Source organism: Nonomuraea sp. NPDC048901 (genome assembly GCF_040649695.1).
Lineage (GTDB): Bacteria > Actinomycetota > Actinomycetes > Streptosporangiales > Streptosporangiaceae > Nonomuraea.
Map to the genome: position 1 here is coordinate 400,547 of NZ_JBEZFW010000003.1, position 228,225 is coordinate 628,771.

Annotated in this window: 206 protein-coding genes and 4 pseudogenes (2 of these 210 only partly in view); 92 read left to right on the forward strand and 118 right to left on the reverse strand. The window is 69.6% G+C overall.

All coding sequences use genetic code 11. The features are described 5' to 3' along the window. Window positions 1–26 (reverse strand): annotated as a pseudogene (locus AB0C30_RS11350) (helix-turn-helix domain-containing protein) (its annotated part extends 268 nt beyond the left edge of the window); the annotation flags it as partial. Between the two features lie 28 nt (window positions 27–54). Between AB0C30_RS11350 and AB0C30_RS11355 the strand changes: the two are divergent. The 7 genes from AB0C30_RS11355 to AB0C30_RS11385 all read left to right on the forward strand — a co-directional run bounded on the left by AB0C30_RS11355 (window position 55) and on the right by AB0C30_RS11385 (window position 6,258). Then, window positions 55–624 carry a TetR/AcrR family transcriptional regulator gene (locus AB0C30_RS11355; protein WP_357942152.1) on the forward strand — a complete coding sequence of 190 codons (570 nt, stop codon included), beginning with the start codon at window positions 55–57 and terminating at the stop codon, window positions 622–624. Window positions 625–721: 97 nt separating this feature from the next. Beyond that, window positions 722–1,873, forward strand: coding sequence for an oxidoreductase (locus AB0C30_RS11360; protein WP_357942154.1), 1,152 nt, complete (start codon window positions 722–724; stop codon window positions 1,871–1,873). Window positions 1,874–2,085: 212 nt separating this feature from the next. Then, on the forward strand, window positions 2,086–3,180 hold the full coding sequence (locus AB0C30_RS11365) for an NmrA family NAD(P)-binding protein (protein ID WP_357942156.1): 1,095 nt from the start codon (window positions 2,086–2,088) through the stop codon (window positions 3,178–3,180). 686 nt (window positions 3,181–3,866) lie between these two features. Further along, window positions 3,867–4,082, forward strand: coding sequence for an SDR family NAD(P)-dependent oxidoreductase (locus AB0C30_RS11370; RefSeq protein WP_357942158.1), 216 nt, complete (start codon window positions 3,867–3,869; stop codon window positions 4,080–4,082). Continuing rightward, window positions 4,045–4,167, forward strand: a complete 123-nt coding sequence (locus AB0C30_RS11375) for a hypothetical protein (RefSeq protein ID WP_357943122.1) — start codon at window positions 4,045–4,047, stop codon at window positions 4,165–4,167. The genes AB0C30_RS11370 and AB0C30_RS11375 overlap by 38 nt, the downstream gene beginning before the upstream one ends. 30 nt (window positions 4,168–4,197) lie before the next feature. Continuing rightward, complete coding sequence (locus tag AB0C30_RS11380; RefSeq protein ID WP_357942160.1) at window positions 4,198–5,232, forward strand: alpha/beta hydrolase; 1,035 nt, start codon at window positions 4,198–4,200, stop codon at window positions 5,230–5,232. A gap of 51 nt (window positions 5,233–5,283) precedes the next feature. Further along, window positions 5,284–6,258 (forward strand): NmrA family NAD(P)-binding protein, encoded by a 975-nt coding sequence (locus tag AB0C30_RS11385; RefSeq protein WP_357942162.1) that lies wholly within the window; start codon window positions 5,284–5,286, stop codon window positions 6,256–6,258. Between the two features lie 45 nt (window positions 6,259–6,303). Here the strand turns inward: AB0C30_RS11385 and AB0C30_RS11390 are convergent, their stop codons facing one another. The 9 genes from AB0C30_RS11390 to mycP form a co-directional block, all read right to left on the reverse strand. Further along, a complete protein-coding gene (locus AB0C30_RS11390) occupies window positions 6,304–7,575 on the reverse strand; it encodes an aldehyde dehydrogenase family protein (protein WP_357942163.1) in 1,272 nt (423 codons plus the stop codon). A 139-nt stretch (window positions 7,576–7,714) separates the two neighbouring features. Beyond that, entirely contained in the window at window positions 7,715–8,146 is a 432-nt protein-coding gene (locus tag AB0C30_RS11395) for a hypothetical protein (protein WP_357942166.1), read from the reverse strand. Next, entirely contained in the window at window positions 8,146–8,904 is a 759-nt protein-coding gene (locus tag AB0C30_RS11400; protein ID WP_357942168.1) for a hypothetical protein, read from the reverse strand. Before AB0C30_RS11400 ends, AB0C30_RS11395 begins: the two co-directional genes overlap by 1 nt. A gap of 38 nt (window positions 8,905–8,942) precedes the next feature. Next, window positions 8,943–9,269 (reverse strand): hypothetical protein, encoded by a 327-nt coding sequence (locus AB0C30_RS11405; protein WP_357942170.1) that lies wholly within the window; start codon window positions 9,267–9,269, stop codon window positions 8,943–8,945. Window positions 9,270–9,272: 3 nt separating this feature from the next. Further along, on the reverse strand, window positions 9,273–10,619 hold the full coding sequence (locus AB0C30_RS11410; protein ID WP_357942172.1) for a hypothetical protein: 1,347 nt from the start codon (window positions 10,617–10,619) through the stop codon (window positions 9,273–9,275). Between the two features lie 8 nt (window positions 10,620–10,627). Continuing rightward, complete coding sequence (locus tag AB0C30_RS11415) at window positions 10,628–11,017, reverse strand: hypothetical protein (RefSeq protein WP_357942174.1); 390 nt, start codon at window positions 11,015–11,017, stop codon at window positions 10,628–10,630. An 8-nt stretch (window positions 11,018–11,025) separates the two neighbouring features. Continuing rightward, window positions 11,026–11,325, reverse strand: coding sequence for a WXG100 family type VII secretion target (locus tag AB0C30_RS11420; protein ID WP_357942176.1), 300 nt, complete (start codon window positions 11,323–11,325; stop codon window positions 11,026–11,028). 28 nt (window positions 11,326–11,353) lie between these two features. Next, the gene (locus AB0C30_RS11425; protein ID WP_357942178.1) at window positions 11,354–11,680 is read right to left on the reverse strand and encodes a WXG100 family type VII secretion target; all 327 of its coding nucleotides are present in this window, start codon (window positions 11,678–11,680) and stop codon (window positions 11,354–11,356) included. Between the two features lie 96 nt (window positions 11,681–11,776). Continuing rightward, on the reverse strand, window positions 11,777–12,913 hold the full coding sequence (gene mycP, locus AB0C30_RS11430) for a type VII secretion-associated serine protease mycosin (protein ID WP_357942180.1): 1,137 nt from the start codon (window positions 12,911–12,913) through the stop codon (window positions 11,777–11,779). A 127-nt stretch (window positions 12,914–13,040) separates the two neighbouring features. Between mycP and AB0C30_RS11435 the strand changes: the two genes are divergently transcribed. From AB0C30_RS11435 to AB0C30_RS11445, 3 genes are all read left to right on the forward strand, one after another. Continuing rightward, window positions 13,041–13,664 (forward strand): hypothetical protein, encoded by a 624-nt coding sequence (locus AB0C30_RS11435; protein ID WP_357942182.1) that lies wholly within the window; start codon window positions 13,041–13,043, stop codon window positions 13,662–13,664. Next, on the forward strand, window positions 13,661–14,878 hold the full coding sequence (locus tag AB0C30_RS11440; RefSeq protein WP_357942184.1) for a hypothetical protein: 1,218 nt from the start codon (window positions 13,661–13,663) through the stop codon (window positions 14,876–14,878). Before AB0C30_RS11435 ends, AB0C30_RS11440 begins: the two co-directional genes overlap by 4 nt. A gap of 118 nt (window positions 14,879–14,996) precedes the next feature. Beyond that, window positions 14,997–16,907: a protein kinase gene (locus tag AB0C30_RS11445; protein WP_357942186.1), complete on the forward strand. Its 1,911-nt coding sequence runs from the start codon at window positions 14,997–14,999 to the stop codon at window positions 16,905–16,907. A 10-nt stretch (window positions 16,908–16,917) separates the two neighbouring features. On the opposite strand, the gene AB0C30_RS11450 is transcribed toward AB0C30_RS11445, so the two are convergent. The 8 genes from AB0C30_RS11450 to AB0C30_RS11485 form a co-directional block, all read right to left on the reverse strand. Beyond that, a complete protein-coding gene (locus AB0C30_RS11450; protein ID WP_357942188.1) occupies window positions 16,918–18,378 on the reverse strand; it encodes a hypothetical protein in 1,461 nt (486 codons plus the stop codon). 57 nt (window positions 18,379–18,435) lie between these two features. Beyond that, window positions 18,436–19,377 carry a DUF5996 family protein gene (locus AB0C30_RS11455; RefSeq protein ID WP_357942190.1) on the reverse strand — a complete coding sequence of 314 codons (942 nt, stop codon included), beginning with the start codon at window positions 19,375–19,377 and terminating at the stop codon, window positions 18,436–18,438. Window positions 19,378–19,563: 186 nt separating this feature from the next. Then, on the reverse strand, window positions 19,564–19,740 hold the full coding sequence (locus AB0C30_RS11460; RefSeq protein ID WP_357942192.1) for a hypothetical protein: 177 nt from the start codon (window positions 19,738–19,740) through the stop codon (window positions 19,564–19,566). A 189-nt stretch (window positions 19,741–19,929) separates the two neighbouring features. Beyond that, window positions 19,930–20,859 (reverse strand): hypothetical protein, encoded by a 930-nt coding sequence (locus AB0C30_RS11465; protein ID WP_357942194.1) that lies wholly within the window; start codon window positions 20,857–20,859, stop codon window positions 19,930–19,932. A gap of 136 nt (window positions 20,860–20,995) precedes the next feature. Further along, on the reverse strand, window positions 20,996–22,255 hold the full coding sequence (locus AB0C30_RS11470; RefSeq protein ID WP_357942196.1) for a hypothetical protein: 1,260 nt from the start codon (window positions 22,253–22,255) through the stop codon (window positions 20,996–20,998). Between the two features lie 62 nt (window positions 22,256–22,317). Continuing rightward, the gene (locus AB0C30_RS11475) at window positions 22,318–27,366 is read right to left on the reverse strand and encodes a fibronectin type III domain-containing protein (protein ID WP_357942198.1); all 5,049 of its coding nucleotides are present in this window, start codon (window positions 27,364–27,366) and stop codon (window positions 22,318–22,320) included. Between the two features lie 305 nt (window positions 27,367–27,671). Continuing rightward, window positions 27,672–28,922, reverse strand: a complete 1,251-nt coding sequence (ilvA, locus tag AB0C30_RS11480; protein WP_357942200.1) for a threonine ammonia-lyase IlvA — start codon at window positions 28,920–28,922, stop codon at window positions 27,672–27,674. 258 nt (window positions 28,923–29,180) lie between these two features. Beyond that, window positions 29,181–30,230, reverse strand: a complete 1,050-nt coding sequence (locus AB0C30_RS11485) for an aldo/keto reductase (protein ID WP_357942202.1) — start codon at window positions 30,228–30,230, stop codon at window positions 29,181–29,183. A gap of 102 nt (window positions 30,231–30,332) precedes the next feature. Here AB0C30_RS11485 and AB0C30_RS11490 point away from each other — a divergent pair, with 102 nt between their 5' ends. Continuing rightward, a complete protein-coding gene (locus AB0C30_RS11490; RefSeq protein ID WP_357942203.1) occupies window positions 30,333–30,917 on the forward strand; it encodes a TetR/AcrR family transcriptional regulator in 585 nt (194 codons plus the stop codon). A gap of 117 nt (window positions 30,918–31,034) precedes the next feature. Here the strand turns inward: AB0C30_RS11490 and AB0C30_RS11495 are convergent, their stop codons facing one another. Beyond that, window positions 31,035–32,582 carry a carboxylesterase family protein gene (locus tag AB0C30_RS11495; protein ID WP_357942205.1) on the reverse strand — a complete coding sequence of 516 codons (1,548 nt, stop codon included), beginning with the start codon at window positions 32,580–32,582 and terminating at the stop codon, window positions 31,035–31,037. Here AB0C30_RS11495 and AB0C30_RS11500 point away from each other — a divergent pair. Then, on the forward strand, window positions 32,581–33,285 hold the full coding sequence (locus tag AB0C30_RS11500) for a TetR/AcrR family transcriptional regulator (protein ID WP_357942207.1): 705 nt from the start codon (window positions 32,581–32,583) through the stop codon (window positions 33,283–33,285). The genes AB0C30_RS11495 and AB0C30_RS11500 overlap by 2 nt on opposite strands. 218 nt (window positions 33,286–33,503) lie before the next feature. On the opposite strand, the gene AB0C30_RS11505 is transcribed toward AB0C30_RS11500, so the two are convergent. The 8 genes from AB0C30_RS11505 to AB0C30_RS11540 all read right to left on the reverse strand — a co-directional run bounded on the left by AB0C30_RS11505 (window position 33,504) and on the right by AB0C30_RS11540 (window position 43,089). Further along, window positions 33,504–35,843 carry a transglutaminaseTgpA domain-containing protein gene (locus AB0C30_RS11505; protein WP_357942209.1) on the reverse strand — a complete coding sequence of 780 codons (2,340 nt, stop codon included), beginning with the start codon at window positions 35,841–35,843 and terminating at the stop codon, window positions 33,504–33,506. After that, entirely contained in the window at window positions 35,831–36,952 is a 1,122-nt protein-coding gene (locus AB0C30_RS11510) for a DUF58 domain-containing protein (protein ID WP_357942211.1), read from the reverse strand. The genes AB0C30_RS11505 and AB0C30_RS11510 overlap by 13 nt, the downstream gene beginning before the upstream one ends. Then, the gene (locus tag AB0C30_RS11515) at window positions 36,949–39,126 is read right to left on the reverse strand and encodes a hypothetical protein (RefSeq protein WP_357942213.1); all 2,178 of its coding nucleotides are present in this window, start codon (window positions 39,124–39,126) and stop codon (window positions 36,949–36,951) included. The genes AB0C30_RS11510 and AB0C30_RS11515 overlap by 4 nt, the downstream gene beginning before the upstream one ends. 101 nt (window positions 39,127–39,227) lie before the next feature. Then, window positions 39,228–39,650, reverse strand: a complete 423-nt coding sequence (locus AB0C30_RS11520; RefSeq protein WP_357942215.1) for a YbaB/EbfC family nucleoid-associated protein — start codon at window positions 39,648–39,650, stop codon at window positions 39,228–39,230. A 73-nt stretch (window positions 39,651–39,723) separates the two neighbouring features. Beyond that, window positions 39,724–40,530 (reverse strand): alpha/beta hydrolase, encoded by an 807-nt coding sequence (locus tag AB0C30_RS11525; RefSeq protein WP_357942216.1) that lies wholly within the window; start codon window positions 40,528–40,530, stop codon window positions 39,724–39,726. Between the two features lie 32 nt (window positions 40,531–40,562). Next, the gene (locus AB0C30_RS11530) at window positions 40,563–41,360 is read right to left on the reverse strand and encodes an aminotransferase class IV (RefSeq protein WP_357942218.1); all 798 of its coding nucleotides are present in this window, start codon (window positions 41,358–41,360) and stop codon (window positions 40,563–40,565) included. A gap of 13 nt (window positions 41,361–41,373) precedes the next feature. Beyond that, window positions 41,374–41,817 carry a MarR family transcriptional regulator gene (locus AB0C30_RS11535; protein ID WP_357942220.1) on the reverse strand — a complete coding sequence of 148 codons (444 nt, stop codon included), beginning with the start codon at window positions 41,815–41,817 and terminating at the stop codon, window positions 41,374–41,376. Window positions 41,818–41,943: 126 nt separating this feature from the next. After that, window positions 41,944–43,089 (reverse strand): alpha/beta hydrolase, encoded by a 1,146-nt coding sequence (locus tag AB0C30_RS11540; RefSeq protein ID WP_357942222.1) that lies wholly within the window; start codon window positions 43,087–43,089, stop codon window positions 41,944–41,946. Window positions 43,090–43,222: 133 nt separating this feature from the next. On the opposite strand from AB0C30_RS11540, the gene AB0C30_RS11545 reads away from it, so the two are divergent. The 6 genes from AB0C30_RS11545 to AB0C30_RS11570 all read left to right on the forward strand — a co-directional run bounded on the left by AB0C30_RS11545 (window position 43,223) and on the right by AB0C30_RS11570 (window position 48,675). Then, a complete protein-coding gene (locus AB0C30_RS11545) occupies window positions 43,223–44,470 on the forward strand; it encodes a histidine kinase (protein WP_357942224.1) in 1,248 nt (415 codons plus the stop codon). Further along, the gene (locus AB0C30_RS11550) at window positions 44,467–45,111 is read left to right on the forward strand and encodes a response regulator transcription factor (RefSeq protein WP_357942226.1); all 645 of its coding nucleotides are present in this window, start codon (window positions 44,467–44,469) and stop codon (window positions 45,109–45,111) included. Before AB0C30_RS11545 ends, AB0C30_RS11550 begins: the two co-directional genes overlap by 4 nt. Window positions 45,112–45,250: 139 nt before the next feature. Then, the gene (locus tag AB0C30_RS11555; RefSeq protein WP_357942228.1) at window positions 45,251–45,745 is read left to right on the forward strand and encodes an SRPBCC domain-containing protein; all 495 of its coding nucleotides are present in this window, start codon (window positions 45,251–45,253) and stop codon (window positions 45,743–45,745) included. Between the two features lie 118 nt (window positions 45,746–45,863). Further along, window positions 45,864–46,898: a hypothetical protein gene (locus AB0C30_RS11560; protein ID WP_357942230.1), complete on the forward strand. Its 1,035-nt coding sequence runs from the start codon at window positions 45,864–45,866 to the stop codon at window positions 46,896–46,898. Next, the gene (locus AB0C30_RS11565; RefSeq protein WP_357942232.1) at window positions 46,895–48,073 is read left to right on the forward strand and encodes a histidine kinase; all 1,179 of its coding nucleotides are present in this window, start codon (window positions 46,895–46,897) and stop codon (window positions 48,071–48,073) included. The genes AB0C30_RS11560 and AB0C30_RS11565 overlap by 4 nt, the downstream gene beginning before the upstream one ends. Beyond that, entirely contained in the window at window positions 48,070–48,675 is a 606-nt protein-coding gene (locus tag AB0C30_RS11570) for a response regulator transcription factor (RefSeq protein ID WP_357942234.1), read from the forward strand. Before AB0C30_RS11565 ends, AB0C30_RS11570 begins: the two co-directional genes overlap by 4 nt. A gap of 8 nt (window positions 48,676–48,683) precedes the next feature. Here the strand turns inward: AB0C30_RS11570 and AB0C30_RS11575 are convergent, their stop codons facing one another. Further along, window positions 48,684–49,244: a helix-turn-helix domain-containing protein gene (locus tag AB0C30_RS11575; protein ID WP_357942236.1), complete on the reverse strand. Its 561-nt coding sequence runs from the start codon at window positions 49,242–49,244 to the stop codon at window positions 48,684–48,686. 68 nt (window positions 49,245–49,312) lie between these two features. Between AB0C30_RS11575 and AB0C30_RS11580 the strand changes: the two genes are divergently transcribed. Together AB0C30_RS11580 and AB0C30_RS11585 are read left to right on the forward strand one after the other, a co-directional pair. Further along, the gene (locus tag AB0C30_RS11580) at window positions 49,313–50,215 is read left to right on the forward strand and encodes an alpha/beta hydrolase (protein ID WP_357942238.1); all 903 of its coding nucleotides are present in this window, start codon (window positions 49,313–49,315) and stop codon (window positions 50,213–50,215) included. A 67-nt stretch (window positions 50,216–50,282) separates the two neighbouring features. Further along, the gene (locus AB0C30_RS11585) at window positions 50,283–50,669 is read left to right on the forward strand and encodes a nucleotide pyrophosphohydrolase (RefSeq protein ID WP_357942240.1); all 387 of its coding nucleotides are present in this window, start codon (window positions 50,283–50,285) and stop codon (window positions 50,667–50,669) included. Here the strand turns inward: AB0C30_RS11585 and AB0C30_RS11590 are convergent. After that, window positions 50,629–51,246 carry a TetR/AcrR family transcriptional regulator gene (locus tag AB0C30_RS11590; protein WP_357942242.1) on the reverse strand — a complete coding sequence of 206 codons (618 nt, stop codon included), beginning with the start codon at window positions 51,244–51,246 and terminating at the stop codon, window positions 50,629–50,631. The two genes, AB0C30_RS11585 and AB0C30_RS11590, sit on opposite strands and share 41 nt — an antisense overlap. Window positions 51,247–51,321: 75 nt before the next feature. Between AB0C30_RS11590 and AB0C30_RS11595 the strand changes: the two genes are divergently transcribed. Then, window positions 51,322–51,744: a hypothetical protein gene (locus AB0C30_RS11595; protein ID WP_357942244.1), complete on the forward strand. Its 423-nt coding sequence runs from the start codon at window positions 51,322–51,324 to the stop codon at window positions 51,742–51,744. A gap of 2 nt (window positions 51,745–51,746) precedes the next feature. Here AB0C30_RS11595 and AB0C30_RS11600 read toward each other — a convergent pair whose 3' ends face one another. Further along, window positions 51,747–52,916, reverse strand: a complete 1,170-nt coding sequence (locus AB0C30_RS11600) for an FAD-dependent monooxygenase (RefSeq protein WP_357942246.1) — start codon at window positions 52,914–52,916, stop codon at window positions 51,747–51,749. Between the two features lie 14 nt (window positions 52,917–52,930). Further along, window positions 52,931–53,395: an SAM-dependent methyltransferase gene (locus AB0C30_RS11605; RefSeq protein ID WP_357942248.1), complete on the reverse strand. Its 465-nt coding sequence runs from the start codon at window positions 53,393–53,395 to the stop codon at window positions 52,931–52,933. Window positions 53,396–53,504: 109 nt separating this feature from the next. On the opposite strand from AB0C30_RS11605, the gene AB0C30_RS11610 reads away from it, so the two are divergent. The 3 genes and pseudogenes from AB0C30_RS11610 to AB0C30_RS11620 all read left to right on the forward strand — a co-directional run bounded on the left by AB0C30_RS11610 (window position 53,505) and on the right by AB0C30_RS11620 (window position 58,306). Continuing rightward, a complete protein-coding gene (locus AB0C30_RS11610) occupies window positions 53,505–56,378 on the forward strand; it encodes an AAA family ATPase (RefSeq protein WP_357942250.1) in 2,874 nt (957 codons plus the stop codon). A 286-nt stretch (window positions 56,379–56,664) separates the two neighbouring features. Beyond that, window positions 56,665–57,080 (forward strand): annotated as a pseudogene (locus AB0C30_RS11615) (YciI family protein). Then, window positions 57,080–58,306: a sigma-70 family RNA polymerase sigma factor gene (locus AB0C30_RS11620; RefSeq protein ID WP_357942252.1), complete on the forward strand. Its 1,227-nt coding sequence runs from the start codon at window positions 57,080–57,082 to the stop codon at window positions 58,304–58,306. Before AB0C30_RS11615 ends, AB0C30_RS11620 begins: the two are co-directional and overlap by 1 nt. A 5-nt stretch (window positions 58,307–58,311) precedes the next feature. On the opposite strand, the gene AB0C30_RS11625 is transcribed toward AB0C30_RS11620, so the two are convergent. After that, the gene (locus AB0C30_RS11625) at window positions 58,312–59,829 is read right to left on the reverse strand and encodes an MFS transporter (protein WP_357942254.1); all 1,518 of its coding nucleotides are present in this window, start codon (window positions 59,827–59,829) and stop codon (window positions 58,312–58,314) included. Window positions 59,830–59,888: 59 nt separating this feature from the next. Between AB0C30_RS11625 and AB0C30_RS11630 the strand changes: the two genes are divergently transcribed. Then, a complete protein-coding gene (locus AB0C30_RS11630) occupies window positions 59,889–63,089 on the forward strand; it encodes a BTAD domain-containing putative transcriptional regulator (RefSeq protein WP_357942256.1) in 3,201 nt (1,066 codons plus the stop codon). A gap of 38 nt (window positions 63,090–63,127) precedes the next feature. On the opposite strand, the gene AB0C30_RS11635 is transcribed toward AB0C30_RS11630, so the two are convergent. Together AB0C30_RS11635 and AB0C30_RS11640 are read right to left on the reverse strand one after the other, a co-directional pair. After that, window positions 63,128–64,291: a histidine kinase gene (locus tag AB0C30_RS11635; protein ID WP_357942258.1), complete on the reverse strand. Its 1,164-nt coding sequence runs from the start codon at window positions 64,289–64,291 to the stop codon at window positions 63,128–63,130. 70 nt (window positions 64,292–64,361) lie between these two features. Continuing rightward, window positions 64,362–65,396 carry an alpha/beta hydrolase-fold protein gene (locus AB0C30_RS11640; RefSeq protein WP_357942260.1) on the reverse strand — a complete coding sequence of 345 codons (1,035 nt, stop codon included), beginning with the start codon at window positions 65,394–65,396 and terminating at the stop codon, window positions 64,362–64,364. A 131-nt stretch (window positions 65,397–65,527) separates the two neighbouring features. On the opposite strand from AB0C30_RS11640, the gene AB0C30_RS11645 reads away from it, so the two are divergent. After that, on the forward strand, window positions 65,528–66,223 hold the full coding sequence (locus tag AB0C30_RS11645) for a helix-turn-helix domain-containing protein (protein WP_357942262.1): 696 nt from the start codon (window positions 65,528–65,530) through the stop codon (window positions 66,221–66,223). A gap of 222 nt (window positions 66,224–66,445) precedes the next feature. Further along, window positions 66,446–67,552, forward strand: coding sequence for a serine hydrolase domain-containing protein (locus AB0C30_RS11650; protein ID WP_357942264.1), 1,107 nt, complete (start codon window positions 66,446–66,448; stop codon window positions 67,550–67,552). A 16-nt stretch (window positions 67,553–67,568) separates the two neighbouring features. Here the strand turns inward: AB0C30_RS11650 and AB0C30_RS11655 are convergent, their stop codons facing one another. From AB0C30_RS11655 to AB0C30_RS11695, 9 genes are all read right to left on the reverse strand, one after another. Beyond that, complete coding sequence (locus tag AB0C30_RS11655; RefSeq protein WP_357942266.1) at window positions 67,569–68,324, reverse strand: hypothetical protein; 756 nt, start codon at window positions 68,322–68,324, stop codon at window positions 67,569–67,571. A gap of 16 nt (window positions 68,325–68,340) precedes the next feature. Further along, window positions 68,341–70,032 carry an ABC transporter ATP-binding protein gene (locus AB0C30_RS11660; protein WP_357942269.1) on the reverse strand — a complete coding sequence of 564 codons (1,692 nt, stop codon included), beginning with the start codon at window positions 70,030–70,032 and terminating at the stop codon, window positions 68,341–68,343. Further along, window positions 70,029–70,880: an ABC transporter permease gene (locus tag AB0C30_RS11665; protein ID WP_357942271.1), complete on the reverse strand. Its 852-nt coding sequence runs from the start codon at window positions 70,878–70,880 to the stop codon at window positions 70,029–70,031. Before AB0C30_RS11665 ends, AB0C30_RS11660 begins: the two co-directional genes overlap by 4 nt. Further along, window positions 70,877–71,836: an ABC transporter permease gene (locus AB0C30_RS11670; protein ID WP_357942274.1), complete on the reverse strand. Its 960-nt coding sequence runs from the start codon at window positions 71,834–71,836 to the stop codon at window positions 70,877–70,879. Before AB0C30_RS11670 ends, AB0C30_RS11665 begins: the two co-directional genes overlap by 4 nt. Then, window positions 71,833–73,410: an ABC transporter substrate-binding protein gene (locus AB0C30_RS11675; RefSeq protein WP_357942276.1), complete on the reverse strand. Its 1,578-nt coding sequence runs from the start codon at window positions 73,408–73,410 to the stop codon at window positions 71,833–71,835. Before AB0C30_RS11675 ends, AB0C30_RS11670 begins: the two co-directional genes overlap by 4 nt. A 387-nt stretch (window positions 73,411–73,797) precedes the next feature. Beyond that, window positions 73,798–75,516, reverse strand: coding sequence for a VanW family protein (locus AB0C30_RS11680; RefSeq protein ID WP_357942278.1), 1,719 nt, complete (start codon window positions 75,514–75,516; stop codon window positions 73,798–73,800). A gap of 255 nt (window positions 75,517–75,771) precedes the next feature. Further along, entirely contained in the window at window positions 75,772–77,145 is a 1,374-nt protein-coding gene (locus tag AB0C30_RS11685; RefSeq protein WP_357942280.1) for an MFS transporter, read from the reverse strand. 270 nt (window positions 77,146–77,415) lie between these two features. After that, window positions 77,416–78,288, reverse strand: coding sequence for a F510_1955 family glycosylhydrolase (locus AB0C30_RS11690; RefSeq protein WP_357942282.1), 873 nt, complete (start codon window positions 78,286–78,288; stop codon window positions 77,416–77,418). Window positions 78,289–78,330: 42 nt separating this feature from the next. Continuing rightward, complete coding sequence (locus AB0C30_RS11695) at window positions 78,331–79,503, reverse strand: FAD-dependent oxidoreductase (protein ID WP_357942284.1); 1,173 nt, start codon at window positions 79,501–79,503, stop codon at window positions 78,331–78,333. Between the two features lie 80 nt (window positions 79,504–79,583). Between AB0C30_RS11695 and AB0C30_RS11700 the strand changes: the two genes are divergently transcribed. Continuing rightward, window positions 79,584–79,784: a heavy metal-associated domain-containing protein gene (locus AB0C30_RS11700; protein WP_357942286.1), complete on the forward strand. Its 201-nt coding sequence runs from the start codon at window positions 79,584–79,586 to the stop codon at window positions 79,782–79,784. A gap of 68 nt (window positions 79,785–79,852) precedes the next feature. On the opposite strand, the gene AB0C30_RS11705 is transcribed toward AB0C30_RS11700, so the two are convergent. Further along, complete coding sequence (locus AB0C30_RS11705) at window positions 79,853–80,965, reverse strand: hypothetical protein (RefSeq protein ID WP_357942288.1); 1,113 nt, start codon at window positions 80,963–80,965, stop codon at window positions 79,853–79,855. A gap of 39 nt (window positions 80,966–81,004) precedes the next feature. After that, the gene (locus AB0C30_RS11710) at window positions 81,005–81,634 is read right to left on the reverse strand and encodes a TetR/AcrR family transcriptional regulator (RefSeq protein ID WP_357942290.1); all 630 of its coding nucleotides are present in this window, start codon (window positions 81,632–81,634) and stop codon (window positions 81,005–81,007) included. Window positions 81,635–81,744: 110 nt separating this feature from the next. Here AB0C30_RS11710 and AB0C30_RS11715 point away from each other — a divergent pair, with 110 nt between their 5' ends. Both AB0C30_RS11715 and AB0C30_RS11720 read left to right on the forward strand, forming a co-directional pair. After that, window positions 81,745–82,434: an AraC family transcriptional regulator gene (locus tag AB0C30_RS11715; RefSeq protein ID WP_357942292.1), complete on the forward strand. Its 690-nt coding sequence runs from the start codon at window positions 81,745–81,747 to the stop codon at window positions 82,432–82,434. 54 nt (window positions 82,435–82,488) lie between these two features. Next, window positions 82,489–83,901 carry a hypothetical protein gene (locus AB0C30_RS11720; protein ID WP_357942294.1) on the forward strand — a complete coding sequence of 471 codons (1,413 nt, stop codon included), beginning with the start codon at window positions 82,489–82,491 and terminating at the stop codon, window positions 83,899–83,901. 3 nt (window positions 83,902–83,904) lie between these two features. Here the strand turns inward: AB0C30_RS11720 and AB0C30_RS11725 are convergent, their stop codons facing one another. From AB0C30_RS11725 to AB0C30_RS11755, 7 genes are all read right to left on the reverse strand, one after another. Continuing rightward, window positions 83,905–85,005, reverse strand: a complete 1,101-nt coding sequence (locus AB0C30_RS11725; protein ID WP_357942296.1) for a HoxN/HupN/NixA family nickel/cobalt transporter — start codon at window positions 85,003–85,005, stop codon at window positions 83,905–83,907. A gap of 105 nt (window positions 85,006–85,110) precedes the next feature. After that, window positions 85,111–86,286 carry an aminotransferase class V-fold PLP-dependent enzyme gene (locus AB0C30_RS11730; protein WP_357942298.1) on the reverse strand — a complete coding sequence of 392 codons (1,176 nt, stop codon included), beginning with the start codon at window positions 86,284–86,286 and terminating at the stop codon, window positions 85,111–85,113. Next, complete coding sequence (locus AB0C30_RS11735) at window positions 86,283–87,077, reverse strand: amino acid ABC transporter ATP-binding protein (protein WP_357943100.1); 795 nt, start codon at window positions 87,075–87,077, stop codon at window positions 86,283–86,285. The genes AB0C30_RS11730 and AB0C30_RS11735 overlap by 4 nt, the downstream gene beginning before the upstream one ends. 14 nt (window positions 87,078–87,091) lie before the next feature. Then, the gene (locus AB0C30_RS11740) at window positions 87,092–87,739 is read right to left on the reverse strand and encodes an amino acid ABC transporter permease (RefSeq protein WP_357942300.1); all 648 of its coding nucleotides are present in this window, start codon (window positions 87,737–87,739) and stop codon (window positions 87,092–87,094) included. A gap of 15 nt (window positions 87,740–87,754) precedes the next feature. Next, complete coding sequence (locus tag AB0C30_RS11745; RefSeq protein WP_357942302.1) at window positions 87,755–88,591, reverse strand: transporter substrate-binding domain-containing protein; 837 nt, start codon at window positions 88,589–88,591, stop codon at window positions 87,755–87,757. 250 nt (window positions 88,592–88,841) lie between these two features. After that, the gene (locus tag AB0C30_RS11750; RefSeq protein WP_357942304.1) at window positions 88,842–89,471 is read right to left on the reverse strand and encodes a methyltransferase domain-containing protein; all 630 of its coding nucleotides are present in this window, start codon (window positions 89,469–89,471) and stop codon (window positions 88,842–88,844) included. Between the two features lie 35 nt (window positions 89,472–89,506). Then, a complete protein-coding gene (locus AB0C30_RS11755; RefSeq protein WP_357942306.1) occupies window positions 89,507–90,370 on the reverse strand; it encodes a methyltransferase domain-containing protein in 864 nt (287 codons plus the stop codon). Window positions 90,371–90,438: 68 nt separating this feature from the next. Between AB0C30_RS11755 and AB0C30_RS11760 the strand changes: the two genes are divergently transcribed. The 3 genes from AB0C30_RS11760 (at window position 90,439) to AB0C30_RS11770 (ending at window position 92,656) form a co-directional block, all read left to right on the forward strand. Continuing rightward, window positions 90,439–90,825, forward strand: coding sequence for a BlaI/MecI/CopY family transcriptional regulator (locus tag AB0C30_RS11760; protein WP_357942308.1), 387 nt, complete (start codon window positions 90,439–90,441; stop codon window positions 90,823–90,825). After that, window positions 90,822–91,619: a M56 family metallopeptidase gene (locus AB0C30_RS11765; RefSeq protein ID WP_357942310.1), complete on the forward strand. Its 798-nt coding sequence runs from the start codon at window positions 90,822–90,824 to the stop codon at window positions 91,617–91,619. The genes AB0C30_RS11760 and AB0C30_RS11765 overlap by 4 nt, the downstream gene beginning before the upstream one ends. Before the next feature lie 131 nt (window positions 91,620–91,750). Next, entirely contained in the window at window positions 91,751–92,656 is a 906-nt protein-coding gene (locus tag AB0C30_RS11770) for a CAP domain-containing protein (protein ID WP_357942312.1), read from the forward strand. 80 nt (window positions 92,657–92,736) lie between these two features. On the opposite strand, the gene AB0C30_RS11775 is transcribed toward AB0C30_RS11770, so the two are convergent. The 3 genes from AB0C30_RS11775 to AB0C30_RS11785 all read right to left on the reverse strand — a co-directional run bounded on the left by AB0C30_RS11775 (window position 92,737) and on the right by AB0C30_RS11785 (window position 95,088). Continuing rightward, window positions 92,737–93,231 (reverse strand): hypothetical protein, encoded by a 495-nt coding sequence (locus tag AB0C30_RS11775; protein ID WP_357942314.1) that lies wholly within the window; start codon window positions 93,229–93,231, stop codon window positions 92,737–92,739. A gap of 93 nt (window positions 93,232–93,324) precedes the next feature. Beyond that, complete coding sequence (locus AB0C30_RS11780) at window positions 93,325–94,602, reverse strand: serine hydrolase domain-containing protein (protein ID WP_357942316.1); 1,278 nt, start codon at window positions 94,600–94,602, stop codon at window positions 93,325–93,327. A gap of 117 nt (window positions 94,603–94,719) precedes the next feature. Next, the gene (locus AB0C30_RS11785; RefSeq protein ID WP_357942318.1) at window positions 94,720–95,088 is read right to left on the reverse strand and encodes a VOC family protein; all 369 of its coding nucleotides are present in this window, start codon (window positions 95,086–95,088) and stop codon (window positions 94,720–94,722) included. A 104-nt stretch (window positions 95,089–95,192) separates the two neighbouring features. Here AB0C30_RS11785 and AB0C30_RS11790 point away from each other — a divergent pair, with 104 nt between their 5' ends. Next, window positions 95,193–96,062 carry a LysR family transcriptional regulator gene (locus AB0C30_RS11790; protein ID WP_357943102.1) on the forward strand — a complete coding sequence of 290 codons (870 nt, stop codon included), beginning with the start codon at window positions 95,193–95,195 and terminating at the stop codon, window positions 96,060–96,062. A 134-nt stretch (window positions 96,063–96,196) separates the two neighbouring features. Here the strand turns inward: AB0C30_RS11790 and AB0C30_RS11795 are convergent, their stop codons facing one another. Further along, a complete protein-coding gene (locus tag AB0C30_RS11795) occupies window positions 96,197–96,358 on the reverse strand; it encodes a hypothetical protein (RefSeq protein ID WP_357942320.1) in 162 nt (53 codons plus the stop codon). A 55-nt stretch (window positions 96,359–96,413) separates the two neighbouring features. On the opposite strand from AB0C30_RS11795, the gene AB0C30_RS11800 reads away from it, so the two are divergent. Beyond that, window positions 96,414–96,884 carry a hypothetical protein gene (locus AB0C30_RS11800; protein ID WP_357942322.1) on the forward strand — a complete coding sequence of 157 codons (471 nt, stop codon included), beginning with the start codon at window positions 96,414–96,416 and terminating at the stop codon, window positions 96,882–96,884. 31 nt (window positions 96,885–96,915) lie between these two features. Here the strand turns inward: AB0C30_RS11800 and AB0C30_RS11805 are convergent, their stop codons facing one another. Genes AB0C30_RS11805 through AB0C30_RS11820 form a run of 4 tightly spaced genes read right to left on the reverse strand, consistent with a single transcriptional unit; the run spans window position 96,916 to window position 99,459 of the window. Further along, window positions 96,916–97,554: an alpha-ketoglutarate-dependent dioxygenase AlkB gene (locus AB0C30_RS11805; protein ID WP_357942323.1), complete on the reverse strand. Its 639-nt coding sequence runs from the start codon at window positions 97,552–97,554 to the stop codon at window positions 96,916–96,918. Then, the gene (locus AB0C30_RS11810) at window positions 97,551–98,291 is read right to left on the reverse strand and encodes a hypothetical protein (RefSeq protein WP_357942325.1); all 741 of its coding nucleotides are present in this window, start codon (window positions 98,289–98,291) and stop codon (window positions 97,551–97,553) included. Before AB0C30_RS11810 ends, AB0C30_RS11805 begins: the two co-directional genes overlap by 4 nt. Then, window positions 98,288–98,974 (reverse strand): 2OG-Fe(II) oxygenase, encoded by a 687-nt coding sequence (locus AB0C30_RS11815; protein ID WP_357942327.1) that lies wholly within the window; start codon window positions 98,972–98,974, stop codon window positions 98,288–98,290. The genes AB0C30_RS11810 and AB0C30_RS11815 overlap by 4 nt, the downstream gene beginning before the upstream one ends. A gap of 11 nt (window positions 98,975–98,985) precedes the next feature. Then, window positions 98,986–99,459 (reverse strand): methylated-DNA--[protein]-cysteine S-methyltransferase, encoded by a 474-nt coding sequence (locus AB0C30_RS11820; RefSeq protein ID WP_357942329.1) that lies wholly within the window; start codon window positions 99,457–99,459, stop codon window positions 98,986–98,988. Window positions 99,460–99,566: 107 nt separating this feature from the next. On the opposite strand from AB0C30_RS11820, the gene AB0C30_RS11825 reads away from it, so the two are divergent. Continuing rightward, window positions 99,567–99,968, forward strand: a complete 402-nt coding sequence (locus AB0C30_RS11825; RefSeq protein WP_357942331.1) for a hypothetical protein — start codon at window positions 99,567–99,569, stop codon at window positions 99,966–99,968. An 11-nt stretch (window positions 99,969–99,979) separates the two neighbouring features. Here the strand turns inward: AB0C30_RS11825 and AB0C30_RS11830 are convergent, their stop codons facing one another. After that, window positions 99,980–100,543: a TetR/AcrR family transcriptional regulator gene (locus AB0C30_RS11830; protein WP_357942333.1), complete on the reverse strand. Its 564-nt coding sequence runs from the start codon at window positions 100,541–100,543 to the stop codon at window positions 99,980–99,982. Window positions 100,544–100,611: 68 nt separating this feature from the next. Here AB0C30_RS11830 and AB0C30_RS11835 point away from each other — a divergent pair, with 68 nt between their 5' ends. From AB0C30_RS11835 to AB0C30_RS11850, 4 genes are all read left to right on the forward strand, one after another. After that, window positions 100,612–101,781, forward strand: a complete 1,170-nt coding sequence (locus tag AB0C30_RS11835) for an FAD-dependent monooxygenase (protein ID WP_357942335.1) — start codon at window positions 100,612–100,614, stop codon at window positions 101,779–101,781. A gap of 176 nt (window positions 101,782–101,957) precedes the next feature. Then, window positions 101,958–102,836: a thiamine pyrophosphate-dependent dehydrogenase E1 component subunit alpha gene (locus AB0C30_RS11840; RefSeq protein WP_357942337.1), complete on the forward strand. Its 879-nt coding sequence runs from the start codon at window positions 101,958–101,960 to the stop codon at window positions 102,834–102,836. Continuing rightward, a complete protein-coding gene (locus tag AB0C30_RS11845; RefSeq protein WP_357942339.1) occupies window positions 102,833–103,813 on the forward strand; it encodes a transketolase C-terminal domain-containing protein in 981 nt (326 codons plus the stop codon). The genes AB0C30_RS11840 and AB0C30_RS11845 overlap by 4 nt, the downstream gene beginning before the upstream one ends. Then, the gene (locus AB0C30_RS11850) at window positions 103,806–104,861 is read left to right on the forward strand and encodes a 2-oxo acid dehydrogenase subunit E2 (protein WP_357942341.1); all 1,056 of its coding nucleotides are present in this window, start codon (window positions 103,806–103,808) and stop codon (window positions 104,859–104,861) included. Before AB0C30_RS11845 ends, AB0C30_RS11850 begins: the two co-directional genes overlap by 8 nt. Here AB0C30_RS11850 and AB0C30_RS11855 read toward each other — a convergent pair. Genes AB0C30_RS11855 through AB0C30_RS11870 form a run of 4 tightly spaced genes read right to left on the reverse strand, consistent with a single transcriptional unit; the run spans window position 104,835 to window position 119,393 of the window. After that, window positions 104,835–110,303: an amino acid adenylation domain-containing protein gene (locus AB0C30_RS11855; protein WP_357942344.1), complete on the reverse strand. Its 5,469-nt coding sequence runs from the start codon at window positions 110,301–110,303 to the stop codon at window positions 104,835–104,837. The two genes, AB0C30_RS11850 and AB0C30_RS11855, sit on opposite strands and share 27 nt — an antisense overlap. Further along, window positions 110,300–116,500 carry an amino acid adenylation domain-containing protein gene (locus AB0C30_RS11860; RefSeq protein ID WP_357942346.1) on the reverse strand — a complete coding sequence of 2,067 codons (6,201 nt, stop codon included), beginning with the start codon at window positions 116,498–116,500 and terminating at the stop codon, window positions 110,300–110,302. Before AB0C30_RS11860 ends, AB0C30_RS11855 begins: the two co-directional genes overlap by 4 nt. Next, window positions 116,497–117,981 (reverse strand): condensation domain-containing protein, encoded by a 1,485-nt coding sequence (locus AB0C30_RS11865; RefSeq protein ID WP_357942348.1) that lies wholly within the window; start codon window positions 117,979–117,981, stop codon window positions 116,497–116,499. Before AB0C30_RS11865 ends, AB0C30_RS11860 begins: the two co-directional genes overlap by 4 nt. 2 nt (window positions 117,982–117,983) lie before the next feature. Beyond that, window positions 117,984–119,393: an AMP-binding protein gene (locus AB0C30_RS11870; RefSeq protein ID WP_357942350.1), complete on the reverse strand. Its 1,410-nt coding sequence runs from the start codon at window positions 119,391–119,393 to the stop codon at window positions 117,984–117,986. 144 nt (window positions 119,394–119,537) lie between these two features. Between AB0C30_RS11870 and AB0C30_RS11875 the strand changes: the two genes are divergently transcribed. From AB0C30_RS11875 to AB0C30_RS11885, 3 genes are read left to right on the forward strand one after another with little or no spacing between them, the layout of a single operon-like run. After that, window positions 119,538–119,777: an acyl carrier protein gene (locus AB0C30_RS11875; protein ID WP_357942352.1), complete on the forward strand. Its 240-nt coding sequence runs from the start codon at window positions 119,538–119,540 to the stop codon at window positions 119,775–119,777. Continuing rightward, the gene (locus AB0C30_RS11880) at window positions 119,770–121,014 is read left to right on the forward strand and encodes a condensation domain-containing protein (RefSeq protein WP_357942354.1); all 1,245 of its coding nucleotides are present in this window, start codon (window positions 119,770–119,772) and stop codon (window positions 121,012–121,014) included. The genes AB0C30_RS11875 and AB0C30_RS11880 overlap by 8 nt, the downstream gene beginning before the upstream one ends. Beyond that, window positions 121,011–122,807: a N,N-dimethylformamidase beta subunit family domain-containing protein gene (locus tag AB0C30_RS11885; protein WP_357942356.1), complete on the forward strand. Its 1,797-nt coding sequence runs from the start codon at window positions 121,011–121,013 to the stop codon at window positions 122,805–122,807. Before AB0C30_RS11880 ends, AB0C30_RS11885 begins: the two co-directional genes overlap by 4 nt. 6 nt (window positions 122,808–122,813) lie before the next feature. On the opposite strand, the gene AB0C30_RS11890 is transcribed toward AB0C30_RS11885, so the two are convergent. From AB0C30_RS11890 to AB0C30_RS11910, 5 genes are all read right to left on the reverse strand, one after another. Beyond that, on the reverse strand, window positions 122,814–123,221 hold the full coding sequence (locus AB0C30_RS11890; protein ID WP_357942358.1) for an ester cyclase: 408 nt from the start codon (window positions 123,219–123,221) through the stop codon (window positions 122,814–122,816). A gap of 148 nt (window positions 123,222–123,369) precedes the next feature. Next, a complete protein-coding gene (locus AB0C30_RS11895; protein ID WP_357942361.1) occupies window positions 123,370–125,322 on the reverse strand; it encodes an NAD(P)-dependent oxidoreductase in 1,953 nt (650 codons plus the stop codon). Continuing rightward, the gene (locus AB0C30_RS11900) at window positions 125,307–126,239 is read right to left on the reverse strand and encodes a methionyl-tRNA formyltransferase (protein WP_357942363.1); all 933 of its coding nucleotides are present in this window, start codon (window positions 126,237–126,239) and stop codon (window positions 125,307–125,309) included. Before AB0C30_RS11900 ends, AB0C30_RS11895 begins: the two co-directional genes overlap by 16 nt. After that, window positions 126,236–126,925: a PIG-L family deacetylase gene (locus tag AB0C30_RS11905; protein WP_357942365.1), complete on the reverse strand. Its 690-nt coding sequence runs from the start codon at window positions 126,923–126,925 to the stop codon at window positions 126,236–126,238. Before AB0C30_RS11905 ends, AB0C30_RS11900 begins: the two co-directional genes overlap by 4 nt. Then, window positions 126,912–128,048, reverse strand: a complete 1,137-nt coding sequence (locus AB0C30_RS11910) for an NAD-dependent epimerase/dehydratase family protein (RefSeq protein ID WP_357942367.1) — start codon at window positions 128,046–128,048, stop codon at window positions 126,912–126,914. The genes AB0C30_RS11905 and AB0C30_RS11910 overlap by 14 nt, the downstream gene beginning before the upstream one ends. A 75-nt stretch (window positions 128,049–128,123) precedes the next feature. Between AB0C30_RS11910 and AB0C30_RS11915 the strand changes: the two genes are divergently transcribed. Further along, complete coding sequence (locus tag AB0C30_RS11915; RefSeq protein ID WP_357942369.1) at window positions 128,124–128,933, forward strand: lysophospholipase; 810 nt, start codon at window positions 128,124–128,126, stop codon at window positions 128,931–128,933. A gap of 12 nt (window positions 128,934–128,945) precedes the next feature. Here AB0C30_RS11915 and AB0C30_RS11920 read toward each other — a convergent pair whose 3' ends face one another. The 5 genes from AB0C30_RS11920 to AB0C30_RS11940 form a co-directional block, all read right to left on the reverse strand. Next, window positions 128,946–129,485, reverse strand: coding sequence for a hypothetical protein (locus tag AB0C30_RS11920; RefSeq protein WP_357942371.1), 540 nt, complete (start codon window positions 129,483–129,485; stop codon window positions 128,946–128,948). Between the two features lie 206 nt (window positions 129,486–129,691). Then, window positions 129,692–130,021, reverse strand: coding sequence for a hypothetical protein (locus AB0C30_RS11925; protein WP_357942373.1), 330 nt, complete (start codon window positions 130,019–130,021; stop codon window positions 129,692–129,694). A 126-nt stretch (window positions 130,022–130,147) separates the two neighbouring features. Continuing rightward, window positions 130,148–130,630 (reverse strand): hypothetical protein, encoded by a 483-nt coding sequence (locus AB0C30_RS11930; protein ID WP_357942375.1) that lies wholly within the window; start codon window positions 130,628–130,630, stop codon window positions 130,148–130,150. 252 nt (window positions 130,631–130,882) lie between these two features. Beyond that, complete coding sequence (locus AB0C30_RS11935) at window positions 130,883–131,029, reverse strand: hypothetical protein (RefSeq protein ID WP_357942377.1); 147 nt, start codon at window positions 131,027–131,029, stop codon at window positions 130,883–130,885. Between the two features lie 69 nt (window positions 131,030–131,098). Beyond that, window positions 131,099–132,727, reverse strand: coding sequence for a CocE/NonD family hydrolase (locus AB0C30_RS11940; protein WP_357942379.1), 1,629 nt, complete (start codon window positions 132,725–132,727; stop codon window positions 131,099–131,101). Window positions 132,728–132,969: 242 nt separating this feature from the next. Here AB0C30_RS11940 and AB0C30_RS11945 point away from each other — a divergent pair. Beyond that, window positions 132,970–133,179, forward strand: a pseudogene (locus AB0C30_RS11945) (maleylpyruvate isomerase N-terminal domain-containing protein); the annotation flags it as partial. Window positions 133,180–133,203: 24 nt separating this feature from the next. Here the strand turns inward: AB0C30_RS11945 and AB0C30_RS11950 are convergent. After that, the gene (locus tag AB0C30_RS11950) at window positions 133,204–133,422 is read right to left on the reverse strand and encodes a hypothetical protein (RefSeq protein WP_357943124.1); all 219 of its coding nucleotides are present in this window, start codon (window positions 133,420–133,422) and stop codon (window positions 133,204–133,206) included. 18 nt (window positions 133,423–133,440) lie between these two features. Between AB0C30_RS11950 and AB0C30_RS11955 the strand changes: the two genes are divergently transcribed. Continuing rightward, window positions 133,441–133,782, forward strand: coding sequence for a hypothetical protein (locus tag AB0C30_RS11955; RefSeq protein WP_357943126.1), 342 nt, complete (start codon window positions 133,441–133,443; stop codon window positions 133,780–133,782). A gap of 36 nt (window positions 133,783–133,818) precedes the next feature. Then, window positions 133,819–134,415 carry a helix-turn-helix domain-containing protein gene (locus AB0C30_RS11960; RefSeq protein ID WP_357942381.1) on the forward strand — a complete coding sequence of 199 codons (597 nt, stop codon included), beginning with the start codon at window positions 133,819–133,821 and terminating at the stop codon, window positions 134,413–134,415. A gap of 21 nt (window positions 134,416–134,436) precedes the next feature. Here the strand turns inward: AB0C30_RS11960 and AB0C30_RS11965 are convergent, their stop codons facing one another. The 3 genes from AB0C30_RS11965 to AB0C30_RS11975 form a co-directional block, all read right to left on the reverse strand. Continuing rightward, entirely contained in the window at window positions 134,437–134,631 is a 195-nt protein-coding gene (locus AB0C30_RS11965; protein WP_357942382.1) for a hypothetical protein, read from the reverse strand. Between the two features lie 124 nt (window positions 134,632–134,755). Then, a complete protein-coding gene (gene recQ / locus AB0C30_RS11970; RefSeq protein WP_357942384.1) occupies window positions 134,756–136,564 on the reverse strand; it encodes a DNA helicase RecQ in 1,809 nt (602 codons plus the stop codon). 4 nt (window positions 136,565–136,568) lie between these two features. Further along, a complete protein-coding gene (locus tag AB0C30_RS11975; protein ID WP_357942386.1) occupies window positions 136,569–137,741 on the reverse strand; it encodes an MFS transporter in 1,173 nt (390 codons plus the stop codon). Window positions 137,742–137,804: 63 nt separating this feature from the next. Between AB0C30_RS11975 and AB0C30_RS11980 the strand changes: the two genes are divergently transcribed. From AB0C30_RS11980 to AB0C30_RS11990, 3 genes are all read left to right on the forward strand, one after another. After that, the gene (locus AB0C30_RS11980) at window positions 137,805–138,566 is read left to right on the forward strand and encodes an SDR family oxidoreductase (protein ID WP_357942388.1); all 762 of its coding nucleotides are present in this window, start codon (window positions 137,805–137,807) and stop codon (window positions 138,564–138,566) included. Window positions 138,567–138,594: 28 nt separating this feature from the next. Next, a complete protein-coding gene (locus AB0C30_RS11985) occupies window positions 138,595–138,840 on the forward strand; it encodes a type B 50S ribosomal protein L31 (protein WP_219526926.1) in 246 nt (81 codons plus the stop codon). Window positions 138,841–138,925: 85 nt separating this feature from the next. Beyond that, entirely contained in the window at window positions 138,926–139,153 is a 228-nt protein-coding gene (locus AB0C30_RS11990; RefSeq protein ID WP_357942390.1) for a DUF3040 domain-containing protein, read from the forward strand. A gap of 18 nt (window positions 139,154–139,171) precedes the next feature. Here AB0C30_RS11990 and AB0C30_RS11995 read toward each other — a convergent pair whose 3' ends face one another. Further along, on the reverse strand, window positions 139,172–139,876 hold the full coding sequence (locus tag AB0C30_RS11995) for a maleylpyruvate isomerase family mycothiol-dependent enzyme (protein WP_357942392.1): 705 nt from the start codon (window positions 139,874–139,876) through the stop codon (window positions 139,172–139,174). 168 nt (window positions 139,877–140,044) lie between these two features. Further along, complete coding sequence (locus AB0C30_RS12000) at window positions 140,045–140,782, reverse strand: hypothetical protein (RefSeq protein ID WP_357942394.1); 738 nt, start codon at window positions 140,780–140,782, stop codon at window positions 140,045–140,047. Between the two features lie 191 nt (window positions 140,783–140,973). Between AB0C30_RS12000 and AB0C30_RS12005 the strand changes: the two genes are divergently transcribed. Further along, window positions 140,974–141,846 carry a sugar kinase gene (locus tag AB0C30_RS12005; protein WP_357942396.1) on the forward strand — a complete coding sequence of 291 codons (873 nt, stop codon included), beginning with the start codon at window positions 140,974–140,976 and terminating at the stop codon, window positions 141,844–141,846. A 220-nt stretch (window positions 141,847–142,066) separates the two neighbouring features. Here the strand turns inward: AB0C30_RS12005 and AB0C30_RS12010 are convergent, their stop codons facing one another. Then, window positions 142,067–145,330: a discoidin domain-containing protein gene (locus tag AB0C30_RS12010; RefSeq protein WP_357942398.1), complete on the reverse strand. Its 3,264-nt coding sequence runs from the start codon at window positions 145,328–145,330 to the stop codon at window positions 142,067–142,069. 237 nt (window positions 145,331–145,567) lie between these two features. Between AB0C30_RS12010 and AB0C30_RS12015 the strand changes: the two genes are divergently transcribed. The 13 genes and pseudogenes from AB0C30_RS12015 to AB0C30_RS12075 all read left to right on the forward strand — a co-directional run bounded on the left by AB0C30_RS12015 (window position 145,568) and on the right by AB0C30_RS12075 (window position 157,497). After that, window positions 145,568–146,554, forward strand: a complete 987-nt coding sequence (locus tag AB0C30_RS12015; protein WP_357942400.1) for a LacI family DNA-binding transcriptional regulator — start codon at window positions 145,568–145,570, stop codon at window positions 146,552–146,554. 143 nt (window positions 146,555–146,697) lie between these two features. After that, on the forward strand, window positions 146,698–148,047 hold the full coding sequence (locus tag AB0C30_RS12020; protein ID WP_357942402.1) for an extracellular solute-binding protein: 1,350 nt from the start codon (window positions 146,698–146,700) through the stop codon (window positions 148,045–148,047). Window positions 148,048–148,052: 5 nt separating this feature from the next. Beyond that, window positions 148,053–148,919 carry a sugar ABC transporter permease gene (locus tag AB0C30_RS12025; RefSeq protein ID WP_357942404.1) on the forward strand — a complete coding sequence of 289 codons (867 nt, stop codon included), beginning with the start codon at window positions 148,053–148,055 and terminating at the stop codon, window positions 148,917–148,919. Beyond that, window positions 148,916–149,848: a carbohydrate ABC transporter permease gene (locus AB0C30_RS12030; protein ID WP_357942406.1), complete on the forward strand. Its 933-nt coding sequence runs from the start codon at window positions 148,916–148,918 to the stop codon at window positions 149,846–149,848. Before AB0C30_RS12025 ends, AB0C30_RS12030 begins: the two co-directional genes overlap by 4 nt. Before the next feature lie 3 nt (window positions 149,849–149,851). Then, on the forward strand, window positions 149,852–151,372 hold the full coding sequence (locus AB0C30_RS12035) for a glycoside hydrolase family 13 protein (RefSeq protein ID WP_357942408.1): 1,521 nt from the start codon (window positions 149,852–149,854) through the stop codon (window positions 151,370–151,372). After that, window positions 151,369–151,896 (forward strand): carboxymuconolactone decarboxylase family protein, encoded by a 528-nt coding sequence (locus AB0C30_RS12040; protein WP_357942410.1) that lies wholly within the window; start codon window positions 151,369–151,371, stop codon window positions 151,894–151,896. Before AB0C30_RS12035 ends, AB0C30_RS12040 begins: the two co-directional genes overlap by 4 nt. 48 nt (window positions 151,897–151,944) lie before the next feature. Beyond that, the gene (locus tag AB0C30_RS12045) at window positions 151,945–152,322 is read left to right on the forward strand and encodes a hypothetical protein (protein ID WP_357942412.1); all 378 of its coding nucleotides are present in this window, start codon (window positions 151,945–151,947) and stop codon (window positions 152,320–152,322) included. 145 nt (window positions 152,323–152,467) lie between these two features. Further along, window positions 152,468–152,842 (forward strand): hypothetical protein, encoded by a 375-nt coding sequence (locus AB0C30_RS12050; RefSeq protein WP_357942414.1) that lies wholly within the window; start codon window positions 152,468–152,470, stop codon window positions 152,840–152,842. Between the two features lie 225 nt (window positions 152,843–153,067). Continuing rightward, a pseudogene (locus AB0C30_RS12055) lies at window positions 153,068–153,472 on the forward strand (IS5/IS1182 family transposase); the annotation flags it as partial. A gap of 256 nt (window positions 153,473–153,728) precedes the next feature. Further along, window positions 153,729–153,968: a TrfB-related DNA-binding protein gene (locus tag AB0C30_RS12060; RefSeq protein ID WP_357942416.1), complete on the forward strand. Its 240-nt coding sequence runs from the start codon at window positions 153,729–153,731 to the stop codon at window positions 153,966–153,968. Then, on the forward strand, window positions 153,965–155,026 hold the full coding sequence (locus AB0C30_RS12065) for a hypothetical protein (protein ID WP_357942418.1): 1,062 nt from the start codon (window positions 153,965–153,967) through the stop codon (window positions 155,024–155,026). Before AB0C30_RS12060 ends, AB0C30_RS12065 begins: the two co-directional genes overlap by 4 nt. 721 nt (window positions 155,027–155,747) lie before the next feature. After that, window positions 155,748–156,911, forward strand: a complete 1,164-nt coding sequence (locus AB0C30_RS12070; protein ID WP_357942420.1) for a hypothetical protein — start codon at window positions 155,748–155,750, stop codon at window positions 156,909–156,911. A 208-nt stretch (window positions 156,912–157,119) separates the two neighbouring features. Beyond that, window positions 157,120–157,497, forward strand: a complete 378-nt coding sequence (locus AB0C30_RS12075) for a nuclear transport factor 2 family protein (RefSeq protein ID WP_357942422.1) — start codon at window positions 157,120–157,122, stop codon at window positions 157,495–157,497. Window positions 157,498–157,825: 328 nt separating this feature from the next. On the opposite strand, the gene AB0C30_RS12080 is transcribed toward AB0C30_RS12075, so the two are convergent. Next, window positions 157,826–158,323 carry a DoxX family protein gene (locus AB0C30_RS12080; protein ID WP_357942424.1) on the reverse strand — a complete coding sequence of 166 codons (498 nt, stop codon included), beginning with the start codon at window positions 158,321–158,323 and terminating at the stop codon, window positions 157,826–157,828. 21 nt (window positions 158,324–158,344) lie between these two features. Here AB0C30_RS12080 and AB0C30_RS12085 point away from each other — a divergent pair, with 21 nt between their 5' ends. Continuing rightward, entirely contained in the window at window positions 158,345–159,121 is a 777-nt protein-coding gene (locus AB0C30_RS12085) for a hypothetical protein (protein WP_357942426.1), read from the forward strand. Between the two features lie 6 nt (window positions 159,122–159,127). Here the strand turns inward: AB0C30_RS12085 and AB0C30_RS12090 are convergent, their stop codons facing one another. Together AB0C30_RS12090 and sigJ are read right to left on the reverse strand one after the other, a co-directional pair. Next, window positions 159,128–159,946: an NAD(P)H-binding protein gene (locus tag AB0C30_RS12090; protein ID WP_357942428.1), complete on the reverse strand. Its 819-nt coding sequence runs from the start codon at window positions 159,944–159,946 to the stop codon at window positions 159,128–159,130. Beyond that, entirely contained in the window at window positions 159,943–160,839 is an 897-nt protein-coding gene (gene sigJ, locus AB0C30_RS12095) for an RNA polymerase sigma factor SigJ (RefSeq protein ID WP_357942430.1), read from the reverse strand. The genes AB0C30_RS12090 and sigJ overlap by 4 nt, the downstream gene beginning before the upstream one ends. Before the next feature lie 163 nt (window positions 160,840–161,002). On the opposite strand from sigJ, the gene AB0C30_RS12100 reads away from it, so the two are divergent. Together AB0C30_RS12100 and AB0C30_RS12105 are read left to right on the forward strand one after the other, a co-directional pair. Then, window positions 161,003–161,602, forward strand: a complete 600-nt coding sequence (locus tag AB0C30_RS12100) for a dihydrofolate reductase family protein (RefSeq protein WP_357942432.1) — start codon at window positions 161,003–161,005, stop codon at window positions 161,600–161,602. A gap of 47 nt (window positions 161,603–161,649) precedes the next feature. After that, entirely contained in the window at window positions 161,650–162,003 is a 354-nt protein-coding gene (locus AB0C30_RS12105; RefSeq protein ID WP_357942434.1) for a hypothetical protein, read from the forward strand. Window positions 162,004–162,476: 473 nt separating this feature from the next. Here AB0C30_RS12105 and AB0C30_RS12110 read toward each other — a convergent pair whose 3' ends face one another. The 3 genes from AB0C30_RS12110 to AB0C30_RS12120 all read right to left on the reverse strand — a co-directional run bounded on the left by AB0C30_RS12110 (window position 162,477) and on the right by AB0C30_RS12120 (window position 163,922). Further along, on the reverse strand, window positions 162,477–162,941 hold the full coding sequence (locus AB0C30_RS12110) for a YdeI/OmpD-associated family protein (protein ID WP_357942436.1): 465 nt from the start codon (window positions 162,939–162,941) through the stop codon (window positions 162,477–162,479). A 123-nt stretch (window positions 162,942–163,064) separates the two neighbouring features. After that, window positions 163,065–163,478: a VOC family protein gene (locus AB0C30_RS12115; protein WP_357942438.1), complete on the reverse strand. Its 414-nt coding sequence runs from the start codon at window positions 163,476–163,478 to the stop codon at window positions 163,065–163,067. Window positions 163,479–163,580: 102 nt separating this feature from the next. Then, complete coding sequence (locus tag AB0C30_RS12120) at window positions 163,581–163,922, reverse strand: glyoxalase (RefSeq protein WP_357942440.1); 342 nt, start codon at window positions 163,920–163,922, stop codon at window positions 163,581–163,583. A gap of 142 nt (window positions 163,923–164,064) precedes the next feature. Here AB0C30_RS12120 and AB0C30_RS12125 point away from each other — a divergent pair, with 142 nt between their 5' ends. Beyond that, window positions 164,065–165,075 (forward strand): helix-turn-helix domain-containing protein, encoded by a 1,011-nt coding sequence (locus tag AB0C30_RS12125; protein ID WP_357942442.1) that lies wholly within the window; start codon window positions 164,065–164,067, stop codon window positions 165,073–165,075. A gap of 61 nt (window positions 165,076–165,136) precedes the next feature. Here the strand turns inward: AB0C30_RS12125 and AB0C30_RS12130 are convergent, their stop codons facing one another. The 6 genes from AB0C30_RS12130 to AB0C30_RS12155 all read right to left on the reverse strand — a co-directional run bounded on the left by AB0C30_RS12130 (window position 165,137) and on the right by AB0C30_RS12155 (window position 172,742). Next, complete coding sequence (locus AB0C30_RS12130; protein ID WP_357942444.1) at window positions 165,137–165,613, reverse strand: hypothetical protein; 477 nt, start codon at window positions 165,611–165,613, stop codon at window positions 165,137–165,139. 11 nt (window positions 165,614–165,624) lie between these two features. Continuing rightward, the gene (locus tag AB0C30_RS12135; RefSeq protein ID WP_357942446.1) at window positions 165,625–165,867 is read right to left on the reverse strand and encodes a hypothetical protein; all 243 of its coding nucleotides are present in this window, start codon (window positions 165,865–165,867) and stop codon (window positions 165,625–165,627) included. A gap of 84 nt (window positions 165,868–165,951) precedes the next feature. Beyond that, the gene (locus AB0C30_RS12140; protein ID WP_357942448.1) at window positions 165,952–166,947 is read right to left on the reverse strand and encodes a LacI family DNA-binding transcriptional regulator; all 996 of its coding nucleotides are present in this window, start codon (window positions 166,945–166,947) and stop codon (window positions 165,952–165,954) included. 169 nt (window positions 166,948–167,116) lie between these two features. Beyond that, window positions 167,117–169,972, reverse strand: a complete 2,856-nt coding sequence (locus tag AB0C30_RS12145) for a BTAD domain-containing putative transcriptional regulator (protein WP_357942450.1) — start codon at window positions 169,970–169,972, stop codon at window positions 167,117–167,119. A gap of 87 nt (window positions 169,973–170,059) precedes the next feature. Beyond that, a complete protein-coding gene (locus AB0C30_RS12150) occupies window positions 170,060–170,950 on the reverse strand; it encodes a serine/threonine-protein kinase (protein ID WP_357942452.1) in 891 nt (296 codons plus the stop codon). 43 nt (window positions 170,951–170,993) lie between these two features. Further along, window positions 170,994–172,742 carry an N-6 DNA methylase gene (locus tag AB0C30_RS12155; RefSeq protein ID WP_357942454.1) on the reverse strand — a complete coding sequence of 583 codons (1,749 nt, stop codon included), beginning with the start codon at window positions 172,740–172,742 and terminating at the stop codon, window positions 170,994–170,996. Window positions 172,743–172,818: 76 nt separating this feature from the next. On the opposite strand from AB0C30_RS12155, the gene AB0C30_RS12160 reads away from it, so the two are divergent. The 4 genes from AB0C30_RS12160 (at window position 172,819) to tpx (ending at window position 178,679) form a co-directional block, all read left to right on the forward strand. After that, window positions 172,819–173,589: a protein phosphatase 2C domain-containing protein gene (locus tag AB0C30_RS12160; protein ID WP_225290266.1), complete on the forward strand. Its 771-nt coding sequence runs from the start codon at window positions 172,819–172,821 to the stop codon at window positions 173,587–173,589. Window positions 173,590–173,693: 104 nt separating this feature from the next. Then, window positions 173,694–174,659, forward strand: a complete 966-nt coding sequence (locus AB0C30_RS12165; RefSeq protein ID WP_357942456.1) for a CHAP domain-containing protein — start codon at window positions 173,694–173,696, stop codon at window positions 174,657–174,659. A 141-nt stretch (window positions 174,660–174,800) separates the two neighbouring features. Beyond that, entirely contained in the window at window positions 174,801–178,097 is a 3,297-nt protein-coding gene (icmF, locus tag AB0C30_RS12170; RefSeq protein ID WP_357942458.1) for a fused isobutyryl-CoA mutase/GTPase IcmF, read from the forward strand. Window positions 178,098–178,178: 81 nt separating this feature from the next. Next, complete coding sequence (gene tpx / locus AB0C30_RS12175; protein ID WP_357942460.1) at window positions 178,179–178,679, forward strand: thiol peroxidase; 501 nt, start codon at window positions 178,179–178,181, stop codon at window positions 178,677–178,679. 103 nt (window positions 178,680–178,782) lie between these two features. Here the strand turns inward: tpx and AB0C30_RS12180 are convergent, their stop codons facing one another. Next, on the reverse strand, window positions 178,783–179,586 hold the full coding sequence (locus AB0C30_RS12180; RefSeq protein ID WP_357942462.1) for an SAM-dependent methyltransferase: 804 nt from the start codon (window positions 179,584–179,586) through the stop codon (window positions 178,783–178,785). Window positions 179,587–179,730: 144 nt separating this feature from the next. Between AB0C30_RS12180 and AB0C30_RS12185 the strand changes: the two genes are divergently transcribed. Beyond that, window positions 179,731–180,480 carry a helical backbone metal receptor gene (locus AB0C30_RS12185; RefSeq protein WP_357942464.1) on the forward strand — a complete coding sequence of 250 codons (750 nt, stop codon included), beginning with the start codon at window positions 179,731–179,733 and terminating at the stop codon, window positions 180,478–180,480. 10 nt (window positions 180,481–180,490) lie between these two features. On the opposite strand, the gene AB0C30_RS12190 is transcribed toward AB0C30_RS12185, so the two are convergent. The 4 genes from AB0C30_RS12190 to AB0C30_RS12205 are packed head-to-tail and all read right to left on the reverse strand — an operon-like array spanning window position 180,491 to window position 184,765. Next, window positions 180,491–181,651, reverse strand: coding sequence for an ROK family transcriptional regulator (locus AB0C30_RS12190; RefSeq protein ID WP_357942466.1), 1,161 nt, complete (start codon window positions 181,649–181,651; stop codon window positions 180,491–180,493). A gap of 3 nt (window positions 181,652–181,654) precedes the next feature. Further along, entirely contained in the window at window positions 181,655–182,500 is an 846-nt protein-coding gene (locus AB0C30_RS12195) for a carbohydrate ABC transporter permease (RefSeq protein WP_357942468.1), read from the reverse strand. Next, entirely contained in the window at window positions 182,487–183,407 is a 921-nt protein-coding gene (locus tag AB0C30_RS12200; RefSeq protein ID WP_357942471.1) for a sugar ABC transporter permease, read from the reverse strand. The genes AB0C30_RS12195 and AB0C30_RS12200 overlap by 14 nt, the downstream gene beginning before the upstream one ends. Beyond that, complete coding sequence (locus AB0C30_RS12205) at window positions 183,404–184,765, reverse strand: extracellular solute-binding protein (RefSeq protein WP_357942473.1); 1,362 nt, start codon at window positions 184,763–184,765, stop codon at window positions 183,404–183,406. The genes AB0C30_RS12200 and AB0C30_RS12205 overlap by 4 nt, the downstream gene beginning before the upstream one ends. 397 nt (window positions 184,766–185,162) lie before the next feature. Between AB0C30_RS12205 and AB0C30_RS12210 the strand changes: the two genes are divergently transcribed. Together AB0C30_RS12210 and AB0C30_RS12215 are read left to right on the forward strand one after the other, a co-directional pair. Next, window positions 185,163–186,170, forward strand: coding sequence for a zinc-binding alcohol dehydrogenase (locus AB0C30_RS12210; protein ID WP_357942475.1), 1,008 nt, complete (start codon window positions 185,163–185,165; stop codon window positions 186,168–186,170). Next, window positions 186,167–186,952: a sugar phosphate isomerase/epimerase family protein gene (locus AB0C30_RS12215; RefSeq protein ID WP_357942477.1), complete on the forward strand. Its 786-nt coding sequence runs from the start codon at window positions 186,167–186,169 to the stop codon at window positions 186,950–186,952. The genes AB0C30_RS12210 and AB0C30_RS12215 overlap by 4 nt, the downstream gene beginning before the upstream one ends. A 1,184-nt stretch (window positions 186,953–188,136) precedes the next feature. Here AB0C30_RS12215 and AB0C30_RS12220 read toward each other — a convergent pair. After that, window positions 188,137–189,240 carry a zinc-binding alcohol dehydrogenase gene (locus AB0C30_RS12220; RefSeq protein ID WP_357942479.1) on the reverse strand — a complete coding sequence of 368 codons (1,104 nt, stop codon included), beginning with the start codon at window positions 189,238–189,240 and terminating at the stop codon, window positions 188,137–188,139. Further along, entirely contained in the window at window positions 189,233–190,186 is a 954-nt protein-coding gene (locus tag AB0C30_RS12225; protein WP_357942481.1) for a Gfo/Idh/MocA family oxidoreductase, read from the reverse strand. Before AB0C30_RS12225 ends, AB0C30_RS12220 begins: the two co-directional genes overlap by 8 nt. Before the next feature lie 105 nt (window positions 190,187–190,291). Between AB0C30_RS12225 and AB0C30_RS12230 the strand changes: the two genes are divergently transcribed. After that, window positions 190,292–191,278, forward strand: coding sequence for a glucosyl-3-phosphoglycerate synthase (locus AB0C30_RS12230; RefSeq protein WP_357942483.1), 987 nt, complete (start codon window positions 190,292–190,294; stop codon window positions 191,276–191,278). Further along, window positions 191,275–192,405 (forward strand): glycosyltransferase, encoded by a 1,131-nt coding sequence (locus tag AB0C30_RS12235; protein ID WP_357942485.1) that lies wholly within the window; start codon window positions 191,275–191,277, stop codon window positions 192,403–192,405. The genes AB0C30_RS12230 and AB0C30_RS12235 overlap by 4 nt, the downstream gene beginning before the upstream one ends. Here the strand turns inward: AB0C30_RS12235 and AB0C30_RS12240 are convergent. Then, window positions 192,377–193,171 carry a universal stress protein gene (locus tag AB0C30_RS12240; protein ID WP_357942487.1) on the reverse strand — a complete coding sequence of 265 codons (795 nt, stop codon included), beginning with the start codon at window positions 193,169–193,171 and terminating at the stop codon, window positions 192,377–192,379. The two genes, AB0C30_RS12235 and AB0C30_RS12240, sit on opposite strands and share 29 nt — an antisense overlap. A gap of 161 nt (window positions 193,172–193,332) precedes the next feature. Here AB0C30_RS12240 and AB0C30_RS12245 point away from each other — a divergent pair, with 161 nt between their 5' ends. Further along, window positions 193,333–193,890 (forward strand): phosphatase PAP2 family protein, encoded by a 558-nt coding sequence (locus AB0C30_RS12245; protein WP_357942489.1) that lies wholly within the window; start codon window positions 193,333–193,335, stop codon window positions 193,888–193,890. Here the strand turns inward: AB0C30_RS12245 and pip are convergent. After that, window positions 193,835–194,806, reverse strand: a complete 972-nt coding sequence (gene pip, locus AB0C30_RS12250; protein ID WP_357942491.1) for a prolyl aminopeptidase — start codon at window positions 194,804–194,806, stop codon at window positions 193,835–193,837. The two genes, AB0C30_RS12245 and pip, sit on opposite strands and share 56 nt — an antisense overlap. A gap of 74 nt (window positions 194,807–194,880) precedes the next feature. On the opposite strand from pip, the gene AB0C30_RS12255 reads away from it, so the two are divergent. Further along, on the forward strand, window positions 194,881–195,792 hold the full coding sequence (locus tag AB0C30_RS12255) for a threonine/serine dehydratase (RefSeq protein ID WP_357942494.1): 912 nt from the start codon (window positions 194,881–194,883) through the stop codon (window positions 195,790–195,792). 27 nt (window positions 195,793–195,819) lie between these two features. Here AB0C30_RS12255 and AB0C30_RS12260 read toward each other — a convergent pair whose 3' ends face one another. After that, window positions 195,820–196,395, reverse strand: a complete 576-nt coding sequence (locus AB0C30_RS12260) for a hypothetical protein (RefSeq protein WP_357942496.1) — start codon at window positions 196,393–196,395, stop codon at window positions 195,820–195,822. An 80-nt stretch (window positions 196,396–196,475) separates the two neighbouring features. Continuing rightward, the gene (gene mscL / locus AB0C30_RS12265; RefSeq protein ID WP_357942498.1) at window positions 196,476–196,895 is read right to left on the reverse strand and encodes a large conductance mechanosensitive channel protein MscL; all 420 of its coding nucleotides are present in this window, start codon (window positions 196,893–196,895) and stop codon (window positions 196,476–196,478) included. Window positions 196,896–197,114: 219 nt separating this feature from the next. Between mscL and glgX the strand changes: the two genes are divergently transcribed. The 4 genes from glgX (at window position 197,115) to AB0C30_RS12285 (ending at window position 204,615) form a co-directional block, all read left to right on the forward strand. Then, on the forward strand, window positions 197,115–199,208 hold the full coding sequence (gene glgX, locus AB0C30_RS12270) for a glycogen debranching protein GlgX (protein WP_357942500.1): 2,094 nt from the start codon (window positions 197,115–197,117) through the stop codon (window positions 199,206–199,208). Further along, complete coding sequence (treY, locus tag AB0C30_RS12275; RefSeq protein WP_357942502.1) at window positions 199,201–201,423, forward strand: malto-oligosyltrehalose synthase; 2,223 nt, start codon at window positions 199,201–199,203, stop codon at window positions 201,421–201,423. The genes glgX and treY overlap by 8 nt, the downstream gene beginning before the upstream one ends. Beyond that, complete coding sequence (gene treZ / locus AB0C30_RS12280) at window positions 201,413–203,164, forward strand: malto-oligosyltrehalose trehalohydrolase (protein WP_357942504.1); 1,752 nt, start codon at window positions 201,413–201,415, stop codon at window positions 203,162–203,164. Before treY ends, treZ begins: the two co-directional genes overlap by 11 nt. Window positions 203,165–203,316: 152 nt before the next feature. Further along, window positions 203,317–204,615 (forward strand): hypothetical protein, encoded by a 1,299-nt coding sequence (locus tag AB0C30_RS12285; RefSeq protein ID WP_357942506.1) that lies wholly within the window; start codon window positions 203,317–203,319, stop codon window positions 204,613–204,615. A 295-nt stretch (window positions 204,616–204,910) separates the two neighbouring features. On the opposite strand, the gene AB0C30_RS12290 is transcribed toward AB0C30_RS12285, so the two are convergent. Further along, window positions 204,911–205,252, reverse strand: coding sequence for a DUF4240 domain-containing protein (locus tag AB0C30_RS12290; protein WP_357942508.1), 342 nt, complete (start codon window positions 205,250–205,252; stop codon window positions 204,911–204,913). A 393-nt stretch (window positions 205,253–205,645) separates the two neighbouring features. Here AB0C30_RS12290 and AB0C30_RS12295 point away from each other — a divergent pair, with 393 nt between their 5' ends. After that, window positions 205,646–206,596 (forward strand): hypothetical protein, encoded by a 951-nt coding sequence (locus AB0C30_RS12295; RefSeq protein ID WP_357942511.1) that lies wholly within the window; start codon window positions 205,646–205,648, stop codon window positions 206,594–206,596. An 88-nt stretch (window positions 206,597–206,684) separates the two neighbouring features. Here the strand turns inward: AB0C30_RS12295 and AB0C30_RS12300 are convergent, their stop codons facing one another. Next, window positions 206,685–207,608: a winged helix-turn-helix transcriptional regulator gene (locus AB0C30_RS12300; protein ID WP_357942513.1), complete on the reverse strand. Its 924-nt coding sequence runs from the start codon at window positions 207,606–207,608 to the stop codon at window positions 206,685–206,687. 62 nt (window positions 207,609–207,670) lie between these two features. Here AB0C30_RS12300 and AB0C30_RS12305 point away from each other — a divergent pair, with 62 nt between their 5' ends. The 4 genes from AB0C30_RS12305 to AB0C30_RS12320 are packed head-to-tail and all read left to right on the forward strand — an operon-like array spanning window position 207,671 to window position 210,421. After that, entirely contained in the window at window positions 207,671–208,468 is a 798-nt protein-coding gene (locus AB0C30_RS12305) for an ABC transporter permease (protein ID WP_357942515.1), read from the forward strand. Further along, window positions 208,468–209,397 carry an ABC transporter ATP-binding protein gene (locus AB0C30_RS12310; RefSeq protein WP_357942517.1) on the forward strand — a complete coding sequence of 310 codons (930 nt, stop codon included), beginning with the start codon at window positions 208,468–208,470 and terminating at the stop codon, window positions 209,395–209,397. Before AB0C30_RS12305 ends, AB0C30_RS12310 begins: the two co-directional genes overlap by 1 nt. Further along, window positions 209,394–209,603 carry a hypothetical protein gene (locus AB0C30_RS12315; protein ID WP_357942519.1) on the forward strand — a complete coding sequence of 70 codons (210 nt, stop codon included), beginning with the start codon at window positions 209,394–209,396 and terminating at the stop codon, window positions 209,601–209,603. Before AB0C30_RS12310 ends, AB0C30_RS12315 begins: the two co-directional genes overlap by 4 nt. Beyond that, a complete protein-coding gene (locus tag AB0C30_RS12320) occupies window positions 209,600–210,421 on the forward strand; it encodes an ABC transporter permease (protein ID WP_357942521.1) in 822 nt (273 codons plus the stop codon). The genes AB0C30_RS12315 and AB0C30_RS12320 overlap by 4 nt, the downstream gene beginning before the upstream one ends. A gap of 67 nt (window positions 210,422–210,488) precedes the next feature. Here AB0C30_RS12320 and AB0C30_RS12325 read toward each other — a convergent pair whose 3' ends face one another. From AB0C30_RS12325 to AB0C30_RS12365, 9 genes are all read right to left on the reverse strand, one after another. Further along, window positions 210,489–212,084: an FAD-dependent monooxygenase gene (locus tag AB0C30_RS12325; protein WP_357942523.1), complete on the reverse strand. Its 1,596-nt coding sequence runs from the start codon at window positions 212,082–212,084 to the stop codon at window positions 210,489–210,491. Between the two features lie 326 nt (window positions 212,085–212,410). Continuing rightward, window positions 212,411–212,701, reverse strand: a complete 291-nt coding sequence (locus AB0C30_RS12330; RefSeq protein ID WP_357942525.1) for an MTH1187 family thiamine-binding protein — start codon at window positions 212,699–212,701, stop codon at window positions 212,411–212,413. Window positions 212,702–212,783: 82 nt separating this feature from the next. Continuing rightward, complete coding sequence (locus AB0C30_RS12335; protein WP_357646772.1) at window positions 212,784–213,107, reverse strand: hypothetical protein; 324 nt, start codon at window positions 213,105–213,107, stop codon at window positions 212,784–212,786. Between the two features lie 10 nt (window positions 213,108–213,117). Further along, window positions 213,118–213,795: a uracil-DNA glycosylase gene (locus AB0C30_RS12340; RefSeq protein ID WP_225290308.1), complete on the reverse strand. Its 678-nt coding sequence runs from the start codon at window positions 213,793–213,795 to the stop codon at window positions 213,118–213,120. 69 nt (window positions 213,796–213,864) lie between these two features. Next, entirely contained in the window at window positions 213,865–215,253 is a 1,389-nt protein-coding gene (locus AB0C30_RS12345) for a M1 family metallopeptidase (RefSeq protein WP_357942527.1), read from the reverse strand. A gap of 101 nt (window positions 215,254–215,354) precedes the next feature. Continuing rightward, window positions 215,355–216,254, reverse strand: coding sequence for a carbohydrate ABC transporter permease (locus tag AB0C30_RS12350; RefSeq protein ID WP_357942529.1), 900 nt, complete (start codon window positions 216,252–216,254; stop codon window positions 215,355–215,357). Next, window positions 216,251–217,630: an ABC transporter permease subunit gene (locus tag AB0C30_RS12355; RefSeq protein ID WP_357942531.1), complete on the reverse strand. Its 1,380-nt coding sequence runs from the start codon at window positions 217,628–217,630 to the stop codon at window positions 216,251–216,253. Before AB0C30_RS12355 ends, AB0C30_RS12350 begins: the two co-directional genes overlap by 4 nt. 11 nt (window positions 217,631–217,641) lie before the next feature. Beyond that, window positions 217,642–218,967 (reverse strand): ABC transporter substrate-binding protein, encoded by a 1,326-nt coding sequence (locus tag AB0C30_RS12360; protein ID WP_357942533.1) that lies wholly within the window; start codon window positions 218,965–218,967, stop codon window positions 217,642–217,644. A 7-nt stretch (window positions 218,968–218,974) separates the two neighbouring features. Continuing rightward, window positions 218,975–220,222 carry an ABC transporter substrate-binding protein gene (locus AB0C30_RS12365; RefSeq protein WP_357942536.1) on the reverse strand — a complete coding sequence of 416 codons (1,248 nt, stop codon included), beginning with the start codon at window positions 220,220–220,222 and terminating at the stop codon, window positions 218,975–218,977. Between the two features lie 128 nt (window positions 220,223–220,350). On the opposite strand from AB0C30_RS12365, the gene AB0C30_RS12370 reads away from it, so the two are divergent. The 3 genes from AB0C30_RS12370 to AB0C30_RS12380 are packed head-to-tail and all read left to right on the forward strand — an operon-like array spanning window position 220,351 to window position 223,843. After that, window positions 220,351–220,857: a PadR family transcriptional regulator gene (locus tag AB0C30_RS12370; RefSeq protein ID WP_357942538.1), complete on the forward strand. Its 507-nt coding sequence runs from the start codon at window positions 220,351–220,353 to the stop codon at window positions 220,855–220,857. Then, window positions 220,854–221,579 (forward strand): ABC transporter ATP-binding protein, encoded by a 726-nt coding sequence (locus AB0C30_RS12375; protein ID WP_357942540.1) that lies wholly within the window; start codon window positions 220,854–220,856, stop codon window positions 221,577–221,579. The genes AB0C30_RS12370 and AB0C30_RS12375 overlap by 4 nt, the downstream gene beginning before the upstream one ends. Next, the gene (locus AB0C30_RS12380; RefSeq protein ID WP_357942542.1) at window positions 221,576–223,843 is read left to right on the forward strand and encodes an FtsX-like permease family protein; all 2,268 of its coding nucleotides are present in this window, start codon (window positions 221,576–221,578) and stop codon (window positions 223,841–223,843) included. Before AB0C30_RS12375 ends, AB0C30_RS12380 begins: the two co-directional genes overlap by 4 nt. Here the strand turns inward: AB0C30_RS12380 and treS are convergent. Together treS and AB0C30_RS12390 are read right to left on the reverse strand one after the other, a co-directional pair. Further along, entirely contained in the window at window positions 223,835–225,547 is a 1,713-nt protein-coding gene (treS, locus tag AB0C30_RS12385; RefSeq protein ID WP_357942544.1) for a maltose alpha-D-glucosyltransferase, read from the reverse strand. The genes AB0C30_RS12380 and treS overlap by 9 nt on opposite strands. A 261-nt stretch (window positions 225,548–225,808) precedes the next feature. Then, window positions 225,809–227,443, reverse strand: coding sequence for an asparagine synthetase B family protein (locus AB0C30_RS12390; protein WP_357942546.1), 1,635 nt, complete (start codon window positions 227,441–227,443; stop codon window positions 225,809–225,811). 70 nt (window positions 227,444–227,513) lie between these two features. On the opposite strand from AB0C30_RS12390, the gene AB0C30_RS12395 reads away from it, so the two are divergent. After that, window positions 227,514–228,225: the start of a hypothetical protein gene (locus tag AB0C30_RS12395; protein ID WP_357942548.1), read on the forward strand. Its footprint extends 1,136 nt past the window's final position; only the first 712 of its 1,848 coding nucleotides appear in the window; the start codon lies at window positions 227,514–227,516; its stop codon lies off the right edge, out of view.

Consider the following 228,225-nt stretch of genomic DNA (forward strand, 5'->3'; position numbering starts at 1 on the left):
CACGCTGGAAACCGATCGGTTTTCATTTCGTCGGAATCGAGTTAACCTCGCAGTATGACCACCGAAGTGAGGCTAAGTCCCCGAGAGCGGCTGCTGGAGGCGGCGGCCACGCTCACCTACCGAAACGGTGTCGGCATCGGCATCGAGGCGCTGTGCAAGGCGGCGGGGGTGTCGAAGCGCTCCATGTACCAGTTGTTCGAGAGTAAGGACGAACTGCTGGCAGCGAGCCTGGAGGAGCGCTCATCTGCCTTCGTGGCGACGCTGCTGCCCGCGGCGGGTGATGGCCGTTCGCCCCGTGAGCGGATCCTGCACGTCTTCGAGCAGGTGGAGTTGCAGGCGGGTGCGCCCGAGTTCCGGGGGTGTCAGTACCTGGCGGTGCAGATTGAGCTCAAGGATCAGAGCCACCCGGCGAGCCGGGTGGCGCACCGGGTCAAGGGGAACCTGATGGCCTTTTTCCGTGCCGAGGCCGAGCAGGGTGGGGCGCGCGATCCGGATCTGCTGGCCCGGCAGCTCAGTGTGGTCTTCGACGGCGCCAGTGCTCGTGCGGGGATCGGCGCCGACAACCTGACGGGGCTCATCGCGCCCACCGTGGTCACCCTGCTCGATGCGGCAGGCGTGCGCTGACACGTCGCCTGTTTCCTACCTGAGCTTGCGCGCGGAAACCGATCGGTTTACAGTGAGGGAAACCGATCGGTTTTCTTGCTGAGCTAGGGAGTCCAGAATGGCGACAAATCAGCCGGTCGCACTCGTGACGGGTGCGTCATCCGGCATCGGAAAAGCGGCTGCCCGCGCGCTGGTCGAAGCGGGTTTCCGCGTGGTCGGCACAAGCCGCGACACCTCACGCGTCGCCTCGCTCGACGGTGTGACCTTCCTCGACCTCGACGTGGCCAGTGACACATCGGCCACCGTCGCGGTCCAGCAGGTGATCGAGCGGTTCGGGCGGATTGACGTGCTGGTCAACAACGCTGGCATGGGCGCCATCGGTGCCGTTGAGGAAAGCTCCGTCGCGCAGGTCCAGGACCTGTTCAACGTCAACGTCTTCGGTGTGATGCGCATGACCAAGGCTGTCCTGCCCCATATGCGCGCTCAAGGACGCGGGCGCATCATCAACCTCTCCTCCGTGGTCGGCTTCCTCCCCTCGCCTTACATGGCCGCCTACGCCGCCTCCAAGCACGCGATCGAGGGCTACTCCGAGTCCCTGGACCACGAGGTCCGCGAGTACGGCGTCCGGGCGCTTCTGGTCGAACCCGCCTACACCAGCACCGGATTCGAGGCCAACAGTCCGCGGCCCGACACGCCCCTGCAAGGTCTACGCGGACCAGCGGCGCGCCTTCGACCGCATGATGGAGACAGCGATCAAGGACGGCGACGACCCCGCCATCGTCGCCAAGGTGATCGTCGAGGCAGCGACCGACCCGAAGCCGAAGCTGCGCTACACCGCCGGCTCCCTGGCAGGACGAGCCAGCACACTGCGCCGCATCGCTCCTGCCCGAGTCTTCGACAAGCAGATCCGCAAGCTCAACCAGCTGGCCGGCTGACGCCTGCCCGCCATAAGCTCCTGCAGGCAGGCAGGCAGGCAGGCAGGCAGGCAGGCAGGCAGGCAGGCAGGCAGGCAGTCGGCCCGGCTAGCCGAGCGTTGCCTGGGCCGTGCACCAGAACCTGCCCAGCCTCATCGCGGCCCGCGCGCTACCCCGAGGTTAAGGCCCCCATTCACCTCCTCTACGGGGACAAGGACTGGTCCCGGCGGTCGGACCGGGAAGCCAACAAGGAACTGCTGCATGCGGCCGATTTCACGCAGGTGCCGGGAGCCAGCCACTTCATCGCACTCGAGAAGCCGGAGGTCGTAGCCGACCTGCTGGCCTCGGTGGCTTGAGCTATCAGCCAGAGCAGCGCTGGGAAGGCGCTGGTGGAGGCCCCTGCGAGGGTGGAGTCGCCAAGGTCTGCGCGACCGCCCGCGACCCACGGGTCATCGGCGCAGCGTCGCCGGTGCCGTTGATCGCCAAGCTGATGCAGAGATCCGTCTCGAACACGCCGCGCTCATCGCGTACTGATCGTGTGCGTACTTAACCTCTGGAGTCAAAGGCCATGTCTTCTCACACCACCTCTACCATCTTCATCATCGGCGGCACAGGGGCTCAAGGGATGCCCATCGTCCGCGCTCTTGTCGCCGACAAGAAGTACTCCGTTCGAGTCCTCACCCGCGATTCCACCTCCCCCCGAGCCCAGGCCCTCCTCGCGCTCGGCAACGTCTCCTTCCTCGAAGGGTCATTCGCCGACGAAGACGTGCTGCGAGAAGGATTTCGCGGCTGTGACGGGGCATTCATCAACATCGACGGGTTCAACACCGGTGAGAAAACCGAGACCTACTGGGCCATCCGCAGTTACGAGATAGCGATTGAAGAAGGAATCAAGTTCTTCGTCTACGGAAACCTCGACTACGTCCTTAAGAAGTCCGGCTACGACTCCAGGTTCCGCACCGGCCACTATGATGGCAAAGGCCGCATGGCTGAATGGGTGCTGTTTCAAAACGAAAAGAACAGGGACAGGATGGGAGCGGCGGTCTTCACGTCAGGTCCCTACATGGACATGGTGATCTCACCGCTCACGCCCATGACACCCTCCGTCGAGAACGGTGTCGTCACATGGCGAGTCCCTCTCGGCAAGGGAGCCGTTCCCCACGTGGATCTCGAAGATTGCGGATTCTACGTTCGCTGGCTCTTCGACCATCCAGAGCGGGCGAATGGCATGGACCTCGAAGTCGCCGTCGAACATATGACCTATGCCGAGATGGCTGCGGCATTCGAGAAGGTCACCGGGCATCCAGCACAGTACATCGACACTGATCTGGACACATATTGGAGAGGACCGCTGAAGGCGGTTGCCGATCTCCCTGCCGGATACAACGCCGATCCCAACGACAAGGCCACCATGAGCTTCAGGGACAATTTCACGGGCTTCTGGAATGTATGGAAGCACGGAATCGTCTCCAGGGATTATGCGCTGCTCGACGAAATTCATCCCAACAGGATCCGAAGTGCTGAGGAGTGGTTCAGGCGAGAAGACCAGGTGGGACAAGCCCTCGGCAAGGGAAGTCTCTGGGAGAGGGTCCAACCGGAGAACTGGCGCAGCGACTCTCCTGTCCTTAAGAGCAGTGCGGATTTGAGGACGGGCAAGTTGTAAACGGGTAAGCGGCAATACGAACCCGATCTCGCCCGAACTCGTCGCACGGGCCGCCTTCGGCTTCCGCGATGCGGGCAGCCAACGCGTTCGGCTCGGCCTTCGCCACCCCCGCGACCCGCCGCCTTGCGGGACCGGCACCTGCTCCACGTCCTGAGCCTCCGGTTGCACCTGCACGACGCCTCGTCGGGCAAATGCGTTAACCCACTGGACGAGCGCCACGACGCCGCGCCCGCTCAGTCGCCCCGGCCGCCAGGTCGGCGCGGATGCGGATGAGCGCGGCCGTGATATCGCGAGGACACCACAGGTAGACCACGACCCATCGTGCATCCGGCGCCGAGTTGACCACGGCTTTGACCGCCTCCGGCCGGCCGACATGCAGCACCGGCACGAACCTCGCGCGCAGCTGGCCTCGTTGCCAGAGCTGTTGCTCGCGCGTGCTGTGGTAGCTGCGACGCCCTCGACTTCACCCGAATGGAGTCCCACCGGGTCCGCCGGAATTATGAATGATCGGTTGCCGCGGTGCGCGTCCTCGCTCATGCACTTGGTGAGCGCCTCCTCGCTCGGCTGACCTCCATGGTTCAGTTTTGAAACGCGCGTGGTGATGGTTTGGCGCAGCCGGTTTGCCATGGAGAAACCGATCGGTTTACGGTGGAGGAAACCGATCGGTTTCTCGCGTGGAGGCAGTCGTGACAGCACTCAAGGGCACCAACGTCCTCGTCACCGGAGGCGGCCGCGGTATCGGCAAGGCGCTGGTCGAGGAGCTCTACGCGCGCGGTGCCAGAAAGGTCTACGCCACGGCACGTGACCCGCGCACGGTGACCCACCCCCGTCGACGCGCCCAAGGCCGACCCTCGCGACGTCCCTGTGGCCGCGCTCGACGGCATCGAGGCGGGAGCGCATGAGGTGCTGGCCGACGACATCACCCGCTGGGCCAAGTCGCAGCTGTCGGCTGACTTGGCAGCCCTGTACGCGCAGCTGAAGAAGTAGCACGCGCTCACCGATTTCAAGGAGGTCCTTGTGGAAAGTTCGCTCACCCACCGCTTCGTCGACGTGAACGGTGTCAGGCTGCACGTCGCCGAGCAGGGGCAGGGGCCGCTGGTCCTGCTGCTGCACGGCTGGCCGGAGAGCTGGTACTCCTGGCGTCACCAGTTCGGGGCGCTGGCAGCGGCCGGATACCGGGTCGTCGCCCCCGACCAGCGCGGCTATGCCCGCAGTGAGCAGCCGCCGGACGTCTCCTCCTACACCCTGCTCCACCTCGTCGGCGACGTGATCGCCCTGATCGAGGAACTCGGCGAGGAGCAGGCGGTCGTCGTGGGTCACGACTGGGGCGCACCCGTCGCCTGGACCACCGCGATGCTGCGCCCCGACAAGGTCCGCGCGGTGGCCGGGCTCAGTATTCCGCCGATTCTGCCCGGCGGGATGGTCCCGCCCTCGATCACCCGCACCCAGTACGGCGAGGGCTTCTACCAGGTCTACTTCCAGCAGCCGGGAGTCGCCGATGCGGAGTTCGCCAAGGACGTCCCGGACTCTTTCCGCCGCCTCCTGGTCGGCGCCTCAGGCGACAACCCGCTCGGCAGGGAGCCCCGCCCGCTGGTCGTACCCGAGGGTCTGGGCCTGCTGGACACCATGCCGGAGTCGCCCACTCTGCCGGCCTGGCTGACGGAAGAGGACATCCAGGCGTACGCCGAGGACTTCGCCCTGCACGGCGAGCAGGCCTTCACCGGAGCCTTCAACTGGTACCGCAACATCGAACGCAACAACGAACTGCTCGCGCCTTTCCACGGGCGTGGGATCGACGTCCCCGCGCTGTACGTGGTGGGAGACCGCGACATGGTCACCTCACTGCGCGGCCCGGACGGGAGCAGCTCGCTGAGCGATCTTCTGCGCGGCCAGGGCGGGCCGGGCAACCCGCTCAGCGCCCTCGCGCCCCAACTGCACGGCCCGGTGGTGCTGCCGGGATGTGGCCACTGGACGCAGCAGGAGCGCCCCGCGGAGGTCAACGCCGCACTCCTTGACTTCCTCGCCCGCATCGACGGCTCGCCGCCCCGATGACATCGCTGAACTGCTGACCCAACCCAACCCAACCCGACAAAGGACACACCGATGCCAGAACGCAATCCCATCCTGATCACCGGTGCCGCCGGTCATATCGGTGGTGTGAGTCGAACGATGGTCGAGATGCTGCTTGACCAAGGGCACCCGGTGCGCGCGTTCGTGCGACAGGACGACGAACGCGCGCACGCGCTGCGCCAGGCCGGGGCCGAGATCTTCGTCGGAGACCTGCTCAACATCGCCGACGTGACCGCCGCGCTGAAAGGCTGCCGACGCATCTACTTCAGCATGAGCCTGTCGCCGTACTACACCGACGCCGTCACCTTGATGGCCGCGGCGGCGCGGGCCCAGGGCGACATCGAGGCCTTCGTCAACATTTCCGAGTTCGAGCAGTCGTTCATGACGTTCGACAAAATGACCGCACCGGAGGAAGAGCGGCTGGCCTGGCTCGGCGGACTCGTCGCGGACTGGTCGCCGCAGCAACGGGCCCACTGGATCGCCGAGCGGGTGCTGCAGTGGTCCGGCCTGCCGACTGTCAACATCCGGGGGGCCATGTTCGTCGAGAACCCCCTGATGACCTGGCTGGCGCTGGAGCCGCTGAGCAAGGGCGAACTGCGCCTGCCCTTCGGCCACCACCGGCTCGCGCCCGTCGCGGGTTACGACGTGGCGGAGGTATGCGCGAAGATCCTGGCCGACCCGGCACCGCACATCTCCAAGTCCTACGAGCTCAACGGTCCGGAACGGAAGGACATGCATGGGTTCGCGGAGGACTTCGCGGCCGTGCTGGGACGCCCGGTCACCTACATTCCCGAAGATGTCGAAACCTGGAACGAGACCTACGTGGACACCGCCCTGGCCGAGTATCCGCACACCGCGGAGCACATGAAGACCCTGACCCGGCTGATCGGCGGTGGGGGGTACCGCGGCGTCACCGACCAGCTGGAGACCCTGCTCGGGCGCCCGCCGAAGACTGTGCGGTGGGCGTTGGAGATCCATCCGCGCATCCGGGAAATGGCGACTGCCTGAGCCGCTGAGCGCCCCGGAGAAGATTGGCAGGGACGGACGGTCCGGTCAGGACGTGAGCCGGCCGCTCGGCACGATCATGTACTGCCGTAGGTACAGGTCGCGGAAGCTCACCGGGCCGCGTGGGCCGGGTACCCGGTCGATGTTGATTCCGGTCTCTGGCAGCCGCAGCAGTTTGAAGCCGTCGAGGAGCCGCGTGGTGGAGTTCCAGAAGACGCCGGAGCCGGTGTAGGCGTCGATGAACTGCGCGGCGGCGGCCGGGTCCTCGGTCGCGATGGCGGCGGCCAGTCCGGATGTCTCTTCGTTGGCGATTCGAGCCGCGTGCAGTGGGCCGTCGACGGCGTCGACTGTCACGGTGGCCGCACGGTTGGAGTCGAGCGACCACTCATACCCACGCGGGTGGGTGTGCGGGGGCAGCGAGGCGGTCACGCCCAGGCGGTCCAGGGCCTCAAGAATGCCGGGTAGCCGCTCGTCGTACACGCACTGGTCGATGAGCAGCAGATTGAGCCGGTTGCACACGCCCAGCCGGTCCAGGCTGTCGGTGATCAGCTGGTGCACGACCTTGTCGTCGGCGGCCGGATGCACGTACAGGACCCCGCCGCCGTCGGCGTGGGCGAGGGTACGGACGCCGTGGCGGGCCGCGTGGCGGCCGAGGTCGCGGGTGCTGTCGCCGCTGCCGCGCAGGATGACCAGTGGAATGAGCTGGGGCAGGGACACCAGCGAGTACGCCGCCGAGCGGTCTTCGCTCGGTATCAGCTGGATGGCGTCCCGATCGAGGCCGGCCTCGCCGAGGGCCGGTGCGATCACCTGGTCCACGAGGGCCCGGGACGAGCGCAGCGCGGCCGAACCAGTGCGCAACACGCCCGCGTTGCGTGACTTGAGGAACTGGGAGGCGATGTCGAGGGTGACGTTCGGACGTGCCTCGAAGTTCGCGCCGATGACGCCGACCGGCCGGCGACGTTCCAGCAGGGTAAGGCCATCCGCGCGCTCTTCGAGGACCTGGTCGCGAGGCTCGTGCGCCACATCCGCCAGCGTGCGCAGTTCGGCGGCCATGCTCTCCAACCGTGGGCCGGTCAACCGCAGCCGGTCCTGCAGGGCCGGCGACATCCCAGCGGACACGGCTGCCGCGAGGTCTTCTTCGTTGGCGGTCGTGAGGATGTCCCGCGCCGCCCGCAACCGTTCCGCCATGGCACGCAGCGCGGTGTCGATGGCCGCATCCGTCGCCTTGTGGAGGGACGCGCAGCTCTGCTCGGCCCGGATCGCGCAGGCACGCACCTCATCTTCGACAGAGCGGATCTGACGGTGCTCGTTGCTGGTCAAGGGCGTCCTTCCGTCGACCGGGCGCATGGCAAGATGTAAGGGGATTGTAGCATCGTTCAACAATCCCCATGAAAATGGTCTCATTCGCTGTGCAGCCAGCCGCTCCACCACCTCACGGGCCACGGTCTTTAGTGATCTTCTAGGAACCGTCCACGCGTCGGTGGATGCGGGTCAGCTCGGCCATCGCGTTCTCCATGACCCTGTCGTACGTGTCCTGCGCGTTCTGCAGGCGCAGCTCGGCCGGGTTGCCCTCCTCGGTGAGGTCCGGCGGGGCCGCGCCCCACCGTTCGGCCATGAGCGCGTTCGACTTCTCCTGCAGGTCGGCCAGCGATGCGCCGATCAGCTCCAGGATCGTGGTGGCGAGCCTGTCCGAGCCCCAGCGGAGCGCGCGCGGGTTGATGTCCAGCGCGGTGACGCCCTGGGTGGAGCACTCCACGGTCACCAGCTTCTCCGCGTCCTGGGCGAACCCCTGCACGGCCAGGACCTGCTCGTACAGCTCCGCGAACCCGTCCAGGGGGCGCTGGGTGTCGGCGATCATGCGGTCGATGGCCGCTTCGTCGAAAGCCGGCATCACACTTCCTTCGTCGGATTCGGCTGGTTGCCCTGCGTCGGGTTCGGCTGGTTGCGCTGGTTCGGGTTCGGTTGGTTGCCCTTCGGGAGGGTCGTCTCGCTGAGGTCGTCGGCCGCTGCCGAATTGGCGACCATCCCGCCGCCTATCGCCGCCGCGCCGCCGAAGACCAGCTTCTTGACCGGCGACACCTCGGCGAACCGGCCGGCGATCTTGCCGGCCAGGCTCTCCGATCCCCTGAGGAACGTCTGCAGCTTCAAGACGCCCTGACCGGCCTGCTGGTCGGCCCGGCGGCCGAACATCGTCGCCGCCACCTCCGCGGCGGGCCGTACATAGGGGTTGATCCGCCCGAGCTGGTAGATCGTCCCCGCCAGGAGGATGGCGGCGCCCACGTCGAACATCAGGTTTCCGGCGAAGTCGAGCGCGTCGGCCGAGGTGCGCATGGAGTCCGCCGTGGCCTGCGGCAGGTCGGCCTTGTCGGCGACCTCGTCGCTGTGCGTGTCGACCGTCTGCTGGAACAGCTCGGCGCTCGTCGCCATCCAGTGCACGTCCTTGACGGACTCCTGGATCAGCTGGGGGTGCTCGCGTAGCCCCGCCGACAGCTCCTCCCACTGTTGCGCGGCCCGCCGCAGCTCGGGGGTGTCGGCGGCGGTGAGGGCGATGATCAGTCCGGCGTACTTCGCGCGGCCGCCGCCCAGCAGCGCCGAGCCCAGCTGGGCCATGCCCGCGCCGGCGATGACGGACTGCGGTTGTGTCGGCATGTGTCCTCGTTCTCAGACTTGCTCTCGGACGGTGACTCTCAGACGGCCGTGACGCGGGTGGCCGCGCCGTCGCCCTGGACGGCGGTGTTGGCCGTGTCGAACGCCTTCGACTCCATCTGGGCCAGCTCGTGCCTGGTCGCCGACACGTACTGGTGGGCAGCCAGCTTGACCTGGTCGACCGCGTCCGCCAGCGACGAGCCGAAGAAGCCGAACAGGCCGTAAGCGCCGGAGTGGACGTTGAGCCCCGCCACGACGCGGGTCATGTCGTTGAGGCGCTGCATGGGCTTGCCGGCGATGTTGCGGCCGACCTCACGGACGGAGTCGGCGTTCATCTCCATGCGCTTGAGGTCGCTGTCGGATGTCATGGATTAGTCCACCACCGGTTGGCCGGGATCGTACGCGGGACGGAACAGGCCCGGCTCATCAGGGGGCGGCGGGGCCGTCCGGTGCGCGACCGGCGCACCCTCGTACCCGGCCGGGCCGCCGCCCATCGGCATGAACGGCATGCCACCGGTACCGGCGGCCGCCCCTGTGGGGCCGCCGGACGATGTGGGATTCGTGGCGGGCCACGTCCCGTCCACGACCGGCACGACGCCGGGGCGTACGGACGGGCCGGTCTCGCGCGGGAGGCCGCCGAGTGGGCTGCGGGCCTGGTCGGCGATGGGGCTGCTCTGGTCAAGGACGGAGCGCATGGGGCCGGACCGGTACGGGTCGCCGGTCCGCGCGCCGTCGGTCCGCTCGGAGTAGGTCCGCAGGTTGTCGGTTCGCGGGTCACCGGTCCGCGTCGGGTCGGTCCGCGTGGGGTCGGTCCGCGCGGTGTCGGTCTGCGCGGTGTCGGGCCGGGCGCCGGTCAAGGAGCGTGTCGGCTCGGACGTGGTCGGGTTGGTCCCGATCAGCGCGGGGCCGGTCGTCGGCGGGTACCCGGTGAGCTGGGCCACGGAGGGCGTTCCGCTCGTTGACGTGATCAGCCCGGGGACCTGGCCCGGCGTGGTCCCGAGGGTCGGGGGAGTGGCGGTTCCAGGGACCGCCGCAGCGAGCGGCGCGGTCTGCGGCGCCGCCGAGATAGGTGACGCCGTCGGATCCACACTGGCCAGCCGGGCGACCGGGCGCGTGGACTCCAAGTCGATCCCGCCACCGGTCGGAGTGCTGTCGCGCACAACTGGAGGCAGGTACGGCGCGCTGGAGGCCAGGTCGGCGTCCCACGGTAGCCGCTCGGGCAGGATCCCGTGCGCGTCCCTCAAGCGGCCGTTCAGATCCGCGAGGAAGCGCCGGGCGTCGGCGTCGGGGTCGTTGCTCAATTCCCGGGAGATGTACGACCCGGTGTCCACCGTGGCGTACTGCTCCCGGGTGGCCGGCTCGAACTGCTCCTTCGCCGCGGCCAGCTCACGGCTGGCCTGCTGGACGGATGACGGGATGTCGCCGATCTGGCTCCGCAGCGTGCCGAGATACGACTGCACCCGCGCCATCCGCCCGAGCATGGCCCGCGCCGACTCGCCGCCCCAGTTTCCATCGGCGACGAGACGTGAGGCGTATTGGGACAACTCCTTGATCGTCTGGTCAAGGAGTGTGCCGGCCGATTGGTAGGCGTCCGCGACACCGCCGAACTCCTCCGGCCGGGTGTTCATGATCAACCGCCGGATCGAGTCGCGCCCGCCGTAGCTCTCGGGCGCGCCGGCCGGCAGCGCGCCCTCCTTGATCGGCTTCGGTTCTCCCACGCGGCCCTCTATCCGGCAGATCCGGCAGATCCGGCAGATCCGGTACGGCGAGCGGTGTCGCCGGCCCGCTGGTCGGCGTCCCTGACGGTGTTCGCGGTGGCGACCAGATCCTCGACGACCCTGCTGACCAGCTCGGTCACGAACCCCATCGTGTCCACCGTGGCCATGCGCGCCCGTTGCATGGTCTCGGCGTACCCTCGTGCCACATCCCAGTCGCCGACGGCCGTGAACGACAGGTCGGGCACCCGGTGCCCGGCCGACTCGAGCCGGGGCAGCAGATCCCTCGACATCGCCCCGGCGACGTCCAGCAGCGCGTCCGGCCGGCACATCGCCTGGTCACCGGCCGCCGCCGGGTCGATGACCAGCTCGGCGGGTATCCCGTTGTCGCCTTCAGCCATCGTTCGGCTCAGGTGCCCCAGCGCCGGACGTTGGCCTGCTCGGCGTCGCGCATGATCTCGGTCGCGTCGTGCAAAGCCGGGCCGAAGCGCTGCATGGTGTCACCCATCGTCACCACGGCCTCGTTCCACTCGCGCTTGGCCTCCAGGTAGACGCCCTTCGCGGAGCCGTCCCAGGTCTCCAGGATCTTCAGGTCGTTCTCGAGGTCGGTCAGCTCGCCGACGAGATTGGCGTACGCCCGGCCGAGCTCGGCCGCGATCTCTTCCATCTCGTCGAAATTGGCGAGGATGATGTCTCCGCCACCGGTCATTGAGATCCTTCCCTGACGTCGATCCCGCTCATCGGACGGCACCGCCGTTGAGCGCGGCCATGAGGTTCTTCGTGACGGCCTGGGTGGAGGTGCTGGCCTCCTCGTACTCGATCCCCGAGCCCTTGAGGTTCTCGGCGATCTGGTGGAGGGCGTCGATGACCTTCTTGAACTGCGGGTTCCACTCGTTGAGAACCTGCGTGTAGACGGTCGCCGACTCGCCCTTCCACGAGCCGCCGAGCTGCTCGGGGATTTGGAGCAGTCTGTTGTGGATCTGCGTGATGTGCTCGTGCGCGGTCAGCGCGCGAGCGGCCGCGTCGTGCTGACTGCCCTGCTGATAAGTGGTCGGCTGCGCCACGGTTCACCTCCCGGTATCGAACATGGGACAACGCGAGCACCATAAGCCGGTGCGCGGGAGGGCCGATCTGACTTCAACATTCCTGGAAATGTTGGATCACCCGGCGCGCCAGCCCCGCCGCCTGGCCTTGGGAAGCATGATCGCCACGAAGATCACCAGCCCCGTCACCGCGACCGTGCCTCCCGCGATGCCCACGGCCAGCCCGCGCGTACGCGGGTCGGGGGCGGCGGCCTTGGCCACGACGACCGGCACCCCGCCGCCCGCCTTCTCCACCGAGTCGGGCAGTACGGCGGTGACGGCGAGCAGCGGGTTGACCAGGCCCGCGCCGGTCCCGGTGGCGCCGCCGCCCTCGGCCGTCAGCTCCACCCGGCGCTTGACCTGCCACAGGTCGAGCTCCGGATGCCGGGCCCTGACCAGCGCCACGACCCCCGACACGTACGGCGCGGCGAAGCTGGTGCCGTCGAGGTCCGTACGGTAGCCGCCGCCCGTCCACGTACTGGTGATCCCGGAGCCGGGGGCGGTGACGGAGACCCTGGTGGTGCCGTTGGAGAACGCCGACTTCGTGCCGTCGGGGGAGGCCGCGCCCACCGCGATCACGCCGGGGTAGTCGGCCGGGTAGGACGGCGTCACCTCGCCGTCCTCACGCTTCACGTTGCCGGCCGCCGCGACGATCACCACGTCCCTGCTCTGCGCGTACGCGACGGCCGACTTGAGCTCCGGCTGGTCGTGCGCCTCCACGGACACGTTGATGACCTTCGCGCCGAGCTCGGCGGCCCGCCTGATGCCCCGGGCCAGCAGTGACACCTCACCGTCCGGCGTCTCGGTCTGCTTGATCGACAGGATCCGCGCGCCCGGCGCGACCCCGAGGAACGGTACGCCGCGCGAGGTGAGGTCCCGGCCCGCGATGATGCCCGCCACGGCCGTACCGTGGCCCACGCAGTCGCGCTGATCCGTACCCGTCAGGTCCTCGGAGGTCGTGACCGCCCCGGCGAGCTGCGGGTGCCGCGCGTCCACGCCGCTGTCGACGACCGCGACGGTGACGCCCTCGCCTCGGGTCAGCCGCCACACCCGCTGGAAGCGCAGCCGCTCCTGCGGCCAGGGCTTGCCACTGACGTCCTGGACCCCGGCCTCGGGGTTGCAGGAGGGAGCCATCCCGTCCGCCTGCGCGGAGGTAATGGGCGTGATGGCGAGCAGCAGGGCGAGGGCGGTGGTGCCGGCCCAGGAAATGGCCATGTAAGGGGATTTTGCCGGTCTTGAGCGGCAAGCCGGATTCCGTTCCAAATTCTTTGAAGTGAAACGCCGGCGCGCCCGGTACGGGATACAGAGGGGAGGGGCGCAGACCGATATCCGGGAGAGATTCATGCCGACACCTGACGACGGCGGCGAGCGGGACGACACCAGGGACGGCCTCGGCCTCCCGAGAGACCAGCGCAACGGCGTCGAGTCGGGCGAGGACGGGCGCGTCTACGAGGTACAGCTGGACCCGCGCAACACCGAGGAAGAGTACACCGACTACCTGCAGACTTACGGGCACGGAGGGTACCCGCCGACCGCCCGGCCACGGGTCTCCGAGGCGACGCGCGATGAGTTGGTGACCAAATACCACGTCGATCCGGGCGGGGCGAAGAAGGAGATGTTCATCAAGATCGCCGACTTCGTGGACCCGGAGACCGGCAAGCCGCGTCCCGACTCGCCCGTCGAGAAGCTCCGCGCCGACCTCGACCGGCTCAGGGGGCTGGGCGGCACGCCGAGCCTGGAGGTTCTCGTCAGCCGCTCCACGCTGACCGAGCGCGACCTGGGCACCTGGCAGGCGGCCACCGACCTGAGACTCACCACCGACAAGGCGCAGACCAGTCTGAAGAGCGCCGTCACCCAGCTCTGCTCGGTCTACGAGGCCATCCTGGAGACGCTCGACCAGACCGTGAAGGCGGCCATGGACGCCGACCAGGCCGTGGCCCAAGGCCTGCGCGGGACGGCGACATGACCGCTTACACCCTGTACCAGCTCAAGGACGGCACCCGTCCGCTGCCCGATGACATCGCCACGAGCAAGGGCGACAGCGAGAACAGCCAGGGCATCGTCGACCTCATCCGCAACCACACCGACCCGCGGAAGATCGAGGACGCCGGCCACAACTACGCGACCTTGGCCGCGAGCTGCGAGGAGTCGATGCGGAACCTGCAGACGGAGGCGCAGCGCATCGCCGCCTCCCTCGGCGGGGAGCCACTGGAGGGCGTCTTCAAGAAGATCGGCGAGCTCCAGAAGGATCTCGCCGCGGTGAACTACAGCGCTCAGACTGTCGCCAACCCGCTCATCTGGTACGGCCGTGATGTGCTGCCCTTCTTCCGGGACAACGTCCCCCAGGTCGGCAGCGCGGGCTGGGACGACGATCTGCGTGACAGCGTGTTCGGCACCGACGGCAACGCTCACGCCCTGGCCCGGCACCACCTGCGACAACTCAACAGGTTCATGGGAGTGGTCTACGACCGGATCGCCCCCGAACTGGAGCAGCGCGCGGCTCCGCCCCCCGGCGCGGGTGTCACTCCCGTGGAACTGCCGAAGATGGACGGCCTGGGCGGCAACGGCCGACTCGGTGGTGGCGGTGTCTCCGATCCGTACACGGGCCTCGGCAGCCCGTACTCCAGCCTGTCCGGCCTGCCCGACCCCACGTCGTCCGGTGTCGGGGACCCGTCCGGCCTGACCGACCCGAACCAGCGCCCGACCGATCCCGGCACAAACCTCCCGGACCCCAACGGCGCCCAGAACCCGAACCTCCCCGGCCTCGACCAGGCTGGAGTGAAGACCCCCGACCTGCAGAGTCCCCAGACCCCGGACCTGAAGAATCCCGGCGACCTCAAGACCCCCGGCCTGCCCGACACCAAGGCGAACCTGGCCGGCTTCCCGGACACCATGTCGCCCGACCTGGCCCACAGGGTGAACACGGGCCTACCCTCCACCGGCCCGCTCACCCCCTCGGGGACCGGCACCGCCACGACGGCCGCGCAGGGCGCGGGTGGCCTGACGGCCGGCGGGGCCGCGCGGGGCGGGACCGGCGGCATGCCGATGGGCATGTACCCGCCGGGCATGGGAGGTGGCGGCCAAGGCCAGGAGCAGGACCGCGAGCGGACCCGGTTCCCGATGATCGAGGACGAGGCGTTCGAGACCGACGACCTGGGCGGTCCCGCAGTGATCGCATGACGGCGACGGATAGGGCCGGTGGCTGCTGCCTCCGGGAAGCGGTGACGCCGGATCGGGGAAGTGAACGCGTGACGGCGAGGAAGAGGGCCGGTGGCTGTCGGGTCCGGGAAGTGAACGCGTGACGGTGACGGAGAAGGTCCGTGGTTACCGGCTCCAGGAGCGGGCCGGGCAGGACGGGCCGTGGAGCGCGTACCTCGCGACGGCCGACCGCGACGGCGCCTCGGTGCTGCTGCGGTCGCTGGCCTGCCGCCGCGTGGACAAGCGCCGGCTCAAGCCGCTGCTGCGCGGATTCCGCTTCCCGGACGCACTCGCCGCCCATCCGAACGTGATCCCGGTACTCGACATCGGCACCACCGCCGACGGCCGCCCGTACCTGGTGACCGAGCTGCACGGAGGCTGCACGCTGGCCGAACGGCCCGGCCGGACCCTGCCCGCGCCGCCGGGCGAGGCGCTGCGCGTCGCGCGCGCGGTGGCCGCCGCGCTCGCGGCCACTCACGGGGCGGGCGGGGTGCACGGCGACGTACGGCCGGAGAACGTGGTCCTGCCCGAGCACGGCGAGCCCAGATTGACCGGGTTCGGCATGAGCGGGCTGATGTCACTGGCCGAACTGCCCGACGGGACGTCCGTGTCCGTCCACAGCCCGCCCGAGCTGCTTGAGGGCCGCTCGGCCAGTCCGGCGTCGGACGTGTACTCGCTCGGGTCGATGCTGTACGAGCTGCTTGCCGGGCGGCCCGCGTTCGCCCTGGACGGGCCGGACACCTCGGCCCGGTTCGTCTTCGGCGTGCTGAGCGAGGAGCCGCCGCCCCTGGCGTCTCCCGGCTTGCCGCCCGACCTCGTGTCCGCCGTCAATCAGGCGATGGCCAAGTCCCCCGAGTCCCGCCCTACGGCCGCCGACCTCGCCACCCGCTTCGCCCACGCCGCCCTGGACCAGTCGGTTCCACCCACCGCCCACCAAGCGGCCCCATCCACGTACAAACTGGTCGCTCCGAGCTCCCGCCTGACGCCATCGCAGACCGGGCCCGCGCCCGCGCCGAGGCCCTCGCAGACCGGCCCCGGCTTGCCGCCCACCCCCGTCGGACCCGCGCCGGAGCCTTCGCAGACCGGGCCCGGCTTGCCACCCGCTTCTGTCGGACCTGCGCCCGTGCCGGGACCATCGCAGACCGGGCCGGGCGACTTGCCACTCGGCTCGCCGTTCCTGTCGGTGCCACCAGTGCAACCAGCGCCAGCGGTGGCCGGTGAGACGTCGGTGCCGCGGGCTCTCGTCTGGACCGTCGACCCCGACCGCTCGGCGTCACTTCCCCGACCGCCCCGCCCGCTCTATCCGTCCTCCCACCAGCCGGGTACGGCGCAGCCACAGGCCCAGGCGGAGCCGAGGCGCAGGAGCAAGAAAGTCCCCCTGTTCATCGCCGGCACCTCCGGCCTGGCCGTGCTGATCGGCGCGGCCAGCGTCGCCGCCGCCATGAACGGCCGCCCGTCGACCCCACCGCGGATCACCCTGGAGCCCCAGTCCGCCACGACCAGAGGCACCGACCCGGGGACCGGAGGCACCGACCCCACGACGACCGCCAAGCCACCCGACTCGGCTGCCCGGACCCCACCACCCAGTGCCCTGCCCTCTACCGAGCCTTCTACCGGGCCGTCCATCGCCCGTCCCGCCAAGACCCTGGACGCGGCGGCGATGAGCGCACAGCGGCCCAAGGACCTGAGACTGGTGACCGACAACGGCACGACCGTGACGCTGTCCTGGAAGCAGCAGCGCAAAAGTGACTTCCCCATGGTGCTACAGCAGTCTCCCGGTGATCGCGTGCTGTCGATGGGGAGCGGCAGCACCACGTTCACGGTCGGCGGCCTGGACGCGGCCACGGGCTACTGCTTCAAGGTCGGCACGGTGGTCAGGCTCGGCCAGCCGTCGTCCGTCGCCTGGTCACCGTCCCTGTGCATCCGAGGCGCGGTGGAAACCGACCCAGGCGGCCGGGACGAGCAGGTCCAGCCGCCCATCGTCCTCCCACTGGCCACCCCACCCACCTGAAAGCCGCTGATCACGGAGTGGCGGTCGGCTCGCCGCCGGCTTGCTCACGCGCGAGGAGTCCGCCGAGGGCGGCGGCGATGACGGGCAGCCCGACCACCACGGCCGCGATCGCCGGCCACGGAGTTTCGAAGGGCACCCGTACCGGATCATCCCATGAGCCCGACGCGGTGAAAGGCCATAGCAGCAACATCCCGATGGGGCACCCGGCGACCGCGCCCAGCACCGTTCCGCACAGCGTGCTCAGCCCCGCACGGGAAGCGGCGAACCACCGGAAAGTCGCGGCCGATCCGTCACCGGCCCGCCTCAGCACCCGACCCGCTCGCGAACTCGTGTCCTTGCCGTCCCCGGCGGCCCACGCACCGCAGAGAGCGATGAGGAGCGTCGCCGCGGCGACGACCAGCCAGGTGGTCGAAGCCTGGAATCCCCGCTCGACATAGGTTTCCGCGATGTCGCCCAGCCGGCTGTCGAGCCGCGCCTGTTCGCCCGCCGAGATGCGATGGAGGGAGGGATCGACGATCAGCTCGTCCGGCTTCAGCTGATAGCCGAGGTCCCGGACGACCTTCGCCGGGACGAAGATCGTCTCCATGTGAGGGTCGAGGGTTCTGGCGACGGTCGCCGGAGTGGTCTTGCTCGTCGGCGGGCCGTCGCTCCCGGTCACGTTGTAGTCGATCTCGACCGAGTCGACCTTCACGTCGGCGGTCGTGACCACCACGGCCTTGCCCTCGTCGTACGGCGTCGACTGGTCGCCCGTGAGATACCGCAGCAGTGCCTCGTCGCCGATGACTCCGTTCGGGTAGACGGACTCTTCCGGCAGGTCGACGTTCTCGGCATTCGCCGCGAAGTGTCGGTATTCACGCGGACTCTCACTCTGGGCGATGGGAACTCCGGGTAACTCCCGCTGGATCGCCGTACGTACGGGACCGGCCTGCTCCGCCGAGAAGAGCCGCACCAGGAGGGTGCCGGGCCGGGCGCTGGGGGAGTAGGCGGCCCTGTCCTGCGCCGTCATGCCGACCGCGACGATCGTGAGCGCGATGCCGAAGCTGGTCGCCATCATCGTCACCGTGATCGCGGGAGCCGTAGTCGGGCGACGACCGGCCAGGTCGCGGGCCGCCAGGCGAACGAGCAGCGGCAGCCGTTTCGTGTACCGACCGAGGATTTCCAGCAGCCACGAGGCTAGCGGGCCGAAACCTAAGAGGAGCAGACCTCCGCCTATGAGGGTCAGCAGACTGAGCCCGATCAAGACGGCGCCGCCGTAGCGCGTGTCCGCACGCGCCGACCACGCGCCGAATGCCATCATCCAGACGCCGACGAACGACAGGAACAATCCCCCGACCACATAGCGGCGGCGTACGCGTACGTGGCGATTCCGTGGGGCGGACTGCGCCGCGATCGTCACAGATGCGCAGGCGAACACCGCGGGAATGGCCATGGCCACGCCGATTCTCAGGAGTATCGAAAGGTCGAAGATCATGGCCGGATAGTAGTGAGCTTCAGCTGGCGCCGTACGGGATCGAAATACAGTGCGCGGTCACGTTCCAGCGCTCAGCACCGGATCGGTGACCCCGCCGGGGCAGGCGAGCTGGGCGATGTCCCAACCGGCGCGCCGGGCTCCCGCCTGGTAAGCGCTGTCGTAGAAGGCGAGGACGGCGGCGCGCGGATCGGCCTCGGCCAGGGCGTCGGCGTGGCGCAGCACGGCCAGATGGCTGCCTCGCTGCTCGATCCACCGCGCTGCCGCGGGCTCCAATGGTTCGTTGTCCAGGCCTTTGGGCTCGGGCGCGGTGTAGGAGTAGAAGGCCGGGTCCGGGAAGGCGTCGTCACCGAACCAGAAGCCGGAGCTGATCACCTCCCGCGAGTACGCTTCCCGCGTCACCGGGTCGGCTCCGGGCGGCTGGTCGATCACGCGGTCGGAGAAGCGGGTGCAGGCGATGTCGAAGGTGTGCCAGAAGTGGTGCACCGGGCTGATCTTGCCCGAGAAGCCCGCGGCGAACTCCTCCAGCAGGAGGTTCACCTGGCTGAGGACCTGCCAGTAGCGGGTGACCTCGGCCGGATCGTAGTGCGCGTGCTCGGTGTCGTCGGCGAACGGCCGGTCGGAGTCGGGCAGGTCGAACGGCCGTGGTAGGGGTATGTCCACTCGCACGTCCAGGGCCGTCAGTGCCCGCATGGTTTGGTGGTAGAAGGACGACACCGACTGGCCGGGGAGCGAGAACGACACCTCCCGGCCGTCCACCGTGCTGAGGAGCAGCTGGTGGCCGACGAAGTCGAAGTCGATCGTGAAGATCGGGTTACCGTCGGCCTGTCCCATCGGACGAGTGGTGATCCCTCGCCCGGTGACGTGGAACGGCGCGTTCCACCAGTGGTTGCGCCGGGCCGCCGAGGCGAGCCGGATCTTGCCCACTACCTGGCAGAACCGGTGCAGCGTCGCCTTGGTGTCCCGCCACTCGGCCGACGGCACGGCGGTGTACAACTCCATGACCCCATCGTTCCCACACGTTCGCAGCGCTATCCATGCGCCGGCTGGAGCCCGGCTTGGCCATCGGAGGTCGAGCGCCCTGCTCCACCCGATCTGCGTCGCCGACTTCGGCTGATACTCACTCGCCTTCACTTAGTCGCTCAATACCTCCCTTCCATGGCAGTTCATCCTCGAAGTCGCAGGCTGCTACGGCCTTGTGTCCTGACGTCCATAGCGCGCTGATAACTTCTGCCAGCTCGTCAAGTCCATGGTGTGACGGTCGAATTCACCGCCGAGCAGCTCGACCAGCAATGCCTTCACCGCCACCTCGGGCGCTGTTGTGAAGACCTTGCAGTAGCGATAATTATTCTCTTCCGGCATCATGGGATTTTGACGAACGGCGGGTTGTCGAACGAGTCGCCTATGCGGATAATCGACACGTCCACCTCCATTCCGAGCATCGCTTCCAGTTTTCAGCGCAGGGAACTCAGCCCCGCTTCCAGCGAGATCGCTACCTGAAGGGCATTGGCCTGCCGAGTCCCGCCTGGATTAGCCTGCGCGGAGATCAGGCACTCACCGGACCGGATGTGTCGCGTCGGTTCGCGGGACCCAGCCGGCGAAGACGCCCTCGGGGCTGTGCGTCGAAAGCGCCTCCGCGATCGAGCGGTGCAAGGCGGCGGCGTCAGGCAGCCTGAGGTGGTGCTCGTCCGACTGGTCGTAGAAGGACAGGTCGAGCCGCGCCGACGGGTATCTGGTGATTCCGCCCACGACCGCCGCTTCGCCCTTGTACGACAGGGTGACCGAGCGGAGCCTTGGCCAGGGATGCTCGTTGATGTGCCGCTCGGTGATGGTCAGCACGCCCATAGCCCTAGCCTGGATGTTTAGCCGGATATATCCGGTTATGCCGATGATCACCACCAGCACCACGCCGACCATGAAGGCGATGTAGTCCGGGGCATTCGTCCCCCGGCCCTCGGGCAGCGTCGCGCCGATGACGCCGACCACGAGCAGCATGAGCACGGTGACGACCATCATCAGGCAGCCGAACATACCCCTGCTTCGGCGAAGCGCGGCGGAACGCAGGTCGAAGGCGATTCCGTCAGGCGGCTGGCGGACCGTCCGCACCGCGACCGTGGACAGGCTCCACTTCTTGACGTCCCCGCGGCTGAGCAGCACCCCGCTGGCGATCCCGCACAATGCGGCCGCGAGCCCGACCAGCTGCGACGGGTACACCTCGCCGTCGGCGATCCCGACGGCCACGGCGGCGGCGATCATGATCGGGCAGATCGCGAAGAGCGCCTTGCGCATCAGCCCGATCGCCATCGGGCCGCCCAGCCAGATCCGGGCAAGCCAGAAATACCAGACCGCGCTCCAGAACACTCCCACGAAGATCTCGAAGGGGGTGGCGTCGTTCCGCCAGACGAGCACGATGCCACCGATGAGGCCGGGCCAGAGAACGGCGAGCAGGCCGACGGCCGACTTGTGGGCGAGAGGGCGCTGCATGCGCGGAATCCTAGCCTTCCGGCACCTGGAACCTCGACGACACCGCCTGTGCCCACCTGCCGCCCCGCCACCGTCACGCCGCCACCAGGCAGCCCAGGAGACCTCCGGCGGCTCGGGGCGCGCGCCTTGAGCGCGATTACAGCGGAGAGGCGCTGTGGTACATGCGGTACTTGAAGTAGCCGTCCCAAGGTGGCGCCGTGTTCGCCGGTCCGGGTTCGGTGGCGAAGTACACGTCGACCCCCGAGTAGTCCAGCGGGCGCTGATAGGCCAGACCGCCATAAACGTCCCGCACCAGGCCAGAATTGTGGTTCCACCGGTAGCCCGTCTGGGCGCTGGTGATCTGACCGACGACCGTCCAGGCGCCACCGCCCGTCCAGACGCTCGATCCGGCGATTCGGTCGACTTCGACGTTCGCCTGTACTTCGTTGCCGTCGAGCTGCCCGGTGTCGCGGGAGACGACGAACGAGTCCCGCTCGGGGTCGTAGGCCCAGGACGCGTTGTGCAGGAATCGTCCGGAGCCGGGCAGGAACGGTTCCGGCGTCAGACCGGCCGTGGTGATGAACGACCTCGTGCCGAGTACCGGCGCGTTGGCGTTGCCCAGGTTGAGTGTGCGTACGGCGGTGCCCCGGGCGGTCCCGTCGCAGGACGGCTCCGGCACGTCCAGCGCGGCGCAGTCCAGCCCGCTGTAGAACAGCAGGAGATTCCCCCGCTGATCGACACTGGTCACGCTCGGCTGGCCGACACCGTACCCGGCCGCGTTGTAGTCGGGTTCGGTGATGTCGATGAGCGGGGAGGCGACGATGGTCCACGGCCCCAGCGGAGAGGTGGCGAGGGCAACGCCGACCACGTTGAACCGGCCGTCCGCGCCATGGTCGTCATTGTCGGCGGCGGTGAAGAACATCGCCCACGTGTAGGTCTTCTCGCCGCTCTGGGGCGTCGTGTAGGTGAAGCTGCCCTTGACGACGTCCGGGTCACAGATGTGGTACGCCGCCCAGCTCGGCGTGGCAGGCTGGTAGTGCGGGTCGGCCGGTTGAAGGCGGGGCCGCAGCGCTACCTGGGTGGCACCCCACGTGTACGACCCGTTCGGCTGCCGGGTGCCGACGTTGAACAGGACGTGATCGTGAGTGGCCTGGAGCGCGTTGCCGCTGCTCGATGAGTACTCGACCGTGTTGGCGCAGTAATAGATGATCCTCTGGGCGTCGGAGGTCTGCGCGATGGACGGCGCGTACTGGTAGTAACCAGCGCCGTCATAGCGGGACGAACCTGGATATATCCCCCCAGGTAGGGGCACGCCTGAGGACTCGGCGGAAGGCGTCCAGGCGTAGGCCGGCAGCAGGGTGATCAAGGATGCGACAAGGGTGAGGAGGGCGGCTGTCGAAACGCGGCGGACGAGCATCAGGTGGTCCTTCCTCGCGGCGAGGTGGGCAAAATGAGCAGGCGGCGACACTGGCGCACTGGTCAGTACCGCCACGCGTACACGCCGTCGTAGTCCGGGCTCTCCGAGGTCCACACCAGCAGGCCGCCGTCGTCGTCGAGCTGCGGCCGGATGTACGGGTAGGAGCTGACGCCGGGGATCGTGACGGTCGGCCCGCCCGCGCCCCGGTCGTAGATCTTGTACCGGGTACGGCTGCTGCCGTCCACGTCGTAGTGCTCGGTGTAGACGACGACGCGGCCGTTCCTGTTGATCGCCTGCGGATCGACGTTCGACTTGCTGGAGATCAGGATGTCGCCCGCCACGATGCGGCCGGCGTTGACGGGCTTGATGACCAGTCCCTGGCCGCTGGTGGTCTCGGTGCCCCAGGCGTAGAAGGCGGCGATGGTGCTGCCGTCGCCGGACAGCATCGCCTGCAGGAAGTGGTCGTCCTCGGTGGCGTTGGGGTGCAGGTCCACGGTGGTGCCGCTGTTGGCGTTGTAGACCTGAAGGGTGCCGACGAAGGCGGTCAGGCTCACTCCGTACCAGACCAGGACGCCGTCCCGCGTCATGCCGAAGTAGTTGTTGGTGTGGCAGCCCGGTTTCGCGACGCAGACCGTGTCCACCCTGGTCAGCGGCTGGCCGACGACGCCGCGGTAGATGGTGGCCTCACGCGGCGGCGGAGCGTCGGTGGTCAGGCCGACGCGGACGGCGATGACCGTGCCGTCCTCGCTGAGGCGCAGCGACATCGTGTCGAAGTCCTCGTAGGCCACGCCCGGGTCCTCCACCCAGACCTGCCCGGTCCTGAGGTTCCTGATGATGATCGCCGGAGAGGTGAAGGGGGCGTTCCTGTCACCGATGTAGGCGACGATCGAGCCGTCTCGGTTGGTGGCCATGCCCGTGCCCGGCACGGTGATGGGGATGTAGCTGGGGGTACGGCCGTCGCCGCCGCGCGAGACGAGGATGATCTCGCCGGTCTGGAGGTCCTTGCGTACCAGGTAGATGGCGTTGCCGTTGGGCTCGTACACCTCGTTCGGCGCGAGGTTGCTGCCGGAGCGTACCGCGAAGAACACGTAGCGGCCGTCGGCCGACAGCTTGGAACCCCAGCTCCCGGCGAAGTTCATGGTGTCGGGATTGCCGTCGGCGTCCACGGCCACGTTGACGGGCGCGCCGAAGCCGATCATCGCGCGGGTGGGCATGACCGCGGTGGGCTGGGAGGCTTCGCCGTATCCGCGGAAGTTGTGGGCGTAGACCCAGATGGTGTACATGACTCCAGGCTTGAGCTGGTCCACCACCACCTGCGTTTCCTTGGTGTAGCGGGTGCCGCTCGGCGGGTCGGTGACGACGGCGTAGCCGTCAACGGGCGGGGAGCCCGGCACGGGCGCGGGGGCCGTCCACGAGACCGTGGCCTGCAGCGGGCCGGGCCGGGCCACCGCGTTCTGCGGCGGTCCTGGCAGGCAGTCGCAAATGGTGATCTCCGCCTCGGCGTACTGGGGCGGGCGGGTGCCGTTGGCGGGACTGTACGCCTGGATCGTGGCATGACCGTACGAGGGAGAGGTGTACGTGCCGTTCTGGTCGATGGTGCCAGGACCGGTGATGACGCTCCACTCGACGGCGGTGATCTCGGGAATGCCGGTGACCTTGAAATCGAAGTCGTACGCGGTGTTTGGCCCGCCCTCGACGTGCGCAGGGTCGATCTCGATGCCGGTGAACGGGCCCGAGTGCCAGGCCGAGTACCACCAGTTGACCAGGTCGTCCTTCCTGATCGACAGGGCCTTGCCGAACAGGCTCCTGGTCTTCATGAAGCCGCCGAGCGTCAGCCCGACGCGTAACTCCAGCCACGGGTTCTGGGTGGTGTCGGCGATGACCTGGACGTAGGGGGCGAAGCTGGCGCCGGGACCCGCGGCGCCGTAGATGTACATGACCTCCTCGAACGGGAAGCTGATCTTTGCGCCCGCGTCGCCGTACGCGATCAGCTCGGCGTGGTTCTGCCGCCCCGGAATGTCGATCTTGTCCATGCTGAGGTCGCCGCCCTGGAGGGTGACCGTGGCGCCGACCTCCCGGCTGTAACCGGCCTGGAAGGCGATGCCGAGCGAGCCGTCGATCTCGAACTGCACGTAGACCTCGAACTCCGGGCAGATCAGCACGGGCAGCGGGCCGAGCTGGAGGTCGATGCAGGGCGTGCGCATGCGTCCGATCAGCCACTTCTTCTGCCACCCGGCCATCGCGCCGATCTTGCCGACCGTGTTCAGCGCGACGTTGACGCTGGCGCCGAAGTGATCGAGCTCCAATGCCCCGCCCTTGAGGTGGATCTTGCCGTGGCCGTGCGGGGCCAGCGTCATCCACATCTCCAGCTTCCTGCCGACGTCGTCGTGCCCGGCCGGGCCGGCCTTCGTGGCGACCTCCACCACGAGCGCGCCGTCGCGCAGGCCGATGCTGCCGGGGCCGCCCGCCGTGCCCACCGGCTTGCCGTCCTGGGTGGGCCGCGCGACCCGTACGCCTGGAGCGAGCGGCGTGAACTGGACGGCGGACGCGTCCGTCACCGTGTCGAAGGCCACGTCGCCGTCTCCCACGACGTCGGGGATGGCGGCCTCCTCGGTCATCACGCTGAGCATGGCTCCGCGGGTGGTCACGGCGGTGACCTTGCGGAACAGGCCGCGTGGCGTGTTCGCCGAGACCGGGGCGACGACGTACGCGCCGGCGGTCAGGTCGCTCACCTGCGCGGGCGGGGAGTCGAAGTCGAGCGTGCCGTCGGTGCCGACCGAGATCAGGCGGGCCAGCGAGGCGGCCGACAGCACGACAGGGGTGGCCTTGGCGCTCACCTCCGGCACGACCGCTTGGCTGGCCGCGCTTTCGGGGCCGGCGCCGTGCTGGTTGGCGGCCCGTACGGTGAAGGTGTACGCCGTCGCCACGTCGAGACCGGACAGGACCGCGCTCGTCGTCGTTACCGTGGCCGTCGCGCCGCCGGGGCTCGCCGTCACCGTGTATGAGGTGATGGGCGCGGTTCCGGTGTCCCTGGGCGCGTTCCACGTGACCTTGACCGAGCCGTCGGCGGTGGTCGAGGCGGTCACCCCGACGGGTGCGATCGGAGCCCGCCGCGCCGCCGGGGTGGCCGGGCCGGCGGTCTCGGCCTCACCCGTGCCCGCGGCGTTGCGGGCCGCGACGGTGAACGTGTACTCCGTCCCGTTCGTCAGCCCCGCGAACGTGGCGACCGTGGTCGCGGCAGGTGTGTCCAGCGTGAGCCCGCCGGGCTCGGCCGTCAGGTGGTACCCGCTGATCGCCGCGCCGCCGTCGGGCGGCTCCACCCACTGGAGCTCGACCTTCTGGTCCAGCGGGACCACCGAGAGGACGGGCGGCCGCAGCGGCGTCGTGGCGGGCGCGGGGGTGACGGGCTGTGAGGGCGCCGAGGGCCGGCCGCTGCCCGTGCCGTTCACCGCGGTGACCACGAACGTGTAGGCCGTCCCGTTCGTCAGCCCGCCGACCGTCGCCTGGGTCGCCTCGGCGGCGGCGTCCACGACGACGTTGCCCGGCGAGGCGGTGACGAGGTACTTCACGATGCCCGCCGTGCCGGTGTCCGGCGGGCTCCAGTCCACTTTCGCCGCCGCGTCACGCACGGTCACGGCGGTGATGAACGGCGTGCCGGGTGCGCGGGGGGCGGCTGGGGTGACCGGCTCGGAGGGCGCGGAGGCGGGCGAGGTGCCGGCCGCGTTCGCAGCCGTCACGGTGAACACGTACGCGCTGCCGTTGGTCAGCCCGCCCACGTGCGCGGAGGTCGTGGCGGAGGTGAGGCGGGCGCCGCCGGGCGAGACGGTCACCGTGTACGTGGAGATCGACGCGCCGCCGTCTGCCGGAGCCTGCCACGCGACGTCGGCGCCGCCGTCGGTGGCCGAGGCGGTCACGCCGGACGGCGCGGACGGCGCGGACGGCGACCGGTAGTAGTCGAAGGTGTCGACGGTCACGCTGACGCTCGCGGTGCCGGTGTTGAGGATCACGAACGTGCCGCCGGTGCCCACCTTGACCGGCACCAGGCTCGACCAGAAGTCGTTCGGCTGGTACGCGATCGAACCGCCGCCCGGGATGCTCGCCTGGCCCGCGGGGTACACGCGCAGCAGGCCGTTCACGGTGCCCTTGACGGTGATGTTCACCCCGACTGCGCTCACCCCAGTGGGCGGCACGCCGCCCTTGCCGAGCGGTGCCACCGTGTACGAGGCGCCCGCCGCCACTGTCACCGAGGCGAGAGTCCGCGACGGGGCGACGGGCACCAGGGACGAGGCGGCGACCGCGGCGGCGGGCGTCGCGAAGTAGCCCGCCACGTCGGCGTACACCGTCAGCGCGGCCGGCCCGTTGTTGTTGACGGCGATCTTGCCGTCCGTCCCGAGCGCGGCGATGACCAGGTTGGACTGGAAGTAGGAGGGCCGGTAGTCGATGTTCGACCCGGCGGGTGGCGTGCCGCCCGACGGGTAGGCGATCATCTTGCCCGACCCGGTGCTCTTCACCGCGAACGTCAGCGCCACGTACGCCACCCCGGACGCCGGCACTCCGCCCACCCCCGCCACCGCGAACGTGGCGGTCGAGTTGGCGGCGACGCTCTGGTTGCCGATGATCCGCGCGGTGTTCAACGGTACGTACCGCGCGCCGGGCGCCGCGGCGGCCACGGCGGTGACGTACCCGTGCACGTCGGCGTAGACGTTGACGGCGGCCGTCCCGGTGTTCTTGACCTTGAGCGCGCCGTCCGCGCCGAGCTTGACCGTCACGAGCTGGTCGTCCCACACGCCCGACCGGTAGCGGGTGCCGGTCACCGCGGGCGCGGCGGCCAGGTCCGACGGGAAGACGACGAGGCCGCCGGCGGCGCTCGCGCCCTTGGCCGCGAAGTTCACCGCGACGCTCGCGACGCCGCTGGCGGGCACCGCGCCGACGCCCGCCACGCTGACCGTCGTGGTGGCGCCGGCGGGGATCGACACGTTGCTCAGCACCCGCACCCGCACGCCGTAGAACTGGCCCGGCCCCGGCTGCGCCGACTCGGCCGAGGCCGGTGCCGCCCCCGTCGCCACGAGGACTCCGGAGAAGATCAGAGCGAGCGCCGTCAACCATCGCATGACCACACCGGCCTCCTGGGCTCGGGATCATTCCGCGTTGCGCGCCTGACGCTACCAACCGCCCTGAACTCGTTAAATACGACGAAAAGTAGAGATTTTTCGTCAACCAGCGGCGTACGACGGGGCGTCCGCCTACAACTTCGGCGGTAGCCGCCTCAGCCCTCGGGAGGGGCCCGGCCCGCGTGTACGAGGCGAGCGCGGCCGGCATTTCTTTCAACGACCGCAGTTGAGCAGGCCGAAAACGCAGCCGGTCGGCCTCGTCCTGATTACTCCCCGCTCGATCGCCAGCACGCCGTGGCGGGAGGTCAGAGAAGAAAGGTGAACAGCGGCGAGCCAGGCGGGACACGCTCCACCGTGAGTGGGCTGGCCTTCATGCGGAAGAGGAGGCTGTCGAGATCACTGGCCCGCTCAAGCTCGATGCCGACGAGCGCCGGGCCGGTTTCGCGGTTGTTCTTCTTGACGTACTCGAAGGCGATGATGTCCTCGCCCTCGCCCAGCACCTCGTCCAGGAAGTGCCGCAGGGCGCCGGGGCGCTGCGGGAAGGTCACCAGGAAGTAGTGCCGCAGCCCGATGTGTACGAGAGAGCGCTCCAGCACCTCGCCGTACCGGCTGACGTCGTTGTTGCCGCCCGACACCACGCACACCAGCGGGGCTTCGGAGGAGTACGGCAGCAGCTCACGGGCTGCCGCCCCCGCGAGGGCTCCGGCGGGCTCGGCGATGATGCCATCGGTCTGGTACAGATCCAGCATCTCGGTGCACACCGCACCTTCATCGACCGCGACGACCTCATCCACCAAGTCCTTGACCAGGGGGAACGTGGCCTCTCCCACCCTTCCGACGGCGGCGCCGTCCACGAAGGTGTCCAGCTCGGGCAGGGCGAGGGGCCCGCCGTGGTCGAGGGCGGCGCGCATGCTGGCCGCGCCGGCGGGTTCGGCGCCGACGATGCGGGTGCGGGGTGAGTGCTCGCGCAGCCAGATGGCGATGCCGCTGATCAGACCGCCTCCACCGACCGGGACGACCACGGTGTGCGGCGCCTCCCCTGACTGCGCCAGGATCTCCAGGCCGACCGTGCCCTGCCCGGCCATCGTCCTGACGTCGTCGAACGGATGTACGTAGATCGCACCGGTGTGCTCGCTGTCGGCGTGCGCGGCGGTGCTCGCCTCGTCGTAGGTACCGCCGCCGACCACGACCTCCACCCGGTCGCCGCCGAGCGCCGCGATGCGCTCACGCTTCTGCCGCGGTGTGGTGGACGGTACGTACACACGCCCCCCAATCCCGAGTCGCGCGCAGGCGAACGCCACTCCCTGCCCGTGGTTGCCCGCGCTCGCGCAGACCACACCGCGCCGCCGCTCCTCGTCCGTGAGCGAGGCGATCAGGTTGAACGCGCCGCGCACCTTGTACGAGCGACAGACCTGCGCGTCCTCGCGCTTGAGCAGCACCTGACCGCCGAGCAGGTCGGACAGCCGCTGGTTCGGCTCCAGCGCGGTGCGACGTACCACCGGCCGCAACCGTTCGGCCGCCTGGCTGATCATCGCGGTGGTGAGACGGTCGGTCATGCACACTCCAGGCACAGCGGTTGATCAAGGGATCGTAGCAAGGCGTCGCGTGGTGGTGACGACGGCAGCCGTACAGAGGATCACTGGGAACGGTGCCCGTCGCCAAGCGAGCACACTGGTCACAACGATCCCAACAGGTCATGCGATTCCCGCAGCGCCCGTCTCCCTCAGCCGGACGGCTACCGACCAGCGACATTCTTGCGACGCTTGCTCAGTTCGCCAGCTGGCGGACTGCCGCGCCGGAGCGAACAATCAACCTCACCTCAGCGCCATTCCCGGGACACGAGCGCGGATCGCATCCATGGCCGCCTCGTCCGAGACGCCCTGCCAGTCATACCGCGGTGTGTAGGGGGCGGTGAGGGCGCGTACGTCCTCATCGGTGAGCTCGACGTCCAACGACGCGATCGCGTCGTCGATCTGCTTGATCGACCCGGCGCCGACCAGCGGAGCGGTGACGACCGGCTGGCGATGCAGCCAGGCCAGGGCGATGGACGCGCGGCTCACGCGGTGGGCGGCAGCGACCTGGCCGACCGCATCAATGATGGCGTGGTTCGAGGCTTCCTGCTCGGGCGAGTAGAGCGTGTCGGCGTAGGCACCGTCGGTTTCGGAGCGGGCAGTGGAGTTCGCCTCATCCCAGCCACGGGCCAGACGGCCCCGCGCGAGTGGGCTCCAGATGATGGTGCCGACGCCCTCGTCCAGGCACAGCGGGATCATTTCGCGTTCCTCCTCGCGGGCGAGCAGGTTGTAGTGATCCTGCATGGACACGAACCGGGCCCAGCCGTTCTGCTTCTGCAGGTGCAGGGCCTTCGCGAACTCCCACGCGAACATCGACGACGCGCCCAGGTAGCGCACCTTGCCGACCTTGACCAGATCGCTGAGCGTTTCGAGGGTCTCCTCCAGCGGCGTCGCGTGGTCGTTGCGGTGCACCTGGTAAAGGTCGATGTAGTCGGTGCCCAACCGTCGCAGGCTGTGGTCGACCTCGGTCATGATCGCCTTGCGGGACAGGCCCTTCCCGTTCGGGCCGGGGCGCATGGGATGACGCAGCTTGGTCGCGATCACTACATCGTCGCGGTTCGCGAAGTCGCGCAGTGCGCGGCCGAGGATCTCCTCGCTGGACCCGTTGGAGTACATGTTGGCGGTGTCGAAGAAGTTGATGCCCGCGTCGAGAGCGTGCTTGATCAGCGGGCGCGCATCCTCCTCGCCGAGGGACCAGACGGGGTGGCCGCGGTCGGGCTCGCCGTAGGTCATCGCACCGATCGCGATGGGCGAAACGTCCAGGCCGGTGGTGCCGAGCTTCACATAACGCATGGGCGTCTCCTGTGGGATTTGAACTTGCGGACGATTCTCCGCAAGTTCTCACCCAAACTAGCGGAGGATTGTCCGCAAGTCCATCGGAGGCACCATAGGGTGATGACCGACCAGACGCCGAGCACCTACGGCACGCAGCGCAAGGCCGCCGCGCGCAACCGTGTGGCGATCATCGAGGCCGCCCACGAACTGTTCGGGGACAACCCGCTCGTGCCGCTGAGCGAGGTCGCCAAGCGTGCCGGCGTCGGCGCCGGCACGCTCTACCGGCACTTCCCCACCCGGGAGGATCTGATCCTGGCGGCCTACCAGCACGACATCGAACGCCTGACCACCACCGCCGACGAGGCGCTGGCGCGCCATCCATCGGCGAAGGACGCGTTCGTCGAGTGGTTCGAGACTCTGTCGGCCTACATCCGCATCAAGCACGGCCTCGGTGACGCGTTGCACAGCGCCGCGGCCCAGGACGTGATAAGCGCTTCGTGGGCGCCGACCACCGCGGCGGTGGCCAAGCTCGTCGAGGCCTGCGTGGCCGAGGGCACCATCGCTCCCGGGCACGACCCCGCCGACATCATCATGCTTATGAGCTTTCTGTGGCGCGTCGCGAACAACGACGACGGTGTGGCCCAAGGACGGCGTCTGATCGCCGCCGTCTTTTCGGGGCTGAAAGAGGCACCCCAGCCGATCTGAGCACAGCCGAGTTGAGCGCACCGCTCGCCGCAGCGACTACAGCGGCGAAACCTGCGCACGCGACTCCAGCGAGGCGAGGACTCCGCCTGTGACGAGAAGGGGACATGTGCGAGGTGTTCATGAGTTGTCGTTGCTACCGGACGAGTGTCGAGCAGGCGGAAGCAATGGGCGGCGTTCGCTGTAGGCGGGGTCGTTCGCTGCGGTGACGAACGTGTCGAAGCGCATGGTGCAGCGGCGAGGCTCGGTGTAGGCCTCCCATGCCGGGACGCCCGGGGTGTTCGGATTTCCGGTGCGGATAAAGGCTGCCACGGCCCGCCGGAAGGCGTGGCCGGTCGGTTCGACGCCGGCGGGGTCGACATCGCGGAACATGGGAGAGGCCGACCAGGCTGGAAGATTGTCAAACAGCATGGGAATGTCCACGGTGTGGCAGGCGCCGAGGGCTGATCTCCAGTCCACCTGGTAGACGAAGCCAGGATGGCCGTGACGAGCGCGCGCCTCGGCGACCTGGAGCGCCGGTAGCCTGACCAGGCGATCGGTGGTGATGTCGGCCAGGACTTGAGAGGCGGACGCGCCCGGCCGCCGGGCCGCGTAGTGGCCGTAGACCACCTGTGGGGCCGCGTCGGGCGCCAGGCGTTCCGCAAGCTGCAGGACGGCATCGCGGGTAATGGCCGCGGAGGCGGGGTCGATGGCCAGGAACGGGTTCATCTCCTCGGCGGTGGCGCCGATCATGACGTCGATGCCGGGAGCGACGCCGGCGGCGACGGCGGGCAGAACAGGCCCGGGCAGCCCTGGGGCGCCGGCAATCGGATGCATCGGCGGGGCCGGGGCGCCGATGCGTCGCCGGCCGCTGTCGGCGACGAGTCGCTGGTAACCGATGATCAGCTCTTCGGCCGGAAGGTCTCGCAAACGATGGGCTGTCGTGACGCTCAGGCCCAGGAGGCGCAGGTATTCCTCCGCGACCTGTTCGGCTTCGTGCGGGGATGGCATGGCGATGCCGAGGGGGCCGCTTTGGGCGAAGACCCGATGGAAGAGGCCTGTGGCTGAGGGGGAGCTCAGGAGCGCCACGGCGGTCACCGCGCCTCCGGACTGACCGGCCACGGTGACGCGGTCGGGGTCGCCGCCGAAGTCGGCGATGTTCTCCCGCACCCAGCGCAGCGCCGAGATCGCATCCAGAAACCCCATGTTGCCTTCGGCGATGCCTGGGACTCGCAGGAAGCCCAGCGGACCGAGCCGGTAGTTCGGCGTGACGACGACGATGTCCTCGGCGGCGGCCAGGTTGCGGCCGTGGTAGCCGGGCCAGGCGCTGGCGCCGCTGAGCCAGCCGGAGCCGTGGATCCATACCAGCACGGCCCGGGGCTTGCCGGTGACGCCGGGGGTCCAGATGTTCAAGGTGAGGCAGTTGTCCTCGGCCTGGGCCAGCGTTGGCGAGCCGGTGAGCAGTTGCATCGCATCGGCGGGGTTGGCGGGTGGCTGCGGAGCGGCAGGGCCGAAGGCGGTCGCCGGACGGATGCCTTGCCACCGGGCATGCGGCTGCGGAGCAGCGAAACGAAGGTCGCCGATGGGGGCGGCCGCGAAGGGCACGCCGAGGAAGGACGCGACGCGCCCGTCCCAGCTTCCCTGAACAGCGCCCGGCTTGGTGGTGACCACGGGGTGGGGATTGTTCATGACCATCCTTGCGAAGGAACGTTCGTTCTCATCACTTCAGCACATCTCTGGCGTGGTTGACAAGAATGAACGTTCATTCCATCCTCGGGGGGTGCCCGTCTCACACAGTCCAGCCGCCGACACGCGCCGTCAGCATGTCCTGGCAGCCGCGCGCCGCTGTTTCCTCGCCAACGGCTTCCACGCGACCTCTATGCAGGACATCTTGCGCGAAGCGCAGATGTCGCCCGGCAACCTCTATCGGTACTTCCCCGGCAAGGACGCCATCGTGCTCGCGATCGTGGAGGCCACCTTGGCTGAGGTCACCGCCGCGTTCGAAAAAACGCTCCTTGACGAGCCGCCCCCGTTGCTGGAGGCGCTCACCGAGATCCTGCGTGCGATCGAACGGCTGGACGACCACGAGGGCACGCCACGGCTCGCGATCCAGATCTGGAGCGAGGCCCTACGAAATCCGGCGATGGCCTCGCTCTTCGCCGAGGCCATCGCGCCTGTCAGGCAATGGTTCGTCCAGCTCGTCGAAGCCCACCGGCATCGTGGCCTCACCTCCGGCCCGGTGGCACCGGAGCACCTGGCCAATGTCCTGCTTGGCGCCATCCACGGGTTCATCGTCCAAAGAGCGCTGCTCAAGCTCGATGCAGCCAGCTACGCCGAGGGGCTGCGAGGCCTGCTCGCGGTCCCGGCCAGCCCGCAAAACCGCGGTCACTGACCACGAAAAGCACGGATGCACCCCAGGGCGCTCGCCCGGAGGCCCTTGAGCGGAAGACGACTTCCAAGGCCGGACACCTGTGCAAGGCCGTCGCCGGCCTTCAAAACCACCGCGTCGCACTGGCTGCCTGAGGATGAAAGGAACCGATGATCGTGCAGGTGAAGATACGTCGTTGCGTTCAAGTGCGTTCTTGCGACGCTTGATCTGGCTGACCCCGCTCAGTGGAGCAGCGAGCCGGGTGCCAGGCGGTGGGCGAGGCGGCGCGGTAGCGCGATCTTCCGTCTGACCAGCAGGTCGATGTTCGCGTAGTGCCGCCAGGCCATGTCCGCAGCTTCCTGGTCCGCGGGGGCGTCGCTGAATCGGGTGAGGTTCGCCAGGTCTGCCAGCCCCGTCAGTGGCTCGTACGCGTGGGTGCCCAAAGCCGTCACTCCCAGCGTGGCCACCTCCCGAGCCGTCAGTACGCGCGACGAGGCCGGGACCCCGGCGGCGCGCAGTCGTACCACCGTCTGCCGCCACGCGCCCGCCACCCGCGCCCGCGGATCGCCCGTCCGGCGGCGTCGGCGGCGCAGGGGCGGCAGCACGGTCACCGCCAGCAGGTAGCCGCCCAGCAGGCCCCCGGCCACCGCGCCCGCGACCGGCAGCCAGGTCGTCCCGGCTCCGTGGCCGGTCTGACGGGGTGACGGCTGTGGTGTGGGTCGGTGGGGCGACGGCGTGGTGGCGGGGTCGGCGTGTTCGCCGCTGATCTCCTGCTCGACCTCCTGGCGCTGCTTGGACACGCCTTCGGCGACGTCGCCGCTCTGGCCCGCGTGGCTGCGCGCCGGGGTCGGGTAGAAGGGCACCCAGCCGATCCCCTTGAACTCCACCTCCGCCCAGGCGAGTACGTCACCCGCCAGCACCTGCCGTACGCCGCCGCCCTCCGCCTTGCCCGGACCGAAGCCGACGACCACCCGGCTGGGCAGGCCGAGCGAGCGGGCGAGCAGCGCGTACGACGCCGCGAACTGCTCGGTCGTGCCCTTCTTCGCCTCGGTGAGGAAGAACTGGATGCTGCGATAGCTGTGCCCCGGCGGGGAGTTGACGTCGTAGTCGGCGTGTTTGCGCAGGTAGGCGGCCAGCCGTACGGCCTGCTGCATGGGGCTGGTGGCGCCGGCCGTGGCCTTGCGGGCGATGGTGGCGAGGCGGGCCCGTTGTGGGGGAGTACGGCCGTCGGGGCCGTTGGGCAGTGCCAGGGCGGCCTGGTCAGCGGCGGGGACCGCCTCGCGCAGTTCTGCGGCGGAGTAGCGGCGGATGCCGGAGATCACCCGGTACGTGATGCCCTCGCGAGCGGTGGCGGCGGCACTCGCCAGCATCCCGGTCGCCGGATCTGCCATCAGGCCGGCCGCGGAGTCGGGCGCCGGTCCGGTGAAGGTCACATGCTGTGGGCGGTCCGCCGCGGGCAGCCAGGGACCGGACAGCTTCTGCAGCGTGAACTGCTGCTCGACGACGTCGTGGGCGCCCACAACGTCGTCGCCGGGGACCCTGCCGCCCGTCGGCAGGTATCCGGCGCTGGAGGTCCACGTGACGCCGTCGAAGCGGTCCAGTACGGCCAGCCGCCAGTTCGCCTCGGTCGTGGATTTGACGGTGAAGAGCTGGCGGTAGGGGTTCTGGAGCCAGGCCGACACCTGGTCGAGTGGGCTCACCCCGGCGAGCGGGCGCGGGGGCGGCTGGGACACCAACCGCCGCACGTCGTACGGCTTGCTCGCGAACGGCAGCACCGGTCCGGCCGCGACGGCGATCAGCACGAGGACGGCCAGCAGCGGCACGCCTGCCACGAACGTCCTGGCCGCTCGGGCCGCCCGGACCAGGGCCAGGAGCAGGGCCAGCCCGACGAGGACGGCCGGTGTCGGCAGCTGCGAGCCGGGACCGGACACGCCCAGCACGACGGCGGCGGCCAGCACCGGTACGGCCGGGGCCGCCGGGAGCACCACCGCCCTGGTCCGCAGGGCCAGTTCGGTCCCGGCCACCGCCGCCGCCCAGACCAGGAAGTGCGCCAGCACGATCGTCCTGCCGTCCCCCTCGGCCGGCAGAATGGTCGTGAGCAGCGCCTTCCCCGAGTCGCGCACGCCCAGCAGCGCGGCCCGCACACTGGCCGGACTCGGCAGGAACCCGGCCAGGGCCTGCGTCCTGAACAGGGTCGCCGACACCGCGATCAGCCAGGCCAGGAGATTCACGGCCAGAGACGCCCAGAGCGGCAAGATCCTGGCCAGCGCGTACGACACCACGCCCGGCACGATCGCCGCCACAGCCACCACGGGGATCAGCGCGCCCAGCGTGAACACCCCGTCGAACGCCAGCCCGGCCGTACCCGCCAGCAGGATCACGATGACGATCGACACCACCCGCCGCCACTCGGGCACAGGCGGCAGCGGCGCAGCCTCGGACGTCCCCGGTCGCACGCCCGGCGTGGGCGGGGCGACCGGTGTGGGCGGGGCGACCGGCATGGCCCGCACGTCCGGCGTAGGCGGCACGTCCGGCGGGGGTGGGGCGACCGGCCTGCCCGGCGGGGTGGTCAGCGCGGCCATGCCGCCGCCAGTTCGGCCAGTTCGCCGATCTCGATGACCGTCACACCGGGCACCATCGGCGGCCGGTCGCCGGAGGAGGCCCCGACCCAGACACAGACCACCTGGTCGAAGCGCCGCCGCACCGACGCGACGCTTGACAGGGCGGTCCGCGCCCCGGTGACCAGGATCAATGCCCCACCCGAGCCGGCGCGGCGTACCGCGTCCACCGGCGTCTCCGCGTCGGCCGTCCGCTCGACCAGGGCCAGCCGGTCCAGCACCTCCTCGGCCTCCTCGGCGCCGCCCTTGACGGACAGCAGCTCTCCCGCGCCGGTCAGCAGCCGCACCGGGAAGCGGCGGCGGCTCGCCGACCAGGCGACCGACGCGGCCGCGTCCACCGCCAGCTCGAACTCGTCGTCGTCGCCGTAGGAGTCGGCACGCGTGTCGAGGATCGTGGTCGTGTACGGCAGGCTGACGTCCTCGAGCTCCTTGACCATGAGGGTCCCGGTACGCGCCGTGGACCGCCAGTGGATGTGCCGCAGGTCGTCGCCGATCACGTAGTCGCGGACGCCGTTGAAGGTGATCGTGCCGCTCGGCGAGCGGGAGGCGGAGCCGTCGAGGTGGCGCTGCCGACCGGAGTTCAGCGGCTCCAGCGGCACCGTACGCGGCCGGACCAGCAGCAGATCCGCTTGTCCGTACGAGGTCGTGCGCCGGGCCAGGCCGAACGGGTCGGCCCGGTCGAGCCGCAGCGGGCCCACCGGGGTCTCGCCGCGCCTGCGGGTGGGCAGCCGGTACGACACGGTTCCGGTGGAGTTCCTGGCCAGCGGCGGTACGCCGACCACGATCGCGGTGTCCCGGCAGGTGTCATGGGCCTCCAGGGCGTCGCGCCGCCAGCGGCCCCTGTTCGTGACGCGCAGCATCGCGATGGCCGCCTCGCCTCTGGCGACCTTGACGGGCGTGACCTCACGGCGTACCTCCAGGCGGGGCCGGCGCAGCGTCCACAGCAGACCGGCTCCGACGGCCGCGATCCCGCCGGCCGACAGCGCGCCCGCCTGCTGGTAGCCGAGCGGCGCCGCCACCGCGTACAGCAGTACGGAGGCGGCCAGGGTGCCCCAGCCGGCTCTGGTGATCATTCGCACTCCCAGAGGGGGGCGGCGGGGAATCCCCCCTTCGGGGTGTCCATCAGCACGTCGTTCAGCCAGCCGCTGCCCCGGCTGGACTCCACCTTGTTCCAGACGTCGCTGCTCATGCCGGTGTCGGTGTCGGTGAAGCCCGCGCCCTTGGTCTGGCAGATCACGGTCATGGTGATGTACTCGCCCTTGGGGATGCGGCCCGCCTCCGCCCCCGCCGAGGGGCCGGACCGGATCAGGGTGTCCCTGTTGTCGTTGTGCGCGTTGCGGAACTGCGCCGACGGCGGCTGCAGCCCCGCCTTGGCCTCGGCGCGCTCCTGGCCCTCGCCGGCGCCGTTCTTGGCACGCAATGTCCAGGTGTAGTCCTGGCCGTTCTTCAGGCCGGTCACCTCCGCGCTGGTCCCGTCGAGCGTGCCCGGGTGCTGGCCAGGGCCTTCGAGTACGTAGCTGACGCCGCCGTCCTTGGCGTTGTCGGGGGCCGACCAGGTGAGGTCGGCGCCGTGGTTCTTGCCCTTGGCCTCGAAGCTCGCCGGTCTGCCCGGGGCGACGCAGGGGCGTACCGGGATGGTGGGGTCGGAGACGGACTCGCCGCCGTCGTACTGGGCCGCGACGCGGAAGGTGTACTCCTGGTCGCAGCGGCCTCCGGTGACCCGGAACTGGAAGGGGCCGTCGGAGCGTACGCGGTCCGGGGTCACGTTCGCGCTGTCCGGGGCGCCCTTGAGCGTGTAGCCGGTGGCCTTGCCCTGGCTCGACGGGGTGAACACGATCTCCATCCAGCCGGGTCCCGAGTTCGCCGTGACGGTGCCCGGCGGGCCGGGGGTCTGCGTCGGCGTGGGCGTGGGCGTGGGTGTCGGGGTTGGGGTAGGCGTCGGCGTCGGGGTGTTGGTCGGGGGCGGGCTGGGGGTCTCCGAGCGCTTCGTCGTGGTGGGTTTCGGGGTGCGCGTGACCGTCACCGTCGGCCGTGCCGTGGGCTGGGTGGTCTGCCGGGTCGGGACGGTGGTCGGGAGCGCCATGGTGGGTGTGCCGGTGGGTACGGGCAGCGGGGTAGGGGTGTCCTTCTGACCGAGCGCCTCGTCGTACTTGCCGACCCGGTGCGCCCTGCCGTCCTGCTCGACGACCAGCGCGGTCTCGCTGAACTGGTCGTTGACCCAGAGCAGCCCGTCCTTGACGAACACCTCCAGCGGTCCCGCCTTGCCGGTGATCACCTTCTCGGCGTCGAACCTCTTGGCCACCGTGTCGTACACGATGAGCCGCCCGGTGCTCTCATCGGCGATGTAGACGCGGCGGCCGAGAGCCTGCGGCGGCCCGAGCTTGCCGCCCTTCACCGACACGGTGCTGAGCGCGCCGCTCGCGGTGTCCACGAGCACCAGCGCGCCCTGCTTGGGCGCGAGCATCGGGACGATCGTGGCCTCGGCGACGGCGGGCATCAGCATGCCGCCGCGCCCGGCCTCGGTCACCGTGCTGGGCAGGCTCACCGTGAGCCGTGTACCGGTCGAGCCGATGACCATCGCCGACGCGGCGGCGGAGTTGGTGACCAGCGGTACGCCGTCCGCCATGGTCAGCGTGAGCGGGTCGCCGGGCTCGCCCACGGTGACGGCCTTGCCCTGCTGGGCGCCGTTGATCTGGGCCAGCGTGCCCTCTTCCGGTACGGGGACCCAGAGGGTTCCGTTCTTGTCGATGCCCGCCTGGCCGAGCGGGCCCTTGAGCGTGATCGCGGCGCCGATCGTGTCCACGGTCAGGGGGTTCACCTGCTGGACGGTGCCCGCCTGCGGGTCGATCGCGTACGCCTTGCCCGCACCCATGACCAGCTGCGTCCCGCCGGCGCCCAGGCTCTTGGTCTGGGCGACTTCGAGCTGGGTCGGATCGATGCGGCTGACCTGGCCGGTCGACTCGTCGACGACGAGCACGCTGTTGCCGTCCTGGACCACCTTGAGCTCGTCGCCCTTCGCGGCGGCCAGGTCCACCCGGCCGTCGACCTGGCCGGACAGGCCGTTGGCGTGGACGACCTCACCGTTGAGCGCGCTGGCGAGCCAGGCGCCGATGTCGGCGAGCTTGGGCCGGGCGCTGGACACACCCGTACCTAGGAAGAACCCGATGCCCGTGAGCGCGGCGACGACCGCGAGCGCGACGAGGCCCGCCACTCTCCGCCGTGCCGCCTTCTGCCACCGAATGGCCACCAAATTCACATCCCGCGACATTTGCGCACATGCATACCCGCCGACACCCTAGAGCGGCGGGGTCGGCTGGGGGCACTCTTCAAACAACCTCGAAGTGTCGGTCAGGTCGTGCCCCGGCGCCGCTCGTCGATGGCCCGCATGCGCTCGTCCATCGACGATTCGAAGGACTCGAGGACCTGGCCGAACCGGTCGTCGAGCTCCCGCTGGGTCGGCATCGACTCGCCGAGCGTGTCGGCCATGATCTCCCTGGCCTTCCTGTCGGCCTCGTCCTGCGCCTGCTGGGCGGCGCCCAGCAGCTCCTCGGCGAGCTTCTGGCTGTCCAGGCGCATCGCGCGCGGGGCGATGACCAGCTCGACGAGCCGCCCGTTGGCGCCGGCGGCCACTCGTACCTGCCCGTCCGCGCCGGTGCCCCGGCCGACGACCACGTCGACCTCCTTGCGTACCTCTTCGACGCGGAGCAGCATCTGCTCCGCCTGGGCGGTGATCCGTTCGAGGTCTTCGGGGCGGAATTCCGCAGCGTTCATGCCGGGATGATCGCCGACACTTCACCTGCGGCGGCGATATTTCGGGAAAAGTCGAAGGAATGGCAGGTTCCGGCTACGCGAGGAGTTCGCGTAGTGAGGCCGCGTACGCCCTGGGGTGCGAGGTGTTGCCGTTGTGCCCGCCCGGGAAGTGCATGAGGTCGGTGCCGAGCAGTCGCGCCAGCTCCTCGGCGCATCGATAGTCGAAGACCGTGCGCGGGGTGGCGCGACCGGCGACGGGCACGATCGGGGCGCCCTTCAGCGTGGCGGGGTCCAGCCGGTCGGCGATGATCGCCGTCCAGTCGTGCTCCACGAAGTAGCCGAAGTTGGCGGCCCGCTGCTCGGTCATCGGCTGCGGGGTCAGGTCCGGCTCGACGTCCTTGGCGGCGAGGTCGATGCCGAGCGTCCTGCTGATCTCCTTGATCAGGGCGGGCAGACCGTCACGCCGATAGATCTCCTGCCCCTCGGCCAGTTCCCGCCGGTGGCCGAGGCACTCGTCAGGGGGGAGCAGCCACGGCGCGACGGGCTCGTGCGCGATCAGCCTGCTCAGCCGGCCGCTCGCCACCAGGTGCAGCCCGATGGTGGCGCCGAAGCTCATGCCCAGCATCGTCACCGGCTCACTGGTCAGGTGGTCGAGCAGGCGCAGTACGTCGTCGGCGTGCTCCTCGACGGTCGCGCCCCGAGCCGGGTCGTCCAGGGTGCTGCGCGAGAGCCCGCGCCGGTCGTACGTGATCACCGTGTGGTCGGGGACGAGCCGGTCCACGAGGTCGACGCTGCGTCCGGCGTCACCCTCGCCGCTCTGCGAGATCAGCAGGACGGGGCCGGTGCCCCGTACCTCGAAGTAGAGGTGCGCGCCGGCCACCCGCAACATGCCAGTTTCCATGGCACTCACCCTAATACATCAAGAATGATGTATCAAGAATGATGGATTTCCTCCCAGGGCATGCCCTCGAAGTAGCCGATCAGCCGGCCCATCGCCGCCTCGTCCACCTTCAGCGTCAGATCGTCGACCTGCCCCACGGCCACGACGCCGTGCGAGTTCGTCAGGAACACCGTCTCGAAGTCCGGCAGATCCGCCACCCGCAGCACCCGGCTCTCATACGGCACACCCGCCTGAGCCAGCCCCGCCTCCATGAGCTGCATCGTGATGCCGTGCAGCATGGGCGCGTCCGGCCAGATCACCCGGGTGCCGTCGAAACAGCCCAGATTGGTGATCGAACCCTCGGAGATCACCCCGTCGTCCGCGGTGAGCAGGGCCTCGTCGAAGCCCTCCGCCTGCACCTTCCGCCCCAGGTAGCCCTGGGGGAAGCCGCCCAGGTGCTTGACGTGCGGGAGAAAGCGCTGGTAGCGGACCGATTTGAGGCTGCGTGGGGTGGTGGCGACCTCGACGGGAGGCTTGGCGGTCACCAGTACGTGCAGGCGGGCGACCTCGCACACGTAGACCCGTACGGACGCGTCGGGCGCGGCCGCTGGCCGCCGGTCCAGACCCAGGGCCGACCTGATGGAGTCGACCACCAGCCCACGGTCGAGCGGGCGGCCGAACAGCTCCTCGGTGGCCCGGTCGAGCCGGTCGAGGTGGCGGTCGAGGCCGCGTACCCGGCCCTGTCTGACCTGCATCGCGGTGAAGTGCCCGTATCTCGCCGAGACGGCCAGCGTCACCTCCGGCGCCTCGGCGAGCCTGCCGTCGATCACGGTGCGTTCGATGTCGATCAACTCCCTCGTACGGCTAACGGCTGAGCGTCCTGGGGATGAGGCGGCGGGCCAGCTCCTCCAGCATCTCGACCGTCTCGGCGATATCGTGCCGGTCGTCGGTGTCGAGGGCCGCGGCCACGGCGTCATCCACCGGCGCGGCACGTACCTCCGACAACCGCGCCGAAACCTGCGGCGACTCCCTGATCAGGGAGCGCCGCCGGTCGCGGGGGTCGGTCATGGCCTCCAGGGCGCCCACGGACTTGAGCCGCGCGACGGCGGCGGAGACGGCGCTCTGCGGCAGGCCGGTACGGGCCGCCACCTCGCCCACGGAGGTGTCGGGGTGCTCCCGGATGTCGCTCACCACGATGAGGACGGTCCGGACGCTGGTGGAGTGCTCGCCGATGCCCTCGGTGGGCATGGCCTCCTCGCCGATCTTCATCAGCGTCCGCCCGAGCAGGAACAACTCGACCCCGTTCACCTCAGGCACGATACAGCTGAACGGGGGCGGGCTGGATCTACGGTGCTCACGATGTTCCAGGTGACGGTCCGTTGTGGCTGGTGTTGGGCCATGATGACCCGGCTGCACGCGGCGCTGCTGTGACCCTCAGCGCCGCGAGGCGGGCTCAGGCCAGAACGTCACTTCGGGGAAGTCCTTCGACGGCTTGTCCAGCAGCGGCTCCCGCTGCTGGCGCAGGTGCCGGTCGAGGAAGGCGCCGACGTACGTCCGGGTGATCGACACGGCGCGCTCACCGTCCAGCGCGGGTGCGGGCAGACCCACCTGCGGCCTGATCACCGCGTAGTCGGTGAACGAGGCGTGGTCCGTGTCCGCGACCGACAGCCAGCGCTTCCACCCGTTCACCTTCGGCCACCAGTTGACCCATGACACGTCACCGGCCGGCGTGTGGTTCTCCTTGGTGCCCATCATGAGAAGCGGCCCGCGTACCGTACCCGTGGGCTGCTTCGGGTTGTAGCTCCCGTCGAGGTTCACCCCGGCGCGCACCCGCTTGTCGGCCGCCATGAGCTGCGGGGCGGCGTTGCCGCCCGCCGAGAAGCCGACCACGCCGATCCGCGACCTGTCGACCAGCCGCCCCCAGCCGCTCTTGGCGGTGAGCCGGTCGAGCACGAACGACAGGTCGATCACCCGGCTCTTCGCGATCGCGGCCCCTCTCTCCTCGGTGTTCGCCCCAGCGCACGCGGCGCAGGTCGTGGTCCGCCCGTCGGGGAACGTGGTGGCCGCCGACTCATAGGTGTGCTCGACGGCCGCGACCAGGTACCCCTTGCTGGCCAGGTCCTCCGCCAGCGAGGTCATCGTCGCGCGCGGAAAGCTGAAACCCGGAGAAACGAGCACGAGCGGCAGGCTGCGGGTGAGCGGCTTCGCGTCGACCGTGGCGTAGGTCCGGGTCTTGGCGAGCGTGTCGGCGGGGACGTTCGGATAGGGCTTGACGATCAGCGCCGACTCCTGCGGCGTCACGTAGGGAGCCGCCCGCGTGCCCGCCTTCGTGGCCGGGTACCACAGGGAGACCATGAGCTGCCGCGGCCCGTCCTGCGGCACCCACGGATCGGGACGGTCGGTGTCGACCAGATGCAGGGAGGCCAGTCCGACGGGGTACTTCCCGGTGGGCGCGGGCAACGAGGTGCCCGCAGTTGTCTGTAGGGGCCCGGTGCGCGCGGTCTCGGCTTGTGCTTGTGCCTGTACGGTCGGCGTCGCCAGCAGGGCCACGCCCAGGGCCACGATCAGGTGTCGTTTCATGCGGCCCAGCCTGGGCCCGTACCCACCGGCCCGGCTTGCCCGGGAAGTCGACCGGCACCCCCTCCTTTCGTAGCGGTCCCGATCGACGATCGGCTCGGGCGGCGGCCCCGCGTCGCCCCATAGGCTGACGAACATGCAGGTGAGCAGACGGATCGAGGGCGGCTTGCCGGTGTTGCTCGGGCCGGCCGTGTTCGTGGTGTCCGCGGTGCCGTTCGATCAGACCGACGGCCTGACGTCGCCCGTGTTCGTCACGACGGCGGCCGCCGCGGGCGTGGCGGCGTGGTGGGCGCGGCGGTCGTGGTGGCCACTCGCCGTACTCGGCGCCGTCTTCTACGTGTGGCTGGTGATGTGGCCGCCGCTGATGGTCGCCTCCTACTACGCCGGTACGACCCTGCGCGGCACCCGCGGCATCACGAGCTACCTGGGTGGCACCGCCGTGGCGCTCGGCACGGCCGTCGTCGTCGGCGACCTGATCGGCGGACGCCGGGAGATGGTGACGGCTACCCCCGCCAACGTGGCGCTGATGGCCATGGCCCTGGTGGGGCTGCCGTTCATGTTCGGGCTCTGGACCCGGGCCCGGCGCGATGTGCTGGCCGCCGCCAGAGAGCGGGCCGACCGGCTCGAACGCGAGCAGGTGATGCGGGCCGAGCAGGCCAGGGCCCAGGAACGGGCGCGTATCGCCAGGGAGATGCACGACGTGGTCGCGCACCGGGTCTCGCTGATGGTGCTGCACGCGGGGGCCCTGGAGGTACGGGCCGCCGACGAGCCCACGGCCCGTACGGCGTCCATGATCGGCGACATCGGCCGGGAGGCGCTCACCAACCTGCGTGAGCTGCTCGGCGTACTGCGCTCGAACCAGCAGCCCGCCGAGCTCAGCCCGCAGCCCACGCTGGCCGACCTCGACCGGCTCCTCGACCAGTCGCGCGCGCTGGGCATCTCGGTACGCAGGCACGACCACGGTCAGCCGCGCGCACTCGGCTCTACGGTGGAGCGGACCGCCTACCGGGTGGTTCAGGAGGCACTCACCAATGTGCACAAACACGCCCGCGACGCCCACACCGACGTACACGTGCGCTTCCTGAACGACACACTCCAGGTGGAGATCCTGAACCGAGGCACCGCCGACGGGCCGGGCGCGGAGCGGCCGCTGCCAGACGGGCAGGACGCGACGCTGTCGAACGGGCAGGACACGACACGGTCGGACGGGCCGGGTGCGGAGCAGGCGCTGTCCGGGGCGGAACGGGCGCTGCCCGGGGCGGGGTGGGGGCTGGCGGGGTTGCGTGAGCGTGTCGAGCTGCTCGGGGGATCGCTGGCGGCGGGCCCCAGACGGGAGGGCGGCTACCGCGTCACCGCCGACATTCCCGTGAGGGCCGCGGCATGATCCGGGTGCTGGTCGTGGACGACGAGGCCCTGGTCAGGTCCGGGTTGCGGATGATCCTGGAGACGGCCGACGACATCGTGGTGGTGGGCGAGGCCAGGGACGGCGAGGAGGCCGTCGGGGCGGCGGCCCGGCTCAGGCCGCACGTGGTGCTCATGGACGTACGGATGCCCGGCACCGACGGCTTGACCGCCGCCGCCCGCGTACTGGCCGCCCCGGACCCGCCCAAGATCGTCATGCTGACCACGTTCGACCTGGACGAGTACGTCCACGAGGCGCTGCGGCTCGGCGCGGTCGGCTTCCTGCTCAAGGACACGCCGCCGAGAGACCTGACCGCCGCCGTCCGTACGGTGGCCGCCGGCCAGGCCATGCTCTCCCCGTCGGTCACCAGGCGCCTGATCGACGCGTTCGTGGACCGTGCGCCTTCGCGGTCGGACTCGGCCCGCAGGCAGCTCGCCGCGCTCACCGGCCGCGAGGAGGACGTGATCAGAGCCCTCGCCCGCGGTCTGTCGAACGCCGAGATCGGCCGCGACCTGCGCCTCTCGGAGGCGACGGTCAAGGCGCACGTGAGCCGGGTACTGGCCAAACTCGGCCTGACCAACCGCGTCCAGGCCGCCATCCTCGTCCACGACGCCGACCTCTGAGCTTGTCTTTCAGTTCTTGCCCGTCCACGCAAAATATCCACGCGAAATACACGGGCCGCTAAGTGACATCTGTATCTGTTTGTCCTGGCCGACGCGGGTGCAGGGTTGGGTTCATCACCCACTTGCTAGGGAGCAGACCATGACACTGGCCAACGAGAGCGTGCGTATCACACGTACCTACCCGACCACCCCCGAGCACGTCTGGCGGCTGTGGACCACCCCCGAGGGCATCGCCTCCTGGTGGTCGCCGGACGGCTTCACCGTCGAGGTCGGCAAGCTCGACCTGCGGCCCGGCGGCGACCTCATCTACACGATGACCGCCACGGCGCCGGAGCAGATCGCGTTCATGGAGAGCCACGGGATGCCGCTGAGCACCGAATCCCGTAAGAAGTTCGTCGAGGTGTCGGAGCCGGGCAGACTCTCCTACACCTCGCTCGCCGACTTCATCCCCGGCGTGGACCCGTACGACTTCCTCACCGTGGTCGAGCTCGAGACTGTCGAGGGCGGCGTCCGCGTCACGATGACGGCGGACGCGATGCACGACGAGGAGTGGACCCAGCGGCTGGCCGCCGGCCGCGCCAACGAGCTCGACAACCTCGGCCGTGTGATCGACGCCGACGAGGCAGGCGCGTAGGCATGGCCAAGCCATGACCCTGCTCCTCTCCCCGGCCAGGCCGCCGCTGGTGGCCGCCACTCGGCCGGGCCACCTACCCTGGTCACCCGGGACACGTGGACGGGGGGTGGTTCGGCTGGTGGCATTCTGGCGATCCGACCGCGTCGTCCGGCTGGCTCCGGTCGGCGCGGTCGCCTGCAGCGGCCTGCTGCCCTTGCTGCAGGTCGCGCTGTCGTTCAGCTATCTGGGCAACGACTCCCGCACCGGATTGTGGAGCCTCGCGACGACCGCGGTGTACCTGCCTCTGCACCTGCGCCACGTCTGGTACGCGGCGCGCGCCATCCGTCCGCCGGCCGGCCATGGGACATTCGCGGCGATGGCCGTCATCATCCTCGCCGCCACTCCACTGGCCGGGAACATGTGGCCGCGCACCTACGCGAGCCTCGCCGTGTCGGCCGTCCTGGTCCTCCCCGGCCCGTGGTCATTCGTCGCGTACCTGTCTCTGGCGATCGCGGCGGCACCCGTCGCCCTGCTGCTGGGCCTGCCATGGAACGCCGCGCCGTGGCTCACTCTCTCGGAGCTCTGCGGCAGCGGGGCCGTACTCCTGCTCGTCTGGCTCTCCGCCGCCCTCGTCCGCCTGCGGTCGGCCAGGGAGGTGCTCGCCCAGCGGGCGGTCGCACAGGAGCGGCGCCGCATCGACGACGACCTCCGCCGTACGCTCGGCACCGCCCTGGAGTCCCTCGCGGCCCGCGGCGCACGCGCCGCCGACCTGCTGACGACCCCGCTCGACAAGCGGGCTGATCTGGAGGCGGAGCTGTCCGGGCTCGCCGACGATTCCCGGCGTACGCTCGCCGAGGCCAGGCAGCGGGTACGCGGCTACCGCCAGCCGTCCCTCCGAGCCGAACTCGACACGGCCGCCACCCTGCTCTCCGCGGCCGGCATCGAGACCCGCCTGCAGCTGCCCCGCACGGGCATCCCCGACACGATCGCACCGCGGCCCCGGGCGGCTCTGCGCGCGACGGTCACCGGCCTGCTGCGCGCCGACGGCGTGAGCACCTGCACGATCACGGCAACCCTCCTGGCCGGTGGAGTACGCCTGGAGGTGCGCGCCGACGACACCATCGAAACCATCGACGTGCGGCCCCACATCCACACGTCCGAGGCCCGCCCATGACTCCGCCGATCGCGCCGCGGTGGGTCGTGCGCCACCCCCTCTGGCCGCTGATCGCCCTGCACGTCCTGCTGGCCGTACAGGTCCCGGTCTACACGACCCTCGGCATGGACGGTCCATCCGGCAACCCGGTCGTCGCCACCGTCGCCTGCGCCCTGGCCCTCTTCCTGAGCCTGCGACACAGCCTGGCCGCCTCCAGAGGCGAACGCCCGGCGGGCTGGCCCTGGACCCTGGCGGCGCTCGTCATCCTCGCCAACGTCCCCCTCTGGTGGTTCGGCTCGAACTGGCAGGCCTTCACCAGCTTCGCCCTCGCCTCGATCGTGATGCTGCTGCGCGGCCGTCTGATGCTGTTCGCGGTGATCGCGCAGCTCCTGCACAACCCGGCGAAGGAGGTGATCGCCATGCTGCGCGACGACGCCCACACCATCCCCCAGGCCCTCCTTCTGGGCGCGTACGCCCTGTTCGCCCTCATCCTGTATGCCGGCACGCTGGTCGGTGGCGCCCGGCTGGTCCGGCTGCTGAACGAGCTGGAGGCCACCCGCACCGAGCTGGCCGCCACCGCCGTCGGCGAGGAACGCATCCGCGTCTCCCGCGACCTGCACGACCTGCTCGGCCAGAGCCTGTCGGCCATCTCCCTCAAAGGCGACCTGGCCCTCCGCCTGCTCGCGAAAGATGTGGCCGCCGCCCGCGACGAGGTCGAGAGCCTGACCGGCGTCGCCAGGGACGCGCTGCGGGATGTACGCGCGATCACCCGCGACGAGCACTCCGTATCGCTGCGCACCGAGATCGACGGCGCCGCGGCCCTGCTCGGCGCCGCCGGCGTCGACACCCGCCTGGACGTGGCCGACCTGCCGCCCCTGTCGGCCCCCGCCCAGAACGCCCTGGCCTGGGCGATCCGCGAAGGCACCACCAACCTGCTACGTCACAGCGACGCCCGCACCTGCGCCATCACCCTCACCCACCACCAGGGCACGATACGCCTGGAGATCGTCAACGACGGCGTCCAGCCCTCCTCTGGGGCAGCCGACCTGACCCGCACCCCACCCCACCTCACCCCGCCCGGCACAGGGCTCTCCGGGTTGGCCGAGCGGACCCGCGCCGCCTCCGGCACGTGGCTCACCACCGTCCACGACGGCCTGTTCCTGCTGTCGGTAGAAGTCCCCGAGGAGGTCGCGTGATCCGCGTGCTGATCGCCGAGGACATGCACATGATCCGCTCAGCCCTGGTCGCCCTGCTGTCGCTGGAGGACGACATGGAGGTCGTCGCCGAGATCGAACGCGGCGACGAGGTCCTCGCCACCGCCCTCCGCGTCCACCCCGACGTGGCGGTCCTCGACATCGACATGCCCGGCCTGGACGGCCTGTCCGCCGCCGAACAACTGTCCGCCCAGCTCCCCGCCTGCCGCACCCTCGTCCTCACCGGCCTCAGCCAGCCCGGCAACCTCCTCCGCGCCCTGAAGGTCCACGTCAGAGGCTTCATCGTCAAGGACGCCCCCGCCCACGCCCTCACCGACGGCATCCGCCGCATAGCCCGCGGCGAACGCGTCATCGACCCCGAACTCGTCGCCGCCGCCCTCGAAACCGGCAGCAGCCCGCTCACCCCTCGCGAGACCGAGGTCCTGCGCGCCGCCGCCACCGGCATCCGCGTCGCCCAGATCGCCACCGATCTCTCGCTGTCACAGGCCACCGTACGCAACTACCTGTCGAACGCGATCAACAAGGTCGGCGCCCGCAACCGCATCGACGCCATCCGCATCTCCCGCGACGCCGGCTGGCTCTGAACCCCGTCCTACTCACCTTGAGGTCGGTGACTTTCCGGCTGTGGATCCTCGGTCGGAAAGAAGATCGTGCTCAGCAGGTGGTGGCCGCGGTCCGGTGCGGGTTCGTTCCGCAGCCGGGGCATGATGACGCCGACCATGTCGCTGATCATCTCGGTGCGTTCGTCCTCGTTGAGCCAGAGCGGGAACTGCCGGTACGACACCGAGTCCGCGGTCGGGTCGGCGTTCTCGCGGTCGAGATAGGCGTTGAACTCCGCGAGCAGGGCCGCCATGGCCGCGGCGAAGCCGTGCCGGTGGTCTTCCAAGGACATCGACGCGGCCGCGTCCTGATCGATCACCGCCCGCGTCCGGCGTAGCCGGTAGTGGCGTTCGACAGCGCCGTGCACCCGCTGCTCGCCCTCCACCTCCAGGACTCCCGCCTCGGCCAGCAGGCCCACGTGCCGGTACACCGTGGTCTTGGGGACGTCGGGCAGGCGAGCGCACAGGTCGGACGTGGTGCGGGTCAGTCCACCGGACATGGCGTGCACGATGCGCAGCCGAACCGGGTGCAGGAGCAGGTCAAGCGTGTCCATCTGGCTACGATCCCATATCTGGTACTGTTCCCAAACTTGGGAAAGCAACGTACAGGAGGGGTTCCGCGATGAAGGACCAACCGACGCTTCCATTGGGGCGGTTCTACGAGGTGGGAGGGCGGCGGCTGCCGCTGCACCGATCGGGCGACGGGAGCCCGGCGGTGGTGTTTCTGCCTGGAGCCGGATCGTCCGGCATGGATTTCCTGAACGTCCAGGAGCGGGCCGCCGAGCTCACCACGAGCGTGCTCTACGACCGTGCCGGAACGGGATGGAGCGACCGGGCCGAGCTGCCGCGCACCTCCACCGAGGTCACCGACGAGCTGCGCGAGCTGCTGCGGGTCGCCGGCGTGCCCGCGCCGTACCTGCTGGTCGGCCATTCCCTCGGCGGCCTGTACGCCCGCCACTACGCGCAGCGCTTCCCCGGCGAGGTGTCGGGCCTGGTCCTGGTCGAACCCGAACACGAGGACTACGACGCGTACATGCCCCCGAAGCTGGTCGAGACCTGGGCCGAATGGGACCCCGACCAGGCGGTTCCCGACGAGCTGCCCGACGAGGTCATCCAGTTCTACCGCGGCCTGTTCACGCAGGTGCTGGCCGACTGGCCGGCGGCCACCCGCGAGCTGCTCGTCGAACGCCATGTCAGCCCGGAATGGATAGGGATCGGCGCCCAGGAGGCGGCGAACCGCTACCAACTCCACGACGAGGTACGCGGGGCGGGGCGGCTGCCCGACGTGCCGCTGATCGTGCTCACCGCCACGGGTATCGACGCCTTCAAGGAAGCGGTGTCCCAGGGCACCCCCGAGTCGCTGCTGCGCGAGGAGATCGACGGCAAGCGGCGACTGTATGACGCGCTGGCCGCCTCGGTTTCGCGCGGCGAGAACCGCCTGGTCGACGACGTCGGCCACGCCTCCATCAGCTTCCGCCGGCCCGACGCCGTCTTCCAGGCGATCCACGATCTCCTCAGCGGGTGACCACGACCTCCATGGCCTCCTCGGCAGTTGACGGCGGGCGCCGCGCGGCCCGCTAAGGTCGTCAGGCGTGACGAACGAGTTGGAGCCACTCGCCGAACGGCAGCGGGAGTTCGCGCGTGCGCGAGACTGGGAGCAGTTCCACACGCCGAAGAACCTCGCCATGGCACTGGCGGGGGAGGCAGGGGAGTTGCTGGCGGAGTTCCAATGGCTCACCCCCGACGAGTCGGCCGACCTCGACCCCGAGGCGCTCGCCCGGGTCCGCTCGGAGCTCGCCGACGTGACGCTCTATCTGGTACGGCTGGCGGACGTGCTCGGCGTCGACCTGGTGGCGGCCGCCAACGCCAAGCTCGACGAGGGCGAACAACGCTATGACGCCGACCTCTACCGCGGCTCCGCCAGAAAGGCCCCACCCCTCAACCAGTCTCCTCGCGAGAGCCGGCCTCCTCGCGAGTGAGCGCCGCTGCCGTGGCGTCGGCGACGGTGGTGGCGAAGGCGGGCAGGTTGGATCGGTCTTCGAGCAGCAGGAACAGCCAGGCGAACACCGGCCCGAGCAGCAGCGCGTGCACCACCGCCGGTTCGGGCCGCCGCGCCAGCTCGCCCCGCCCGATCGCCCGGTCGAGGATCTCGACCAGGCAGCGCCGTTCGGCGGCGACGAACGTGGCGGTGAACTTGGCCGCCAGAGCCGGATCCGCGTGGACGTCGGCCAGCAGGCCGGGCACCACGCCGGGTGGCGGCGCGGCCAGCTGGTCCACCATGAGGTGGGTCAGGGTGGCGAGGTCGGCGCGGAGTGAGCCCGCGTCGGGAGGCGTGTCGAGCTCCAGGTCGTGCAGCGCCACCGCGAAGATCATCTCCTGCTTGGTGGCGTACCGTCGGTAGATGGCGGCCTTGCCCACGCCTGCCCTGGTCGCGACCGTGTCGACCGTCAGCTGCGCGTAACCGTGCTCGGCGATCAGCTCGCGCGCGGCGGTGGCGATGGCCTTGTCCACCCGGTTGTCCCGGGGGCGGCCCAGGGGCTGCTTTCGTTCCCGCATGGCGGCGAGTATACGGAACTCATAGTTCCGGAAAAGACTTGCGCAGAGGTCAAAGCAGATCCATGATACGGAACTATGAGTTCCGAAACTGATGTTTCCGTAAGAGGGGTGGTGTGGGCGGGCGGGATCATCATGTTCCTGGCCGCCGGGCACCTGCTGATCACCGGAGTGATCAGTGCCCAGCACCTGCCGGACTGGTTCAGCGGTGCGCTGTGGCTGGGCGCGGACGGGCTCGACGGCCTGCGCGATCCGGCACCGGCGGCGGGCGCCTTCTGGATGGTGTGGGGCAGCTTCGCCGTGCCGCTCGGGCTGGTCGGGGCGCTGGTGGTCCGGTTCGGGCGGCTCGGACAGGTGCCGCCGCCGTACATCGCGATCGGGGTGGCCGTGTGGGGCCTGGTCGCGGCCGTGGTGCTGGAGCCCACGCCGTTCGTACTCGTCGTGATCCCGGCGGGCATGCTGCTCGCCGCCCAGCGCGGGCGCCGGGCGGCGACCGCGTGAGCTCAGTGCCTGTCGGCCGCGGCCAGCTCGGACAGGTTCATCGCCATCGTGTGGTGGACCGCCGGGATCCAGTCCAGGGCGCGCAGGGCCGTGTTGCGCAGGACTCGCAGCGGTGAGTTGCCCACGGTCGCGATCTTCGTCATCTTGTGGGTGAAGGCGACCACTTCCTCGGCGACCGGGCGGCGCTCCGCTTCGTACTCGTCCAGGACCGTCTCCGGAGCGCCGTCGCGCAGCACCGCGGTGAGCTTCCCGGCCAGGTTGAGCGCGTCCTGGATACCGGTGTTCATGCCCTGGCCGCCGGCCGGGCTGTGGACGTGGGCGGCGTCGCCGGCCAGGAACAGCCGGCCCGCCCGGTAGTGGTCGGCCAGCCGGTGGTGGACCCGGAAACGGGAGCTCCAGACCAGGCCGGTGACCATGGACCGGTGAGCGTGGGGACCACGGGCGTCGAGCAGCGCCTGGATGTCGGCGGCAGTCGGGTGCTCGGCAGCCTCGTCGACCGTCGCGACGATCCGGTGGCGGCCGCCCGGCAGCGGGGCGACCACGGTCACCCCCTCCGGGGCGAAGTACAGCGCGACCTCGTCGGCGGGTCCCGTCCAGTCGAGATGGACGTCGGCCAGGATGAACGACTGGGCGTAGGTGTCGCCCGTGAAGGAGATCCCGCTCTGCTCGCGGATCGTGCTGTGCATGCCGTCGGCGCCGACGACGTACGAGGCGTGGATCAGCCCGCCGTCGGAGGTCTTGGCGGTGACGCCGGTGGGCTGCTGCTCGACGATCGAGATCTCGTACGGGCGGTGGACCGTGCCGCCCTGGCTGAGCAGCCGGTTCAGCAGGACCTGCTCGGTGATGTTCTGAGGGACCAGCAGCGTGTACGGGAAATCGGTCGGCAGCTTGTCGAAGCCCACCGTGAGCAAGACCCGGTCACGGTCGCGGACGGTGAAGCGGGGCACGGTGACACCGGCGGCCACCAGTTCGTCGCTCACGTCTATCGTGCGCAGCACCTCCAGGGTGCGGGCGTGCACGACCGCCGCCCGCGACGTGTTCGCGCCTTCCGGCGCCTTGTCCACGAGTACGGCGTCCACCCCCTGCCCGGCCAGCGCCGTGGCCAAGGAGAGCCCGGCCGGGCCCGCGCCGACGATCAGGACATCCGTACTGGCGGGAAGCTTGGCATTCATGACGTGGAGTCCCCTCAGTAGTAGTTACGCATGAGTTCGGTCGACCAGTGCGGCTGTACGACCTCGCCCTGCGGGCCGAACTCCGCCATATAGGGCTTGAGATCGAGGACCGGGCTGCCGTCGATGGCGTCCAGACCGCGGACGCGTACGTCGAGGCCGTCGACGCCGAGCAGGCGGCAGCGGGAGACGCCCAGCCGGTTCGGGCGGTTCTTGCCGCGCTGGGCGAAGATGCCCACCAGCGGCCAGCCCGGGTTGCCCCTGGGACGGCGGGCCGAGGTGTTCACCGAAGCGGGGTCCACGAGGTGGAACTGGAACACCACCTCCAAGTGCGAGAACGCCTCCAAACCGGCCAGGGAGTCCGGCGCGAAGCGGCTCCCGTCGAGCCGGATCACGGCCTCCTCGGTGTTCCAGTCGTCGTCGAACGCCTCGGTACGCCCGCCGACGACGGTCCCCACCGGCTGCAGGCTCACATGTTCCATAACTCAGGACCGTAAGGGCCGCGCCGCCCCGGCCGAATCCGTCACGGTGACCGGTACCTGGGAGGGCGGCTCACGGGATTCGGTCACCGGTTAGGTAGGGTCGGGCAGCATGATCGGCCGACACGCGGAGATCGCCCTCCTGCGGGGGATGATCGCCGAGTCCGGGGCCGGCCAGGGCAACGCCATCGTGGTGTACGGCCAGGCCGGGATCGGCAAATCGGCGCTGCTCGCGGAGGTCGCCCGGACAGCCGGCGGGGACCCGCTGGTGCTCCGCGTCACCGGCGTCGAGGCCGAGGCCGAGCTGCCCTTCGCCGCCCTGCACATGCTGCTGGGGCCGGCCCGGCAGCTCATCGCGGAGCTTCCGGCGGCGCAGCGGGACGCCTTGCGCGGCGCTTTCGGCCAGAGCGAGGGCGGGGCCCAGGACCGGTTCCTGGTCGGCCTCGCGGTGCTGACCCTGCTCGCCGACCTCGCCGGCGAGCGCCCCCTGCTGTGCCTCGTGGACGACGTGCAGTGGCTGGACCGTGCCTCGGTGGACGCGCTGGTGTTCGCGGCCCGCCGGCTGGGCGCCGAGCGGATCACCATGATCCTGGCCGCTCGCGACGACGGTACGGAGCGGCCCGTCGACGGCGTACCCGAGCTGCGGCTCGCCGGTCTCGCCCGGCCCGACTGCGAGGCGCTGCTGGCCGAGGTGGCGGCCGATCTGGTGCCCGAGGCGCGGGATCGGGTGATCGAGGAGGCCGAGGGGAATCCCTTGGCGCTGCTGGAGTTCGCCGGGACCCTCACTCCCGAGCAGCGGGCCGGCCGGCTGAGCCCGCTGCCCCTGCAACCACCCCGGCTTTCCCTGGCCGGCCGCCTCGAACAGTCGCTGCGCGCCGCGATCCGGCTGCTCCCCGAACGCACCCAGCGGCTACTCCTGATCGCCGCGGCCGAGGACTCCGGCGACCTGGACCTCGTCCTGCGAGCGGCACAGAGCTTCGAGGCGGCGGGCTTTGGGGCCGGGTTGGCCGATCTGGAACCGGCCGAGCGCCGCCAGCTGGTGCGCGTTTCGGAGGATCGGCTGCGGTTCCGCCACCCCCTGGTCAAGACCGCCGCATATCGCGAGGCGCCGCTCGCCCATCGGGTGGCCGCCCATCACGCGCTGGCGCGGGTCCTCGACGGTGACGAGCAGGCCGACCGCCGCGCCTGGCATCTGTCCGCCGCCGCGGTCGGGCCGGACGAGGAGACGTCGGCCGTACTGGCCGCGACGGGGGACCGCGCCCGGCAACGCGGCAGCCACGCCTCGGCCGCCACCGCGTACGAGCGGGCCGCGCAGCTGACCGTCGACCGGCGGCTGCGGGCTCAGTGGCTGGCCGCGGCCGCCGAGGCGGCGATCGGCACCGGGCAGCTGGCCCGCGCGGGCGCCGCCGCCGACCGGGGACGACGCCTGACCGGGGATCCCGCGGTGCTGGCCCGGCTGGCCGCCGTACGGGCCGTGGTCGACGCCGAACACGGCGGCCCGACGCCGGCCGCGCACACCCTGATCGAGGCCGCGGTGGGCATCGCCGGGAACGCGCCGGACGACGCGGCCACCCTCCTCGCCACCGCCGCCGGTGAGGCCTGGTTCGCGGGCGACCGTGCCGCGCTCGGGCAGATCACGGACCTCCTGGCCGCTCTCGGCCCGGGGATCGACGCCTCCCTCGCGACGGTGGCCGGAGCGGTACGCGGCATGGAGCGGGTGGCCGCGGGAGACCCGGCCGCCGGACTCCCACTCCTGCGCGCCGCCATCGTCCCGCTACGCGCGGCCCTCCCCACAAGCACCGCGACCCTCCCTACGAGCGCCGCAATCCCGGCACCGCACGCGAATCTCCCCACAAGCACCGCCGTCCCGTCGCCGCACGCGAACCTCCCCACGCCCGCCGCCGGCCGGGTCATCGGGACGTACGCCGTGTTCAGCGCCCTGATGACCGGCGATGACGCCGCCGCCTGCGAGATGGCGGCCGCGCAGGTGGACACCTGCCGCGAACAGGGCCTGATCGGTGCTCTGCCGCACGCTCTCCAACTGCTCACCCAGGCCCAGATCCTCCACGGCCGGCACGCGGAGGCAGCGGCCTCAGGTGCCGAGGCGTGGCAGATCGCGCATGACACCGGGCAGGCCGGGCGGCTGCGCCACCTGCACGGCATCCTGGCCCGCCTCGCCGCCATAGAAGGCGATGACGAGAGGTGCGTACGGCTCGCCCAGCAAGCCGAGGGCGCCGCCCAGGAGCGCAACGGATCCGGCTGGGGCGGCTGCGCGCTGACCCTGCTCGACCTCGTACGCGCTCGGCACGAAGCGGTGGCCGAGCGGATGGCGCGGGTCCTCGGCGGACCGCTCGGCCACACCGTGATCGTCACCTTCGCCATAGCCGACTACGTCGAGGCCTGCGCCCGCCTGGGTGAGCCGTCACTGGCCACCGAGGCGTTCGCCCGGTTCGACGCCTGGGCGGCGGCCAGTGCCCAGCCGTGGGCCGCCGCCGTCGCGTACCGCTGCCGGGCCCTGCTCGCCCCACCCGGCGAGGCCGAGGCGCACTACGCCGAGGCGCTCCAGCGGCACACCCAGGGTGGGCGGCCGTTCGAGCGGGCCAGGACCGAGTTGCTGTACGGCGAGTGGCTGCGGCGGGGCCGCCGGCGGTCCGATGCCGGCGTGCGGCTGCGTGCCGCGATGGACCGGTTCGCCGCGCTGGGCGCGAACCCTTGGGCCGAACGCGCCCGTACGGAGCTGGCCGCCACCGGCGCCCGCGCAGACCTGCCGGAGCCCGGCGGCCAGGCCAGACCACTCGACACGCTGACCCCGCAGGAACTGCAGGTCGTCCGGCTGGCCGCGACGGGCGCCACGAACCGGCAGATCGCCGCCCAGCTCTTCCTGAGCCCGCGGACGGTGGGGTTCCACCTGTACAAGGCGTACCCGAAGCTGGGCGTCTCCTCGCGCACGGACCTGGCGGGTATCGACCTGGGCTGGCCCGCCTGACGGAAACACCACGTGCCGCCTTTCGGCGGTGTGGAGGGGGCGGGATTTGTCGCCTTCCAGAGCTGCGACGTTAAGCTTTCTGATCAGCATGGCAAGCTTTCTGATCAGCATGGCGTCCGCGCGTCAGCCACCGCTCAGGGGCCGATCTGACGGGCGAAACGCGGGTTGGCGGGATCGGCCGCGTCGCGGCGAGAGATTTCTCCGGGGCCGTGTCGATCCGCGGGCAGCTCGTTCGACATGTGGGTGTGAGGGCCGAGAGGCGGCCCCGCCGGATGAGGAGAACGCGATGTCGAAGTACATGCTGATCATGCGGGGTACCGATGAGTCGAACGCGGCCATGATGGCCGACATCGACGAGATGATGGCCACGACCCGCCAGTTCATCGAGGAGATGGTCAAGGCCGGCGTTCTCCTCGCGGCGGAAGGGCTGGATGATCCGGCCCGGGGCGTCGTGGTCGACTTCAGCGGCCAGGCCCCGGTGGTCACGGACGGGCCTTACGGAGAGACCAAGGAACTGTTCGGGGGCTACTTCCTGCTCGACGTCGCCTCGAAAGAGGAGGCGATCGAGTGGGCCAAGCGGGTCCCGGCGGCCCCCGGGTCCAAGATCGAGGTCCGGCGGGTGGCCGGGAGCGACGAGGTCCCGCAGGTCGACCGGTGATCGTCAAGGACTGGGCCGGGCGCGAGAGCAACGGCCAGATCTGATGGGTGCGGCTGATGTCGAGGCCGTCTGGCGGATCGAGTCGGCGCGGATCGTCGCCGCGCTGACCCGGTTCACCGGCGATTTCGGGCTGGCAGAGGACGCGGCCCAGGAGGCGGTGGCCGAGGCGCTGGTGTCGTGGCCGCTCGCCTCTCCGGCGAATCCGGCCGGCTGGCTGATGGCCACGGCCCGGCGGCGGGCGATCGACGCGATCCGCCGCCGGACCGCCCTGCAGGACCGATACGCCCTGCTGGCGGCCGACCTGGCGGCCGACTCGGCGGTTGACGAAGACATCGATCCCGACAAGATCGATGACGACGTGCTGGCGTTGATGTTCGTCAGCTGTCACCCGGTGCTCTCCCCGGAGGCTCGGGTGGCGCTGACCCTGCGTGTGGTCGGCGGCCTGTCCAGCGAGGAGATCGCCCGCGCGTTCCTCGTACCCGTGCCGACCGTGCAGGCCCGCATCACCCGGGGCAAGAAGACGATCGCGGCGGCCGGGGTGCCGTTCGAGCTGCCGCCGGCCGCCGAGCGCCGGGAACGGCTGGGCGGCGTGCTCAGCGTCCTCTACGTGATCTTCACCGAGGGGTCGACGGCCACGTCGGGGGACCGGCTGCTGCGCCCCGAGGTCGCCTACGAGGCGATTCGGCTGGCCCGCACGCTGGCCGCGCTGCAGCCGGACGAACCGGAGGTGCATGGCCTGCTGGCGTTGTGCGAGCTGACGGCCGCGCGTTTCCCGGCCCGGACCGGGCCGGCCGGTTCACCGATCCTGCTGGAGGATCAGGATCGGCGGCTGTGGGACTTCTCGGCGATCCGCCGTGGGCTGGCCGCGCTGGCCAAGGCATCGACGCGCGGCCTCGGCCCCTACGGCCTGCAGGCCGCGATCGCCGCCACCCACGCGTCGGCGCCCTCGGTCGAGGCGACCGACTGGGACCGGATCGTGGTGCTCTACGAGGCACTCGGCCGGGTCGCGCCCTCGCCGGTGGTCGAACTCAACCGGGCCGTCGCCGTGGCCATGGCCTCGGGCCCGGCGCAAGCCCTGGCCATCGTGGACGAGCTGATCGCCTCGGACCGGCTTCCCGGTTCGCATCTGGTCCCGACCGTACGCGGCGAGCTGCTGGCCCGGCTCGGACGGCGACCGGAAGCGCGCGTCGAGCTGGAGCTGGCCGCCCGGCTGTGCGCCAACCAGCGCGAACGCTCAGTGCTGCTGCGCAAGGCGGCCGAGCTGGGCTGAGGGCGTCATGCGGCGGCGAGTGCCTCCGAGTTGTCCGCCTGCGCGGCGCGGTCGTGGTGGCGGAGCACGGCGATCGTGACGGCGGCGAGGACGAGGAAGACCACCACGCCGACCGCCGCCACCGCGTTGAGCCCGGTGGTGAAGGCGTCCCTGGCGACCTCCAGTACGCCGGGCAGATCCTTGGCGACCGTCACCGCCGCGGTGATGCTCTCGCGGGCACCCTCCACCGGCAGCGTGTCCGGCAGCTGGTTGCGATAGACGGCGGTACCGAGGCTGCCCAGCACAGCCACGCCCACGGCCACCCCGAACTCGCCGGAGGTCTCGCCGAGCGCCGCCGCCGATCCGGCCTTCTCCACCGGGGCGGCCGTCATGATCAGGCCGTTGCCCGCGCCCATCGGCACCGCGATCCCGGCGGAGGCGAGGATCAGGCCGACCACGACCAGCCACGTACCGCCGACGCTGGGCACCTGGGTGTGCACGAACAGCCCCACAGCGCCGACCACCAGCCCACCCGCCATCGCGTACGCCGTCCCGAACCGGCGGGCGAGGACCGGGGCGAGCGTCAGCGCGGCGATCATCACGATGTTCTGCGGCACCAGCCACAGCCCGGCGCTCAGGGGTGACAGCCCGGCGACCGTCTGCAGGTACGTCGTGGACATCAGCGTGGTGCCCGCCATGACCACGCCGCCGAGCAGCATGATCCCGAGGGTGGCGGCGAACGCGCGGTTGCCGAACAGGCGCAGGTCGAGCAGCGGGCTGGCCAGACGGCGCTGGCGGCGGACGAACACCACGCCGACACCCACACCGATCACGACCGCGGCGACGGCCACGGGGTTGACGCCGTTCCTGGCGGCGTCCTTGAGCCCGTAGATGAACGGCAGGATGGCGGTCAGCGACAGCGCGACGCTGGCCGGGTCGAGCCGCCCGGCGGCCGGGTCGCGATACTCGGGCAGCAGCGCCCGCCCGGTGGCCAGCAGCAGCACCATGAACGGCACGCCGAGCAGGAACGCCGAGCCCCACCAGAAGTGCTCCAGCAGCAGGCCGCCCACCAGGGGACCGAGCGCCATGCCGACCATGAAGCAGCTGAACCAGATCCCGATCGCGGCACCCATCTGCTTCGGATCCCGGAACATGTTGCGCAGCAACGCCATCGACGACGGCATCAAGGTGGCCCCCGCGACGCCCAGCAGAGCCCGGGTGGCGATGAGCATCTCGGCGCTGACCGAGAAGGCGGCCAGCATGGACGCGGCGCCGAAGCAGGCGGCGCCGATCATCAGGAGCCGGCGGCGGCCGATCCTGTCGCCCAGTGTTCCCATCGTGACCAGGAACCCGGCCAGCATGAACGAATAGATGTCCAGGATCCACAGCTGCTGCGGCGCGCTCGCGCCCAGACCGGCGCTCAGCCGCGGCAGCGCCAGGTAGAGGACGCTCCCGTCAAGGGAGAGAAGCAGGGCCACCGAGGCCAGGACGCCCAGCCCGAGCCATTCCCGTCGTCCGGCGAGGTCGTTCATCGTGTTTCCCATGCCTTCACGGTGCTGGAGCGGCCTTCAGATCCACTTCTCGTCCGCTTAAGGTGGCCCTTATGCGCTTTGGGGTGCTCGGGCCGCTGGCCGTATGGACCGACCAGGGGGAGCCCGTCACGATCCCCGGGCTGAAGGTCCGCGCGCTACTCGCCGACCTGCTGGTGGACGAGGGCCGGCCGGTGTCGACCGACCGGCTCGTGGACGACCTGTGGGCGGGCGAACCGCCCGCCAAGTCCGCGGGCGCGCTCCAGGTGCGGGTCTCGCAGCTGCGGCGCGCGCTGGAGGAGGCCGAGCCCGGCGGGAAGAACCTGATCATCTCGCGCGCGCCCGGCTACCTGCTCAAGGCCGCCGAGGGTACGGTCGACGCCGCGCGGTTCGCCGACCTGCTGGCCCGCGCCGAGACGGCCGAGAGCCCGCGGACCAGGGCGGAGCTGCTGTCCGACGCGCTGGCGCTGTGGCGCGGCCCGGCGTTCGCCGACTTCGCCGACGAGGAGTACACCAGGTCCGCGATCCTCCGGCTGGAGGAGCAGCGGCTGTCCGCCCTGGAACAGCAGGCCGAGGCGCGGCTGGAGCTGGGCGAGCACGGCCTGCTCGTGGGTGAGCTCGGTGACCTGGTGGCCCGCAATCCGCTGAGGGAGCGGCTGCGGGCCGTACACATGCGGGCCCTGTACCGCGCGGGACGGCAGAGTGAGGCGCTGGCCAGCTACGCCGACCTGCGCGAACGGCTGGCCGAGGAGCTCGGCCTCGATCCCGGGCCCGAGCTGGCCGCGCTGCACCAGGCCATACTCGGCCAGGACCCGGCGCTGAGCAGCCCGGCCGACCGGCCCGTCACGAACCTGCCCGCCTCGCTCAGCGACCTGATCGGCCGGGACGGCGCGCTGGCCGAGGTCCGTACCCTGCTGGAGAGCAACCGGCTCGTCACGCTGACCGGCAGCGGCGGCGTCGGCAAGACCCGGCTGGCCCTGGAGACCGCCACCCGGCTCGCCGACGCGTACGCGGACGGCGCGTGGCTGGTCGAGCTGGCCCCCCTCGATCGGGGGACGCGCTCACCGGACCCCGACGGGCGGGCGGAGGCGGCGGAGCTCGACATCCGGGCGGTGGCGGAGACCGTCGCGGCGGCGCTCGACATCCGGGAAGAGTCCGACGGGACGCCCCTGGTCGACCGGCTGGCCGACGCGCTGCGCTCCCGGCGGCTCCTGCTCGTCCTCGACAACTGCGAGCACGTGATCGAGCGGGTCGCCGAGCTGACCGGCCGGTTGCTGCGGGCCGCCCCCGGGCTGCGCGTGCTGGCCACCAGCCGGGAACCGCTTGCGGTGGCCGGTGAGGTGCTGTGGAGCGTGCCGCCGCTGGACGTACCGGCCGGCGCCGACCCCGAAGAGGTGGCGCGGTCCGAGGCGGCCCAGCTGTTCGTGGCGCGGGCCGCCGCCTCCGCACGCGGCTTCACCCTCGACGAGGGGAACGCCGGGGCGGTCGCGCAGCTCTGCCGGCGGCTCGACGGCATCCCGCTGGCTCTGGAGCTGGCCGCGACGCGGGTACGCGCGCTCGGCGTGCACGGGGTGGTGGCCAGGCTCGACGACCGGTTCCGGCTGCTCGCCTCCGGGCAGCGCGGCGCGCCGCCGCGTCAGCAGACGCTGATGGCGGTGATCGACTGGAGCTGGCAGCTGCTCACCGAGCCCGAACGCGCCGTCCTGCGCCGCCTGGCCGTCCACGCCGACGGCTGCACGCTGGAGGCCGCGGAGGAGACCTGCGCGGAGGACGGGCTCGACGTGCTCGACCTGCTCGCGCGGCTGGTCGACCGCTCGCTGGTGGTCGTGGCCGACGGTACGGGGGGCATGCGGTATCGGTTGCTGGAGTCGGTGGCCGAGTACTGCCTGGAGCGGTTGTCGGAGGCGGGTGAGCTGGATCGGGTACGACAGGCGCACTCGGCCTATTACACGGCGCTGGCCGTACAGGCTGAGCCGTTTCTCTACGGGCACGCCCAGCGGGAGTGGCTGCTGCGGCTGGACGCGGAGGCCACGAACATGCGGGCGGCGCTCGACGCGGCCGCGGCGGCGGGGGACGCGGCCGGTGCGCTGACGCTGGTGAACGCGCTGGCCTGGTACTGGGTGCTGCGCGGTCGGTTGGCCGAGGGGCGCCGGTCCCTGGAGTCGGCCCTGGCCATCGCGGACGACGGTGCTGTTTCGGAGGCTCGGGCCAGGGCGGGGGCGTGGCGGGCCGGGTTCGCCGTCATGCTGGGGGAGGACGTCGACTGGCGGTCCGCCGTGGATCAGGTGGCGGATCCGGGCGTACGGGCCAGGGCCGAGTGGTTCATCGGCTCGTCGGCGCTCGACATGGTGACCGGGCAGGAATTGGTGACGAGCGCGCTGGCGACGTTCCGGACCATGGGCGATGAGTGGGGGATCGCCGCGGCCCTGAGCTGCCGGGCGCGGGACGCCTTCACGCGACGGGACTTCGTGGCCCTCGAACGCGACGGTGAGGAGAGCGCGCGGCTGTTCCGGCAGCTCGGCGACCGGTGGGGAGTGCTCCAGGCCACGGAGTGGCTCGGCGGGCTGGCCGAGATGGGGGGCGACGCGGAGCGGGCCAGGCGGCTGTTCGCCGACGGGCTGCGGATGGCGGAGGACCTCGGGCTCTGGCCGGAGGTGGCCGGGCGCACCGCGTGGCTGGGCTGGATGGAGCTGGGGGCGGGCGACTTCGAGCGGGCCATGGAGCTGTGCGGGCGGGCCCTGCACATCGCCTCCGGACAGGGCCATCGAGAGACCACGATCATGGCCGAGATGGGGCTCGCCTATGCCGAGCGCCGGGCCGGCCACCTCGACCTGGCGGAGCAGCGCCTGAACCATCTGCTCGAAGGGATCGCCAGGGGTCCCGGCGTCGAGCCCGCCCTGCACCTGCCGGACACTCTCGTCGAGCTCGGCTTCCTCATCGAGCGGCGGGGCGACGTCGCGACCGCCAGGGACCTGCACCTGGAGGCGCTCACGGCGGCGCAGCGCATCGGCGACCCGCGCTCGGCGACGTGGGCCGTGGAGGGCCTGGCCTCCGCCGTGGCCGCCGGAGGCGCCCATGAACGGGCCGCCCGGTTGCTGGGGCTGGCGGCGGGCGTCCGCGAGCACAACCAGACGCCTGCCGCGCCGTCGGAGGCGGCTGAGGTCACGCGGGTCACCGAGGTGGTCGTGGAAGCGTTGGGGGAGGCGGCGTTCGGCATCGCGTACGAGCAGGGCGGCAGGCTGAAACTCGAGGACGCGGCCGACCTGAGCCCATAAGGCCTGTGCGGCTGTCAAGCCCAGCGCCCGGATCGCGCTCAGCGCAGGCCCATCGGGATCCGGGCCCGAACCGTGAATCCGCCGCCGGACCGTACCCCGGCGCTCAGCTCACCACCGACCACACTGACGCGCTCCCGTAACCCGACCAGCCCTCGCCCGCCACCACGGCCCAGTCCGGCGCGGCTGGGTCCGTCCGTGGTGATCTCCACGTCCATCCACTCCTCGCCATGGCGTACATGGACCAGCGTGCGCTCGCCCGCGGCGTGCTTCACCGCGTTGGTGAGCGCCTCCTGGACGACCCGGTAGGCGGCCACCTCCGCGGCCTTCTCCATGGCGCCCGGCTGTCCGTCCTCGACCAGTTCCACCGGCTGCCCGGCGTCCCGGGTCCGCGCCACCAGATCGGGCAGCCGGCTCACCGACGGCTCGCGGCCTTCTCCGCCCGCTTCCGGCGTACCGTCCAGGGCACCGAGCAGGTAGCGCAGGTCGGTCAGCGCATGACGGCCGGTCTCGCTGATCGCCTCCAGGCCGGTGGTGACCCGCTCGGGCTGCCCGGCCAGGAATTGCGCCGCGTCGGCCTGCACCACCATCGCCGTCACGTGGTGGGTGACCACGTCGTGCAGCTCCCGCGCGATCCGGGCGCGCTCCGCCGCGACGACCGCCGCCTCGGCCAGCCGTACCCGCTCCGCCTCGGCGGCGCTCCGCTCCCGTACGACGACACCCGTGGCCCAGCACGCCACCAGGAACAGCAGGAAGGTCGTGTAGTCCAGCGGACGTTCCGGCGACCCCAGCTCGTGCAGGGCGACAGCGAGCCCCACGTACGCCACCACCGCGACCACGGCCACCGCGAGCGACCGACGCCGCAGGTGGGCGCCCACGCTGTACAACGCGACGATCAGCCCGAGCGCCGCGAACGCCGTGGGATAGCGCAGCAGCTGAAACGCTATGAACGCCCCGCCGACCACCGCCAGACACCAGACGGGCCACCGCCGCCGCATGGCCAACGGCAGGCTCTGCGCCAGAATCAGCAGCACTCCCACCGCGTCCAGCGGCAGGTCCGGCAGGTCCGCCAGATCGACGCCCTGATGAGCGATCCCGGGCACGAACGACAACCCGGCCAGCGTCCCCGCCAGCACGACATCGGTCCGCCGACTCCACGGCGTCGTCATCGCCATCAGCCGGAAAGAGGCCGTCAGTCGAGACACGCCCGCCAGCCTAACGGGACCCCGTCCGCCCCCTGACGCTGTCGCCGACCTCAGGGCGAGAAGTGGGGCCTCAGGGCGAGAGGCGGCGGCTCAGCCAGGCCAGGGCGAGCGGGTAGCGATACTCGATGGCGCCGTGCCCGGCGTCGAAGAGCTCGAAGTAGATCCGCTCATCGGGCACCCCCGCCACCTCCAGCGCCCGCCGGAACGCCGTGGCCCCGAAGTCCAGGAAGTACTCGTCCCTGTTGCCGGCATCCACCCAGATCGCCCGCATCGACCGCAGCGCCTCGGCGTACTCGGGCCGCGCCGCCATGAGCACCGGGTCGCGGGCCAGCCAGCGCTCCCACACCTCGGGTATGACGGCGCCCGTGTCGTCGAACGGCAGGCGGACCGTGCCGTCCTCGTCGGCCGAGTACGCCGCCGCGTAGGCGTACATCTCCAGCAGTTCGAGGTCGCCTTCCCTGGTCCCGGCGATCCTGCTCCGGAAGTCGGACAGGAACTTGTCGTACGAACCGCCGTACATGTCGCGTAGCCGCCGCGCGACGACCGGCAGCGCGGACCGGAAACTGACCTCGAACAGCGAGTCGCCCGCATGGGTGGCGAGCGCCCCGAACACGTCCGGCCGCAGCATGGCGGTGACCATCGCCCCGCCGCCCCCGCTGGACTTGCCGGTGACCGCGCGGTGGTCGCGGCCGGCCAGCGTACGGTAGTGGGCGTCCACCCACGGCACGACCTCGTCGCACAGGTAGGAGTGGTAGCGGCCGGTCGCGGGCGAGTCGAGATACTGGCTGCCGGCCAGCGAGGTCCACGCGTCGACGTAGACGACGATCGCGGGCGGCACGTCACCGGCCGAGAACACGCCGTCGGCCAGTTCCGGGTACGTACGGCGGAACGGCGTCCGGTTGAACCACATGGCGACGTGTCCGGTGTAGCCCTGCAGCACGTAGATGGCCGGGTAACGCCGGTCGGGCTGGTCGTCGTACCCCGGGGGGACGTACACGTACAGAGGCCGCTCATGCGGATCCCCAAGGGGGTTGCCGCGCAGCAGCACGCTGTCGATGACGTTGTGGTCAAGGCGGCCGGCCAGCTCGTCGGACCAGGGCAGCATGGGCTTCCTCTCCTTGGCCGGCGTCAGCCGACCGAGATGTCGATCCCCGATGGCACTTGGAGATCAGCCTGCCACCTCCGCTTTGCCGTTGCGCGGACGTCCGGGGCACCGGAGGTCGCTAGGCTTCCTCCGTGGACAGCGCAGAACTGAAGGACCGGGTACGCGAGCTGCGAGCCGAAGGCCGGTCTCCCAAGGAGATCGCCCGCACGCTGGGGGTGTCGCCGTCGGTGGTGGCCCCGCTCGTCCGGGCCGTGGCGGCCGAGGGCAGCGCGGCGGCGACGGGGGAGCCCGAGGTGGCCGGCTGCTGGATCAACGTCGGCTGGAGCAACGGCCTCACCGTCGACCCCGCCCGAGGCTGGATCGACGAGAAGCCGGATGCCGACGGGCTGGACGGCAAGGTGTGCGTGCTGGTGGCCCGGCGGCACAAGTGGGACCGGATGACGGTCTGCGGCTACCTCGCCGACGTCTACTGCACGGGCGTCAAGGACCTGATCGGGCCGGACGTCATTGACGACCGGCAGCTCAGCAGGTTCCGCGAGTACTTCTTCAGCGATTACGCGGGCTGGCAGGAGGCGCCGATCGAGCTGGCTCAGCATCTCGTCTTCGGCTCGGTCGACTATGCCCGCACGCTGGGCCTGGAGCCGTTCGTGACCTTCGACTCGGCCTCCCACGTCCTGGGCACCTGGGAGGGCGGTCCGTCGGCGATCACTTTCGGCCGCGACGGAAAGCCGTTCTACGTCCCGGGCGAGAACGACGAGTCCGGCAAGATCGTCAGAATCCTGGAGCGCAAAGTAGGCCCGGCGGGCTTCGACACTTCCGTTGAGTGATCCGGTGGTCTGGAGAGCCGACCCGGCGTGCTGACTCTGGCCTCGCCCAGCCGCCGCTGAACAGCCGCGGTTGGAAAGCCCCCTCCCTCGTGGAGGGGGCTTTCTTCTATCTAGTTGTTCTCGGTGTCCGCTCGTAACAAGGGCCTGCCCCAGGAACTTCGCAGATGCTCATGTTCTCCATATACCCTCCATAGGTATATTCGAGAGAGAAGTCGGACAGGGGTGAGCGAAGCGGTGCAGGTCGCAGGATTCGTTGCGGACGGGTACGACAGGGTGCGCGAGGTCTTCCAGGACTTGGTGCGCGACGGCCGGGAGACAGGAGCCGGAGTGTCGGTCTGGCGGGACGGTCGCGAGGTCGTCCGGCTGAGCGGGGGCTGGGCCGACGCTGTTCAGGGCCGTCCATGGCGCGCCGACACCCTGGTGCAGCCGTACTCCCTGTCGAAGTCGTTCGTGACGCTCGCCGCTCTGGTGGCGGTGCGTGATGGCGCGCTGGTCCTGGACGAGCCGGTATCCCGGTATTGGCCGGAGTACGGGGTCAGCGGTAAGGAGCGCACCACGTTGCGTCAGGTGCTCACGCACCGGTCGGGGCAGCCTCGGTTTCCGGCCGAAGCCGCAGGCCTGGACCTGCTGGACGACGCGGGGCTGCGGGAAAGCCTGGCGAGGGCGGCGCCGGAGTACGTCCCCGGGACGTCGCTCGGAGAGCATGCGCTGACCTACGGACATCTCGTGGACGGCATCCTGCGCGCCGGCGCCGGGACCACGCTAGGGGAGGTGTTCAACGAGAGGGTGCGGCCCGCGTTGGGGCTGGACGCCTGGTTCGGGGTGCCGGATGACGCGCTGGAGCGCGTCGCCGACCTGGAGTACGCCGACCCGGAATGGCCCAGCCAGTTGCACGCGGCGCCGTGGCTGCAGATCCCCGACGGGACCCTGGACGTCGAGCGGGCGAACTCACGATCGTGGCGGCAGGCGGTGTTCGGCGCTGTCAACCTGCACACCACCGCGACCGCCATGGCCAAGTTCTTCGCCGAGCTGACCAGCGCGGACGGCCCCGTATGCGCGCTGCTCGGGCCGCGGTTGCACGCCGACCTCCTGGCTTCCCAGGTCACCGACTTCGATGAGGTCTTCGGCACCAGGATCACCTGGACGTTGGGGTTCGTACGAGACCGCGGCAAGATCGCCAAGGGCGGGATCGGCGGTTCGGCCGCTTGGTGGTCGCTCAAGCACGGGCACGGCTGTGCCTACCTGACGCGACGACTGGATGATCATTCCCGCGCCGCCGCGATCGCCGCGGCGCTGGACGACGACCTGACCGTGGTAGGCGAGGACTGACCAGGCCCTCGCTTCCCTAGTGCGGGACGACGCCCTCGACCAGAACCCGCCGATAGTTGGCGATGCGCTGGTCCACGCTGTCCAGGCAGCAGCTGGAGCACTTCGTCTCCTCCATGGAGGTGTAGTACAGGCAGCACGTGTCGCGCAGATAGAACAGTCCCTTCCGGTCGTCTGCCGTCAGCCGGACGACCTTGCCCAGGCGGTCGAGGTCGATGGTGGACGCGGCCGAGAAGGTCTTGTAGGCGCTCTCCAGCTGATCGACGTCCCCGCCGCGTCTGCTGGCGATGCAGAAGGCCGCCGCGCAGCCATGCGCCACGCCGCCATGAAGCTGCCGGAGTCCGGCTCGGGTACGAACCCGCATGGCCTGCGCGAGCGGCAGAAGATGGTCGTCCAGGACCCATTCCACCAGGGTGGTCACGGGGGCTTCCGCGACCCGGGGCTCGCGCAGCCCGACTGCCTCGAAGCCGTGGTGGGGAGACAGCCGGATGGCGACGTTCCCAGGACGCATGTCGATCACCACGCCCTCGACGGCCCAGGCCAGCACCGCGGCCGCCGTCACGGTGCCGGCGTACACGGCCATGACCGTGAGCGCGGTCGCGTGATCGGAAACCTGGCCGCTCGCCCGGCGCTCGGCTTCGAGAATCCGGCCCAGCTCCGCCGACCGCGGATCCAGCAGCCGGTCACAGGCGATCCAGTCCTCTCCTGGCGCGAGCCCCTGTTCGAGCCGGAAACGTTCGCCGAAGGACTCCAGTCGCGTGAAGACGTCTGTCACTTGCCGTCCTTGTCTTTCATGTCTGAGCCGCTTCGAGCAACTGCACGGTGTACGGGTGGGAAGGGGTGCGGGAGACGTCCTCCGAGGCGCCGTCCTCGACGACGGTGCCGTTGCGCAGCACGACGATCCGGTCACAGGACTGCACCGCCTCACCGAGGTCATGGGTGACGAACAGGACCGCCAAGCCGCGGTCCGTGGCCAGAGCGCGCAGCGTGGTGGCGATGCCTGCTCGGGTGGAGACGTCCAGCATCGAGGTGGCTTCGTCGGCGATGAGGAGGATGGGGTCGGCGGCGAGTGCTCGCGCGATGGAAACGCGTTGCCGCTGTCCGCCCGACAGCTGACCTGGGAAGCGTTGGAGGAACTCGGAGGTTTCCGGCAGTCCAGCAGCGGTGATGGCGTCCCGCACCCGTTGTTCCCCTTTTACACCGGCCAGTACGAGCGGTTCGGCTACGAGGCTCGCGACCCGCATGCCGGGATGGAGCGCGTCGTACGGGTCCTGGTGCACGAAGCCGATCCGCCGCTGGAGACGGCGCAGCGCCCGGCCGCGCCGTGCTGTCAGGTCTTCGCCGGAGATCTCGACCTGGCCCTCGGAGGGGTGGAGCAGGCCGAGGATGATCCTGGCCAGGGTGCTCTTGCCGGATCCGCTCTCGCCGACCAAGCCGACGATCTCCCCGGCGTGGATGTCGAGGTCCACGCCGCGCAGCGCTTCCACGGTTCTTGAACGGGTCCTGTACGCGTGCCGGACCTGGTTGACGCGCACCACCGGCGGTCCCTGGGCATGCTCGGCCCGCGGTACCACCGGATAGGCCGCTTCGTCCGGGTGATGGCAGGCGACCTGGGCCTCGCCGTGCGGACGAAGGTGCGGTTGTTCTGAGGTGCAGCGGTCGGTGGCGAGCGGGCAGCGCGGGGCGAACCTGCAGCCGTCCGGCAGCAGGTCGAGCGCGGGTGCCGAGCCGGGGATGCTGCCCCACGGCACCTGCCGGTCGGCGACCGGTGTGGCGGTGAGCAGGCCGGTGGTGTACGGGTGGGCATGCTCGCGGGACAGCGTGCCGGCGGAGCGGACCTCGGCCAGCCGTCCCGCGTACATCACCGCGGCCCGGTCCGCGTACGGCATGAGCCCGGCCAGGTCGTGCGACACGATCAGCGTGCTGATGCCGAGCCCGGACAACAGCGCGAGGACCTGCCGCTGGGTGATCGCGTCCAGCCCGGTGGTGGGCTCGTCGGCGATCAGCAGGCGGGGCTCGCCGGCCAGGGCCAGAGCGATCGCGACCCGCTGCCGCTGCCCGCCGGACAGTTCGTGTGGGTAGCGGCGCAGCATGCCGTGCTTGAGACCGACGCGTTCGAGCAGGTCACCGGGCTGCGCCTGGCCGCCGTGCAAGGTGAGCATCTCGGTGAGCTGCGCTTCGATCCGGTGGACGGGGCTCAGGCCGGTCATCGCGCCCTGTGGCACGATCGCCACTCGGCTGCCGCGTATGCCTCGCCAGTCGACGCGGCCGGTCAGCTCGTGCTCGCCGTCGAGCAGTGCGGAGCCGGTCACCGTGGCGGTGCGGGGGAGCAGCCCCAGGAGCGCGCGGACGAGCGAGGTCTTGCCGCAGCCGCTCTCGCCCACCAGCGCCACGATCTCGCTGTCCGCGACGTCGAGGTTGATCCCGTCCACCGCGGTCAGGCCGCCGTAGCCGACTGTGAGCTCCTTCAGCGCCAGGGTCATCGGGCGGCCTCTCTCAGCGCGGGGTTGAGACGTTCCTCGACGGCGGTGCCGATGAGGGCGAGGGCGAGAACGGTGAGCGAGATCGCGGCGCCGGGCGGGAGCGCCCACCACAGCCACGCGTCCGACAGGAACACGCCGTTGGTCTGTACCCAGTACAGCGTGGTGCCCCAGCTCGGCGCCGTCGGGTCGCCGAGCCCGAGGAAGGACAGGGTGGCGTCGTAGATGACGGCCCGCATCGCCGTACGCACGAAAACGGGGATGAGCAGCGGGCCGATCAGGTAGGAGCCGTGCCGCAGGAGGAGCCACCAGCGCGGCGCTCCCATGGCGCGGGCCACCTCCAGATGTCCTCGTGACCACGCCGTCAGTACGGCGGCGCGCAGCACCCTGGCGGGGACCGGCCAGAGAATCAGCGCCAAGATCGCCACCCGCATGCCGAACGACTGGCCGAGGAAGGCCGCCGCGAGGATGTAGAGGATCAGCTCGGGCAGCACCAGCATGATGTCGGTGCCGCGCATCAGCGTGGCCGACAGCCAACGTGGCCCGATCCCGGCGGCGCCGCCGACCAGCGCGGCGAGCAGTGTGGTGGCCGCGGCGACGATGAACGCCAGGCTCAACGAGGTGCCCGCGCCCACGATGAGCTGGTCGAGCAGGTTCCTGCCCAGGTCGTCCGTGCCCAAGAGCAGCCCGCCCCCGGGAGGGGCGTACGGCTCCGCGACTCGGGCCCGGCCCGCGTCGTCGGGAAGGGTCGTCCCGAACAGGGCGACCCCGAGGACGACCGTGAGGATCCCCGCTCCGATCAGGCCCTGGACTCCGAGTAGCCGGCGGCGTGGTGCGCGTAGGAACATCATCGGCGGGCCCGGGGGTCGAGGAACGGGTACGTGGCGTCGGCCAGCGCGTTCATGAGCACGACCAGCAGCGTCAGTACCAGGAACGCGCCCTGCATCAGCGGGTAGTCACGGGCCGAGATCGCGCCGAACGTCAGCCGCCCGAGCCCGGGATAGGCGAAGACCGTCTCCACCACGATCGAGCCCGCGGCCAGGAAGCCGATCTCCATCATGAGAATCGTGTGCACGGGAAGCAGCGCCGGACGCAGCGCGTGCCGCCGGACGAGCCGCCCGTACGGTACGCCCCGGGCCTGCGCGTGCTGGATGGGCTCGCTGGTCAGCACGGTCAGCAGAGAAGAGCGGGTGTACAGGAACAGGTAACCGAGGCCGGTCAGCGTCAGCGTACTGACCGGCAGGATCAGGTGCAGCAGCACACCCTGGACGGTCACACCCTCGATTCCCGACACGCCGAAGGTCGGCAGCCACTGGAGCCGCACCCCGAACAGGACGATGAGCAGCATGCCCAGCCAGAACTGGGGGAGCGAGTCCAGCACGATCGCGGTGCTCAGCAGGCCGGAGCCCTTGCCTTCGCGCCTGCGCAGCCCGCCCACCACACCGAGGGTGACCCCGAGCAGCGCGGTCACCACGGTGCTGGTGCCGACCAGCAGCAGCGTCCAGGGGAGCGCCTCACCGAGCGCTTCGGTGACCGGGCGGCCGTCGGACAGCGAGGTGCCCAGGTTGAGGGTGAAGACGCCGGTGAGGTAGTCGAGGAACTGTTCGGGCAGGGGCTTGCCGAAGCCGTACTGGGTGGCGAGCTGGGCGCGTTCGTCGGCGGTGAGCCGGGCCAGCGCCTCAGGGCTGCCGAACAGCTTCAGCGGCCCGCCGGGCAGGGCCCGAGGCAGCGCGAAGTTGAGCGTGAGCGCCACCCCGAGCACCGCCGCGTACTCGCCGAACCGGCCTGCCGTGTATCTCCAGCTCATGAGAGCTGGAAATCGACGAGCGAGAACTTGTTGAGCGCCGCGGAGCCGTTCTGCCACGTCCAGCCGCTGTAGACGTCCTTGCGGAAGGCGTAGGCGCCATTGCGGTAGTACAGCGTGAGGAACGGCAGCTGCTCCGCGATCTGGGCCTGAAGCTGCTTGGCCGCCGCCGTCCTGCCCTCCATGGTGGGGGCCGAGGTCAGCGTCCGGATGATCTCGTCCACCTTGTCGTTCTTGAACCCGACCACGTTGAGCGAGCCGTCCTCCGGATCGGAGGCGAGGAGCTGGGCGATCGATCCGCTGCTCAGCATGACCGGCGCGGACCAGCCCCACATCGACATGTCATAGTTGCGGCCCTTGCTCACGTCGTAGTCGGGCCACACCTTGGCGTCCAGGGAGTCGGGGTCGAGCGCGGTCACCTTCACCGCGACGCCCACCGCCTTGAGCATGTCCCGGATCAGCTCCGCGCTGCGCAGCCGGTCGGTGGAGGTGCTCTGGACCAGCAGCTCGTACGACATCGGCTTGCCGCCGAGCACCCGGATCCCGTCGGCGCCCGGCCTGGCGCCCAGGGCGTCGAGCTCCCGTTTGGCCGCCTCGACGTCGTAGAGGGGAGCGAGCTGATCGGGCTTGACGGGCGAATCCGCGTGGATGAAGCCGGGGTTGCCGGGCGTGCCCTGACCCAGCAGCGCGGTTTTGACCAGGTCGGTCACGTCGATCGCCTTGGCCAGCGCGCGGCGTACCTCGGGCTTGTCGAACGGAGCCCGGCCGGTGTTGAAGGCCAGCAGCGTGGAGGCGAACTCGGTGCCCTTCACCACGCCGATGTTCGGCTGCTTCTCCAGTGCGGAGAGCTGCTGCGGCGGGACGATCCTGGTGGACATGTGCACTTCACCGGTCCGCAGGGCGGCGAACTGCGTTGACTCCTCCGGAATGACCACGATCTTCACGGTGTCGGCCTTCGCCTTGCCCATGGGGTACGAGGTGTTGGCCGTCAGGGTGTAGCCGCGGGCGTTGTCATACTTGGTCAGCTTGTACGGACCCGTGCCGATCGCCTTGTCGGTCCCGGCCTCGCTGACCTTCGCCACCGATGACCACACGTGTTCGGGCAGGATCGCCATGTCGGCCAGGATCCGCCGCGGGAACTCGGGGTCGGGCGCTTTGAGCGTCATCGTCACCGTGTCGCCGGACACGGTCACGTTGTCGATCGGGCGCAGGTCGATCGAGGAGTCGCCCTCCATGTGCTTCTTGTAGAAGTCGACGCTGAACGCGACGTCTTCGGCGGTCAGCGGTTTGCCGTCGTGCCAGGTGACGCCCTGGCGGAGCGGCATCGTGAACACCTTGTTGTCGGTGGTCCGCAGCTCCCGGGCCAGCAGCGGCGTCACCCCGTCACCTTGGACGACGACCAGCGTGTCGAAGAGCAGCTTCACCAGGTTGTTGCCCGGGTAGCCGGTCTGGTTGGTGAACGGGGTCAAGGTGCCTTCGTCGGACGAGATGGCGATGGTGAGGCTCTTCGCCGCTGCCGGAGCCTTTCCGCCGGCGGGTGGCGCGGTGCCGGCGCCGCAGCCGGCCAGCGCCGTCACCGCTGCTGCCGTAGCGATCAGACTCAGAAAACGGCGATGCACAGAAACCTCCGGGGGGTATGAGAGGTCGAGACGTCCTCGGTGTCAGGGGCGGGGTTTCAGGTGACTCTATAGGCATTTTCCGTAGATACAAGTGCCAGTTCGGTTAACACCACAATTCCCCGCAGGGGAGCTGTTCAGTCGGCTGAGCTGCGTATATGGTGGACTGATCGCCCATGTGGCCGCCCTGCCGGGCGGTTTTCCTGGGTGGCGACCATCCCGCATGGGCAGGCATCTACGAAGGTTCGTCGTAGATTGCCGTGTGAGACTGTGGCGGGAAGGAGGGTCAGGCGGTCGAGGGGGGCGACGGGACGGCAACCAGCCGTGCACGTGGTCCGAGAGCCTGCCTCACTTGCATGTCAAACGCGGCTCGGCGGCGTAGACGGTGTGGAACTTCTGCCTGCGCACTTCCTTGCCGTCTTTCTTGAAGATGCGCCAGACATCGATCGCGAAGCCCTCCGCGCCGCCCATGGGAATGCAGTCCTTGCCGGAGTCGGTGAGGGAGGGGGCGGTCTTGACGTCGTAGCGGGCCGAACTCTGGGCGGTGACGTCGTAGCGTTTGGTGCTCCAGAAGTCCACGGTGATCGACGTGCTCGTGTAGGAGGTCTTGATCAGCACGCCGTACGGGGAGTCGTTGCGCCAGCGGAAGTCCGGCTGCGGATAGGAGACGGTGGACTCGCGGCCGGCCGGATAGCGGGAGATGTAGTACTGGTGCGCCATATGCTGCACGTCCTGGAATCCGCCGAAGAACACGGCGTTGAACATCGTGGTGGCGAACTGCGACACCCCGCCGCCGACGTCGTTGACGAACCGGTTGTTCAGGATCATCGGCGCCTCGACGAAGCCGCGCGCCTTGTCGCGCTTGCCGACCAGGCCGTTGAGCGAGAACGTCTCGCCGGGCATGACGACATGGCCGTCCACAATGTCGGCGATGCGGTGGATATTGGTCACTCGTGGCGCGCAACACGGGTGGCGGGTGGTGAAGGTGCTGACCTTCTTCTCGACCCCCAGCTTCCTGGCCTGCTCGGTGGTCAACCGGGGCTGCGCCTCGGCCACCGGTACCTTCACCTCACGCTGGCCGGCCGCCAGGGCGGCGGAGACGGCCCCGCCGAAAGCCTTCGCGTCGATGCCTCGGCCGGGACGGGCGGGGAGGACGCGCGGCTTGCCCTTCACGATCTTGAAGGAGGCGTCTTGGGGCTGATGGCTTGCCGGGACGAGTTGTTTCTGCAAGTCAGGGAGGAGTTCTCCGCTGCGGAAAGAGGGGCGCAAGCTGCCTTGGCCGTCGGAGACGAAGCGAAGCCCGGCGGCCAACTGGGCGCGGGTCAGGCTGGCTTTCCTGTCGCCGTTGACCAAGGTCAGCGGACTGGCGACCGCCGTGGTGGCCATGGAGCCCGCGACGCGACGCACCTCGGCCGACGAGATCCGGGGCGGTAGCGTGCGGAGGGGCAGCGCGACCGTAGCGCGGTTTCCCAGGAAGGCCTCGCGGAGCAGCCGTGCGGCCCCGTCGCGGTCGAGGGCGCGGCCCGACTTGGCGGGGATCACCTGCGGTTCGAGGCCCTGGTAGCGCACGCCGCCCTCGCGAGGCTTGCGGTCGATTGTCTTGGCCAGAACGGCGAGTCGGGTGGTGAGGCGGGATTCGTCGGCCGTGATCCGTGGCTGGAGCTCTCTGTCTTCGCCGAACAACGACCGGACGACTCCGGCCGGGCTGCCCGCGCCGGCCAGCGCCGCCACGAGTGTCGCCGGGATGTCGAACCCCAGCCCGAGCTCGGCGGGGGTGAGCCGTGTCGTCTTGCCTGCCACGGACAGCGCCATCGGTCGGGTGGCCCGCTTGCCGAGCTCACGCTCCAGCCGGGCGCGAGCGTCCGCCTCCGGCAGGCCGCCGACGTCCACGCCGCCGATGCTGGTGCCGGACGGCACCTGACCCCCCAAGGCGATCGCGGGAACGGCATAAGCCGCAGCCAGGACGGCGACCGCTGCGACCACGACGAGTATCCAGCGACGTCGGCGCCTTCCCGCGCGGCCGCTCCTGGGCGCCACCTGCTGCGCCAGAGCGGCACGCGGGCTCATCGCAAGGCCCCGCGAGATCGTGGATCGACATGGCACATGGCGCGAAGTCTAACTGCCCTACTAGCGCAAGCCGTAGATAGTTAGGAAGCCTGCCACTCGACGACCCGTTTGTTCCGTCGTGGCGCTTGCTCCGAAAACCATGCTGCCTCCCGACCCGCTGATGGACCCTCCGGGAAGGTTGGTGGGGCCACCGGCTGGACGATCGTAGGCGAGGTGGAGAGCGGGCCGGCCGCTACGCGGTGTTGGTCGGCGAACTCAGACGGTGCGAACGCAGGCGCACTGGCATGCCGCGAGAGTACCCTCCGCAGCCTCTGCGACTTCCCGCGTGGCGCCTTCGGTCCTGGCGGAAGCAACCACCGCTGCGACGCGGCCTCCGGCCTCGGCCTTCCTGATGCGCGGCTGGACCGCCGCTGCCGTACGCTCTCCGACCTCGACCTTCTCGTCGCGCGGCCAGATCGCCAGTGCCGTTACAGCTCCGACTGCCGCCAGGCCCGCCAGCACGGTCCAGGTGATCGTGAAGCCCGCGTTCGTGGCGACCCATCCGGCGATGGGATAGGTGACCAGCCAGGCCAGGTGGGACAGCGAGAACTGGGCGGCGAAGACCTCGGGAATTCCGGTGGGATCGACCGCCCGGCGAAGTACCCGCCCGGTCGGCGTGACGATCAGCGCCATCCCGCCGCCGATCGCTACCCAGATCACCCCGGTCGGCAGTGGTGCGGCGACGCTCGCCGCGGACATCGTGACCGCCGCGCCGACCGCGACTATCAGTACGGCGGCACCGATCAGCATCACGAACCGGTCCGCCACCCGGTCCAGGACGCGCGGGAGGACGAGGGCCACCAGCAGCGTCCCCGTTCCGGACGCGGCGAGCACCCAGGCCACGTCGGACTGGGCTCCGCCGAGAACGTCGCGGACGTAGTTCACGGTGTTGACGACCACGATGGAGCCGACGGCGGCGACTACGAGGTTCAGTGCCATGACGCCGCGCAGACTCGGGGTGGCCGCGAAGGTGCGGATCCCCGCCACGGCCCGGTCCCAGGCGTTCGTGTGTGAACTGGGGCGCGCGTTGGGGATGCGCGTGGACAGGACCAGCAGCGCGGACACGGCGAACCCGACGGAGGTGCCGATGAACAGCAGGTTGAACGACATGAACGTGAGCGCCACAGCCGCGAGCACGGGGCTCAACAGGCTCTCCATGGTGTAGGCCACCTGCGATGCGGACAGGGCGCGGGTGTAGTCGGCCTCCTTGGTCACGATGTCGGGGATGACCGCCTGAAACGTCGGGGTGAATGCCGCTGACGCGGTCTGGAGAACCCCGATCAGGACGTAGATGTGCCACACCTCGGTGACGAACGGCAGCGCGATCACCACCAGAGCGCGCACCGCGTCGAGGATCGTGAGAAACCAACGTCTGGGCAGCCGATCGACGTACGCGGCCGCGAGCGGTGCGACGATCACGTACGCGACCATCTTGATCGTCAGTGCGGTGGCGAGAACCGCACCGGCGCGCGGACCTGCGAGCTCGTACGCGAGCAGCCCCAGCGCGACGGTAGCCAGACCGGTACCGAACAACGCGATGACTTGAGCGCTGAACAGCCGCCGGTAGTCGCGAATCGCGAACAATCCCATGTCCGTCTCCTCCCGGGCAACCGCAGTCACCATCAAGCTATATACCCCCTGGGGGTATTAACATCGAGAGTTTACTATACTAGGCGGGGGTATATGTCAAGCTACGAACTCGAGCTCGGCAACCGTCGGCGACGGCAGGACCGCGCCGGCTCGGTGAGATCCCCGACCTGCCCGACTTCTCCCACACCGACGACCGGGAGGAGGAAGGGGTGCAAGACCGCTCGGGTCAGACAGCGCGCTCTGGCCCGTAGAGAGGGGCCGGGCGGTGGGTCAGTTCGCGGGGGCGAAGGCTGTGGTGAAGGTCTTGCCGCCATCCTTGGACTCCAGGATGGTGCCGTCTTCCAGGGCGGCCAGCAGTCGCCGGCGGTCCACGGCCGTGAACGCGGTGGCCTGGCCGGGTAGCTTGCCGACGGTGGTCCAGGTCTTGCCGTCGTCCTGGCTGGTGTGGATGCGGCCGTCGGCCCCCGCGCCCACCAGCAGGCCATTGGCCAGAACGTCCACATGACTGAGCAGTGGTGCCTTCGGCATCTCGACGAAGTTCACGCCGCCGTCCTCGCTCACCTTCAGTCCTTCCGGGGTGGTGGCGTACAGGCGGGTGGGCTTCTCGGCGCTCACGCCCAGGTCGAGGACCTTCTCTTCGGTGCCCTGGGTCCAGGTGGCGCCGCCGTCTCCGCTGCGCCAGACCTTCGAGGTCTGGCTGTCGAAGGCGTACAGGTTCTCGCCGGCTAGTTGGAGGGAGTGGAAGTCGGCGGAGCCGTCCTGCGAGATCGTCTTCCAGGTGAGCCCCGCGTCGGTGGAGCGGACCAGTCCGAGGTGCGGCGGGCGATCCGGGGAGACGTCCTCGGCGGCGGGATGGCCGCTGGCCAGGAAGGTCTTGGGGCCGGTGATCGTGAAGCCCATGTGGTCCTGGTCCCGGTCGGCGACGCGGGCGACGGTGGTCGAGGAGGTGACCGTGAACAGCCCGTAATGCCCGGCGACGTAGAGGACGCCATCGGCCGGATCGACGCCGACGCCGTGGACGTGGCCGACCCCGAGGTCCGGCGACCCGCTCGTTCCGCCGTGCTCCGGGGCCGCCTGTCCGCACGCGACCAAGGCGAAGCTCAGTGCGGCTGCCGAAAGCAGCCGCCGACCCACATGTTGCATGGCCGAATACTACTATTGACTATCGTAGATAGCGTCCTTGGGTCACCCGACAGCGTCCAGGTGGTCACCCGCGGCGGTGGCGCGCTTGAGGCGGATCAGGTCCTTGGGGGCGTTGACGGCGACGGCGCCGACGAGCACGCCGCTCCTGGCGAAGGCGATCGCGAATCGGTTCTCGTCCGGCTCCCCGGTTACCAGGCGGCTCTCGTCGGCCAGGTGCGGCAGCCCGGCGGTCTGGATGCGGGCGCCGTGCATGTGAGTGGCGAAGGAGGGGAGGTCGGCGTAGGGCTTGGCGTTCTCCGGCCCGGCCAGGAGGTTGAGGGCGGCGAGGGCGCCCTGGTCGTTGGCGTTCGCCCAGTGCTCGACGCGTACGAGTTCGCCGCCGAACAGGCCGTGCGGCCAGCGCGCGACGTCACCCGCCGCCACCACGTTGTCGGCGGCGTACAGGGTCTCGTCGCACACCACGCCGTCACTGAGCGTCAGGCCGCTGCCCTCCAGCCAGGTGGTGTTCGGGGTGACGCCCATGCCCGCGATGACCAGGTCGGCGGGCAGCGTCCGGCCGTTGCCCAACCGCACGCCCGTCACCCGGCCGTTGCTCTCGAAACCGGTCACGCGCGTGTCGCTGACCAGCTCGACGCCGTTGTCGCGGTGGTGGCGCGCGAGCCAGCGCGCCGCCGCGGCACCCAGGACATTCGTCATGGGGTACGGGGAGGCGTCGACGAGGGTGACGCCCAGGCCGAGGGCGCGGGCGGTCGAGGCCACCTCGCCGCCGATGAAACCGCCGCCGATGACCACGACACGCTCGTGCCCGGCCTGTAGCTCGGCGCGCAGGGCCAAGGCGTCTTCGATGGTGCGGAGGGTGCGGACGCCGTCGGGGTGGTCGGGCAGGCGGCGCGGGCGGGCGCCCGTGGCGATGACAAGCCCGTCGTAGCCGAGCTCGGTGCCGTCGTCCAAGGTAAGACGCCGGTCGGAGGTGTCCAGGCGCACCGCTTGGCGGCCCTTCAGCCACTGGTCGCCGAGCTCCTCGGCGCCGGGGAGGGTGATCTCGTCGTCGCCCCTCAGCATGCTCTTGGACAGGGGCGGGCGGTTGTAGGGCAGGTGGCGCTCGGCGCCGATCAGGGTGATGTCGCCCGCGAAGCCCTCCCGCCTGAGCGTCTGCACGGCACGCAGGCCGGCCAGGGAGGCACCGACGACGGCAACGGTGTTCAGCGTTCTCATGGTCGCGGACTATACCCATAGGGGGTATATGATGCAAAATACCCCTCGGGGGTTAGTTATCTGAACCAGGAGGAAATGTCATGAGCAGCACGTACAAGGTGAGCGGAATGACCTGCGGCGGATGCGCGGGCAAGGTGAAGTCGGAGATCTCCAAGGTGGACGGGGTCACCGACGTTGAGGTGGACCTGACCAGCGGCACGGTCACCGTGGCCGGAACCGCAGAAGAGGCCCTGGTTCGCGATGCCGTCGAAGAGGCGGGCTACGAGCTGACCGCCGTTTGATCGGACCGTCCTCGGCTCGTTGGTGACCGGCCCGGGCGCGCCAAAGCGCCAGGGCCGGTCTCAACTGGTCACCGCCACCGGACGAACGCCACCATGATGCCCATCGCGCTGTCATAGGCGGCCGGCTCGTTGTACTGGGTGTGCACCCGGATCCGGTCGCCGAGAGAGAAGGACAGGTTCGGTTCGCAGGGGCTGAAGTCCGATACCGATCCCATGTATGCCATCAGCGGTGCGTTGGGATGCCCGTCCGTGGTCACGGTGTTCGCGCTCGCCGGATGCCCGTCCGTACCGGCTCCCGGTCCCGCCGGCACGTCCATGGAGTCCGGCGCGTACCCCGCGACTGACGTGCAGAAGTAGCGGTTCTTGGTCGCGTTCTCCAGGGACACGCTGATGCTGTGGTCGTGGGCGTGGCCGCCGACCGCCACCAGGGTCCCGGCGCGCGCCGCGATCGTGGTCCAGTGGGAGTCGGAGTAGCCGGCCGGGATGGAGCGCTCAGAGTCGCCGCACTGGTCGATGTCCAGCCAGACCGGGTCGACCCGGGTGGCGTTCGGGAGCCAGCTGAAGGTGTACTTGAACTCGACGGTGATCGGCCGCTCGGTCATGTTCATCAGGTCGTAGATGAGACCCCACTTGTCACCGGCCTTGACGTAGTAGCCGTTGTTGCCGGTGGTGTAGAGGGTGTTGAGCGTGCGTTCGTTGCCGGCCGCGAAGAAGCGTTCGTTGCCGCCTTGGAGCAGGCCGAGTCGGTTGATCGAGTCTCCCAGGCCGGGTGGGCAGGTGGCGTCCCAGCGGCTGAAGTTGACATTGACGGCGTGGTGGAGCATGCCGCCGGTGTCCATGTTGACGCCGGTGTTCGTCCCGGCGAAGACGAGGTCGGGCATGATGCCGGTGATGTAGCAGTTCTCGCACGGCTTGGCGATCTTCATGCTGCGGCAACTGGTGATGATGCCGATGAGCGGGTTGCAGTTGCCGTCGAGCGCGATCTCGTTCTTGATCTCGCCCACCTTGCCGCCGGACATGGCGGGAATGGTGATGGGGCCCCAGCGGACGGTCGTGACGTTCTGACCGGCGGGCGGATTCCAGGCGGGGGGCTCGTACGACGCCGCGCCGGCCCTGACAGGCGCGGACATCACCACCAGGAGGAGCGCGCTGACCAGCACGACGAGGGTGCGATTTCGCATGTGCGTCTCCCTTGTTTCAGCCAGGAAGTATGAGCCTGCTCAGCGGTTGCCGTTCAGGCCGAAGGCGACGAAATCGGAGAGGAACTGCTTGATCTGCCGGCGGGAGTACCGGTCGGGGTGCTCCAGCCAGAAGGCGGCGATGTGCTGGTTCAGGGCGAGCATGGCCTGCGCGAGAAGGTCCGGGTCGTCGCGGCGGACCGCCCCTTCACCCATCGCCGTCTCCAGGATGGGCCGCAGGTCGCTCGCATGTTGCTCGAAGGCCCACGTGGACAGCGGGCCGATGGTGGTCTCGATGTTGCCGGCGTTGCGGAAGTGCAGGAAGCCCGGGCCGGTGTCGGTGACGAAGTCGAGGTAGGCGTCCAGGGCCCGGTCAAGGCGGTCCTGCGCGGTGCCTTCTGCGTCGTATGCCTCGCGCAGCCGTGCCTGCAGCCGTTCGGTGTGCTGGATGACGAGCTGGACGAACAGGTCGGCCTTGTTGTCGAAGTACAGGTAGAACGTGCCGACCGACAGCCCGGCACGCCGGACGAGGTCCTCGATGCGTAGGGCCGGCCAGCCATCTGAGGCAATGATCTCCCCTGCGGCAGCGAGCAACCGCCGCTGGACCTCGGGGTTCTCAGTGGCCAGCCGCCGTCGTCCGCGCCGCTCGCGGCGCACAGGTTTGATGTCCATAGCGTGAGAATGAGTCGGTGAATTGGTTTTAATTCACCGACTCATGGTGGTCAATCCCCTTTGGTGGGATTGCTGTGCCTGGACCGTTCCTACTATCTATCATCGTAGTCATGTCAGACATGGCGTCATGGACGGGAGCGGTGTGGCTGAGGCCGGGCGCTTTGGTGTACATCGGCAGGCTCGGCGACGCGCGCGCTCACGCGCATGCCGCCGTGCAACTGCTTGTCGTCAGCTCCGGCCGCGTCATCCTCACCGACGAGCGGGCAGCCGAGAGGAGCGTGTCGGCAGTGGCGATACCCGCCGGTGTCCCGCACGCCATGCGCGCCGAGGACGCGTTCGGAGCGTCCGTCTATCTCGATCCGGCTCTTCTGGAGGACGACGGGGAGAGCCTGGTGGCCGGCCTGCTGGCGCTTCCGGTTGATGAGAAGTTCGCCGATGCGGCGCTGGCGTTGCTGAGCGAGTCGCGCGCCGCCTGTCCGGATCGGGTGGTCCGGCAGGTGATGGAGCTGGTCGGGCGGGGCATCGCCGGTCCTTTGCGGCTGCGCGACCTGGCGGCGCGGGTGGGCCTGTCGCCGAGCAGGCTGGGGCATCTGTTCAGTGAGCAATGGGGGTTGCCGTTCACGGCGTACGTACGGTGGGCGCGGCTGCGCGCGGCGATGGACACCGTACGCGCAGGTGGCTCGCTGACGGATGCCGCGCATGCCGCCGGATTCACCGACAGCGCCCATCTGACCCGGGTGACGCATGCCATGTTCGGACTGGCACCCTCGGTGCTGGCTCGCGGGATGAGCTGGAAGTGAAGGTCAGCCGCTCCGTACAAGCGATCGAGGAGGCGGCAGGGCCAGGCTGACGGCATGACTGATGACATGCCGGACGACGGAGCGCCACAGCGCCTTTCTCCCGCTGCGGTCGTCCTCGTGGTGGCGGCCGGCTTTATCTCGCTGTTCGCCACGTATTGGGACGATGCCTGGCACACCGATATCGGCAGGGACGACGCGCTGATACCGCCGCACCTGCTGCTGTATGGAGCGGTGGCCGTCGTGGGGCTGACAGTGGCGGGCTGGGGTCTGCTCACGCTGTGGCGTACGCGATCGCTGATCGCCGTGCTGAGACAACCTCCGCTGCTCATCGCCGCTGTCGGCGGCGTGGCCACGCTGGCTTCCGCGCCCGTCGACGCACTCTGGCACGACGCCTTCGGCCGGGATTCGGTGCTGTGGAGCCCGAGCCACATGCTGACCGTGTTCAGCACACTGGCCCTGATCGGCGGGGTGCTCGCGGGCATGCGGCCGGACAGCCCTCGACCGCTGTGGTGGGCCGGCGGGGCATTGCTGCTGGGCAGCGCTGTCACGTCGGTGATGGAGTTCGAGACGGACGTGCCGCAGTTCTCCGAGGTGCTGTACTTCCCCGTGCTGCTGGTCTGCTCGATGTACGCGGCCGTGCTGCTGCGGTCGCTGGCACCGCGCCGGCATCTCGTGGCGGGAGCGGTCGGCGTCTACGTGCTCGCGCGGCTGGTGATCACCGCGCTGCTGCCGGCCCTCGGGCGTACCAGCCCCGACCTTCCGCTGGCCGTCGTCGGGCTGGCGGCGATCGACCTGCCGTGGCGGCGGCCCGTGACCGCTTACGCGGCAGGAGCGGCGGGGGCCGCCGTCACTTCCTACCTGTCCTCCGTGCTGGGCATCGGCAGTGTCAGTCCCGACGCCGTGCTCGTGCCCGCGTTGGTGGTGGCCGCCCTCGGCGCGGTTGTGATCTTGGGCGAGCGCCGGACGCGTGGCGCGGTCGCGGTCGTCGCACTGCTGCTGCCGCTCGGTCTGACCGTCCTGGATCCAGAGCCTGCTTCGGCGCACGATCCCGGACAGGGGCAGGTTGTCGCTACGGCCGTGCTGACCGGCACCTCGGACGGTTCTGGGGGGATGACGCTCACGGTCGAGGGGTGTGGGGGTATGACGCCGCTCAGAGTGGTCGCTCGCCGGGCCGGAGAGGAGATAGCCGGTCCGCTTGGTTCGACACCTGGTGGATGCCGTGGCCAGGTACGGGTCGACCAGGAGGGCCGGTGGTTCCTGTACGCGGAGATGCGTTATCGGGGCGGCGTGGTCGAGGCATGGCTCCCGATTGACCGCAAGGTCGTGCGGCAGAAACGTGACATCTACCTTCCAGCAGGTCGGGCGGTAGTGACCGGCGGGCAGATCGCAGCGGGCGTCGGCTTGTATCTGGCCGGGCTGGTCATGCTGTCACTGACCGTGTACCTGGCCAGACGAAGCCGCGCGTGATGTTCATCGGAGGTCGGCTTCGGCGGTCACCGGTTGGGCGTACCGCTGTTCGAGCTTGGCGAGCTTCCAGTACGCGATACTGCCCAGCCAGGTCAGGAGGAAGACGCCGACGATCCCGTACCCGATCGTGTTGAGGTCGATGGCGGCAAGAGCGGCCCACGGCTGACGGTCGGCCAGGCCGAGTTGGTCGGCGAGGATACCGAGCAGTTCGACGGTGCCGACGGCGAAGGCGACGAAGATGGACAGGCCGGTGGTGGAGAGGTTGTAGTAGATCTTGCGGAGCGGGTTGCTGAAGGCCCAGTTGTAGGCGTGGGCCATGAACGCGCCGTCGAGGGTGTCCCACAGCGACATGCCCGCGGCGAAGATCAACGGCAGCGAGATGATGGCCAGCGGAGGGAGTTGACCGCCCGCGGCCGCTCCGGCGGAGACGCCGATCAGGCCGACCTGGGTGGCGGTGTCGAAGCCGAGCCCGAACAGCAGGCCGACCGGGTAGATGTGCCAGCCGGCGCTGATCAGCCGGGTGTAGCGGCCTTTGAGCAGGCGGTTCAGCAGGCCGCGTTCGGCCAGCAGGCGTTCGAGCCGCTCCGGTTCGTAGGCACCTTGGCGTACCTGTCGCCACATCTTCCAGATGCCGGCGAAGATGACCAGGTTCAGCCCGGCCACCAGGTAGAGGAAGGCGCCTGAGACGGTCGTGCCGATGATGCCACCGATGTCGGCGAACGAGCTCTGGAACCGCACGGCCGCCTGCGTGGCGAACGCGACCGCCACCGACAGTGCCAGCACGACGGTGGAGTGGCCGAGCGAGAAGAACAGCCCCACGCCCTGCGAGGGCCGGCCCTTCTGCAGCAGGAGCCGGGTGGTGTCGTCGATGGCGGCGATGTGGTCGGCGTCGAAGGCGTGGCGCATGCCGAGCAGGTAGACGATCCCGGCGGCGGAGGCGAAGACGAGCTGGCCGCGGCCGTCGGTCAGGTTGTGGTAGGCGGGCTGGGCGTTGTAGTAGGCGAACAGCCCGAACCCCGCGACGTGGAGAGCGGCGACCACGCCGAGCAGGGGGATCAGGCGTAGGACGTCGGTCCGGGTGAATCGTCGGCTGCTGGTCTGCATGGGAGCCCTTCATCGCTTTTGCACAAATCTAGCAACTGCTGAATATTCGCTACTAGATGGCATAGCAGATGAAGGGATCTTCATGCGTGCCCGGGCGGTCTCACGTCATGCACTGAGCCGGGTCAGTTCCTCGCATAAGAGGTCCAGTTCCTCCTCGGAGTTGTAGTAGTGGACCGACGCTCGGACGAGTTCGGAGATGTCGCGGTCGGTCATGTCGAGGAGCGTTGACGGAGCTCGCGACACGCTGACATTGATCCGGCGCTCCGCCATGAAGGCCTTGATCGTGTCGGCCGTGACACCGTCAAGAGTGAAGGTCACGATGCCGCAGCGTTCGGCGCCGACGTCCCGCACGGTACAGCCGGGAACGGCCGCCAGCCGTTCGCGCAGGGTCTCGCCGAGCAGGTAGACGCTGTCGCGGATGTCGTCCAGGCCCCAGGCGAGGGCTTCCTCGACGGCGGTCGCCAGGCCGACCCGGCCCGCCACGCCGTACTCCCAGTTCTCGAATCTGCGGGCGCCCGGCTGGATCTCGAACCGGCCGGGCGCCGTCCACTTGGCGGACCGCAGATCGAGGAAGGGGGGATCGAGCTGGTCGAGTACGGCCCGCCGGACGTACAGCAGGCCAGTCCCACGGGGCGCACGCAGGTACTTGCGCCCCGTCGTGGACAGCATGTCGCAGCGGATCTGCTCGACGTCGACGGGGATATGGCCCACCGACTGGCACGCGTCGAGCAGGTACAGCACGCCCGCCTCGGCCGCGATCTTGCCGATCTCCGCGGCCGGGTTGACCAGGCCGCCGTTGGTGGGGATGTGGGTGACGGAGATGAGGCGTACGCGCTCGTCCATCATCACCCGCAGCGCGTCGACGGAGAGCTGGCCGAGTCCGTCGTTGGGCACCACCTCGACGCTCACGCCATGGCGGCGAGCGACCTGCAGGTAGGCGATGAAGTTGCTGGCGTACTCGGCCTTGCTGGTGAGGATCCGGTCGCCGGGGCGAAACCGGATGGCGTAGAAGGCCAGGTCCCAGGCGCGGGTCGCGCTGTCGACGATCGCGATCTCGTCGCGGGAGCAGTTCAGCAGCCGGGCGGCCGAGTCGTAGGCCGCCTCGACGCGGTCGGCGGCGCGGTCGGCCGCCTCGTACCCGCCGATCTCCGCCTCCAGGCGCAGATGCCCGACAGTCGCTTCCAGTACGGCCGTGGAGGGCAGCGAGGCTCCGGCGTTGTTGAGATGGACGGTGTTCGCGGTGCCCGGGGTCAGCTCCCGGGCCCGTGCGAGGTCGATCATGTTCGCTCCACGTTCTCGAGTGAGGGGCGGCCGTTGTGCGAAGGGCCGATGAGGCGCAGGAACGCCTGTACGCGGGGATGTGCGGGCGCGGTGAAGAAGCGCTGCGGGGGAGCCTCTTCGATGACGTTCCCGCCGTCCATGAACACCACCCGGTCGGCCACATCGCGGGCGAAGGCGGTCTCGTGCGTCACGATGACCATGGTCATCCCGTTTCCGGCCAGGTCACGGATGACCTGCAGGACCTCGGCGTGCAATTCGGGGTCCAGCGCGGAGGTGGGCTCGTCGAACAGGATGACCTGCGGCTCCATCGCCAGTGCACGGGCGATGGCGACGCGCTGCTTCTGACCGCCGGACAGCGTGGCGGGGTAGCAGTCGCACTTGTCGCCGAGGCCCACCAGCGCGAGCAGCCGCCGGGCGAGCTCGGTCGCCTCGGCGCGGGGCACGTTCCGTACGGAGATCGGGCCTTCCATGACGTTCTGCAGCGCCGTCAGGTGCGGGAAGAGATTGAACTGCTGGAACACCATCGCCGAATGCCGACGGATCTCGCGGATCCGGGCGGCCCTGGCGCGACGCCCGCCCTGGCGCGTGCCGCAGTCGACGTGGTTGCCGCACAGGCGGACGGTGCCGGAGTCGGGCTCTTCCAGCAGGTTGAGGCAGCGGATCAGGGTGGTCTTGCCGGAGCCGGACGGGCCCATGACCACCACGACCTCGCCCGGCCGCACGTCGAGGTCGATGCCCTTGAGCACCTCGTTGTCGCCGAAGCGCTTGGTCAGCCCGCGCACGCTCACGATGGGTTCTGAGCTGGTCATGCGTAGGCCTTTCTCATCCGGCGTTCGAGAGCCTGCTGGCCGACCTGCAGGAGGGTGTTGATCATCCAGTACATGAGTCCGACGATCAGCAGCGCGTCCATGTAGCGGAAGGTGGAGGTGCCGATGCCCTCGGCCACCCTGGTCAGCTCCACCACGGTGACCGCGGAGGCCAGGGAGGTGTCCTTCATCAGGGCGATGAACCGGCTGCCCACGGGCGGCAGGGCGATCCTGATGGCCTGGGGGAAGATGACGCGGCGCAGCGTCTTCCCGTATGGCATGGCCATCGAGGCCGCCGCCTCCCACTGTCCCTTGTCGACGCCGAGGATGCCCGCGCGGAAGTTCTCACTGAGGTAGGCGGCGGTGAACAGGGTGAAGGCGATGATCGCCGACGGGATGGGCGGAATCTCCAGGCCGATCTGTGGCAGCCCGAAGTAGATGATCATGATCTGGATCAGCAGCGGCGTGCCGCGGAAGACCGAGACGTACGCGGTCGCCACGGCGGAGAGGACGCGGTTGCCGGAGATTTTCGCCAGCACGATCGCGGCCCCGAGGAGGCTGCCCAGGATGAAGGAGACCACACCGAGGAGAAGGGTGATCACCAGGCCGGTGAGGAGATCGGGAAAGGAGTCGACCAGCAGATCCATGAGTACCTTCCCTGCTCAGCTCGCCGGAACCTTGGCGAGTTCCTGCGTCATGTCGAGACCGCCCAGCCACTTGCGGGAGATGGCGGTCAGGGTGCCGTCAGCGATCATGTCGTTGAGCGCCTTGTCGACGGCCTGCTTGAAGCTCACCGAGCCCTTCGCGAAGGAGATCCCGTTGACCTCCGATTCGAGCAGCGGCCCTGCGGCCTTGACCTTCAGGTTGTTCTTCGCCGCCAGGAACGCCCCTTGGAACCGTGACGCCAGCACGGCGTCGGCCCGCCCCCGCGCCACCTCGGTCAGCCCGAGTGTGGCGTTGTCGTAGGTCTTGATGTCGGCGTCGGCGATGCTCTTCTTGGCGAAGGCCGCCTGTGTGGTTCCGGCCGTCACCGCGATCTTCTTGCCCTGGAGGTCGGTCAGCCCCGTGATGTCGGAATTGGCGTCGGCCACGAAGATCGAGATCCCGTTGACCTCGTACGGGCGGGAGAAGTCCACCTGCTTGGCACGTTCCGGGGTGATGGTCTGACCGGCGACGACGGCGTCGAACCGGCCAGCCTGAACGCCCGCGATGAAACTCTGGTAGTTGGAGGCGACGAACTCGACCTTGGCGATGCCGAGCCGCTTGGCGAGCTCGTTGGCCACGTCGACGTCGTAGCCCGCGGGCTTGCCGCCGTCCAGGAAGTTCCACGGCGGATTGGCCTGCGTCTGGGCCACCCGGAGGGTGCCGGACTCCTTGACCCGCTGCAGGAGGTCGGCGGCGTCCGCGGAGCTGTGGCCGCACGCCGACAGGGTGATCGTTAGGGCGGTGGACAGGCCTGCCGCCAGCAGGGGTTGAATACGTATCTTCTTCGCCACCATGGGCTCCTTGTCATGCAGCAGTCGCCCGGCTCTAAACCCCCGTGAACCGTGGACATCCCCAGGTTGGGGCTTACATGTCCATGGCGTATACGGTGGGCCATTATGTCCGAAGCGTCAAGTACCCCCCTGGGGTAATTTTGCATCCCTCCTGATCGGAGGGGGTAATTGACAGCTTCTGGTGGTGGTTGGCCTGCGAAGGCGCCAAATTTACGGACATCCCGGTGTCCGCCGTCTCATAGCCGTACGTTGGTCACCCGGGAGGTTTCCGGGCGGCCAACCGTTCGACGATGCCGAGCTTGAACCGGTCGTGACGTTCAACGGTCAGGCCGTGATCAGGTAGCCGCTCGATGGGGCGGCGCAGGAAGTGCTCGCCTCCCAGGGGCACGGTCACCAGTTCGATCAGGCGTTGAGCCGCCCGGACCGGCCACGCTGACGCGGCCACATGGTCACCGAGCAGCAGAACGCCGCCGGGTCGGAGTACGCGCACCATCTCGGCGATCGCTCGCCGATCATCAGGGATCGCACAAAGGGAAAAGGTGCCGACAACCGTGTCGAAGCTCTCGTCCGGAAAGTCGAGCGCCTGAGCATCCCCCTCACGCAGGTCCACCTCCCGGCCCAGGGAGGCGGCCTGGCGCCGGGCGATGTCCAGCATGGCCGGGCTCCAATCGATGCCGGTCAGCCGTACGTCCTCCGGGTAGAGGGGGAGGTTCAGGCCCGTCCCGATGGCGACCTCAAGGGTGTCGCCGCCGGCCTGCCCGCAGATCCACGAACGGGTGTCTCCGAACACCTTCCGGTCGAGGAAGGTCATCTGTTTGTCGTAGGAGCCGGACTGCTTGTCCCAGTAGCGGCGCAACCGTTCGTCGCGTGGCCTCGATTCCATCCATCTCACCTCTCACTGATCTCAATACCGGGAGCTCATCTGGGACGTCGAGCGGTGACCAGCCAGGCCGCGCTCCTGAGGAAGACTCCGGCCGCCGTCTCGTGCGAGGCGAGGCGCTCATGGAGGGCGTCGAGCATCTTGACTCTCGTCTCTTCGTCGGCCTTCTCGAGCAGGCCGCTGACCAGGCCCATCTGGGAGACGAAGTCCAGCACGTCGTTCACGTCGTCCCCGAGTCTCATGGGCTCGTCCACAGGGTCCACGCTGATCTGGGTGTAGCCGACTGTGCGCAGGAGATCGGTGATCCGACTGGATGCCGCCAGGGAGAAGGGCCCCGGGCCGTCGTTGTCGAGGGAACCGGACAGGGGGACGTACGAGGCCAGGACCGCGCCCAGTTCGGTGATCCATTCGTTGTCGAGCGGTTTCCGCCAGCACAGGAACGCCAGACGCCCATCGGGGCGAGTCGCCCGTGCGATGTTGGTGAAGGCCGCCACAGGATCGTTGAAGAACATCACCCCGAAACGGCTGATCGCCACATCGACGCTCGCCGCGGCGAAGGGGTGAACCTGTGCGTCGGCCTGTTCGAAGCGCGTGTTGCCGAGGTTCTCGCCCTTGGCTCGGCGCCGGGCCTCCTCCAGCAGGGGAGCGGACAGGTCGATGCCGAGTGCCTGGCCGTCCTGCGCGCCCCGAGCGGCCGTGCAGGTGGTCTGGCCGCTTCCGCACCCGATGTCGAGCACGTGGTCCTCGGGGGCGATGGCGGCCGCCTCGAACAGGTGGGGACTGATCCTTTTCATCATCTCGTCGTAGCGATCCCGGTGGGCGACCCAGTGCCGGCCGTCGCCCTCGTTCCACGCCTTGGCCTGCTCGGGGTTGGCGACAGACGCATGTTCGGTGTGCGACATAGAAGCTCCTCGAATCGGACGATCTACTATCTAAAGATAGTACTCACAGTGGATAGTAGTATGACGTCGTGCAGGATGAACTGGATCGGGCGGTCGCCGTTCTCGGCCCGCTGGAGGGGCGGCTCATGCGGGCCGTGTGGACGGGAGCGGTCACTGAGCCGTTCGTGGTCCGGGACGTGCAGGGGTTGGTGCCGGAGCTGGCCTACACCACCGTGATGACCACGTTGCGACGGCTGGCCGACAAGGGAATGCTGGCGGCTCACGCCGAGCCGGGTCGCCGCGCCCATGAATACCGGGCCGCGGTCACGCCCGCTCAGTTCCTCTCCCAGTCGAGCCGTCAGGCCGCCGCGGGCTTCGTGGACAAGTACGGCGACGCCGCACTGGCCGCCTTCGCCGCACACCTCGACGGCCTGTCGCCCGAGCAGCGGCGCCGCCTGCGGGAGCTGACCGAGTGATCGTCTACCTGTGGCGGCACAACCGCATCGGCCTGGCAGCGCTGGCCGGACTGACAGGCGTCCGCCTGGTGTGGCACCCCAGCGTTTCCGCCGGGATGACGATGGCCCAGTGCTGGCTCGTCTCCATCGCCGTCGTGGCCGGGGCGAGCCTGCTGGCTGTCGCCGCCCGCGCCACCTGGCTCGGCGTCGCCGCCGCCCGCAGTCTGGCCGCACTCCCGCGGGCGGCCGAGCCGGCCGGTCTTGAGGGCGCGATACGGCGAAGCGGCGTTCCAGGTGTCGTCTGTCTGGCCGGTGCGAATCCGGCGGCCTTCTGCGCCGGAGTGCTGCGGCCACGCCTCTACCTCACCGCCGGGGCCGCCGAGGCGATCCCCGCCGAAGAGCTCGACGCGATCCTCGTCCACGAGGCCGCACACGCGCGGCGCCGTGACCCGCTGCGCCGTCTCATGCTCCGCGCCGCCGCTGACGTTCTGTTCTTCCTGCCCTTGGCGGGATGGTGGTTCGGGCGGCAGAGCGAACGGGCCGAGCTGTCAGCCGACCGGGCCGCGATCGACCGGCTGGGCGCCAAGGCGGTGGCACGGGCGCTGACCCGGATGGACGGCGCTGGCCCCGCACCGGCGACAGCCGCGGCTTTCGACGGCGCAGCCGAGGCCAGGATCGCTCAACTGCTGGGCGACGACCTGCCGATCCGCAAACCGTCCAGGGCCGGAGTGATCTTCTCCCTGACCGGTCTCGTCGTGGTCGTCAGCCTGGTCATGTGCATCGGGCAGGCAGTGTGGGGCGCCTTGACGGCGTGACGGCACCGGTGCGGGTGCTGGCCAATCGCTTGACATTAATCACAAGGGGAAATGTCCAGTTTTGCGTGACAAGTCCGGTAATGGGGCGACAGAATGCGGGACCACCAGCCGCTCCGCCACTGGAGGAACCCATGCTGAGACCCCTGGGGGTACTCGCCGCCGTCGCCAGCCTCGCCGCCTGCACCCCGTCCGCCGACCTGCCGCCGGGCGGAGCGGCCGGAGCGGTGCCCGAGGCGACCGCGCCTGCGGACGGCGCGGCACTGGCGTCGACGCCGGCACAGCCGGCTCCCCGGCCGACCCCTGGATCGGACGAGTGCCACGTGAACGCGGTCAGGCCGGACGTCTCCGCGCTCAGGATCCGGACCTCGGCCACCCGCCAAGGCTGTGTGCACCCGGCACTGTTGCGCATCCGAGTCATGCGCGCCGTCCCCGGCGCCGATCCGGTGGTCAAGAGCGGCGCCACCAGGAAGGGCCGCATCGCCCTGCAACTGCCCTGCGCGCCGGGCACGTACTACGCGGTCGCCACGGACTACCGGGGCGGCACCGCCAGGTCCAAGGCCGTACGGCTGACGTGCGTCACCCCCAGCCGCGCAACGCGGGAGACGAAGGCGCCGACGGTTCCTGAGAGGAAGGCGTCCATCACGTCCGTCGGCACGGCACTGGAGAACGACGTCGTCCGGCTGGCCAACGCCGAGCGGGCCAAGGGCGGCTGCCACCCCCTCAAGCATGACGCGCGGCTGCGCAAGGCCGCGTTCGGGCACTCAGCCGACATGGCGAAGAACGACTACTTCGACCACGACTCTCAGGACGGCCGCGACATGGTCGACCGCATGCGCGCGACCGGCTTCACCGGCTCGGCCTGGGCCGAGAACATCGCCATGGGTCAGCGATCGGCGGCCGAGGTGGTCAAAACCTGGATGAACAGCGCCGGCCACCGGCAGAACATCATGAACTGCTCGTACACCCTCATCGGGGTGGGCGCGGCCAAGGACGCGCAGGGACAGCTCTACTGGACGCAGGACTTCGCCGCCCGCTGACGCACGGGCGTTTCCACGGTCAGACGGCGAGGGTCGAACCGCGTCCGACAAGCCTTTGCGTCAGCCGGTATGGCTGGGCTTCAATTGAGGATCTCGGTGCTGGCCCCGAAAACCATGCTGCCTCCCGACCCGCTGATGGTCCCTCCGGCAAGGTTGGTGGGGCCGCCGATGGGCTGGACGATCGTAGGCGAGGTGGAGAGCGGGCTGGCCACCAGGCTGCCGTTCTGGAGCAGCCGCGCGGAAACGAGCTGATGGCGGACGACGCCTGCCGCGTCGATCTGGGCCTTGAGTTCGATCTTTCCGGTGAACGCGCCGGACGTTACTTGGAGCACATTGACCGCAGTGGGTCGGCCGGAGTCCAGCACATTGACCGGCGGCGGGCTGAGAGGGGCGCACGTGGTCCCGATGACGGGAGCGCTGACGCAGATGTTCGCCAACGTTTTAATGGTGTGCGAGGGTGCGGCATTGGCGGCGGTGGCAGATCCGGCGAGAATCGTACCGGCGGCGGCAGCGCCTGCGGCCAGGATTAACATCCGGCGCTTAATCGACATGACGTTTTCCTTTTCGATGGTCATGACTGCTCTGATGGACCAACGATAGGAACCGTGCCGATAACGCTCCTGGCCGAAGTGCACACTCATTCCATGACCTGAATCACATTCGGGGCTTTACCCGGTTGTCTGGTAGGCGGTGGTCCAGAAGTCGCGGTGGAGGCGGGGCGTGTGGACGGAGTCCATCGCGCTCTGCGTCAGCAGGATGCCGACGAGGTCCTCGGCAGGGTCGGCGTACGCGGTGGTGCCGAGGCCGCCGTCCCAGCCGAACTGGCCCGGCGAGGCCAGGTCGCGGCGGTGGGTGCGGACCGCCATGCCGAAGCCGAAGCCGCCGTGCCGGCCGAAGTGGTCGCCGAAGGCGTCCTTCTCAGCCTTCTGTTCCGGCGTCAGGTGGTCCATCGTCATGAGCGCGACCGAGGCCGGGGAAAGGATCCGCTCGCCGTTCAAGGTCCCCTTGTTGAGCAGCATCCGGTAAAGCGCGTGGTAATCCTCGACGGTCGACACCAGCCCGTCGCCGCCGGCCTGGAAAACCGGCGGGCGGCTGTACTTCCCGCCTGCGGCCTCGTCCCAGACCACCGGTTCGCCGGTCTCGGGGTCGTGCGCGTAGCTGGTGGGCAGCCGGTGGATCTGGTCGGCGGGCACATGGAAGCCGGTGTCCTTCATACCGAGCGGCCCGAACAGCCGCTCGCGCGCGAACTCCTCCAATGACTGCCCGGTCACCCTGCCGACGAGCACGCCGAGCACGTCGGACCCGACGTGGTACTGCCACAGCTCGCCCGGCTGACGCATCAGCGGCAGTGTCCCGAGCCGCCGGATCCACTCCTCCGGCCCGAAGTCCGGCGAGGTGGTGTCCAGGCCGAGCTCGCGGATCGCGGTCTGGATCGGGTACGTGTCCGGCGGCGCCAGCACGACCCCGAAGCCGAAGGTGAAGGTCAGCAGATCGCGTACGGTGATCGGCCGGGCCACGGGCACCGTCTCGTCCAGCGGGGCGTCGATCCGGGCGAGCACCTGGCGGTTCGCGAGCTCGGGCAGCCATTCGTCGACCGGGTCGTCCAGCCGCAGCCGGCATTCCTCGACGAGGATCATCACCGCCGTGGCCGTGACCGGCTTGGTCAGCGACGCCATCCGGAAGAGCGTGTCCCGCCGCATCGGCTCGGCGCCGCCCACGTGCATCGTGCCCATCGCCTCGATGTGCGTGTCGTCTCCGAGGCTGACCAGCGCGACCAGGCCGGGAACCGCGCCGGACGCGACGTGGCCGCTCAGCACCTCACGCATCCGTTGCAGCCCCGCCTTGGACAGCTGGGCGCGCTGGTGCTCTTCCCAGCGTCCCTGGGTCTCCCAAGCGCCCGTGCTTTGCCAGTTGCCTTTCATGTCCCAGCTGGCGATCTTTGACATGTCTCAACGTCCTTTCGGGTATGTGTTCTTGCTCTGCGCACACGGCACTCAGTCCGGTGTGGATTGCTCTACTGGTCTTGCCGGGCTCTGCCGCATGCCTGGCCACGGCCATGGCGCTCAGGCGCCGGCCGGCGCCGCCCATTCGACGAGCCGGACCACGATGCCGTTGGGGTCGGTCAACTCGAACAGCCGCTCCGCCCAGGGCTCCTTGCGCAGCGGCACGCTGACGGCGGCCCCCTCACGCACGAGCCGGTCGTGCTCGGCGGCGACGTCGGTGACGGTGAAGGTCACCACGACCCCGGTCGCGGGCCGCTCTCCGGCTTCTCGCAGTTGCAGCACGATGTCGGCGGTGGTGTCCGGCCGGACAAGACAGGCATATGCCCCATTCGCCACCGACTCGTGAAAGCCCAGGTGGGTGGTGAAGAAAGCACTGGACGCCGCCACGTCGTCAACGTTCAGCGTCACCGCGGAAGCGATGATGTTCACGCGACCAGCGTGCCGCCAGGCCATCCGCGACGACAACGCCGGATTCGGTACCGTGCCTTAACCTCTCACTAAACAACGAACGGGGCCGTGCGGAACTTCGCGATATCGAGATCTTCCTGACCCTCTGCGAAGAGCTGCACTTCGGCCGTACGGCGGAACGGTTGCACGTGACGCCGGCCCGCGTGAGCCAGGCGATCAAGAAGCAGGAACGCCGCGTCGGCGCCGCCCTGTTCGAACGCGACAACCGCCGCGTGGCGCTCACCCCCATCGGACAGCAGCTCTTCGATGACCTCAAGCCGATGTACCGCGGGCTGCTAGACGGCATCGAACGCGCCGCCCTGACCGCCCGCGGCAAGTCGAACGTGCTGTGCCTGGGCATGGTCAACGAAAACCCCCAGGACCTGCGCCCGCTGTTCGACGCATTCAAGAGCCGCAACCCCGAATGCGACCTCCAACTCCGCTACGCCGGCTTCGCCGATCCCTTCAGACTGCTGCGCTCCGGAGACATCGACCTGCTGATCGCCTGGTTACCCGTCCGGGAGAGCGACCTCACCGTAGGCCCCGTCGTCTGCACCGAACCGGTCGTGCTCGTGGTCGGCCCCGGCCACCGGCTGGCCGAGCGGGAATCGGTGTCGTACGAAGACCTCGGCGACGAGATCGTCTTCGGCGGAGCCCGGCCGGACTACTGGCGCGACTGGCTTGTCCCCACCCACACGCCCAGTGGGCGTCCGATTCGGGTCGGCCCCACCGTCACCACCTCTGCCGAGATGATCCCCCTCCTCTCGAACGGCGAGGCCGTCTCACCGTGTTTCGCACACTCCATTCGCTACTACGCCCGGCCCGACCACATCTACGTGCCCATCCGCGACGCCCCCCTGGCCCGCTGGGCACTCATCTGGCGCACCGCCACCGAGACCACCCTGATCAGGGACTTCGCCGAGACCGCCCGTGACCTCGGCCCCATCGCCCTTTGAACCCGTACGCGCCCGTGCCGCCCCGGTACGCACGCGCTTAGGTCGGCCTGGATGACCAGCAGGTTCAGCCCTTCCGAGAGCCCAGCTCAGGCTCGGTTCAGCGGCTCATCGCGCGCTTCTCGACGACATCCCGACTACGCCGCCGGGCTGTCCGGCACCCCGGCCAGGCGATAGCCGGGTTGGGGTCGCTGGCCGCAGGGCTCCTCGGTCTCGATCGGCTCGCCGTCGCCGTTGAACTCATTGACAGTGGTCGGCAGGCGCCCCGGCTCGGCCGTGTCCTTGCGGCATCCGCGCAACCACCGGTGCGGGTTGTTGAATGGTGATCACCCGACGAGCGTTCTGGAGGATGGCATGGTGCTGATCGAGGCGGCCCCAGAGGCGTTACCGAAACAGCGAAGCAGGTGGCCGTTCTTCGTGTGCCTGGCGCTCCTCGCCTCCGTCGTCGCCTACGCCCTGGTGTTCAAGGTCCCCGAGTGGCGCAACGACGAGAGGCTGGCCCGGCTGGAGGAGCGGGTGAGCATGCTCCCGCTCCCAACAGACACGGAGCAAGGCGATCCCAGCGTGCAGGGCACAGTGGGTATTCAGTCCGGCAACAGCAATCATTGCGACTATCTGGTCCGCATGTCTCTGCTCACCAAGCTGCCGGACGCCGAGATCGCGCGCTACTACGAGTCCGCTGTGGTCGAGGGTGTCGAGGGTCGCGAGCTCTCCGGCACCGTGTACGTCAACCCGAGCGGATCATGGCGGGACGGGTATAAGGGCGTCATCGTGGAGTTCTTCGACGGATATCACGAAGCCGGGTTCGACATGCGCTGCCACTGACAGGACGCTGACGGGTTATGGCGACACTACGTCACAGACCGGTCACCCGCATGGTGATGTTGAGGCGGCCCGAGGTCAGGCCGGTGGCGGGGTCTCCGGTGCCCGGGTAGACCTTGGGGACGCCGTGGTAGGCGAAGCGGGAAGGGCCGCCGAAGACGAACAGGTCGCCGCTGCCGAGTCGCACGTCGGTGTACGGCCTGCCGCGCGTCTCCGTGTTGCCGAAGCGGAACAGGCAGTCGTCGCCGATGCTCAACGACACCACCGGGGCGGCGGATCGTTCGTCCTTGTCCTGGTGCATGCCCATTCTGGCCTGGTCGTCATAGAAGTTGATCAACGCCGTGTCGGGTGTGTAGTCGTCGCCGGGCTCGCCGTACGCCGCTGTGAAGGCGCGGCGGCCCAGGGCGACCATCCAGTCGGGGAAGTCGGCGACCGGGAGGCCGTTCACGTCGCCCGCCACGCGCGTGTACTTGTACGGCTGCCAGTGCCAGCCGACGCACACCGTCTGCACTGACATGACGCCGCCTCGGGGCAGTACGGTGTGCCGGATCGGCACCGGGCCCGCCGCCCACTCGCGGCACGCCCGTACCAGATGACGCTGCTCGTCGAGCGTCAGCCAGCTCGGCGCGTGCACGGCGCCTGGAGCGATCTCTCGCGTCGGGAGTGGGATCATGCCGGGTCCCGATGGATCAGGTTGCGGCTGATTCGCCAGGTGGTGCCGTCGATGTCCGCTCCGCGCATGCCCTCCAGTGTTCCAGGCGGGGCCAGGGCGACGGCTTGCGCGGTGGAGGCGAAGCCGAACGTACGGCCGGGGTCCCAGTCGGTGCTCTGCCGGAGGCGTTCGCTCATCCGGGCCCAGCCCAGTGGCGCCCCCGCCACCACCCACGCGTCCGGCGGGCCCGCCACGAACCGCCTGGCCTGCCGGAGCCACGACGCCGCCTCCTCCGGCCAGTCGACAACGCCCAGCACAATCCCTTCCCACGCGCTGTCCGCCTGAGGGCCGCTTTCCCACGCGGCGGCGAACGCCTTCGCGGAGAGGGCGGCGTCGCGGCCGTGACCGATCACGACAGCCGTCACGCGCGGCCGGGCCGCGGCCAGCAGGCCGAGCAGTCCGGCCAGCTCAGCCGCCGTATGCCCAGCCATCGCCCGTTCGGCCGCCGCCTGTTCGGTCTTCCATACCTGGTACGCCTGCGGCAAACACACCGCGCACGGCCGGTATCCAGCCGCGATGGCCGTCACCTCGTCCGCGAAGAACACCCGTTCCCGCACATACCCCCCACCCGAGATCGCCCGCAGGGCCGACGGGCAGTCCAGCCGCCCGTACAGCCGTGCCCGCCGATGCCCGCCCAGTGTCCCGGGCAGCACGCTGACGTACGGCCAGCCGTCGGCCCCGATCAGCGTGTACGTCACGAGGCGTCGTGGAAGACGAGGCCCAGCGTGTGCCGCAACCCCGAGCGGACCGTGCTGACCCCGTGCCGCACCGGTGACGCCGACCACCCGCGCGAGGACCGCACGGGCCGGTTCCGGGTGGTGAAGATCAGCCCGTGTCCCTGCGGCAGTAGGGTCACCGTCCCGCGCGACTGCGCCCGAGGGCGCTGCTCCACCAGCAGGAACTCGCCCCCGGTGTAGTCGTCGCCCGGCTTGTCGAGCCCGATGACCACCTGCAGCGGGAACACCAGGTCCCCGTACAGGTCGCGGTGCAGGGCGTTCCAGTCGCCCTCCTGGTAACGCAGCAGGATGGGCGTCGGCTTGGTCTGCCCGGCTTCGTGGCACATGTCCAGCCACTCGGCGAAGTCGTCCGGCCAGGGCGCGGGCTGCCCCAGGCGGGCGGCCCAGTCGCGGGCGATGGGCAGCAGGTGCGGGTAGAACGCCGCCCGCAGCTCCGCCACCAGCGGCGGGAAGGGCTCGCGGAAGTAGCGGTACTGCCCGCGGCCGAACCGGTAGCGCTCCATGTCGATCGTGGAACGGAACCGGCCGACCTCGCCGTACAGGTTCGCGATCTCCTTGCAGTCGGCCGGAGAGAGGACCGGCGGCGTCAGCGCGCAGCCGTACGCGTTGACCTCCTCGGTCAGGGCCGTCCAGTCGGCCTTCATGATGTCCTCCATCAGATGAGCTGCGGCTGCAGCGCGCCTTCGAGCGTGAGCAGCGCGTGCTTGCGTTCGACGCCGGCCGCGTAGCCGGTCAGGGAGCCGTTCGCGCCGACGACGCGGTGGCAGGCGCGGATGACGAGCAGCGGGTTCGCGCCGATGGCCGCGCCGACCGCGCGGATCCGGTCGCGTGCCACGCCGATGCTCGCGGCGAGCTCGCCGTACGTCGTGGTGGTCCCGTACGGGACGGCGTCCACGGCGGCCCAGACCCGCTCCTGGAAGGCGGTGCCGCCCGAGACGCGGTCCAGGTCGAAGGCCGTCCGCTCGCCCGCGAAGTACTCGCGGAGCTGACGCTCGGCCTCGGCGAACGCGCCAGGGTCCCGCCGCCACTCGGGGCGCACGGCACCACCGAACGCCACACGGGTCAGTACGGGGTCGCCTACGAGCAGGATCTCGCCCAGTGGGCTGTCGATCGTTGTGTAGATGCTCATACTCTCTACAACACCGCCACCAGCCAGAAAGTCAGCGGTTTTCGGACCTTTGGGCATACCGATGCCCGCACGTTCGCAGGCATGGACGGGGACGGTATGTTACGCGCGTGCTCTCCACACCGCGTCCGGACGACCGCGTCGCATCCGCCTTCCGATTCGCCACCGAGCTGGTCGCCTGGGTCGCGACTCCGTGGGCCCTGGCCGCCCATTCCGTGCCGCTGGCCGTGCTGTCGGTGGTGGTGCTGATCGGGTTGCCGACGCTGTTCTCCACTCCGGGTGACAAGCGGAATGTGATCGTCGCGGTGCCTGGGGCGGTGACGATCGCGCTGGTCGTTCTGCAGGTCGTGGCCGCCGTGGTGGCGGCGTGGGCCGCCTGGCACGTGTTCGCCGCCGTGCTGGTGTCCGTGCTGGCCGTGGTAACCGTGGTGCTGGAGTTGCCGCGCTGGCGGTGGCTCGTCTCAAACGCTCGCGTTCACGGCGCTGTTGATGATGGCGGTCGTGAACGGTGAGGGCGAGGCCGTCAAGGGCGGAGTCCGTCCAGCAGGACGGTGAGGTAGGCGTCGGTGAGTTCCCGGGACGGCGGCTGAATACGAGCGACCGCTAGGGCGGTCTGGCCGATCAGAGTCGTGATGATGGCGGGGTCGATGTCGGTGCGGACCGCGCCGTCGCGGCGTGCCCCGTCGATCATCTCCTCGACGGCGCGGACGAGGTCGGCGCGCAGGGCCGTGGTGGCGGGTAGGTCCAGGCCGCCTAGCTGGTCGTTGATGGCGTAGTGCGCGGCCTGGAAGGCGATCAGCTCGCGGAGGAAGATCCGCAGGGCCTGCGTGGGCGTGGTCTCGGCGAGGAGGTCGCGGGCATGCTGCACCACCGGTTCAAGGAGCCGGGACACAGCGGCGTCCAGGAGTGCGTCCTTGCCGCCGAAGGCGCGCACGACAGTCGCCGCCCCCAGGCCCGCCTTCTTGGCGATGGCCTCGACAGTAAGGGATACGCCCGGCTCGGTCAGTAGCGCGGTGGCCGCGTCCAGGGCGAGCCGGCGATTGCGAACGGCGTCGGCCCGGCGCGGGGGTTCAGCGGATGTTGACAACTGGAATGCTCATTTCACATAATCAACTGGAACGTCCATTTCAGTTATCGTAGCGCGAAGGAGTCCCCATGAACGAGCGGATCCTGATCTCCGGTGCGAGCATCGCCGGCCTGACCCTGGCCCACTGGCTGGCCCGGCACGGCTTCAAGCCCACCGTGGTCGAGCGCGCCTCGGCGCTACGCCCCGGCGGCAACGGGGTGGACGTGCGCGACAACGCCGTCGAGGTGATCGAGCGGATGGGACTCCTGCCACGGGTCCGCGAGCTCGCCACCGACGTACACGGCATGAAGTTCGTCGACGCCGCCGACCGGGCCGTCGCCCGGATCGACACCCGGGATCCGGGCTCCGTCGAGATCATGCGCGGCGACCTGGTGGCCCTGCTGCACGAGGTGACCGACGCCGAGTACTTGTTCGGCGACTCCATCCTCGGCCTGCGGCAGGACGACGACGGGGTGACGGTCACCTTCGAGCACGCGCCTGCTCGCCGCTTCGACCTGGTCGTCGGCGCCGACGGCATGCACTCCAACGTCCGCCGTCTCGCCTTCGGCACCGAAGAGCAGTTCGTCCAGTTCAAGGACCACTACTTCGCCTTCGCCGATGCCGACGCCTCGCTCGGTGAGGACCGCTGGGTGACGATGTTCAACACGCCGGGCAAGATGACCGGAATCTACCGATCCGGCAACCACGCTCAGGCCAAGGCGTACTTCATCTTCCGCTCCGCGCCGCTGGAGTTCGATCACCGGGACGTCGCCGAGCACAAGCGACTGATCGGCGAGGCGTTCGGGGACGACCCGTCCTGGCGGGCCGCGGAACTGCTCGACACGGCCCTGGCCGACCCCGACTTCTACTTCGACGCCCTTGGCCAGGTGCGGATGGACTCCTGGTCCAGCGGCCGCATCACGCTCGTCGGCGACGCCGCCTGGTGCGCGTCCCCCGCCTCGGGCGCGGGCGCGGAACTGGCTCTGGTCGGTGCCTACCGCCTCGCCGGAGAACTCGCCGCCGCAGGCGGCGACCACCGCATCGCCTTCACCCGCTACGACCTCGCCCACCGTCCGCTGGTCGTCAAGAAGCAGCAGATCGGTCCTAACGTCCGCCTCATGGTGCCCAAGACCGAAGGCGGCCGGTGCGTCCGCGACGTCGTCGCCCGCCTGCCGTTGATGAAGGCGATGGGCGCGGTGGAGCGCCGGGTGCAGGCCAGGAACGCCCGGCCTCTGCCGGAGTACGCCCCAGCCCGCTAGGTGGTGTGGCTGCGGTCGGGCCGGCCTGGCGGCTCAGGGCACGCCGGCCGCCGTCATCGGGGATATGCCCGAGCTTTGACGTCTACGGCCTTTCGGTTCGCCACTGAGTAGCCGTAGACGTGATATGTCGGTGTTGTATAGCCTTTCTGGAGGTTCTCCCGGGACTCAAGGGGCCTATGAACAGGCTGGCTGACGAGGACTTGGCGCTGCTGCTGCTGATCCGGTCCTTCGAACGGAAGCTGCTCGCGCTCTTCGAGCGGGGCGAGCTCAACGGCACCACCCACACCTGCCTCGGGCAGGAGTACGTCCCCGTCTCCCTGCGCCCGTTGCTCCGTGACGGTGACTGGGTCTTCAGCAACCATCGCGGTCACGGCCACTATCTGGCCCGGTTCGAGGATCCCGAAGGGCTGCTGGCCGAGATCATGGGCCGGAAGGGCGCCGTGTGCGATGGGGTGGGCGGCAGCCAGCATCTGCGCCGCGACCGCTACCTGTCGACCGGCGTACAGGGGCAGAGCATGCCGGTGGCCACCGGGGTCGCCCTGCACCTGAAGCGGCGCGAGCCCGGCGGGCTCGCCTGCGTCTACATCGGTGACGGTACGTGGGGCGAGGGGGCGGTGTACGAGGCGCTGAACATGGCGCAGCTCTGGCGGCTGCCGCTGCTCGTGGTGGTCGAGCACAACGGCATCGCCCAGTCCACGCCGACGGAGCTCCAGATGGCGGGAACCATCGCGGGGCGGGCGGCGGCCTTCGGGATCGAGCACACCCGGGTGACTAGCTTGGATATTTCCGAAATAAGGCGTCATCTCGCGCCTTTGGTGGAGACGGTCAGGGGTGGTGCGCCGTTGGTGGTGGAGTTCGCCACGCACCGCCTCGGACCGCACAGCAAGGGCGACGACACCCGCCCGCCGGACGCCGTACGCCCCGACTGGTACGCCGCCTACCAGGCCGACCACCCCGACCAGTCGGCTCGCCTCGAAGCGGCGGCCCGCGCCCGCATCGACGTGATCGCCGACGAAGTGGCTGCCAGACCCCCAGCCGTCTGGACGTCCGCGTGAGGGTCGGTGAGAACCTCAACCAGGCCCTGCACGGCCTGCTCGGCGACGACCCCGGCGTCTACGTGCTCGGCGAGGACCTTCTGGACCCCTACGGCGGCGCCTTCAAGATCACCCGTGGCCTGTCCACCCGCTTCCCCGACCGGGTCCTGACGACGCCGCTGAGCGAGGGCGCGATCGTCGGCGCCGCCTCCGGCCTCGCGCTGGCGGGGGAGAAGGCCGTCGTCGAGATGATGTTCGGCGACTTCGCCGCGCTCGCCTTCGACCAGATCGTGAACTTCGCCACCAAATCAGGTTCCATGTACGGCCGGCGCGTCCCGATGCCGCTGGTCATCCGCTGCCCCTCGGGCGGCAACCGCGGCTACGGCCCCACCCACAGCCAGAACCTCCAGAAGCACTTCATCGGCGTGCCCGGCCTCTCGCTGTTCGAGATGTCGCCGTTCCACGACAACCGCTCCGTCCTCGACCGCATGCTCGCCCTGGAAGAGCCCTGCCTGCTCTTCGAGGACAAGGTCCTCTACACCCGCCGGATGTACGAGGTGGACGAGCTGTTCTCCTGGGACCTGGTCGAGGACGTGGCCGTGGTGCGATTCGACGGCGACCTCGACTACGCGGTGATCGCCCCCGGCGGCGTGGCGCACCGGGCCATCGCCGCCATGCGCACGCTGCTGCTCTCCCACGACCTCGCCGGGGCGCTGCTCGTCCCGTCGCGCCTGTACCCGTTCGACCCTTCCGCGCTGCTGCCGCTGCTCGGGCAGGTGGGGCTGGTCTGTGTGGCGGAGGACGGCAGCGCGGGCGGCACCTGGGGCAGCCACCTGGCCGCCGACCTGCACACCAGGCTGTGGGGCTCGCTCCGGCGGCCGATCCGCCTGGTCAGCTCGGCCGACAGCGTGATCCCCACCGCCTCGCACCTGGAGCGTGCCGTGGTGCTGCAGGACAGCACGATCAGCAGGGCCGTACTGGAGGCGCTCGATGGATGAGATCCGGGTCCCGAAACTGAACAACAACGACTCGGAGTACACGCTGCTGGAGTGGCTGGCGGCCGACGGCGCGCGGGTGTGGCGAAATGACCCGCTGGTGACGCTGGAGACGTCCAAGGCGGTGGAGGAGCTGGTCAGCGAGCAGGACGGGGTGCTCACCCAACTCGTAGGGGCCGGCGCGTCATGCGCCCCCGGCCAGCTGATCGCCCGAATCGGCCCGAAGCCGACCCTGCCCGATGCGGAGGAGCCGGTGCCCGCCGTCGAAGGCGGACCGATCATCACGGCACCGGCCCGCGCGCTGCTGGACGAACTCGGCCTCGACCCCGCGCTGGTGGCCGGGCTGGAGGTCAAGGTGGTACGCCGAGCCGACGTGGAACGGCTCGCGGCAGCACCTCCCAAAAGCGGCCAGGCCCACACGCTCTCCAACCACCAGCGCGCGGTCGCCAGAACCGTGACCCTGTCGCACCAGACCATCCCCGCCGGATACACCGCAATAAAAGTAGACGTGACCCCGGCCCAGAAGACGGCCCGAGCCCTGACCAGACGGCTACGCAAGCTGATCGGCCTGCCCGACCTGCTCATCGCCGCCGTCGCCCGGCTGCACGCCGACTTCCCGATGTTCTTCGCCGAACTCCTCGACGACAGAACTGCCCACATCCCCGACCAGCCACGCGTAGGCGTCACGATCGACATGGGCGCCGGCCTCTACGTGCCGGTGATCCGCGACCGTCTGGCCGTACCGGACATCGCCGACCGCCTGGCCGAATTCCGCGGACTCGCCCAGCACGGCGGTTTCACCGAGGCCCACCTCACCGGCGGGAACATCGTCGTCACCCTCCACCACGACGCCGACATCATCATGGCCATTCCGATCATCTTCCCTGGCCAGACCTGCGCCATCGCCCTCACCTCACCGCAGCCGGACGGCGAGCGGATGGCAGCGGCGATCGGCCTGGCCTACGACCACCGGCTGATCAACGGCAGGGACGTCGTCCTGTTCCTGCAGGCGTTGAAGGAGATCCTAGAGACTGCGCCCGAGGGCCTGTAGTCCGACCAGGTCGTCGGGGGTCGCGTCGGCGCTCTGGTCGAGCAGGCCCGGCAGCCGCGACCGCAGCGCCACCGCCGCGAGCACCGCTATCGCCACGGCGAACAACACGTACATCAGCCCCACCCCGCGCCCGGCGCCGGTGCCGATGAGCGCCCCGACGGTCGGGGCGAGCGGGCCGCCGGGGGCGAGCAGGGGGTCGAACACCGCCGCCCCGTACGGCGCCACGAGCCCGAAGCCGAGCGGCAGTGTGGACCAGGCGATCAGCGTGTTCAGCGCGAACACCCGCCCGTGGAACCGCTGCGGCACCTTCACCTGCACGATCGTGGCGTAGACACCGTTCAGCAGCGTCAGCCACAGCGACATCCCGAACGCCCCGATCCCGATCGTCACCAGATCCGCCCGCAACCCCGTGACCAGGCAGAACACCGCCAGCGCCAGCGTGCACCACAGCACCGCCCGCATCCGCCCCCGGCTCGGGCCGCCCCAGGCCGTCATGGTCAGACCGCCGAGGAAGACCCCCAGCCCGGACACGAACGAGATCCGGCCCACGTCCTGCAGCGTGCCGAAGGAGAGCACCAACGGCGAGATCAGCAGGAACAGGGGGGACAGGAAGACGTTCAGCACCGCGAAGTAGAGGAGCATCTGACGGAAGCCCAGGTTGCCCCAGGAGTAGCGGAACCCGGCCGCCATCTCCGCCAGCACCGGCTCCTTACGGCGCCAGGCCATCGCGGCGGGGAAGCGCACGAGCAGTGTCACCCCGATCGCGAACACGTAACTGGTCACGTCGAGCACCAGGATGCCCTCCAGCCCGATCACGGCCATCAGCCCGACGGCCGCGAGGGGGACGAGCAGCTGTGTCATGCCACCGGCCATCTGGACGATGCCGTTGGCGTGCCCGAGGTACCGCTTGGGGACCAGTTGCGGCACCGCCGAGGTGTAGGCCAGCCGCTGGAACGTCAGCGCCACCGACAGCAGCGCGAGGAGCGGATAGACGTGCCAGGTCTGCAGGTTCCCGGTCCAGAGCAGTGTTCCGAAGACGAGCTGGGTGCCGACGGCGGCGGCGTCACCGCCGAGCATGACGGCCCGCCGGTTCCCGCGATCGACGATCGCCCCCGCCAGCGGCGCCACCACCATCCCCGGGACCAGCCCGACCACCGACAGCAGGGCGAACTGCGCCAGCGAGCCCGTGGTCAGATAGATCCAGATGGGGATGGCGAACCCGGTCAGCGCCGACCCCAGAAGGGACACCAGCTGACCACTGGCGACGGCCGTGAACCGCTTCATGCTCGGCTGCGGGCCGGTCGCGACGGCCGACACCCCGCCCCGCGACACCTCCCGCACCCGCCAACTGGCCCCACTCACCGCCGCCGCGCCGCCTGAGCTCACCGCCTCCGCATCACCCGGGCTCGCTGCCTCCGCGTCGTCTGAGGTCACTGCCTCCGCACCGCCTGACGCGATGGCAACGTGGGTACGGGTGACGATCTCGGCGAGCTCCGCCGCCCGATATTTCAGGAAGAAGTGTCCGGCCTCGTCCAGCTCCACCACGGCGGCCGTGGGCGTGAGGAAGTGCCACTCGCGGTACCGCTCCTCGAAGTACTCGGTCGCCGGATCGTGCTCTCCCGCCACGCTGACGATCGGCGCCCGCAGCCGCTCCACCGAGCTCGCGAACAGCCCGGTGAAGTACTCCTCCGCGGCCTCGCTGTCGCGCCGCATGTTCCTGATGATGTGCCGCGCCTGCCCCGGCTCCAGGTCGCCCATGTCGAGCCCCATGGACATCAGCCAGTTGACGTAGCTCCGGTCGCTACGGAGGAACTCGCGCCGGGCTAGCTTGGACAGCAGCGCCATGGGCCCCTTACCAGGGCGGGCGAAGGGGTAGATCGCCCCGATGTACACCGCTTCGAGCTCGCGGCCCGCCGCCTCCAGCCGTCGCGCGATCTCGACGACCAGGGCCGACCCCACGCCGCAGTGCCCGTACAGCGCCACCGGTCCGCGTACCTTCTCCTGGATTTCACTGACGCACCGGGCCGCCACCTCGTCCAGGGGCAGCCGCTCCTCGTCCAGGCCGACGTCGTGGCCGGGGATGGACACCGACCACAGGGCGTAGGTCGCGGGCAGGGCGTCGGCGAGCGGCTGGTAGACCACCGCCGCGCCGCCGCCGTACGGCACGCACACGTAGGTGAGCTCGGCGGGAGAGGTACGGCGCGGCGTCAGCTCGTGCAGGAGCCCGCGCGAGGCGGTGGCGGTGCCGTCGACGAGCGTGGCCAGCTCGCGGACGGTCGGGTGCTTGAACAGGTCCACCACGGCGATCGGCGTGGCACCGGGCGGCAGCGCCCTGCGCAGCCTGGCCACCACCTTGATCGCCAGCAGCGAGTGCCCACCCATGTCGAAGAAGTCGTCGTCCACTCCGAGATCGGCCATGTCGAGCGCCTCGGCCCAGACCGCGGCGACCAGGCGCTCCGCCTCTGTGGCCGGGGGGACGCGCCGGCCCGGTTCCGCGCCGTCCGCCGATGACGTGGGGGCGGGGAGGCGGCGCCGGTCCACCTTGCCGTTGGCGGTCAGGGGCAGCTGGGGGAGGGGGACGAAACGGGTGGGGATCATGTACGCGGGCAGGGTCTCGGCGAGGTGGCCGCGCAGGCGGGTCGGATCCACCTGGCCCACCACGTACGCCACCAGCTGCGCCTGCGTGCCCGAGCCGTGGGTGGTGACCACGCACTCGGTCACGTCCGGGTGGCGGGCGAGGTGGTTCTCGATCTCGCCCAGTTCGATGCGGTAGCCGCGGATCTTCACCTGCGCGTCGGCGCGGCCGAGGAACTCGATCGTGCCGTCCGCGGTGTAGCGGCCCAGGTCGCCCGTTCGGTAGAGGCGCTCGCCGGTGCGGGGGTGGCTGATGAAGGCGGCGGCGGTGCGTTCCGGGTCACGCCAGTAGCCGGTGGCCACGCCGACGCCGCCGATGTACAGGTCACCGGGTACGCCGATGGGCACGTCACACCGGCCGCGGTCCAGGATGTGGAAGGACTGGTTGGCCAGCGGACGGCCGTACGGGATGGACGACCAGCCCGGCTCCACCTCGCCGATCGGATAGCTGATGGACCAGATCGAGCCTTCGGTGGCGCCGCCCAGGCTGATGATCTCGGCCGCCGGGGCGAGGGCGCGGATCCGGTCGGGGAGCGTCAGCGGGATCCAGTCGCCGGACAGCAGCACCAGGCGCAGCGAGCTCAGGTCGGTGCCTTCGTGCTCGGCGTGGTCGACCAGGAGCTCCATGAGGGCGGGGACCGAGTTCCAGACGGTGACGCGGTGCTCGGTGACCAGGCGGGCCCACGCGGCGGGGTCCTTGTCGGCCGACGGCTCGCCCATGACGAGGGTGGCGCCGACGGCCAGGGCGCCGTAGATGTCGTACACGGACAGGTCGAAGCTGAGGGCCGACAGCGCGAGGATCCGGTCGTGCGGGCCGACGTGGAAGCGGTGGTTGAGGTCGCGGACGGTGTTCAGGGCGGCCTGGTGCTCGATCATCACGCCCTTCGGGGCGCCGGTCGAGCCCGAGGTGAAGATCACGTACGCGAGGTCGTCGGGCGCGGCCGGGCAGTCGGGAAGCGTCAGGGGGGTAGGCGGGCGAGTCAGGAGGGCCGACGAAGGGGAAGGCAGGGGAGTCACCGAAAGGCGGGTCACGTCGGCGGGCCAGGTCAGGCCCAGCCCCGGCTGGGTCAGGTCCAGCCACGGCTGGGTCACCGCGACCCGGCACTCGCCGCGTGCCATCAGCTCGAAGCGCCGCTGGTCCGGCAGATCGGCGTCGATCGGCAGGTACGCCGCCCCGGCCATGTTGATGCCCAGCACCGCCACGACCTGCTCCCACCCCCGCTCCATCACGACCGCGACCAGCTCCCCGCGCCCGACGCCCGCCGACGTCAGCTCGGCGGCCAGCAGCCCGGCCCGGCGGGCCAGCTCCGCGTAGGTGATCTCGCCGCCGGGATGGGCCACCGCGACGGCGTCGGGTGAATGCGGCACCCGCTCCTCGAACGGGCGGTGCAGGAGACCGGGGTCGCCGAGGTCGAGCCCGGTGTCGTTCCACCGCTCCCGCTCCTCTCGCTCCGGCGCGGTGAGCAGCTCGATCGTGGAGACGGGGGCCGACGGGTCGGCCACGATCCCGTCGAGCAGGGCGGCGAAATGCCCGGCCATGCGCGAGATCCGCTCGGCCCCGAACAACGCGACGTTGTACACGAACAGGAACGAACCATCGCCCCCGGTGTACAGCTCCAGATCGAACCGGGTGGCCCACACCCCCGGCGAGAACCCCTCCACGGCCAGCCCACCGGACGACGGCTCGCCGCCGTAGTTCTGCATCGCGAACAGGACCTGGAACAGCGGCGACCGCGACACCTCCCGAGGCACGTTCAGCTCCGACACCAGCCGCTCGAACGGCAGCTCCTGATGCGCGTACGCGTCCATGGCCAGGTCACGCACCCGGTGCAGCAACCCCAGGAACGACGGATCCCCCGACAGATCCACCCGCATCGCGAGCATGTTGATGAAGCAGCCGATCAGCCCGTCCAGCTCCGGCAGCGACCGACCGGCCACGGGGGAGCCGATGGCCACGTCCTCCTGCCCGGCGTACCGGCCGAGAAGTGCCGCGAAGGCGGCCAGCAGCACCATGTACGGCGTGGCGCCGTGCTCCCGCCCCAGCCGCTCCAGCCGCGCGACCAGCGCGGGGTCGATGGTGAACGAGTGCGCCGCGCCGAGGTAGGTCAGCTCGGGCGGTCGGGGGAAGTCCGTGGGCAGCTCCAGCGGCGACAGCCCGGCCAGCCGTTCCCGCCAGTAGGCCACGTCGGCCGCCTCGCCGGGCCGCTCGCGCTGCCAGGCGGCGAAGTCGCCGTAGGTGACGGGCAGGTCGGGCAGGGGGTTCCGGTCGTAGCCGGTCAGGAGCTCGCGGAGCAGGATGTTCGCCGACCAGCCGTCGGCGGCGATGTGGTGGACGGCGATGGCCAGCACGTGGTCGTCGGCGCTCAGCCGTACCAGCAGAGCCCTGATCACCGGCCCGGTCACCAGGTCGAACGGCTCGGCGAGGAAGCTGTCGACCAACGCCCGTGCCTCGTCCACGTCGTCGGCGGCGGCCACAGTGAGCGGGACGTCGGAGGCCGAGACCGTCACCGTGGGCTGTCCGTCGTCGCCGACCGGGAAGCGGGTCCGCAACGCCTGGTGCCGGGCGGCGACCTGGTTCAGCGCACCGGCCAGCAGGGAGGCGACGAGCGGGCCGCGCAGCCGCCGCACGAACGGGACCGTGTGCGCGGGGTTCCCCGGCGCGTACTGCTCCATGAACCACAGCCGCTCCTGCGCGTACGACAGCGGCGGCGCCTGACCGTCCGGCAGCGCCGGAATCGTCGGCACGCTCTTGCGCCGCCGTAACCGCTGGGTCAGCAGCGCCCGCTGGGCCTCGGTCAGCTCGGTCACAACGCGTCCTCCGGGTCGAGCATGCTGCGCGCCTGTTCGTCGGACAGCCCGGCCACCTCCGCCACCAGCGCCTCCTCGACGGCGCGCGCCAGCTCGGCGACGGTACGGCGGGCGAACAGCGTACGGATCGGCAACTTCACACCCGCGATCGCCCGCAGCCGGGCCGCCACCCTGATGGCGAGCAGCGAGTGCCCGCCGAGCGCGAAGAAGTCGTCGAACGCGCCGACCTTGTCCGCGCCGAGCACCTCGGCCCAGACATCGGCGACCAGCTCTTCAGCGTCCGAACGCGGTGGCGTGGCGTCGGTGGCCGCTGCGCGGCCCGGATCCGGCAGCGCGCCCCGGTCGAGCTTGCCGTTCGCGGTGAGCGGCAGCGCGTCGAGCACCACCCAATGAGCGGGGACCATGTACGGCGGGAGCCGCCCGGCCACGTGGTCGGCCAGCTCGGCCGTCTCGCCCACGACATAGGCGACGAGCTCGCCGTCCCTGGCGACCACCACGGCCTGCCGTACGTCCGGATGCGTACGCAGGCAGTGCTCCACCTCGCCCGGCTCGATGCGGAAGCCCCGCACCTTGACCTGCTCGTCGACGCGCCCGAGGAACTCCAGCAGCCCGTCGGGACGCAGCCGCACCCGGTCTCCGGTACGGAAGTACCGGCCACCGTCGGGCAGCCGGACGAAGCGCTGGGCCGTCAGCTCGGGCGCGCCGAGGTAGCCGCGGGCGACGCCGGGTCCGCCGATGTACAGCTCGCCGGGGGCGCCGGGGGGAGTGGGCGTGCCGTGCGGGTCGAGGATCCGGACCGTGGTGGCCTGGATGGGGCGGCCGATCGGCGGGTGCGGGTCGTCGCCGGTCAGGTCGGCGGCGGTCGCGACGATCGTGGTCTCGGTGGGGCCGTAGGTGTTGACCAGGCGTACCCGGTCGCCGAACCGCCGCCGCCAGCGGGCCACGGCGGTGGCGTGCACCTGCTCGCCGCCGATGACGACCAGGCGGAGGGCAGTCGGCCAGGCGATCTCGTCGATCAGGTCCACGAGGTGGTGGAAGTACGCCGTCGGCAGGTCGAGCACGGTGACGTCGGGCCGTTCGGCGAGCAGGTCGGGGAGGGTGGCGCCGCCGTCGGGCACCAGCACGACCGTGGCGCCGGTGGTCAGGGCGGGATAGAGCTCCTCGGCGTGGGTGTCGAAGCTGAGAGAGGCCAGCTGGACGACCTGGTCGCCGGGGCCCAGGCCGTACTCGTCACGCATCCACCGGACCCGGGCGGCCAACCCGGCGTGCTCGACCGCCACGCCTTTGGGGGTGCCGGTGGAGCCGGAGGTGTAGATGACGTAGGCGAGGCCCGGCGCCTGAGCGCGGGGATCGTCCACGGCGGTCAGGCCGTATGCGGCTGCCAGGTCGTCCGCGGCTCTCCGGGCGTCCGAGACGACCGGCCCGGTGCTGCTCGTGGTGGTCAGGTCGTCCGGGACGATCAGGCGGGCGCCGCTCATGGCGATCATGTGCTGCAGACGGACGGACGGATAGGCGGGGTCGAGCGGCAGGTAGGCGGCTCCCACGCGCCAGATCGCCAGCATCGCCACCACCGCGTCGACCGACCGGCCGAGACGGAGCCCGACTATGTCGCCAGGGCCCGCGCCGCGCTGGGCCAGTTCGGTGGACAGCCGGGCCACCCGCTCGGCCAGCTCGCCGTAGGTCACGCTCTCGGACCCGCAGACGACGGCCGTCTCACCGGAGTGCGCGGCGACGGCCGCCGCGATCATCTCCGGCACGCCCGGCTCGATGGCCCCCTCGCCACCCGCTTCGATCATCCCGTTGCCAACGTCGCCGCCGGCCGAGGCGATCAGCGCCGCATCGGCCGCGGTGAGCACCGGCAGGGCCGACACGGGGGCATGCCGGTTGTCCGGGTCGGCGATCCGGCGTAACAGCACCGCGAACCGCTCCGCCAGCCCCGCCACCGTCTCCGCGTCGAACAGCCCCGCGTCGTACCCGAACGCCACCCGCAGCCGCCCCGGCGCCTGCCACGCCTCCACCACCAGGTCGAACTTGGCCTGCCGATACCCATCGTCGAAGTACGACATTTCCAGACCGTCGGCGAGCCGATCCCGCTCCCCGTCGGCCGGCTGGCTGTTCAGCGTCAGCATGGTCTGGAACATCGGCTTCCTGGTGATGTCCCGCTCGATGTCCAGCTCCGCCAGCAGCCGCTCGAACGGCACGTCCTGATGCGCCATCGCCTCCAGCACCGTCCGCCGCGTCCTGGTCAGCAGCTCGTCCAGCGTCGGATCGCCCGACAGGTCGCCGCGCAGCACCAGCGTGGTGCTGAGGTAGCCGACGATCGGCCCCAGCTCCACCCGATCCCGCCCGGCGGTGGGCGAGCCGACCATGATGTCCGTCTGCCCGGTGTGCCGCGTCAGCAGCACCTGGTAGGCCGCCAGCAGCACCATGAACAGCGTGCTCCGCTGCCGCCGCGCCGTCGCGTCCAGCGCCTTGGCCAGGTCGTCGGGGATGTCCAGCAGGTGGAAGTCGCCGCGCGCCGGCCCCGGCGTGCGCGGGCGGTCGGTGTGCAGCGCCAGCGTGGGCGGATCGGCGAGGCGTTCCCGCCAGTACTCCAGTGCCGCGCTCCCGTCCTGCTCCCGCTGCCAGCGCGCGACGTCCCCATGCTGTACAGCCAGCGGCGCCAGGCCCTCCGACCCGGCGTACAGCCTGGCCAGGTCGTCCAGGAGGACGGTGATCGACCAGCCGTCGGCGATGATGTGGTGCAGCACCACGCACAGCACGTGGTCGTCCCCGCCCAGGCGGATCAGCGTGATCCGGAGCGGCGGTGCCACACCGAGGTCCAGGGGAGCGTTGGTGCGGGCGGCGACCAGCGCGCTGGCCTCCGCCTCGTCACCCGCGTCGAGCAGTTCGACGTCGGCGGGCCGTCCGGCGTGCTCCACGACGGCGACCGGGCGCCCGTCCACCTCGGGAAAGCGTGTGCGCAGCGACTCGTGCCGGGCGAGCAACGCGGTCAGCGCCCGCCGCAGCGCCTCGGGATCGAGGGGGCCGCGAAGCCGGCGCACGATGTACATGTTGTACGAGGCGTCATCCGGATCCAGCCGGTGCAGGAACCACAGCCGTTCCTGGCCCGCCGACAGCGGGGGCAGCGTTCCGGGCGGGCGCGGGGCGAGCGAGAGGCCAGGGGCCTCCGGCAGCCCCTCCAGCGTCGCCGCGAACCCGGCCACCGTCGGCTGCCCGAACAACGTCCGCAACGGCACCGTCGTCCCCGCCGCCGCCAGCTTGGCGATGACCTGGGTGGCCAGCAGCGAGTGCCCGCCCAGGGCGAAGAAGTCGTCGTCCGCGCCGACGTCGCCGATCCTGAGCACGTCGCCGAAGATCCTGGCCACCTGCCGCTCCCGCGCGGTACGCGGCGGGCCGCCCCGCCCGGCCACCGGCCCGGCCGGCTCGGGCAGCGACAGCCGATCGACCTTGCCGTTGGGCGTCATCGGCAACGCGTCCAGCACCACCACGACGCCGGGGACCATGTAGGCGGGCAACCACCCGGCCGCGTGTTCGAGCAAGTCGGTGGGGCGGTCCGGGGTGGTCGCCACCTCCGGCGTGGTCGCCTGGTCCGGCGTGGTCTCCACGTAGGCGACCAGTTCGTCCCCGCGGACGACGACGGCCGCCCGCCGTACGCCCGGATGTGACTCCAGCGCGGCCTCGATCTCGCCCAGCTCGATCCGGTGCCCGCGCAGCTTCACCTGTCCGTCGCCCCGGCCCAGGAACTCCAGGGTGCCGTCCCCGAGCCACCTGACCCGGTCGCCGGTCCGGTAGAGCCCGTCCGCGAAGCGCTCGGCGGTCGCTTCCGGCCGGCCCAGGTAGCCGAGCGCGAGCCCGGCCCCGCCGATCGCGAGGTCACCGGGTACGCCGATCGGCACCGGTCGGCCGGAGCCGTCGAGCACGTGGACGCGGGTGTTGGCGATCGGCCGCCCGATGCTCACCCGGCCGGGCTCGGCGGGGACCTCCCAGGCGGTGGACCAGATCGTGGTCTCCGTCGGCCCGTACATGTTGAACAACCGCGCCACCCGCCGCCGCAGCCGCCTGGCCAGGGCGAGCGGCAGCGCCTCGCCGCCCGCCAGCGCCACCAGCCCGGAGGCGTCGAGCCCGGCGGTGAGCAGCATGTTCCAGCCCGAGGGGGTGGCCTGGACGTGTGTGACGCCCGACGCGGAGATCAGGTCGGCGAGCGCGGCGCCGTCCCGTACGGTCTCGTCGTCGGCCAGCACCAGCCGACCGCCGGTCACCAGCGGCAGGTACAGCTCCAGGCCCGCGATGTCGAAGGACAACGAGGTGCTGCCCAGCCACACGTCCGCCGGGCCGGAGCCGAGCAGGTGCTCCATCCCGGCCAGCAGGTTCACCAGCGCCGAGTGAGGCACGACCACCCCTTTCGGGCGGCCGGTCGAGCCGGAGGTGTAGAGCACATAGGCGGCCGACCCGCCATCGGGCCCGGCGGCGACGGGGCCGGGGTCGGCAGTCGGGAGCCGGGAATTGTCCAGCGTGAACCGGGCGCCCGAGTCCGCCAGCATGTAGGCCACCCGGTCGGCCGGCAGCGCCGGGTCGATCGGCAGGTAGGCGGCCCCCGCCAACAACACACCGAGCAGGGTCCCGGGCAGCTCCACCGACCGCCGTCCACGGACCGCGACCACGGATCCGGGCCCCGCGCCGCGCTCCCGCAGTTCCCCCGCCACCCGTACGGCCTGGGCGACGAGCTCCGCGTAGGACAGGCGGCGGTCGCCGCACGAGACGGCGATCGCGTCCGGCCGCAGCTCCGCCCGCCGCATGACCAGGTCCACCACGGTCGCGGCCGGCACGTCCAGGGCGGTGCTGTTCCAGGTCCGGTCGAGCAGCTCGCGTTCGGCGGCGGGTAGCAGGTCCAGTTCCGACAGACGAGCCTCGGGAGCGGCGACGATCGAGGCGAGCAGAGTCTGGAAGCGGGCCACGAGCCGGGTCACCGTCTCCCGGCCGAACAGCTCGGCGCTGTAGAAGAGCGCCCCGTGCCAGCCCTTGCCCGACGGCCAGAGATCCATCCGCAGGTCCACCATGGCCGGCGGCGCCCCGTGCGGGAACGGCAGGCTCTCCATCCCGGCGAACGACTCCGCCTCCGCGTATCCGACAGCCGAGTTGTGCAGCGCCAGCATCGCCTGGAACAGCGGCGTACGCGACAGGTCCCGCTCGATGTCGAGCGCGGACAGCACCCGCTCGATCGGCACCTCGCGGTGCGCCATCGCCTCCAGGACGGTCCGGCGGGTACGGCGCAGCAGCTCGCTGAACGGCGGATCCCCCGACAGATCCCCCCGGAGCACCAGCGTGGAGGCGAACAGCCCGACCATCGGCTCCAGCTCCGGCCGGTCGCGTCCGGCGGTGGGCGAGCCGACCACGATGTCGTCCTGCCCGGCATGCCGGGCCAGCAGCACCTGGTAGGCGGCCAGCAGCACCATGAACACCGTCGAACGCTCGGCCCTGGCCAGCCGGGACAGCGCGCCGACGAGTTCGGGCGGCAGGTCGAAGTGCACTTCGCCGCCCGCGCTGCCGCGCTGCGCGGGACGCGGCCGGTCCGTGGGCAGCTCCAGCGGCGTCGCCCCGGCCAGCTTGGCCGTCCAGTAGTCGGCGTCGGTGTGGGAGACCCGCTGGGTGCCGGCGTACTCGGCGTAGCTGACGGGCAGGTCGGGCAGCGCGGCCGGTTCGCCCTCCGTGCGGGCGAGGTAGTAGGCGGCCAGGTCGCTCAACAGCACGTTCAGGGACCAGCCGTCGCCGATGATGTGGTGCAGCACCACGCACAGCACGTGGTGGTCGTCCGCCAGCCGGACCAGCGTGATCCGCAAGGGCGGGGCGGCGGCCAGGTCGAAGGGCGTGTTGACCCGCTCCTCCAGCAACCGCACGACCTCAGACTCGTCCGGCTCGACGCCTGAGGGGTTGCCGGGGACTACCGGATCGAGGACCACGAACTCCACCGGCACCTCCGCCCCCGGCGGGTCGATCACCGCGATCGGCAGCCCGTCCTGGTCGGGAAACCTCGTACGCAGCGACTCATGCCGCGCCACCACATCCCCGAACGCCCCGGTCAGCGCCCCGACGTCGAGCGCCCCCCGCAACCGCCGCACCGCCGCCACCCGATAGGCCGCGTCCGACGGATCGAGCCGCTGCAGGAACCAGAGCCGCTCCTGGCCCAGGGAGATCATGGCCGCAGCCCGCCGATGGCCGCCGCCACCCCGGTGATCGTCGGATCGTCGAGGAACACGTCGAACGGCACCTCCACCCCGAGCCGTTTCCTGATCCGCGCGCTGATCTGCGTGATGGTCAGCGAGTGCCCGCCGAGGTCGTAGAGGTCCTCGTCCGGCGCGATGTGGTCCATCCGCAGGACCTCCATCCAGATCAGCCGCACCTGCTCGACCAACTCCGCGTCGACCTCGTCATGCGCGGGCCCGGCATCCGGCGGCGCCTCCAGAGCGATCTGGGGAATGACCTGGGGGACGGCCGGGAGCAGATCGGCGAGCCGTACGTCCGGATTGTCGGCGACCGCGCGCAGTACAGCCCTGAGGTGGTCCCCGGCCAGCTCGACATCCCGCCGGGGAATGACGTCCGGGCTGTAGTGCAGCGTCAGGTGCAGCCCGTCGTCGCCGTCGACGGCCTGGAGGTGGAGCGCGTTCCTGACCGTATGGCTGGACATCTTCCACTCCACCGACAGCTTCAGCCCGGGGAAGACCTGTTCGGGCGCGCGCCGCCGGAAGCTGATGGACACCGGCGCCAGCGCCACTCTCGGCTTGATCCCGCCCACCGCCCTGGCCACGGGCACCTCGCGGAAGGCGTTCAGCTCGCGCAGCTCGCTCCGGACGCCCAGGGCCAGCTCACGGAAGGAGCCCTCGGCCGAGAACGACGCGAACACCGGCAGCTCGGTGGCGAACAGGCCGATGTCGTCGCGGGTCTCATGGGTCCGGGTCGACATGGCCACGGCCACAGGCGTCTCGGCGTTGCCGTATCGGTGAAGGAGGGCGTGCACGGCGGCGAGGAAGACCTCGAATCCCGTCACACCGGATAAGTCGGGCATGTCATCAGTCAGGGTGAGCAGGACGGTCTCGCCGCGCTCGGCCAGCCGCGGCGATCGCGTCACCCCGTTGATCACCACCTGCGGCACCTCGCGCCAGCGCGCCCGCCAGTACGCCTCCGCCTCCGGCGACGGCTTCTCCTCCGCCCCGTACGGCATGGGCAGCGGCGGAAGCGGCGCCCCGGAGTAGGCGGCCGCGAGATCTCGTACGAGCAGATCCTTGGACATGCCATCGAAGACCAGGTGATGAGCCACGAACAGCAGCAGATGCCGCGACGACGAGACCTCCGCCAGCGTGAACCGGGCCAGCGGCCCGGCGGACAGCTCGAAGGGCCGCGCGATCTCCCGCTCGATCAGCGCCTCCGGGTCCGGCTCCACGACGAACGCCACCGGCGGAAGCTCCCTGGCGGGCACCAGGTGCAGCACGCCGTCGCGCTCCTCGAAGGCGCGGCCCAGCACCGGGTGCCGCGCGAGCACCGCCCGGCACGCCGCCAGCATCGCCTCCCGCTCCAGCGGTCCGTCGAACCACATGGCGAACGGCATGTGGTACGCCGTGCCAGTGCCGTGCAGCACCTCGGTGATCCACATCCCGTGCTGGGCCTGTGAGGCCAGGACCATGCTCACTCCTCTGCCATACTGCGCAGTTCTCGCTTGATCACTTTTCCGGCGGCGTTCCTGGGCAGCGCGTTCACGCACAGCAGCCGGGTGGGGAGCTCGTGCTGGGCGAGCCGCTCGGCCAGGAAGGCGCGTACGCCGGCCAGCGTCACCGGCTCGCGGGACACCACCGCCGCCGCCACCACCATGCCCATGACCGGATGCGTCACGCCGAACACCGACGCCTCGGAGACGGCCGGATGCTCGTGCAGCGCGGCCTCGACCTGGAGCGTCGAGACCTTGAAGGCGCCCGACTTGATGACGTCGCTCTCCCGGTCGACCAGGTACAGGTAGCCGTCGTCGTCCAGGTAACCGAGGTCGCCCATGCGTACCCAGCCGTCCTGGAATGTGTCCTGCCGCTGCTCGCGGTAGTAGGAGCGGGAGTGCGCGGCGGCGCGCAGCCACACCTCGCCGGTCTCGCCGGGCGGGGCCGGGTCGCCGTCGGCGGTCACGATCCGCAGGCTGCCGGCGGCGTGCCCGAGCGCGCCCGGCCGGTCGGGGTCGTAGATCATGACGGTCTGGGCGGGGGCCGCCTCGGTCGAGGTGTAGTAGTTCGCGACCGTCGCGTTCGGGAACGCCTCGGTCAGCTCGGCGGCGACCTTCGGTGGCAGCGCGGCGGCGGCCGAGCCGAGCAGCAGCACGCTCGACAGGTCGTGACGGTCCTGGACGCGCGCGCCGAGCAGTTCGATGGCCATCGCGGGCACCACGAACACGGTCCCGGCCGCGTACGACTCGATGAGCGCCGCGAAGCGGGCCGGCGTGAACAGCGGCAGCGTGACCACGGTGGGGGCGGCACTCAGCGCGTGGAGCAGCATGACCTGGCCGGCGTTCGTGCCGATGGGGAAGGCGTGCACGAGATGCCTGGAGTGAGCGAACGGGCGGCGTTTGGGGTGTACGGGCGGGGAGGTGAGGTTCGCGTGGCTGGCCGCCACGCCCTTGGGCTGCCCGGTGGTGCCGGAGGTGTAGAGGATCTGGGCGTAGCCGAGCGGATCGACCTGGACCGGGACCGGGCCGGTCGGGCCGCTGAGCTCGTCGCCGCTCCGGATCATCGTCGTCGCCCCGCAGTGCTTGATCAGGCGGGCCAGCTCGGGCTCGGCCAAGCGGTCCGACAGCGGGACCGCGACCGCGCCCGCCTTCAACACCGCCATCCAGCTCACCGCGTAGTCGAGCCAGTCACGGCCGCCGAACACCAGCGCGACTCTGTCTCCTGGCCGTACGCCCTGGTCGAGGAGGCGATGGGCGGCGGCGTCAGAGCGCTCGTCCCACTCGCCGAGTGTCAGGCCGCCCGTTCCGGCGACGATGAGGGCCTCGTGGTCGGGGTCGGTGGCGGCTCGTGAGCTCAGCAGAGCAGGGACAGGACGGGCCGACTGAACCACCCCCAAAATTATTATCGGGATGTCGCAAGACGCTAGAAAAAATGCACAATTGCGTCAACCCCTTACCGCCAGACGCTTGCCGCCGTCAGGCCCCGCGTGACACACTCGCCCCGGATTTCCCTGGAAACGGGAGGGCTTCGCCAGGTGCAGACGGACGGGGATCTACGCGGACGCCTCGCGGACATGGTGGCCGAGGCCACCGACGGCGCGGTCGAGGCCGCCGAGGTGCTGGCCGGGGAGGCCAGGCTGGCCGATCTCGGCGTCACCTCGCTCGGCTATCTCAGGCTGATCGACGCGGTGGAGGCGGAGTTCGGCATCGAGCTCGACATGACCTCGGCCGACAGCCTGGACGAGCTGGTGGACTACTTACGGCTCCATGCTTGAGTCGCCGCTGACCTGGGGGCAGCAGGACATCTGGCGGGCCGTGGTGGCGGCGCGGCCCCAGGAGCACTATCTCAACATCGGCCGGATCTTCGCCGCGCCGAAGCGGCCCGTCACCGTCGAACGCGCCGTCAAGGCCCTGGACGACCTCGTCGCCCGGCACGAGGCGCTGCGCACCCGGCTCAGCGGGCCGCGCGACTGCCCCCGGCAGCGAATCTCGCCGATCGCCCGGCCGTACGTCGAGGTGACGGACGAATCCGCTCAGGTGGTGTGCGACCGGCTGTCGGGTGAGCCGTTCGACTACTGGGAGGAGTGGCCGCTGCGGGTGGCGTTCCTAGTGACCGGCGATTATGTCCGGCATGTCGTGCTGGTGCTCTGCCATCTGGCCGCCGACGGGCACGCGGCCGATCTCCTGGTGAAGGACTTCCGGCTGCTCCTGCTGCGCGACTCGCTGCCGCCGCCGGAGAGCGCCACGCCGCGCGAACTGGCCGAGTGGCAGCGCTCGGCCGAGGGCAAGCGCACGTCCGACGAGGCTCTGGCCTTCTGGACGGCCGAATACCGGCGGATGGATCCCGTGACCCTGGCGGACGTCCCGCGCCGCCCCCGGTTCTGGGAGGCCACGATGACCTCTGCGGCCATCGCCGCGGCGGCGCAGGCCGTGGCCGCCCGCGAGCGGGTGAGCTCCTCGACGGTGCTGCTCACGGCCGCGATCCGGCTCGCCGGACGGCTCACGGGCCAGCGGTTCTGCGGCATGCGGGTGATCGTCAACAACCGGTTCGCGGCCGAGCGCCGCGACGTGGTCTCCACGATCTCGCAGGAGGGGCTCGTCCTGCTCGACCTGGATACGCCGGACTTCGGGCAGTTGGTACGGCAGGGCTGGCAGGTGGCCTTACGGGCCTACCGGCAGGCCCAGTTCGACCCGTACGCGATGGAGGAGGCGGTGTCGGGCATGGGGCCGGGGATCAGGTCGTTCGGCTGCTTCAACGACCAGCGGCTGGTGCAGCGCGACGAGGCGACAGGTCTGGACGAACGGGCCGTACGCGCCTCGATGGAGCGGACCGACCTGGTCTGGACGGACACCATGGACCGCAACATCTGCGACTTCCGGCTGCACGTCGGCGGCGAGCCGGGGCGGATGGAGGTGTCGCTGTACGCCGACACCGGGCTGCTCGCGCCATCGGGGATCGAACGCTTCCTGTACGACATGGAGTCGACGCTGGTCGAGGCGGCGTTCGCATGAGCCTGTACGCGGCGGCCACATCGTGCGCGCAGGGCGAGTCGCTCCGGTTCCACCTGCTCGGGGGCGGCGGCCCGATCACCATCGAGGACGTGCCGTCGGGTCGGGTCGTGCTTCAGGACACGGCCGAGGGCGACACCTGGACGCTGAAGGTGGGCACGGACTGGCCCAGCTCCCTCTACCGCGCCATCTTGGGCGACACATCCGCATATTTCGTCGTACGTGCGGCTGTGCCCGCTTCGCCGGTTGTGGTGGCGATTCCCTTTCCCACCTGGGAGGCGTACAACCGGCCCGGCGTACCCGGTGAAGGGCTCTACCAGGCCGAGCAGCCCGACCGGGCGGTCAAGGTCAGCTTCGACCGGCCGGGGGCGGGGCCGCAGATCGAGGAATGGGAGCTGGGGCTGCTGCGGTGGCTCGGGCCCTCGGGCCATCCGGTCGACTACTGCTCGGGGCTGGACCTGCACGACGGTCTCGACCTGCTGAGCCGTTACCGGCTGCTGGTGATCAACGGGCACGACGAGTACTGGTCGTGGGAGATGCGGGACGCGGTGGAGGCGTTCGCGCGGGCCGGTGGAAATATCGCCATATTCTCTGGCAACACCTGCTGGTGGCAGGTCCGCTTCGAAGACGACCTCCGCACGATGGTCTGCTACCGCGACGCCGTCGCCGACCCCCTCGCCACCACCGACCCCGGCCGGGCCACCGTCGAATGGCCCAGCGAACCCGTCAACCGCCCGGAGAACACCCTGACCGGCCTCACCTTCCGGAACGGCGCGGGCTGCTGGGTCGACTCACGGGTGATGGCCCACGAGTCGTACACGGCCCGCTTCTCCGGCCACTGGGTGTTCGACGGCACCGGACTGGCCGACGGCGACACCTTCGGCAGGGGCGCGCTCGGCTACGAGACGGACGCCGCCGACCTCGAATGGGTGGACGGGGTGCCAAGGGCGACGGGCCGCGACGGCACACCACCGTCGTTCGTCGTACTCGCCACGGCCGACCTGAGCCACTGGCGCCGGTACGGGAAGGGCGGCGCGGCCACGATGGGCGTACACCGCCTCGGCGCGGGGACCGTCTTCAACGCCGGCACCATCAACTGGGGCAACTCCCTCCACGACCCCGTCCTGGACAGAATCACCCGAAACATCCTCGACCGCCTGTCCCAACCCCCAAGCCACCCACCCTCCTGGGACCCGATCGGCCCCGCCCCGACCTGCCCGCCTCCTGGTGCTCTTGTCGCCTGCGACAACCGGCTCTTCGCCGCCTGCTCGGACGGGACACTCGCCGTCCGCGACATCTCCGGACAGAACCTGCCATGGCAGATGATCGACGAGACCGACGTGATCGCTCTGGCGGCCCCTCGGGAGGCACACGGCGGCCCACCCGCCGGCCTGTATGGGGTGGCACCCGACGGCACGATCCGCTACCGCGAACCCGTCCTGACGAGGTCCACTTGGCAGGACGTGAGCCGGGCCCCACAGGGCACCACCGGCCTGGCCGCCGTGGACGAGGGCCTGTTCGCCGTCACCTCGGCGGGCGAGCTGTGGCACCTCCCGATCCGGCGGCTGGACACCCACGACTGGGCCCGAGCGGGCTCGGCCGGGGGCGCGGTGAGCCTGACCGCGATGAACGGGCGCCTGTTCGCCATCTCCGCCGACCGGATCCTGACCAGATCGGCCGAGCGGCACGAGACCGCCTGGCAGGACCTGGGCCCGGCTGAAGGCCACACCGTCCTCGCGGCCGCCGCCGGACGACTCATCGGCACCGGACCGGGGACCGACCTCTCCTGGCGGTGAGAGGGGTCAGAGGAGACCGAGTTGTCGGAGCATGCCGAGCTGGTCGCTGCTGCCCCACCGTTCCACCAGCTTGCCGTCGGCGAAGCGGCTGATCTGCATGCCGCGATAACTCACCTTCTTGCCGGTGGCCGGATGGCCCATGAGGTCGCCGAGGTGCGTGCCGCTGATGGTGTAGGCGAAGGCCAGCTCATCATCGGTGGCGATCAGATGCTCGACCTCGACGCGCAGGTCTGGGAACGCGGCGCGCATCTCGCCGAACATCGCCTTGTAACCGTCGGGACCCGGCCCCTGCCCGGGGGCGGGATCGTGGTCCACGGCATCGGGCGCGACCACTTCGTCGAAGATGGCGAAGTCGCCGCCCATCACCGCGGTGGCGAAGCGTTGCTGGGCGGCGAGGTTGGCCTCGTAGGTCATGTCTCTCCCTGCAGTCGGTCGGCGATGGCCGGTCACGTCCCACGAACAGTGGATCTTCGTACGACTCTGTTTCTGCAGGTTAGGCGGCAAGCGTCTGCAGGGGTGGGTCCTGGGCGGGTGTGTCGCCGGGATCGCACGGAGGCCGCTTCTACGGACGGTCACTTTCGTAGGCCAGCCACTGCGCGCAGGTGTGCAGCCCGTAGTCCAGTGTCACGCTCGGCCGCCAGCCCAGCTCGGCGGCGGCCCGCTCGACATCGACCAGCGGCTTCGGCGGGCCGTCGGACGTTTCGACGTTCAGCGGCCGCACCGCCCCTGACACCGCCTCGGCCAACTCCCGCATGCCTGGCCGTTCCGGGTTGGCGATGTTGAACACCCGCGACACCGGATTCCCCGCCAGCGCCGCCAGCACCGCGCGTGCGACGTCCTGGACGTGCACCAACTGCACGGGAGCGCCCGTGACGGGCGCGGGGCGGTTGAGCGAGGACCGCAGCACCAGCTCCGCGACCGCGCCCCGCTGCGGCATCCCGGGCCCATAGGGTTCGCCGAGCCTCAACACCACGGCGCCGCCTGCCGCTTCCTCCACCTGACGAATGGCCCGCACCAGCGGCGTGGCGGCGGACGCGTCCGCGAGCAGTGGGCCGGCAGGGTCCTCCGTGAATGGCGATCGGGCGGCGGGAGCGTCTGCGAGTGGCGAGGAGGCCGCGTGCTTCCCGTCCCCGTAGACGGCGCACGAGCTGAGCAGGACGCCGCCGCGTCCGTCGGCGAAGGCCGCGCGCGCCAGGCGCAGCTCCTCCTCCGGGTCGGCGTCCTCGTCCCAGCCGAGTGCGCAGACGTGCACCACCACGGCGGCGCTTGCCTCGGGACCGACTGTTCGGTAGCCATGGTCGGCGAGCGCGCCCGCCAGGTGGTCGCGGACGAACGTACCGGCGCCCGTCAGAGCCACCACGGGACGGTCGGCATTGGCCCGGGGACGGTGTCCGGGCCGGTCGGTCAAGCCCGCCTCCAGGCCCGCACGGGCCACCTCGTGCAATTCGGGCGCGAGCCGGGCGAGCTCCCGAGCCCCGAGCTCATGGCAGAGCCCGCCAGGACCCATCGTGGCGAGCGCCCGGTCCAGTACGCGCGGATCAGCGCGGAACCCGCCACGCACGTCCGCCTGGTCCAGCCCGCGCGGATCGTCGTCCCCAGTGTCATCCGGGACACCATCTCCACCGGTCTGGCCGTGGACGATGCCCATGGTGTAGGCCGTGAGCCAGAGCGGCCAGTGCCGGGTCGCCGCCCCGGCCCGCAGCGACTCGGCGTCGATGCCCCGCCCCGCCAGGTAGTCCTCGCAGCGGATGTCCCGCCACCGCCCGGTCCCAGGGACGCGGACGGCGCACTGGGCCACCCCACGCTTGAAGAACGGGATCACCGGCAGCTCCACGAGCACCCTCTCCTCGGAGGACCGGCCCGCCTGCGGGTCGTCGAGAGGGAAGCCGTCCGGGTCGTCCGGGAACAAGCCCTGCGGGTCGTCGGCAAAGAAGCAGGGAGAGCGCCGCAGCCCTTGGAAGTCGTTGTCCACCAGACTCGCCAGGTCCTCGTGCTCGGCCAGGCTCGGCACCGCCACGAACACGGGCACCCCCGCCTGGCGCAGGTACCGCCCCATGAGCACGTCGTCGGGCCAGGTGTCGCCCCGGTCGCGGGCCCATTCCACGTACCCGCCCGCGACCTGTCTGGGCAGCAGCAGGGCCGCCACCGGCGTGTACTCGCCGGCCCCGGGCACCCACCGCGCCCCGGCGAGCGCGCCCTGCCGGACGGCGGCGCCGTTGCGCGAATTCCAGAAGGCGAACAGGGCGAGCGCCGCGTGCGGCATGGCGCGGGCGGCACTTTCGGCGCGTTCGAAGAACGTGCTCGAAAGCACCATGTCGTCATGCAGCAGCAGATGATGCGTGGCGTCCGGAGGGATGCTGGACCAGGCGAGCAGCGAGGTACGGAACGCCGACGGACGCCCCGCCGGATCGGGATCGGTGACGACGTCGAAGACGCCACCGGCCAGCCGGATGGCCGCCTCCCTGCGCTGGGGATGCGCCATCACAGCCCCGGTCAGCTTCACGCGCCCAGGCATGCGCCTACCGCGAGCTCGCCCGACTCCAGCAGGTCGAGGGCGTCGCGCCGGTCGCCTCCGTCCCACTGGACCTCGCGGACGACCAGCAGCCCCGAGCCGCACGCCACCAGCATCCCGGCGACGCCGGTGGACCAGACGGGCGCGAGTACGGTGCCGGGCGGTTCTTGGCCGCCGTATTCGATCAGGTCGGCGCTGTGCACGAACAGCTTGCGGCCATCGACGAAGGTGAAGGCCCCCGGGTACGGCGCGGCCAGCGCGCGGATCCAGTCGTAGAGGTCGTCGGCCGGCTTGGACCAGTCGATCACCCCGTCCTCCGGACGGCGCTTGTCCCACCACGAGCCGCCCGGGGGCTGTGGTCGTGCCACCACTTGTCCCGCCAGCAGCAGCGGCACGTACTTGGCGAGCAGCTCGATGTTGATCTCGGTGACCTTGCGGTACACCTCGGTGACGTCGTCGCGGCGGCTGATCGTGAACTCCCGCTGCGCGATGAGGTCCCCGGTGTCGGCGCCCTCGTCGAGGAAGAACAGGCTCACCGCGCTCGTCGTCAGCCGCTTGATGATGGTCCACGGCAGCGCGGCGCGTCCCCGGCCCTCCGGCAGGCGGGTGGGGTGCAGGCCGATGGAGCCGAGCGGGCAGACCGACAGCAGCGGCTCGCGTACGAGCTGCGACCACCCGGCGATCACGAACAGGTCCATCTCCTTGACCCGCTCGTACGCCTCGCCGTCGTTGATGTCGGCGGTCTCCAGCAGCGGGATGCCGTGCTTCTCGGACGCCTCCCGCAGCGGCGCGTACCCCGAACGGTGCTGCAGCTTCGGCGGATAGCCGATGAGCAGCGACGGGGGAGTGCCCTGCGCGGCCAGTACGTCCACGGCGGGTGCGGCGAACTCCATGCCCGTGGCGAACGCGAACGTCTTCACAAGACCTCCCTCAGCACCCCGAACGCTTCGGCGTGCGTGACACCGATCTCCGCGCCGCGCAGTGTCGCCAGTGCCGTCACCGACTCCTCGCTCCTGATGTGCGGGGAGGGCCGGTGCTGGCTCTTATAGCCGCGCAATGCTTCCAGTTTGCGTTCCATATGGTGGCTTATGTCGCAGAAGGCCGTCGAGCGCGGCGTCGGCTCGGCCGCCCACTGGATCTTCGACATCTCGTACAGGAGTACGGTCGGCACCAGCCACTTGCCGAACTGCTGGGCGATGGGCCGGGCCGCCGCGAACCCGGCGCCGAACACCGCCAGATGGTCCTGGTCGTAGTCGGCGAAGCTGGGCAGCAGGAGCAGGTCGGGCCGCCGCTCGTTCAGCGCCCGCTCGAACAGGTCGACCAGCTCCCTGCGCGGCAGCGTGTCCAGCCGCTCGGTCAGGTCCATGTCGCCGTACGCGATGTCGTACGAGAAGCCCAGCGTGGCCTGTACGGCCTCGATCTCCTCCAGCCGCTGCCGATAGCTGGTGGCGCCGTCGAGGCCGTAGTGCCGCATGCCGTCGACCGCCAGATACAGGACGTGGACCTCGGCCCCCGCCTCGACCTGCGCGGCGATCAGGCCGCCGCAGCCGAGTACCTCGTCGTCGGCGTGCGGGGAGATCACCAGCACTCGGTCAAAGCGGCGCATTCACTGCCCTCCGGTCTTCGCGGGCGCGATAGTACTCGGCGGTGCTCAGGATCAGCTCGTCGAGCGCGATCCGGGGCCGCCAGCCCAGGTCGGTCGCCGCCCGCAGCGCCGGGATCTTGTGGAACGACTCGGCCTCGGCGTAGTACGGCCCGTGCACGGTCCTGCCGTCGACGCTGACGATCGGCGAGGGGCTGCCGAGTAACTCCTTCACCCGCTGGGCCAGCTCCATGATGGTGACGGCGTTCGCCGGGTTGCCGACGTTGATGATGATGTCGTCGCAGTTCAGCGCCGCGTCCATGTAGTCGATGAGGAACCCGGTCAGGTCGCTCGCCGCGATGAACGCCCTGACCTGCTCGCCGCCCGCGAACACGGTGATCGGCTTCTCGGCCAGCGCCTGCTGGACGAACGTGGGCATGACGAACCCGCCCGCCCGCGACTGCCGCGCACCCGCCACGTTGAACGGCCGGATGACCATCCCGCGCAGCCCGTGCTGGCGGCTGTTGGAGACCATCGCCTCGGCCAGCGTCTTGGCGATCGCGTACTCGATGCGGGTGTTGTACTGCGTCGGTACGACGATGTCGTCCTTCTCGTCGAGCACGCCGCTGCGGCCGTACACCTCGGCCGAGCTGAACAGGCACAACGGCGCGTCCGCCCGGATACAGGCGTCGATGACCGGGGCGGTGCTGCCGATGATGTCGTGGCCGAGCCGGCCCGCCCTGGACAGGATGCTCGCGGGGCCGACGTACGAGGCCGCATGGATGACGCGGTCGGCCCCCGCGAAGTCGCCGCCCGCCGCCAGATAGTCCTCCACCCGCTGCCGGACGACCGTGCAGCGAGGGTCGGCGTCGTAGTCCTCGCCGTCGATCACCGCACCCGCGTTGGAGTCGATGATCGTTACTCGGTGGCCCGCGGCGAGATACGCGTCCACCAGATGTGAGCCGATAAAACCGAGACCGCCCGTGACGATGACTTCGCCACTTGGAGCTCCCACGGGCCTGCCTTTCCCACGAAGCCGTGATTTCGAGGAAAAACGGTCACTCGGGGCCTGTGCCGCCCCGGTGGCACCTAGCGTGGGATTAAAACAGTTTTCGCCACGCTTGTCACGCATGGCACAAGTTTTCATGGTTTGGTGCGGGCTTCCTGGACCGATCAGCCGGATCGGGCGTACGCTCGCCGCAATTCGGGCACAGGGAGTGACATGGCCACGTCGAGGGAACGCACCTTCACCGGCACCCGCGCCGCGAACGTGGTGCGCGAATGGCCTCACGAGCAGCCGCGCTACGTCGCCATCCTGGTCCACGGGTACGGCGAGCACATCGGCCGCTACGAGTACGTGGCCGACACCCTGGTCCGGCACGGCGCCGCGGTGTACGGGCTCGACCATGTCGGCCACGGCAAGTCGGAAGGCGACCGGGTGCTCGTCATCGACTTCGAGGACGTGGTGACCGACGTACACGCCGTGGAGGAACAGGCCCGAGCCGATCACCCGCGCGTACCGGTCGTACTGATCGGCCACTCGATGGGCGGCATGATCGCCGCCCGCTACGCCCAGCGCTACGGCGACGGGCTGGCCGCGCTCGTACTGTCGGGCCCGGTGATCGGCGAATGGGAGGTGATCCCCGCCCTGCTCGCCCTCGACGAACTGCCCGACATCCCCATCGACCCGGCCACGCTCTCCCGCGACCCGGCCGTGGGCGCCGCCTACGCCGAGGATCCGCTGGTCTGGCACGGACCGTTCAAGCGGTCCACGCTGGAGGCGTTCGCCACGACGATCGCCACGATCGCCAAGGGCGGCTCGCTCGGCAGCCTGCCGACGCTCTGGATCCACGGCGCCGACGACCAGCTCGTGCCGCTGGCCTCCAGCCGTACGGGGATCGAGACGATCCGCGGCGACGACCTGACGGAGCGGATCTATCCCGATGCCCGGCACGAGGTGTTCAACGAGACGAACCGGGACGAGGTCCTGACGGACGTCACGACGTTCATCGACCGCGTCCTCGGCCACTGACGGCACCGGGGGTCATTTCACGGGCAACCACAGGTGCCCGGATCCGCGAGTCCGCGTCAGGTCCACCCGGTAACAGCCGGCCTTGGGAAAGACGAAGCCCGTGCCCCACTCCTCACCCGGACGCTGCCAGTTCGAGCCGGTGTGTTGTTCGGGACCGAACGTGGGCTTCGCGCGGGTGCCGTCGGGCAGCGCGGCCGTGACCTTCAGCGGCCCTTCACCCGTCATCCGCCACACGATCTTGACCTCCTTGCCCCGCTTGAACGGAACCGGAGCGAACAGCAGCCCCCACACCTCAGCGTCCCGCGAGACGCCGCGCACCTCGGGAAACCCGTCCGGATGGGTGATCAGCGGCGTCCCATGGCACGCCACCCGGGTGGTTGCGGGCGTCGGCTTCTGCGACACTGCCGGTGTCTCGTCTCCGGTCGGCGTCCCGGTCCCGCCGGTGGCGGCGGGCGCCATGGTCGCCGATGGCGGTTGGGCCTGGGTCGCTGGGCCGCTCGTGGCGCACCCCGCGACCACTACGAGCACCGCTCCGATTGTCATCCGCCTCATCGAACCTCCTTCGCACTCACGACACGTACTCCGGAGAGCGGCAAGAGGTTCCTGGTTCAGGTTCGGCGCGGCGTAGGTCTGGAGAAGGCCAACAGGCCTCCCGCCCATGGAGCGAGAGGCCCGTACCCAGCTGGCGCCCGTACTCGGCTGACGCCCGCACCCAGCTGGCACCCGTAGTCGGCTGGCACCTGTACTCAGCTGGCGCCCTACGACGCGTCCTCGCAGCGGACCGTGACGATCGCGAACCACACATGCGAACGCGCGTCCTGGGACGTCACCGACTCGAACACCTCGCACGACGTGAACCCGTGGTTCAGCGCGTTCTGCCTTGCGGCGGCCTCGGCGCTGGCGAGCGCGGCGTCCTCCTCGATGCCCTTGCCGAACCCGTCGAACAGCGCGCCGATCCCGGCGTTGATGGTGGTGGAGGTGTCGGCGGAGGCGGGCAGAGCGGCGACGAGGGCGCCCGCGACGATGCCGGAACCGGCCAGCGTCGTCGCAGCCAGTGCGACCAGCAGCTTTTTGGTCAGATACTTCATAGAATCTCCCCGAGCTTCGATCGTTGGGGCTTACGTCTGAGAGGCGTTCCATTCCGTTCCACCGGATGCCTTCGCGATCAGTGGCCGGAGCCGGCGGCGCCCCGTCTCCCGGAAGCGGTCAAGGTCCTATCCCTCTCCCGATTCAAAAATGCGCCATCTCTCCGTGGGCGGCTCTCTTTCGAGCCAGTAACCCCAGCTGAAATCATCTGGCGCTTCTCGACCGCGCTTCTTTAGCTCGAGTTTCACGGACACCTGTATTACCGTGGTGTACCTGCCCGTGCCATCCGAATCCGGATGCCCCGGCCAGATCGTCATGGCCGTGATATCGGTCCAGTCGCAGAAAGCACTGTCGGCGAAGGACTCCTCACGATCGGCGAATTCTGGGGTGGACAAGCGGCGGGCGACGTCGATGTCTCTCGCCACGACCGCCTGCAGGTAGGCCCTTACCGTGTCTTCGGGAGAGGCGTTTTCCGCCGGCGGCCGTATGTCGTGAAGCTTGCGGGGAACGCAGTAGAAGCCAGTGAACTCGCCGATCGCCGGATAGAGCAGGCCTAATGAGGTGGCGGACAGCACTGCTAAACCAGCGGCGACATAGGTTTTCGGCTTCAAGGCCGCTCCCCGGACCAGTGCTTTTCCGGCGCAAATGCCGCATGCATGAGATGTGAGCCGCTCGCGTCGCCATCGTTGAGGCATCCCCAGCGCCTTTTCCGCCGGGCCGCCGTACTGATCATGCGGGTGCCCGCAGTCGTCGCCCTGTGTCCATGAGCATAACGGGCAGCGACGTCCGCCCACGGGGACATCTGCCCCACCGTAAGCATGAAGATCCCTCCACCCAGTCCGCCCCAAGGCCCCGGGAGAGCTTTATGATCGTAAAAAGAAATACCAGATCAGGCCCAGGGCGATCAGCCAGATAATGGCGCCGATGCCGCAGACCACCAGGCAGCCTGTGATGACTGTTCGTTTTCTGCCTCGATCGCCCCATTCGTGACGACCACGATCTGGATCCATGCTAAGAGGCTACTTCTTTCCCGCCCCGGCTAATTGACCATGGCCGTACTGAAGGGGCATTTGTGGCTTTTATGTATTTCCGAAGATGGGAAGGATCAATGCGGAGGGATATTCCTGACCATGAAAGATCTCGAACCGGGTACGCCGGGTCCGCACGGCCTCCGCCGCCGGCTCTCCGGTCCCATGGTTGCGCGCGAACCTCGGGAACGCGCCCCCCGCCACCTGTATCCGCAGGCGGTGGCCCTTGCGGAAGCGGTAGCCGGTCGGGTGGAGTTCGACCTCCGCCCGGGTCACACTCTGCGAGTCCTGGGGCAGGCGCACGATGCCATCCGTGACGTTCCGGGAGACGCCCGTAGGATCGACGTCGCAGAGCCGTACGAACAGGTCGGCATGTCCCGTGTCGGTGCGTACGTGCACGACCGCCGAGACCGGACCGATCAGGTCGAGATCGCGGGGGAGCGGTGCGGTGGTGTGGACGAGCACGTCGGACCGGCGCTCCACCTCCCGGTTGTCGCGCTGGCCGGTCTCTTGGGCGGACAGCATCGGACCGCCGGGTGACCGCGTGGGGTGCGCCGGATCGTAGACGAACGTGTCGGAAGAGCTCTTGTCCGGCACCTCCCAGCCGAGCCCCCGGCCGTGGCCCAGGTAGAGCGGAGTGGGAGTGGACTCCGCGGGCGGCCACTGGTCGAAGTCCAGCCAGCGGTTGGCCTTCTGCAGGTAGAGGCGTACCGGTGCCTGGTGCAGTTGGGCGGTGTCGCCGAGCAGGTGCGCCGACAGCCACGACACCTGGTCGATCAGCACGGCACGCAGCGCGCCCGGATCATGACCCCATGGGCCGATCGTGATCCGGCTGCGCCGCCCCGCCTCCCGCAGCGCGGCGAAGTCACGCAGCTGCGCGGGCAGGAACAGGTCCCACCAACCGGTCACCATGCTCGTCGGCGTGGTCATCTCGGCCGCCGCCGCGCGGTGGTCGGTGGCCGCCCAGAAGTCGTCGCCCGGCTCCGCGTGCGCGGCCACCTCGCGCAGGAACGGTACGGGCTTGCCGATCGCTGCCAGGTCGGACGTGCCGATGGGGACGTGCGCCATGGCCCGCCGTACGCGCCGCTGCTTGCGGGGGTCGGGCAGCAGCCCGCCCAGGGGCGCCTCCTCCTGGGTACCGATCAGCGCCGACCAGGTCAGCGTGTTGTGCAGGCCCATCACGCCACCCGGATAGAACGTGCTGACGAACTCGCTGGTCGTGATCCCGAGCCCCATCGCCTCCAGCGGCGGATCCAGGTAGGGCCCGACCGCCCACTGCGTGTACCCGAGATAGCTGGCCCCCGCCATGGCCAGCCGCCCGTCACACCACGGCTGCGCACGCAACCAGGCCGCCGTGGCCAGGCCGTCGTCCTTCTCCTGGTGAAAGGCGTGGAAGCGGCCACCGGAGCCGAAGACACCCCGGGTGTTCTGGACGACGACCTGCATCCCGCGCCTGACCAGCACGCTCGCGAACGCCTTCGCGTCGATCCGGTGCTTTCCGTACGGGGTGCGCATCAACACCACGGGCAGCGGCCCGGCACCGCGCGGCCGGTAGCGATCGGCGAGCAGCACCACGCCGTCGGGCATCGAGACCCGCAGATCACGAGTGACCGCCACATCATCGACCACCGCCTCCGGCAGCCCGAGGAACCTGTCGAACAGCCTGCCGAGCACGCTCATGAGAAGTCCTCCCGCTCGACCTCCAGAGTAGAGCTCTGGGGCGGAAGGAACGGTCGCTGACGGTGAGAAGGATGTTGCGTTAACGGAACCAAGGCGCCTGCGGGAGGTCAGTGGGGTCATCGAGCTCGCATGGAGCCGGCCAACCGCCGCAGGGACCGTCACCTCGTGAGACCGGTGATTTTCTCCTCGCTGCCTTGTCTGCACAGACGAGACAGACGAGGACCGACGAGAAGGCGGCGAAGATGCGAAAGCTCCCACCCACGACTCGCGCCGACACCGCCGGTGACGCCTGGCTTGGTGGGGTCGCCCTGCTGGGCCGGGCCGCCGACTACGCACTGGCCTGCCTGCGCCTCGTCACATCCGCCGATCTGGACCGTCCAACCCCGTGCCACGGCTGGGACCTACGGACACTGTTGGCACACACGAACGACTCGTTCGCGGCACTGACAGAAGCCGCAGCGTTAGGACACGTCGCCCTAGTCCCTCCGCTGAGCGACGACGGCGGTGACCGCCATGGCGACTGCGGCCTTGGCGACGGCGACGCCCTCGGCGGCCACGGCGGCGGTGCCAGCCGTGACGGCGACGGCGGCGACAGTGGCCACGGCCACGGCGGCGGCGACAGTGGCCACGGCCACGGCGGCGGCGACGGTGGACACGACGGTCGCGGCGGACATGACGGCGGCGGCGACGGTCACGGTGATGACGATGGCGGCTTGCGAAACCGCGTCACCAGCCTCCTTCGCGCCTGGGCGGGGTCCACGGACGCGATGGTCTCCGTCGGTGGTTGCCCGTTGACGGCCGCGATGGTGTCCGCCGTAGGCGCCGTCGAGGTGGCCGTGCACGCCTGGGACGTGGCCCAAACATGCGGCCACCCTCGTCCCATCCCGGAGGACGTGGCGGCCGAGCTCCTCCCGCTGGCCCGGCTCTTCGTCACGGACGCCGACCGGCCGGCCCGATTCGCCGTACCCCTGGACGTCGCCCCCCGAGCCCCGGCTCAGGATCGTCTGCTCGCCTACCTGGGCCGCGACCCCCACTGGACTGACAACTGGAAGTAGCTTGACAGCATTAATTGTCGGTGTCAGCGTGGAGCCATGTACGAAGTCGCGGTGATCGAGGACCCGGCCGCCGCCGAGGCGTCGCTGGATCCGGTACGCGCCCGGCTGCTGGCCGAACTCGCCGAGCCGGGCTCGGCCACCATGCTGGCCGCCAAGGTCGGTCTGGCCAGGCAGAAGGTGAACTACCACCTGCGAGCCCTGGAAAGCCATGGTCTGGTCGAACTCGTCGAAGAGCGGCGCAAGGGCAACTGCACCGAACGCGTCATGCAAGCATCGGCCGCCTCCTACGTCATCTCGCCGACGGCCCTGTCGGCGGTCCAGCCCGACCCGTCCCGTTCCCCCGATCAGCTCTCGGCCCGCTGGCTGCTCGCCCTGGCCGCTCGCCTGGTACGTGACGTGGGCGCCCTCATCACCGGTGCCACGAAGGCCAAGAGGCGGGTGGCGACGTTCGGCATCGACGGCGAGGTCCGCTTCGCCTCGGCCGCCGACCGTGCCGCCTTCGCCGAGGAGCTGTCCGGAGTGGTGACTGCGCTGGTCAGCAAGTATCACGACGAACAGGCCGAGGGTGGTCGGCCCCACCGTCTGGTCATCGCTATCCACCCATCTGTGGGGAAACAGAGCACTGATGGGTGATCTGTTCGTTAATCAGGGGGTTCACCGACGGATGATCCGGCCGAGATGCGGGTACGGATAGCGGCGCATGAGTGCGAGGGCGGCCCTGTACCCCAGGCCGTACCAGACCGATGAGTGCATGTGCGGCCCTGTCGACGCGGCGGTGAAGCCCAGCGCCGAGACCAGGGCGAGCAGCGTGGTGGCGACGGCCGATCTTCGTGCGGCCGTCGCCCCCACTAACGGCCGCCCACGAGCAGACCGTCACCCCCGCCACAAGCCGTCACCCCCGCCACAAGCCGTCACCCCCGCCACAAGCCGTCACCCGTCACGAGCGAGCGAACCCCGTCACGAGCGCACCACGTCACGACGCGAGCGTCTCCAAAACCTGTTCGCCATACTTGGCCAGTTTGTTCTCGCCTACCCCGTTGACCGTCCCCAGCTCCGCCAGCGTCGACGGCGACAGTGTCGCGATCTCCCGCAGTGTCGCGTCATGGAAGATCACGTAAGCCGGCACCCCCTGCTCCTTGGCCGTCGCCGCCCGCCACGCGCGCAGCCGTTCGAAGACCGGCGCGGCATCGGCCGGCAGCTCCACCACAGGACGGTCCTTGCCGGAGGTCTTGGCGGTCTTCGCCCGCGCGGCCCGCTCGGGGTCGCGGCGCAGCCGCACCTCGCGCTGCCCACGCAGCACATCGGCGCTCGCGTCGGTGAGCACCAGCGCGCCGTAGTCGGACTCCACGGCCAGCAGCCCCTGCGCCAGCAACTGGCGCACCACCCCGTGCCACTCGGTGTTGCCCAGCTCGGCGCCCACCCCGAACACGCTCAGCGAGTCGTGGCCGTGCTGCAGCACCTTGGCCGTCTTCTTGCCGAGCAGGATGTCGGCGATCTGCCCGACGCCGAACTTCTGCCCCCGCTCGCGGCGCAGCCGCAGCACCGTGGAGAGCACCTTCTGGGCGGGGACCGTGCCGTCCCACGACTCGGGCGGCGCCTGGCAGGTGTCGCAGTTGCCGCACGGCTTGGAGTCCTTCTGCCCGAAGTAGTCGAGCAGCATCACCCGGCGGCACTCGACCGTCTCGCACAGCGCCAGCATCGCGTCGAGGTGGAGCACCTGGCGGCGGCGGTGGGCCTCGTCGCCCTCCATGGCCAGCCGCCGGTGCTGGACCACGTCCTGCAGCCCGTAGGCCATCCAGGCGGACGCGGGCAGCCCGTCGCGCCCGGCCCGGCCGGTCTCCTGGTAGTAGCCCTCGACGGACTTGGGCAGGTCGAGATGGGCGACGAAGCGTACGTCGGGCTTGTCGATGCCCATGCCGAACGCGATCGTGGCCACCACGACCAGCCCGTCCTCACGCAGGAAGCGCGCCTGGTGCGCGGCGCGGGTGCGGTTGTCGAGGCCCGCGTGGTAGGGCACGGCGGCGATGCCGTTGTCGACCAGGAACGCCGCGATCTTCTCGACCGAGGAGCGCGACAGGCAGTAGACGATGCCCGCGTCGCCGTCGTGTTCGGTGCGCAGGAAGTCGAGGAGCTGGCGCTTCGGCTCGCTCTTGGTGGCGATGCGGTAGTGGATGTTGGGCCGGTCGAAGCTGGCCACGAAATGCCGGGCCTGCTCCAGCCGGAGCCGCGAGGCGATCTCGGCGTGGGTGGCCGGGGTGGCGGTCGCGGTCAGCGCGATGCGCGGCACCTCCGGCCAGCGCTCGTGCAGCTCCGACAGCGCCAGGTAGTCGGGGCGGAAGTCGTGTCCCCACTGCGACACGCAGTGCGCCTCGTCGATGGCGAACAGCGAGATCTCGCCCTTGGCCAGCAGCCGCAGCGTCGCCTCGACCCGCAGCCGCTCCGGCGCCAGGTAGAGCAGGTCGAGCTCGCCGGCGAGGAAGGCCGCCTCGACCCGTTGTCGCTCGTCGAAGTCCTGGGTGGAGTTGAGGAACCCCGCGCGCACACCGAGCGCCGTCAGCGCGTCGACCTGGTCCTGCATCAGCGCGATCAGCGGTGAGATGACCACCCCGACCCCGGCGCGGACCAGCGCGGGGATCTGGTAGCACAGCGACTTGCCGCCGCCGGTCGGCATGAGCACCAGCGCGTCGCCGCCGTCGACGACGTGATCGATGATCTCCTGCTGCCCGGCCCGGAACGAGTCGTAGCCGAACACGCGGTGGAGAGCCTCGGTGGGGGTATCCATGCGGCTACCTTACGTGTTCGCCGGAGGCCGTTCGCTCTTTTCGCCCATGGCGATCGTAGGCCACCAGGGAGAGGGCGCCGAGCCCACAGGCCGCCGCCAGCGCCACCATCACCGCCGGGTACCCGGCCAGCTGCGCCACGCCCGCCGCGAGCAGCGGGGCGACGGCCTTGGCCACGGTGATCGGCAGGGCCAGGGCCCCGCTCAGCGTCGCGTACGCGCTGGTGCCGTACCGCTCGGTGAGCAGCGCGGGACGGGCGATCGTCGCCACCCCGAACCCCAGCCCGAACAGCACCACCCCGCAGACCGCGCCCGCCACGCTCCGCCCGGCCACCGGCAGCAGCAGCGCGGCGGCGCCCTGCAGCCCGAACACGCTCGCGGTGATCAGCGCGACCGGCCACCGCCCCTGCAGGCCGGTGGTCACCAGGCGTCCGGTCACCGACAGCACGCCGAGCAGGCCCGCCACGGTCGCCGCGAAGAGGGGCGAGTGGCCGAGCGCGATCAGGTACGTCACCAGCAGCACGCCCATGACCGACACGGCGCCCGTCTGCGTCAGGAACGCCGCCGCCAGCAGCCAGAACGGCCGCTCCCGAAGCGCCGCCCCGACGACGCCCCGGTCCACGACCTTGGAAGAGGGACGGCTCCGCACCGCCAGGAAATGCAGGGGTACGGCCGTCAAGGCGTATCCGACGGCCAGGATGACCAGGGCCTGCCGCCAGCCGTACCGATCGACGAGGAAGCCGGTCAAGGGCAGGAAGATGCTGGAGGCGAAGCCGGCCACGACGGTCACGGCGAGCAGGGCCCGCGAGCGTCGCGCCGCGTCGAACCAGGCGACGATCACCGCGAACGCGGCCTCGTACAGCACCATTCCGGAGGCGACGCCGAGCACCACGCAGACCAGGTAGAGCTGGGGCAGAGTGTGCACCTGGGACCAGGCGAGCACGGCCAGCGCGCCGAGCGCCGAGCCCGCCGTCATCAGAGCCCGCCCGCCGTGCCGGTCGAGCCAGCGGCCGATGGGCGGCGCCACGATCGCCGACACGAGTACGGCCAGCGTTATCGCGCCGGTGAGTTCGGCGACCCCCGCGTGCATATCGCGAGCCATCGGGGTGATGAAGACCGAGAAAGCGTAGTAAAGGATGCCGTATCCGGCGGTCTGGGTGATCGCCAGCGCACCGACCAAGCGAGCAGACGAGGCGATCACGAATGGTTTCGTTCCCGTTCATCAATCTATGGACACTGTGACATGAATCGCAGCTATGTCGTCACAGGTGGCGGGCGGGGCATCGGCCGGGCCGTGGTGGAACGGCTGCTCAAGGACGAGGCCACCGTGGTCGCCGTCGAACGCGATTCCGCCGCGCTTGACTCGGCGGGCCCCCGGGTGATCCCGGTCGTCGGCGACGCGGCGGACGAGACGGTCACCGAGCGGGCCGCCGACCTCGCGCAGGGCGCGGGCCGGCTGTCCGGCTGGGTGAACAACGCCGCCGTCTTCAGGGACGCCTCAGTGCACACCGCCACGACCGCGGAGATCCGCGCCCTGATCGCCGTCAACCTGGACCTCGCCGTCGTCGGCTGCGCCACCGCCGTGCGGCGCTTCCTCCGGTCCGGTACGGGCGGCGCCATCGTCAACATCACCTCCCACCAGGCGCGCAGGGCGGTGCCCGGCAGCCTGCCGTACTCCACCGCGAAGGCCGCCATCGAGGGCCTGACCAGGGCGCTAGCCGTCGAGTACGGCAGACGCGGCATCCGGGTCAACGCGGTGGCGCCCGGTTCGGTGGCGACGGAGAGGTACGCCGAGTTCCTGGCCGCCCAGCCGCCCGAGGTGGCGGCGGGAATCGAGGCGGAGATGGCCAGGTTGCACCCCCTCGGCAGGGTCGCGAGGGCGGACGAGGTGGCCGACGCGGTGGCGTACCTCCTCTCGGACGGCGCCGCCTTCGTGACGGGCGCGACCCTCCCGGTGGACGGCGGCCGCGCGGCACTCGGACTCGATCCCGAGTCGAGGGAATGAAAACCATTGTCGTATGGTTGCAGGGGGCATGAGAAAGAACCTGCACCCCTCGTACCAGCCCGTCGTCTTCCGCGACCCGAGCGTCGGGTTCGCCTTCCTCACCCGCTCGACCCTGACGAGTGACAGGACCGTCGAGTGGGAGGACGGCCACACCTACCCGGTCGTCGACGTCGACGTCTCCTCGGCGAGCCACCCCTTCTACACCGGGCGCGGACGGGTCCTCGACACCGCCGGTCGCGTCGAGCGCTTCAAGCAGCGCTACGGCAAGGTCTGATCGCTACTTCCGCCGGTGGAAGCCCGCATGTGCCGGTTACTAGTGGGTACATGGCTTTCACCGGCGTGGAGTGATGGTGGTCAGAATGAGCCTATCTGGAAGGGAACGCCGCATCCTCGGGGAAATCGAGCAGGCACTTGAGCTGGAAGACCCCGACATGGCGCGGCGGGTAGCCGCAATCAACAAGATCGAGTCGGACGCGGGGGCGTACCGCGAGCGCATGCAGTCGTGGGCCGGGGCGCACCTCTGGCTGATCGCGCTGCTCGGGGTGATCGCCGTACTCTTGCTCGTGCTAGCTGTCATCACCGCCTGAGCGAACACACATGTGAGCTCAGGCCAGGCACCTCAGGGCCGAGGCGATCCGCGGGTCGAGATCGTGACCGGTCGGCAGGCGCCCCACCGTGGCCTCGACGAACTCCTGCGGCGACAGCGTCGCGTTCAACCCGTCCGTACGCACCACCACCCGCTCAGCCGTCTGCTCCACCTGAACCTCCGCCTCCTGCTCCGACAGGGCGAACCGGCCGACGGCCACCCGCCAGCGTGTCCGGTTCTCGGCCTCCTCCGCCGTCACCGGCGCGCCGACGTCGTCGGCGTGCGTGGCGTACTCGGAGTCGTAGTGGAAGGCCTGCAACCCCACCGGGTACGGGCCGGCCATCGTGTCGAGCGAGGCGTCCCGGCCGAGCTCGCGCATGCGGCGCCGGGTGTCGGCGTTCTCGGTCCGCCATTCGGCCAGCACCTGTTCGACGGGCATGTCCCGGCGCTGTCGTACGCTCCACTCGTTGAAGTCGTGGAAGCCGTTGACGCCCTCCCTGGCGAGGCGGGCCAGCAGATCCTGCACGTTGCCGTCGAGACAGGCGTGGTTGTACAGCTCCTCACCTGCCAGGTGGCCCAGGACATCGCGGACGGACCATCCCTCGCAGCGCGACGGCCGCGCCCATCCGGCGTCGTCGAGACCGGCGAAGAAGCGGTCGAGTCTGGCCGCCTCCGCGTCGAAGATGTCGAACGGATCGAACTCTTTCAACAGATCATCAGCCATACCTCGAAGCTACCCGTCGGCTGTCGTCTCTCACGAAAGGCGCGGCGCAGAACGGTCAAGCTCCGGACAAGACGGAAGCCCGGCCCCACACGGGGACCGGGCTTCCGCTCAGATGTGACTAGCCGAGCTTCCGCTCAGCGGAGTCAGTGTGTTCAGCGGGACCAGCGTTCAGCGGAACCAGCGCGGGACGACCCGCACGTAGTCGGTGCCGCTCGTGGCGCCCTCGAGCTCGTCGTCGCCGGCGTACACGGCCTTGAACACGCCGCTCTTGTAGGCGCGCGTCTGGGCCTCGAACTTGCCGTTCCAGCCGGTACGGTCGGAGGCGACCCACTTCCAGCCGCTGGAGCCGTTGGCCTTGTAGAAGATGCTGACCCGCTCACCGCGGACGCCCTTCCAGCGGTCGTCGTCGTTGACCTGGAGACGACCGGAGAACCAGATGGTCCTGCCCTTGCGGACCTTCGAGGGGTCGGCGCTGAAGCGCGAGATGCGCGTCTCCGCCTTGCCCTTCTCGATCTCGACGGCGAAGAACGCGGTGTCGGTGTCGACGACCTTGCCGTCCTTGTTGAACGCCTGGGCGGTGGCCTTCCACTTGCCGTCCTGGTCGTTCTCGTTGAACGGGACGGAGAAGCGCCAGCTCTCGACCTTGTTGACGTCCTTGGCCCGCAGGGTGCGGGCGACCGGGTTGACCGGCTCCACACTGAGCTGGACCTTCTCGACGTCCGAGCTGGCGTCGACCTTGAAGAAGGCCTCCGTCTCGCTACCGGCCTTGACCACGACCGGGTTCGGTGAGATGTCCCTGATATCGACGGTCGGAGCCTTCGTCGTAGCCGACGCGGCCCCGGCGCCCGAAATCAGAAGTGTCCCGCCCACAAGGGCAGAGACGAGTCCTACAGCGATGTTCTTCATGAGGGTGCTGATTCCTCTCGTTCCCCGTTTCGCTGAGGCCGGCTCGGGATAGCCAACCTCCTCTACTACTTTGAGGCACAAGATGGGGAAAAAGTTCGCTAAAGTTACAGAAAATCTTTGATCACGGTCCTGACCAGTACCGTTACCAAAAAATCCGATTTGTGATCGCCTGACCGGCTACAGTCTGCCGCATGACGGACGTCTACACGCTCGGCGAGGCGCTGGGGGTCGTGTCCAGTGGCCGGGTGCGTCATGAGACCGAAGCCCGGTTGGACGTCACCGGCCCGGAGTTCAACCTCGCCATCGCCCTGTCCCGGCTCGGCCATAAGGTCGCCTACCTGGGCAAAGTCGGCAATGACGAGCTGGGCGCCAGGGTCCTCACCGTGCTGAGGGGCGAGGGCGTCGACGCGGCGGACGTCAGGGTCATCGAGGGCGCGCACACCGGGCTGCTGCTCCGGGAGGCGCGCGTGGGCCGCGAACAGCGCCTCACGCACTACCGCACCGGATCAGCCGGTACGAGCCTGAAGCCCGGCAACGTGCCCATCGACCGGATCGGTGCCGCGAAGATGCTGCACGTCACCGGCCTGACGGCAGGGCTCGGCAGGGACACCCTGGAGGCGGTCCGTACGGCCGTGAGCGCGGCCAAGACCGCCGAGGTGGCCATCTCCTTCGCCGTCGACTACGTACCCGAGCTCTGGCCGTCGGTACGCGAGGCCGAGGAGGTGCTGGGCGAGCTGGCCTGCGCCTCCCACCTGCTCTTCCTCGGCCAGGACGAGCTCGACCTGGTCAAGCCCGCACTCACGCCGGAGCGCGAGGTCGTGGTGAACCGCGGCCTGAAGGGCGCGAGCGTACGGGCGGACCGCATGCGCTACGACGCGCCCGGCCTGCAGGTGCCGATCGTGGACACCGCGGGCGCGGCCGACGCCTTCGTGGCCGGCTACATCAGCGCGGCCCTGGACGGCCTGACCCCGCCGGAGCGCCTGCACCGCGGCACGCTGCTGGGCGCCGCCGCGGTAACCAGCGCCAGCGACTGGCAGGGCCTCCCCATCAGGGCCGACATCTAGCGCGACATCCTCTCCCCGAAGAGGGCGCCCCTCTCTAGGGGCCGCTGCCACGACGGGCCGTCTTGTTCCGCTCCCCCTGGCGGGGGTGTCCGTCCTTGGGGACTTCGTCACAGCGGGCCGTTTTCTCCCGCTCCCCCGAAGGGGGTATCTCCCAAGGGACCCCAGCCACCACGCGACCGTCACACGGATCGAGACGGTCGCGTGGCGGACCCCCGGGTTGTCAGGGGTTGACCGTGATCGTGAAGGTAGACGTCGTGTTCTTGATGTTCTGCGCGTTGTTACCGAACCGCAGATTGTTGAACGTCACAGCCCCCACAGCCGGCCCCTGATCCGGCTCAGGCAGCTCGTTGGCCCAGACCCCGAAGCCGGACTTGGCGTCGAAGGCATCACCACTCTTCTGAGCCCCACTGATCGACACATTCGTGAAGATCGTGTCCTTGACCGGGTTCTGCGGCTGGTTGCCCACGTAGTTCGTCTGGAACATGATCCCGTGGTAGGTCGGATCGACGATGTCCAGGTTGCTGACCCTGATCCCCTGGAACACCTTGGAAGCGGAGAACACCCACATCGCCGGGAAGGTCTGCTGCCCCCAGAAGTGGCCGCCGGCCCTGACCAGCGAGATGTTCTCGAAGCTCGTGGGCGGGCTGGCCCCGAAGCCGAGCATCTGGATGCCGAAGTCCAGCGAGCTGATTGTGACGCCCGAGTAGACCAGCGTGTCGGCGACGTAGATGTTCCGGAACGTGTTGGCGTACCCGCCGTAGACCGCCACACCAGCCGCCCGCCAGGTGAGCAGCGAGGTCAGGTTCTCGAAGACGTTGTCCCGCTGCTCGCCGTTGTTGATGTCGATGGCCGAGAACAGCGCGAAGCTGTCGTCGCCCGTCGAGCGGGCCTCGATGTTCGTGACCAGGTTGCCGGTGCTGCCGTTGGTCATGTTGACGCCGTCCGCGAACGTGTCGCGGATGCGCGAGTTCTTGATCGTCATGTTGTCGGTGTTGGTGCCCCAGAGCAGGCACATCTGGTGCTCCACCCAGATGTTGTCGATCACCATGTTCGCCACATTGGCCAGGTCGAAGACCTTGCCGGGTCCGTCGTTGCGCGAGGTGTAGTTGCCGAAGGAGGCGAAGTTCGCGAACGTCGACCCGTTGGCCGTGGCATCCGCGCGGAAGCCGGTGTCGGTGTTCTCCTGGCCCGCCGGTGAGAGGAACCTGGTGAACCACGGCCCGGCCCCGACGACCTTGACCGCCTTGCCGTACACCTGGAACTTACTGGCCGTCTGGTAGTCGCCGGCAGGCAGGTAGACGCCGACGAGCGTGCTGTCCTGGCGCGCCTTGTCGAGCGCGTTCTGCACGTCCTGGTGGGTGAAACCGGCCGGTACGGCATAGTGCGCCGGGTCCGGGTTCGGGATCTGCGTCACCTGCTCCAGGTCGACGAAGTCGATCGTGTACGCCGAGCCGTTGGCCGCGTCCTTCTGCAGCTTGATCTTGTGTCCCGCCTGGACCGTGGTGCCGAGCAGCAGGTTGGCCTCGTCGTAGATGTGCCTCGGCGCCCCGGAGCCGGGGGAGTTGCCGGGGCTCGACTCGGGGCCGTAGAGCCAGGCGTAGCGGGAGGTCAGGTCGATCGTCTTGAGGAAGGTGCCGTCGACGTAGACGTTCAGCGTCGAGCTGTTCCCGCCGCCGCCCGCCGCGTCCGGGATGGAGAACCGGGTGACCAGCGTGTTCGTGGCCGCCCTGGTGGTGAACTCGACGTAGGAGCCGTTCGTCCCCAGTGTCACCGCCCGGCGGCCGGACGCCTCGCCGGCCAGGTCGCCGACGGTCCTGTTCGGGCCGATCCGGGTGGCGCCGCCGCCGATGGCCGCGTCCTCGGCCTCATAGGTGTCGTACGGCATGTGCGCGCCGCGCCCGACGAACAGCTGTTGCGTGCTGGTGTTGTTGGCCCGCTTGACCGGCAGTTCGTTGGCGTCGTCGGCCAGCACCACCTTGACCGTGTACTTGCCGTTGGCGGCGGTCCAGGTGCCGAGCCCGGCCGGTCCGGCGGTGGCGCCCGGTGCGATCGCGCCGCTGGTGGCGCCGGTCAGCGTCTTGACGACGGTGCCGGACTCGTCGGAGACGGTCAGCGTGATGCCGTGGGAGCCGCCGCTGGAGGCGATGGTGCCCTGGTTCTTGATCCCCACCGAGAACGTCACGGTGTCGCCCTGGCCGGGATTGCCCGGTGTCCAGGCCACCGGCGCCGCGATCAGGTCGGCGGTGTCGACGGGCTTCACGGTCAGTGAGGCGGTGGCCGTGTTGTTGCCCTCGTTCAGCTCGACGACCTTGCCGTCCTCGTCGACCTTGGCGCTCACCTGGTAGGTGCCCGCGTCCCGCGCGCCGATGGCGCTCGACACGGTGGCCGAGGCCCCGGCGGCCAGGGCGCCCACGTTCGCGGTGCCCGCCTTGACGCTGCCCAGGTAGAAGTTGACGGAGGTCGCGGCGGAGGGGGCGGTGCCGGCGTTCTTCACGGTGGCCGACAACGTGACCGCGTCGGTCTCGACCGGAGAGGCCGGCGACGCGGTCAGCCCGCTGACCGTGAGGTCGGGGTTGGTCGACGGGGTGCCGAAGACCTGGAACTCGGCGATCTGTCCGCCGGGCGCCCCCGAGTTCGCGGTGATCTTGAGCTGCACGTCCGCGACCTTGGCAGTCACCGGGATCGTCACGGAGTTCCCGGTGGCCGGGTCGAAGGTGTAGACGGCCTGCGCCACCAGGCTCGACAGGCCGCCGGCGCTCTGCTCGCGGCCGAGCACCTGGATGGTCTGCGTACGCCTGGCCCAGGCGGGGTCGGAGTTGAGCTTGAGCACGATGGAGGTGAGGTCGGCGTTCGCGCCGAGCTGCACGGTCAGCGTGCCGGGGTAGGCGGCGCCTTCCCAGTACGTCTGGACGTTGCCGTCGTTGGCGTTGGCCGCGACGTAGGTGTGGGTGTGCGACGACTCGGTGATCGGCTTGCCGGTCGCCAGGTTCGTCGCGTCACCGGGATCTTGGCCGCCTGCCTGGCCGTACACCTCGAACTCGGAGAGCTGACCGGCGGGCCAGGCGCTGTTCGCGGTGATCTGGAGGCGTACGTAGCGCGTGGCCGAGGCGCTGACGGGGATCGTCGCCGTGGGGTTGAAGGTGTAGGTGGCCGCGTCCTTGATGGTGCTGAAGCTGGTCCCGTTCGCGCTGCCCAGCACGGTGAGCGTCTGCGTACGGCTGGGCCAGCCGCTCGGAAGCTTGAGCGTCAGCTGGTTCACGGTGGCGGCCGAGCCGAGGTCCACCTGCACCCACTGCGGGAAGGCGTTGTTGGCCGACTCCCAGTAGGTCGCCTGGTTGCCGTCGGTGACGTTGGGGGCGGGATAGACGTCGGTGAAGCTGCTCGCGGTGGCGGTCTTGCCGGCGGAGAGGTTGGTGTCGGCCGCCCACGCGGGGGCGGCCAGGACTCCGATGACTAACGCAAGGGCGGCTAGGACAGCTCTCATGGGGGATGGCCCTTCGAGGAAGACGATGGCCGAACCATAAGATGTCCAGCAGATAGCAGCAATATTTCGACGACATTTCGCAAAGAATTGACTGACAAGTGCAGGCTTCTACCCACCGAGACGGCTGGTCAGAGCGTTAGAAGCGCTGAATATCGGCGGCGACCGGCCGCAAGCAGCGTACGTCGGATCCACGTAAGCGGTTGCAAGTGCTTGCGTGATCGGCCTTATAGTTTGCGCATGACACGACGACTCGCAGAGGTGGCCAAGAAGGTCGGGGTGAGCGAGGCGACCGTGAGCCGCGTGCTCAACGGTAAGCCCGGCGTGTCCGAGGCGACCCGCGAGGCCGTGCTGACCGCGCTCGACGTCCTCGGCTACGAGCGCCCCACCCAGCTGCGCGGCGACCGGGCCCGGCTGGTCGGCCTGGTGCTGCCCGAGCTGCAGAACCCCATCTTCCCCGCGTTCGCCGAGGTGGTCGGCGGCGCGCTGGCCCAGCAGGGCTTCACCTCGGTGCTCTGCACCAGGACGGTCGGCGGCGTCTCCGAGGCCGACTACGTCGACCTGCTGCTCCAGCAGCAGGTCAGCGGTGTGGTCTTCGCCGGGGGCCACTACGCGCAGGCCGACGCCTCGCACGCCCATTACGCGCTGCTGCACGAGCGCAAGCTGCCCACGGTCCTGGTCAACGCGGCCGTCGCCCATCTCGACTTCCCCCAGGTGTCGTGCGACGACATCGTGGCCGCCGAGATGGCCCTGGCTCACCTGCGGGCGCTCGGTCACGAGCGCGTCGGCATGGTGCTCGGGCCGAAGGACCACATGCCGTCGCGGCGCAAGCTGGAGACGTTCCTCGCCGGTGGGGGCGATCCCGAGCTGGTCGAGCACACGATGTTCTCGCTGGAGGGCGGGCACGCGGCGGCCGCGAGGCTGGTCAGGCGGGGCGTGAGCGGCGTGATCTGCGCCAGCGACCTGCTCGCGCTCGGCACCGTCCGGGCCGCCCGGCGCGCCGGGCTGGCCGTGCCGGCCGACGTGTCGGTCATCGGCTTCGACGACTCGGCGCTGATGAACTGCACCGACCCGCCCCTGACCACGGTCCGCCAGCCGATCGACGCGATGGGCCGGGCCGCCGTGGACCTGCTGGTCGCCCAGATCGACAAGGCCGTGGTCCCCGCCGACGAGCTGCTGTTCGAGCCGGAGCTGGTCGTACGCGCGTCCACCGCACGCAAGGCGTAGGCGCTGAACCCCGCAGCCTGCAGTAGGTCGCTGAACGCGACCTACTGTGATCCAGTCGTTATCTTGCAATACACAGTCGTAATATTGCGGAGATCGGTCGGCGAACCTATGGTGTGGGCACCTCGCATTAGAAGGGTCAGCCCATGCAGAAATCCACAGGACTGTTAGTCGTCACCGTTCTCGGCCTGTCCGCCACGGCCTGTGGTTCGGGCGAGCCCGCCAAGTCGACGGCGGGCGGAGCCGCCCCGGTGTCGATCACGGTGGCCTGCCAGCCGGCGAAGTCCGCGCCCAAGGAGCGGCAGGCTTGGGACGACGACGTGGCCACGTTCATGAAGGCGCACCCCGGCGTGACGGTGAAGAGCACGGACCAGCAGCCGTGTTACGACCCCAAGACGTTCGGGCCCAAGCTGGCGGGTGGCCAGATGGAGACCGTCTTCGTGGTGCCCGTGACGAACTACAACGACGTGATCGGCCAGGGCCAGGCGCTGGACATCACCCCGTACACCAGCGAGATCAAGAACTGGAACGACCTGCGCCCCGACGTCAGGCAGCTGGTCACCAAGGACGGCAAGGTGTACGGCGTGCCGAACGTGCACTACGGCGTGGGCCTGGTCTACAACCGCGCGCTGTTCACCAAGGCCGGGCTCGACCCGAACACCCCGCCCAAGACGTGGGCCGAGGTCCGCGAGGCGGCCAAGAAGATCGCCGGACTCGGCGCCGGATATGTCGGCTACGGCGAATACTCCGGCGGCAACACCGGCGGCTGGCACTTCACCCAGGCCATCTACGGCCGGGGCGGCAGCATGGTGACCGACGACGGCAAGAAGGCCGCGTTCAACTCGCCCGAGGGCAAGGCCGTGCTGCAGAACCTGCACGACATGCGCTGGGTCGACAACAGCATGGGCAACAAGCTCCTGGTCGGCTGGGAGTCGCTGATGATGGCGATGGGCAGCGGCAAGGTCGGCATGATGCTCGGCGCGCCCGACGTGGTCACCGACGTCGTCAACAAGTTCAAGGGCAGCGTCGCCGACTACGGCATCACCGGTTTCCCCGAGGCCAAGGCATCGCTGAGCGGCGGCGAGGCGTACATGATCAACCCGAAGGCCACCCCCGCCGAGGCCAAGGCCGGACTGGAGTGGGTCGACTTCCGCTTCAACACCGCGGGCAAGGGCCGGTTCGACTTCGCCCGCGGCAAGACGCTCGGCAACCCCGTCGGCGTACCCGACAACGACGTCTACGGCGACTCGGCCACCGGCAAGGCGATCAAGCAGGACCGCACGGCGAACGCCACGCTGCCGGTCGCGAACTACCAGCCGTACGTGGACGCCGCCGCCACCATTCCGCCGAAGGCCGAGCCGGTGCATGCCCAGGAGCTGTACGCCATTCTCGACGTGGCCATGTCGGGCGTGCTGAGCCGCCAGGACGCCAACATCGACAGCCTGCTCTCCGACGCCGAGACCAAGGCCAACTCGATGCTGGCGACCAAGGGCTGACCTGAATGCGTGTCCTCAGGCGCAATCTGACGGCCTACGGGTTCCTGTGCGCGGCGCTGGCGTGCTTCGCGGTGTTCGCGTGGTACCCGATGATCAGGGAGTTCGTCCTCAGCTTCCAGAAGACCACCCTGGTCAACCCGCCCACCTGGGTGGGACTGGACAACTTCCTGTCCGTCGTCCAGAACCCGGCGTTCGGCAAGGCGTGGCTGAACACCGTGGAGTTCACGGCACTCGCCCTGCTCTGCGGCTACGCCGTGCCGTTCGTCATGGCGCTGGTGCTCAACGAGTTGCGCCACGCCCGGGCCTACCTGCGGTTCGTGGTCTACCTGCCGGTCATGCTGCCGCCGATCGTCGCGGTGCTGCTGTTCAGGTGGTTCTTCGATCCCGGGCCCGGGCTGTTCAACCAGCTGCTCGACTTCTTCCACCTGCCGGCGCTGGCCTGGCTCGACTCCTCCTCGACCGCGCTGATCTCCCTGGTCATCGTCGCGACCTGGATGAACATGGGCAGCGCGACGCTGATCTACCTGGCCGCGCTGCAGAACATCCCGCCCGAGCTGTACGAGGCGGCCGAGCTCGACGGGGCCGGCATCTTCAAGCGGATCAGGCACGTCACCATCCCGCAGACCCGGCTGATCCTGCTGCTCATGCTGATGCTGCAGGTCGTGGCCACCATGCAGGTGTTCATCGAGCCGTACATGCTCACCGGCGGCGGCCCGGAGGACGCCACGATGACCGTCGCCTTCCAGATGTACCAGTTCGCGTTCACGCTCCAGGACTACGGCGCGGGCGGCGCGCTCGGCATGATGCTGATGATCGTGCTGCTCGCCTTCGCGGCCTTCCAGCTCCGGCTGACTCGGGAGGACAAAGCATGATCTCCGTCGGTGCCCGGGCGTCGGCTACCGGGACGCGGCGGGAGAAGAGAGCGCCCAAGCGCATCGAGGTGCAGTTCAGGACCATCGTCTCGCCGCACCAGCTCAACAGCCGATGGGGACGGCGCATCTACTGGACCGTCCTGATCGCGGTCGTCACCGGCTCCACCCTGGTCTTCGTCTTCCCGCTCTACTGGATGATCACCGGCGCCATGAAGACGGGCGAGGAGATCGCCCAGATGCCGCCGACCCTGTTCCCCGCCCACCCCACGTTCGACGCCTTCATCGAGGCGTGGGACCTGTTCGACATCGGCGTACTGCTGAAGAACACCGCGTTCTACGCGCTGGGCGCCTGGCTGTTCTCCATGGCCGTGGACGTCGCGGCGGCGTACGCGCTGTCGAAGCTCCGGCCGATGTTCGGGAACGTGGTGCTGGGCGCGATGCTGGCCACGTTGATGATCCCGCCGATGGTGGTGATCATCCCGCTGTACGTCACGATCGTCGACCTGCACCTGCTGAACAACGCCTGGGGCCTGTGGTTCCCCGCGGCGGCCAACGGCTTCAACATCTTCCTGCTCAAGCGCTTCTTCGACTCCATCCCACGGGAACTGGTCGAGGCGGCCCAGATCGACGGCGCCGGACCGCTGCGGGTCCTGTGGTCGGTGATCCTGCCGATCTCCAGGCCGATCCTCGGCGTGGTCTCCATCTTCACCATCGTCACCGCCTTCAAGGACTTCCTGCTCCCGCTGCTGGTCATGACCGACAGCGAGAACATGACGGTCAGCGTCGGCCTGTCGCAGACCGCCGGCGCGGTGAGCCAGAACCAGATCATGGGCGGCCTGGTCATCTCCAGTATCCCGATGATCATCGTTTTCTTCATCTTCCAACGGCACATCATGGCGGGCCTCACCGCCGGGAGCATTAAGGGATAGCGCATGTCGCAAACGTGGTGGCGGGGGGCCGCGATCTACCAGGTCTACCTGCGCAGCTTCGCCGACGGCAACGGTGACGGCATCGGCGACCTCGCCGGGCTGCGCTCACGCCTGCCGTACCTGAAGGATCTCGGCATCGACGCCATCTGGCTGAATCCGTGGTACCCGTCGCCGATGGCCGACGGCGGCTACGACGTGGCCGACTACCGGGGCATCGAGCCGGTGTTCGGCACGCTGGCCGAGGCGGAGACGTTCATCCATGAGGCGCACGAGCTCGACATCAAGGTCATCATCGACGTGGTGCCGAACCACAGCTCCACGGCGAGCGCCTGGTTCCAGGAGGCGCTGACCGACCGCGGCGCCAGGGACCGGTTCTGGTTCCGCGACGAGCCGAACGACTGGCAGTCGATCTTCGGCGGGCCCGCCTGGACACAGGTCGCCGACGGGCAGTGGTACCTGCACCTCTTCGCCCCAGAACAGCCGGACTTCAACTGGGACAATCCGGCGGTCCACCGCGAGTTCGAGGACGTGCTGCGCTTCTGGTTCGAGCGCGGCGTCGACGGCTTCCGGATCGACTCGGCGGCCCTGCTGTTCAAGTCGGACACCTCGTACGAGGACCTCGACGAGGTGCACGAGGTCTACCGGCGCTGGCGCGAGGTCGCCGACGAGTACGGCGACCGGGTGCTGATCGGCGAGGTGTGGCTGCCCGACCAGGAACGCTTCACCCGCTACCTGCGTCCCGACGAGCTGCACACCGCCTTCAACTTCGACTTCCTGGCCTGCCCGTGGGAGCCCGCCGAACTGCGCCGGGTCATCGACCTCACGCTGACCACGCACGCGCCGGTCGGCGCCCCGCCGACCTGGGTCCTGTCCAACCACGACGTCACCCGCCCGGTGACCAGGTACGGCCGGGCGGACACGACGTTCGCGCACGGCGGGCGCCTGCACGGCATGCCTTCCGACCCGGAGCTCGGCCACCGCCGGGCCAGGGCGGCGGCCCTGCTGGCCATGGCGCTGCCCGGCAGCGTGTACGTCTACCAGGGCGAGGAGCTCGGCCTGCCGGAGGTCGAGGATCTGCCCGACGAGCAGCGCCAGGACCCCATGTACCACCGCTCGGGCGGCACCAACCGGGGCCGGGACGGCTGCCGGGTGCCGCTCCCGTGGGCGGGCGACGAGCCGCCGTTCGGCTTCGGCTCTGGTGAGGCCCCCACCTGGCTGCCGCAGCCCGAGAGCTGGCGCAAGGTCACGGCCGAGGCCCAGTCGGCCGACCTCGGCTCGATGCTCAACCTCTACCGCACCGCGCTCGCCCACCGCCGCGACCTCCTCGGCGACGGCACGCTCACGTGGCTCACGATGGGACCGGACGTCCTGGCCTTCACCCGGGAGTCCGGCCTGACCTGCGTGTCCAACCTCGGCACGGCTCCCGTACCGCTGCCACCGGGCCGGGTGCTGCTGACCAGCGGACCCCTGGAGGACGGCGCCCTGCCGTCCGACACGACCGTCTGGCTAACATCGCTGGCGTGAAACGCCTGCCGTCCAAGCCACCCGCCCACCTCGACGCCGACGCCCTGGCCCTCTACGAGAAGATCATCGCGGGCCCGCGCGGCACCTCGATGCTCGACGACGAGGGCGGACTGATCGGCCCGTTCAACGCGATGCTGCTCAGCCCGCCGGTGGGCGACGCGCTGCAGGAGCTCGGCGCGGCGATCCGTTACCGCTCCATGCTGAGCGCCCGCGCCAGGGAGATCGCGATCCTGGTCGTGGCCGGCCACTGCGACAGCGCCTTCGAGCAGCGCGTACACGAGGAGATCGGGCGCGGGCTCGGCCTGACCGACGACGAACTCGCGGCACTGCGCACCGGCGCGCCGCTGGACCTGCCGGATCCGGAGGAGGCCGCGGTGCTCGGCGTCACCAGGGCGCTGGTGGCACGGGCCGACCTTGACGACGCGGAGTACGCGCGGCTGGGGGAGCGCGTGGTGTTCGAGCTGACCACGCTGGTCGGCTACTACACCACGCTGGCACTCCAACTGCGTGTCTTCCGCGTCTAGGCCGTTGAGCCGTCCGAGCCGTATGTTGAGATCAACGAAAGGGACAACATGCATCGAACGGCCACAACCTGCCTGACACTCGCTTTCGCCGCCATTACCGCCGTCCCCATCTTCGCCGCTCCAGCATCCGCCGCCGCTCCGGCCGCGACCGCGGCCGCGAAGCCGCCGAACGTCCGCGCGTGCTTCGACGGGAAGTGCAAGATCACGATCACCAAGGCGGTGAAATTCCGCATCTCCAGCCGGTACGGCTTCACCCGGCTGTCCATCGCGCGAGTCGGTTCCGGAATGGTGAAGGTGCAGGGTACGGGGCCCGGCGTCTCCTCGACCGTGGTGCTCGGCTCGGGCGGCCGGGGGACGATCAACAACCTGTCCGTGAGGGTGTCGGTCACCCAGAAGTCGGCGACCGTCCGCCTCGCCCCACGCTGACCCGACGGCTATTGCACCACGCTGGCACTCCAGCTGCGTGTCTTCCGCGTCTCGGCGTTCTTCGCGTCACTACCCTTGGTAGCTGATCAGTCACATCGGGTCGCTTGACCTCGCGAAGACCATCGAAAGGGACAACATGCATCGGATGGCCACAACCTGCCTGGCGCTCGCCGCCGCCACCGTCGTCGTCTCCGGCGCGCCCGTCGCCGCGGCTCCGGCTTCGGCCGCGACCGTGGCGGCGAAGACGGACGACGACGTCAGCGAGTGCTTTGACGGTAAATGCAAGATCACCATCACCAAGCCGGTGAGCTTCCCCGTCTCCAGCACCCTTGGCTTCACCACGCTGTCGATCGCGCGCATCGGCGCCACGGTAAAGGCCGAGGGGACGGGGCCCGGCGTCTCTTCGTCCACGCAGCTGAGCGCGGGCGGCAACGGCTCGGTCGGCGCGCTGTCCGTACGAGTGCTGTCGATCACCCGGAACTCGGCGACCGTCCGCCTCGCCCCCTCCTCGTCCCGCTGACCACCCGCGCCCGGCCATCGTCAGGCACGTGTGCTGGGCGCGTAGGGCGCGAGCCCCTTCGCGGCTGGCTCGCCCAGCATGCGCGTTCAGCCAGGCGCTCAAGTATGCCGCCGGATGGCTGCGGCACATGCTCGCCGCTCTAAGAGGTGCTAACAGAATGAAGTTGGCCGCATCCTCACGGCGATGATGGTCGTTGTAGTGACCTGCTGGCGTCGGCTGCGGGACTGGCATCAGGCCGGAGTGTGGGACCGATTACACCAACTCCTCCTGGTCGAACTGCATGCGGCCGGCCAGTTGGACTGGTCCAAGGCGGTGATCGACAGCTTGCACGTCAGGGCGCTCAAAGGCGGCCCAAAACCGGACCGAGCCCGGTCGACCGCGCTAAACCGGGCTCGAAACACCATGTCATCGCCGACGGCGGCGGGCTCCCGCTCGCGCCCCAACCTGCTGTACGCCGACCGCGGGTGCGACCATGACAAGTGCCGTCGCCTGGTCTGGCGGATCGGCATCAAGCCCGTCATCGGCCGCCGCAACACTCCACACGGCTCTGGGCTGGGCGTGCATCGATGAGTCATCGAACTCACCCTGGCGCTGCTGCACTGGTTCCGCAGGCTGCGGATCCGCCGGGAGGTCCGTGACGGCATCCACGAAGCCTTCATGACCTTGGCAGTCGTGATCATCTGCTGACGCCGCCTCACCCGCTGATCATTCTGTTACCCGACTTGGTTCACGATCAAGGATTTTCCACTGGCGCGTCACTGTGACCTGCAGGTTCGTGGCTTGTGGCGGATAAATATACGCACTAACACGGGGCCATAAGGCGGCCCGATGTCGCATATGACAACCCTTGGTTGTCATGACAACCCTTGGTTGTCATTATGGACTCGTGATCAAGCACATCGAATCGGCGGCTCACGCTGCACTCCTCGCCGAGCTAAAGCAGGTCCGCGCAGCAGCGATCGAGCACGCCCACGCGGCGCGGGAGCTGTCCCGGCAGCGCCGCCGGCTGATCGACGCATTGCTAGCCGAGGGCTTCTCGCAAGCCGATCTAGCCAGAGAACTGGGGGTGACTCGCCAGGCGATCCAGAAGATGGCCGCGGCCGGTCAGGACGGGCCGCACCGATGATTCGACAGCGCGGGGTGGTCTACGACGTCGGACGTTCGATGGGCTCGCTGTCCATCAACTGGCGGCCCGACTACACACAGGCTCTGATGCGCCGGGAACTGGACATCATCCGGACCGACCTGCACGCCAACGCCGTGCGACTGGGCGGCCGTGCCCCCCGCCGCCTGCTGGCGGCCGCCGACTACGCGACATCCATCGGCCTCAACGTGTGGCTTGGCCCCGAGTTGTGGAACGCCACGCCGCAGCACACGCTGCGCTACATCACCGAGGTCGCCGCCGCGGCTGAGCCGCTGTTCCGACGCCGGCCGGACCGTCTGACCTTCAGCATCGGCAACGAGCTCACCCTGCTTATGCGCGGCATCGTGCCAGGCCGCAGCCATGCGCAGCGCAGTCGTTCACCACGCCTCCGCGAAGTTGTGCTGTCCCGGCAGGACACGCTACGCGCATTCCTGGCGGAGGCGGAAGCCTCGGTACGTCGCGTCTACAGCGGCCCGGTCAGCTACAGCGCTCTGCCGTTCGAGCGAGTCGACTGGGACCATTTCGACGTTGTCGGCGTCAATTATTACCGCCAGCAAGCCTCCACCACCGACCAGTACCTGGCCAAGATCAGCCGGCTCCATGCCACAGGGAAGCCTGTCGCCATCACTGAACTCGGGTTCGCGGCCTGCCGGAACGCCGACGACCCCGAATTCCTCAGCACCTTCAACGCGGCACCATTGTCCCTGCTGGGAATGCATGTACCAGTCCTGAGGCAGCTCATCCGGCCGCGGGTGCGAACGGTACACCACCGAGATGAACAGGCTCAGGCCAGGCTCCTCATCGACCAGCTCCAGCTGCTCGACCATGTCGGCGTCGACCGGGCGTTCGTCATGAGCTTCAGCTTCCCGCTCGCGCCCTACAGTGAGGACCCGTGCCACGACCTCGACGCCACGGCACTCAGTATCGTCCGCGCCCTCCGTCGGGGCCAGCACGGCACGACGTATCCCGACGTTGGCTGGGAACCCAAAGAGTCTTTCCATGCCGTTGCGCGCTATTACCGCCAGCAAGAGGCCGGATGACGTTCTCCGCGCCGGCCCAGGTGACCGCCTCAGCTGTCCGAGCCGCTGAGTTCGCACAGATCGAGTGTCAGGCCGGAACCACATCATTACCGCCGCCGACCTTCTCTCAGGCGACCTGCACCAAGCACTCGACTGTGTGCACAGCGATCCCGCTGCGCACTAATTGAGCCAACTCAGGGCCTGCGCATCCACTGGGAGATCCGAGACGACATCCACGAGGCCTTCATGACCCTCGCCGCCGCGACCACTGCTCGCGCCGCCTCACCCGCTGATCATTCTGTTAGGAGTTCTAAGCACCCAGCGCGGCCAAGGTTTCCCGGAGCCAGCCATCGGGGCGGCCGAGCTGGTGACCGCCGGGGTACGGCTGATCGCCGTCCCGGACGCCGGCCACAACATCATGATCGACAACGTCGAGGTGTTCACCCGGGAGGTGAGCGGCCTTCTCGCGAGATCGTGAGCAGGTTGACCGGCCCGCCGGCCCGCCGCAGTGCCGCGCCTCGAGTCACACCCGCCTTCATCTACTCATACCTACGGCAGGCACGGCCGCCACCGCCTGGAACGGTCCCGGTAGGCACCAAATTTCGGGCAGGTCTGGGGAGTTCTCCCGAGCGGATCGGGATCCTTCCATGAGGCTCGGCACCGGAGACCGCAGGGGCGTCGGGGGACGTTCACACGCCGCGGTCCTCAGGTCATTTCCGGAATGCCCGGAAGGGGATTGCACGTGCCTCAACCATGCTCACGCCAGACCGCGGGGGCCATCGCCCTGACGCTGGCCGCCTCCGGCAGCGCGGTGGTGATCCAGCCGCTGGCCCCGGCCCCGGCCATAGCCGCGAGGGTGAACGCCACCTGCGCCAACACGGCCACCGATGCAAGGAGCATCCAGGCCGCCATCGACGCCTCCAGGGAGGGCGACGAGGTCGTGTTCAAGGGCCCGTGCCTGATCAACAGGACCATCACCCTGCGTGGCCGCCGGACGTACCGGGGCGACGCCAAGGCCGGAACGGTGATCAAGCAGGCCGACGGCGCGAACCTGCCCGCCATGCTGGCCTCGGAGTCCTGGGTCACCGACCAGGCGTACAGCTCCGACCCCGTACGCATCGAGCGCCTGACACTGGACGGCAACCGCGAGCACAACACCGGCACCGTGGGCCTGATGCTGCGCTCGTGGGACAGCCGGATCTATGACGTGGACATCCTCGGCACGCCCAGCGACGGCATCCGCGTCAGCAACCCGTCCAAGAACGGCACCCGGCTCCGCAACACCATGGTCAACAGCGTGATCAGCGACGTCTACATCGAGCGGGCGGGCGGCTCCGGCCTCAAGGTGGTCGACCCCGGCAATGCGGTGACCGACTGGACGTTCCAGCGCTCGTGGATCGGTTTCAGCGGCGAGAGCGGCGTCGACGCGGAGAACTCGGCCGGATGGACGTTCAGCGACCTGCACCTGTACGCGACGCCGAAGCACGCCATCGACGCCCACCGCTGCTTCGGCACCTCCATCCGCAACAACTACATCGAGGACTTCGGCACCAAGGCCGCCGCGAGGCAGACTTATTACGGCATCCGCTGCGACCTCCAGGGCGAAGCCGGCACCACGATCTCCAACAACCGGATCCACAAGTTCGGCAACATGACCCAGTCGAGGACAACACAACAGGACGCCCGCTTCGTCTTCCTCGCCCTCGACGATGTGAACTACGGCAAAGGACACGCCGCCGTGACAGGCAACACCATCCTCGGCCATGGCACCAGGCAGGAGACCGGCCTGCTGTTCAGGAGGGGCGAGGGCAACGGGATGTCCATCGCGTCGACCGGCAACCTGGTCGACAACGTCGGCATCCCACGCTCGATCGGCCCCGGCGTACGGCTCACCAGTGGGTACTGACCGTCCCGGCCATGTAGCTGGCGGCAGACGCTCGACCCGCGCCGCCTCGGCGTCGTGTCGTTCGAGTACGTGGCGCCGCGCACCTAGGGAAGGGCAAGTCCTTCCCAGAGGAGGCGCGCGTTCTCCCTGACGTGCTCGACCCGCATGACCATAGGATCTTGATCGTTCGGCTCGGAGAACGGCTGGCAAGGCGGAGAAACGAGGCGGAATGAGGCCACAAGCCGAGGCGATACGTGACATCGAGCGGCAGCGCCTGCGTTCACTGGTCACGGGAGACATGGAAGTCGCGGACGTTCTGCACGCGGATGACTATCAGCTGATCACTCCGCGCGGCATTGCGCTGTCTAAGGCGGAGTACCTGGGCGAAATCGCTTCGGGGCAACTTCGCTACCAGGTGTTCGAGGCCGTCTCGGACATCGTCGTACGCAGCAGCGACGAGATGGCCATCCTGCGGTACCGCGCGCGGATCGACGTTTCCGCGGATCACGGAGATCTGCTGTCCCTTACCTGCTGGCATACCGATTGCTATGAGCTGCGCGAGGGACGCTGGCAGGCCGTGTGGTCTCAGGCGACCACAGTGGACTGATCTCTTCAGGGCATCCTCCCTGAGCCCAGTGGTGAAGCGGCACGCCCGCTGAGCTGACCTTGGTGACAGAAACGGCTTGCAGGTATCGCGAGTGGCCACCCGGCGTCAATCCAAGGTTGACGATAGCCAATCGTCAACCTATGGTTGACGAATGACGTGCGCAAGTAGTTCGCGTTCCAGAAGAATGCTGTGCCAAGGCCCCTCATGAAAGACGGGCGCCCGGCCTTTTCCGCAGCCTTCCGCTTCACCCTTGTCGCCCTGATCCTGATCGCCATGGTGATCGGAGCGCTGTGACGAAGCGAACGCGGCCGTCCCCGCCTGGAGGAGGTCAGGCGGCCAGCGCGCGTATGGTCACGAGGGCGACCACCAGTGCCAGGACCAGGACGTCGACGGAGATCATCGTAACCGGGTCGGCGACCCGCACTCTGCTGACGATCGCGCCGATCATCAGCACGATCAGGCCGATGGACGCGGCCAGGCCGAGCACCGGCAGTGAGAGTCCGACGAGGAGGCCGACGCCGCCCGCCGCCTCACAGAAACCGATCGCGCGCCACAACTCTGGCTTGACGCCCAGATGATCGCGAATGGCCAGCGACTGTGGAACGCTCCCCAACTTCATCCCGCCCGTCACGATGAACAGGAGGCCGAGCAGTATCGACAAGACGATGGTCGCGATGAGCATCGAAGTTCTCCAGGAATCGGCGGGTGTGTCCTGACCGCTGTCGATCATCGACCTCAACGCGGACAACTTTGGCGAAAGTTCCAGGCATTTCGAAATGGACCGATCGCCGATCATGTCTGGATAGCGTCCTTCTCGCTTGATCATCCACTTTCATGGGGGAACAGAATGAGAAGAACGCCGATGTACATCGGTGCGCTGGCGCTGGCGAGCACGATGGCCGTGGCCTCGGTCTCGCCAGCGGCCTGGGCGGAGGCGAAGCGCTCCTCGGCGGCGGTGAGCGCCGACCGTACCGTATGGCTGAACCCCGGTCAGACGTTGAAGGCCGGCGACTCCGTACGCTCGTCCAACGGCGCCTATGGCCTGCACCAGCAGGAAGACGGCAACCTGGTGCTGTACCGGGGGAGCACGCCGCTGTGGAGCAGCCAGACCGGCGACAGCCCCGGCGCGTTCGCCGCCATGCAGACGGACGGCAACTTGGTGGTCTACCGGGGGAGGACGCCCCTGTGGGCGTCCAACACCGGAGACAGCCCAGGTGCCCGTCTCGCGGTGCAGGACGACGGCAACCTGGTGATCTACGACGGCAAGACGCCGGTGTGGAACCGCCATGCCACGATCAGCGTGCTCGCCCCGGGCTACGCGCTCAAGCCGAACCAGTACGTCCGCTCCCGCAACGGCGACTACCAGCTCGTCCAGCAGGAGGACGGCAATCTGGTGCTCTACCGCGCCCGCCGGGCCCTGTGGAGTTCCAAGACCGGAGGCAACCCCGGGGCCGTCACCCAGATGCAGAAAGACGGCAACCTCGTCGTCTACCTGGGCAAGACGCCGCTGTGGAACTCCGAGACCGGCAAGAACCCCGGGGCGAGACTCGAAATGCAGGACGACGGTAATGTCGTCATCTACGACGGCAGGACGCCGCTCTGGTCCACGAAGACGGGCCGGTAGCCCGGATCACCGCCGGAAGGCGTCGGCATTGTCAGCGACCCACTGGGCGAAGGTGCGCGGGGGGCGGCCGAGGATCCGCTCCACCTCGCCCGTGATCGGTACGGGCTTCCCGATGCTGTCCGCGAAATAGCTCAGCAAGGAGTCGACCTGCTCCTTGCGCACCCCGTGCGCCATCATCGCCTGCGCGGCCATGTCCGGGCTGATCTCCTCATACCGCAGCGGCCGGCTCACCACCGAGCCGATGATCTCCACCTGCTCGGCGAAGGACAGCCCCTCCGGCCCGGTCAGCGTGGGCGCCTGCCCCAGCAGGTCGTCCCCGAGCAGCGCCCGTACGGCGACTGCGGCGATGTCCGCCTCGTGGATCGGCGAGGTACGAGCCTGGGCGTACGGTCCGCGGACCACGTCTCCGGCCTGGAGCTGGGGCGTCCAGCGCAAGGAGTTCGCGGCGAAGGCGCCGGGGCGCAGATGCGTCCATTCCGGGACGGCGGCCTCCACCGCCATCTCCAGTTCGCGGTGGATCGCGGCGTTGCTGCCTTCTTCGGGGTCCTCCTCCTCGGCGACGACCAGGGCCGAGACGGTGACGACCCGCCGTACCCCCGCCGTCCTGGCCGCCTCCAGCAGGGCGGCGGAGCCGCCCGAGATGTTCAGGACGAGGGCGGTCACGCCGTCGAAGTCGGGCTTGGCGCTGTCGCAGGCCTCGACTCCCTCAGGGAAGCGGGCCGTCTCGGGGGTACGGGTCAGCGCGCGTACCTTCACACCCTTGGCGGCCAGCTCGGCGACGAGCGGACGGCCGATGTTGCCGGTGGCTCCGGATATCAGAATCATGCGGTTCCTCTTTCCAGGTGGGAGAGTTTGTCGGGGTTGGTCACGGCGTAGATGCCGCATACCTGAGTCCCGTCGGGGACGAGGTCGAGAACGATGACCGCGAACGTGGTGTCACCGGACAGCAGCAGCGCCGACGGATCGCCGTTGACCGTCCGGAAGCGGATGTTGAGATCATCGACGGGATGCCGGGTCGCGTTGCCGACGATCAGCCGGGCGATCTTGTCCCGCCCGTGGAGCGGCCGCAGCCCGGCCGCCCGTGCCTTGCCCCCGCCGTCGGCCCACATGACCACGTCCGGCGCCAGGACCCGCATGAGCGCGTCGAGGTCACCGCCGGCCACGGCCGCGACGAACCGCTCCGTCACCTCCTGCCGGACTCGCGGGTCGGCCTGGTAGCGCGGGCGGCGGGCGTGCACGTGCTCGCGGGCGCGGTGCGCGAGCTGGCGGATCGCCGCCGGGCTGCGGTTCAGGATGCCGGCGATCTCGGTGTGGGCGTACCCGAAGACCTCGTTCAGGACGAACACCGCCCGTTCCAGCGGGGTGAGCGTCTCCAGCACCACGAGCAGCGCCATAGACACCGACTCGGCCCGCACCGCCGGATCCACGACATCGGGCTCCTGGGTGATGAGCGGCTCGGGCAACCAAGGACCGACGTAGTCCTCCCGGCGCCGGCTGATGCTCTCCTGCCGGGCCAGCGCCCGGTTGACGGCGATCCGCACGAGGTACGCGCGTGGATTGACGATCTCCTCGCCCGCCTCGCTCCTGGGCGCCCAGGCCAGCCAGGTCTCCTGCAGCACGTCCTCGGTGTCGGCGACGCTGCCCAGCATGTTGTAGACGATCGAGAACAGCAGCTCGCGATAGCCGGTGAAGACGCTGGTCGCCTGCTCGCTCACCATGTGCTCCTCCCACATTCCAGGGTCACCAACTGAGAGCGGCAGCGCACCCAGGAGTGTGACCGGATCCCGGAAAATGTGACCCGCATCTCACTGGACCATGTAGAGAACAGGCGGGCGGCTCCGACTTCCCCATGAACAGGCACCCAACATAGGAGGTAGCGAGATGAGCAAGGTCACCTGTGACATCGCGATGTCCGTCGACGGCTTCGTAGCGGGACCGAACCAGAGCCTGGAGAACCCGATCGGCGAGGGCGCGGAGCAGCGCCTGCACAGCTGGATGTTCGACGAGCCCGAGGCGCACGCGGCCGTGATCGAGGGCATCACGGCGGCGGGGGCCTTCATCATGGGCCGCAACATGTTCGGCCCCGGCCGGGACGCCTGGGACATGGACTGGAACGGCTGGTGGGGCGACGAGCCGCCGTACCACGCGCCGGTCTTCGTCCTCACCCACCACCCGCGCGAGCCGTTGCCGATGAAGGGCGGCACGGTGTTCAACTTCGTCACTGAGGGGATCGAGGCGGCCCTGGCCCAGGCCCGCGAGGCCGCCGGCGACCGCGACGTCGCCATCGCGGGCGGCGCGCTGACGGTGAATCAGTACCTCGCGGCGGGTCTGATCGACGAGTTGCGCCTGCACGTCGCGCCGGTGATCCTCGGAAGGGGCGAGCGGCTGTTCGACGGCGTCGGGGACACCAACCTTGAACCGGTTGGCGAGGTGTCGGGCACCAGTCTGGTCACGCACCTGAAGTACCGCGTGGTCCGGTAGCGGCGAGGCTTGCATCCGGTACTTAGGTCCAGGTTTACCGTCGAGGTATGACGCACCAGGACATAGCCCTTGGCCAGGAGTGGGTTCCTTCGGCGTGCACACTGCCCACCGCTGAGCAGCCGCTGCGGGTGGCCGAGTTCGACGCGTTGTTCGCCGAGGTCGTGCGGGCAGTCCACCGGCCGGACCCTACCCGGCTGCGGCTGGATCTGATCTTCGCTGCGGAGAACGCGGCCCGGGCCGCTGAGCTGGCGGCCCGGGAGAACGGCTGCTGCGCCTTCTTCACCTTCACGCTCACCATCGCCGACGGCGCTATGTGCCTGGAGGTTCGGGTGCCCGAGCAGCGGGTCGACGTGCTGGACGCACTCCAGCGGCAGGCCGACGCGGTTGTCTCGTCGGCGTGAACCCGCAGGTGGCTGGACGACCGATCATGAGAGGCTTTTTCGACGGCGGCAGCACGGGCCGGGGCGTGGTGGCTGACGGGGGGCACGTATGTCGCATGAGATTCAGGAGCCGTTCCTGCTCACCGGGCCGGTCGCAGGGCGTGCCGGGGTCAACCACCAGACCCTGCGCACCGGGGAGGGAGGTGCGCAAGGCGGTCACCGTCGAAATGGTGGCGGCGGGGGTTGAGCAGCAAGCGAGCGGCCAGTTGCGGGCCCGGCTGGTCGCGAGGGTCCGGGACGAGACGACGAAGCGACGCCTCCACCGAGACCACCCAGCTCTACACCCTCCTCGCCGACGAAGTCGCCGACGCCGAGATCCGCGCCGCGCGGCACGCTGACTGGGTCGAAGACAACAACCACCCACATCGGAAAGACCAGTCACGATTGGCAACGCCCGCCGAGCTCACCAACGTGACTGGCCGCTTGGTTGCTGCTCAAGCCCCGAGGGTGGAAATGGCCTTCTCGATACGCCGCCGACGTGTCTCGGGCTTCTTCGCGCTCTCGATCGCACGCACGTGCTCGCGCTTGTGGCTGTACGCAAGATTGTCGTACGCGGCGCGGGCGACGGGGTCCTCGTCCAGGGCGCGGGCGAAGTCCTCTGGCTCGACGACGACGCGCGGCTCGGTGTCGAGCTCCAGGTCGACCTCGACCTCGTCGCCGATCGCAACACCCGCGGCCCGCCGGTTGGCATTGCTGAGGCCGAGCAAGTGGCGGCCGCGCAGGAGGGCGACCCGGCTCTTCCAGGAATGCCCGTTGACTGTGATCGTCACCGGCGGCCGCGTGCCCCCGCCGAGCGCTGCTACCACCTCGGACGGAACTTCTAGACCCCGCATGGGCTCAGGTGGCTCAACGTAGGCCCGAAACTTCATGATCTTCTCCTGTTCGTCCTGCCGGTTCACCGCGGATCCCGCCCGGGCGGCTCCGACCGCCGCTCCCGCTGCTCGCACCCGGGGTCACAGCCGTCCGGGACGGCAGCGGCACGCGCCCCGCCGTCCCGGACGGCTGTGAGGCAAAGATCGCGGCTACTCCGCGTAGGGCTGGTCGGTTCCTTGGGCGCTGTAGCCCAGACTCCAGATGTAACCGTCCGGGTCGGCGAAGGTGCCGCCGTACCCGCCCCACGGCAGAGCGCCTGCGGGCTTGAGGACCGTGGCGCCGGCCTTCTCGGCCTCCGCCATGATCTCGTCGACTCGCGCCTCACTACGGACGACGTAGGTCAGAACCAGCCCGCTGAAGCCGCTGCCTTCCTGATCCGTGCCCACCTGGTTGGCCAGGCCTTCGCGGCCGTAGAAGCCGACGGGCGAGGCGCCGTCCGATTCGAAGAACACCGAGATGCCGTAGTCGCTCTGGATCTTCCAGCCGAGCCCCTCGGTGTAGAACTGCTTGGCCCGGTCCATGTCCCGGACGCCAAGAAGGATCGAGCTGACGTGTGCCTTCATGTCTTACTCCTTGGTTATGTGGTGCATCGGTGGTCCAGGCAGGGCCCGGGACGCCACCCCGGCGCGTTTGTTCGCCGGTGAAACTGGTCGCGAGCGCGATGCTCACTGGTCCTGCAGGAGGCCGAGGTCGTTGCCGTCGGCATCGGCAATGGTGGCCACCAGGCGGCCGCCGCCGACGTCGGTGACGTCCTGCCGCAGAACGGCCCCGGTGGCGAGGAGGCGCCGCAGGGTCTGCCGGATGTTCTCGACCTGCCAGTAGCAGACCGGTCCCGCCATACCCTGCCGATGCCCGCGGGGGTTCAAGCCGATCTCCTGATCGCCGGTCCGGTAACCGACGTAGTAGACCTCGTCCACGTAGGGCTCGACCCCGATGAGCGGGGTGAACACCTCCTTGGCCTTGGTGAGGTCACTGACCGGATAGATGATCATCTTCGCGGTCGGCACGATGTCTCCGCTCTCCTTGTCGCCGTAGTGAACACTTGTCGCCGGTGTGAACAACGGTATGGATCGCGGCGCGCCGGCGATGAGGCCAGAACGCGCCACGAACGGATCCGAATCCGCCAATGCCTGCCCTAGGGTGCAAGGCGTGACAAAAGGGTCCATGCCTCCCCATGTGGTGCGCCTTGTCCTCGAAGCGGCGAGAACCGCGGGTGTCTCCGAGGAGGAGCTCAAGCGTCTCCCCGGAGTAGGTGTCCTCGACCAGGAGGGCATCCGCGTGCCGACGAAGATGCTGACGCGCGTCTGGGAGATCTCCTCCGCCGCATTCGCCGAGGCAGGGGGTGCTCCCCGGGTTGCCCGGCTGTGGACTCCCGGCCGGTTCCACGTCTGGGACTACGTCATCAAGTCCTCGGCCGACCTGACCGAGGCATTCGAACTCGCGGCACAGCACATTCCCGCCATCACCGACCCCCACAGCGCGTTCATCGTCCAGCAAGACCCGGCGGGCCGCCTGACCGTTGCCACCCGGCCGGTCTCCACCTTCGGCCGCGTCGGCGAACTGATCGGCGAGTTCGTCCTGGGCCTGCTGATCCAGCAGGCCGGCACCGCGCTGGGCCGCCCAGTCACGCCCGTCGCCATCACCGTCGCCGGTGAGCCACCGCGATCGCGCAGCGATCTCCTCGACATGTACGGTACGACGGACGTCCAGTTCAACGCGCCGGTCTCATCGGTCGCCTTCTCCGCCCCCGACGCGACCGCGCCGCTGCCCGGCGCCGACCCCGCCCTGGCGGCCATCGTGCGTGACCATGCTGTCCATACGGTCGCCAACGCCAGGCTGATCCTGGGCTGGCTGGACAAGGTGCACGCCGAGATCGCCGCGAGCTTCGCCGACGGACCGCCGGCGCTCGACAGGGTCGCCAAGCGGATGGCCATGAGCTCCCGCACCTTTCAGCGCAGGCTGCACGAGGAGGGCACCAGCTGGCGCGAGGAGGTGGAGAAGGTCCGCGAGGCCGAGGCCACCCGCCTTCTCCGCGACACCGGACTCACCATCGACACGATCGCCGCCCGCGTCGGCTACATCGACGTGCGAGCGCTGCGCCGCGCCTTCCACCGCTGGTACGGCCGCACCCCCGCCGACTTCCGCCGCGAACGGAACTGACCCTTCGATGTGTTCACCTTCGTCACCGCCGGGACCGAGGCGGCTCCGGCCCACGCTCGCACTATTCCCGGGCCGCACCCTCTGGCCAGATCACGACCACCTTCACCCCGCGCGTCCTGGCCTCGGCGACCGCCTCAGCCGTCCCGCCTGCCCCGGTCCCCGGCCGGCCATCCCAGACGGCGACTATCTCGTCCACAGATCCGAGCATGGCTTCATTGGCCGCCTCGTACGCACCCCTGTTCGCGTGATCGAAATCCATGACGCGGACCAGCTTCGCGACGTCCATCAGCCGGTCGAACTGCTCGGCGTGGTCCGCCTTCACCTTGGCCTGTCGGTAATCGCGCGACGGGAGGACCACTTCGAGTGTCCCGCCAGCTGCCAAGACGGCGTCGGCGAACAGCGAGTCGGCGCCGCGAGCGATGCAGGACACGCCCGTCAGGTCGTCGCCCACCTGCGCGAGGTGCTCGCGAATCGCTGCGAACACGAGGGAACTCGTGCTTTCAGTCAGGTTCATGTGGCCGGTCACGCCGATCCGCATAGCCATACCCTTCACGTCAGGTGATCCCTAGCGGCCAGTGTGTCGCGGATCTGCTGGCTCAGGCCCGCCGCCGCAGGATCATCGCGAGTCTTGACCTCAAGGTAGAACTCGCGGAGTTGCACGCGCACTCGATCTGACTGGACCTGTCCGGCTGTATCCGTCGCGGCGCTGCCTACGGAGACGGCCTCATCGAGGTCCCCGTTGATCAGGTGCGCGAAAGCCAGCCCTACCTGATCGAGGGCGAGGCTGCGCATGCTCGAACGCTGGCGCAGTCAGCCCCCGGCAACACAGCCCGAAGCCCCAAAGCGCGAAGCGCCCCATAGGGGAGGTCATTGCCTTCAGGCGGATTCGCGGACGACCAGCTCAGTGGGCAGGATGATGGGCTCGGCGGAGCCGCCCGTGAACAGGCCCAGCAGCAATCGCACCATGGCCGCCGCCTGTTCGGGCACCGGGTGGCGCACCGTGGTCAGTGGGGGCTCGGTGTACTTGGCGGCCTCTATGTCGTCGAAGCCCACCACCGCCACGTCGTCCGGCACCCGTCGGCCGGCCAGGCGGAGTGACTGCAGGGCGCCCACCGCCATCAGGTCGTTCGCCACGAAGACGGCGTCCAGACCCGGGTCGTCGCCCAGCAACTGGCGCATGGCCACCGCGCCGGACTGCCGGGTGAAGTCGCCCACCGCGACGATGGAGCGGCGGTCGGAGTCGCGCAGGATGTTGCGGTAGCCCGTGAGGCGGTCCTGGCCGCCGATCATGTCCTGGGGGCCGGCGATCGTGGCGATTCGGCGTCTGCCCGCCTCGACCAGGTGGCGGACCGCCGCCTCGGCGCCGCCGACGTTGTCGTTGTCGACGTACGGGATGTTGACGGGTACAGCGGGTCTGCCGTACGAGACGACCGGGACGCGCAGGCGGGACAGCGCGGTGGGGAGGGGGTCGGCGCCGTGCATGGAGATGAGCATGACGCCGTCCACGTGGCCGCCCGCGATGTAGCGCTCCACCCGCGCATGGCTCTTGGGGGAGGAGGCGAGCATGAGGACTACCTGCTTGTCGGCCGCCTCCAGTTCGACGCTGGCCGAGCGGATGGCCGTGGCGAACAGCGGGTCCTCCGAGAACACCCTGGTCGGCGGTTCGGAGACGACCAGGGCGACGGAGTCGGTGCGCTGGGTGACCAGGCTGCGCGCCGCCGGGTTGGGTAGGTAGCCGAGCTCGTCGATGGCGCGCAGGACGGCGTCGCGGATGTGCGGCGCCACCGTCGTCTGCCCGTTGACGACCCGGGACGCGGTGGCGCGCGAGACCCCCGCGCGGGCGGCGACCGCCTCCAGCGTCGGCCGCCTCACGGCCGCACCACCGTCTCAGGGCGGACGCCGACCGACTCCAAGGTCGGCCGCACCGTCTCAGCGAGGAAGTTCGCCATGTGGGAGAGCACGGAAGGAATCTACAGCCCGTTCCTGGCGATCATGTCCCGATACCACAGCGCACTGTCCTTCGGCACCCGAGCCGGCGCGTTCAGGACGGGTCGTGGCGCAGGCGCTCGACCATCTCGGCCGCCCTCGCCCGCCAGATCGGCTCCTCGACCTGGTCAAGACAGAGCCGGAAGTAGTGCAGCGCCTCGTCGGGCCGGTCCTGCTTCAGGCTGACCTCGCCCCGCGCGTAGAACGTCATCCCCTGCCCATGGCCGTCGCCCGCCTGGGCGAACATGGCGGCGCACCGGTCGAGCGTGGTGGCGGCGAGCTCGTACCGGCCCAGCTCGGAGTACGCCTGGCCGAGCCTGCGCAGCGCCATCCGCTCGCCGGTGCCCCAGCCCAGCTCACGGCTGGCCTCGATGCTCGCCTCGTAGTGCCCGATCGCGGTCTCGACCTCGCCCAGCTCGAAGTGCGCGATGCCGAGCACGCGGCGGAACCTGATCGCGAAGTCGGCGAAGCGCGGGTCGGCCGCCAGCTCCAGGCCGCGGCGGCAGGTCGCTATCGCCAGGTCGTACTCGGCCCGGTCGAGGTGGATCCCGGAGGTCGTGACCAGCGCGCTGATCAGCCCGTTGGTGTCCCCGTACGCCTCGAAGAGCGGCAAGGAGCGGGTGACGAGCGTGAGAGCGCTTTCGTGCCGGCCGGAGATCAGCTCGCAGATGGCCAGCGTGGCCAGCGCGTACGCGACCGCGTGTCGGTCGCCCACGCCCTCGAAGTAGTCGATCAGCAGCCGCAGCTCGGGCTCGGCCAGCGCGGTCCGGCGGCGGTCGGTGAGGATGTCGGCTCTGACCAGACGGATCAGCATGGTCGTATGGGTGTCGCCGGACCGTTCGGCGACGTTCTCCAGCAGGCCGATCGCCTCGGCGAAGAAGCCGTGCGCCACGAGGAACGGCGCCAGCCGCTGGGCGAGCTCGGCGGCGGTGACGGGCTCGGCCAGCGCGACGGCGTCGGCCAGCGTCTTGCGCTCGGCGTGCAGCCACGCCCGCTGCCAGCCGCCGTCCACCCGCGCGGACTCCACGGGTGGCGGCACGCTGTCCATGGGCGGCCTCATGGGCGGTGGGTACTCCAGCGCCGCCGCGCGTACTCGGGCCAGGCACTCCTCGACGAATCCCAGGAGCGCGGCGGCCCGTCCGGCCGGGCTCTCCTCCGCCTCCGCGCGCTCGCGGGCGAAGGCGCGCAGCAGGTCGTGCATGCGGTAACGGGGCTGTCCGCTCTCGTCCACCTCGTTCGCCGTGACCAGCCCGGCCAGCGCCAGCGTCTCGACCGCGGACTCCGCCTCGCGCCGCGGTACGCCCATCAGCGCCGCCACGCTCCAGTCCGCGGCGCTCTCCAGCCCGGCCAGCCCCAGCAGGCGGAACGCGCGGCGCGCGGGCGCGGACAGCACCTCGTAACTCGCCACGAAGTGGGCCCGCACGTTCTGGCCGCCGAGCGCCAACTCGTCGAGCGGCGCTCCGGTGACGGCCAGTCGCGCGGCGAGGTCCTTGAGCGACCAGGCAGGCCTGGCGGCCAGCCGGGCGCCGGCGATCCTGACGGCCAGCGGCAGCCGCCCGCAGGCGTGCAGGATGGCCCGCGCCGCGTCGGGTTCGTCCCGTACGCGGGAGCCGCCCGCCACGCTCTCCAGCAGTTCCCGGGCCTCGCGCTCCGGTGGCACGCCCAGCGAGACCGCGACCGCGCCGGGCAGCGCGATGAGCGGACCCCTGCTCGTCACCAGTACGGCGCAGCGCGGCGTGCCCGGGAGCAACGGCGCCACCTGGAGCCCGTCGGCGGCGTCGTCGAGCACCACGAGCACGGCCTTGTCGGCGAGCAGCGACCGGTAGAGCGCGGCCCGCTCGGCCACCGTGTCGGGGATCGAGTCGCCCTCGACGCGCAGGGCCCGCAGCAACTCCGCCAGCAGCGCGCCGGGCTCCTGCGGCGCCGGCGAGGCGCCGGAGAGCCGCAGGTAGAGCTGACCGTCGGGGAAGTCCTCGCGCAGCAGGTGCGCGGCATGCACGGCCAGGGTGCTCTTGCCGACTCCCGGAGGTCCCGTGACGGTGACGATCGGGAGGGCGGTGGGTGTGGTCTCGGGGCGCAGGAGCGTGGTGATGGCGGTCAGTTCCTCGGACCGCCCCACGAAGTCGGCGATGTCGGCCGGCAGCTGGCAGATCGCGCCCCGCTGCTCCGGTCTGTTCGCGGACGGCGTGCCGGACAGGACGGCGGCCTGGAGCAGCCGCAGCTCGGGTCCTGGCTCGATGCCCAGCTCGGTGACCAGCGTCTCGCGGGCCTGCCGGTAGGTCTCCAGCGCCTCGGCCCGCCGGCCGGAGCGCGCCAGCGCCAGCATGAGCTGCTGCCAGGCCCGCTCGCGCAGCGGCTGCTCGGCCACGAACACGCGTAACGCGCCGATCACCTCATCGTGCATGCCCAGCTGGAGTCGTAGGTCGGCCCAGTCGGCGCGGACGTCGGCCAGCCGCTCCTCCAGCTCGGTCAGCCGGGGGGTCATGGCGTTGCCCAGCGAGGCGTCCTCGGCGGGTCGGCCGCGCCACAGGGCCAGGGCGTGTTCCAGCCGCCGGGCGGCCGCCGCGGGGTCGGATTCGACCCGGGCCCGCCGTACCTCGTCCTCGAACAGGAGCAGGTCGAGCTCGTCGGGCGCGGCCTCGAAGAGGTAGCCCGCGCCGCTGGTGTGCAGCCGGGCCTCCGGCTGCAGCGCCCTGCGCAACTGGGCCACGTACGTCTGGAGGTTGGCCACGGCGGACGGCGGCGGATCGTCCCAGACGGCGGCTATGAGGCGGTCACGGGAGACGGTCGTGTTGACGTTGAGCAGCACGGTGGCCAGCACGGCGCGCTGCCTGCCGCTCAGACGGATGTGGCGTCCGGTCGCGTGACGTGCGCGAACGGGACCGAGGACGCCGAAGATGGCATCAGCCAACGGGCTCCGCTCCCTGCTGTAACCATTTTGTGGCGATTGTATGGGGACTTAACAGATTTCTTCCCATGAACGAGCAGAGGATTTCGGCTAGTCACTAAGGACGCGGCCGACCATCCGCGCGTACATCCGGCCCGGACTCGGCGACCTGGCCAGGAAGCCGGGCAGCATCGGCAGCCCGACGGCGAACGGTTCCAGCCGCTCGTACAGCGTGTCGGCGTCGGCGGGACGGTTGCCCGGCGACTTCTCCAGCAGCCCGGCCAGGAGCGCGCCCAGCCCGTCCGGCAGGCCCGGGATCGCGGGCGGGCGCTCCTTGACCTGCTTCTCGAAGACCACGTAGTCGGTCGGCCCGGTGAACAGCTGCCGCCCCGTCAGCATCTCGTGCAGCACGCAGCCAAGCGCGTAGAGGTCGCTGCGCGGCTCGGCGACCCCGTGCTGGATCTGCTCGGGAGCCATGTACGCGGGCGTGCCGAGGATCTGGCCGATCCTGGTGAACGTGGTGACGTCGGCGTCGCGCAGCAGGGCCAGGCCGAAGTCGAGCACCTTCACGCTGCCGTCGGGGCAGAGCATCAGGTTGGTCGGCTTGAGGTCGCGATGGCAGATCGACAGGGTGTGGGCGGCCGACAGGACCGCGCACGCCTGGGCCGCGATGGCGGCGGCCCACGGCACGGGCAGCGGGCCGTGTTCGCTGACCACGTCGGCCACCGTGACGCCCTCGATGAACTGCATCACCTGGTAGAGACGCTGCTCGTGGGCGCCGAAGTCGTAGAGCACCGGGGCGCCCGGATGCTCCAGCCGGGCCAGGATGCGGGCTTCGCGGATGAAGCGGCGTTCGAGCTCCTCGTCGGGGCCGCCCGGCAGGTGGAGCAGCTTCACCGCCACCCGGCGATCGAGGTGGCGATCATGACCCGCGTAGACGGCGCCCATGCCGCCCTGACCGAGCGGGAGATGGTCGAGCACATAGCGGTCACCGATGACCATTTGCCCCTCCCAGCCCCGCCTTTTCCCGGAAAAAGCTACACCGTCAGGACTGCGGACGCAGGTGGCCGTCGGTCAGGCCGTCGAGGCCGAGGCGGATCAGCGCCTGGCCGAGGGCCGAGGTCTCGCGCAAGGCGTCTTCGAGCACGGCCAGCTGCCGGAAGGCTTCGCCGTAGGATTTCTGGTCCTTGAGCGACAGGCGGGGCAGGCGGGTGCGGCGCACGTCGAACCGGCTGGAGCCGGTGGTCGCGCGCCCGCCGGCCGCCCGCAGGTGGCCGGCCAGGAAGTCGGGGTCGAGCCGGCGCGCGTCGACCCGGTAGAGCGTCAGATGCGGGCCGAGCACGCAGCCGCCCTCGGTCATCACCCGCACGCTGGAATAGGACGCCACCACGTCGCCCGGCTGGATCGGGACGAGCCCCTGCTGCGCCGGAGCCCGGCCGGAGGCGGCGCCACCGCCGGTCACGTCGTCTGCGGTGAGCATCGGCAGGTCGCCGCCGCCCGTCGCCATCTTGGGCGGCGCCTGCAGCGTGGTCAGCAGACCCTCCTTGATCAGGTCGCCGACCGTGGTGACGGGCTGGTCGAGCGGCTCGTCGAGCACCTTGAGATCGGGCGGGGTGGCCGCCGCGGCCAGGAATCGGTCGCGCGCCTCGGTGAAGGCCCGGCCGAGGTCGTCGCGGCGCTGGTGGCGGGCCGGGGTCATGTCCACCTCATCGGCCAGCAGGTCGATGATGCGTACGGTCTGGTCGGAGCGCTCGTCGAGGTAGGCCCGCCACGCGGGATCGACGATGGACAGGTCGGCCGTGGCGTCGACGATCAGCACGTCGGAGGGCGGGCGCTCGCCCGCGGCCGGGCGGCGCAGCAGCCACAGGTCGGAGCCCGTCAGCGCGATCACGGCGCGCAGGGCGCCGGCGCGCAGCAGGTTGGCCCGGATTCGCCGCCCCGCCTTACGGCTGGCCGCGGCCGGGGGCATCAGCACGGCCACCATGCCGCCGGGCCTGACGTGGGTGAGGCAGTGCTGGACCCAGGCCAGCTCCGGCTCCCCGCGCGGCGGCAGGCCGTACTCCCATCGGGGGTCGCCGGTCAGCTCCTCGTAGCCCCAGGCCCGCTCGTTGAACGGCGGGTCGCAGACGACGGCGTCGGCCTTCACGCCGGCGAAGCCGTCGTGGCGCATCGAGTCGCCGGGCACGACCTCCGCCTCGGCGCCGCGCAGCCGCAGCCGCGCGGCGGTGATGACCGCCGAGGTCTCGCTGAGGTCCTGGCCGAGCACCTTGACCGCCCCGGAGTCGAGCAGGAGCGTGCCGACGCCGCAGGCGGGGTCGAGGATCGTCGCGTCGTCGGTGCGGACCAGCCCGACCATCAGCTCGGCCACGTCGTCACGCGTGACGGACAGCTGCCTGGAGTGCGCCTCCAGGTAGCGCTCACAGAGGAATTCGTAGGCGGTGAGCGGATCGTGCTGCTCGGCCAGCTCGGACACCAGCCCGGCCAGCTCGGGCTCCAGCTTGCTCTCGCCCGTGGTCAGCAGCACGCCGGCCTGCGCGACCAACTCGCCCAGCCGCAAATCGCCGGCGGCTTTCAGGCGTTGCCACACGCGATCACCCAGCGAGACCTGGTAGGACTTCCCATAGCGCCGCAACCATGACTCGACCTGGCGCAGCGAGAACAACGGTTGATTGGCGGTGCCGCCGATGGGCAGTGGGAAGTCGTCGTGGCGGCGGCGCCAGTTGCTCACCGCGGCCCGCCCGACACCGGCGAGCCGGGCTATGTCCCCGGCGTTCACGGTCGGGTCGTGGGTCATGGAGCCCACAGTAGTTCACAAGAGTCTTCAGTGCATCTGCTTGTGAAGTCTTTCAACCAATGATTTACTGCTGGGTATGAAGCACAACATCCGCTATGCCGCCGGATCAGACGTGGGCCGCCGCAGGGAGCAGAACGAGGATTCCGGCTACGCGAGTGGCCGATTGCTCGTGGTGGCCGACGGGATGGGCGGACACGCGGCCGGCGAGCTGGCGAGCTCGGCCGCGATCGCGGTCATGCGCGAGCTGGATGCCACGCTTCCCGAGACGGGCTCGGACCTGGAGGCGGCCCTGGAGGGCGCCGTGCATGAGGCGGCCCGCAGGCTGGTGGAGCTGGCCGACATCGACCCCGCGCGCAGGGGGATGGGGACCACCGTGACCGCCATGCTGTGGGACGGTTACCGGTTCGCCCTTGCTCATCTTGGTGACTCCCGCGGATACCTGCTGCGCGATGGTGCTCTCTACCAGATGACCAAGGATCACACACTTGTGCAGTCCATGGTGGACGAAGGACGGATAACAGAGGATCAAGCGGCCGTGCACCCGCGCCGGTCGATGGTGCTGCGCGTGCTGGGCAGCGAGGGCAGGGCGGAGCCTGACATGGCGCTGCGCGAGTCCGAGCCGGATGATCGCTACCTCCTCTGTTCGGACGGGCTGACGACCGTGCTCGGGCCCGAGGTCCTGCACGAGGTGCTGACCACGGTGACAGACCCGGCGGCGGCCGTCCAGCGGTTGATCGACCTGGCCAACGAGGGCGGCTCACCCGACAACGTGACCGTGATCGTCGCCGACGTGGTGGCGCCGGGCGCGGGCGACGAGCAGATCTTCCGGGTGGGCGCGGGGGCCTGAAAACGATCTCACCTTGGTACGGAGTCTCAGGAGTCACACCAGCCACATAGCCGAAATTTCGGCTCATAGGTTGACACTTTCCCATTGTTCGGCGCGCAAGCGGGATGTCGCTATTACAGTCCATCCTGATCTGCCGGTTTTTCTGGGAGGAGTGGGCTCTGGACCCGATCGCGGAAAATCTGCTGAAAGAGGTGCGTGGGGAAGTCGGCTACCGCGAGAAGGGCGGCCAGCTCACCAAGTTCGGGCAGTGGTACGCGGATCGCGTCAAGGACCCGCAATACCGGGACGCGCCGTGGTGTGACATGTTCATCGCCTGGGCGGCCGACAAGGCCGGGGTCGGTGACTACGTCGGCCAGTTCGCCTGGACCCCCTCGCACGCGTCCTGGTTCATGAAGCAGCGCGCCTGGTCCCAGCAGCCCGAGCCCGGAGCCCTGGTCTTCTTCGACTGGGGCGGCGGCAAGAGCTACAAGGGCATCGACCACGTCGGCATCGTCGAGCGGGTCGACGGCAAGAAGATCCACACGATCGAGGCCAACGTCGATCGCGTCTGGCTCAAGCGCAAGTTCCGTGACACGGACAAGGTCGTGGGTTACGGCTTACCCCGCATGGTGAAGGCCAACGCCACGCTGAACGAGATCCGGACCACCGAGCAGCCGCTGGCCCGCCAGCCGGAGCCGGTGTCGCAGGGATCGCCGATGGACGTCCTGGGGTCCCCGCTGGCCCTGCTCACCATGATGGTGCTCACCACGGTCGTGGTCTCCTTCCGTCTCGCGGGCCGCCGTCGCGGCAGCCACATCAAGGTGGAGACGCGTGCCGCCGCCGTCGGGAAGACGACCGTCGGAAAGACGACCGTCGAGAACAAGGCCGTCGAGAAGAAGACCGTCGAGAAGAAGACCGTCGGGAAGAAGGCCGTCGAGAAGAAGACGAGGTCCGCCAGCTACGCGGAGGCGCCGCCCGAGCCGGTCCGGGTGGGTGGTCCGCCTGACCCGGACGCGACTTCCGCTCCGGCCAGAACTCTCGTGGCCGCCCACCGCTCCACCACCCGCCGCAATCCGTACGAGCGGCCCTGACCAGCACAGTTCGCTGACGACCTCCCGAAACCAGAACCCGGCGCCGTTCGCATGCCGGATCGCTACCCGCCTGAAACCTTGGGATTTAGTAGGACGTCCTAGTATCTTGTAAAGGGACCCCTCACAAAGGAGTGATCAGGCGTGCACGTTCCGGCGAACCCTGTCCGTTTCGTGACCGCCGCGGCGCTGTTCGACGGCCATGACGCGGCGATCAACATCATGAGGCGGATCCTCCAGTCGCAGGGGGCGGAGGTCATCCATCTCGGGCACAACCGATCGGTGGACGAGATCGTCACCGCCGCCGTCCAAGAGGACGTCCAGGGTGTGGCGATCAGCTCCTACCAGGGCGGCCACGTGGAGTTCTTCAGCTACCTGGTGGATCTGCTGCGCGAGCGCGGCGCCGGGCACGTGAAGGTCTACGGCGGTGGCGGCGGCGTCATCGTCCAGGACGAGATCGACCTGCTGCACTCCCGCGGCGTCACCCGCATCTTCTCGCCGGAGGACGGCCAGCGGTACGGCCTGCCCGGCATGATCAACAAGCTGATCGAGGAGTGCGACGTCGAGCTGGACGGCGTTCCCTCTGTCGAGGCCGTCGGCTCCGGCGACCAGGCGGCCCTGGCCAGGGCGATCACCCTGATCGAGTCGGGGCGCGCCCCGGCCGAGCTCCTGGACGGCCTGCGCGCCGCTCCTGGCTCAGGCGACAACCGCGCTCCCGTGCTCGGCATCACCGGTACGGGCGGTTCCGGGAAGTCCTCGCTCACCGACGAGCTCGTACACCGCCTGCGCGTTGACAACGACGACAAGCTGCGCGTCGCCATCATCGCGATCGACCCGACCCGCAGGCGCGGCGGGGGAGCACTGCTCGGCGACCGCATCCGGATGAACAGCCTCGGCCCCCAGACCTACTTCCGCTCGCTGGCCACGAGGGGCGCCGCCAACGAGGTCCCCGTCTGCCTCGACGACGTGATCGCCGCCTGCCGGGCCGCCGGATACGACCTGGTCATCGTGGAGACCCCGGGCATCGGGCAGGGTGACGCCGGGATCGTGCCGCATGTGGACGTGCCCATCTATGTCATGACCCCGGAGTTCGGCGCGGCCTCCCAGCTGGAGAAGATCGACATGCTCGACTTCGCCGAGGCCGTCGTGATCAACAAGTACGAGCGGCGCGGCGCCGAGGACGCCCTGCGCGACGTCCGCCGCCAGATGGTGCGCAACCGCGCGGCCTTCGGGGTGGCGCCCGACGACATGCCGGTGTTCGGCACGATCGCCGCCCGCTACAACGACGCCGGTGTCACGGCGCTCTATCACCACCTGAAGGCGCAGCTGGCGGACAAGGGCCTGCGGGCCGGGCCGGGCCTGCTGGCACCGGTGCGCGGCCGTACATCCCAGGTGGCCGCCGCGATCGTCCCCCCGGCGCGCGTCCGCTACCTGGCCGAGATCGCCGAGACCGTCCGCGACTACCACGCGGAGACGCTCGCCCAGGCGGAGGTGGCCCGCCGCCGCCAGCAGCTCACGGCCGTCCAGGCTCTCCTGGGCGACGGCGCCGCTGGAACGGGCGGCGCCGACGGTACGGGCAGCGGCACCGGCGGTACGCACGGCGGTCGCCTCGACCCGGCTAGGACCGACGACAGGCTGGCCGAGCTCGCGGCCGGGGCCGAGCGGGAGCTGAGCGACGAAAGCCGCGCGCTGCTCGACGACTGGCCCGCCACCAGGGAGCAGTACTCCGCCGACGAACTGGTCGTGAAGGTACGCGACCGGGAGATCCACACCCCCCTCTGGCGCGAGACCCTCTCGGGCAACCGCATCCCCCGCGTGGCCCTGCCCCGCTACACCGACCACGGCGAGCTGCTCAGGTTCCTGCGTAGCGAGAACCTGCCGGGCCGGTTCCCGTTCACCGCCGGGGTGTTCGCGTTCAAGCGGGACGACGAGGACCCCACCAGGATGTTCGCCGGAGAGGGCGACCCGTTCCGTACCAACAGGCGCTTCAAGCTGCTGTCCGAGGGCCAGCCCGCGACCAGGCTGTCCACCGCGTTCGACTCGGTGACCCTGTACGGCCACGACCCGGACCTGCGGCCCGACATCTACGGCAAGGTAGGCACGTCGGGCGTGTCCATCGCGACGCTGGAAGACATGAAGGTGCTCTACGACGGGTTCGACCTGACGAGCCCCAGCACCTCGGTGTCGATGACGATCAACGGCCCGGCCCCGACGATCCTCGCCTTCTTCCTCAACGCCGCGATCGACCAGACCCTCGACCGGTTCGAGGCCGAACACGGGCGCCGGCCGTCCGCGGAGGAGGAGCGCGAGCTGCGCGCGCGAACCCTCGCCACCGTCAGGGGGACCGTGCAGGCGGACATCCTCAAGGAGGACCAGGGCCAGAACACCTGCATCTTCTCCACGGAGTTCTCGCTGCGGATGATGGCCGACATTCAGCAGTGGTTCACCCTTAACAGCGTCCGCAACTTCTACTCGGTGTCGATCTCCGGCTACCACATCGCCGAGGCCGGGGCCAATCCGATCAGCCAGCTCGCCTTCACCCTGGCCAACGGCTTCACCTATGTGGAGGCGTACCTGGCGAGGGGGATGCGGATCGACGACTTCGCGCCGAACCTGTCGTTCTTCTTCTCCAACGGCATGGACCCCGAGTACAGCGTGCTCGGGCGGGTGGCCCGCCGCGTCTGGGCGGTCGCGATGCGGGAGAAGTATGGCGCGGCGGAGCGCTCGCAGAAGCTGAAGTACCACATCCAGACCTCGGGCCGGTCCCTGCACGCCCAGGAGATGGACTTCAACGACATCCGCACCACGCTGCAGGCGCTGATCGCCATCTACGACAACTGCAACAGCCTGCACACCAACGCCTTCGACGAGGCCGTGACCACGCCGTCGGCCGACTCGGTACGCCGGGCGATGGCGATCCAGCTCATCATCAACCGCGAGTGGGGCCTGGCCCGCAACGAGAACCCGCTCCAAGGCTCGTTCATCATCGACGAGCTCACCGACCTGGTGGAGGAGGCGGTGCTGCAGGAGTTCGAGCGATTGTCGGACCGGGGTGGCGTGCTGGGCGCCATGGAGACCGGCTACCAGCGGGGCAGGATCCAGGACGAGTCGATGCTGTACGAGTCGCGCAAGCACGACGGCTCGCTGCCCATCATCGGCGTCAACACCTTCCGCAACCCGCGCGGCGACGAGCCCCACGAGAAGAAGGTGGAGCTCGCCAGGGGGACGGAGGAGGAGAAGCGGTCCCAGCTCGACCGCCTGCACGCCTTCCATGACCGCAACCGGGCCGAGGCCCCCGTGGCGCTGGCCCGGTTGCGGGACGTCGCCATGACCGATGGCAACGCCTTCGAGGTGTTGATGGAGGCGGCCCGCGTCTGTTCGCTCGGCCAGATCACGGACGCGCTGTTCGAGGCCGGGGGACAGTACCGCCGCAACGTCTGAGTCAGTGGGCGCCGATAGGATTGCGGGTCGGGGTACCACCTGCTGACCGAGGTGGGCACCACCTGCTAACTGGAGGCATTCATGGCAGACGTCACTTTCAAGGGCAACCCAATCACCGTGGGCGGCACGTTCCTCAAGCCCGGCGACCAGGCGCCCGCGTTCCAGCTGGTGGGCGGGGACCTCGCTGACACCACGCTGGCCGGGTTCGGCTCCGCGACCAAGGTGCTCAACATCTTCCCGAGCCTCGACACGGGCGTCTGTGCCGCCTCGGTGCGCCGGTTCAACGAGGTGGCCGCCGCGCACCCCGGCGTCGCGGTGCTGTGCGTCTCGGCCGACCTGCCGTTCGCGCAGAAGCGGTTCTGCGCCGCCGAGGGGCTGGACAACGTGACCATGCTGTCGCTCATGCGGGGCCGCGAGTTCCTGCGCGACTACGGCGTGGCGCAGGAGAGCGGGCCGCTGGCCGGGCTGGCCGCCCGCGCGGTGGTCGTGCTCGATGGCGACAACCGCGTCATCTACTCCGAGCTGGTTCCCGAGATCACCCAGGAGCCCGACTACGAGGGCGCGCTGGGCGCGCTCAAGTAGGCCCGACCAGGCCGTACGCCAGTCCACCCCGGCGCTCGGCCAGGCCGTAAGTCGGGTCGTCCCTGGCGCTCGGCCAAGCCGCGCACCGGTCCGCCCCCGGGTCTCAGTTCTTCCTGCCCACCCCGCAGAGGATGAGCGACGACTCGGGGCCGGCCGCGAGGTCGATCAGGTCGGCCTCGTCGGGGCGCCACTGCGGCAGCCAGGTCAGGCCCGGCTCGACCAGCTCGAACCCCGCCCACAGCTCCTCGATCCGCCGACGGGTACGCAGGGTCAGGGGAGCGCTGGCCCGGCGATAGACCTCGGTGCCCTTGCTGACGGCGGCGGCGCGGGCGTCGCTCGTGCCGTGGGACATGACGACATAGCTGCCGGGGGCCAGCGATTCGCGGATGGCGGCCATGATGCGCAGCGGGTCGTCGGCCTCGCCGATGAAGTGCATGATCGCGACGAGGAGGACGCCCACCGGCTGGTCGAAGTCCAACGCCCCCACCACGTCCGGATTTTTCAGCAGGTCGTGGGGATCGCGGAGATCGCCATCCACCACGGTGATCCCTTCGCTGCCCGCCAGCAGCGCCCTGGCATGGACCAGGACGACGGGGTCATGGTCGACATAGACCACCCTGGACTGCGGCGCGACCGCTCTGGCCACCTCATGGACGTTGCCCCGCGTTGGCAGACCCGTACCGATATCGAGGAACTGGGTGACGCCGGCGCCCGCGAGGAAGCGTACGGCACGACCGAGGAAGGCCCGGTTGGCGCGGGCGGCGGTACGGACCTCGGGAGCCACCCGCAGCAGCCGTTCAGCGGCTCGCCGGTCGGCCGGGAAATGATCCTTCCCGCCGAGGTAGTAGTCGTACAGCCGGGCGACGTTGGGCGTGTTCGGGTCGAAGCCCAGCGATTCTCGCTCCACCCAACGATCCCCCGATCGAGAGTTAACGATCTTTTCTCGGGATTCTACGGATTTGTGACCTGCCTTGGGGCGATATTCCCGCACGCTGGGCGTTAGTTGCCTTTAGTCCCTTTTGTCGTTCGGGTGGCGGTCTAAGGTGCGAGTGTGAGCCTTGATGACACCGGTGTACCCGTCCCCGTTCCTCCGAACGTCCGGCGGATCGTGTCGCTGGTGCCTTCACTCACCGAGTCCGTGGCCGCGACCCTCCCCGAAGCGCTGGTCGGCGCGACCGACTGGTGCTCGCACCCGGCCGACCTGGACGTGGTCAGGGTGCGGGGGACCAAGAACCCCGATCTCGACGTCATCCGGCGGCTCGCCCCCGACGTGGTGCTCGCCAACGCCGAGGAGAACCGGCAGCCGGACGTCGACGCGTTGCGGGCGGCGGGCCTCGCGGTGTGGGTCACCAGGATCGAGACGGTGGACGAGGCGTTCCGGTCGCTCGACCGGATGTTCCGGTACGCCTGCCGCACCGGGCGCCCCGGCTGGCTCGACCGGGCGGAGTCGGTGTGGGCCGAGCCGGTGGAGGTGCGCCGGACGGCGATCATCCCGATCTGGCGGCGGCCGTGGATGGTGGTGGGCCGCGACACGTTCACCGGCGATGTGCTCGCCCGGCTCGGGGTGGGCAACCTTTACGCCGGTCATGCCGAGCGCTATCCCAAGATCCCGCTGGCCGAGCTGGTGGCTCAGGGTGCCGACCTGGTGGTCCTGCCCGACGAGCCCTACGCGTTCAGCGCCGAGGACGGGCCGGAGTCGTTCCCGGGCCACCGGTGCGCGCTGGTGAGCGGACGCGATCTGACCTGGTACGGCCCCTCTCTCGTCCAGGCGCGCGACCGCCTCCTCCGGGACCTGGGCTGACCAGCGGGAGTCAGACGACGTTCGTCGTCGGTGGACTGGCGAAGGCGGCGTCCACGGCGGCGGGGGACAGCACGTGGTCGATGACGATCACCGCGGTCCCCACGATCCCCGCGCGGTCGCCCAGCGTGCTCGTCACGATCTCCAGGTTGCGGGTGGTGAACGGCAGGCTGCGGCGGTACACGCTTTCCCTGATGCCCGTCAGGTAGTGCTCCCTGGTCTCGGCCATGTCGCCGGCCAGCACCAGGACGGAGGGGTTGAGCAGGCTGACCGCCGTGGCGAGGACGATGCCGACCGTGCGGCCGGCCTCCTGGGTGAGGGCGATGGCCGTCGGGTCGCCGGCCTGGACCAGGCGTACGACCTCGCGGCTGGTCTGCCTGCCGAGGTCGGCGGCGAGGGCGTGGCCGCTGGCCAGCGAGGCGACGCAGCCCCGGGAGCCGCAGGTGCAGACGCGGTCGTCGCTCTCGCGCAGGCGGACGTGGCCGATGCTCCCGGCGGCGTCCTCGACGCCGCGGTAGATCCGGCCGTCCAGGACGATGCCGGTGCCGATGCCCGTGGAGACCTTGATGAGGATCAGCGACCGGCTCCGGCGCCAGGAGGACCACCACTCGCCGAAGGCCATCGCGTTGGCGTCGTTCTCGATCAGGATCGGCACGTCGAACGCCTCCCGCAGCGCCTGGCCGATCGGATGGTCGTCCCAGCCGGGCATGAGGAACGACCTGGTCACCCGGCCGGAGGCGTGGTCGACCGAGCCGGGCAGGTCCAGGCCGATGCCGCACACCTGGTCCGAGGTCCGTCCGGAGCGGTCGAGCAGGCGCTGGAACGCCTGGCGTACCCAGGACAGGACGGCCTCGGGGCCGCGGTCGATGCGCAGTTCGGTGTGCTCCTCGACCAGCGACCGGGCCGCGAGGTCGGTCAGCGCCACCCGTACGTGACCGGCGCCCAGGTCGGCCACCAGCACCAGGCGCTTCGTCGCGTCGATGTCGAGCACTGAGGGCGGTCGCCCGCCCCCGGAGATGGCGAAGCCGGACTCGTGGATGTATCCGGCCTCGATCAGCCGGTCCACCCGTTCGGTGATCGTCGAGCGGGACAGCCCGGTGTAGGCGATGAGTTCTTTGCGGGTACGGCAGGTGCCATTGCGGATCAGCTGAAGGATCTGCCCTGCCGTCAGCATGGTCTATCCCTTCTCGGCCCCCGCCGTGAGTCCTTCGGTCAGGAGCCGCTCGCCGGCGAAGAACACGATCACGATCGGCAGCGTCAGAACCACCGATCCTGCCATGAGAACCGTCGTCGGGATCTCGATACTGCCCGCCAGCTGGGAGAGCCCCAGTGAGACCGTCCAGCTCTCCCGTTTCTCGACGAGGAAGAGCAGGGCGAACAGGAACTCGTTCCAGGCGATCATGAACGCGTAGAGACCGGTGGCCATGAGCGCGGGCTTGGACAGCGGGAGCACCACCCGCCAGATGGTCGACAGGCGCGTACAGCCGTCGATCGCCGCCGCCTCCTCCACGCTCTGCGGCACGGTCTCGAAGTAATTGCGGAGCATGTATACCGTGACAGGCACCGTCTGCGCGCAATAAACCAGGATCAAACCCAGCAGAGACCCGCGAAGTCCGAGCATCGTGAAGAGCACGAACAGCGGGATTGCCAGCACGATCGCCGGAAACAGGTACACGGCCAGGAACACGAAATGCACCTGCCGCCGCCCGAAAAACCGCAGTCTGGCCACAGCGTACGCGCCCGGGATCGAGATCAACAGCGTGACCGCCACCGAGGAGACCGCCACGATGGCGCTGTTGCGCATGAAGGTCAGGAAGCCCTGCCTGGTCAGCACGTTGGCGTAGGTGTCGAAGGTGAAGCTGCGCGGCCAGATCGAGCCGGGGTCCAGGATCAGCTCCTGGATGTCGCGGAAGGACAGTGTCACCATGTAGAAGAACGGGAACGCGGTGATCACGAACAGAAAGAGGATCACCAGCGGCTTCAGCACCCGGAACAACCCGCGCTCAAATCTATCCCTGGTCACGCTCACCTCCCGAGAAGAACCTCAGATACAGGGTCAGGAACACGACCAGGACGACCGCCAGCACGATCGCCTGGGCGGCCGAGGCGCCGATGTCGTCGCGCGCGGTCAGGAAGTTGTAGACGCGCACGCTCACCACCTCCGTGCCGGCCCCGCCGCCGGTGAGCAGGTAGACGTCGTCGAACTTGGTGAAGGTGAACACGAACCGCAGCACCGACAGCAGCGCGATGATCCGCCAGAGCTGCGGCAGGATCACATGCCGGAAGCGCTGCGTCGGCGTGGCACCGTCGACCACGGCCGCCTCGTCCAGTTCGGCCGGCAGCGCCTGCAGCCGGGCCAGGATGAACAGGAAGGCGAACGGGAAATACCGCCACGCCTCGAACGCGATCACGGTGAGCAGCGCCACCGGCACCTGGATGCCGAGAAAGCTGCCCTTGGCCTGGGTGAGGAAGGCGATGGGGGTGCTCAGCCAGGAGTTCACGATGCCGAACTGGGGGTTCAGCATCGTCTCCCACAGGAAGGCCACCGCCACCACCGGCGCCACGTACGGGACCAGGATCGAGGCCCTGACCAACGTGCGACCCCGGAAGCGGTCGCGCAGCGCCAGAGCGGCCACCAGCCCGATCGCGATTGACAGCGCGGTGCCCGCCACCGTGTAGACGAGCGTGTTGACCAGGGACGTCCAGAATCCCGGCTCGGACATGACGTAGCCGAAGTTCTCCAGCGTGTAGTGCCCGAAGATGCCCACCCGGCGGATGTTGATCAGCCGCGCGTCCTGGAACGCCAGCATGATCGCCCAGAGCAGCGGCAGCACCACCACGACGAGCGTGATGATCAGCGTCGGGGAGATCAGCGCCAGTCCCGCCCTGCCCTCCTGCTCCCGTAGTGTCCCGCCACGCCGTCCCGTCACTGCCGGATCCCGCGCTTGATGGTCTCCACGTCGGTCTTGGCCCGCACTGCCGCGGCCTGCGGGGTGAGCGAGCCGTCCACGACCGCGCTCAGCGCCTTGGGCACGGGCAGCTCGCCCATCGTGGCTCCGACCAGCTTGCCCTGCCCCTGGGGGATGCCCCAGCGGGCGAAGGTGTCAGGGCTCTCGCGCAGCGCGTCGAGCACCTCGGCCGGGTAGACGTCCGCGAGCGGCTTCTTGGCGTCGACCCCGGCGGGCAGCTTGTTCCACTTGTCCGCGAACCTCTTCCGGATCGGGAACTTGCCCTCAGGCGCCATCCCGATCCACCGCTCGTAGCCCTCGTTCATCATGTACGTGACGAACTGCGCGGCGGCATCCTTGGCGGCGTCCCGGGTGACGGCCCAGGAGACGATCTCCCCGTACTGGGCAGGCGTGCCGTCGGGGCCCTTCAGCGCCGTGACCACGCCGGTGTTCTTGGCCAGCCACTCGGGGTCCGTCCTGCACTCGGCGCAGCTGGGCTTCGCGTCGTTACGCAGCCCGGCCAGCTCGTCCAGGATGAACGACGACCAGATGGTCATCGCCGCCTTGCCGGCGAAGTAGGTGGCCCTGGTGGAGTCGACGTCCTGCTTGCCCTTGACCGAGTAGTCCCTCGCCAGCTTCGCGTAGTACGCGAACGCATTCACGCACTGCGGGGAGGAAAGGGTGACATTTCCGGAATTGTCGACCAGCTGACAGCCGTTGGCCAGCGCCACATGCTCGAAGCTCTGCGCCGTGAACGAGTCCTTCGGCGCGATGGCCAGCGTGATGCCGGCGACCCCACCCGTGTTGAGCTTCGCGGCCGCCGCCTCCAGCGCCTCGTAGGTGTCGGGCCGCTCCAGCCCGGCCTTCTGGAACAGGTCCTTGCGGTAGAGGATCAGCTGCGCCCACGCGTCACTCGGTACGGCCAGTAGCTTCCCGCCCGCGCTGTCGAGCTCCAGGGCCCGCGCCGAGAAGTCGCTCCTGCCCAGCTTGTCGACGACCTGGCCCGGCGTCTCCGTGTCGAGCAGGTCGTTGGCCTCCAGCTCCCTGATGGAGGCCAGGGGGAGGGCCCCGATCACGTCGGGCAGGTCCCCCGCGGCCGCGGCAGACGTGATCACCTGGCTGAACTGGTCCTCGGCCACGCCGACCAGCTTGACCTTGATGCCGGTCTTCTGGGTGAAGTCGGCGATGATCTGGTTCTGCACGGTCATGCGATCGTCGAGGTTCTCCTCGGTCCAGACCGTGATCTCGTTGGTGGCCTTCTTGCTGTCATCGCCACACGCGGCGGTCGAGGCCGCGGCCAGCAGCGCGATGGAGAGGACGGCGACTACCTTCTTCGGCATGGCGCGCTCCTACGTCCGGGGATATGCCGCACTTACCCCCATGTGAGAAGACGCAACTACGTAGGCGATTCCGAGATCCGTCCGTACTCCGTCCGTGTTCCGTCCCGGGCTTTCTGGCGCGTCGATCACGGAAAGCGATCTCCGGGCGGGTTATGTCGGTAAGATCGCTTACCGGAAGACCGTCGGAGAGAAACCCCTAATTCGCTAGTTGCCAGCGGTGGCCGTCATTTGACTTAAGGGTGCCGGGAGAGCAACTATGGTATAGAAACGCCTACTAAACCTTTAAGTTGCGATTGATCATAAAGCGTAAGTGTGGGGAATGCGCGTCATCACCTTTGAAGAGCCAGGCCGTGTCCGCGTCAGCCTGGAGTCGCCCGCCGAGCTTGAACCGGGTTGCGTGCGGGTTCGCACGATCTACTCGGGCGTCTCCGCCGGCACCGAACTGACCGCCTATCGCGGCACAAATCCCTATCTCACCAGAAAGTGGGACACAGAGCAGCGGCTGTTCCTCGACGGCCAGACGCACGCCTACCCGCTGACCGGCTGGGGCTACCAGGAGGTCGGTGAGGTGGTGGAGGCGGCTCCCGATGTCACCGATCCGCCGGTCGGCCACCTGGTCTGGGGCGTCTGGGGTCACCGGGCCGAGGCCGTGGTGCCCGCCGAGAAGCTGGTCGGCCACGTGCTGCCGCCGGGCGCCGATCCGCTGAGCGGTGTCTTCGCCCGCGTGGGCGCCATCGCGCTCAACGCCGTGCACGCCGCCGACGTGCACCTGGGCGACCAGGTCGCGATCTTCGGGCAGGGCGTCATCGGCCTGCTGGCCACCCGCCTCGCCGTGCTGAGCGGCGCCCGGGTGGTGGCCGCCGACGCGATCCCCGCCCGCCTCGAACTCGCCAGGCGTTACGGCGCGACCGAGACGTTCGACATCGCGTCCGGCTCCGTTGCCGAGTTCGTCCGCAAGCGGATCGAGGGCGCCGACACCGCCATCGAGCTGAGCGGCAGCCACCTGGGCCTGCAAGAGGCGATCAGGACCGTCCGCAAGAGCGGCCGGGTCGTGGCCGGCGGCTTCTACCAGGGCGAAGGCATCGGACTGCGGCTGGGCGAGGAGTTCCACCACAACCAGGTGCAGCTCGTCTCCTCCCAGATCGGCGGCGTCGCCTCCTGGCTGGCCCACCGCTGGGACGTCGAACGCCTGCAGCGCACGTTCATGGACCTCATATACACGGGCGAGGTCGACGTGACCGGTCTGATCAGCCATGTCGTACCCGTCGGCAGCGCTGCCGAGGCCTTCGACCTGCTCGACAAACACCCGTCCGAGGTGCTCCAGCTCGTCTTCGCTTTCGGGGAGGAGCCACCGCAAGGGGAGCCTTGGCGAGAAGAGGCACCGCAAGAGGAGGAGTCACAGTGAAGCTCGCGGCACAGGAGCAACTGCTGCCCGGCCGTTCCCTGCAGGAGAAGTTCGCGTTCGCGACCGAGGCCGGGTTCGACGCGATCGAGCTGCGCGGGAAGGGGGACTTCCACTTCGCCAACCGCCTGACCGAGCTCAAGCGGGCGCTGGCCGACGGCGTGGTCATGCCGACGGTGTGCGTGGACATGCCGCACTTCATCGGCGACTTCGACCCCGCCAAGCGCACGGACGCGATCCAGCAGCTCAGATCGCAGCTCACGGTCATCGCCGAGCTCGGCGGCGTCGGGGTGATGACGCCCGCCTCCTGGGGCCAGTTCTCGCGCCGGCTGCCGCCGTTCGAGCCGCCGCGCAGCGCGGCGGAGGACCGCGAGGTGCTCACCGAGGCGCTGGGGGTGCTCGGCGAGCACGCGCAGCGCAACGGCGTGCTGATCATGCTGGAGCCGCTCAACCGCTACGAGAACCACATGGTCAACACCCTCGCCGACGCCGTGTCGTACTGCTCGATGGACTCCATCAAGGTCGTCGGCGACACCTATCACATGAACATCGAGGAGGACGATCCCTGCCGTTCGCTGATCGAGGCGGCCCCCTACCTCGCGCACATACAGATCAGCGAGTCCAACCGGAACGAGCCCGGGACCGGCCATCTCGATTGGGGCGCGCAGCTGGCCACGCTCGACGCCCTCGGCTATGACGGCTACCTCGCGCTCGAATGCCGCCTGCGCGGCGAGCCCGAGATCGTTCTGCCGCAGACGGCCGCCTTCATCAGGAAGTTCCTGTGATCCTCCGCGACGCCGTGCGCGTGCTGGTGGCCAACTGGGACGGCAGCTACACGGTTCCCTCCCGGCGTCTCTATCCCCACCAGTGGAGCTGGGACTCCGCCTTCGTCGCGATCGGCAACGCCCGCTGGTCCCCGCGCCGGGCCAGGTCGGAGCTGCTGGCCCTGTTCGGCTCGCAGTGGCGCGACGGCAGGGTGCCGCACATCGCGTTCAACCCCAGGGTGCCCGAGGGCGCCTACTTCCCCGGCCCCGAGTTCTGGCAGTCACGGGCCCCGTCCGGGTCGTCGACCTCCGGCATCGTGCAGCCGCCCGTGCACGCCCTGGCCGTCTGGCGGGTGCACCAGGCCGAGCCGGACCCGACCTTCCTGCGCCGCCTCTATCCCCGGCTGGTGGCGCAGCAGCAATACCTGCGCAACGCGCGGCGCTCTCCCGAGGGGCTGATCTCGATCGTGCACCCGTGGGAGTCGGGCATGGACAACAGCCCGGCCTGGGACGTCCCGCTGGCCGCCGTCGACGCGGGGTCCGTCGCGTTCACGCGCCGGGATCTGGACACCGTCAGCGCCGACGAGCGGCCCACCGACCTGGACTACGAGCGCTACATCGCGCTCGCCCGCGCCTACCGCGACACCGGCTACCGCCGGGCCGGCGCGTTCTGTGTCGAGGACCCGCTGTTCAACGCCGCGTACGGCGTGGCGGAGCTGACCCTGGCGGAGATCGCGAAGGTGTGCGGCGGCGACCCGGAGCCGCACCTGCGCGAGGCCGCCGCGGTCACCGCGGCCATGGTCGAGCACCTCTACGACGACGGCCTGTTCCATGCCCGCGACGTGCTCACCGGCTGCCCGATCCGCTCCAACAGCGCCGCCGGGCTGGTCCCGCTCATGCTGCCCGACCTGCCGCGCGACATCGTCAACGCGCTGATCGGCACGGCGCTCGACCGGTTCGGGCTGAAGGACGGCGTGCTGCCCAGCTTCGCGCCCGCCGCGCCGGAGTTCGACCCGGCGCGTTACTGGCGCGGGCCGAGCTGGATCAATCTGACCTGGCTGGTCTGGCAGGGCCTGCGGGAGCGCCGCCCGGACCTGGCCGACCCGCTGGCCGACGGCATGATCAGGGCGGTCACCGAGTCCGGCTTCCGCGAGTACTTCGACCCGTTCACCCTGCAGGGCCACGGCTGCCGCGACTTCAGCTGGTCAGCCGCGCTCATCCTCGACGTGGTCGCGGAGCACGGCCTGGACGGTATGCCTCCTGCGGGCGGCGAGATCGGCCAGGAGCTGGGGGGCGTCGGCGAAGCCGACGACATCGGTGATCAGGTGCTCGCGTAGCAGCTCGCCCCGCCGCCTGAGCAGCGCGATCGTCTCGTACGACAGCCGCTCCCGGTCCCAGACGTGGGCCAGCCCGCGCGGCACCCGGCCGATCTGGGCGCAGCGCAGCGACAGGCCGTTGTGGTGGAACTCCTCGCCCAGCCGCACCTCGTCGGCGCCGTCGGTGTAGAAGGCCAGGTCGATCACCGTGCCCTGCGGCCTGAGCAGCTTCAGCGCCAGAGCGAGGGCGCGGGGCCTGCCGCGGCACTGGAAGACCACGTCGGCGCCGCGGTCGCTGGGCGCGTGCCGCCAGCGCCGCTTCAGCTCGATGGCCGGGTCCTCGTCGAAGGCCAAAGTCCCGGCGCCGAGCGCCTCGGCGATGTCCAGCCTGGCCTGGGTCTCGTCCACGACCACCACCTCCGCCGCGCCGTACGAGAGGGCGAAGGAGGCGGTCAGCAGGCCGACCACGCCCGCGCCGACGACGGCCACGCGCCGCCCGCGTACCCCGTCACCCAGGTCCGCGACGCCGGGACCGTGCAGGTCGGTGGCCGCGTGCAGCAGCCCGTTCGCGCAGATCGGCCCCATGTGGGCGACGAAGACGCCGAGCATCGGGTCGAGGTCGCCGGGCAGCTCCACGAACCGGTCGTTCATCGGGTCGGCGACGTAGCCGGTGCGGTGCCCGTAGGCCATCGCGACCAGCGCGCCCTCGCGGACGGCCCGGGTGCGCGTCTCGACCACCCGGCCCACCTGCATGTACCCGATGCCGCGCACCGGATAGCCGATCGACGGGGTGCCCTCGGCGAACAGCCCGAGCGCCGGATCCCAGGTCGCGGCCAGGTAAGGGTTGCTGCCCTTGACGTAGGTGAGCTCGGTGCCCGCCGAGATCCCGCTGTATGTGGTGACCACCCGGAACCCGCCCTCGGGCACCGCGCCGAGCTTCTCCCCGACCAGCCTGACCTCGCCGGGCGCCTCTATGCTCAGCACCTCACCCATCGAGCGTCGTCACCGGCTTCCGTGACGCCGCGGACCGCGCCAGGGCCAGCGCGAGCCGGTGGGTCTTCAGCGCCTCCCGGTAGGGCACGCGCACGTCGGCCTCCTTGCCCTGTACGGCGTCGATGAAGGTCCGGTCGACCCGTACCTTCGCGGCCCCGCCGTCCTGGACGGTGGTCTCGCCGTCCACCAGCAGCCGGTCCTCGCTCAGGTCGAGCGAGACGCCCTCGGCGTGCACCTCCAGTCCCGCCCGGTGCTTGCGCGCGAGCAGGCTGGTCGCGGCGAGCAGCCCCGCCGCGCCGCCCGCGAACCGCAGCACCGCCGCCGTGGCCCGGTCGACCTCGCCGTCCGTCTCGTTGTCCGCCGGTACGGCATGCACCATCGTCACCTCGCCCACCAGGACTCTGGCCAGATCGAGGATGTGGATGGCCTGTTCGACCAGCTGGCCGCCCGACATCTCAGGCTTCAGCCACCAACCGACCGGCGGTACCTTGTCCAGCCAGTGGCCCAGCGCCAGCCGTACTGGACGGTCGCCCAGGACTTCGCGTGCCTGGTCAACGATGTCCAGGTAACGCCAATGGTGTCCGACGGCCGAAGGCAGGCCCCGGCGATCAATTTCATCGGCGATCTTTTCCGCTGTCGACAGGTCAAGTGAAAGCGGCTTTTCTACAAAAATCGGCAGATTGCATGCTAGAACATCCTTTTCCGGGTTACCGTGCGCAAAAGGAGGAACACAGACATAGACCGCGTCCAATCCGCCGGCATCCAGAAGGTCGGCATGGCTGCCGTAGGCAGGGGAGCCATGCCGTGCGGCCAGAGCCCCGGCCCTGCGGGGATCTGTGTCGGCGATTCCCGCGATCACCACGTCGGAGAAACCTGACAGGACATCCGCGTGGCGAGCGGCGACATTTCCGGCACCGATGATGCCGACCCGAGTGATGGGGAACACAGACCGGCTTATCCCACATTTACGGAGAATGAAACAAACATGTTCGAGGATGCATCGTCGGGGCAGATGTCGCAAACCTGACCAGATGAGATCGGGGCTAACCGTATGGAGACAGATCTGCGCGCCTTGGCCAGGGTCCAGGACTGGTACGGACCCCACTCGAGCGTCGCAGCCGAGTGGCCGGTAGAGGCGCTGCTCCGGGCCAAGGGCAGGACCGTTAAGGGAGGGAACGCGGTAAGCGTCATCCTGCCCGCTCGCGACGAGGAGCGGACGGTCGGCGAGATCGTCACTGTACTCCGTCGCGACCTCGTCGAGCGGGCGCCGCTCGTGGACGAGATCATCGTGGTCGATTCGAACTCCACCGACGCGACCGCCGCCCGAGCGGCCGCGGCGGGGGCCCGCGTGGTGGCGCAGGGCGACGTTCTCTCGCATCTGCCGCCGCTGAGCGGCAAGGGAGAGGCGCTGTGGAAGGGGCTGGCGGCCTCCAGCGGGGATCTGATCGTGTTCGTGGACGCCGACCTGCGTAATTTCCGCTCGCACTTCGTCACCGGGCTGCTCGGGCCGCTGCTCGCCGACAACGCCATCCAGTTCGTCAAGGCCGCCTACGAGCGGCCCTTCACCGGCGCGGACGGGATGGTGTGGCGCGGCGGGGGCGGGCGGGTGACCGAGCTGGTGGCCAGGCCGCTGATCAACATGTTCTGGCCGGAGCTGGCCGGCTTCGTCCAGCCGCTCGGCGGGGAGTACGCCGCCCGCCGAGCGGTGCTGGAACGGGTCCCGTTCGTCACCGAGTACGGGGTGGAGTTCGGGCTGCTGGTGGACCTGCTGGAGCTGGTCGGGCTGGACGCGATGGCCCAGGTGGACCTGGGTGTCCGGGCACACGGGCACCAGGCCATGCCCGCGCTCGGCCGGATGGCCGGCCAGATCATGCTCACCGCGTGGTCGCGGCTGGAGCGCCAGGGCCGCGTGCTGTCCGCCACGCCCCCCGACCGCAGACTGCTGCAGTTCGGGCTCGACGGGCAGGTCGACCTGGTGGACATGTCCGTGGCCGAGCGCCCGCCGCTGGCCTCCCTCGCCGTCGAGGACGTGGCATGAACGTCCTGGTGAACGCCGGACCGTGGCTGCGGGTGCCGCCACCGGGCTACGGCGGAATCGAGAACGTGGTGGCCACGCTGGTCCCCGCCCTGCGTGAGCGCGGGGTGCGGGTGGTCCTGGCCTCCGTGGGATCGAGCACCCTCGAGGTGGACGAGCTGATCAACGTCTTCGACGACGGCCAGTTCGCCGAGCTGCAGAAGCCGTACAACCAGGTGATGGGCCTCGCGCACGCGCACCAGGCCCGCGTGGCGCGCGAAATCGGCAGTCGCGACGACCTCGACCTCGTCCACGACCACCTGGAGGTGGTCGGTCCGGCCGTGCTGTCCGCGCTCGGCGGCCCGCCGGTCCTGCACACCCTGCACTGGGACCTGCGCAAGCACGCCGCCTTCTACGGAGCCTTCCCACCGTCGATCGCGGTCAACGGTGTCTCGAACTCCCAGCTCGCCCGCGCGCCCGACGCACTGCGCGCCGCCTCGCTCGGCGCCATCCACCTGGCCACCCCGCTCGCCGACCGCGACGTGCGTACCGAACGCGGCGAGCACCTCGTCGCGATGGGCCGCGTCTGCGGCCTCAAGGGCACGCACGTGGCCGCCAGACTGTGTCAGAAGCTCGGCCTCCCGCTGGTCCTCGCGGGCCCGGTGAGCGGCCTGAACACCCCCGCCGAGCTGGACGCCGTCGTCCAGGACCCGGACCATCCGCTGAACGGCCACCCCGACGTCCGCTACCACGTGCACGCGGTCACCCCCTACCTCGACGGCGACCTGGTCAGATGGGTCGGCTCCGTGGGGGGCGAGGCCCGCGACCACCTCTACGCCTCGGCCCGCGCCGCCCTGTTCCCCATTCAGTGGGACGAGCCCGGTGGCACCGCCGTCGTCGAGGCCCTCGCCCTGGGCGTGCCGCCCGTGGGGCTGCGCCGCGGCTGCCTGCCCGAGATCATCGACCACGGCCGGACCGGGTTCCTCGCCGACACCGAGGAGGAGCTGGCCGAGTGGGTGCTGCGGGTGGCGGAGATCGACCCCGAGGAGTGCCGCCGGGAGGCTCGCCGCCGCTTCTCACCGTCCGTCATGGCCGAGCGCTACCTGGAGCTGTACACGGAAGTCACGAGAAGCCGCGCGGGAGCACGGTGACGGGACACGACGACGCCCGCAGCACCTTCATCGCCAGCTCCCCGAGGAACACCCGGTGCGGCTGCGCGTCCTCGCTGGCCGCGCAGACCAGCAGCTCGCCCGGCAGCCACTCGATCGCCTCCAGCGCCGCCGTCACGTCGTGCCCCTCGGCGATCTCCGTCTCGGCCTCGATCCCGCTCGACTCCCAGGCCAGTCGTACGGCCAGCGCGAGGTCGTCCCCGAGCCGGCCCGGATCGTCCGTACGCAGGTCGAGCGTGATCAGCCGGAGCGGCACGCCGAGCCGGAGCGCGGCCTGCGCGATCCGCTCGACGGCCTCGTCACACTGCGGGCGGTGGACGTAGGCGAGCGTGAGCCGCGAGGGCTCGGCCGGCGGCCGGTAGCCGGCGGGCGTCAGCATCACCGCCTCGGACGACAGGTGGAGCAGGCTGTCGGACGTCGACCCGATCGAGATGCGCCCGGCCTGCCCGCCGCCCGCCGAGCCGACCACGATCAGATCGGCCTTGATCCGGCTGGCCAGCACCGACAGCCCGCGACCCGCGCCCCTGCTCTCGAACGCGATGTACTCGGCCGGCACATCGCCGAGCTCCTCCGCCGCGTCCGCGAGGCCGGCCTGTGCCTCGACCGCCAACCCCGGGCTGCCCGGCGGGTAGATGGCGGCCACGGTGAGCTCGCCGCCGGTGACCCGCGTGATCGCGGCACCCAGGGCGAGCGCGTCGCGTCCCCCTGACTCGCCGGTATAGCCGACGACCACGTGCTCTCCGATCACGACTGCCTCCCTACCCGCTCTGAGCTGGGACTACGCGAGCCTGCCGGACCTCTCCGGGGGATCGGCCGGCGTTCAGCACCTTTGGACGTTCGGGGGAGGCGGCGAGCGGTGATCGTTCCGTAGGGTTTATGGTCATTGCCCGTTCACGGATTGGACACCTGTTGTACCGCGACATCGTCGACTTCGCCCTCTCCACGCCCGCGTGGCTGCACACTCTCGCCGAGAAGGGTACCGACGCCGGGCTGTTCCTCTTCGCGGCGCTGTTCGCGTGGTGCTGGTGGCGGGAGAGGAACGCGCCGGCGCGTGACCTCGCCATCACGATCGCCGGGCCCGCCGGTGTGGTGTGCGCGTACGTCCTCAGCGAGGTCGTGAAGACCTTCGTCAGGGAGGACCGGCCGTGCCGGGGCGGGATCCCGACGATCGCCGAATGCCCGCCCCCGAGCGACTGGTCGTTCCCGAGCAACCACTCCGTCATCGCCGCCGGCGCCGCTGGGGCGCTCATCCTGGCCTGGCGCGCTCTGGCCTGGGTGGTGCTCCCGCTGGCGGCGGTGATGGCGTTCTCGCGGGTGTTCGTCGGCGTGCACTACCCGCACGACGTCGCCGCTGGCTTCCTGATCGGCCTGGCGCTGGCCCCGCTCTTCACGCTGCTGCTGGTGGGGGCCGTCACGCCGATGGTACGGCTGGCGCGAAGCCGTCTGTCGCCGCAACGAGCCGACTGACGATGCCCGGCTCGGTGGCGGCGTGCCCGGCGTCGTCCACCACCTCGAACCGCGCCTCCGGCCACGCCTTGTGCAGGTCCCAGGCGGTGGCCATGGGCGTGCACACGTCGTAGCGGCCCTGCACGATGACGGCGGGGATGTGGCGGATCCGGTCCACGTTCGCGATCAGCTGCTCGGGCTCGAACCAGCCCAGATGGGTGAAGTAGTGGTTCTCGATCCGCGCGAACGCCAGCGCCATCTTCTCCTCACCGAACTCGGCGACCAGCTCGGGATCGGGCCGCAACGTGACCGTGCTGCCCTCCCACTGCGCCCACGCCTTGGCCGCGGCCAGCCGCGCCTCGGGATCGTCCCCCTCCAGCCGGGCGCGGAAGGCGGCGATCAGATCGCCGCGCTCCTCGACGGGGATCGGCGCGATGAACGACTCCCACACGTCGGGGAAGAGGCGGGAGGTGCCCTCCTGGTAGAACCAGCCCAGTTCCTCGGGGCGGAGGGTGAAGATGCCGCGCAGCACCAGCTCTGTGGTCCTGTCCGGATGCGTCTGCGCGTACGCCAGGGCCAGCGTGCTGCCCCACGACCCGCCGAACACCTGCCACCTGTCGATGCCCAGGTGCTCGCGCAGCCGTTCCATGTCGGCGACCAGGTGCCAGGTGGTGTTGGCCTCAAGTGAGACGCCCGGGTCGCTGGCATGCGGCAGGCTACGACCGCAGTTGCGCTGGTCGAACAGGACGATGCGATAGAGCTCCGGGTTCCACTGACGGCGGTGCTTGGCGCTGCAGCCGCCGCCGGGGCCGCCGTGGAGCATGATCGCGGGCTTGCCGTCCGGGTTGCCGCAGACCTCCCAGTAGATCTGGTTGCCGTCGCCCACGTCGAGCAGGCCCGAGTCGTAGGGCTCGATGGGGGGATACAGGTTACTCATGCGCGCTCCTGTGGTTGATTCCTTCCGGAACTTAGCCGATATGGCCTGCTCTTCACCGAGACTAGGGTGAGGCCATGGAGCTGGTGACGATCGATGACATCCGGGACGCGGCCCAGCGCATCAAGCCGGTCGCGGTGCGGACCCCGCTGGTGCCCATGGGGGAGGTCTGGGTCAAGCCGGAGAGCCTGCAGCGGGTCGGGTCGTTCAAGATCCGCGGCGCCTACAACGCCGTCGCGGCGCTGCGGCCCGACGGGGTCGTCACCCACTCCTCCGGCAATCACGGCCAGGCGCTGGCGTACGCGGCCAAGCAGTTCGGGGTGCCGTGCGTCGTCGTGGTGCCCGAGGGGACGCCCGAGGTCAAGGCGGCGGCGATCAAGGGACATGGCGCCGAGCTGGTCGTCGTGCCGCCCGAGCAGCGGATCGTCGGGGCGCTCAAGCTGGCCGAGGAGCGGGGGCTCACCATGATCCCGCCGTACGACCATCTGGCGGTGATCGCCGGGCAGGGCACCATCGGGCTGGAGATCGTCGCGGACCTGCCGGACGTCGAGGTGGTGGTCGTACCGGTCAGCGGTGGCGGACTCGCCTCGGGCATCGCCGCGGCCGTCAAGGCGCTGCGGCCGGAGGCCACCGTGCTGGGTGTCGAACCCGAACTCGCCGCCGACGCGGCCGAGAGCCTGGCAGCCGGCCACGTGGTCCCCTGGGAGCCGGCCCGGACCTTCCGTACGATCGCCGACGGGCTGCGGGCCGATCTGTCGGAGCTGACGTTCGCGCACCTGCGCGAGCACCTCGACGGCATCGTCACCGTGTCGGAGGACGAGATCCGCCACGCCATGGGCCACCTGGCCCGCTCGGCCCGCCTGGTGGCCGAGCCGAGCGGAGCGGTCACGACGGCGGCCTACCTGTCGGGGCGCGTCCCCGAGGGCCGGACGGTCCTGGTGCTGTCCGGCGGCAACGTCAACCCTGACCTGCTGCGCGAGGTTGTCTAAGCCTGGACCTCTCAGACGTCCAGTCGTTCAGGCGGTCCACTCGTGGCGGGCCAGGAACGACCGGTCCCCGGTGGCGTACTCCTGGAAGGCCCGCTGCACCTCCGCCAGCTCGGCCACCATCGTCCGCGCCAGCGCCGCCTCCTTGTACTCCAGCTCGTAGCCGGGGGAGACCTGGATGAAGTGGCGCCCGAAGTTCACCAGCGTGACGAACGGGTTCTGTGGCGACATGGTGGCCAGCACGTCGTGCACCAGCCCGAGGTCCGGGTCGTGGACGATCATCCCGTCACCGGTGTGGAGCTGCATGCCCTCGTAGACACCGAGCGGCGCCACGTTGTGCACGAGATCGCGCTGCGGGTCGTAGCAGACCAGACCATGAGCCCGCGCGATGGTGAACACCTGGGCCGACATCTCGTCCATCGTGTCGAGGTCCATCGTCACCAGGAGATGTCCCGGATAGACCGTGACCACGCCGGGCAGCTCCTTGGCCACCTCCGGCACCTCGCCCGCGACGGGTTCGGTCTTCTTGACCGCCAGGTAGGCGGCCCGCGCCTGATCCCGGCTGATCGGCGCGGACTCGTCCCAGACCATCAACTCAACGCTCACCCGCTCATCTTGTCGGATTGAGCAGCAGTTGGTGGCACTCACCCCCGCACAAGCGGGAACGCCCGGCTTCATGACCGCCTCTAGCGCGGCTTCTCCGACTCCGGAACCAGCTGCGCCGTGCAGTGAGCGCATCGGCGCGCCTCAAGGGGGATGTCACTCAGACATTCGGGGCACGGCCGGGTCGTCGCGGCCTCGTCCTTGTCGAACAGGCTGATCAGCCGGTTCATCGGCAGCACGACCAGCCAGTAGACCACCGCCGCGATGATCAGGAAGGTGAGCAGGTGATTGAGGAAGTCACCGTACTTGAACTCGCTCCCGTTGACGGTGAAGGAGTGTTCGGCGAAGTTCGGCTGCCTCCCCCCGGTGACCGCCCCGATCAGCGGGGTGATCAGGTCGGCGACCAGCGCCTGCACGAGTCCGCTGAAGGTGGCGCCGACGATCACCGCGATCGCCAGCTCGACGATGTTGCCGCGTAACAGGAACTTCTTGAAACCGCCCATGGCATCGGTAAATAGCCGGGCAAAGAACGGTCAAACCCTTCCCCGCAGCTACGCCTACGTGGGTTGCCTTCGTCAGAGGCTGCCCACCGGCAGGAAGCGTGTTCAGCCGTCTGGTGGGAAGGACCTGTGATCAGCCAGGGCCGGACGCCTCCTTCGAGGCTGGGCTTGTCCGGCGGAGCGCGGGAACGGAACATGGGGAAAGACGGCAAGGGAGCCTCGATGATCGAAATCTGGCCGGGAGACCCCTATCCTCTCGGTGCGACATATGACGGGGCAGGCACCAATTTCTCGCTTTATACGGAGGTCGCGGACAAGGTCGAACTGTGCCTTTTCGACGAGGCCAACGCCGAGTCCAGGGTGCCGCTGACCGAGGTCGACGGGTTCATCTGGCACGGTTATCTGCCGGGCATAGGTCCGGGCCAGCGCTACGGGTATCGCGTCCACGGGCCGTACGAGCCGGAACGGGGCTTGCGGTGCAATCCGGCCAAGCTGCTGCTCGACCCGTACGCGATGGCGATCGAGGGTGGCGTCACCTGGAACGAGGCGGTCTACGGTTACCCTTTCGGCCAGCCCGACGCGCGCAATGACGCCGACTCGGCGCCCTATGTCCACCGCTCTATCGTGATAAATCCGTTCTTCGGGTGGGGCCACGACCGGCCACCCGCCACGCCGTACCACGACACCGTGATCTACGAGGCGCACGTGCGCGGCCTGACGATCAGCAACCCGAAGATCCCCGAGCACCTGCGCGGCACGTACGCCGCGCTGGGTTACCCGGAGATCATCGACCACCTCACCAAGCTCGGCGTGACGGCGCTCGAGCTGATGCCCGTCCACCAATACGTCACCGACGACCTCCTGGAGCAGCGCGGGCTGTCCAATTACTGGGGCTACAACTCGATCGGCTTCTTCGCGCCGCACAACCGCTACTCCAGCCAGGGGCAGCGGGGTGGTCAGGTGCTGGAGTTCAAGGCCATGGTGCGGGCGCTGCACGAGGCGGGGATCGAGGTCATCCTCGACGTCGTCTACAACCACACGGCCGAGGGCAACCACCTCGGGCCGACGCTGTCCCTCAGGGGGATCGACAACCCCGACTACTACCGGCTGGTCGACGGCGACAAGCGCTACTACCTGGACACCACGGGCACCGGCAACAGCCTGCTCATGCGCTCGCCCCACGCGCTTCAGATGATCATGGACTCGCTCCGCTACTGGGTCATCGAGATGCACGTCGACGGGTTCCGCTTCGACCTGGCCTCGACCCTGGCCCGTGAGCTGCACGAGGTCGACCGGCTGAGCTCCTTCTTCGACCTGGTCCAGCAGGACCCGGTGTTGTCGCAGGTCAAGCTGATCGCCGAGCCGTGGGACCTCGGGCCGGGCGGTTACCAGGTCGGCAACTTCCCCTCACGATGGACGGAGTGGAACGGCCGCTACCGCGACACCATCCGCGACCTGTGGCGCGGGCAGCCGGCGACGCTGCCGGAGTTCGGCTCCAGGTTCACCGGCTCCAGCGACCTCTACCTGGACGACAGCCGCCGGCCCGCCGCCTCGATCAACTTCGTCACCTGTCACGACGGTTTCACCCTGCAGGACCTGGTCTCGTACGACGTCAAGCACAACGAGGCCAACAAGGAGGGCAACCGCGACGGCACCGACGACAACCGGTCCTGGAACTGCGGCGCGGAGGGCCCGGCGGGCCTGGCCATCGAGTCGCTGCGCGAGCAGCAGAAGCGCAACTTCCTGACCACGCTCTTCCTGTCGCAGGGCGTGCCGATGCTGTCCCACGGTGACGAGCTGGGCCGCACCCAGCAAGGCAACAACAACGGCTACTGCCAGGACAACGAGCTGACCTGGGTCGACTGGTCCGACGTCAGGGAGAACTGGCTGCTGCTGGAGTTCACGCAGCGGCTGGCCGCGCTGCGCAAGAAGCATCCGGTCTTCCGGCGCAGGCGCTTCTTCTACGGCAAACCGGTACGCGGCCTGAACGACATCGCCTGGCTCACCCCGTCGGGGGAGGAGATGACCGACAGCGACTGGAACGTCGGCTACGCCAAGTCGCTGGCCGTCTTCCTCAACGGCGAGGCCATCACCGAGCCCGACCGGCGCGGCCGGCCGATCAGGGATGACTCGTTCCTGCTGCTGTTCAACGCCCACCACGACATGATCACGTTCACGATCCCCAAGGACTACGGCGAGATGTGGCAGACCGAGATCGACACCGCCATGCCGATCATCCTCGACGTCCGGATGTGCCGAGCCGGGGAAGGGGTCGCGGTGCCTGGTCGCAGCGTGCGGGTGCTCCGTCGTGTCTAGGCCGGTCTCGACCTATCGGGTCCAGCTGACGCCCGACTTCGGGTTCGCCCAGGTGGGGGAGATCGCCGCATATCTGCGGGATCTGGGGGTCAGCCACGTGTTCCTGTCGCCGATCCTGCAGGCGACGCCCGGCTCGCTGCACGGCTACGACGTCACGGACCACTCCAGGATCAGGGCGGAGTTCGGCGGCGCCAAGGGGTTCCGGGAGATGGCCGAGCAGCTGGCCGCACACGATCTCGGCATCGTCCTCGACATCGTGCCCAACCACATGAACACGATCAACGCCCAGTTCTGGTCCGTACTCGCCGAAGGCCCGGCCTCCCCGTACGCCGCCTGGTTCGACATCGACTGGGACGGCGGGAAGGTGGCGCTGCCGGTGCTCGGCGACGACGTCGAGCCGGTGGTCGACGGCGACGTGCTGCGCTACCACGAGCACGTCTTCCCCCACCCCGGGCACTATCGGCTGGTCGACTGGCGTCAGGGGCCGGGCTACCGGCGCTTCTTCGACGTGTCGACGCTGATCGGGCTGCGGGTCGAGGACCCCGAGGTGCTCTTCGCCACGCACGAGGTGATCTTCTGGCTGCTCGACGAGGGCCTGGCCGACGGGCTGCGGGTCGATCATCCGGACGGGCTCGCCGATCCGCGCGGCTACCTCGAACGCCTGCGCGCCAGGTCCGGCGGCGCCTGGACGGTCGTGGAGAAGATCCTGATCGGCGACGAGCGGCTGCCCGAGGACTGGGACTGCGAGGGCACCACCGGCTACGAGGTGCTGAACCGGGTCAACGGCCTGTTCGTCGACCCGGCCGGTGAGGCGCCGCTGGTCGAGCTGTTCACCCGGCTCACCGGCCTGCCCGGCGACTTCCGGCCGGTGGTGGCGGAGTCCAAGCGCGAGGTGATCGAGCTGTTCTTCGGCGCCGAGGTGCGCCGCCTGGCCCGCGCCGCCGGTTGCGCGCCGGCCGCCGTCGCCGAGTTGCTCGCCGCGATGCCGGTGTACCGGGCGTACATGGTGCCGGGCGAGCCGCCGCCGCCCGCATCGGTGGAGATCGTCGAGCGGGCCGCCGACGCATGCTCGCCCGCCGTGCAACCGTTCGTCCAGCAGGTCCTGTACGGCCCCGACGACGTGATCACGCGTTTCCAGCAGACCTGCGGGCCGGTCATGGCCAAGGGGGTCGAGGACACGGCGCTGTACCGGTGGTTCCCGCTGTCGTGTCTGAACGAGGTCGGCGGCGATCCGGACCTGTTCGGTGTCTCGGTGCCGGACTTCCACGCGTTCTGCCGTGACCTGCGGCCGTACACGATGACCACGCTGTCCACGCACGACACCAAGCGGTCGGAAGACGTACGCGCCCGGCTGGCCGTGCTGTCGGAGCTGCCCGGGGAGTGGGCGGAGGCGGTGTCGGAATGGTCAGCGGCCGTGAGCTTCGATCCGCGGCTCGACTATCTGGCCTGGCAGAACCTGATGGCGGCCTGGCCGATCTCCGGCGAACGGTTCGCCGAATACCTGCTCAAGGCGGCCCGGGAGGCCAAGACCTCCATTTCCTGGATAAATCCGGATCCGGGGTATGAACAGCGGCTTCGCGACTTTTCTGCGGCGGCCGTGAAGCTGCCGGTGGGTGAGTTCACCGAGCGCATCGACGCCTTCGCCATGGCCAACTCGCTCGGGGCCAAGCTCGTCCAGCTGATGATGCCGGGGGTGCCGGACGTCTACCAGGGCAATGAGATGACCGATTTCTCGCTGGTCGACCCGGACAATCGGCGGCCGGTGACGTTCGGGCGGTCGCCGGTGTCCCGCTGGGACGCGGCCAAGCTCGCCGTGACGACCCAGGCGCTGCGGCTGCGCCGCCGGCTCGACCCCGCGGCGCCGTACACACCGCTTCTGGCGGAAGGGGAGGCGGCGGAGCACGCGATCGCCTTCGCCCGCGGTGACGAGCCGCCGCGCGCGGTCGCGGTCGCCACGCGCCTGCCCGTCCGCCTCGCCCGCCGCGCGCAGGCCGCAGGTGCGGCGACCACGGGCTCACCGGCCGCAGACGCGCAGACCGCGGATGTATGGCTGGGGGAGCGGGAGATGTGTCTCGGCTGGGGCGGCACCACGCTGACCCTCCCGACCGGCACCTGGCGCGAACTGCTGACCGGCGGCGTCTTCACCGGCCGCGTCCCGCTCGCTCACCTGCTCGCCCGATACCCCGTCGCGCTGCTGGAGAGACATGATCTTTGAGGTGTGGGCTCCGAATGCCACGACCGTGGAGGTCGACCTGGACGACGTCCTCGACGGGCGCCGCGCGATGACCGCCGGTGCGGGCGGCTGGTGGGCGGCCGACGTACCGGAGGCCGGGCATGGGACTCGCTACCGGTACGTACTCGACGGCGAAGGCCCGTACCCCGACCCCCGCTCCCGCCGCCAGCCCGATGGCGTCTTCGGGCCCAGCGCCGTCTACGACCACGCGCGGTACACGTGGGCCGACCACGAGTGGACCGGCCGTGACCTGCGCGGCTCGGTGATCTACGAGCTGCACATCGGGACATTCACCCCAGCCGGCACGTTCGAGGCAGCGATCGAGAAGCTGCCGCATCTCGTCGAGCTGTCCGTGGACTTCGTGGAGGTCATGCCGGTGGCTCCAGTGCCCGGGGGGCGTAATTGGGGCTATGACGGGGTGGACCTGTACGCGGTCAACGAGACGTACGGCGGCCCCGACGGGCTCAAGTCCTTCGTCGACGCCTGCCATCGCGCCGGTATCGGCGTCCTGCTCGACGTCGTCTACAACCACCTGGGACCGTCGGGCAACTTCCTGCACCCCTTCGGCCCCTACTTCGCCGGGTTCAGCGGGAGCTACTGGGGCGAGGCGGTCAATCTCGACGGGCAGGGGTCCGACGAGGTACGCCGCTACTTCATCGAGAACGCCCTGCAGTGGCTGCGCGACTACCACATCGACGGCCTGCGGCTCGACGCCGTGCACGCGCTGCACGACAAGCGCGCCACCCACCTGCTGGCCGAGCTGTCCGACCAGGTGGACGCGCTGTCCTGCGCGGTGGGCAGGCCGCTGTCGCTCATCGCCGAATCCGACCTCAACGACCCGCACATGGTCCGCTCCCTCGACGCGGGCGGGCTGGGAATGACCGCGCAGTGGGACGATGACGTCCACCACGCGCTGCACTGCGCGGTGAGCGGCGAGAGCCACGGCTACTACGCCGACTTCACCGACCTGTCCGCGCTGGCCAAGGCACTGACCCGCGGTGTCGTACACGAGGGCGGCTGGTCGAGCTTCCGCGGCCGTACGCACGGGGCGTCGTACGCCGGAGTGCCCGGCCACCGGCTCGTCGCCTGCCTGCAGAACCACGACCAGATCGGCAACCGGCCCCTGGGCGACCGACTGCCCGTCTCCGCGCTCAAACTCGGCGCCGGACTGCTGCTGACCTCCCCGTTCACCCCGATGCTGTTCATGGGGGAGGAGTGGGGGGCCGGTACGCCGTTCCTGTTCTTCTCCGACCACGTCGACCCGCAGTTGCGGGAGAGCGAGGGCGGGCGTAGGGAGCAGGAGTTCGACGGATTCGGGTACGCGTGGGACGCTCCCGACCCGTCGCGTGAGGAGACGTTCCTGCGCTCCAAGCTCGACTGGGACGAGGTGAAACAGGAGGTCCACTGGTCGCTGCTGTGTTGGTACCGCGACCTGATCGCACTGCGCAAGGCGCTGCCCGAGCTGTCGGACCCGCATTTCGACAGCGTCCGGGTGGAGTTCGACCCGGACGGGAAGTGGCTGGTGATGTGGCGGGGATCGCTGTGCGTCACCGTCAATTTCGGGGCGGACTCGGTGACGCTGCCGGTGTCTGTGGGGGCGGCGCTGCTGGCGTCTGATGAGCCGGTCGCCGCTGGTGAGGATGGGGTTTGGCTGCCTGGGCAGAGCATGGCGATCTTCAGGTCCCCTAGCGGTCAGAAGAGCGGACCTGGATCAGCTGTCTGACCATCCGGCGCCCCGCAGGAACTGCGACGGATGTCCTTTGTCCACAGCCCCGGCCCCATCTGCCGAAACTTATCCCCAGAACACCGTTCGCCTCCACGCCTCCACCTCCCGATCACCGATCCTGGTGCCCCACCGCACCCCCGGAGGCTTACGTGAAGATCACTCTCCCCCTGCCTACCCGCCTGACGTCCCACTTCGTCGTCCCCGTCGTGCACGTCCCTTTCGACATCGAGTCGTTCATGCCATGGCGGGTCGGCAGACCCTACAGACGGGCGGTGAGCGCCGCCCTGGGCAGCCCGCTCCTGACCGTCACCCATCACCGCTCCCCTTGGAGACCGGCCGGTGTCACGCTCGCGATCGAGGAGCGCCACCTGCTCCGCCGAGCTCAGCAGCACGTCCTGGTCTCCTCGACAGCACCCCCGCACGCCTTGCCCACCAGCATCCAGGTAGCCCGCGCGGCGGCGCGCGCGGTGGCCCAGGAGTGCGAGGGTCTGGTCATAGATCCGCTGACGGGCATCACACTGCTCAGCTGCGATCGACACACCGACATCCCGCCCACTCCCTCGCCACCACCCAGCACCGGCGACTTCCAACCAACCTCTGAACCGGTGTCCGGGTCGGTCTCTGGGCCGACCTCTGGACCGGTACCCAGGCGAGTAGCCGGGCCGGTGTCCGGATCCGTCTCCGGGGCGGTTTCTAGGCCGGTGTCCGGGCTGACCTCTGGTCCGGTGTTCGGGTCGGCTTTTGGGTCGGTCGTCGCCGGGCCGGGGTCCGGGGCGGTCGGTCGTCGGCGGGGAGACGAGCCGGTCGCCTTTCCGGCCATCGGTGAGTCGCCCGTGTTCCGCCTGGCCGACGACTGGCTGGGCTGGGACGTGCAGGTCCACGGGGACGCCACCTGCCCGCCGTGGGACCCGGCTGACACCGGCGCCTGCGACTGCCTGCGCGTCACCTCCCGGGGCCTGCGTCGCTTCGCCCTGCCCGAGATCACCTTGGACGGCGCAGCCTGCGCCCACAGCCTGTGCGCCACGAGCCTGCTCCGCAGAGTGGCACACCACCTCGTCACCGATCACCTGGCCTTCCTCGCGACCCACCCGGACGCCACCGAGCGCTCGATCGACGACCACGTGCGAATAGCGACCTCAGCCGGGCACGGCGGCTCACCCTTCACCGTCCACCTCACCCCCTGTGACACCGACCCGACCAGCCACGGCCGCATCGGCCGCATCGGCCGGCTCAAGGTCGCCCCAGTTCCAGGCGCGGGCCAGGTCGCCTACCTCAGGACCGACCCACCCCCGGGCACAGGCCAGGTCACTCACCTCAAGGTGGGCCCACCATCGGGCTTCAGCGGCTCCCTCAACGACTGGCTGTGCGCTACCCACCGCACCACCTACGACATGCCGACCGTCCTCGGCTGTGACCTGACGGACCCGTCCTCAGCTCTCGTGGCATAAGCCAGCCCACCCACCTTCCAGGAGGAAGCCCGGCGGCGCGGCGGCGGGCCTGTTCCAGCGCCAACACGGCTCCACACGGCGGGTCATCTCTCCTGCCACGGTGTCGCAGTAGCTCAGGCGGCGCTGCGAGGAACTTTCCGAGCACTACCCGCAGTTTCGGACCGTGCGGTTCGCCCCGCACGACTTCCGCAGGATCTTCGCCACCGAGTCGGTCAACAGCGGCGAGCCAACCTCAGTGCCTGCGCCTGGACCGCTCCGGACAACCGGTACGCCGCTTCAGTCGCCGAACTCGGCGCTAATCGTCGCCGAGATAGCGGTACCCGGCCAGCCGAGGGAACCGCGGTCGGGCGATCTGCTCATCATCCACACCCACCGATTCGCCACTTGGCTCAGCAGTCGACAGCGGCACCTCAGCGTCGGTGCATTCTTCATAGACCTCATAGACCTGCGAAGCGTATTCCTCCGCCCGCTCGCCGCTCTCACAGTTCCACTGGTCGTACAGATCAGCGAAGTTATCTGGATTGTCGACGACCCGATCGAACGCCACACGTCCCTGCCCGATGAGCCACGCGCGGAAGTCCTCGAACGCATCGTCATTGAACCCCTTGTCGCCGTACCACGCAGGATCGAACCGCATGGCCCACGGGTCGACGTCGAAGTCCTCGGGGTTGCCAGAAACCAGGGCCGCAGCGTCCCAGACCGGTCAGGTGCAGGCGCGGTTGACCACCGCGTTCCAAAGGGCTGTGAAACTCACCAGCTCATCCACCGTGAGAGCAAGCAGCCGTTCACGCTGCAAAACACACCTGCTCCGCGAAGCCCCCGCCACTCGCAGCCCGACATGACTCAACGATCTCCCAGAAATCATCTTCAGTCACGCGGGAATCGTACTGATCCGCACCGACGATCCACGCCCTCAAACCTCGCCTTGCTCAACCAGATCAAGTACCGACAAGCAGGGCGCCGCGGAAAATCTGACCGGCCCATACCCTTCCAGGAGGAACCTCGTGTGGCCGCCATTCGTAAAACCCGTGTGGACGCTTTCGAAGACGTTGACCGTAAATTACGTGAGTCACGCGAGCAGATTCGCCGATTCGACCACCTGACCACCCGGCGGCAGGCGACAGCCGACCAGATCCGGGAGGTCACCGAGCTGACCGGCCAGTTGGAGACACAACTGGCCAAAGAGCAGCACGACGTCGCCCGCCTGGAAGGCAGGCTAGGTGGCTTCCTGGCCCGGGTCGCGGCCCCCGTCGCGGGCTCCAAGGAGGACAGGCTGGCCAGGGAACGAGCCGAAGCCGAGGCCGCCTGGGAGCGGCTGCACGGCCAGCGGAGGCGGCTCGAGGATCTGACCGCCGACCTGGAGGCCACCGACCGCGAACTGGCCTCGATCTCGGGGGCACATCAGGCGTACGAGAAACTGCTGGCCGACAAGGAGCGGCTGCTGATCGGGCTGGGCAACGAACGCGGTCAGAAGCTGCTCGGAACATCGAAGAAACTGGCCGACACGCAAGCCGACATCAGGGAACTCCTCGAAGCCTGGCAAGCAGGCAAGGCCGCGGGCAAGGCGCTGGGCATCGTCCTGACGCTGCTGAACAAGGCACGCGGCGCGTCGACCTGGGACATGCTCGGCGGCGGTGTGGTGGCCGACGCGATCGAACACAGTCATCTGTCGAGTGCGGACCAGGCGGCCTGGCACGCCCAGCGAGCGCTCGACGTCTTCTCCCGCGAACTGGCGGACATCGGGTGGGTCAGCGACCTCCAGATGCCCAAGGTGGACACGCGGTGGTTCGTGGACGCGTTCTTCGACAACATCGTCACTGACGCGCTCAGACACCAGCGCATCAACAAGACCCGCGACGCGGTGGCCTCGATCTCCCAGTGGGTCACCGAGACCGTACAGGCCTTGGCCGGTCGCAGTACGCAACTGGAAGCCCAGCACAGAGCACTGCTGGCAGAGCGCGAGCAACTACTCGCCAATTGACCCTCTGGCGAGCATCGGGGGATGGGCCTGAGGGGATACCGGACGAGGATCGGCAGGTGTCTGCGTTGCGTCGGGTGCCTGCCTTGTGTCAGCTGATGGCTTCGGCGGCTGTCAGTGCCTCGGTGATGGCGGCCGGGATGTCCAGTACGGGGAAGATGACGTGGCGAATCACCCGGAAACGGTCCACGACCAGGATCAGGCGCTTGAGCCGCAGGGCCTGGCCGGCGCGGAAGGTGGGGAGGCGGAGAGCCGCCGCGAGGCGCAGGTCCATGTCCGAGAGCAGGGGGAACGGGATGTCCTCAGCGGCGGCAAAGGTGGCCTGCTCGTCGGGGCGTTGCGTGCTCACTCCGTGGATGGCGATGTCGTGGGCGGCGAACTCGGGGTGCCTGTCACGGAAGATGCGGTTCTCGAGCGTGCAGCCCGCCGCTCCGGGGACTTGATTCCAGCCGGGCGGTAGCGGCGCGGGCATACCCGTGGACGGGTACGCGAAGAGGACCGTCGCCCGCGCATCGGCCACGACATCGAGTGACGCCGTTCGCTCACCCGTGGAGGCGGTTCGTCCCACGGCGACCGATGGACGGTTGATGGCGGCGGGCAGTTGCAGCGGGTCCGGGATGTGGGTGCCCAGGAGGGCGTGGACGCGGGCGGCTTCCTGGCTTCGCGGGGCTGCCACCCCCGTGAGGGTGCCGTCGCCGAGGAGCCAGCGGTCCGCCCAGTCCTGCATCGTGATCAGCATGGGCGCCAGTGCCCAGCCCGCGTCCGTGAGTACGTACTCGTACCGCACCGGCCCGCTCTGATACGGCTCACGAGTCAGCACCCCGTGCTCCACCAGGTGCTTGAGGCGTTCTGTGAGGACTTTGCGGGAAATACCCAGCTCGCCCAGCAGGTCGTCGAACCGGCGATGTCCGCGGGTCACCTCGCGGACGATGAGCAGGCTCCACCAATCACCCATCACGGCGGCTGCCTGGGCGATCGAGCAGTCGGCGTCCTGCGAGCGCAGCTCTCTGGCCATTCCCCGACTTTACCGTCAAGTGAGTCTCTGATAGAAACTTAGTCAGTTCCCAAAGGAGACTCATGAGCGTGGCATGGGCGACCCTGAGACGGTCGTGGTTGGTGACCAGGCGGGCCTACCCATGGTCATACTTCATCGGCACCTTGTTGCTGGGTGTCTTCACCATCGGGCTGGCCTACCTGGGGCTGCGGGCCGTGGCGGGCGGGGAGATATCCGCGGAGTTCCGTGGAAAGGCGGGCACCGGCGACTATCTCGGGTACATCGCCGTGGGCGCCGGCGCGTACATGTTCGTCGTCCACGGCATCCTCTGGACCGGCAAGGCGATGATCCAGGAGCAGCGCGAAGGCACCATGGGCGCGCTGCTCGTCGCTCCGGCGCGGCGCCTGCCGTACCTGCTGGGGTTCTCGGCGTTCGCCTTCACCGCGGTGGCGGTCGAGGTGGCCGTGTTGTTCGGGTGCGCGGCATTGTTCGGGGTACGGCCGGCGCCCACGGGAGCGGTGGACGCCGTGCTGGCCGTGGCGGGGCTGGCTCTGGCGGTGTTCGGGATGTCGGCCGTGCTGAGCAACGTGATGATCGTCGCCGGTGAGGCACACATCACCCAGAACAGTGTGTTCCACGCGATAGCCCTGCTGTCCGGGTTCACCTTTCCGAGGGAGTACCTGCCTGAGGCGTTCCGATGGCTCGGCGAGGTGGTGCCGGTGACGGCCGCCATGGACGTGATCCGCGGCGTCTTCACCGGTGGCACCGGACTGGATCCGGGCCGCCTCGCTGTCGCCGTCGCGCTCGGTCTCGCCTACGCCGCCGCCGGATTACTCGCGATGCCCTGGGCGGAGCGCAGGGCCATGGAACGGAGTTACTGATGATCGAGACCATGAACCTGCGTAAGGAGTTCGGCGCGAAGGTGGCCGTTGACGGCTTGAACCTGTCGATCCCCGGCGGCCGCGTCACCGGGCTGCTCGGGCTGAACGGGGCGGGCAAGACCACCACCATCAAGATCTTGGCCACCCTGCTCCGGCAGACGTCCGGCACCGTCAGCGTGGGCGGCCTCGACCCGGTCAGACAGCCGCATGCCGTACGCAAGAGGATCAACCTGATCGCCGGCGGCGAGCGCATGGTCTACGCACGGATGACCGGCCGGGAGAATCTCTGGTACTTCGGCCAGCTTTATGACATCCCCACAAAAGTCCTCAAGCCGCGCATCGAAGAGCTGCTCGCACTCGTCGGTCTGAGGGACGCCGCCACCACCCGGGTCGAACAGTATTCGCGCGGCATGACCCAGCGCCTGTCCATCGCCCGGGGGCTGATCAACGACCCCGACTACCTGCTGCTCGACGAGCCCACGCTGGGGCTCGACGCGCCGATCGCCCGTGACCTGCGCAAGGTCGTGGCCGGGCTGGCCGAGCGGGGCAAGGGCGTGCTCCTCACCAGCCACTACCTGGCCGAGGTCGAGCAGCTCTGCGAGCACGTGTACGTGATCGGCGACGGCCGCCACCTCGCGGCAGGCTCGCCGGCCGAGCTGATGGCCCAGACCGGTTGCCATCGTACGGTCCGGGTCACGGTCACGAACCTGTCGCCCCAGATCGAGGCCGCCGTACGGGCCTTCGACAGCCGCGTACGGCTCGCACCGGGCGGGGTGGTCGAGCTGAACCATCCGGACGACCTGACCGGGGCGCTGACCACGACGATCATCGAGGCGGGCGGCGCGCTCGGCGGGCTGGAGATCGTCGAGCCGTCCCTCGAGGACGCGATCCTCGCGCTGAGCGACCGCTCCCTGGAGGTGGTCGCGTGATCGCGCCGCACACGAGCTGGTCGCCGTGCCGCACGGGGCTGGGCGTGACGTCGACGTGGTGCCGCCTCCGGATGGGCGTCACTCCGCCGTGGACCCGCGCGGAGGTCGGTACGACGCCGTCGTGGTGTCGCACCGAGACCGGCACCGGCTGTACGGCCTGTGCGCTCGGCAGCCGCACCACCAGCCGGTGGCAGGTGATGACGTGAGGCACGCGATGAAGGTCATGCGGGCCGAGGCGCTCAAGCAGCATCGCCAGATCTTCGGCAGCAAGCTGGTCCTGTTCTCGATGCTGGTCTGGCCGTTGTTGAAGCTCGCCGAGACCTACTACACGCTCCGGCCGCTGGCCGCCACGCCGGGCATCGCCGAACGCTGGCCGCTCGCCGCCGACCCGGAACGGCTGCTCGCCTTCCTGGCCACGGGCGCGCTCGGCTTCACGTTCTTCTTCTCGCTGGTGCAGTCGGCCTGGCACTTCTCCTTCGAGCGCCAGACCGGCACGCTGGAACTCCTCTTCCTGTCACCCGCGAACCGGCTGGTCGTGGTCATCGCCAACGGGTTCGGCGCGCTGGTGCAGAACGCCTGGCTGTTCGCCTGTTTCGCGGTGGCGATGTTCACGCTGCTGGACGTGGTGAATGTGGCGCACCCGGCCATGTACGCGGTGGTCTTCCTGGCCATGCTGGTGCCCGCGGTCGCGTGGGGGGCGTTCCTGAACAGCCTGCTGATCTTCTCCAGGGACGCCGCCTTCCTCTACACACTGCTGGACGATCCGATGTGGTTCGCCAGCGGGGTGCGGCTGCCGGTGTTCGCGCTGCCCGGCTGGATCCGGGCCGTCGGCTCGGTGCTTCCGCTCACCGGCAGCCTGGCGGTCGTACGTGGTGCGCTGCTCGACGGCCAGGGCATCGGCGACCTGGCCGGGGAGCTGACCGGGCTGGCCGTACTGTCCGGAATTCTGCTGCTCGCCGCGGTCGTCGCGCTCCGGCTGGGAGAGGCACGAGCCCAGCGGACCGGACAGCTGCGCCTCTTCTGAGGCGACTGAGGAACTGGGCGGCCGCGCCACGTCTGAGCGACCGATGGCGCGTCTCTTGGGGCCGCCGTCAGCGGCTGAGCACCTGCCGGAGCACTCGTTCGAGGGTGGTCGCGGGGTCCGGGTCGGCGTACGGCGAGCGCCAGGCGACGTAGCCGTCGGGCCGGATCAGCACGGCGCCACCCCTGTCCACGCCGTACCTCTCCGCCCAGCAGCCTTCGACGTCCATCAGCTCCTCGTCCACCAGCACGCGCGTGAGCTGGATGCGCAGCCGCTCCTTGATCAGCCGCCCCGCGTCCATCCAGTTCTGCCCGCCAGGACCGGCGATCAGCACGAAACCGGATCCGAACAGGTCGATGGTCGAGATCAGCTGCCCGTCCCAGTCGAGTGGAACGTGCGGGGCGCGGCTGCCCGGACGCCCGGTCGGTACGCGCGGATCCTCCAGGATCGACCCGTCGTCATCGGGCTCCTCCAGGATCGCCGTCGAGTGGTAGCGGTATCCGATCATGGCGGCCATGGGATCTTCGAGCGGTTCCGGGTACTCGGCACGCATCGCGGGAGGCATCCGGTGGCCGAGGTTCGCGAGCTGGGCGTCGGCCGTCAGCGTGCCGATGGGACGGCGTTCGGCGTCATAGGTGTCGAGGAAATCCGGCCCGGCCTGCCCGGTCGCCACCAGCCAGAGCCGCCACGCGATGTCGCAGCCGTCCTGGAGCGCCGTGCTGCCGCCCTGCCCGCCGGTGGGCGGCATCGTGTGAGCCGCGTCGCCGGCCAGGAACACCCGCCCGTCGCGGTAGCGGTCGGCCACGACGTGCGCCATGGCGAAGGTGGTCTTGTCGAGCACCCGTACGTCGAGGTCGGGCACGCCGGTGGCCACCCGTACCAGCTCGACGCAGCGCTCCTCGGTGAAGTCGGCCTCGCTCTCACCCCTGGCGGGGTCGTAGTTGACGCCCAACACATGCGCGCCCACGCCCGTGCCGGTCAGGATGGCGCCGGTGAAGACCTCGTTCCGCAGGTACCAGAGCGTGACCTCGCGCTCCCGTACCAGCCCGGTCAGGTCGGCATCGAACATGATCGAGCACATCAGCCCCAGCTCCCCCTTCCCCGAAGCGGGGATGCCGAGCTGGGCGCGGAGCGGGCTGCGGAAGCCGTCGGCGGCCACCACGTAGTCGGCCCGTACGACACTGTCGACGCCGTCGGCGCGGATGACCGCCGTGACCCCCTCGGCGTCCTGCTCCAGGGAGACCAGCTCGGTGGAGAACCGCAGGTCGGCCCCCAGCTCCTCGGCCTTGGCCCGCAGCACCCGCTCGATCTCCGCCTGCGGGGCACCCACCTGGACGGCGGGCGTGATGTCGGCGAGGAAGGCGAAGTCGTCCTCGTCGCCGGTCACGATCATGTGCGGGTTCGGGTCGGCCAGGTTCGATCCGATCGCGATGCGCATGCCGTCACCGATGCCCTGCCAGATCTCCCGCAGTGACTGCTCGACCCCGGGCACCGGCCGCAGTAACTCGACGGCTCTGGGGCCCATCCCGAACGCCTTGGGCTGGACCGACGTACTGGGGTGCCGCTCGACCAGCATGACGGGCACGCCACGCCACGCCAGCAGCACCGCCGCACTCAGCCCGGCGTAACCGGCGCCGACGACAAGAACGGGTACTCGCTCGTGCACTCAACCCACCTCCTGGAACGCGTAGTATCGCGTTATCGTCGAGCGACACGATATGTCGCGTCTGTTGGGCGGGTCAAGACATATCTCGAAATGTCCTAGAGGGCGACAGGGCGAAACCCGAAAGGAGTGGGCCGGAAGCAGGCGGCGGCTGCGGACCGCAACGGTTGACCGGACTGCGCGGGTCAGTGGGTGCTGGGGTTCCGGGGGGTGCCGTCCCACGACCGTCTCTATCCCTGTGACGGTCCGTGGTGGCTGGGGTCCTTCGAGAGGGAGGGCAGGGCTGGTCAGGGGCCGCCTTCTTGGCCGACCCCAGTCGCAACCGCCGGTCAGGACAGGTGGCGTTCCAGAGACTCGATCTTGCTGGTCATGCCGTCAGTGACACCGGCCCTGAGGTCGGCCTTCAGCACCAGGCTGACCCGCGGCGCCACCTCGGCCACCGCGTCCACCGCCTGCTTGACCACCGCCATGACCTCGTCCCATTCACCCTCGATGGTGGTGAACATGGAGTCCGTCCGGTTGGGCAGCCCGCTCTCCCGCACCACCTTGACGGCGCGCGCGACCGGCTCGGCGACCCCCTCGCCGACACCCAGCGGCGTGATCGAGAACGCGACGATCAACTCAGTACCCCCTCACAACTCACAGCGCGGGCCACGATGCCGATCGATGTCGATCGAACAGACCTCGTGGCCCGCCCTGGACTCAGGCGTGCTCGTGGTCGTCCTCTTCCTCTTCCTCGCTGGGACCGTCGGAGGGCTCGACGCCCAGGACGGCCTCGCGCGGCTCGATCTCGTCGATGTGGTCGACGAGCTGCAGGACGTGGTCCGGCTCGATCAGCCACTGCAGGGCCGACGCGCCGGTGTCGTCGGAGTTGACGAGCTCCACCTGCTCGGCCCGCTCTTCCTCAGTGAGGTCGGCGTCGGGGTGCCGGATTTCGGCCAGCGCCGCGGCCTGCAGCGCGTCCACGTCGAGCACCTCGACGGTCAGCTCGACCGTCAGGCGCAGGAACTTCTCGTTATCACTCATGGCGAAGATGCTAGGGCAGCTTCCACTCGACAGGACCGGCGCCTTGCTGAACAAGGAGCTCGTTGGCCCGGCTGAAGGGCCGGGAACCGAAGAATCCGTTGCGCGCCGACAGCGGAGAGGGGTGCGCGGACTCGATGCGCGGCACGCTGCCGAGCATCGGCGCCAGGTTGCGCGCGTCGCGCCCCCACAGGATCGCGACCATCGGCTTGTCACGGGCCACGAGCGCGCGGATGGCCTGCTCGGTGACCTCTTCCCAGCCCTTGCCCCGGTGGGAGGCGGGCTTGCCGGGCATCACGGTGAGCACCCTGTTGAGCAGGAGTACGCCCTGGTCGGCCCACGGGGTCAGGTCGCCGTTGGACGGCCGCGGCAGCCCGAGGTCGGTCTCCATCTCCTTGTAGATGTTGAGCAGGCTGCCGGGCAGCGGCCGCACGTCGGCGGCGACGGAGAACGACAGCCCGATGGGGTGACCGGGCGTGGGGTAGGGGTCCTGGCCCACGATCAGCACCTTGACCTCGTCGAAGGGCTGGTTGAAGGCGCGCAGTACGTTGGCGCCCGCGGGGAGGTATTGCCGGCCTTCGGCGATCTCATTGCGGAGGAACTCGCCCATATGGGAGATGCGCTCGGAGACGGGCTCCAGCGCACTGGCCCATCCGGCTTCGACGACTTCGTTCAAGGGACGACTGGCCATGGCTGTTGAGCTTAGCCAGGTCTGATAGGGCTTGCGGTCCGAATCCGGTGGGCGGCCGTACCAGAATGATCACAGCGTGGGCTTGCCCCGCTGGATCAGCCACTGGTCGAAGAGCGTGCCGAGATCCCGGCCCGAGACCCGCTGGGCCAGGGCGATGAAGGCGGCGGTGTCCGCGTTGCCGTACTTGTGGTCGTTGACCCAGGTCCTGAGGATGGTGAAGAACGCGCGGTCGCCGACCGCGCCGCGCAGGACGTGCAGCGTCATCGCGCCGCGGGAGTAGACGGGGTCCCCGAAGAGGCCGGCCGCGCCGCCCGGGTCGGCGGCGGGCGTCTGCCAGAACTCGTCCTTTGGGGCACGGCTGTACGCCTCGTCGAAGGAGTCCTGGAGCTTCTTGGTGCCCAGCTTGTCCTGCCAGAGCCATTCGGCGTAGGTGGCGAAGCCCTCGTTGAGCCAGATGTCCTTCCAGCGTGTCGGCGTCACGGCGTCGCCGAACCACTGGTGGGCGAGCTCGTGGGAGAGCAGCGGCTCGCTCGGCACCTGGGGGTAGATCGGGCGGGTCTGCGTCTCCAGCGAGTAGCCGACGTCCGACGCGCGGTCGATGATGCCGCCGGTCGAGGAGAACGGGTAGGGGCCGAAGAGCGAGCCGAAGTAGTCAAGGATGGGCTTGTGACGCTTCGCGAAGTCCCCGGCTTTCGCAGCGTTCCGGGGATCCACGGCGGTGATTACCCGGAAATTTCCGATCTTGGTGTCGGAAAGTTGGAACTTTCCGATGGTGACGGTCGAGAGGTAGCTGGCCATCGGCTCCCTCTCGTCCCACACGTACGTCGTGCGACCTCCCTGGGCCGTCCGCGACACCAGGTCGCCGTTCGCCACCGCGACCCGCGTGCTCGGCACGGTCACCGTGAAGCGGTACGTGGCTTTATCCGTCATGTGGTGATTGCCGGGATACCAGGTCATGGCCCCCTGCGGCTCGTTGGCGTTGAACACCCCGTCATCCGTACGGATCCAGCCGTCGTGTGAGCCGTCCGGGTCGACCAGGTATGTCGGCTTGCCGTCGTACCGGACCACGACGGAGAAGGGGCGCCCGGAGGCCAGCCTGCCGGGCGGGGTGACCATGAGCTCCGGGCCGCTGCGCCGGAACGAGGCCGCCGCGCCGTTCACCACCACGGACCGCACCGCCAGGGTGTCGACGAGATCCAGGTCGAAGCGGCTCAGCTCCTGCGTGGCCCGGGCGGTGATCGTTGCCACGCCGCTCAGCTGGTTGGATCCCGGCTCGTAGCCCAGCGCGAGGTCGTAGTGCGTGGCGTCGTAGCCCCCGTTGCCCTGCTGGGGGAAGTAGGGATCACCCGCGCCCTCGGCGCCGGGGGCCGCGCCCACGCCGATGGAGCCGGCGTCCGCGCCGGCGGAGCCGGGGCCGAGAGCGATGAGGGTGGCGACCGCCGCCGCGAGGAGCTTCATGTCTGGTTTTCGGGGCCGTCAGAGAGAGCGTTACGGGCGCCCGCCTGCCCCCTTCGGCAGGCGGGTGCCCATGCCCCCGCATCTGGCTGGCACATGTGGACCTACTTCACCGAACCGGCCATCATGCCCTGCACGAAATAGCGCTGGAAGGCGAAGAAGAGGACCAGCGGGATGATCAACGACAGGAAGGCGCCCGACGAGAGGATGTCGACGTTCGACCCGAACTGCCGCATCTGAGACTGGAGCTGCTTGGTCATCGGCTGGTTGTTCGTGTCGGCGAAGACCAGCGCGATGAGCATGTCGTTCCATACCCACAAGAACTGGAAGATGCCGAGCGAGGCGATCGCCGGCTTGCCGAGCGGGAACACCACCCGCACGAAGATCTTCAGCTCCGACGCCCCGTCCATCCGCGCCGCCTCCAGCAGGGAGGCCGGGATGCCGACGAAGAAGTTCCGGAGCAGGAAGATCGCGAACGGCAGGCCGAACGCCACGTGGAACAGCACCACGCCGGGGATCGTGCCGAAGATGCCGACGCCGCCGTAGAAGATGGCGACCGGGATCAGCGCGATCTGGATCGGCACGATGAGCAGCCCGACCACGATCAGGAACGACAGGTCACGGCCCGGGAAGTCCATCCACGCGAACGCGTAGGCGGCCATCGCGGCGATCCCGATCACCAGGACCGTGGTCGGCACCGTGATGAACACGGTGTTCCAGAAGGAGGAGGTGAAGCCGCTGGCCAGGAGGTTCTTGTAGTTCTCGATGGTCAGCTCGGCGGGCTTGGTGAAGATGGTCCACCAGCCCTCGGCGCCGTTGACCGCCGGGGTGCGCAGCGAGACGACCATCAGGCCGAGCGTCGGGACCAGCCAGAACAGGCCCAGCAGCACCATCACGACCTGGATGGCGCCACCGCCGAGACGGTCGACGATGCGCGTGATCACACTCCGCCGGGGAGCGCCCGTGTAGACCTCGGCAGAAGCCGGGGCGGTTGCCGTGGTCACGTGTCTTCCCTTCTGAACCGGCGGATATTCATGATCATGAAGGGGAGGACCAGGATGAGCAGGAAGATGGCGAGCGCGCTGCCCAGCCCCTGGTTGTTCCCACCGCCGAACGAGACCCGCCACATCTCCAACGCGACCACGTTCGACTGCGGCTGGACCGATGGCGGCGCGATGATGAAGACCAGGTCGAACACCTTCAGGGTATTGATGATCATCGTCACGAAGACGACGAGCAGCACCGGTGACAGCAGCGGCACGGTGATCCGGCGGAACACCTGCCACTCCGTGGCGCCGTCGATGCGGGCCGCCTCCAGCGCGTCACGCGGGATGGCCGCCAGCCCGGCCGCGATCAGCACCATGGCGAACCCGGCCCACACCCAGACGAACGCGCCGATGATCGCGGGGGTGATGAGCGTCGGGCCGAGCCAAGTCAGGCCGTGGTAGGCCGCCTCGAAGTTCGACTGCGGCAGCCGTACGACATAAGAACCCGCCGCCAGCCCGTCGAAGCGGAAGGAGCCGTCGTCGGCCGTCGTGGCGGTGCCGGCCACCTGGCCGTCCTTGACCGCCTCCACGGTCATGCCGGGCAGGCCCTTTTCGGTGGCGTCGGGCGTGCCGTTCTTGCCGCCGCCGCCCGGGGTGAAGTCGAACCACACCGTTCCGGACAGGGCGTTGCCCGGCGGCGCGGCCTTGGCGGGCTGGGCGGCGCTCGGCATGATGTTCGGCTTGATGCCGACGATCGGGATCAGCACCGGCTGGCCCGACTGGACGGGCTGCTTGGTGACGATCGCGCCCTTGTCCGCCACGACCGCGGACTGGTCGCCCTCGCGGGGTCGCGCGTCCGGGTAGCCCTGGGAGGAGGAGAACGTGTCGTGCACCGTGGTCAGGATGGCGTTGGCGACGCCCTTGCCCGGGTCCTCGTCGTACACGAGCCGGAAGATCACGCCCGCGGCCATCAGCGAGACCGCCATCGGCATGAAGACGATCAGCTTGAACGCGGTCGCCCACTTGATGCGCTCGGTGAGCACCGCGAAGATCAGGCCCAGCGTCGTCACCACGATCGGGGCGACGACCACCCAGATCAGGTTGTTCCTGATCGTGGTGAGCATGCCCGCGTCGGTGAAGATCGTGGCGTAGTTGCCCAGGCCCACGAATCCGCTGCCGGTCGCGTCGAACAGGCTGCGGAAGATCGAGTAGACGATGGGGTAGACCACCCAGATTCCCAGCAGCAGGGCCGCGGGGAGAAGGAAGGCGATCGCGACCGTCGGCGAAGGGCCGAGGCGTCGTTGCGTGCGGGGGGTTTCAGCCGGTCCGGAGGCGGGCCCGCGCGAGGTGTCGTCCTCGCGCGGGGCCTTCGGGCCGTCCACCTTTTCGGTCACGGCCTTACCTCTTACTTCCAGGCCTTCTTGGCCTCATCTTCGAGCTTGGTCTGCGCGCCCTTGATGTCACTCGGGTTGCGCAGGAAGTCCTGCAGCACCTTCCACTCGCCCTTGCCGTCGGTGCCGCCGAAGGCGCTGGGCGACAGGTCTGACATGTCATAACGGACGGCGTCCCCGGCGGAGATGATCGTCTGCCCGAGCTGCTTGGTCAGCGGGTCCGGGTAGTTGTCGGGGGAGACGTTCTTGTTGGGCGACAGGTAGCCGGGCAGCTTGGCCCAGATCTCGCCGCCCTCCTTGGAGGCGAGGAACTGCAGCAGCGCCATGGCGCCGGGGGAGTCCTTCATCGCGACCGCCACGTCGCCGCCCAGCACGACCGGAGCGGTGTCACCGGCCTTGGGGAACGGGAAGATCTTGGCGTCCTCGCCGACCTTGGCGCCGTCCTGCGTCGCCTGGGTGGCGACGAAGTCGGCCTCGATGACCATGGCCGCCTTCTTCTGGCCGAACACCTTGGTCACGCAGGTCGGGAAGTCGGTCTGCAGCGCGCCGGAGCTGCCGTCGAGGACGAACTCCTTCTTGCCCACGATCTGCTGGATCTTCTGCAGCGCGGTGGCCACGCTGGGGTCGGTCCAGGGGATCTCGTGCTTGGAGAGCTTGTCGTAGTTGTCCGGACCCGCGCTCGACAGGTAGACGTTCTCGAACAGGTCGGTCAGCGTCCAGCCGGAGGCGCCGCAGAGGGAGAACGGCGCCGTGCCGGAGTCGGCGATCGTCTGGGCGGCCTTGACGAGCTCGTCCCAGTTCGTCGGCGGCTGCACGCCCGCGTCCTCGAACGCCGGCGCGCGGTACCAGACCAGCGACTTGTGCGCGGCCTTGATCAGCACGCCGTAGGGCTTGCCGTCGGCGGAGCCCAGTTCCTTCCAGTACGGCGTGTAGTTGGTGTCGATCTCCTTGGTGACCTCGGAGGTCAGCGGCTTCAGCGCGTTCTGCTTGGCGTACTGCTGCACCAGGCCCGGCTGCGGCAGGACGGCCACGTCGGGCGGGCTGCCGCCCTGGATGCGCGGGCCGAGGTAGGCACCCGTGTCCTCACCGGTGGAGGCATAGGTGACCGTGGCGCCGGTCTTGTCGGAGAAAGCCTTGAGCACCTTTTCGAAGTTCTTCTGCTCCTCGCCGGTCCACTTGGCGGCGATCTCGAGCTTGACGCCCTGGAGCGTCTTGCTCCCGCCGTCGCTCGCCGGCGCCGAGCCCGACGCTGTGGGCTGGGTGGTCGTCGGCGCGTTTCCGCAGGCGGCGACCGCTACCGCGAGCCCGGCCAGGATCGCTGCTGCTCTGGCTTTTCGCATGGCTGCCTCACTGTGTGCTGATGATCTCTTGCAGTTCGGACTTCATGGAGACCGCGACATCGTCGGCGGACTCGGTGTAGGGAGGGCTCAGCGCCTTGGCGACCGAGCTGGCGATCACCAGGCTGAGCTGGTTGTAGTTCGCGCTGACCGGCCGCGCCTTGGCGGCGAGGATGCTCTCCTTGAGTACGGGCAGGTAGGGGAAGCGCTTGATCAGGGCCGGGTCGTCGTAGAGCTCGGTCCACACCGGCGGGAACGAGCCGTCGGTGAGCACCCGCCGCTCGTTCTCCAGGCCCGTGAAGTAGCGGATGAACTCCTGGGCGGTGTGCTGGTGCTTGGAGTAGGCGCTGATGGCCAGGTTGACCCCGCCGAGCGTGCTCGACCCCGGGCCGTTGAGCCCGGGAAGCCTGGTCACCGCGAACTTGCCGCCGAGCTTGGCCGTCGCCGGGCCGTAGGCGTGGGGCCAGTTGCGGGCGAAGGCCAACCGCCCTTCCTGGAAGGCCAGGCGGGACTCCTCCTCCTTGTACGACAGCGACTCCTTGGGGATCCAGCCCTCGCGCAGGCCCTGGATGAGGAAGTCCAGGGCGAGCCTGGCCTTGGCCGGGTCAAGGGTCACCTCCGTGCCGTCCGGGCTGAGTATCTGCCCGCCCGCCGACTGCACGGCCTCGGAGAAGTTCACGGTCAGCCCCTCGTACGCGAGGAACTGCCCGGCGTAACCCCCGATATCCCGCTTTTTCGTGACCTCTAGGGCCTTTTCGCGAAGCTCCGCCCAGGTGCGCGGCGGTTTCTTGATCAGGTCGGTTCGGTAGTAGAGGAGACCGGCATTGCTCGTGTACGGCACCGCCCACAGCTTGTTCTTGTAGACCGCGGTGTCCACGACGGGCGGCAGGAGCCTGTCGAGCGGGAAGAGCCCGCGCTCCAGGGGGATGATCCAGCCGTTCTCCGCGAACTCGGCGGTCCACACCACGTCCAGCCCGAGCACGTCGTAGCGGTTGCTCCGGGCCTGGAGGTTGGCCACCATCTGCGCGCGCTGTTCGTCGGCGGCCTCGGGGAGTTCGAGGAGCGTCACCTTCTCGGCCGGGTGGGCCTGGTTCCAGCGATCCAGCAGGGGTTGCAGGTACGCCGTCGTGTCGCGTCCGGTGGCGAAGGTGATCGGGCCGGTGCCGCCCGTGCCGGTATCGCCGCCGACCTCGTCACCCGTCGCCGCGCACCCGGCCGCCAGACAGACGGCCAGCACGATCGGCAACGAGCGATGCACCCGATGACCTCCCAGTTCAGAAGGATTACATTCGTGTTAGGTAGATGCATTCATGTTATGCACACATGTAATCTGACGGTCAACGGAGAAGCGCGTAACGCATCCGTAACACAAGGGGGAGGTGGGGCTTGCGGTTGCACCTGCTGGCGCTCCTGGCCAAGGAACCTGCCCACGGGTACGAGCTCAAACAGGCCCTTGAGCAGACCTTCGGCAGCGCCTATCCCTCTCCCAACATCGGCCAGATCTATGTGACCCTCGGCAGGCTGGAGAAGGACGGCCTGGTCAGGGCCGTCGACGTGGAGCAGTCCAACCGGCCGAACAAGAAGGTCTACTACCTGACGGCCAAGGGCCGCGACGTGCTCACCACCTGGGTGGACGAGCCGACCGAGGGCCCCCGGGTGCGCGACGAGTTCTTCATGAAGCTCGTGCTGGCCCCGCTCACCGGCATCGCCGACCGGATGGCCCTCATCAACCGGCAGCGCCGGCACTATCTTTCGCTCATGAGCGACCTCAACGACCTCCACTCCCGCACAGCGCCCGCCGACACCGTGGCGGTCCTGCTCATCGAGGGGGCCATGCTGCACCTGCAGGCCGACCTGGACTGGCTGGCCCGGTGTCAGGAGGATCTGGCATGAGCGTGATCAAGACCGTCAACCTGGTGAAGATCTACTCCGACGGCGCGGTGCCCGTACCGGCCGTACGCGGGGTGGATCTGCGGGTGGAGCCGGGCGAGTTCGTCGCGATCATGGGGCCGTCGGGGTCGGGCAAGTCGACGCTGGTGCACATGCTCGGCGGGCTGGACGCCCGCACCAGCGGCGAGATCTGGCTCGACGACAAGCGCGTCGACACGCTGTCGGAGAGTGCCTGGGCGCTGCTGCGGCGCAAGAAGGTCGGCTTCGTCTTCCAGTTCTTCAACCTGGTCGCCAACATGACCGTGGCCGACAACGTGGAGCTGCCGGCGCTGCTGGCCGGAGCCTCGCCCAAAGACGCCCGCGAACGCCGTGAGAGCCTCCTGGGCGCCCTCAACCTCACCGAACGCGCCGACGCCGCGCCCGGCCAGCTGTCCGGCGGCGAGCAGCAGCGGGTCGCGCTGGCCCGCGCGCTGGCCAACCAGCCGAGCGTGCTGCTGGCCGACGAGCCGACCGGCAACCTCGACAGCCGCAACACCCGCGACGTGCTCCGGCTGCTCAGCGACGTGCACAAGGACGGCCAGACCATCGTCATGGTCACCCACGACGCCCGGGTGGCCGCCCTCGCGGACCGCCTGGTGTCGCTGTTCGACGGCGAGATCGTCGACGACGGCCGGATCGCCCGCAGGCGTACGGGGACAGCCGGTGAGGTGATCGACCTCCGATGAGCACGGCCAGAGCGGGCAGCCGGTGGATCAGGGCCGACCTGCGGGCCAGGCGGGGCCAGGCGCTGCTCACCGTGCTCGCCGTGGCCGGGATCGTGGCCGCGCTGATCACCGCCGTCACCCTGCTGGAAGACGGCACCAACCCGTGGCGCAGCCTGTTCGCCCAGACCGATGGCGCCCACGTGTGGTTCTACACCAAGGACAGCCCCCAGGTCCCGCTGGGCGCCATCGACGGCGTCACCCAGACCGCGGGGCCCTACAGGTCCGCGCCCGTCACCGTGGTCCAGGACGGCAAGAAGGAGCCCGCGGCGCTGCGCGCCATGCCCGCCGCGCCGCCCCGGGTGGCGCACCCGGTCGTGGCCGAGGGCCGCTGGCTCGACCCCGCCCAGTCCGATGGCGTGGTGGTCGAGCGCTCCTTCGCCAGGGCGTTGCGGCTCAAGCTCGGCGACGCCTTCTCCATCATCGCGCTGAGCGGGGAGCGCCACACCCTGTACGTACGCGGCATCGCCGACTCCGCCGAGCAGGGCTTCTACCCCGAGTGGACGCCCGGCCTGGCCTGGGTGCTGCCGGCGACGCTCGACCGGATCGAGCCCATGCTCGGCCGCAGCGAGTGGGTGACCGGCCTGCGCCTGGCCGACCCCGACGCCACCCAGGTCGTCTCACAGCGCGTCGTGGTCATGCTGGAGGACCAGCTGCAGCGCGTCTACACCTGGCGCGAGGTACGCGCCGCGATGGAGCTCGACAACCGGCTGCTCGGCACGCTGCTGGCGCTGTTCGGCGTGGTCGGGCTGGTCGCCGCCGCCCTGGCGCTGGCCAACGCGGCCGGCGGGCGGGTGCTCGGCCAGCTGCGTGACCTGGCCACGCTCAAGTCGATGGGCTTCACCAGGGGCCAGGTCGCCCTGCTGCTCCTGGTCGAGCACGGCGCACTCGGCCTGCTCGGCGTCGGCGTCGGCACGCTCGCCGGTTGGGCGGCGACGGTGGCGGTGCTCGGCACGACCTCTGTCGCGCCCGTGCCCGTGCTGGCCATCGTCGGTGGCACCACGCTGACCGTGCTCGCCGCGGTCGGAGTGCCCGCCTGGCGCGGCGGGCGCACGCCGCCCATCCCCGGTGCCCCGGCGGCGCCGCCGCGCGGCCACCTGTCCCGTCTGGCCAGGCTGGCCCTGCTCGTACGGCTGCCACCCGCGCTCATCCTCGGCACCCGCGACGCCTTCACCAGGCGGCTGCCGGCCTTCCTGACCGCGTTCGGCCTGGCCGTGCCGATGATGATGATCACGATCGGGCTCGGCGTCTGGGCCACGCTCGACAACTTCCTCAGCCACCCCGAGCAGGTGGGCCAGCACGCCAGCCTGTACGTCCGGCCGGGCAAGCTGGAGGCGGCCGACGCCCAGCGCATCGCCGAGTCCGACAGGGCCGTCCAGAGCGTCTACCCGGGCACCGACGTCAACGCCCTGGCCCCCGGGGCGGCCCGCTCGGTCAGGGTGCGGGCCATCGGCAGCTCGGCCGACCCGTACCCGTTTCCGGTCGTCGAAGGCCGCATGTACGGCCAGCCCGGCGAGGCCGTCGCCGGGCAGGGGCTGCTCAACCTGCTCGGCGCCAGGATCGGTGACCGGATCCGGCTGACCGTCGGCGGCTCGCCGCTGATCGTACGGATCGTCGGCCGCACCGTGGAGCCGGACCTCGACGGCGAGGTGCTGTCCGTGGGGCTCGACAGCCTGGCGGCCAAGGACTCCGTGCCGCCCGAGTTCTACGCCCTCGCGCTGCGCCAGGGCACCGATCCGGGCGAGGTGCGCGACAGGCTGCTGGCGGCCTCGGGGGAGAGCCTCGACGTGCAGCGGGTGGTCAACCCCGCCGACCGGCTGTCGGTCATCCGGGTGGTGATCGTGGCGCTGATCGCGGTGCTGGCGTTGATCGGCCTGGCCAACCTGCTCACGGCCAGCGCCCTGGGGCTGCGCGACCACGCGTTCGATCTGGCCGTGCTCAAGGCGATGGGGCTGACCCCGCGGCAGGTGATGGCCACCCTGGTGACGGGCACCGGGCTGCTGGTCGTGCTGGGCATCGTGGCCGGTACGGCGGCCGGGGCCTCGGTGGTGACCGGCCTGATCGACCTCCAGGGCTACACCAGCGGAGTCGGGGCGGGCATCGGCCGCCCGCCCTCGGTCCTCACGCTGATCGTCGCCGTGCTGGTCGCCGTGGGCGCGGCGCTCGCGGTCGCGCTCATCCCGGCCCGCCGCGCGGCCCGCGCCCAGGTGCCCGTCACCTCACGCTGAGGCGTCGTCCTTCTTCAGGTTCTTCAGCGCGAACCAGTAGAACCCGTGGCTGGGCAGCGTGAGCAGGTAAGGCAGCTCGCCGATCACCGGGAAGTGCACCCCGCCCCGCGCCTCCACCGGCGTCATGCCCGTGAAGCGGCGCAGGTCGAGCTCCACCGGCTGGGGATACTTCGACAGGTTGTTCACGCACAGCATGACGTCGTCGCCGTACTCGCGGACGTAGGTGAGCACGCTGTTGTTGGAGGACCACATTTCGGTGTAGGCGCCGAGGCCGAACACCGGGTGGCTGCGGCGGATCTCCAGCATCTTGCGGGTGAAGTGGAGCAGCGAACCCTCGCTGCGCTGCTGCGCCTCCACATTGACCGCCTGGAAGCCGTAGATCGGGTCCATGACCGCGGGCAGGTAGAGACGCCCCGGGTCGGCGGAGGAGAAACCGGCGTTGCGGTCGGGGCTCCACTGCATCGGCGTGCGCACCGCGTCGCGGTCCTCCAGCCAGATGTTGTCGCCCATGCCGATCTCGTCGCCGTAGTACATGATCGGCGAGCCCGGCAGGCTCAGCAGCAGGGCCGTGAACAGCTCGATCCGGTCCCTGTCGTTGTCCAGCAGCGGCGCGAGCCGGCGGCGGATGCCCAGGTAGGCCCGCATGCGCGGGTCCTTGGCGTACTCGCTGTGCATGTAGTCGCGCTCTTCCTCGGTCACCGTCTCGAGCGTGAGCTCGTCGTGGTTGCGCAGGAAGATGCCCCACTGGGCCGTGTCGGGCAGCTTGGGGGTGCGCGACATGATCTCCGAGATGGGCTCGCGCGTCTCCTTCTTGACCGCCATGTAGATGCGCGGCATGAGCGGGAAGTGGAAGGCCATATGGCACTCGTCGCCGCCCACGGTGGGGTCGCCGAAGTATTCGACGACGTCCTCGGGCCAGCCGTTCGCCTCCGCCAGCAGCACCCGGTCGGGGTAGAGGCGGTCGACCTCGGCGCGGACCTTCTTCAGGTACGCGTGCGTCTCGGGCAGCCCCGCGCACGCCGTGCCCTCGCGCTCGAACAGGTAGGGCACCGCGTCCAGCCGGAAGCCGTCGATGCCGAGGTCCAGCCAGAACCGCAGCACCTCCAGCATGGCCTCCTGCACGGCCGGGTTGTCATAGTTCAGGTCCGGCTGGTGGTGGAAGAAGCGATGCCAGTAGTACTGCTTGCGCACCGGGTCGTAGGTCCAGTTGGACTCCTCCGCGCCGATGAAGATGATCGGGGCGTCGGGAAAGCCGGTCGGCTCGTCGGACCACACGTAGAAGTCGCCGTACGGCCCTTCCGGGTCGTGCCGCGACGCCTGGAACCAGGGATGACGGTCGCTCGTGTGGTTCATCACCAGGTCGGTGATGATCCGCAGCCCGCGCTCGTGCGCCGACTCGATCAGATGGACGAAATCCCCGAGGTCCCCGAAGTCCGGAAGGATCTTCATATAGTCGGAAATGTCATACCCGCCATCGCGCAGCGGCGACTCGTACAAGGGCAGCAGCCAAAGGCAGTCGACGCCCAGCCATTCCAGATAGCCGAGCTTCTCCGTGAGACCACGCAGGTCTCCGGTGCCGTCGCCGTTGGAGTCCTTGAACCCTCGGACAAGAACCTCGTAGAACACCGCCCGCTTGTACCAGGAGGGATCCTCCGAGACGAACGCCTCGGAAATCGGCTCCGGTGCTGGGGATGCGTTGATCATATGTCGCTCACAGAAGGAGATGTGGGCAGGACGGAGTCACCGGTTTCCCCGGCGCTAACTAGCTGGTGACCGCGCCGCCTGAGGTCGTCATCCCTGCGAACCTCATGCCCTGAACGGACCGGATTTGTGACCCGGTGCCCGCTTGTGCGGCGCTTACGGGCCGAACACTACCAGCCCGTTGGCTTTCCGGAACCCGCTTGTGCTGTGCTCGAGTTAATACCCACGAGATCACTGTGTAACCGTGATGTTACCGAGAGTTCATCAGAAAGGGGACGACACATCACTGAGATCGTTCTCGAAGTCGCTCAGCCAGAGCCCGAAAAGCACCAGCCCCCGGACCCAGAACCGGTCGTTCCACCCGCTGAACCGGGTCAGCGCGTCGGGGCCGCCCGCGATGACCATGTGCAGCTCATCCGACAGCAGCTCGGGCACGCGCCCGGCGACGGTCTCCAGCATGCGGTGCGCGTACGCCCGCGCGGGAGCGGCCGTGGAGCGCAGCGGGACCCGCAGCAGCGGCTGCTTGACCACGTTCGTGGACGGCAGGGCCGCCACCCGCGGGTTGGCGGCGTGCAATATCTCGCGATAGAAGCGACCCTTGTCTTTTCGGGCCACCCCTACCGACAGTGCCGCGTCGAAGAAGTCGGGATGGATGAACGGCGCCGCGAACGACGCCTCGGGCCCGACCAGGTTGACCGCCGAGCGGGCGATGCCCCGCACGGTGCGCGTGTGCAGCACCGACAGCGGCAGCTCGGCCCGGTGCCCGTGCAGCATGGAGGTCGCCGCGGCGAACTGCTCGCGTACCGCCTCCTCCATCCAGGCGCCGGCCGCCGCCGACAGGAACGGCTGTGACGGGGCGCCCAGGCTGAGCGACTTCAGCACCGCGGCCGACCGCTCGGCCTGCGAGGTGGCCTCCAGCGCGGCCCCGCTCACCATGAAGTTCTTCAGCAGCGGGCCGCCGGCCAGGCCGTCGACCAGCACCCGGCCCGCCCGTTGCACCTCCTTGGCGAACGGGGCGTACCAGGCGTGGTGCGGCGTCAGGTATTCGAGCCGGCGCGCCACCTCGGCCGCGTCGCCGGGGTAGGCGTCGGCGGACTGGGTGATCACCCGGTGCGGGATGCCCAGCTCGCGGGTGATCGAGCGGGCGAAGGCGATGTCGGTGTCGGTGCCCTCGTCGGGGCTGGTCGTCCAGGACTCCACGTCGAAGCCGCGCGCCTTCGCCACGCTGGCCAGCAGCCGCGAGTCGTAGCCGCCGCTGACCGGCACCAGCAGCTTGCGCCCGTCGTAGTCCTTGTAGACCTCGTGCAGCAGCTCGACGATCTCGTGGGCGCTGGTCCACCTCTCGTACGGCTCGCGGCGCAGCCAGCGCGGCAGCCCGCGCTCCGTGGCCAGCCGCTCGCCGTCGAACACCAGCGCGCTCGACCCCGGCAGCCGCTTGATCCGCTGGTAGGGCGTCGCCTCGCCGAGCGGGAACGTCACCTGGATGATCGAGGCCCAGGCCGACCAGTCGATCTCGACCGGGACCAGCGACAGCAACGGCTGGATCAGGGACGAGAAATAGATCGCGTCGCCGTGCCGTACGTAATAGACGTCGACCAGCCCGAGCGCGCCCGCGTGCAGCGTGACCCGCGGGCCGTCGCCGATCAGCCCCGGCACCTCGTACGTCTCGGCGATGGACATCCAGCCGTCGAGAGCCGAGGGCCTGCGCTCACCCCAGGAGAACGCGAACGAGCCCCCGGCGCGGTGATAGGGCGGCAGCGGCGTCGAGCTGTACAGGGCCGCCTCGGCCGTCTGGAGCGCCGGTCTGACCCGAGGCCCCGCGGCGGCGAGCTTGCCGAGTATCACGGTGTCGATCCGGCCGAGACCGCCGCAGACATAGGGCCGCACGTTGAACTGCACCGGATCTCATCCCTTCGAGCTGCTTCCCGCAAAAGAGTATCCTTTGCCGGGCTAGGAATCGGAGGTCTCGGTGAGCACTGAGCTGGAGAGCACTAGGCGAGCGCTGCGTGAGGCGATCGCCCAGGCCGAGCACGCGGCCGAGCTGGCCAGGCTGCTGGACGTGGCCCAGGCGCGGCTCGTGGAGGCCGAGCACCACGCCGCTGAGGCCAAGGCGCTCGCCGAGCGGCTCACCGACGCGGAGGAGCGGCTGGAGATCGAGCGCGCCGCAGCGGAGAAGCTCCGCAAGGAGCTCGCCGAGCAGCGCTTCCAGGCCGAGGTGGCCAACTGGAAACTCTCCTCGATCAAGGTGGCCCGCTGGAACCGGCTCGGCGACGCGATCAGGAGCGGCAAGAGCAACCCGGTCCGCCTGGCCAGAGGTCTCAAGGGCGCCGCCAAACCGGTCAAACGACCCACCGCGCCCAAGCGCAAGCCGGTCGCCGCCGCGGCCAAGGACAAGGACGAGCGGCCGGGCGCCGCCTACCAGGCCACCACCTCCGTGCGTACGCTCAACGGCGCCTCGTTCAAGCTCAAGCCGTTCCGCGTGCCCACCGGGCCCAACACCCGCCCGCACCTGACCGCCGCGGTGATCGCCGACCCGCACACCGAGGCGCTGCTGCGCTACGAGTGGCGGCAGACGACCGGCTTCACGCCGCGCGACTTCGCCAGGGTGCTGCCGCTGGAGGTGCCCCACCTGCTCGTGGTCGAGTCGGTCACCCAGGGTCCGTGGGCCGAGGAGATCACCG

Coding starts and splice junctions, on each gene's coding strand:
- ilvA (WP_357942200.1), bottom strand. CDS start 28,922: ATGACCGACCGTCTCACCACCGCGATGATCAGCCAGGCGGCCGAACGG.
- AB0C30_RS11440 (WP_357942184.1), top strand. CDS start 13,661: ATGACCGCTTACACCCTGTACCAGCTCAAGGACGGCACCCGTCCGCTG.
- AB0C30_RS12305 (WP_357942515.1), top strand. CDS start 207,671: ATGAGCGTGGCATGGGCGACCCTGAGACGGTCGTGGTTGGTGACCAGG.
- AB0C30_RS12025 (WP_357942404.1), top strand. CDS start 148,053: ATGCGTGTCCTCAGGCGCAATCTGACGGCCTACGGGTTCCTGTGCGCG.
- treS (WP_357942544.1), bottom strand. CDS start 225,547: ATGATCAACGCATCCCCAGCACCGGAGCCGATTTCCGAGGCGTTCGTC.
- AB0C30_RS11910 (WP_357942367.1), bottom strand. CDS start 128,048: ATGAAAACTTGTGCCATGCGTGACAAGCGTGGCGAAAACTGTTTTAAT.
- AB0C30_RS11450 (WP_357942188.1), bottom strand. CDS start 18,378: ATGATCTTCGACCTTTCGATACTCCTGAGAATCGGCGTGGCCATGGCC.
- AB0C30_RS11895 (WP_357942361.1), bottom strand. CDS start 125,322: ATGCCTGGGCGCGTGAAGCTGACCGGGGCTGTGATGGCGCATCCCCAG.
- AB0C30_RS11775 (WP_357942314.1), bottom strand. CDS start 93,231: ATGACCATCGAAAAGGAAAACGTCATGTCGATTAAGCGCCGGATGTTA.
- AB0C30_RS11465 (WP_357942194.1), bottom strand. CDS start 20,859: ATGCAGCGCCCTCTCGCCCACAAGTCGGCCGTCGGCCTGCTCGCCGTT.
- AB0C30_RS11490 (WP_357942203.1), top strand. CDS start 30,333: ATGACCGACCAGACGCCGAGCACCTACGGCACGCAGCGCAAGGCCGCC.
- AB0C30_RS11540 (WP_357942222.1), bottom strand. CDS start 43,089: ATGAAACGACACCTGATCGTGGCCCTGGGCGTGGCCCTGCTGGCGACG.
- AB0C30_RS12150 (WP_357942452.1), bottom strand. CDS start 170,950: ATGGTCATCGGTGACCGCTATGTGCTCGACCATCTCCCGCTCGGTCAG.
- AB0C30_RS11800 (WP_357942322.1), top strand. CDS start 96,414: ATGGTGCTGATCGAGGCGGCCCCAGAGGCGTTACCGAAACAGCGAAGC.
- AB0C30_RS12015 (WP_357942400.1), top strand. CDS start 145,568: ATGACACGACGACTCGCAGAGGTGGCCAAGAAGGTCGGGGTGAGCGAG.
- AB0C30_RS11580 (WP_357942238.1), top strand. CDS start 49,313: ATGAAGGACCAACCGACGCTTCCATTGGGGCGGTTCTACGAGGTGGGA.
- AB0C30_RS11985 (WP_219526926.1), top strand. CDS start 138,595: ATGAGAAAGAACCTGCACCCCTCGTACCAGCCCGTCGTCTTCCGCGAC.
- AB0C30_RS11470 (WP_357942196.1), bottom strand. CDS start 22,255: ATGCTCGTCCGCCGCGTTTCGACAGCCGCCCTCCTCACCCTTGTCGCA.
- AB0C30_RS12010 (WP_357942398.1), bottom strand. CDS start 145,330: ATGAGAGCTGTCCTAGCCGCCCTTGCGTTAGTCATCGGAGTCCTGGCC.
- AB0C30_RS11840 (WP_357942337.1), top strand. CDS start 101,958: ATGAACAGGCTGGCTGACGAGGACTTGGCGCTGCTGCTGCTGATCCGG.
- AB0C30_RS12005 (WP_357942396.1), top strand. CDS start 140,974: ATGACGGACGTCTACACGCTCGGCGAGGCGCTGGGGGTCGTGTCCAGT.
- AB0C30_RS11890 (WP_357942358.1), bottom strand. CDS start 123,221: ATGACCTACGAGGCCAACCTCGCCGCCCAGCAACGCTTCGCCACCGCG.
- AB0C30_RS11710 (WP_357942290.1), bottom strand. CDS start 81,634: ATGGACATCAAACCTGTGCGCCGCGAGCGGCGCGGACGACGGCGGCTG.
- AB0C30_RS11485 (WP_357942202.1), bottom strand. CDS start 30,230: ATGCGTTATGTGAAGCTCGGCACCACCGGCCTGGACGTTTCGCCCATC.
- AB0C30_RS12380 (WP_357942542.1), top strand. CDS start 221,576: ATGAGCACGGCCAGAGCGGGCAGCCGGTGGATCAGGGCCGACCTGCGG.
- AB0C30_RS11980 (WP_357942388.1), top strand. CDS start 137,805: ATGAATCGCAGCTATGTCGTCACAGGTGGCGGGCGGGGCATCGGCCGG.
- AB0C30_RS11640 (WP_357942260.1), bottom strand. CDS start 65,396: ATGCTGCCCTGGTCCGACGAGCTGGCCGGCCGCCTTGACCACAACGTC.
- AB0C30_RS12190 (WP_357942466.1), bottom strand. CDS start 181,651: ATGCTGACGGCAGGGCAGATCCTTCAGCTGATCCGCAATGGCACCTGC.
- AB0C30_RS11505 (WP_357942209.1), bottom strand. CDS start 35,843: ATGGCCGCGCTGACCACCCCGCCGGGCAGGCCGGTCGCCCCACCCCCG.
- AB0C30_RS11920 (WP_357942371.1), bottom strand. CDS start 129,485: ATGAGGCGGATGACAATCGGAGCGGTGCTCGTAGTGGTCGCGGGGTGC.
- tpx (WP_357942460.1), top strand. CDS start 178,179: ATGGCAGACGTCACTTTCAAGGGCAACCCAATCACCGTGGGCGGCACG.
- mycP (WP_357942180.1), bottom strand. CDS start 12,913: ATGGCCATTTCCTGGGCCGGCACCACCGCCCTCGCCCTGCTGCTCGCC.
- AB0C30_RS11720 (WP_357942294.1), top strand. CDS start 82,489: ATGACTGATGACATGCCGGACGACGGAGCGCCACAGCGCCTTTCTCCC.
- AB0C30_RS11670 (WP_357942274.1), bottom strand. CDS start 71,836: ATGAGCTGGAGATACACGGCAGGCCGGTTCGGCGAGTACGCGGCGGTG.
- AB0C30_RS11400 (WP_357942168.1), bottom strand. CDS start 8,904: ATGCCGACACAACCGCAGTCCGTCATCGCCGGCGCGGGCATGGCCCAG.
- AB0C30_RS12310 (WP_357942517.1), top strand. CDS start 208,468: ATGATCGAGACCATGAACCTGCGTAAGGAGTTCGGCGCGAAGGTGGCC.
- AB0C30_RS11885 (WP_357942356.1), top strand. CDS start 121,011: ATGAGCCTGTACGCGGCGGCCACATCGTGCGCGCAGGGCGAGTCGCTC.
- AB0C30_RS11435 (WP_357942182.1), top strand. CDS start 13,041: ATGCCGACACCTGACGACGGCGGCGAGCGGGACGACACCAGGGACGGC.
- AB0C30_RS11525 (WP_357942216.1), bottom strand. CDS start 40,530: ATGGAAACTGGCATGTTGCGGGTGGCCGGCGCGCACCTCTACTTCGAG.
- AB0C30_RS12075 (WP_357942422.1), top strand. CDS start 157,120: ATGAGGCCACAAGCCGAGGCGATACGTGACATCGAGCGGCAGCGCCTG.
- AB0C30_RS12065 (WP_357942418.1), top strand. CDS start 153,965: ATGATTCGACAGCGCGGGGTGGTCTACGACGTCGGACGTTCGATGGGC.
- AB0C30_RS11925 (WP_357942373.1), bottom strand. CDS start 130,021: ATGAAGTATCTGACCAAAAAGCTGCTGGTCGCACTGGCTGCGACGACG.
- AB0C30_RS11365 (WP_357942156.1), top strand. CDS start 2,086: ATGTCTTCTCACACCACCTCTACCATCTTCATCATCGGCGGCACAGGG.
- AB0C30_RS11905 (WP_357942365.1), bottom strand. CDS start 126,925: ATGCGCCGCTTTGACCGAGTGCTGGTGATCTCCCCGCACGCCGACGAC.
- AB0C30_RS11730 (WP_357942298.1), bottom strand. CDS start 86,286: ATGATCGACCTCGCACGGGCCCGGGAGCTGACCCCGGGCACCGCGAAC.
- AB0C30_RS12290 (WP_357942508.1), bottom strand. CDS start 205,252: ATGCGGTTCGATCCTGCGTGGTACGGCGACAAGGGGTTCAATGACGAT.
- AB0C30_RS11850 (WP_357942341.1), top strand. CDS start 103,806: ATGGATGAGATCCGGGTCCCGAAACTGAACAACAACGACTCGGAGTAC.
- AB0C30_RS11700 (WP_357942286.1), top strand. CDS start 79,584: ATGAGCAGCACGTACAAGGTGAGCGGAATGACCTGCGGCGGATGCGCG.
- AB0C30_RS11860 (WP_357942346.1), bottom strand. CDS start 116,500: ATGATCTCCCTGGGCCAGGAGCGGCTCTGGTTCCTGCAGCGGCTCGAT.
- AB0C30_RS11915 (WP_357942369.1), top strand. CDS start 128,124: ATGGCCACGTCGAGGGAACGCACCTTCACCGGCACCCGCGCCGCGAAC.
- AB0C30_RS11680 (WP_357942278.1), bottom strand. CDS start 75,516: ATGAGCCCGCGTGCCGCTCTGGCGCAGCAGGTGGCGCCCAGGAGCGGC.
- AB0C30_RS11600 (WP_357942246.1), bottom strand. CDS start 52,916: ATGAATGCCAAGCTTCCCGCCAGTACGGATGTCCTGATCGTCGGCGCG.
- AB0C30_RS11750 (WP_357942304.1), bottom strand. CDS start 89,471: ATGGAATCGAGGCCACGCGACGAACGGTTGCGCCGCTACTGGGACAAG.
- AB0C30_RS12050 (WP_357942414.1), top strand. CDS start 152,468: ATGGCCACAACCTGCCTGGCGCTCGCCGCCGCCACCGTCGTCGTCTCC.
- AB0C30_RS11360 (WP_357942154.1), top strand. CDS start 722: ATGGCGACAAATCAGCCGGTCGCACTCGTGACGGGTGCGTCATCCGGC.
- AB0C30_RS11745 (WP_357942302.1), bottom strand. CDS start 88,591: ATGGTGGCGAAGAAGATACGTATTCAACCCCTGCTGGCGGCAGGCCTG.
- AB0C30_RS12045 (WP_357942412.1), top strand. CDS start 151,945: ATGCATCGAACGGCCACAACCTGCCTGACACTCGCTTTCGCCGCCATT.
- AB0C30_RS11595 (WP_357942244.1), top strand. CDS start 51,322: ATGAGTTCCGAAACTGATGTTTCCGTAAGAGGGGTGGTGTGGGCGGGC.
- AB0C30_RS11660 (WP_357942269.1), bottom strand. CDS start 70,032: ATGACCCTGGCGCTGAAGGAGCTCACAGTCGGCTACGGCGGCCTGACC.
- AB0C30_RS11880 (WP_357942354.1), top strand. CDS start 119,770: ATGCTTGAGTCGCCGCTGACCTGGGGGCAGCAGGACATCTGGCGGGCC.
- AB0C30_RS11500 (WP_357942207.1), top strand. CDS start 32,581: ATGACCATCCTTGCGAAGGAACGTTCGTTCTCATCACTTCAGCACATC.
- AB0C30_RS12230 (WP_357942483.1), top strand. CDS start 190,292: ATGGAGACAGATCTGCGCGCCTTGGCCAGGGTCCAGGACTGGTACGGA.
- AB0C30_RS12105 (WP_357942434.1), top strand. CDS start 161,650: ATGACGCACCAGGACATAGCCCTTGGCCAGGAGTGGGTTCCTTCGGCG.
- AB0C30_RS11420 (WP_357942176.1), bottom strand. CDS start 11,325: ATGACCGGTGGCGGAGACATCATCCTCGCCAATTTCGACGAGATGGAA.
- AB0C30_RS12100 (WP_357942432.1), top strand. CDS start 161,003: ATGAGCAAGGTCACCTGTGACATCGCGATGTCCGTCGACGGCTTCGTA.
- AB0C30_RS12085 (WP_357942426.1), top strand. CDS start 158,345: ATGAGAAGAACGCCGATGTACATCGGTGCGCTGGCGCTGGCGAGCACG.
- AB0C30_RS12090 (WP_357942428.1), bottom strand. CDS start 159,946: ATGATTCTGATATCCGGAGCCACCGGCAACATCGGCCGTCCGCTCGTC.
- AB0C30_RS11990 (WP_357942390.1), top strand. CDS start 138,926: ATGAGCCTATCTGGAAGGGAACGCCGCATCCTCGGGGAAATCGAGCAG.
- AB0C30_RS11995 (WP_357942392.1), bottom strand. CDS start 139,876: ATGGCTGATGATCTGTTGAAAGAGTTCGATCCGTTCGACATCTTCGAC.
- AB0C30_RS12375 (WP_357942540.1), top strand. CDS start 220,854: ATGAGCGTGATCAAGACCGTCAACCTGGTGAAGATCTACTCCGACGGC.
- recQ (WP_357942384.1), bottom strand. CDS start 136,564: ATGGATACCCCCACCGAGGCTCTCCACCGCGTGTTCGGCTACGACTCG.
- AB0C30_RS11690 (WP_357942282.1), bottom strand. CDS start 78,288: ATGCAACATGTGGGTCGGCGGCTGCTTTCGGCAGCCGCACTGAGCTTC.
- AB0C30_RS11935 (WP_357942377.1), bottom strand. CDS start 131,029: ATGGATCCAGATCGTGGTCGTCACGAATGGGGCGATCGAGGCAGAAAA.
- AB0C30_RS11820 (WP_357942329.1), bottom strand. CDS start 99,459: ATGAGCATCTACACAACGATCGACAGCCCACTGGGCGAGATCCTGCTC.
- AB0C30_RS12335 (WP_357646772.1), bottom strand. CDS start 213,107: ATGAGTGATAACGAGAAGTTCCTGCGCCTGACGGTCGAGCTGACCGTC.
- AB0C30_RS11780 (WP_357942316.1), bottom strand. CDS start 94,602: ATGTCAAAGATCGCCAGCTGGGACATGAAAGGCAACTGGCAAAGCACG.
- AB0C30_RS12255 (WP_357942494.1), top strand. CDS start 194,881: ATGGAGCTGGTGACGATCGATGACATCCGGGACGCGGCCCAGCGCATC.
- AB0C30_RS11475 (WP_357942198.1), bottom strand. CDS start 27,366: ATGCGATGGTTGACGGCGCTCGCTCTGATCTTCTCCGGAGTCCTCGTG.
- AB0C30_RS11625 (WP_357942254.1), bottom strand. CDS start 59,829: ATGGGAAACACGATGAACGACCTCGCCGGACGACGGGAATGGCTCGGG.
- AB0C30_RS11555 (WP_357942228.1), top strand. CDS start 45,251: ATGACACTGGCCAACGAGAGCGTGCGTATCACACGTACCTACCCGACC.
- AB0C30_RS12235 (WP_357942485.1), top strand. CDS start 191,275: ATGAACGTCCTGGTGAACGCCGGACCGTGGCTGCGGGTGCCGCCACCG.
- AB0C30_RS11960 (WP_357942381.1), top strand. CDS start 133,819: ATGTACGAAGTCGCGGTGATCGAGGACCCGGCCGCCGCCGAGGCGTCG.
- AB0C30_RS11620 (WP_357942252.1), top strand. CDS start 57,080: ATGGGTGCGGCTGATGTCGAGGCCGTCTGGCGGATCGAGTCGGCGCGG.
- AB0C30_RS12220 (WP_357942479.1), bottom strand. CDS start 189,240: ATGGGTGAGGTGCTGAGCATAGAGGCGCCCGGCGAGGTCAGGCTGGTC.
- AB0C30_RS11510 (WP_357942211.1), bottom strand. CDS start 36,952: ATGATCACCAGAGCCGGCTGGGGCACCCTGGCCGCCTCCGTACTGCTG.
- AB0C30_RS11740 (WP_357942300.1), bottom strand. CDS start 87,739: ATGGATCTGCTGGTCGACTCCTTTCCCGATCTCCTCACCGGCCTGGTG.
- AB0C30_RS12115 (WP_357942438.1), bottom strand. CDS start 163,478: ATGAAGGCACACGTCAGCTCGATCCTTCTTGGCGTCCGGGACATGGAC.
- AB0C30_RS11460 (WP_357942192.1), bottom strand. CDS start 19,740: ATGATGCCGGAAGAGAATAATTATCGCTACTGCAAGGTCTTCACAACA.
- AB0C30_RS12345 (WP_357942527.1), bottom strand. CDS start 215,253: ATGAAGCTCCTCGCGGCGGCGGTCGCCACCCTCATCGCTCTCGGCCCC.
- AB0C30_RS11405 (WP_357942170.1), bottom strand. CDS start 9,269: ATGACATCCGACAGCGACCTCAAGCGCATGGAGATGAACGCCGACTCC.
- AB0C30_RS11495 (WP_357942205.1), bottom strand. CDS start 32,582: ATGAACAATCCCCACCCCGTGGTCACCACCAAGCCGGGCGCTGTTCAG.
- sigJ (WP_357942430.1), bottom strand. CDS start 160,839: ATGGTGAGCGAGCAGGCGACCAGCGTCTTCACCGGCTATCGCGAGCTG.
- mscL (WP_357942498.1), bottom strand. CDS start 196,895: ATGGGCGGTTTCAAGAAGTTCCTGTTACGCGGCAACATCGTCGAGCTG.
- AB0C30_RS11630 (WP_357942256.1), top strand. CDS start 59,889: ATGCGCTTTGGGGTGCTCGGGCCGCTGGCCGTATGGACCGACCAGGGG.
- AB0C30_RS11385 (WP_357942162.1), top strand. CDS start 5,284: ATGCCAGAACGCAATCCCATCCTGATCACCGGTGCCGCCGGTCATATC.
- pip (WP_357942491.1), bottom strand. CDS start 194,806: ATGAGTAACCTGTATCCCCCCATCGAGCCCTACGACTCGGGCCTGCTC.
- AB0C30_RS11770 (WP_357942312.1), top strand. CDS start 91,751: ATGCTGAGACCCCTGGGGGTACTCGCCGCCGTCGCCAGCCTCGCCGCC.
- AB0C30_RS12130 (WP_357942444.1), bottom strand. CDS start 165,613: ATGCGGATCGGCGTGACCGGCCACATGAACCTGACTGAAAGCACGAGT.
- AB0C30_RS11865 (WP_357942348.1), bottom strand. CDS start 117,981: ATGGTCCTGGCCTCACAGGCCCAGCACGGGATGTGGATCACCGAGGTG.
- AB0C30_RS11355 (WP_357942152.1), top strand. CDS start 55: ATGACCACCGAAGTGAGGCTAAGTCCCCGAGAGCGGCTGCTGGAGGCG.
- AB0C30_RS12030 (WP_357942406.1), top strand. CDS start 148,916: ATGATCTCCGTCGGTGCCCGGGCGTCGGCTACCGGGACGCGGCGGGAG.
- AB0C30_RS11940 (WP_357942379.1), bottom strand. CDS start 132,727: ATGAGCGTGCTCGGCAGGCTGTTCGACAGGTTCCTCGGGCTGCCGGAG.
- AB0C30_RS11455 (WP_357942190.1), bottom strand. CDS start 19,377: ATGGAGTTGTACACCGCCGTGCCGTCGGCCGAGTGGCGGGACACCAAG.
- AB0C30_RS12360 (WP_357942533.1), bottom strand. CDS start 218,967: ATGCGAAAAGCCAGAGCAGCAGCGATCCTGGCCGGGCTCGCGGTAGCG.
- AB0C30_RS12340 (WP_225290308.1), bottom strand. CDS start 213,795: ATGGCCAGTCGTCCCTTGAACGAAGTCGTCGAAGCCGGATGGGCCAGT.
- AB0C30_RS12020 (WP_357942402.1), top strand. CDS start 146,698: ATGCAGAAATCCACAGGACTGTTAGTCGTCACCGTTCTCGGCCTGTCC.
- AB0C30_RS11590 (WP_357942242.1), bottom strand. CDS start 51,246: ATGCGGGAACGAAAGCAGCCCCTGGGCCGCCCCCGGGACAACCGGGTG.
- treZ (WP_357942504.1), top strand. CDS start 201,413: ATGATCTTTGAGGTGTGGGCTCCGAATGCCACGACCGTGGAGGTCGAC.
- AB0C30_RS11665 (WP_357942271.1), bottom strand. CDS start 70,880: ATGATGTTCCTACGCGCACCACGCCGCCGGCTACTCGGAGTCCAGGGC.
- AB0C30_RS11815 (WP_357942327.1), bottom strand. CDS start 98,974: ATGAAGGCCGACTGGACGGCCCTGACCGAGGAGGTCAACGCGTACGGC.
- AB0C30_RS12155 (WP_357942454.1), bottom strand. CDS start 172,742: ATGACCCACGACCCGACCGTGAACGCCGGGGACATAGCCCGGCTCGCC.
- AB0C30_RS12165 (WP_357942456.1), top strand. CDS start 173,694: ATGTCGCTATTACAGTCCATCCTGATCTGCCGGTTTTTCTGGGAGGAG.
- AB0C30_RS12160 (WP_225290266.1), top strand. CDS start 172,819: ATGAAGCACAACATCCGCTATGCCGCCGGATCAGACGTGGGCCGCCGC.
- AB0C30_RS11565 (WP_357942232.1), top strand. CDS start 46,895: ATGACTCCGCCGATCGCGCCGCGGTGGGTCGTGCGCCACCCCCTCTGG.
- AB0C30_RS11755 (WP_357942306.1), bottom strand. CDS start 90,370: ATGTCGCACACCGAACATGCGTCTGTCGCCAACCCCGAGCAGGCCAAG.
- AB0C30_RS11575 (WP_357942236.1), bottom strand. CDS start 49,244: ATGGACACGCTTGACCTGCTCCTGCACCCGGTTCGGCTGCGCATCGTG.
- AB0C30_RS12000 (WP_357942394.1), bottom strand. CDS start 140,782: ATGAAGAACATCGCTGTAGGACTCGTCTCTGCCCTTGTGGGCGGGACA.
- AB0C30_RS11835 (WP_357942335.1), top strand. CDS start 100,612: ATGAACGAGCGGATCCTGATCTCCGGTGCGAGCATCGCCGGCCTGACC.
- AB0C30_RS11705 (WP_357942288.1), bottom strand. CDS start 80,965: ATGCGAAATCGCACCCTCGTCGTGCTGGTCAGCGCGCTCCTCCTGGTG.
- AB0C30_RS11610 (WP_357942250.1), top strand. CDS start 53,505: ATGATCGGCCGACACGCGGAGATCGCCCTCCTGCGGGGGATGATCGCC.
- AB0C30_RS11395 (WP_357942166.1), bottom strand. CDS start 8,146: ATGCCGGCTTTCGACGAAGCGGCCATCGACCGCATGATCGCCGACACC.
- AB0C30_RS11715 (WP_357942292.1), top strand. CDS start 81,745: ATGTCAGACATGGCGTCATGGACGGGAGCGGTGTGGCTGAGGCCGGGC.
- AB0C30_RS12300 (WP_357942513.1), bottom strand. CDS start 207,608: ATGGCCAGAGAGCTGCGCTCGCAGGACGCCGACTGCTCGATCGCCCAG.
- AB0C30_RS11685 (WP_357942280.1), bottom strand. CDS start 77,145: ATGGGATTGTTCGCGATTCGCGACTACCGGCGGCTGTTCAGCGCTCAA.
- AB0C30_RS12080 (WP_357942424.1), bottom strand. CDS start 158,323: ATGATCAAGCGAGAAGGACGCTATCCAGACATGATCGGCGATCGGTCC.
- AB0C30_RS12035 (WP_357942408.1), top strand. CDS start 149,852: ATGTCGCAAACGTGGTGGCGGGGGGCCGCGATCTACCAGGTCTACCTG.
- AB0C30_RS11520 (WP_357942215.1), bottom strand. CDS start 39,650: ATGAACGCTGCGGAATTCCGCCCCGAAGACCTCGAACGGATCACCGCC.
- AB0C30_RS11725 (WP_357942296.1), bottom strand. CDS start 85,005: ATGCAGACCAGCAGCCGACGATTCACCCGGACCGACGTCCTACGCCTG.
- AB0C30_RS11805 (WP_357942323.1), bottom strand. CDS start 97,554: ATGATCCCACTCCCGACGCGAGAGATCGCTCCAGGCGCCGTGCACGCG.
- AB0C30_RS11415 (WP_357942174.1), bottom strand. CDS start 11,017: ATGGCTGAAGGCGACAACGGGATACCCGCCGAGCTGGTCATCGACCCG.
- AB0C30_RS12135 (WP_357942446.1), bottom strand. CDS start 165,867: ATGCGCAGCCTCGCCCTCGATCAGGTAGGGCTGGCTTTCGCGCACCTG.
- AB0C30_RS11695 (WP_357942284.1), bottom strand. CDS start 79,503: ATGAGAACGCTGAACACCGTTGCCGTCGTCGGTGCCTCCCTGGCCGGC.
- AB0C30_RS11605 (WP_357942248.1), bottom strand. CDS start 53,395: ATGGAACATGTGAGCCTGCAGCCGGTGGGGACCGTCGTCGGCGGGCGT.
- glgX (WP_357942500.1), top strand. CDS start 197,115: ATGATCGAAATCTGGCCGGGAGACCCCTATCCTCTCGGTGCGACATAT.
- AB0C30_RS11545 (WP_357942224.1), top strand. CDS start 43,223: ATGCAGGTGAGCAGACGGATCGAGGGCGGCTTGCCGGTGTTGCTCGGG.
- AB0C30_RS12205 (WP_357942473.1), bottom strand. CDS start 184,765: ATGCCGAAGAAGGTAGTCGCCGTCCTCTCCATCGCGCTGCTGGCCGCG.
- AB0C30_RS11550 (WP_357942226.1), top strand. CDS start 44,467: ATGATCCGGGTGCTGGTCGTGGACGACGAGGCCCTGGTCAGGTCCGGG.